The sequence below is a fragment of the Pseudomonas congelans genome (assembly GCF_900103225.1).
Classification (GTDB): domain Bacteria; phylum Pseudomonadota; class Gammaproteobacteria; order Pseudomonadales; family Pseudomonadaceae; genus Aquipseudomonas; species Aquipseudomonas congelans.
In genome coordinates this window covers 65671-294410 of sequence record NZ_FNJH01000005.1, presented here as the reverse complement: position 1 = coordinate 294410, position 228740 = coordinate 65671, and the positions used below count along the sequence as shown (strand labels likewise).

215 protein-coding genes, 1 tRNA gene, 1 other RNA gene and 1 riboswitch (1 of these 218 running past the window's edge) are annotated in these 228740 nt (G+C 59.3%); of the genes, 116 read left to right on the top strand and 101 right to left on the bottom strand.

The features are described 5' to 3' along the window. From rng to tldD, 4 genes are all read left to right on the top strand, one after another. On the top strand, window positions 1-1283 hold the 3' portion of the coding sequence (gene rng / locus BLR20_RS18650; protein WP_054992575.1) for a ribonuclease G. Its footprint begins 175 nt before the window's first position; only the last 1283 of its 1458 coding nucleotides appear in the window; its start codon lies beyond the left edge, outside the window; its stop codon occupies window positions 1281-1283. 181 nt (window positions 1284-1464) lie between these two features. Beyond that, entirely contained in the window at window positions 1465-5280 is a 3816-nt protein-coding gene (locus BLR20_RS18645) for a YhdP family protein (RefSeq protein WP_054992574.1), read from the top strand. A gap of 48 nt (window positions 5281-5328) precedes the next feature. Beyond that, a complete protein-coding gene (locus BLR20_RS18640; protein ID WP_054992573.1) occupies window positions 5329-6174 on the top strand; it encodes a carbon-nitrogen hydrolase family protein in 846 nt (281 codons plus the stop codon). 2 nt (window positions 6175-6176) lie between these two features. Then, a complete protein-coding gene (gene tldD / locus BLR20_RS18635; protein ID WP_003400228.1) occupies window positions 6177-7616 on the top strand; it encodes a metalloprotease TldD in 1440 nt (479 codons plus the stop codon). A gap of 48 nt (window positions 7617-7664) precedes the next feature. Here the strand turns inward: tldD and yjgA are convergent, their stop codons facing one another. Continuing rightward, window positions 7665-8186 (bottom strand): ribosome biogenesis factor YjgA, encoded by a 522-nt coding sequence (gene yjgA, locus BLR20_RS18630; RefSeq protein ID WP_003364101.1) that lies wholly within the window; start codon window positions 8184-8186, stop codon window positions 7665-7667. A 107-nt stretch (window positions 8187-8293) separates the two neighbouring features. Between yjgA and pmbA the strand changes: the two genes are divergently transcribed. From pmbA to BLR20_RS28260, 6 genes are all read left to right on the top strand, one after another. Next, the gene (gene pmbA / locus BLR20_RS18625; RefSeq protein WP_032615156.1) at window positions 8294-9640 is read left to right on the top strand and encodes a metalloprotease PmbA; all 1347 of its coding nucleotides are present in this window, start codon (window positions 8294-8296) and stop codon (window positions 9638-9640) included. Window positions 9641-9940: 300 nt separating this feature from the next. Then, complete coding sequence (locus tag BLR20_RS18620; RefSeq protein ID WP_032615158.1) at window positions 9941-10336, top strand: hypothetical protein; 396 nt, start codon at window positions 9941-9943, stop codon at window positions 10334-10336. Next, on the top strand, window positions 10329-11705 hold the full coding sequence (locus BLR20_RS18615) for a class II fumarate hydratase (RefSeq protein WP_054992572.1): 1377 nt from the start codon (window positions 10329-10331) through the stop codon (window positions 11703-11705). The genes BLR20_RS18620 and BLR20_RS18615 overlap by 8 nt, the downstream gene beginning before the upstream one ends. A gap of 32 nt (window positions 11706-11737) precedes the next feature. Further along, on the top strand, window positions 11738-12196 hold the full coding sequence (locus BLR20_RS18610) for a tetratricopeptide repeat protein (RefSeq protein WP_032615162.1): 459 nt from the start codon (window positions 11738-11740) through the stop codon (window positions 12194-12196). A 1-nt stretch (window position 12197) separates the two neighbouring features. Beyond that, window positions 12198-12809 carry a superoxide dismutase gene (locus tag BLR20_RS18605; RefSeq protein WP_032615164.1) on the top strand — a complete coding sequence of 204 codons (612 nt, stop codon included), beginning with the start codon at window positions 12198-12200 and terminating at the stop codon, window positions 12807-12809. 27 nt (window positions 12810-12836) lie between these two features. After that, a complete protein-coding gene (locus tag BLR20_RS28260) occupies window positions 12837-12971 on the top strand; it encodes a hypothetical protein (RefSeq protein WP_268873235.1) in 135 nt (44 codons plus the stop codon). A 24-nt stretch (window positions 12972-12995) separates the two neighbouring features. On the opposite strand, the gene BLR20_RS18600 is transcribed toward BLR20_RS28260, so the two are convergent. From BLR20_RS18600 to BLR20_RS18555, 10 genes are all read right to left on the bottom strand, one after another. Further along, window positions 12996-13268 carry an HPr family phosphocarrier protein gene (locus BLR20_RS18600; RefSeq protein WP_003313599.1) on the bottom strand — a complete coding sequence of 91 codons (273 nt, stop codon included), beginning with the start codon at window positions 13266-13268 and terminating at the stop codon, window positions 12996-12998. A 15-nt stretch (window positions 13269-13283) separates the two neighbouring features. Beyond that, entirely contained in the window at window positions 13284-14141 is an 858-nt protein-coding gene (gene rapZ, locus BLR20_RS18595) for an RNase adapter RapZ (RefSeq protein WP_054992571.1), read from the bottom strand. Window positions 14142-14143: 2 nt separating this feature from the next. Further along, on the bottom strand, window positions 14144-14608 hold the full coding sequence (gene ptsN / locus BLR20_RS18590) for a PTS IIA-like nitrogen regulatory protein PtsN (protein WP_054992570.1): 465 nt from the start codon (window positions 14606-14608) through the stop codon (window positions 14144-14146). Window positions 14609-14619: 11 nt separating this feature from the next. After that, entirely contained in the window at window positions 14620-14928 is a 309-nt protein-coding gene (gene hpf, locus BLR20_RS18585; RefSeq protein ID WP_002555091.1) for a ribosome hibernation-promoting factor, HPF/YfiA family, read from the bottom strand. 75 nt (window positions 14929-15003) lie between these two features. After that, window positions 15004-16497 carry an RNA polymerase factor sigma-54 gene (locus tag BLR20_RS18580; RefSeq protein ID WP_032615165.1) on the bottom strand — a complete coding sequence of 498 codons (1494 nt, stop codon included), beginning with the start codon at window positions 16495-16497 and terminating at the stop codon, window positions 15004-15006. 182 nt (window positions 16498-16679) lie between these two features. Next, entirely contained in the window at window positions 16680-17405 is a 726-nt protein-coding gene (gene lptB / locus BLR20_RS18575; protein WP_002555089.1) for an LPS export ABC transporter ATP-binding protein, read from the bottom strand. Next, window positions 17406-17954 carry a lipopolysaccharide transport periplasmic protein LptA gene (gene lptA / locus BLR20_RS18570; RefSeq protein WP_002555088.1) on the bottom strand — a complete coding sequence of 183 codons (549 nt, stop codon included), beginning with the start codon at window positions 17952-17954 and terminating at the stop codon, window positions 17406-17408. Beyond that, window positions 17941-18513: an LPS export ABC transporter periplasmic protein LptC gene (lptC, locus tag BLR20_RS18565; RefSeq protein ID WP_010427516.1), complete on the bottom strand. Its 573-nt coding sequence runs from the start codon at window positions 18511-18513 to the stop codon at window positions 17941-17943. Before lptC ends, lptA begins: the two co-directional genes overlap by 14 nt. A gap of 8 nt (window positions 18514-18521) precedes the next feature. Next, window positions 18522-19061 (bottom strand): KdsC family phosphatase, encoded by a 540-nt coding sequence (locus tag BLR20_RS18560; protein WP_010427514.1) that lies wholly within the window; start codon window positions 19059-19061, stop codon window positions 18522-18524. After that, on the bottom strand, window positions 19061-20035 hold the full coding sequence (locus tag BLR20_RS18555) for a KpsF/GutQ family sugar-phosphate isomerase (protein ID WP_032615168.1): 975 nt from the start codon (window positions 20033-20035) through the stop codon (window positions 19061-19063). Before BLR20_RS18555 ends, BLR20_RS18560 begins: the two co-directional genes overlap by 1 nt. A gap of 304 nt (window positions 20036-20339) precedes the next feature. On the opposite strand from BLR20_RS18555, the gene BLR20_RS18550 reads away from it, so the two are divergent. The 10 genes from BLR20_RS18550 (at window position 20340) to hisC (ending at window position 28331) form a co-directional block, all read left to right on the top strand. Next, on the top strand, window positions 20340-21149 hold the full coding sequence (locus BLR20_RS18550; RefSeq protein ID WP_003313589.1) for an ATP-binding cassette domain-containing protein: 810 nt from the start codon (window positions 20340-20342) through the stop codon (window positions 21147-21149). Then, window positions 21149-21946 (top strand): lipid asymmetry maintenance ABC transporter permease subunit MlaE, encoded by a 798-nt coding sequence (gene mlaE / locus BLR20_RS18545; protein WP_010427511.1) that lies wholly within the window; start codon window positions 21149-21151, stop codon window positions 21944-21946. Before BLR20_RS18550 ends, mlaE begins: the two co-directional genes overlap by 1 nt. Beyond that, complete coding sequence (mlaD, locus tag BLR20_RS18540; RefSeq protein ID WP_003313587.1) at window positions 21946-22413, top strand: outer membrane lipid asymmetry maintenance protein MlaD; 468 nt, start codon at window positions 21946-21948, stop codon at window positions 22411-22413. Before mlaE ends, mlaD begins: the two co-directional genes overlap by 1 nt. 10 nt (window positions 22414-22423) lie before the next feature. Then, window positions 22424-23074 (top strand): MlaC/ttg2D family ABC transporter substrate-binding protein, encoded by a 651-nt coding sequence (locus BLR20_RS18535; RefSeq protein ID WP_054992569.1) that lies wholly within the window; start codon window positions 22424-22426, stop codon window positions 23072-23074. Beyond that, complete coding sequence (locus BLR20_RS18530; RefSeq protein ID WP_010427507.1) at window positions 23071-23376, top strand: STAS domain-containing protein; 306 nt, start codon at window positions 23071-23073, stop codon at window positions 23374-23376. Before BLR20_RS18535 ends, BLR20_RS18530 begins: the two co-directional genes overlap by 4 nt. 115 nt (window positions 23377-23491) lie before the next feature. Further along, complete coding sequence (locus BLR20_RS18525) at window positions 23492-23731, top strand: BolA family protein (protein ID WP_005889065.1); 240 nt, start codon at window positions 23492-23494, stop codon at window positions 23729-23731. Between the two features lie 22 nt (window positions 23732-23753). Continuing rightward, window positions 23754-25019, top strand: a complete 1266-nt coding sequence (murA, locus tag BLR20_RS18520; RefSeq protein WP_002555078.1) for a UDP-N-acetylglucosamine 1-carboxyvinyltransferase — start codon at window positions 23754-23756, stop codon at window positions 25017-25019. A gap of 154 nt (window positions 25020-25173) precedes the next feature. Beyond that, on the top strand, window positions 25174-25809 hold the full coding sequence (gene hisG, locus BLR20_RS18510; RefSeq protein ID WP_002555077.1) for an ATP phosphoribosyltransferase: 636 nt from the start codon (window positions 25174-25176) through the stop codon (window positions 25807-25809). 123 nt (window positions 25810-25932) lie between these two features. Further along, window positions 25933-27279: a histidinol dehydrogenase gene (hisD, locus tag BLR20_RS18505; protein ID WP_010427501.1), complete on the top strand. Its 1347-nt coding sequence runs from the start codon at window positions 25933-25935 to the stop codon at window positions 27277-27279. Further along, a complete protein-coding gene (gene hisC / locus BLR20_RS18500) occupies window positions 27279-28331 on the top strand; it encodes a histidinol-phosphate transaminase (protein WP_032615173.1) in 1053 nt (350 codons plus the stop codon). The genes hisD and hisC overlap by 1 nt, the downstream gene beginning before the upstream one ends. 652 nt (window positions 28332-28983) lie before the next feature. Here hisC and algW read toward each other — a convergent pair. After that, a complete protein-coding gene (gene algW / locus BLR20_RS18495; RefSeq protein WP_002555073.1) occupies window positions 28984-30144 on the bottom strand; it encodes a Do family serine endopeptidase AlgW in 1161 nt (386 codons plus the stop codon). A gap of 111 nt (window positions 30145-30255) precedes the next feature. Between algW and BLR20_RS18490 the strand changes: the two genes are divergently transcribed. The 3 genes from BLR20_RS18490 to cysN all read left to right on the top strand — a co-directional run bounded on the left by BLR20_RS18490 (window position 30256) and on the right by cysN (window position 33994). Continuing rightward, on the top strand, window positions 30256-31014 hold the full coding sequence (locus BLR20_RS18490) for a Nif3-like dinuclear metal center hexameric protein (RefSeq protein WP_054992568.1): 759 nt from the start codon (window positions 30256-30258) through the stop codon (window positions 31012-31014). Between the two features lie 153 nt (window positions 31015-31167). Continuing rightward, a complete protein-coding gene (gene cysD, locus BLR20_RS18485) occupies window positions 31168-32085 on the top strand; it encodes a sulfate adenylyltransferase subunit CysD (protein ID WP_003313577.1) in 918 nt (305 codons plus the stop codon). A gap of 10 nt (window positions 32086-32095) precedes the next feature. Further along, window positions 32096-33994 carry a sulfate adenylyltransferase subunit CysN gene (gene cysN, locus BLR20_RS18480; protein WP_054992567.1) on the top strand — a complete coding sequence of 633 codons (1899 nt, stop codon included), beginning with the start codon at window positions 32096-32098 and terminating at the stop codon, window positions 33992-33994. 139 nt (window positions 33995-34133) lie between these two features. Here cysN and BLR20_RS18475 read toward each other — a convergent pair whose 3' ends face one another. Then, complete coding sequence (locus tag BLR20_RS18475; RefSeq protein ID WP_010427491.1) at window positions 34134-34577, bottom strand: Z-ring associated ZapG family protein; 444 nt, start codon at window positions 34575-34577, stop codon at window positions 34134-34136. Between the two features lie 145 nt (window positions 34578-34722). Here BLR20_RS18475 and BLR20_RS18470 point away from each other — a divergent pair, with 145 nt between their 5' ends. The 3 genes from BLR20_RS18470 (at window position 34723) to zapE (ending at window position 37898) form a co-directional block, all read left to right on the top strand. Next, window positions 34723-35352, top strand: coding sequence for an alpha/beta hydrolase (locus BLR20_RS18470; protein ID WP_054992566.1), 630 nt, complete (start codon window positions 34723-34725; stop codon window positions 35350-35352). A 39-nt stretch (window positions 35353-35391) separates the two neighbouring features. Further along, on the top strand, window positions 35392-36741 hold the full coding sequence (locus BLR20_RS18465; RefSeq protein ID WP_054992565.1) for a tryptophan--tRNA ligase: 1350 nt from the start codon (window positions 35392-35394) through the stop codon (window positions 36739-36741). A gap of 62 nt (window positions 36742-36803) precedes the next feature. After that, window positions 36804-37898, top strand: a complete 1095-nt coding sequence (zapE, locus tag BLR20_RS18460; protein WP_054992564.1) for a cell division protein ZapE — start codon at window positions 36804-36806, stop codon at window positions 37896-37898. Window positions 37899-37956: 58 nt separating this feature from the next. On the opposite strand, the gene BLR20_RS18455 is transcribed toward zapE, so the two are convergent. Further along, the gene (locus tag BLR20_RS18455; protein ID WP_162091520.1) at window positions 37957-38862 is read right to left on the bottom strand and encodes a GlxA family transcriptional regulator; all 906 of its coding nucleotides are present in this window, start codon (window positions 38860-38862) and stop codon (window positions 37957-37959) included. A 494-nt stretch (window positions 38863-39356) separates the two neighbouring features. Between BLR20_RS18455 and rplM the strand changes: the two genes are divergently transcribed. From rplM to BLR20_RS18435, 4 genes are all read left to right on the top strand, one after another. After that, a complete protein-coding gene (gene rplM, locus BLR20_RS18450; protein ID WP_002555065.1) occupies window positions 39357-39785 on the top strand; it encodes a 50S ribosomal protein L13 in 429 nt (142 codons plus the stop codon). Window positions 39786-39799: 14 nt separating this feature from the next. Further along, entirely contained in the window at window positions 39800-40192 is a 393-nt protein-coding gene (rpsI, locus tag BLR20_RS18445; RefSeq protein WP_002555064.1) for a 30S ribosomal protein S9, read from the top strand. Window positions 40193-40473: 281 nt separating this feature from the next. Further along, window positions 40474-41091 carry a glutathione S-transferase N-terminal domain-containing protein gene (locus BLR20_RS18440; RefSeq protein WP_010427484.1) on the top strand — a complete coding sequence of 206 codons (618 nt, stop codon included), beginning with the start codon at window positions 40474-40476 and terminating at the stop codon, window positions 41089-41091. 17 nt (window positions 41092-41108) lie between these two features. Further along, window positions 41109-41528 (top strand): ClpXP protease specificity-enhancing factor, encoded by a 420-nt coding sequence (locus BLR20_RS18435; RefSeq protein ID WP_003313571.1) that lies wholly within the window; start codon window positions 41109-41111, stop codon window positions 41526-41528. Between the two features lie 60 nt (window positions 41529-41588). Here BLR20_RS18435 and BLR20_RS18430 read toward each other — a convergent pair whose 3' ends face one another. From BLR20_RS18430 to BLR20_RS18415, 4 genes are all read right to left on the bottom strand, one after another. Further along, a complete protein-coding gene (locus BLR20_RS18430; protein WP_010427481.1) occupies window positions 41589-42167 on the bottom strand; it encodes a BON domain-containing protein in 579 nt (192 codons plus the stop codon). Then, a complete protein-coding gene (locus BLR20_RS18425; RefSeq protein WP_003418801.1) occupies window positions 42164-42757 on the bottom strand; it encodes a phosphoheptose isomerase in 594 nt (197 codons plus the stop codon). Before BLR20_RS18425 ends, BLR20_RS18430 begins: the two co-directional genes overlap by 4 nt. Before the next feature lie 162 nt (window positions 42758-42919). After that, a complete protein-coding gene (locus tag BLR20_RS18420; RefSeq protein ID WP_202907605.1) occupies window positions 42920-43294 on the bottom strand; it encodes a YraN family protein in 375 nt (124 codons plus the stop codon). Continuing rightward, entirely contained in the window at window positions 43291-45105 is a 1815-nt protein-coding gene (locus BLR20_RS18415; RefSeq protein ID WP_074594926.1) for a penicillin-binding protein activator, read from the bottom strand. The genes BLR20_RS18420 and BLR20_RS18415 overlap by 4 nt, the downstream gene beginning before the upstream one ends. Window positions 45106-45385: 280 nt before the next feature. On the opposite strand from BLR20_RS18415, the gene rsmI reads away from it, so the two are divergent. From rsmI to lpxC, 18 genes are all read left to right on the top strand, one after another. After that, window positions 45386-46255, top strand: coding sequence for a 16S rRNA (cytidine(1402)-2'-O)-methyltransferase (rsmI, locus tag BLR20_RS18410; RefSeq protein ID WP_025990803.1), 870 nt, complete (start codon window positions 45386-45388; stop codon window positions 46253-46255). An 86-nt stretch (window positions 46256-46341) separates the two neighbouring features. After that, window positions 46342-46699, top strand: an RNA gene (rnpB, locus tag BLR20_RS18405) — RNase P RNA component class A. 307 nt (window positions 46700-47006) lie between these two features. Beyond that, on the top strand, window positions 47007-47462 hold the full coding sequence (gene mraZ, locus BLR20_RS18400) for a division/cell wall cluster transcriptional repressor MraZ (RefSeq protein WP_002555055.1): 456 nt from the start codon (window positions 47007-47009) through the stop codon (window positions 47460-47462). A 2-nt stretch (window positions 47463-47464) separates the two neighbouring features. Beyond that, window positions 47465-48406, top strand: a complete 942-nt coding sequence (gene rsmH, locus BLR20_RS18395; RefSeq protein WP_010427471.1) for a 16S rRNA (cytosine(1402)-N(4))-methyltransferase RsmH — start codon at window positions 47465-47467, stop codon at window positions 48404-48406. Then, window positions 48403-48696, top strand: a complete 294-nt coding sequence (gene ftsL, locus BLR20_RS18390) for a cell division protein FtsL (RefSeq protein WP_002555053.1) — start codon at window positions 48403-48405, stop codon at window positions 48694-48696. Before rsmH ends, ftsL begins: the two co-directional genes overlap by 4 nt. Beyond that, the gene (locus BLR20_RS18385) at window positions 48696-50423 is read left to right on the top strand and encodes a peptidoglycan D,D-transpeptidase FtsI family protein (RefSeq protein ID WP_010427469.1); all 1728 of its coding nucleotides are present in this window, start codon (window positions 48696-48698) and stop codon (window positions 50421-50423) included. The genes ftsL and BLR20_RS18385 overlap by 1 nt, the downstream gene beginning before the upstream one ends. Beyond that, window positions 50423-51886: a UDP-N-acetylmuramoyl-L-alanyl-D-glutamate--2,6-diaminopimelate ligase gene (locus BLR20_RS18380; RefSeq protein WP_032615183.1), complete on the top strand. Its 1464-nt coding sequence runs from the start codon at window positions 50423-50425 to the stop codon at window positions 51884-51886. Before BLR20_RS18385 ends, BLR20_RS18380 begins: the two co-directional genes overlap by 1 nt. Then, window positions 51879-53249: a UDP-N-acetylmuramoyl-tripeptide--D-alanyl-D-alanine ligase gene (locus tag BLR20_RS18375; protein ID WP_032615185.1), complete on the top strand. Its 1371-nt coding sequence runs from the start codon at window positions 51879-51881 to the stop codon at window positions 53247-53249. Before BLR20_RS18380 ends, BLR20_RS18375 begins: the two co-directional genes overlap by 8 nt. Continuing rightward, the gene (gene mraY, locus BLR20_RS18370; RefSeq protein WP_003313553.1) at window positions 53249-54331 is read left to right on the top strand and encodes a phospho-N-acetylmuramoyl-pentapeptide-transferase; all 1083 of its coding nucleotides are present in this window, start codon (window positions 53249-53251) and stop codon (window positions 54329-54331) included. Before BLR20_RS18375 ends, mraY begins: the two co-directional genes overlap by 1 nt. A gap of 5 nt (window positions 54332-54336) precedes the next feature. Beyond that, window positions 54337-55683 carry a UDP-N-acetylmuramoyl-L-alanine--D-glutamate ligase gene (gene murD / locus BLR20_RS18365; protein WP_032615187.1) on the top strand — a complete coding sequence of 449 codons (1347 nt, stop codon included), beginning with the start codon at window positions 54337-54339 and terminating at the stop codon, window positions 55681-55683. Further along, window positions 55680-56894 carry a putative lipid II flippase FtsW gene (ftsW, locus tag BLR20_RS18360; protein WP_003418789.1) on the top strand — a complete coding sequence of 405 codons (1215 nt, stop codon included), beginning with the start codon at window positions 55680-55682 and terminating at the stop codon, window positions 56892-56894. Before murD ends, ftsW begins: the two co-directional genes overlap by 4 nt. Then, window positions 56884-57954 (top strand): undecaprenyldiphospho-muramoylpentapeptide beta-N-acetylglucosaminyltransferase, encoded by a 1071-nt coding sequence (gene murG, locus BLR20_RS18355; RefSeq protein WP_003418787.1) that lies wholly within the window; start codon window positions 56884-56886, stop codon window positions 57952-57954. The genes ftsW and murG overlap by 11 nt, the downstream gene beginning before the upstream one ends. Further along, window positions 57947-59407, top strand: a complete 1461-nt coding sequence (murC, locus tag BLR20_RS18350; protein ID WP_003418785.1) for a UDP-N-acetylmuramate--L-alanine ligase — start codon at window positions 57947-57949, stop codon at window positions 59405-59407. The genes murG and murC overlap by 8 nt, the downstream gene beginning before the upstream one ends. Then, window positions 59404-60363 (top strand): D-alanine--D-alanine ligase, encoded by a 960-nt coding sequence (locus BLR20_RS18345; protein WP_054992751.1) that lies wholly within the window; start codon window positions 59404-59406, stop codon window positions 60361-60363. The genes murC and BLR20_RS18345 overlap by 4 nt, the downstream gene beginning before the upstream one ends. Before the next feature lie 3 nt (window positions 60364-60366). Next, on the top strand, window positions 60367-61236 hold the full coding sequence (locus BLR20_RS18340) for a cell division protein FtsQ/DivIB (protein ID WP_003395370.1): 870 nt from the start codon (window positions 60367-60369) through the stop codon (window positions 61234-61236). Window positions 61237-61250: 14 nt separating this feature from the next. Continuing rightward, window positions 61251-62507, top strand: coding sequence for a cell division protein FtsA (gene ftsA / locus BLR20_RS18335; protein WP_003364017.1), 1257 nt, complete (start codon window positions 61251-61253; stop codon window positions 62505-62507). A 101-nt stretch (window positions 62508-62608) separates the two neighbouring features. After that, entirely contained in the window at window positions 62609-63796 is a 1188-nt protein-coding gene (gene ftsZ, locus BLR20_RS18330; protein WP_002555041.1) for a cell division protein FtsZ, read from the top strand. 112 nt (window positions 63797-63908) lie between these two features. Further along, a complete protein-coding gene (gene lpxC, locus BLR20_RS18325; RefSeq protein WP_002555040.1) occupies window positions 63909-64820 on the top strand; it encodes a UDP-3-O-acyl-N-acetylglucosamine deacetylase in 912 nt (303 codons plus the stop codon). A 117-nt stretch (window positions 64821-64937) separates the two neighbouring features. On the opposite strand, the gene BLR20_RS18320 is transcribed toward lpxC, so the two are convergent. After that, the gene (locus BLR20_RS18320; protein ID WP_054992750.1) at window positions 64938-65393 is read right to left on the bottom strand and encodes a DUF721 domain-containing protein; all 456 of its coding nucleotides are present in this window, start codon (window positions 65391-65393) and stop codon (window positions 64938-64940) included. Window positions 65394-65698: 305 nt separating this feature from the next. On the opposite strand from BLR20_RS18320, the gene secA reads away from it, so the two are divergent. The 4 genes from secA (at window position 65699) to BLR20_RS18300 (ending at window position 71404) form a co-directional block, all read left to right on the top strand. Then, the gene (gene secA, locus BLR20_RS18315; protein ID WP_010427451.1) at window positions 65699-68440 is read left to right on the top strand and encodes a preprotein translocase subunit SecA; all 2742 of its coding nucleotides are present in this window, start codon (window positions 65699-65701) and stop codon (window positions 68438-68440) included. A 109-nt stretch (window positions 68441-68549) separates the two neighbouring features. After that, on the top strand, window positions 68550-69767 hold the full coding sequence (argJ, locus tag BLR20_RS18310) for a bifunctional glutamate N-acetyltransferase/amino-acid acetyltransferase ArgJ (RefSeq protein ID WP_054992749.1): 1218 nt from the start codon (window positions 68550-68552) through the stop codon (window positions 69765-69767). Window positions 69768-69824: 57 nt separating this feature from the next. Then, complete coding sequence (locus BLR20_RS18305) at window positions 69825-70451, top strand: glutathione S-transferase family protein (RefSeq protein WP_054992748.1); 627 nt, start codon at window positions 69825-69827, stop codon at window positions 70449-70451. 2 nt (window positions 70452-70453) lie between these two features. Next, window positions 70454-71404, top strand: a complete 951-nt coding sequence (locus BLR20_RS18300) for a Nudix family hydrolase (protein WP_054992747.1) — start codon at window positions 70454-70456, stop codon at window positions 71402-71404. 128 nt (window positions 71405-71532) lie between these two features. On the opposite strand, the gene BLR20_RS18295 is transcribed toward BLR20_RS18300, so the two are convergent. Genes BLR20_RS18295 through BLR20_RS18285 form a run of 3 tightly spaced genes read right to left on the bottom strand, consistent with a single transcriptional unit; the run spans window position 71533 to window position 75128 of the window. Next, entirely contained in the window at window positions 71533-72111 is a 579-nt protein-coding gene (locus BLR20_RS18295; protein ID WP_003363999.1) for a cob(I)yrinic acid a,c-diamide adenosyltransferase, read from the bottom strand. 15 nt (window positions 72112-72126) lie between these two features. After that, window positions 72127-74163, bottom strand: a complete 2037-nt coding sequence (locus BLR20_RS18290) for a sensor histidine kinase (protein WP_010439153.1) — start codon at window positions 74161-74163, stop codon at window positions 72127-72129. 44 nt (window positions 74164-74207) lie between these two features. Then, window positions 74208-75128: a putative 2-dehydropantoate 2-reductase gene (locus BLR20_RS18285; protein ID WP_054992746.1), complete on the bottom strand. Its 921-nt coding sequence runs from the start codon at window positions 75126-75128 to the stop codon at window positions 74208-74210. Between the two features lie 169 nt (window positions 75129-75297). Between BLR20_RS18285 and BLR20_RS18280 the strand changes: the two genes are divergently transcribed. Both BLR20_RS18280 and BLR20_RS18275 read left to right on the top strand, forming a co-directional pair. Further along, window positions 75298-75777 carry a YajQ family cyclic di-GMP-binding protein gene (locus BLR20_RS18280; protein ID WP_054992745.1) on the top strand — a complete coding sequence of 160 codons (480 nt, stop codon included), beginning with the start codon at window positions 75298-75300 and terminating at the stop codon, window positions 75775-75777. A gap of 121 nt (window positions 75778-75898) precedes the next feature. Further along, window positions 75899-76729, top strand: a complete 831-nt coding sequence (locus tag BLR20_RS18275) for a mechanosensitive ion channel family protein (RefSeq protein ID WP_003413348.1) — start codon at window positions 75899-75901, stop codon at window positions 76727-76729. A 63-nt stretch (window positions 76730-76792) separates the two neighbouring features. Here the strand turns inward: BLR20_RS18275 and BLR20_RS27860 are convergent, their stop codons facing one another. The 11 genes from BLR20_RS27860 to BLR20_RS18220 form a co-directional block, all read right to left on the bottom strand. Beyond that, window positions 76793-77122, bottom strand: a complete 330-nt coding sequence (locus tag BLR20_RS27860) for a hypothetical protein (protein WP_010439161.1) — start codon at window positions 77120-77122, stop codon at window positions 76793-76795. A 95-nt stretch (window positions 77123-77217) separates the two neighbouring features. After that, entirely contained in the window at window positions 77218-77733 is a 516-nt protein-coding gene (locus BLR20_RS18265) for a hypothetical protein (protein WP_054992744.1), read from the bottom strand. Window positions 77734-77813: 80 nt separating this feature from the next. After that, window positions 77814-78083 carry a PAAR domain-containing protein gene (locus BLR20_RS18260; RefSeq protein WP_054992743.1) on the bottom strand — a complete coding sequence of 90 codons (270 nt, stop codon included), beginning with the start codon at window positions 78081-78083 and terminating at the stop codon, window positions 77814-77816. Then, the gene (locus tag BLR20_RS18255; protein ID WP_074594919.1) at window positions 78080-79642 is read right to left on the bottom strand and encodes a type VI lipase adapter Tla3 domain-containing protein; all 1563 of its coding nucleotides are present in this window, start codon (window positions 79640-79642) and stop codon (window positions 78080-78082) included. Before BLR20_RS18255 ends, BLR20_RS18260 begins: the two co-directional genes overlap by 4 nt. 48 nt (window positions 79643-79690) lie before the next feature. Beyond that, window positions 79691-79960 (bottom strand): PAAR domain-containing protein, encoded by a 270-nt coding sequence (locus BLR20_RS18250; protein ID WP_054992741.1) that lies wholly within the window; start codon window positions 79958-79960, stop codon window positions 79691-79693. Beyond that, window positions 79957-81645 (bottom strand): type VI lipase adapter Tla3 domain-containing protein, encoded by a 1689-nt coding sequence (locus BLR20_RS18245; protein WP_162235639.1) that lies wholly within the window; start codon window positions 81643-81645, stop codon window positions 79957-79959. Before BLR20_RS18245 ends, BLR20_RS18250 begins: the two co-directional genes overlap by 4 nt. Beyond that, entirely contained in the window at window positions 81642-83678 is a 2037-nt protein-coding gene (locus BLR20_RS18240) for a T6SS effector phospholipase Tle3 domain-containing protein (protein WP_054992740.1), read from the bottom strand. Before BLR20_RS18240 ends, BLR20_RS18245 begins: the two co-directional genes overlap by 4 nt. Beyond that, window positions 83675-86236 carry a type VI secretion system Vgr family protein gene (locus BLR20_RS18235; RefSeq protein WP_054992739.1) on the bottom strand — a complete coding sequence of 854 codons (2562 nt, stop codon included), beginning with the start codon at window positions 86234-86236 and terminating at the stop codon, window positions 83675-83677. Before BLR20_RS18235 ends, BLR20_RS18240 begins: the two co-directional genes overlap by 4 nt. Before the next feature lie 312 nt (window positions 86237-86548). Next, entirely contained in the window at window positions 86549-86881 is a 333-nt protein-coding gene (locus BLR20_RS18230; protein ID WP_054992738.1) for a hypothetical protein, read from the bottom strand. 28 nt (window positions 86882-86909) lie between these two features. Continuing rightward, the gene (locus tag BLR20_RS18225; RefSeq protein ID WP_054992737.1) at window positions 86910-88460 is read right to left on the bottom strand and encodes an AmpG family muropeptide MFS transporter; all 1551 of its coding nucleotides are present in this window, start codon (window positions 88458-88460) and stop codon (window positions 86910-86912) included. Window positions 88461-88514: 54 nt separating this feature from the next. Beyond that, window positions 88515-88871 (bottom strand): MGMT family protein, encoded by a 357-nt coding sequence (locus BLR20_RS18220; protein WP_054992736.1) that lies wholly within the window; start codon window positions 88869-88871, stop codon window positions 88515-88517. Window positions 88872-89029: 158 nt separating this feature from the next. On the opposite strand from BLR20_RS18220, the gene BLR20_RS18215 reads away from it, so the two are divergent. Continuing rightward, window positions 89030-90037, top strand: coding sequence for a DUF481 domain-containing protein (locus BLR20_RS18215; protein ID WP_054992735.1), 1008 nt, complete (start codon window positions 89030-89032; stop codon window positions 90035-90037). A 54-nt stretch (window positions 90038-90091) separates the two neighbouring features. Here the strand turns inward: BLR20_RS18215 and BLR20_RS18210 are convergent, their stop codons facing one another. Continuing rightward, window positions 90092-90850: an SDR family oxidoreductase gene (locus tag BLR20_RS18210; RefSeq protein ID WP_032615212.1), complete on the bottom strand. Its 759-nt coding sequence runs from the start codon at window positions 90848-90850 to the stop codon at window positions 90092-90094. Window positions 90851-91128: 278 nt separating this feature from the next. Here BLR20_RS18210 and BLR20_RS18205 point away from each other — a divergent pair, with 278 nt between their 5' ends. From BLR20_RS18205 to groL, 3 genes are all read left to right on the top strand, one after another. Further along, window positions 91129-91623: an FxsA family protein gene (locus tag BLR20_RS18205; RefSeq protein WP_010439726.1), complete on the top strand. Its 495-nt coding sequence runs from the start codon at window positions 91129-91131 to the stop codon at window positions 91621-91623. Between the two features lie 256 nt (window positions 91624-91879). Continuing rightward, window positions 91880-92173 (top strand): co-chaperone GroES, encoded by a 294-nt coding sequence (locus BLR20_RS18200; RefSeq protein ID WP_003304675.1) that lies wholly within the window; start codon window positions 91880-91882, stop codon window positions 92171-92173. A 49-nt stretch (window positions 92174-92222) separates the two neighbouring features. Continuing rightward, a complete protein-coding gene (gene groL, locus BLR20_RS18195; RefSeq protein WP_010439729.1) occupies window positions 92223-93866 on the top strand; it encodes a chaperonin GroEL in 1644 nt (547 codons plus the stop codon). A gap of 82 nt (window positions 93867-93948) precedes the next feature. On the opposite strand, the gene BLR20_RS18190 is transcribed toward groL, so the two are convergent. After that, a complete protein-coding gene (locus BLR20_RS18190; protein WP_054992734.1) occupies window positions 93949-94689 on the bottom strand; it encodes a phosphatase PAP2 family protein in 741 nt (246 codons plus the stop codon). 177 nt (window positions 94690-94866) lie between these two features. Between BLR20_RS18190 and colR the strand changes: the two genes are divergently transcribed. The 5 genes from colR (at window position 94867) to BLR20_RS18165 (ending at window position 98661) form a co-directional block, all read left to right on the top strand. Continuing rightward, complete coding sequence (gene colR, locus BLR20_RS18185; RefSeq protein WP_002555020.1) at window positions 94867-95550, top strand: two-component system response regulator ColR; 684 nt, start codon at window positions 94867-94869, stop codon at window positions 95548-95550. Continuing rightward, entirely contained in the window at window positions 95540-96829 is a 1290-nt protein-coding gene (locus tag BLR20_RS18180; RefSeq protein WP_054992733.1) for a sensor histidine kinase, read from the top strand. Before colR ends, BLR20_RS18180 begins: the two co-directional genes overlap by 11 nt. A gap of 200 nt (window positions 96830-97029) precedes the next feature. Beyond that, window positions 97030-97710 carry a class I SAM-dependent methyltransferase gene (locus BLR20_RS18175; RefSeq protein WP_003313508.1) on the top strand — a complete coding sequence of 227 codons (681 nt, stop codon included), beginning with the start codon at window positions 97030-97032 and terminating at the stop codon, window positions 97708-97710. Between the two features lie 4 nt (window positions 97711-97714). Further along, window positions 97715-98437, top strand: coding sequence for a lipopolysaccharide kinase InaA family protein (locus tag BLR20_RS18170; protein WP_010439733.1), 723 nt, complete (start codon window positions 97715-97717; stop codon window positions 98435-98437). Further along, on the top strand, window positions 98434-98661 hold the full coding sequence (locus BLR20_RS18165; RefSeq protein WP_010439739.1) for a hypothetical protein: 228 nt from the start codon (window positions 98434-98436) through the stop codon (window positions 98659-98661). Before BLR20_RS18170 ends, BLR20_RS18165 begins: the two co-directional genes overlap by 4 nt. Window positions 98662-98680: 19 nt before the next feature. On the opposite strand, the gene BLR20_RS18160 is transcribed toward BLR20_RS18165, so the two are convergent. The 3 genes from BLR20_RS18160 to BLR20_RS18150 all read right to left on the bottom strand — a co-directional run bounded on the left by BLR20_RS18160 (window position 98681) and on the right by BLR20_RS18150 (window position 102357). After that, on the bottom strand, window positions 98681-99787 hold the full coding sequence (locus BLR20_RS18160; protein ID WP_010439743.1) for a DUF1513 domain-containing protein: 1107 nt from the start codon (window positions 99785-99787) through the stop codon (window positions 98681-98683). 16 nt (window positions 99788-99803) lie between these two features. Beyond that, window positions 99804-100868, bottom strand: a complete 1065-nt coding sequence (locus tag BLR20_RS18155; RefSeq protein WP_054992732.1) for an imelysin family protein — start codon at window positions 100866-100868, stop codon at window positions 99804-99806. 61 nt (window positions 100869-100929) lie between these two features. Next, window positions 100930-102357, bottom strand: a complete 1428-nt coding sequence (locus tag BLR20_RS18150) for a di-heme oxidoreductase family protein (protein WP_054992731.1) — start codon at window positions 102355-102357, stop codon at window positions 100930-100932. Window positions 102358-102583: 226 nt separating this feature from the next. On the opposite strand from BLR20_RS18150, the gene BLR20_RS18145 reads away from it, so the two are divergent. After that, the gene (locus BLR20_RS18145; protein ID WP_032615222.1) at window positions 102584-103213 is read left to right on the top strand and encodes a pyridoxamine 5'-phosphate oxidase family protein; all 630 of its coding nucleotides are present in this window, start codon (window positions 102584-102586) and stop codon (window positions 103211-103213) included. Beyond that, window positions 103213-103344, top strand: a complete 132-nt coding sequence (locus BLR20_RS28255; RefSeq protein WP_268873236.1) for a hypothetical protein — start codon at window positions 103213-103215, stop codon at window positions 103342-103344. The genes BLR20_RS18145 and BLR20_RS28255 overlap by 1 nt, the downstream gene beginning before the upstream one ends. Here BLR20_RS28255 and BLR20_RS18140 read toward each other — a convergent pair whose 3' ends face one another. From BLR20_RS18140 to BLR20_RS18125, 4 genes are all read right to left on the bottom strand, one after another. After that, complete coding sequence (locus BLR20_RS18140; protein WP_074594917.1) at window positions 103345-104703, bottom strand: imelysin family protein; 1359 nt, start codon at window positions 104701-104703, stop codon at window positions 103345-103347. It abuts the gene before it with no gap. 179 nt (window positions 104704-104882) lie between these two features. Then, complete coding sequence (locus BLR20_RS18135) at window positions 104883-106934, bottom strand: putative bifunctional diguanylate cyclase/phosphodiesterase (protein ID WP_054994037.1); 2052 nt, start codon at window positions 106932-106934, stop codon at window positions 104883-104885. 404 nt (window positions 106935-107338) lie between these two features. Then, complete coding sequence (gene sodB, locus BLR20_RS18130; RefSeq protein ID WP_003313497.1) at window positions 107339-107920, bottom strand: superoxide dismutase [Fe]; 582 nt, start codon at window positions 107918-107920, stop codon at window positions 107339-107341. 192 nt (window positions 107921-108112) lie between these two features. After that, complete coding sequence (locus tag BLR20_RS18125) at window positions 108113-108715, bottom strand: LysE/ArgO family amino acid transporter (protein ID WP_010439763.1); 603 nt, start codon at window positions 108713-108715, stop codon at window positions 108113-108115. Window positions 108716-108809: 94 nt separating this feature from the next. On the opposite strand from BLR20_RS18125, the gene BLR20_RS18120 reads away from it, so the two are divergent. The 4 genes from BLR20_RS18120 to BLR20_RS18105 all read left to right on the top strand — a co-directional run bounded on the left by BLR20_RS18120 (window position 108810) and on the right by BLR20_RS18105 (window position 112621). Then, complete coding sequence (locus BLR20_RS18120) at window positions 108810-109709, top strand: LysR family transcriptional regulator ArgP (protein WP_054994038.1); 900 nt, start codon at window positions 108810-108812, stop codon at window positions 109707-109709. Window positions 109710-109782: 73 nt separating this feature from the next. Continuing rightward, the gene (locus tag BLR20_RS18115; protein WP_010439768.1) at window positions 109783-110775 is read left to right on the top strand and encodes an NAD-dependent epimerase/dehydratase family protein; all 993 of its coding nucleotides are present in this window, start codon (window positions 109783-109785) and stop codon (window positions 110773-110775) included. Between the two features lie 84 nt (window positions 110776-110859). Next, window positions 110860-111711 carry an ATPase gene (locus BLR20_RS18110; RefSeq protein ID WP_010439771.1) on the top strand — a complete coding sequence of 284 codons (852 nt, stop codon included), beginning with the start codon at window positions 110860-110862 and terminating at the stop codon, window positions 111709-111711. 136 nt (window positions 111712-111847) lie between these two features. Further along, complete coding sequence (locus BLR20_RS18105; RefSeq protein WP_074594915.1) at window positions 111848-112621, top strand: hypothetical protein; 774 nt, start codon at window positions 111848-111850, stop codon at window positions 112619-112621. A 72-nt stretch (window positions 112622-112693) separates the two neighbouring features. Here BLR20_RS18105 and BLR20_RS18100 read toward each other — a convergent pair whose 3' ends face one another. The 3 genes from BLR20_RS18100 to BLR20_RS18090 are packed head-to-tail and all read right to left on the bottom strand — an operon-like array spanning window position 112694 to window position 115274. Then, the gene (locus BLR20_RS18100) at window positions 112694-113743 is read right to left on the bottom strand and encodes an alkene reductase (RefSeq protein ID WP_010439776.1); all 1050 of its coding nucleotides are present in this window, start codon (window positions 113741-113743) and stop codon (window positions 112694-112696) included. 21 nt (window positions 113744-113764) lie between these two features. Next, window positions 113765-114931, bottom strand: a complete 1167-nt coding sequence (locus tag BLR20_RS18095; RefSeq protein WP_032615227.1) for an MFS transporter — start codon at window positions 114929-114931, stop codon at window positions 113765-113767. Between the two features lie 28 nt (window positions 114932-114959). Continuing rightward, entirely contained in the window at window positions 114960-115274 is a 315-nt protein-coding gene (locus BLR20_RS18090) for an ArsR/SmtB family transcription factor (RefSeq protein WP_003313487.1), read from the bottom strand. 164 nt (window positions 115275-115438) lie between these two features. Here BLR20_RS18090 and BLR20_RS18085 point away from each other — a divergent pair, with 164 nt between their 5' ends. Then, window positions 115439-116038 carry an acyl carrier protein phosphodiesterase gene (locus BLR20_RS18085; RefSeq protein WP_054994040.1) on the top strand — a complete coding sequence of 200 codons (600 nt, stop codon included), beginning with the start codon at window positions 115439-115441 and terminating at the stop codon, window positions 116036-116038. On the opposite strand, the gene BLR20_RS18080 is transcribed toward BLR20_RS18085, so the two are convergent. Both BLR20_RS18080 and olsB read right to left on the bottom strand, forming a co-directional pair. Beyond that, window positions 115996-116790 carry a lysophospholipid acyltransferase family protein gene (locus tag BLR20_RS18080; protein WP_032615238.1) on the bottom strand — a complete coding sequence of 265 codons (795 nt, stop codon included), beginning with the start codon at window positions 116788-116790 and terminating at the stop codon, window positions 115996-115998. The two genes, BLR20_RS18085 and BLR20_RS18080, sit on opposite strands and share 43 nt — an antisense overlap. Next, window positions 116790-117545: an L-ornithine N(alpha)-acyltransferase gene (gene olsB / locus BLR20_RS18075; protein ID WP_003405915.1), complete on the bottom strand. Its 756-nt coding sequence runs from the start codon at window positions 117543-117545 to the stop codon at window positions 116790-116792. The genes BLR20_RS18080 and olsB overlap by 1 nt, the downstream gene beginning before the upstream one ends. Before the next feature lie 393 nt (window positions 117546-117938). On the opposite strand from olsB, the gene BLR20_RS18070 reads away from it, so the two are divergent. The 4 genes from BLR20_RS18070 (at window position 117939) to BLR20_RS18055 (ending at window position 121201) form a co-directional block, all read left to right on the top strand. Further along, on the top strand, window positions 117939-119045 hold the full coding sequence (locus tag BLR20_RS18070) for a serine hydrolase domain-containing protein (protein ID WP_054994041.1): 1107 nt from the start codon (window positions 117939-117941) through the stop codon (window positions 119043-119045). Continuing rightward, window positions 119042-119371, top strand: a complete 330-nt coding sequence (locus BLR20_RS18065; RefSeq protein ID WP_010439795.1) for a hypothetical protein — start codon at window positions 119042-119044, stop codon at window positions 119369-119371. Before BLR20_RS18070 ends, BLR20_RS18065 begins: the two co-directional genes overlap by 4 nt. 89 nt (window positions 119372-119460) lie before the next feature. After that, complete coding sequence (locus BLR20_RS18060; protein WP_025991164.1) at window positions 119461-120042, top strand: YceI family protein; 582 nt, start codon at window positions 119461-119463, stop codon at window positions 120040-120042. Between the two features lies 1 nt (window position 120043). Beyond that, window positions 120044-121201 carry a phospholipase D-like domain-containing protein gene (locus tag BLR20_RS18055; protein WP_003431405.1) on the top strand — a complete coding sequence of 386 codons (1158 nt, stop codon included), beginning with the start codon at window positions 120044-120046 and terminating at the stop codon, window positions 121199-121201. A 41-nt stretch (window positions 121202-121242) separates the two neighbouring features. On the opposite strand, the gene BLR20_RS18050 is transcribed toward BLR20_RS18055, so the two are convergent. The 6 genes from BLR20_RS18050 to BLR20_RS18020 all read right to left on the bottom strand — a co-directional run bounded on the left by BLR20_RS18050 (window position 121243) and on the right by BLR20_RS18020 (window position 125864). Further along, window positions 121243-121476: a DUF6124 family protein gene (locus BLR20_RS18050; protein ID WP_003313478.1), complete on the bottom strand. Its 234-nt coding sequence runs from the start codon at window positions 121474-121476 to the stop codon at window positions 121243-121245. A 568-nt stretch (window positions 121477-122044) separates the two neighbouring features. Further along, window positions 122045-122485: a type VI secretion system amidase immunity protein Tai4 gene (locus BLR20_RS18040; RefSeq protein ID WP_054993308.1), complete on the bottom strand. Its 441-nt coding sequence runs from the start codon at window positions 122483-122485 to the stop codon at window positions 122045-122047. Window positions 122486-122514: 29 nt separating this feature from the next. Continuing rightward, window positions 122515-122949, bottom strand: a complete 435-nt coding sequence (locus BLR20_RS18035) for a type VI secretion system amidase immunity protein Tai4 (protein WP_032615248.1) — start codon at window positions 122947-122949, stop codon at window positions 122515-122517. Beyond that, window positions 122946-123449: a type VI secretion system amidase effector protein Tae4 gene (locus BLR20_RS18030; protein WP_032615250.1), complete on the bottom strand. Its 504-nt coding sequence runs from the start codon at window positions 123447-123449 to the stop codon at window positions 122946-122948. The genes BLR20_RS18035 and BLR20_RS18030 overlap by 4 nt, the downstream gene beginning before the upstream one ends. A 50-nt stretch (window positions 123450-123499) precedes the next feature. Further along, entirely contained in the window at window positions 123500-123988 is a 489-nt protein-coding gene (locus BLR20_RS18025) for an Hcp family type VI secretion system effector (protein ID WP_010439811.1), read from the bottom strand. Between the two features lie 352 nt (window positions 123989-124340). Next, a complete protein-coding gene (locus tag BLR20_RS18020) occupies window positions 124341-125864 on the bottom strand; it encodes a fumarate hydratase (protein WP_003418683.1) in 1524 nt (507 codons plus the stop codon). Window positions 125865-126043: 179 nt separating this feature from the next. Between BLR20_RS18020 and BLR20_RS18015 the strand changes: the two genes are divergently transcribed. After that, window positions 126044-126982 carry an iron-sulfur-binding ferredoxin reductase gene (locus tag BLR20_RS18015; RefSeq protein ID WP_032615252.1) on the top strand — a complete coding sequence of 313 codons (939 nt, stop codon included), beginning with the start codon at window positions 126044-126046 and terminating at the stop codon, window positions 126980-126982. Between the two features lie 173 nt (window positions 126983-127155). Here the strand turns inward: BLR20_RS18015 and pyk are convergent, their stop codons facing one another. Further along, complete coding sequence (gene pyk, locus BLR20_RS18010) at window positions 127156-128607, bottom strand: pyruvate kinase (RefSeq protein WP_003345368.1); 1452 nt, start codon at window positions 128605-128607, stop codon at window positions 127156-127158. Window positions 128608-128783: 176 nt separating this feature from the next. Here pyk and BLR20_RS18005 point away from each other — a divergent pair, with 176 nt between their 5' ends. Next, entirely contained in the window at window positions 128784-129179 is a 396-nt protein-coding gene (locus tag BLR20_RS18005) for a tetratricopeptide repeat protein (protein ID WP_003345370.1), read from the top strand. A gap of 203 nt (window positions 129180-129382) precedes the next feature. Further along, window positions 129383-129742, top strand: a complete 360-nt coding sequence (locus BLR20_RS18000) for a PilZ domain-containing protein (protein ID WP_054993309.1) — start codon at window positions 129383-129385, stop codon at window positions 129740-129742. A gap of 28 nt (window positions 129743-129770) precedes the next feature. Here BLR20_RS18000 and BLR20_RS17995 read toward each other — a convergent pair whose 3' ends face one another. The 6 genes from BLR20_RS17995 to BLR20_RS17970 are packed head-to-tail and all read right to left on the bottom strand — an operon-like array spanning window position 129771 to window position 136640. Next, window positions 129771-131114, bottom strand: a complete 1344-nt coding sequence (locus tag BLR20_RS17995; protein ID WP_054993310.1) for a DUF58 domain-containing protein — start codon at window positions 131112-131114, stop codon at window positions 129771-129773. Next, complete coding sequence (locus BLR20_RS17990) at window positions 131111-132151, bottom strand: AAA family ATPase (protein WP_032615259.1); 1041 nt, start codon at window positions 132149-132151, stop codon at window positions 131111-131113. The genes BLR20_RS17995 and BLR20_RS17990 overlap by 4 nt, the downstream gene beginning before the upstream one ends. Then, window positions 132148-133365 (bottom strand): DUF4350 domain-containing protein, encoded by a 1218-nt coding sequence (locus BLR20_RS17985; RefSeq protein WP_054993311.1) that lies wholly within the window; start codon window positions 133363-133365, stop codon window positions 132148-132150. The genes BLR20_RS17990 and BLR20_RS17985 overlap by 4 nt, the downstream gene beginning before the upstream one ends. Then, on the bottom strand, window positions 133362-134951 hold the full coding sequence (locus tag BLR20_RS17980; RefSeq protein ID WP_054993312.1) for a DUF4129 domain-containing protein: 1590 nt from the start codon (window positions 134949-134951) through the stop codon (window positions 133362-133364). Before BLR20_RS17980 ends, BLR20_RS17985 begins: the two co-directional genes overlap by 4 nt. Continuing rightward, window positions 134938-135918 (bottom strand): stage II sporulation protein M, encoded by a 981-nt coding sequence (locus BLR20_RS17975; RefSeq protein ID WP_054993313.1) that lies wholly within the window; start codon window positions 135916-135918, stop codon window positions 134938-134940. Before BLR20_RS17975 ends, BLR20_RS17980 begins: the two co-directional genes overlap by 14 nt. Then, window positions 135915-136640: an RDD family protein gene (locus BLR20_RS17970; protein WP_025991062.1), complete on the bottom strand. Its 726-nt coding sequence runs from the start codon at window positions 136638-136640 to the stop codon at window positions 135915-135917. The genes BLR20_RS17975 and BLR20_RS17970 overlap by 4 nt, the downstream gene beginning before the upstream one ends. 180 nt (window positions 136641-136820) lie before the next feature. On the opposite strand from BLR20_RS17970, the gene sbcB reads away from it, so the two are divergent. Next, window positions 136821-138251, top strand: coding sequence for an exodeoxyribonuclease I (sbcB, locus tag BLR20_RS17960; protein ID WP_010435621.1), 1431 nt, complete (start codon window positions 136821-136823; stop codon window positions 138249-138251). A 73-nt stretch (window positions 138252-138324) separates the two neighbouring features. Here the strand turns inward: sbcB and mvaT are convergent, their stop codons facing one another. Then, window positions 138325-138705 carry a histone-like nucleoid-structuring protein MvaT gene (mvaT, locus tag BLR20_RS17955; protein WP_002554971.1) on the bottom strand — a complete coding sequence of 127 codons (381 nt, stop codon included), beginning with the start codon at window positions 138703-138705 and terminating at the stop codon, window positions 138325-138327. Window positions 138706-139063: 358 nt separating this feature from the next. On the opposite strand from mvaT, the gene purU reads away from it, so the two are divergent. Beyond that, the gene (purU, locus tag BLR20_RS17950; protein ID WP_010435617.1) at window positions 139064-139915 is read left to right on the top strand and encodes a formyltetrahydrofolate deformylase; all 852 of its coding nucleotides are present in this window, start codon (window positions 139064-139066) and stop codon (window positions 139913-139915) included. 77 nt (window positions 139916-139992) lie between these two features. Next, entirely contained in the window at window positions 139993-140193 is a 201-nt protein-coding gene (locus tag BLR20_RS17945) for a hypothetical protein (RefSeq protein WP_032614793.1), read from the top strand. Window positions 140194-140243: 50 nt separating this feature from the next. Here the strand turns inward: BLR20_RS17945 and BLR20_RS17940 are convergent, their stop codons facing one another. From BLR20_RS17940 to BLR20_RS27310, 3 genes are all read right to left on the bottom strand, one after another. Then, window positions 140244-141716 carry an inorganic phosphate transporter gene (locus tag BLR20_RS17940; RefSeq protein WP_010433954.1) on the bottom strand — a complete coding sequence of 491 codons (1473 nt, stop codon included), beginning with the start codon at window positions 141714-141716 and terminating at the stop codon, window positions 140244-140246. Window positions 141717-141922: 206 nt separating this feature from the next. Continuing rightward, window positions 141923-142120 carry a hypothetical protein gene (locus BLR20_RS17935; protein ID WP_002554967.1) on the bottom strand — a complete coding sequence of 66 codons (198 nt, stop codon included), beginning with the start codon at window positions 142118-142120 and terminating at the stop codon, window positions 141923-141925. 368 nt (window positions 142121-142488) lie between these two features. Continuing rightward, a complete protein-coding gene (locus BLR20_RS27310) occupies window positions 142489-142761 on the bottom strand; it encodes a hypothetical protein (protein ID WP_143010004.1) in 273 nt (90 codons plus the stop codon). 216 nt (window positions 142762-142977) lie between these two features. On the opposite strand from BLR20_RS27310, the gene pcaR reads away from it, so the two are divergent. From pcaR to BLR20_RS17910, 5 genes are all read left to right on the top strand, one after another. Beyond that, the gene (gene pcaR, locus BLR20_RS17930; RefSeq protein ID WP_003363842.1) at window positions 142978-143820 is read left to right on the top strand and encodes a pca regulon transcriptional regulator PcaR; all 843 of its coding nucleotides are present in this window, start codon (window positions 142978-142980) and stop codon (window positions 143818-143820) included. A 156-nt stretch (window positions 143821-143976) separates the two neighbouring features. Continuing rightward, window positions 143977-144834: a CoA transferase subunit A gene (locus tag BLR20_RS17925; protein WP_003395944.1), complete on the top strand. Its 858-nt coding sequence runs from the start codon at window positions 143977-143979 to the stop codon at window positions 144832-144834. After that, window positions 144831-145613, top strand: coding sequence for a CoA-transferase subunit beta (locus tag BLR20_RS17920; protein ID WP_186005930.1), 783 nt, complete (start codon window positions 144831-144833; stop codon window positions 145611-145613). The genes BLR20_RS17925 and BLR20_RS17920 overlap by 4 nt, the downstream gene beginning before the upstream one ends. Continuing rightward, entirely contained in the window at window positions 145613-146812 is a 1200-nt protein-coding gene (gene pcaF / locus BLR20_RS17915) for a 3-oxoadipyl-CoA thiolase (RefSeq protein WP_054993314.1), read from the top strand. Before BLR20_RS17920 ends, pcaF begins: the two co-directional genes overlap by 1 nt. A gap of 212 nt (window positions 146813-147024) precedes the next feature. Next, complete coding sequence (locus tag BLR20_RS17910) at window positions 147025-148326, top strand: MFS family transporter (RefSeq protein ID WP_054993315.1); 1302 nt, start codon at window positions 147025-147027, stop codon at window positions 148324-148326. A gap of 66 nt (window positions 148327-148392) precedes the next feature. Here the strand turns inward: BLR20_RS17910 and BLR20_RS17905 are convergent, their stop codons facing one another. The 3 genes from BLR20_RS17905 to BLR20_RS17895 are packed head-to-tail and all read right to left on the bottom strand — an operon-like array spanning window position 148393 to window position 154148. Continuing rightward, window positions 148393-149853 (bottom strand): AdeC/AdeK/OprM family multidrug efflux complex outer membrane factor, encoded by a 1461-nt coding sequence (locus BLR20_RS17905; protein ID WP_054993316.1) that lies wholly within the window; start codon window positions 149851-149853, stop codon window positions 148393-148395. After that, complete coding sequence (locus tag BLR20_RS17900) at window positions 149850-152984, bottom strand: efflux RND transporter permease subunit (RefSeq protein WP_010433936.1); 3135 nt, start codon at window positions 152982-152984, stop codon at window positions 149850-149852. Before BLR20_RS17900 ends, BLR20_RS17905 begins: the two co-directional genes overlap by 4 nt. A gap of 3 nt (window positions 152985-152987) precedes the next feature. Further along, entirely contained in the window at window positions 152988-154148 is a 1161-nt protein-coding gene (locus tag BLR20_RS17895) for an efflux RND transporter periplasmic adaptor subunit (RefSeq protein ID WP_010433934.1), read from the bottom strand. Window positions 154149-154403: 255 nt separating this feature from the next. Between BLR20_RS17895 and pmeR the strand changes: the two genes are divergently transcribed. Next, complete coding sequence (pmeR, locus tag BLR20_RS17890) at window positions 154404-155063, top strand: auxin-lysine conjugate-binding transcriptional regulator PmeR (protein ID WP_054993317.1); 660 nt, start codon at window positions 154404-154406, stop codon at window positions 155061-155063. 479 nt (window positions 155064-155542) lie between these two features. After that, window positions 155543-156676 carry a DUF3396 domain-containing protein gene (locus BLR20_RS17880; RefSeq protein ID WP_054993319.1) on the top strand — a complete coding sequence of 378 codons (1134 nt, stop codon included), beginning with the start codon at window positions 155543-155545 and terminating at the stop codon, window positions 156674-156676. 14 nt (window positions 156677-156690) lie between these two features. On the opposite strand, the gene BLR20_RS17875 is transcribed toward BLR20_RS17880, so the two are convergent. Both BLR20_RS17875 and BLR20_RS27855 read right to left on the bottom strand, forming a co-directional pair. After that, window positions 156691-158187 carry an MDR family MFS transporter gene (locus tag BLR20_RS17875; protein WP_054993320.1) on the bottom strand — a complete coding sequence of 499 codons (1497 nt, stop codon included), beginning with the start codon at window positions 158185-158187 and terminating at the stop codon, window positions 156691-156693. Window positions 158188-158314: 127 nt separating this feature from the next. Next, a complete protein-coding gene (locus BLR20_RS27855; protein ID WP_162829248.1) occupies window positions 158315-158485 on the bottom strand; it encodes a hypothetical protein in 171 nt (56 codons plus the stop codon). 165 nt (window positions 158486-158650) lie between these two features. Between BLR20_RS27855 and BLR20_RS17870 the strand changes: the two genes are divergently transcribed. Continuing rightward, window positions 158651-158890, top strand: coding sequence for a hypothetical protein (locus tag BLR20_RS17870; RefSeq protein ID WP_010433928.1), 240 nt, complete (start codon window positions 158651-158653; stop codon window positions 158888-158890). Here the strand turns inward: BLR20_RS17870 and BLR20_RS17865 are convergent, their stop codons facing one another. Then, window positions 158891-159514 (bottom strand): flavin reductase family protein, encoded by a 624-nt coding sequence (locus BLR20_RS17865; protein WP_003406312.1) that lies wholly within the window; start codon window positions 159512-159514, stop codon window positions 158891-158893. A gap of 143 nt (window positions 159515-159657) precedes the next feature. After that, on the bottom strand, window positions 159658-159975 hold the full coding sequence (locus tag BLR20_RS17860) for a hypothetical protein (protein ID WP_032614804.1): 318 nt from the start codon (window positions 159973-159975) through the stop codon (window positions 159658-159660). Between the two features lie 179 nt (window positions 159976-160154). On the opposite strand from BLR20_RS17860, the gene BLR20_RS26525 reads away from it, so the two are divergent. Further along, window positions 160155-160349: a hypothetical protein gene (locus tag BLR20_RS26525; protein WP_162091531.1), complete on the top strand. Its 195-nt coding sequence runs from the start codon at window positions 160155-160157 to the stop codon at window positions 160347-160349. A 218-nt stretch (window positions 160350-160567) separates the two neighbouring features. Here the strand turns inward: BLR20_RS26525 and BLR20_RS17855 are convergent, their stop codons facing one another. The 7 genes from BLR20_RS17855 to bglX all read right to left on the bottom strand — a co-directional run bounded on the left by BLR20_RS17855 (window position 160568) and on the right by bglX (window position 173639). Next, window positions 160568-161893, bottom strand: a complete 1326-nt coding sequence (locus BLR20_RS17855) for an MFS transporter (RefSeq protein WP_054993321.1) — start codon at window positions 161891-161893, stop codon at window positions 160568-160570. Between the two features lie 182 nt (window positions 161894-162075). Further along, entirely contained in the window at window positions 162076-163707 is a 1632-nt protein-coding gene (locus BLR20_RS17850) for a J domain-containing protein (RefSeq protein ID WP_054993328.1), read from the bottom strand. Window positions 163708-163712: 5 nt separating this feature from the next. Further along, entirely contained in the window at window positions 163713-165407 is a 1695-nt protein-coding gene (locus BLR20_RS17845) for a molecular chaperone HscC (RefSeq protein WP_032614806.1), read from the bottom strand. 166 nt (window positions 165408-165573) lie between these two features. Further along, entirely contained in the window at window positions 165574-167949 is a 2376-nt protein-coding gene (locus BLR20_RS17840) for a PAS domain-containing protein (protein WP_074594912.1), read from the bottom strand. Between the two features lie 224 nt (window positions 167950-168173). Beyond that, complete coding sequence (locus tag BLR20_RS17835; protein ID WP_054993323.1) at window positions 168174-169508, bottom strand: sigma-54-dependent transcriptional regulator; 1335 nt, start codon at window positions 169506-169508, stop codon at window positions 168174-168176. A gap of 6 nt (window positions 169509-169514) precedes the next feature. Further along, window positions 169515-171272 carry a sensor histidine kinase gene (locus BLR20_RS17830; protein ID WP_010433903.1) on the bottom strand — a complete coding sequence of 586 codons (1758 nt, stop codon included), beginning with the start codon at window positions 171270-171272 and terminating at the stop codon, window positions 169515-169517. Between the two features lie 69 nt (window positions 171273-171341). Further along, window positions 171342-173639: a beta-glucosidase BglX gene (gene bglX, locus BLR20_RS17825; protein WP_054993324.1), complete on the bottom strand. Its 2298-nt coding sequence runs from the start codon at window positions 173637-173639 to the stop codon at window positions 171342-171344. Window positions 173640-173960: 321 nt separating this feature from the next. Here bglX and BLR20_RS17820 point away from each other — a divergent pair, with 321 nt between their 5' ends. The 6 genes from BLR20_RS17820 to BLR20_RS17795 all read left to right on the top strand — a co-directional run bounded on the left by BLR20_RS17820 (window position 173961) and on the right by BLR20_RS17795 (window position 180093). Beyond that, on the top strand, window positions 173961-174653 hold the full coding sequence (locus BLR20_RS17820) for a TPM domain-containing protein (RefSeq protein ID WP_054993325.1): 693 nt from the start codon (window positions 173961-173963) through the stop codon (window positions 174651-174653). Between the two features lie 26 nt (window positions 174654-174679). Further along, window positions 174680-175297: a TPM domain-containing protein gene (locus BLR20_RS17815; protein ID WP_010433894.1), complete on the top strand. Its 618-nt coding sequence runs from the start codon at window positions 174680-174682 to the stop codon at window positions 175295-175297. A gap of 419 nt (window positions 175298-175716) precedes the next feature. After that, entirely contained in the window at window positions 175717-176937 is a 1221-nt protein-coding gene (locus BLR20_RS17810) for a class I SAM-dependent methyltransferase (protein ID WP_054993326.1), read from the top strand. Between the two features lie 151 nt (window positions 176938-177088). Beyond that, on the top strand, window positions 177089-178237 hold the full coding sequence (gene yiaY, locus BLR20_RS17805; protein WP_032614818.1) for an L-threonine dehydrogenase: 1149 nt from the start codon (window positions 177089-177091) through the stop codon (window positions 178235-178237). A gap of 24 nt (window positions 178238-178261) precedes the next feature. Beyond that, window positions 178262-178708 carry a GNAT family N-acetyltransferase gene (locus tag BLR20_RS17800; RefSeq protein WP_054993458.1) on the top strand — a complete coding sequence of 149 codons (447 nt, stop codon included), beginning with the start codon at window positions 178262-178264 and terminating at the stop codon, window positions 178706-178708. 119 nt (window positions 178709-178827) lie between these two features. After that, entirely contained in the window at window positions 178828-180093 is a 1266-nt protein-coding gene (locus BLR20_RS17795; RefSeq protein ID WP_054993457.1) for a pectate lyase family protein, read from the top strand. A 139-nt stretch (window positions 180094-180232) separates the two neighbouring features. Here BLR20_RS17795 and BLR20_RS17790 read toward each other — a convergent pair. From BLR20_RS17790 to BLR20_RS17735, 12 genes are all read right to left on the bottom strand, one after another. Beyond that, window positions 180233-180306: transfer RNA gene (locus tag BLR20_RS17790), tRNA-Gly, on the bottom strand. Between the two features lie 158 nt (window positions 180307-180464). Next, window positions 180465-181346 carry an alpha/beta fold hydrolase gene (locus BLR20_RS17785; RefSeq protein ID WP_054993456.1) on the bottom strand — a complete coding sequence of 294 codons (882 nt, stop codon included), beginning with the start codon at window positions 181344-181346 and terminating at the stop codon, window positions 180465-180467. A 116-nt stretch (window positions 181347-181462) separates the two neighbouring features. Next, entirely contained in the window at window positions 181463-182155 is a 693-nt protein-coding gene (locus BLR20_RS17780; RefSeq protein WP_010433878.1) for a pseudouridine synthase, read from the bottom strand. A 35-nt stretch (window positions 182156-182190) separates the two neighbouring features. Next, the gene (locus BLR20_RS17775; protein ID WP_032614827.1) at window positions 182191-182427 is read right to left on the bottom strand and encodes a cysteine-rich CWC family protein; all 237 of its coding nucleotides are present in this window, start codon (window positions 182425-182427) and stop codon (window positions 182191-182193) included. 41 nt (window positions 182428-182468) lie between these two features. Continuing rightward, on the bottom strand, window positions 182469-185804 hold the full coding sequence (locus BLR20_RS17770) for a dermonecrotic toxin domain-containing protein (RefSeq protein WP_054993455.1): 3336 nt from the start codon (window positions 185802-185804) through the stop codon (window positions 182469-182471). Between the two features lie 129 nt (window positions 185805-185933). After that, window positions 185934-187748, bottom strand: a complete 1815-nt coding sequence (atzF, locus tag BLR20_RS17765; RefSeq protein WP_010437071.1) for an allophanate hydrolase — start codon at window positions 187746-187748, stop codon at window positions 185934-185936. A 35-nt stretch (window positions 187749-187783) separates the two neighbouring features. Beyond that, window positions 187784-191449 (bottom strand): urea carboxylase, encoded by a 3666-nt coding sequence (gene uca, locus BLR20_RS17760; RefSeq protein WP_054993454.1) that lies wholly within the window; start codon window positions 191447-191449, stop codon window positions 187784-187786. A gap of 109 nt (window positions 191450-191558) precedes the next feature. Then, complete coding sequence (locus tag BLR20_RS17755; RefSeq protein ID WP_010435063.1) at window positions 191559-192176, bottom strand: urea amidolyase associated protein UAAP2; 618 nt, start codon at window positions 192174-192176, stop codon at window positions 191559-191561. Window positions 192177-192187: 11 nt separating this feature from the next. After that, window positions 192188-192913, bottom strand: coding sequence for an urea amidolyase associated protein UAAP1 (locus tag BLR20_RS17750; RefSeq protein WP_010435061.1), 726 nt, complete (start codon window positions 192911-192913; stop codon window positions 192188-192190). After that, complete coding sequence (locus BLR20_RS17745) at window positions 192910-193692, bottom strand: ABC transporter ATP-binding protein (protein ID WP_010435059.1); 783 nt, start codon at window positions 193690-193692, stop codon at window positions 192910-192912. Before BLR20_RS17745 ends, BLR20_RS17750 begins: the two co-directional genes overlap by 4 nt. Beyond that, window positions 193689-194504, bottom strand: a complete 816-nt coding sequence (locus BLR20_RS17740) for an ABC transporter permease (RefSeq protein WP_010435058.1) — start codon at window positions 194502-194504, stop codon at window positions 193689-193691. Before BLR20_RS17740 ends, BLR20_RS17745 begins: the two co-directional genes overlap by 4 nt. A gap of 27 nt (window positions 194505-194531) precedes the next feature. Beyond that, the gene (locus tag BLR20_RS17735) at window positions 194532-195599 is read right to left on the bottom strand and encodes a putative urea ABC transporter substrate-binding protein (protein WP_010435055.1); all 1068 of its coding nucleotides are present in this window, start codon (window positions 195597-195599) and stop codon (window positions 194532-194534) included. A 63-nt stretch (window positions 195600-195662) separates the two neighbouring features. Further along, window positions 195663-195765: riboswitch (guanidine-I (ykkC/yxkD leader) on the bottom strand. A 394-nt stretch (window positions 195766-196159) separates the two neighbouring features. Between BLR20_RS17735 and BLR20_RS17725 the strand changes: the two genes are divergently transcribed. Further along, complete coding sequence (locus BLR20_RS17725) at window positions 196160-196621, top strand: hypothetical protein (protein WP_074594908.1); 462 nt, start codon at window positions 196160-196162, stop codon at window positions 196619-196621. Between the two features lie 194 nt (window positions 196622-196815). Beyond that, entirely contained in the window at window positions 196816-197508 is a 693-nt protein-coding gene (gene ung / locus BLR20_RS17720) for a uracil-DNA glycosylase (protein WP_003405314.1), read from the top strand. Window positions 197509-197532: 24 nt separating this feature from the next. Here ung and BLR20_RS17715 read toward each other — a convergent pair whose 3' ends face one another. The 4 genes from BLR20_RS17715 to BLR20_RS17700 form a co-directional block, all read right to left on the bottom strand. After that, window positions 197533-198567 (bottom strand): AbrB family transcriptional regulator, encoded by a 1035-nt coding sequence (locus BLR20_RS17715; RefSeq protein WP_010435052.1) that lies wholly within the window; start codon window positions 198565-198567, stop codon window positions 197533-197535. Further along, window positions 198560-200074 carry a tripartite tricarboxylate transporter permease gene (locus BLR20_RS17710; protein WP_010435051.1) on the bottom strand — a complete coding sequence of 505 codons (1515 nt, stop codon included), beginning with the start codon at window positions 200072-200074 and terminating at the stop codon, window positions 198560-198562. The genes BLR20_RS17715 and BLR20_RS17710 overlap by 8 nt, the downstream gene beginning before the upstream one ends. 1 nt (window position 200075) lies before the next feature. After that, window positions 200076-200534, bottom strand: coding sequence for a tripartite tricarboxylate transporter TctB family protein (locus BLR20_RS17705; RefSeq protein ID WP_010435050.1), 459 nt, complete (start codon window positions 200532-200534; stop codon window positions 200076-200078). 62 nt (window positions 200535-200596) lie between these two features. Next, on the bottom strand, window positions 200597-201580 hold the full coding sequence (locus BLR20_RS17700; protein WP_186005931.1) for a Bug family tripartite tricarboxylate transporter substrate binding protein: 984 nt from the start codon (window positions 201578-201580) through the stop codon (window positions 200597-200599). 462 nt (window positions 201581-202042) lie between these two features. Between BLR20_RS17700 and BLR20_RS17690 the strand changes: the two genes are divergently transcribed. Together BLR20_RS17690 and BLR20_RS17685 are read left to right on the top strand one after the other, a co-directional pair. Next, window positions 202043-202714 carry a response regulator gene (locus BLR20_RS17690; RefSeq protein ID WP_010435049.1) on the top strand — a complete coding sequence of 224 codons (672 nt, stop codon included), beginning with the start codon at window positions 202043-202045 and terminating at the stop codon, window positions 202712-202714. After that, window positions 202707-204089 (top strand): sensor histidine kinase, encoded by a 1383-nt coding sequence (locus tag BLR20_RS17685; RefSeq protein WP_010435047.1) that lies wholly within the window; start codon window positions 202707-202709, stop codon window positions 204087-204089. The genes BLR20_RS17690 and BLR20_RS17685 overlap by 8 nt, the downstream gene beginning before the upstream one ends. Before the next feature lie 10 nt (window positions 204090-204099). Here BLR20_RS17685 and BLR20_RS17680 read toward each other — a convergent pair whose 3' ends face one another. Together BLR20_RS17680 and ygfZ are read right to left on the bottom strand one after the other, a co-directional pair. Further along, window positions 204100-204921 (bottom strand): HDOD domain-containing protein, encoded by an 822-nt coding sequence (locus tag BLR20_RS17680; protein ID WP_010435045.1) that lies wholly within the window; start codon window positions 204919-204921, stop codon window positions 204100-204102. A gap of 111 nt (window positions 204922-205032) precedes the next feature. Beyond that, window positions 205033-205974, bottom strand: coding sequence for a CAF17-like 4Fe-4S cluster assembly/insertion protein YgfZ (ygfZ, locus tag BLR20_RS17675; RefSeq protein ID WP_054993460.1), 942 nt, complete (start codon window positions 205972-205974; stop codon window positions 205033-205035). Between the two features lie 152 nt (window positions 205975-206126). On the opposite strand from ygfZ, the gene BLR20_RS17670 reads away from it, so the two are divergent. Then, window positions 206127-206381, top strand: coding sequence for an FAD assembly factor SdhE (locus BLR20_RS17670; protein WP_010435042.1), 255 nt, complete (start codon window positions 206127-206129; stop codon window positions 206379-206381). Beyond that, window positions 206365-206829, top strand: coding sequence for a protein YgfX (locus BLR20_RS17665; protein WP_010435040.1), 465 nt, complete (start codon window positions 206365-206367; stop codon window positions 206827-206829). The genes BLR20_RS17670 and BLR20_RS17665 overlap by 17 nt, the downstream gene beginning before the upstream one ends. Here the strand turns inward: BLR20_RS17665 and nadB are convergent. After that, window positions 206798-208414, bottom strand: a complete 1617-nt coding sequence (gene nadB, locus BLR20_RS17660; RefSeq protein WP_054993452.1) for an L-aspartate oxidase — start codon at window positions 208412-208414, stop codon at window positions 206798-206800. The genes BLR20_RS17665 and nadB overlap by 32 nt on opposite strands. Before the next feature lie 497 nt (window positions 208415-208911). Here nadB and rpoE point away from each other — a divergent pair, with 497 nt between their 5' ends. From rpoE to pdxJ, 11 genes are all read left to right on the top strand, one after another. After that, window positions 208912-209493: an RNA polymerase sigma factor RpoE/AlgU gene (rpoE, locus tag BLR20_RS17655; protein WP_002554912.1), complete on the top strand. Its 582-nt coding sequence runs from the start codon at window positions 208912-208914 to the stop codon at window positions 209491-209493. Between the two features lie 33 nt (window positions 209494-209526). Beyond that, on the top strand, window positions 209527-210117 hold the full coding sequence (locus tag BLR20_RS17650) for an anti sigma-E factor RseA C-terminal domain-containing protein (RefSeq protein WP_003405339.1): 591 nt from the start codon (window positions 209527-209529) through the stop codon (window positions 210115-210117). 8 nt (window positions 210118-210125) lie between these two features. Continuing rightward, window positions 210126-211085 carry a MucB/RseB C-terminal domain-containing protein gene (locus BLR20_RS17645; RefSeq protein WP_054993451.1) on the top strand — a complete coding sequence of 320 codons (960 nt, stop codon included), beginning with the start codon at window positions 210126-210128 and terminating at the stop codon, window positions 211083-211085. 299 nt (window positions 211086-211384) lie between these two features. Then, window positions 211385-212815 (top strand): DegQ family serine endoprotease, encoded by a 1431-nt coding sequence (locus BLR20_RS17640; protein WP_390175902.1) that lies wholly within the window; start codon window positions 211385-211387, stop codon window positions 212813-212815. Between the two features lie 171 nt (window positions 212816-212986). Further along, the gene (gene lepA / locus BLR20_RS17635; RefSeq protein WP_003413009.1) at window positions 212987-214783 is read left to right on the top strand and encodes a translation elongation factor 4; all 1797 of its coding nucleotides are present in this window, start codon (window positions 212987-212989) and stop codon (window positions 214781-214783) included. Window positions 214784-214792: 9 nt separating this feature from the next. After that, window positions 214793-215647 (top strand): signal peptidase I, encoded by an 855-nt coding sequence (lepB, locus tag BLR20_RS17630; protein WP_010431579.1) that lies wholly within the window; start codon window positions 214793-214795, stop codon window positions 215645-215647. A 114-nt stretch (window positions 215648-215761) separates the two neighbouring features. Beyond that, window positions 215762-216139: a DUF4845 domain-containing protein gene (locus BLR20_RS17625; protein ID WP_010431582.1), complete on the top strand. Its 378-nt coding sequence runs from the start codon at window positions 215762-215764 to the stop codon at window positions 216137-216139. Further along, entirely contained in the window at window positions 216136-216825 is a 690-nt protein-coding gene (rnc, locus tag BLR20_RS17620) for a ribonuclease III (RefSeq protein WP_002554906.1), read from the top strand. Before BLR20_RS17625 ends, rnc begins: the two co-directional genes overlap by 4 nt. Further along, complete coding sequence (gene era / locus BLR20_RS17615; protein WP_010431585.1) at window positions 216818-217720, top strand: GTPase Era; 903 nt, start codon at window positions 216818-216820, stop codon at window positions 217718-217720. Before rnc ends, era begins: the two co-directional genes overlap by 8 nt. Window positions 217721-217780: 60 nt before the next feature. Continuing rightward, entirely contained in the window at window positions 217781-218464 is a 684-nt protein-coding gene (gene recO / locus BLR20_RS17610) for a DNA repair protein RecO (RefSeq protein ID WP_003413003.1), read from the top strand. Between the two features lie 59 nt (window positions 218465-218523). Then, window positions 218524-219264, top strand: coding sequence for a pyridoxine 5'-phosphate synthase (pdxJ, locus tag BLR20_RS17605; protein WP_010431588.1), 741 nt, complete (start codon window positions 218524-218526; stop codon window positions 219262-219264). Window positions 219265-219272: 8 nt separating this feature from the next. Here the strand turns inward: pdxJ and cmoB are convergent, their stop codons facing one another. The 4 genes from cmoB to lon form a co-directional block, all read right to left on the bottom strand. After that, a complete protein-coding gene (gene cmoB, locus BLR20_RS17600) occupies window positions 219273-220232 on the bottom strand; it encodes a tRNA 5-methoxyuridine(34)/uridine 5-oxyacetic acid(34) synthase CmoB (RefSeq protein ID WP_054993450.1) in 960 nt (319 codons plus the stop codon). Continuing rightward, on the bottom strand, window positions 220229-220972 hold the full coding sequence (cmoA, locus tag BLR20_RS17595) for a carboxy-S-adenosyl-L-methionine synthase CmoA (protein WP_054993449.1): 744 nt from the start codon (window positions 220970-220972) through the stop codon (window positions 220229-220231). Before cmoA ends, cmoB begins: the two co-directional genes overlap by 4 nt. Window positions 220973-221072: 100 nt before the next feature. Next, the gene (locus BLR20_RS17590; RefSeq protein WP_054993448.1) at window positions 221073-221465 is read right to left on the bottom strand and encodes a protease inhibitor I42 family protein; all 393 of its coding nucleotides are present in this window, start codon (window positions 221463-221465) and stop codon (window positions 221073-221075) included. A gap of 197 nt (window positions 221466-221662) precedes the next feature. Continuing rightward, on the bottom strand, window positions 221663-224080 hold the full coding sequence (gene lon, locus BLR20_RS17580; protein ID WP_010431600.1) for an endopeptidase La: 2418 nt from the start codon (window positions 224078-224080) through the stop codon (window positions 221663-221665). 181 nt (window positions 224081-224261) lie between these two features. Here lon and BLR20_RS17575 point away from each other — a divergent pair, with 181 nt between their 5' ends. From BLR20_RS17575 to BLR20_RS17560, 4 genes are read left to right on the top strand one after another with little or no spacing between them, the layout of a single operon-like run. Continuing rightward, window positions 224262-224933 carry a methylamine utilization protein gene (locus BLR20_RS17575; RefSeq protein WP_010431604.1) on the top strand — a complete coding sequence of 224 codons (672 nt, stop codon included), beginning with the start codon at window positions 224262-224264 and terminating at the stop codon, window positions 224931-224933. After that, on the top strand, window positions 224933-227287 hold the full coding sequence (locus tag BLR20_RS17570; protein ID WP_054993447.1) for a putative bifunctional diguanylate cyclase/phosphodiesterase: 2355 nt from the start codon (window positions 224933-224935) through the stop codon (window positions 227285-227287). Before BLR20_RS17575 ends, BLR20_RS17570 begins: the two co-directional genes overlap by 1 nt. 3 nt (window positions 227288-227290) lie before the next feature. Beyond that, a complete protein-coding gene (locus tag BLR20_RS17565; protein WP_054993446.1) occupies window positions 227291-228166 on the top strand; it encodes a DUF3034 family protein in 876 nt (291 codons plus the stop codon). Next, complete coding sequence (locus BLR20_RS17560) at window positions 228166-228594, top strand: group I truncated hemoglobin (protein WP_054993445.1); 429 nt, start codon at window positions 228166-228168, stop codon at window positions 228592-228594. The genes BLR20_RS17565 and BLR20_RS17560 overlap by 1 nt, the downstream gene beginning before the upstream one ends. Window positions 228595-228740: the final 146 nt, after the last annotated feature.

The following is a 228740-nucleotide window of genomic DNA, read 5'->3' as shown; positions in this document are numbered from 1 at the left end:
ACATCGGCCTGGACCGTGCGGCGTTCATTCACGCCTCGGAAATATCCATGCGTGAAGGGCCTTCGGTCGAGAGCATTGCGTCGCTGGTACACGATGGCCAGAGCCTCGTCGTGCAAGTCACCAAAGACCCGATCGGCAGCAAGGGTGCCCGGCTGACCACACAACTCTCCATTCCGTCGCGTTATCTGGTGTACATGCCGCGCACTGCGCATGTGGGTATCTCGCTGAAAATCGAGGACGAAGCCGAGCGCGAACGACTCAAGAAAGTGGTCAGCGACTGTGTCGCCCTGGAGGGTATCAAGGAGTCCGGAGGTTTCATTCTGCGCACTGCTGCCGAAGGCGCCGGTGCCGACGAAATCCTGATGGACATCCGTTATCTGCGCAGGCTCTGGGATCAGATCGGCGAGCAGATCAAGACCGTCAGCCCGCCCACGGTGATTTACGAAGACCTGGGCCTGGCGCTGCGAACCTTGCGCGACTTGGTCAGCCCACGCATCGAAAAGATCCGTATCGACTCGCGGGAAACCTTTCAGAAAACCACTCAGTTCGTCGCCGAGCTGATGCCGGAAATTGCTGACAGGCTCGAGCACTATCCGGGCGAGCGGCCGATCTTCGACCTCTATGGGGTCGAGGACGAAATCCAGAAGGCCCTCGAGCGCAAGGTGCCGCTCAAGTCGGGTGGCTATCTGGTGGTCGATCCGGCCGAAGCGATGAGCACCATCGACGTCAACACCGGCGCGTTCGTGGGCCATCGCAACCTCGAAGAAACCATCTTCAAGACCAACCTGGAAGCCGCCACGGCCATCGCCCGGCAGCTGCGCCTGCGCAATCTGGGCGGCATCATCATCATCGATTTCATCGACATGGAAGACGGTGAGCACCAGCGTCAGGTGCTGCGCACGCTGGAGAAACAGCTGGAACGCGATCACGCCAAGACCAACATCATCGGCATCACCGAGCTGGGTCTGGTGCAGATGACGCGCAAGCGCACCCGTGAAAGTCTCGAGCAGGTGCTCTGCGAACCCTGTCACTGCTGCGCCGGGCGGGGCAAGCTGAAGACCCCCGAGACCATCTGCTACGAAATCTTCCGGGAAATCCTGCGCGAAGCCAGGGCCTATCAGGCCGTGGGCTATCGCGTTCTGGCCAATCAGCGCGTGGTGGATCGCCTGCTCGACGAGGAGTCCGGCAATGTGGCTGAACTGGAGAGCTTTATTGGTCGGACTATCCGTTTTCAGGTAGAAACCATGTACTCGCAGGAACAATACGACGTGGTGCTGCTCTGAGGGTGCTGATCGTTTGAAATATTATGACAAGTGCCCTACGGGTTTCTGGCAGGTATGCCGTTTTATCGAGAATGATGCGTGGCGAACGAGCAAAACCTGTACCTGACCGCACCTGCACACCTGAGCCGGAACCCGTTCGCCGATTCCGCTCCTCGCACCCCGCAGTGGAGGGCCTCCTGAGATGGGACGTCTTCCTCGCCTCGTGGCAACCCTGACCCGCTGGGGCCTGAGCCTGTGCGCACTGATTTTGGTGCTCGCAGCGTTGTACGTGAGTCTCGGTCGTCAACTGACGCCGCTGGTTGCCGAATACCGTATCGATGTGGAAACCCGGGCCAGCAGCGCGCTGGGCATACCGCTGAGCATCGGCAGCCTGGAAGGCAGCTGGAGCCGCTTTGCCCCGGTACTGCTGGCTCATGACGTGATGGTCGGAGAGGGTTCCAGTGCCCTGCGTCTGGATCGCGTAAGGGTTGTTCCCGATCTTTGGGAAAGCCTGCTGGCGCGTGACGTGCGCATCGCTCATCTTGAAGTGGACGGTCTACAGTTCAGCCTCATTCAGGACAAGGATGGCGCGTGGTCGGTTCAGGGCTTGCCGGTGCACAACGACAGCCCGTTCGATCCCGAGCAGGTGCTCAGGCAGATGCAGATGGTCGCGCATTTGTCGTTGCTCGACAGCCAGGTCACGGTGCAACCGTTTGACGCCGCGCCGCTGACCCTCACCTATGTAAACCTCAGTCTTGACACAGGCAGCTATGCGCAGCGACTTGACGCACGCCTGACCCTGCCGGATGGTCAGCCGGTCGCGCTCAACGTGCGCTCGCGCATTCAGGCCAGTCAGTGGAAGGACGGCGAGGCCGATGTCTACGCCAGCCTGCCGCAAAGCGACTGGGCCAAATGGCTGCCGAAAAGCCTCACGCGCGAATGGACACTGTCGAAGCTGCAGGCCGGGGGCGAGGTCTGGTTGAGTTGGGGCAAGGGCACCGTGCAAAGCGCGACGACGCGCCTTAATGCGCCGCAGGTCAAAGGCGTTTATGCCGGTCGCAAACCGTCGACGATCAATAACCTTGCGCTGAACGCATGGTTTGCACGGACTGATACAGGTTTCGACCTGAACCTCGATTCACTGGCGATGAGCCTGGGCGAAACGCGTTGGGAAAGCCGTGTGCAGCTGACGCAGACCGCTGCGACACCTGACAGCGAAGAGCTCTGGCACGTACAGGCGGATCGTCTGGACCTGACCCCCATCACGCCGCTGATCGACTCCCTCGCACCCTTGCCTGACAAGGCCATGGCAGTGGTCGACGGCCTCAAGGTGACAGGCGGGCTGCATAACGTGCTGCTCGACTACCGGCCACAGGCCGTCGGCGACAAACGCCTGAGCTTTGCGGCCAATCTGGACAAGGTGGGTTTCAACGCGTATCGCGGCGCTCCGGCGGCCGGAAATGTCAGCGGTGCCATCAGCGGCGATCTGGGGCAGGGCGAGCTGCGCCTCGACACCGATGACTTCATGCTGCACCTGGACCCGATCTTCGCCAAACCCTGGCGTTACCAGAAGGCCAACGCTCGTCTGAACTGGAAACTGGATGACCAGGCGTTCACGCTGATTGCCCCGTACATCAAGGTACTCGGCGACGAAGGCAGGATTGCGGCTGACTTTCTGATCAAGATTCATCTCAATCATGATCAGGAAGACTACATGGACCTGCGGGTCGGCATGGTCGACGGCGATGGCCGTTACACCAGCAAGTACCTGCCGACCGCGCTCAGTCCGGAGCTTGATCACTGGTTGCGCACCGCTGTGGTAAGTGGCGCGGTCAAACAGGGTTTCTTCCAGTATCAGGGGTCGCTAAACAAGAATTCGCCCGATACGGCGCGTGTTATCAGCCTGTTCTTCGATGTCAGCAACGCAACGCTGGCGTTCCAGCCGGGCTGGCCTTCGCTGACCGGTGTGGACGGCAAGGTCTACGTCGAAAACAGCGGCGTACGTGTCAAAGCGAGCAAAGGGCAGTTGCTCGATACCAAGGTCAGCAACGTGCTGGTCAATATTCCCCATGTGCCGTCAGGTCAGGACAGTCACCTGCTGGTGGACGGCAATTTCTCCGGAAGTCTGGGCGACGGTCTGAAGATTCTCCAGCAGGCGCCCATCGGTACGGGCAGCACGTTTGCCGGATGGCAGGGCGAGGGCCCGCTGGACGGCAAGCTGAAGCTGGATATTCCGCTGGCCAAGGGTGTAGAGCCAAAGGTAGTGGTGGATTTCAGCACCGACAATGCACGCTTGAAACTGGCTGACCCGGTGCTGGAGCTGACTCGCCTGAAAGGCGACTTCCGTTTCGATAGCGCCAGCGGGCTGAGCGGCAAGGGCATCAAGGCCCAGGCATTCGATCGCCCTGTGACCGCAGAGATCGCAGCCGAGGGCAAGCCTGGCGACAACGTGACGCGTATTGTGGCGAACGGGCAAATCACCGTGAAGCGGCTGACCGACTGGCTGAACGTGACCCAGCCGCTGCCGGGCTCCGGTGACTTGCCGTATCAGTTGCAACTGATTCTGGACAGCAAGGACAGCCCGCTGGTAATCAACTCCACGCTCAAGGGTGTGGCGATCGATTTGCCTGCACCCTTTGGCAAGACCGCCGAGCAGGAGCGCCCCAGCGAATTCCGTATGACCCTGCAAGGTGCGGAGCGCAGGCTCGGCGCGGCCTATAACGATCAGGCCAACTTTGCTTTCGCTGCACCCAATGGCAAGTTTGCCGAGGGGCGTGGCGAGCTTTACCTGGGACGCGGCGGCGCGATCGTGCCGGACGCCAAGGGCCTGCGGATCCGTGGGGAGTTGTCCGAACTGGACATAGCGCCCTGGCAGGAACTGGCCGGGCGGTACAGTGGGAATGATCCGGGCGGCAGCGCAAAACAACTGCTTAACAGCGTTGATCTGCAGATCGGCAAGCTGACCGCGATGGGCACCACACTCAATGACGTGCGTGTCCAATTGCAGCGCAACGCAGCAGCCTGGGCCCTGTCGCTGGACAGCGCGCTGGCCAAGGGCACGGCAACGTTGCCCGACGCCAAGTCTGCGCCGATCGGTATCGACATGCTCTACGTTCGATTGCCTGCATCCGATCCGAAAGCAACCGTGGTGGAAAACGCACCTGATCCTCTGGCGGATATCGACCCACACAATATCCCTGCGCTGGACGTGAAGATCTCCCAGCTGTTTCAGGGCGATCAGTTGCTGGGGGCCTGGGCATTGAAAACCCGACCGACGCCTGCCGGCATGCGTATGTCGGATATGAGCCTGGGGCTCAAAGGCATTCTGCTGGAGGGTGACGCTACCTGGGAGGGTAAACCCGGGACCAGCAGCAGTTCGTTCAAAGGTCGTCTGGCGGGCAAGAATCTCGCGGATGTGCTCAAGGCGTGGAACTTCGCACCCACCGTCACCAGTGAACGCTTCGAGATGAACGTGGACGGACGCTGGCCGGGTTCGCCTGCCTGGGTCGGTCTCAAGCGCTATTCCGGCAGTCTGGATGCCACGCTCAACAGAGGCCAGTTTGTCGAGGTCGAGGGCGGTGCTCAGGCGTTGCGTGTGTTCGGGCTGTTGAATTTCAACTCCATCGGCCGCCGTCTGCGCCTGGACTTCTCCGACTTGCTGGGCAAAGGCCTGAGCTACGACCGGGTCAAAGGGCTGCTGGTCGCCAGCGACGGTGTCTATGTGACGCGCAACCCGATCACCCTGACCGGCCCATCGAGCAATCTTGAGCTCAACGGTACGCTGGACATGGTTCGCGATCGCGTCGATGCGAAGCTGCTGGTGACCCTGCCAGTCACCAATAACCTGCCGATCGCTGCACTGATTGTCGGCGCGCCAGCCATTGGCGGCGCTCTGTTCCTGGTCGACAAGTTGCTGGGCGACCGGGTTGCGCGTTTCGCCAGCGTGCAATACAAGGTCGAAGGGCCTTGGAAAGAGCCGAAGATCACGTTCGACAAGCCATTTGAAAAGCCCCAGTAGCGTCTCATGGGGTACAGTGGTGGCCATGTCATTCAGGAGCGGGTTGCCATGTCCTTCGCGGTGATTCAGATGGTCAGCCAAAGCGATGTCCTGGCCAATCTGGCCAGCGCTCGACGGCTGCTGGAACAGGCCGCCGAAGGTGGCGCGCGGTTGGCGGTGCTGCCCGAAAACTTCGTCGCAATGGGGCGCCGTGACGTCGCCGATATCGGACGTGCCGAGGCTCAAGGGCACGGACCTATCCTGCCATGGTTGAAACTGGCCGCTCGCGACCTCAAGTTATGGATTGTTGCCGGAACCTTGCCACTGCCGCCGGATGAGCGGCCGGATGGCAAGGTGACGGCGTGTTCGCTGTTGATCGATGAGCACGGTGAGCAGGTGGCCCGCTATGACAAGCTGCATCTGTTCGATGTGGACGTCGCTGACAACCGGGGCCGCTATCGTGAATCGGATGACTATGCTCACGGGAGCAGGGTGGTGGTGGCCGATACGCCTGTGGGGCGTCTGGGGCTGACCGTCTGTTATGACCTGCGCTTTCCCGAGCTGTACACCGCGCTGCGTGAGGCCGGTGCTGAACTGATTACCGCGCCGTCAGCCTTCACTGCGGTTACGGGGGCTGCGCACTGGGACATTCTGATCCGCGCGCGTGCCATCGAAACCCAGTGTTACGTGCTGGCGGCGGCACAGGGCGGGGTCCATCCGGGACCCCGCGAGACTTACGGATACGCGGCCATCGTTGATCCATGGGGCCGCGTACTGGCCGAGCAGGCACAGGGTGAAGCGGTGCTGCTGGCCACACGCGACAGTGAAGAACAGGCGTCCATACGGGCGCGGATGCCGGTGTCCAGTCACCGGCGCTTTTTTTCGCAGGACGCCATGCGGCCTGCTTCGGAGTGAATATGAGTGATCTGTCCTCAGTCAGCGAACACCTTCTGGCACCCGGCGGCCTGAACCTCGACAGCCTGCAGTCCGTGCTGGGCGATCTGGCCGGGCCAGGAATCGACGCGGCCGATCTGTATTTTCAGGGCATGATCTCCGAGTCCTGGTCGCTCGAAGACGGGATCGTCAAGGAAGGCAGTTTCAATCTCGACCAAGGCGTGGGCGTGCGTGCCCAGTCGGGCGAGAAAACCGGCTTTGCGTACAGCAATGCGATCACTGCCGAGGCCCTGCGCACCGCCGCACAGGCCGCGCGCTCCATTTCCCGCGCTGGCCAGAATGGTCGCGTACAAGCCTTCACCTCGCAGGACGTGGCACAGTTGTATGCCCCGGATAACCCGCTGGAAGTGCTGAGCCGCGCCGAGAAGGTCGAGTTGCTCAAGCGCATCGACGTCGCAACTCGCGCGCTGGACTCGCGTATCCAGCAGGTGTCGGTGAGCATGGCCGGTGTCTGGGAGCGCATTCTGGTGGCCGCCGCGGATGGCAGCCTGGCCGCTGATGTGCGCCCGCTGGTGCGCTTCAATGTCAGTGTCATCGTCGAGCAGAATGGTCGCCGCGAGCGGGGCGGGCATGGCGGTGGCGGGCGCACCGACTACCGTTATTTCCTGACCGACGATCGCGCCATGGGCTATGCCCGTGAAGCCCTGCGTCAGGCATTGGTCAACCTGGAAGCGATTCCCGCTCCGGCAGGCACCTTGCCAGTGGTGCTCGGCTCTGGCTGGTCCGGTGTGCTGCTGCACGAAGCGGTGGGTCACGGCCTTGAGGGCGACTTCAACCGCAAGGGCAGTTCGGCCTACAGTGGGCGCATGGGCGAGATGGTTGCGTCGAAACTCTGCACCATTGTTGACGACGGCACCCTGGCGGGGCGTCGGGGCTCGCTGAGTGTCGATGACGAAGGCACACCGACCGAATGCACTACGCTGATCGAGAACGGCGTGCTCAAGGGCTACATGCAGGACAAGCTCAATGCCCGCCTGATGGGCGTGGCACGCACCGGTAACGGCCGTCGGGAGTCCTATGCACACCTGCCGATGCCGCGCATGACCAACACTTACATGCTGGGCGGGCAGAGCGATCCGCAGGAAATCATCGCTTCGGTGAAGCGCGGCATCTACTGCGCCAACCTTGGCGGCGGTCAGGTGGATATCACCAGCGGCAAGTTCGTGTTTTCGACCAGTGAGGCCTATTTGATCGAAGACGGCAAGATCACTGCGCCGGTCAAAGGGGCGACCTTGATCGGTAACGGGCCGGAAGCCATGAGCAGGGTGTCGATGGTGGGTAACGACCTGTCGCTGGACAGTGGCGTTGGTACGTGCGGGAAAGATGGCCAGTCGCTGCCGGTCGGGGTGGGTCAGCCTACGCTGAAAATCGACGCGATCACCGTGGGTGGCACGGGGAGCTGAGAGTGAGTCGGGGCCGGCTGCTTGCTGCCGCCGGCCCCGAGGGCGAAATCAGCGCAGACCGCGTTGAAGTTCGTCCAGCTCACGAATGTATTTGAAGATTTTGCGGCTGGTGGCCGGCGGTTTGTTGCGTGCAACTTCATGTTGCGCCTGACGGATCAGCGAACGCAGCTGCTGACGGTCGGCATCGGGGTATTCGACCACGAATTTCTCGAGGTCGGCGTCATCGCCCGCGATCAGGCGATCACGCCAGCGCTCCAGATTGTGGAAACGTTCATTGTATTGGCGAGTGGAGGCATCGAGTTGGTCCAGCAACACCAGAATGGCTTCCTGGTCCTGATCGCGCATCAGCTTGCCGATGAACAGAATATGCCGCTTTCGCGCGATGTTCGCCGTGTGCTTGGGCGCTTCGGCCAGGGCCTTGCGCAAAGCGTCGGTCAGCGGCAGCTTGGCCAGCACATCGGCTTTGAGTGTTGTCAGTCGCTCGCCGAGGTCAACCAGAGCATGCAGCTCTCGTTTGACCTGGGTTTTGCTTTTCTCCCCGTCGAGGGAGTCGTCGTAAGAATCAACCATGGGGGCAGTCCGCAAAGAAACGCCGCCATGATAACCAGTCATGGGCCGCTTGTCCGGCCCGGTCGGTATTCGGCCTGTGCTGAAAGAAGAATTTGATGGAGAAAGTCATGAGTGCAACCCAAAGCGTCGGCCCACAAGCCTTGCCCGAGCTGCAGGAACAGGTCGAGCAGATCATCGCCGAAGCCCGGCGTCAGGGCGCCAGCGCCTGCGAAGTCGCAGTGTCGGTAGACCAGGGGCTGTCGACATCGGTCCGTCAGCGTGAAGTCGAAACCGTCGAGTTCAACCGCGATCAGGGCTTTGGTATCACCCTGTATGTCGGGCAGCGCAAGGGTTCGGCCAGCACCTCGGCAACCGGTGCCGATGCCATTCGTGAAACGGTCGCCGCTGCACTGGCGATTGCCGAACACACCTCCGAAGATGAAAGCTCCGGGCTGGCCGACGCTGCGCTGATGGCCAAAGAGGTCATGGACTTTGACCTTTATCACACTTGGGACATCTCGCCCGAGCAGGCCATCGAGAAGGCGTTGCTTTGCGAAGCAGCAGCCTTCGATGCCGACAGCCGCATCAAGAACGCCGACGGCACTACGCTCAATACCCACCAGGGCTGCCGTGTATACGGCAACAGCAATGGCTTCATCGGTGGCTATGCGTCAACGCGGCACAGCCTCAGCTGTGTGATGATCGCCGAGGGCGAAGGCCAGATGCAGCGCGATTACTGGTATGACGTCAACCGCCAGGGCGAACTGCTGGCCGATGCTCAAAGCATTGGCCGCAAGGCTGCGTTGCGTGCAGCGAGCCGTCTGGGTGCGCGTCCTGTGCCGACCTGTGAAGTGCCGGTGCTGTTTGCTGCGGAGTTGGCAGGCGGTCTGTTCGGCAGCTTTCTCGGCGCCATCTCCGGGGGCACCCTGTACCGCAAGTCGTCGTTCCTCGAAGGCGCGCTGGGTCAGCGCCTGTTCCCCGAGTGGATGACCATCGATGAGCGCCCGCACCTGAAGCATGCGATGGGCAGCTCGGCGTTCGACAGCGATGGTCTGGCGACCTTTGCCAAGCCGTTCGTGGAAGGTGGGGATCTGGTTTCCTATGTGCTGAGCACGTATTCCGGCCGCAAGCTGGGCATGCCGAGCACCGCCAACGCGGGTGGTGTGCACAACCTGTTCGTTACCCATGGTTCGGAAGACCAGGCCGCTCTGATTCGGCGTATGGGACGCGGCTTGCTGGTGACTGAACTGATGGGCAGTGGTCTGAACATGGTCACCGGCGACTATTCGCGTGGCGCGGCGGGCTTCTGGGTCGAAAATGGCGAGATTCAGTTCCCGGTTCAGGAAGTGACCATTGCCGGCAACATGCGTGACATGTTCAAGCAGATCGTCGCCGTTGGCAGCGATCTTGAGCTGCGTAGCAACATCCGCACCGGCTCGGTACTGATCGAGCGAATGACCGTAGCGGGTAGCTGATCAGGCCCCCCGATTCTGGCTATCGTGCCCATACACGCAGAGTGTGGGCACGATAGACGGAGCACTGAATGGCTTGCCCGCTCGTTCCTCACACTCCCGCGTGGGAATGCCGTTCGTGACGCTATGCGTCACCCAACCGCCTGCAGTTTTCACCCCCAATAACCTCCACCCGAACCCGCGTCTTCCGTGTCCCTCAAAGCATGTTCACGTTTACCGGCGTAAGGCCGTCTAGCGATCAGGCTTGTGTTGATTCTGTATCTCATTTAATAATGAATATCATTTCCAAAATGAGCTGCGGTCATGGGGTCTGTTCTGCACGAGTTGTCTTATCTGGAAAACTGGCGCGGCTTGAGTCTGCGGATTCGTTGCGCGCTTGAGCCCGACGAGCCTCGGCTGATCGAGCATTACCTCGCCGAGGGGCGTTACCTGGCGCGATTTACCGCCACGCCCCGGCCCATGATCGCCGAAACCACTTTCCGTCTGCTGATCGACACCGCACGCGACACGGCATTGCCGTGGCACTGGCGTTGCCTGTGTCTGGATCAGGCCTGGCGTCCCCTGCGCGATCTGCAGGCCATTGCCTCCACGCCCGCGCGGCGTCAACGCTGGCAGGCCTGTGTTCACCAACTGGCGAACTGTGTGCTGCAGCCCTCGATTTCCCTCTCTGAATTGGTGCAAGGACATTGCGATGAGTAATACCCGTATCGAACGCGACAGCATGGGCCAGCTACAGGTCCCGGCCGAGGCCCTGTACGGCGCGCAGACTCAGCGTGCGGTGGAAAACTTTCCGATCAGCCATCAGCGCATGCCCCGGCAGTTCATTCGCGCCTTGTTGCTGGCCAAAGCCGCGGCAGCACAGGCCAATCTGGAACTGGAGCAAATCAGCACAGGGCACAGCAAGGCAATTGCCAGTGCCGTGAAAGACCTGTTGGCCAGCGACTACATGGCTCATTTTCCGGTCGATATCTTCCAGACCGGCTCCGGCACCAGTACCAATATGAATGCCAACGAGGTAATCGCGACGCTGGCCACGCGGGTGCTGGGCGAAGAGGTCAATCCCAATGATCACGTCAATTGCGGGCAAAGCAGCAACGACATCATCCCCACCACGATTCATGTCAGTGCTGCGTTGGCGCTGCATGAGCAACTGCTGCCAGCGCTTGCTCATCTGGTGCAAGTCACCGAACACAAGGCGCAGCAGGTGCATGCCTTCGTCAAGACCGGTCGCACGCACCTGATGGACGCCATGCCGGTGCGCATGAGCCAGGTACTCAACGGCTGGTCACAACAGATTCGCGCCAACATCGAGCATCTGCAGGGCTTGCAGCCAAGCCTGCAGTCGCTGGCTCAGGGCGGGACCGCCGTCGGGACCGGCATCAATGCGCATCCGGAGTTTGCGCTGCGTTTCAGTTGCCAGTTGAGCAGCCTGACCGGCGTCCAGTTCACGCCTGGCAAGGACCTGTTCGCGTTGATCGGTTCACAGGACACGGCCGTCGCAGTCTCCGGTCAGCTCAAGGCCACTGCGGTGTCACTGATGAAAATCGCCAATGACCTGCGCTGGATGAATTCGGGGCCGTTGGCCGGCCTGGGTGAGATCGAACTGGAGGCGTTGCAGCCGGGCTCATCGATCATGCCGGGCAAGGTCAACCCGGTGATTCCGGAAGCGACCGCCATGGTTGCCGCGCAGGTGATCGGCAACGACGCCACGATCACCGTGGCAGGGCAGTCGGGCAACTTCGAACTGAACGTGATGCTGCCCATCATCGCCCAGAACCTGTTGAGCAGTATCGAGTTGCTGGCCAATTCCAGTCGGCTGCTGGCTGACAAGGCGATTGCCAGCTTCAAGGTCAACGAGTCCAAGCTCAAGGAAGCGCTGTCGCGCAATCCGATTCTGGTGACCGCGCTTAACCCCATCATTGGCTATCAGAAGGCCGCCGAAATTGCCAAGACCGCCTACAAGCAAGGTCGGCCGGTGATTGACGTTGCCCTTGAACACACCGACTTGCAGCGCAGCGAACTGGAAGTGTTGCTAAACCCCGAAAAACTCACCGCTGGCGGTATCTGATTCCGCCCGGCCAACGTTCCTGGAGGTACCTCATGCAGCATTGGAAACGCACCATCGAGCAGGCCAATCGCTGTTTCAATCTCGGCGAGTGGGTCGAAGCCCGCGAGTTGTACCTTCAGGCGCTGGCGTTGGCGCAAGTCCTGTTCGAGCGCTGGGCGGATGTCGACGAAGCGGTCGCGGCCTGTGTGATTTCTCACCACAACCTGGCGGATCTCCACCTGAGTCTGGGTCAGCCGGAGGAGAGCGCCGAGTACCTGTGTGCCATCCACCAGCACCTGTTGCAGACCATGCAGGATCAACGTCTCCCGCCCGCCCTGCGCGAGGCGGCCTTGCGTCACAGCAGCAAAACATACGCCGAACTGCTGAGTTTCATCAGCGAACACGGCGAGTACCCGCGCACTCATCGGTTGCTGAGCAGCAGCGAGCATACGCGCTCATCGCTGCAGCGCCATTCGGCAAATCCTTCCGGACTTTTCTACGGAGCACATTGAAATGCCTTACACCTTGCCTGCACTGCCTTACGCATACGATGCCCTTGAACCGCATATCGATGCGCAAACCATGGAAATCCACTACACCAAGCATCACCAGACCTACATCAACAACCTCAATGCAGCGGTCGAAGGCACGGAATTCGCGGACTGGTCTGTGGAGAAGCTGGTCGCCAGTGTCCAACAGTTGCCTGAAAACCTGCGCCCAGCGGTGATCAATCAGGGTGGTGGCCATGCCAATCACTCATTGTTCTGGGAAGTCATGGTGCCGGGCGGGGGAGGTTTGCCCAAGGGCGCTGTCGCTTCGGCGATTGAAGAACAACTGGGCGGCTATGAAGGCTTCAAGGAGGCATTCACCAAGGCCGCGTTGACCCGTTTCGGCAGTGGCTGGGCATGGCTGAGCGTTACGCCCGACAAGAAGCTGGTGGTGGAAAGCAGTGGTAATCAGGACAGCCCGTTGATGAACGGCAATACACCGATTCTGGGGCTGGACGTGTGGGAGCACGCTTACTACCTGCGTTATCAGAACCGTCGTCCCGAATACATTAACGCGTTCTATAACGTGATCAATTGGGATGAGGTGTCTCGCCGTTATCAGGCAGCCCTGGCCTGAGCCTGGCAACCGCATACAAGGCAGCCTATGCGCTCAGAACTCCTCGCGCTCAGCAATGTGCGGTTATTTCGTCTGGCAGTCGGGAGCGTGCTGTTGTTGGCGGGTATGGCGCTCCTGATTGCCCATGGGCTGAACTGGATGCGCGTGCAAGGCTGGTGGTGACGGATACCGCGTTTGTCCGAGGGCTTATTCGCCCTCGTCAAACCGGTTGTCGATCAGCTCGACCAGGCCATCGAGCGCTTCCTGTTCGAATTCGCCCTCGGTGTGCAGGTGGATCTCGGTGCCCTTGCCGGCAGCGAGCATCATCACAGCCATGATGCTTTTGCCGTCGACCATGCTCTCGGGCGTGCGGCCGACCCTGATCTTGCAGGGGAACTTGCCTGCGACGCCCACGAATTTGGCGGCAGCGCGGGCATGCAGGCCCAGTTTGTTGATGATGGTGATTTGACGAGCGGGCATCGCAGTGAAAATCCTTCAGCTGAGGTCGCGGTGGCGAACCTGAACGTTCTTGAGTGATTGTTGCAAGACCTGACCAAGCCGCTCGGTCAGGTAGACCGAACGGTGGTGTCCACCCGTGCAGCCGATGGCAATGGTAACGTAAGAACGGTTACTGGCTGCAAACCGGGGTAGCCATTTGTTCAGGTAAGCGAAGATGTCCTGAAACATTTCTTCGACATCAGGCTGCACCGACAGGTAGTCGATAACGGGTTGTTCGAGCCCAGAGTGGTCGCGCAGTTCCGGCTTCCAGTACGGATTGGGCAGGCAGCGCACATCGAATACCAGGTCTGCATCAATGGGCATGCCGCGCTTGAAACCAAACGACTCGATCAGAAACGCAGTGCCTGGCTCGGGCTTGTTCAGCAGACGAAGCTTGAGCGCGTCGCGCAACTGATAGAGGTTCAGGTGGGTGGTGTTGATCTTCAGGTCGGCCAGATCGATGATCGGGCCCAGCAATGTAGTCTCGTCGCGTATCGCCTCGGCCAGCGAGCGATCTGCCGTGCTCAAGGGGTGGCGACGTCGGGTTTCCGAGAAGCGTTTGAGCAGGGTGGCTTCGTCGGCATCCAGATACAGCACGTCGCACTGGATATTGCGTGAGCGCACTTCATCGAGCATCTGCGGAAAACGGGTCAGATGGCTTGGCAGGTTGCGGGCATCTATCGAAACCGCCAGCAAGGGTTCGGCGAGTTCGGTGTTGATCAGTGCGCGTTCGGCCAGTTCCGGCAGCAGACCGGCAGGAAGGTTGTCGACACAATAGAAGCCGTTGTCTTCCAGTACATCCAGCGCGGTGCTTTTGCCCGAACCGGAGCGGCCGCTGACGATGATCATGCGCATTGTCAAAGACCTTTTTGTGCGTCCAGCACCACGTTATACAGAGCTTCATCGCTTGCCGCGTTGCGCAGGCTCTTGCGCACGTCGGCCTTGTCGAGCATTCCGGCAATCTGGCTAAGCAGCTCCAGGTGATCGTCGGTCGCCTTCTGCGGGACCAGCAAGACAAACAGCAAGTCTACGGGCGCGCCGTCGATGGCGTCAAAATCTACCGGGGCATCAAGGTGAATCACGGCACTGACAGGCTCGCCACAGGAGGCCAGGCGGCAGTGAGGAATGGCGATGCCGTTGCCGAAACCGGTCGATCCCAGTTTTTCACGGGCAATCAGGCTTTCGAACACAGTGCCCGATTCCATTCCCGGCACTTCGCGGCCGATCAGGTTGGCAATCTGTTCAAGTACACGTTTCTTGCTGCCGCCCGGCATGTTCACGAGTGAACGGCCGGGGGTCAGGATATTTTCAAATCGGATCATTTAAATGGGCGTTAGCGAGCGGCCGCACCTTTGAGGATGCTTTGCTGCTTTTCCTTATGCTTGAGCAATTGTCTGTCTAGCTTGTCAGTGAGCAGGTCGATGGCAGCGTACATGTCATCATGTTCAGCATTGGCAACGACCTCTCCACCATGGATGTGCAACGTGGCTTCGATCTTCTGCTTGAGCTTTTCGACCGTCATCGTGACCTGCACGTTGGTAATCTTGTCAAAATGCCCCTCGAGCTTCTTGAGCTTGAGCTCAACGTATTCACGAAGGGGTTTGGTCACTTCCAGTTGGTGTCCACTGATGTTGACTTGCATACAGCTTTCTCCTTTGCCAGTGCATAAAGAGGCAGGCATGGCGCCTGCCACTGGAACGCTGTGGCTCGGCCTGCATCACATCAGTCGCTTACGCTCACTGGAAGGGGCGATCCCGAGAGACTCACGGTACTTGGCGACTGTGCGACGGGCTACTTGAATGCCTTGTGCCTCCAGTAAACCAGCGATCTTGCTATCACTCAACGGCTTTTTCTGATTTTCCGCCGCAACCAGTTTTTTGATGATTGCACGGATTGCCGTGGACGAGCATTCACCGCCCTCGGAGGTGCTCACATGGCTTGAGAAGAAGTATTTCAGCTCGTAAATGCCGCGTGGGGTGTGCATGAATTTCTGGGTGGTTACGCGCGAGATGGTCGACTCGTGCATGCCCACTGCCTCGGCAATGTCGTGCAGGACGAGCGGCTTCATGGCCTCGTCGCCGTACTCGAGAAAACCGCGCTGATGTTCGACGATTTGCGTGGCGACCTTCATCAGTGTTTCGTTGCGGCTTTGCAGGCTCTTGATGAACCAGCGCGCTTCCTGCAACTGATTGCGCATGAAGGTGTTGTCCGCGCTGGTGTCGGCGCGCCGCACGAAGCCCGCGTATTGCGGGTTGACGCGCAGGCGCGGTACTGATTCCTGATTGAGCTCGACCAGCCAGCGTTCGTTGTCCTTGCGCACGATCACGTCCGGAATGACGTATTCGGCTTCGGTGGATTCGATCTGCGAGCCTGGACGCGGGTTGAGGCTCTGGACCAGTTCGATGACCTGGCGCAGCTCGTCTTCCTTGAGCTTCATGCGTCGCATCAGCTGGCCGTAGTCGCGGCTTCCAAGCAGATCGATGTAGTCGCTGACCAGACGTTGTGCTTCTGTCAGCCAAGGCGTCTTCGCTGGCAGCTGGCGCAGTTGCAGCAGCAGGCATTCGCTCAGGTTGCGTGCGCCGATGCCGGCAGGTTCAAACTGCTGGATGCGGTGCAGTACGGCTTCAATCTCGTCGAGTTCGATGTCCAGTTCGGGGTCGAACGACTCGAGAATCTCCTCAAGCGTCTCGTCGAGGTAGCCCTGGTTGTTGATGCAGTCGATCAGCGTGACCGCCACCAGGCGGTCCTTGTCGGACATCGGCGCAACATTCAGTTGCCACAGCAGGTGACTTTGCAGGCTTTCGCCGGCAGAAGTGCGTGTGGTGAAGTCCCACTCGTCGTCATCATTGCTTGGCAGGCTGCTGGCGCTGGTCTGGTAGATGTCTTCCCATGCGGTATCGACGGGCAGCTCGTTGGGAATGCGTTCGTTCCATTCGCCTTCTTCAAGGTTGTCCACGGTAGGCGCGGATTCCTGATAGGTCGGTTCCTGAACGTCGGGGTTGGGCTTTTGTTCGATGTTGTCGGCAAGCGGGTCGGAGTTGTCGAAGTCGTCGCCTTCTTCCTGCCGCTCAAGCATAGGGTTTGACTCCAGCGCTTCCTGGATCTCCTGCTGGAGATCCAGAGTTGAAAGCTGAAGTAAGCGGATTGCCTGTTGCAGCTGCGGTGTCATCGTCAGCTGCTGGCCCATTCTCAAGACTAGCGATGGTTTCATGGCAGGGGCTAAACACCTTATTCGCCGGCGCGCATGCGCCATCTACTACAGGCGCCGTGGCGCCAACTTAAGCAAATTATATGCCTGAAACCTGTGCGTTTGCCTAGAGTGATATGACAAATAAAATGTTGTCAATACACTGCGTAGGCATCAATCGGCTGCGAAGCGCAAAGGGCAGTCGATTAAAGGCGGAACTCGTGGCCGAGATAGACTTCTTTCACCAACTGGTTCGCCAGAATGGTCTCTGAGTCGCCTTCCGCAATCAGCTGCCCATCGTTGACGATGTAGGCCGTTTCGCAGATATCCAGCGTTTCCCGGACGTTGTGGTCGGTGATCAGTACACCGATACCCTTGGCCTTGAGGTGGTGAATGATCTGCTTGATGTCACCTACCGAAATAGGGTCGACACCTGCGAACGGTTCATCCAGCAGGATGAATTTCGGCGCGGTGGCCAGGGCGCGAGCGATCTCCACGCGGCGACGTTCACCACCCGACAGGCTCATGCCCAGGTTGTCCCGGATATGGGTGATGTGGAACTCCTGCAGGAGGCTTTCCAGCTCCTTGCGGCGTGCGCCGGCATCGAGCTCCTTGCGGGTCTCGAGAATCGCCATGATGTTGTCGGATACCGACAGCTTGCGGAAGATCGAGGCTTCCTGAGGCAGGTAGCCGATACCCGCACGGGCGCGACCGTGCATGGGTTGGTGGCTGACATCCAGATCGTCAATCAGCACGCGACCCTGATCGGCCTGGACCAGGCCGACGATCATGTAGAAGCAGGTGGTTTTGCCGGCGCCGTTCGGGCCCAGCAGGCCGACGATCTGGCCGCTGTCGATGGAGATGCTCACATCGCGCACGACCTGCCGGCTTTTGTAGCTTTTAGCCAGATGCTGGGCTTTGAGCGTCGCCATTTACTGGGCCTTCTGAGGTTGATCGGTTTTCTTTTTCGGCTGGATGACCATGTCGATACGCGGACGTGGTGTGGTCACCTTGGCACCGCCATTGGCACGACCGGCGCTGACGACCTGTCTGACCGTGTCGTAGACGATTTTCTCGCCTTCCGAGGTGTTGCCGTCATTGATGACCTTGGCCTTGTCGATCAGGACGATACGGTCCTGTCCGGCGTAATACTGGATGGTGACGGCATAGGCCTGCACGATCGGTTTGTCCACGGCAGGCTTCTGCTCGTAGTAGGCCAGATTGCCGACGGAGGTAAATACATCGACTTCGCCCTGGGCATTACGAGTAATCGTCACGGTGTTGCCCGTGATTTTCATCGAACCCTGAGTGATGATGACATTGCCCTTGTAAGTCGCCACGCCTTTCTTGTCATCGAGCTGAGCATCGTCAGACTGGATGTGGATAGGCTGATCTCGGTCGGTTGGCAGGGACCAGGCGCTCGCGCTTCCCAGTGCTGCGCCCAGGCCGAGCAATAAAGGAAGAGTTTTAACGAGCCTCATACTGTCCTCTTACGTTGGACAGCAGGTCCATCCTGCTGTCTTTCAAATACGCTTTCATTCCCTTGGCCGTGGTCACACCGCCCGCGCCGTCGATTCTAACGTCTTGGTCGGTCTGCGCATATTGCTTCTGAGGGAATACGGTCATGCGACTACTGGTGATAATAGTCGTACGTTGTTTTTCATCGGTACGTTCGACGCGAACCGAATCGATCAGCTCGACCTGGTCGCCGCCGGACGAAACCTCGCCTTTCTTGCTCTGCACGTGCCAGGGAAACTCGCCGCCGCGGTACATATGCAGGTCGGGCGTGGTCAACAGGGTCACGTCAGTGGCTTTCACATGCTCAACCTTGTCGGAGGTCATGTCGTACTGAAGTTTGCCGTCGGGCAGGTACTGAACGCTGTGGGCGTTGATTGCATAGTAGTCGATGACCGTGTCGTCGACCGTCGAGACCGGTTGATCCATAAAGCTTTCAGGGCTGATGTTCCAGTAGCCGACCGCTGCCAGCAGCAGCGCCAGTACCCCGAGAAGCAGGAACTTGCGAATTTTTTTAGTGAACATAATGGCTTCTATAAATAGGCGGAGTGAGCCGCTTCAAGGTTGCCTTGCGCACTCAGAATCAGTTCGCAGAATTCGCGCGCCGCGCCTTCGCCGCCTCGCGCCCTGGTTATCCCGTGTGCATGCTCGCGTACAAAGCCGGCCGCATTGGCCACTGCCATGCCCAGGCCGACGCGTCTGATGACGGGCAAGTCTGGCAGATCATCACCCAGATAGGCGACCTGTTCGTAACTCAGATTGAGTTCTGCAAGCAACTTGTCCAGCACCACCAGCTTGTCTTCACGTCCCTGGAACAGGTGTTCAATGCCCAGGCTTTTCGCTCGGCGCTCGACTATCGCGGTCTTGCGGCCACTGATGATCGCTGTGATGACGCCCGAAGCTATCAGCATTTTTATGCCTTGGCCGTCGAGGGTATTGAATGTCTTGATCTCGCTGCCATCTTCCATGAAGTAAAGGCGGCCATCGGTCAGCACGCCATCGACGTCGAAGACCGCCAGCTTGATGGCCTTGCCGCGTTGCATGAGATCCTGGTTCATTATTTCGTTTTCCATTACATGACGCCTGCGCGCAGGAGATCCTGCAGGTTGAATGCGCCAACCGGGCGGTCGTTCTGGTCTACGACAACAAGCGCACTGATTTTGTTGTCCTCCATGATTTTCAGCGCCTCGGCGGCGAGCATCTCGGCATTGGCGGTCTTGCCATGCAGCGTCATGACCTCGTCGATGATGGTCTGGCGGATATCGACAGGGCGGTCCAGTGTCCGGCGCAAGTCACCGTCCGTGAAGATGCCGGCCAGTGTGCCGTCGGCTTCGACGATGGCGGTCATGCCCAAACCTTTACGAGTCATTTCAAGCAGGGCGTCGCGCAGCAGGGTGCCGCGTTGCACGCTGGGCAGTGATTCGCCGGAGTGCATGACATTCTCGACCTTGAGCAGCAGGCGGCGACCCAAGGCGCCACCCGGGTGGGAGAATGCAAAATCTTCGGCGGTGAAACCGCGTGCGTCGAGCAGCGCCACGGCAAGGGCGTCGCCCATGACCAGTGCGGCGGTCGTCGATGATGTCGGTGCCAGGTTGAGCGGGCAGGCCTCATGCACCACATGGGCGTTGAGGTTGATGTCGGCAGCCTTGGCCAGAATGGACTCCGGATCGCCGGTCAGGCTGATCATCTTTATGCCCAGGCGCTTGATCAGTGGCAGCAGGGTGACGATTTCGTTGGTGCTGCCGGAGTTCGACAGGGCCAGGATGATGTCATCACGGGTGATCATGCCCATGTCGCCGTGGCTGGCTTCGGCCGGATGCACGAAAAACGAGGTGGTGCCGGTGCTCGCCAGCGTGGCAGCGATCTTGTTGCCGATGTGTCCGGACTTGCCCATGCCGACCACAACCACACGCCCTTTGCTGGCGAGGATCATTTCGCACGCGCGCACGAAGTCGCCGTCAAGACGTTCAAGCAAGCCTTGTATGGCTTCTATCTCAAGGCGAATGGTGCGTTGCGCCGATTGGATCAGGTCACTGGATTGGTTCATGTCTGGAAAGGGTCAGCCTGCTGAAAGGCGGCGATTATAGCGGTAATGAACGATTCCCTCACGTCTGATCGTCGTTGTGTTGTTTTTAAACGAATTTCCTACGCACTTGCAGGTCTGTATTCAAGCCTGTGGCCATGACATTGTGGTGCAGAATAATTCAGCGAATACCTGAACCGCTTGGTTCTCTTCTTGGGGGCGGGTGGTTGCGGTGATATAGTTCGCGGCCTGTTCGGCCCGCCTGGGCAGCCTGCCGGTGTTCAAAAATCGGCGGCTCGAGGCGGAAGCTGTATCGCAAGGAGTTTAGATGAGTCCTGATGACGCCTATGCGGTCGAGTTGAAAGGTGTGTCTTTCAAACGCGGTGCGCGCAGCATTTTCAATAACGTTGATATTCGTATTCCGCGCGGCAAGGTCACCGGGATCATGGGGCCGTCAGGGTGCGGCAAGACCACCCTGCTGCGCCTGATGGGTGCCCAGTTGCGCCCGAGCGAAGGGCAGGTGTGGGTCAACGGCCAGAATCTGCCGGAGCTGTCGCGCAGTGATCTGTTCGATGCCCGCAAGCAGATGGGCGTTTTGTTTCAGAGCGGCGCGCTGTTTACCGATCTGGATGTTTTCGAAAACGTCGCCTTTCCACTGCGCGTGCACACCGAGCTGCCGGAAGAAATGATCCGCGACATCGTTCTGCTCAAGCTTCAGGCCGTAGGTCTGCGCGGCGCGGTGGAACTGATGCCGGACGAATTGTCGGGCGGCATGAAGCGTCGTGTCGCGCTGGCGCGTGCCATCGCTCTCGATCCGCAGATTCTCATGTACGACGAGCCCTTTGTCGGGCAGGACCCGATTGCGATGGGGGTACTGGTGCGTCTGATCCGGCTGCTCAACGATGCGTTGGGTATCACCAGTATCGTGGTGTCCCATGACCTCAGCGAGACTGCGAGCATTGCCGACTATCTATATGTTGTCGGCGACGGGCAGGTGCTTGGGCAGGGTACGCCTCAGGAACTGATGTCCTCGGACAATCCACGTATTCGTCAATTCATGACCGGCGAGCCTGACGGCCCTGTACCGTTCCACTATCCGGCGCCGGATTTTCGCGAAGATCTATTGGGGAAGCGCTGATGCGCAATAAGTCACTGATGGACCGGGTCCGCCTGCTGGGGCGCTCGGCCATTGATATTGTTACTGTCCTGGGGCGTTCCGGTCTGTTTCTGGTTCACGCCCTGCTCGGTCGCGGCGGTGCGGGTAGCAGTTTTCAACTGCTGGTCAGGCAGCTGTATTCGGTGGGTGTCATGTCGCTGGTCATCATTGTGGTGTCCGGCATGTTCATCGGTATGGTGCTGGCGCTGCAGGGCTTCAGTATTCTGACCAAATACGGTTCGGAGCAGGCGGTCGGCCAGATGGTTGCCCTGACCCTGCTGCGTGAACTCGGTCCTGTGGTGACTGCCTTGCTGTTCGCCGGTCGTGCAGGGTCTGCATTGACCGCCGAGATCGGCAACATGAAATCCACCGAGCAGCTGTCGAGCCTTGAAATGATCGGCGTCGACCCGCTCAAGTACATTGTTGCGCCGCGTCTGTGGGCCGGGTTCATTTCGTTGCCGATTCTGGCAATGATTTTCAGCGTGGTCGGTATCTGGGGCGCTTCCTGGGTAGCGATCGATTGGCTGGGAGTCTATGACGGTTCTTTCTGGTCGAACATGCAGAACAGCGTTTCTTTCACGAACGATGTGCTCAATGGGGTGATCAAAAGCGTCGTATTTGCATTCGTGGTGACATGGATTGCCGTTTTCCAGGGTTACGATTGCGATCCTACTTCCGAGGGGATCAGTCGCGCGACGACCAGAACCGTCGTATACGCCTCGTTGGCCGTGCTGGGACTGGACTTTATTTTGACCGCTTTGATGTTTGGAGATTTCTGATGCAAAACCGTGCCATCGAAACCGGAGTCGGTCTGTTCCTGCTGGCGGGGATACTGGCTCTGCTCCTGCTGGCCCTGCGAGTCAGTGGTCTGAGCACAAGCGCGAGCACCGATACCTATAAACTTTATGCCTACTTCGACAATATTGCCGGTTTGACTGTCAGAGCCAAGGTAAGCATGGCTGGCGTTACGATCGGCAAAGTGACGGCGATCGATCTGGATCGCGATACCTTCACCGGTCGCGTCACGCTGGAGATTCAGAAGAAGGTCGATAACCTGCCTTCGGACTCGACTGCGTCGATTCTGACTGCCGGTCTGCTGGGTGAAAAATACATTGGTCTCAGCGTCGGCGGTGATGACAAGTTGCTCAAGGATGGCGGGACTATCCATGACACGCAGTCGTCGCTGGTGCTGGAAGACCTGATCGGAAAATTCCTGCTCAATACTGTTAGTAAAGACGCCAAGTGAGGAGCTTCAAATGATCTCTATTCTGCGCCGTGGCCTGCTGGTATTGCTGGCCACTCTGCCAATGCTGGCGAATGCTGCGGCGACCCCGTCGGCTCATGACCTGGTGGAGCGCACTACCAAGGAACTGTTGAGTGACCTGGCGACCAATCGCGAGCAGTACAAAGCCAATCCAAGCGCGTTCTATGATGCACTGAACCGCATTGTCGGTCCTGTCGTGGATGCCGATGGCATTTCCAAAAGCATCATGACCGTGAAGTACTCCCGCAAAGCGAGCCCTGAACAGGTGAAGCGTTTCGAGGAAAACTTCAAGCGCAGCCTGATGCAGTTCTATGGCAATGCCTTACTGGAATTCAACAACCAGGGGATCACCGTCGCACCTGCCAAGGACGAAGGCGATGACCGCACCAGCGTGGACATGCAGGTCAAGGGCAACAACGGTGCGGTCTATCCGGTCTCTTACACGCTGGTCAAGCTGAACGGCGAGTGGAAAGTGCGTAACGTTGTCATCAACGGCATCAATATCGGCAAGCTGTTCCGTGATCAGTTCGCCGATGCCATGCAGCGCAACAGCAACAACCTGGATACCACCATCAACAACTGGGCTGGCGAAGTGGCCAAGACCAAATCGACCGTTGATGCCACGCAGAAGCCGGTGCAATGACCGAATCTGCCGTCCGCCTTGTCGGGCCGGGTGAGCTCCGGCTGATCGGTGTGCTGGATTACCGCACAGGGCCGCAATTGCGCAAGCAGGGTGCGGCACTGATCAAGTCCGGTGATCTGGCAGATCTCACGCTTGACTGCTCGGGTGTCGAGAAGTCCAGCAGCGTTGGCCTGGCCTTGTTGCTGGCGTTCATGCGCGATGCCCGGGATGCAGGCAAGTCGATGACAGTCCGCTCGCTCCCCGAAGACATGCGCCAGATAGCCCGCGTATCAGGTTTGACCGAGCTGCTGGACGCCCACTGAAAGGCACTATCGAAAAAGCCCTTTATCCGGGACCTGCTTGTCAGGCTTCGCATAACATGGGCTTTTTTTGTATGATGCCAGACCCGCGCGCGTACAGCGCCGATCGAGGTTAAGCATGCAGGCCGTAGAAGTTAAAAGCTTCCTTGAAGGAAAGCTGCCGGAAATCAAAGTGGAAGTCGAAGGCGAAGGCTGCAACTTCCAGCTGAACATCATCAGCGACGAGTTGGCCGGCCTGAGCCCTGTCAAACGTCAGCAACAGATTTATACCCATCTGAACCCCTGGATTGCCGATGGCAGCATCCACGCGGTGACCATGAAATTTTTCAGCCGCGCTGCATGGGCCGAGCGTACCTGAGCCAATTGGTGTCGAGACTCTAATGGATAAATTGATTATTACCGGCGGCGTTCGTCTTGATGGCGAAATTCGCATTTCCGGGGCAAAGAACTCTGCCCTGCCGATCCTTGCCGCCACCTTGCTGGCGGACGGACCCGTTACCGTTCAGAACCTGCCGCACCTGCACGACATCACGACCATGATCGAGCTGTTCGGCCGCATGGGCATCGAGCCTGTGATCGACGAAAAGCTCAGTGTCGAAATCGACCCGCGCACCATCAAGACTCTGGTCGCCCCGTACGAACTGGTGAAAACCATGCGTGCGTCGATTCTGGTGCTGGGCCCGATGGTCGCTCGCTTTGGCGAGGCCGAAGTGGCTCTGCCAGGTGGTTGTGCCATCGGTTCGCGTCCGGTCGACCTGCACATCCGTGGCCTTGAAGCCATGGGCGCGATCATCGATGTCGAAGGCGGTTACATCAAGGCCAAGGCACCCGAGGGTGGCTTGCGCGGTGCCAACTTCTTCTTCGATACCGTGAGCGTGACCGGTACTGAAAACATCATGATGGCGGCCAGCCTCGCCAACGGTCGCAGCGTGCTGCAGAACGCCGCGCGCGAGCCCGAGGTTGTCGATCTGGCCAACTTCCTGATCGCAATGGGTGCCAAGATTCACGGTGCAGGTACCGACACCATCACCATCGATGGCGTCAAGCGTCTGGGCCCGGCCACTTACAAGGTCATGCCTGACCGTATCGAGACCGGCACTTACCTGGTGGCCGCTGCCGTTACCGGCGGTCGCGTCAAGGTCAAGGACACCGATCCGACCATCCTTGAGGCTGTGCTGCTCAAGCTTCAGGAAGCGGGTGCCGAAGTCACGACCGGTGAAGACTGGATCGAGCTGAACATGCACGGCAAGCGTCCGAAGGCCGTCAATGTGCGTACCGCGCCTTATCCGGCGTTCCCGACCGACATGCAGGCGCAGTTCATTTCGCTCAACGCGATTGCCGAAGGCACGGGGGCGGTCATCGAGACCATCTTCGAAAACCGCTTCATGCACGTGTATGAAATGCACCGCATGGGCGCTCAGATACAGGTCGAAGGCAACACCGCCATTGTTACCGGCACCGAAGTGCTCAAGGGCGCGCCAGTCATGGCAACCGACCTGCGTGCATCGGCCAGTCTGGTGATCTCGGCGCTGGTTGCCCAGGGCGACACGCTGATCGACCGCATCTACCACATAGACCGTGGTTACGAGTGCATCGAAGAGAAGCTGCAAATGCTGGGTGCCAAGATCCGCCGCGTTCCGGGCTAGCAGCACGCGGCCCTGATGCCGTTGGCATCGGGGCCGCCTGTTTCTGTCGCGGGTGTGATTTCTGATTCGTTTCACTTCAGGTCGACAGGCCTGAGGGTTGTCATGCGCCGCTTGCGTCGTGACAAAAGTTTCCTGATAAGGACTTACGTTTCCCATGTTGACCATCGCACTGTCCAAGGGCCGTATTCTTGACGACACTCTGCCGCTTCTCGCTGAAGCGGGCATCGTGCCGACCGAGAATCCGGACAAGAGCCGCAAGCTCATCATCCCCACGACTCAGGCCGATGTGCGCCTGCTGATCGTGCGTGCCACCGATGTGCCGACCTATGTCGAGCATGGTGCCGCCGATCTGGGTGTCGCGGGCAAGGATGTGTTGATGGAATACACCGGTCAGGGTCTGTATGAGCCGCTCGACCTGCAGATTGCCAAATGCAAGCTGATGACGGCGGGCGCTATCGGTGCGGTCGAGCCCAAGGGCCGTCTGCGCGTGGCGACCAAGTTCGTCAACGTTGCCAAGCGTTACTACGCCGAGCAGGGCCGCCAGGTCGATATCATCAAGTTGTACGGCTCCATGGAGCTGGCGCCGCTGATTGGCCTGGCAGACAAGATCATCGACGTGGTCGACACCGGTAATACCTTGCGCGCCAACGGCCTCGAGCCCCAGGAACTGATCGCAACCATCAGCTCGCGTCTGGTGGTCAACAAGGCCTCCATGAAGATGCAGCACGCACGTATCCAGGCCCTCATCGACACCCTGCGCAAGGCAGTGGAGTCGCGACACCGCAGCTGACCCATTCACGCAACGTTGAGTTGCGTCCAGCTATCCGTGTCATAGCCAAATTTCTCAGGTGCCTGCGCGGATAGCTTGGTAGCTTTAGGCTCCTGAGCATCCGCCAATTATTGAGGCCCCGCTATGACCACGCCCACTGCAATTCGCCGACTCGACGCTGCTGACCCGGATTTCGCACGACATCTGGATCATCTGCTGAGCTGGGAAAGTGTGTCTGACGACTCGGTCAACCAGCGTGTGCTCGACATCATCAAGGCGGTGCGTGAGCGTGGCGACGCGGCGCTGGTCGAGTTCACCCAGAAGTTCGACGGCCTGCAGGTCGCCTCGATGGCCGACCTGATCCTGCCTCGCGAGCGTCTGGAACTGGCGTTGACGCGCATTACTCCGGTTCAGCGCGAAGCCTTGGAAAAGGCCGCCGATCGTGTGCGCAGCTATCACGAAAAGCAGAAGCAGGATTCCTGGAGCTACACCGAGGCCGACGGTACGGTGCTGGGCCAGAAGGTCACGCCGCTGGACCGTGCAGGCCTGTACGTGCCGGGCGGCAAGGCTTCCTACCCGTCCTCGGTACTGATGAATGCCATACCGGCCAAGGTGGCAGGCGTGACCGAAGTGGTCATGGTCGTGCCGACGCCGCGTGGTGAAATCAACGAGCTGGTGCTGGCCGCTGCCTGCATTGCAGGGGTCGACCGGGTGTTCACCATCGGCGGGGCACAGGCCGTTGCGGCGCTGGCTTACGGTACCGAAAGCGTGCCGAAAGTCGACAAGGTGGTCGGTCCTGGCAATATTTATGTGGCGACCGCCAAGCGTCACGTGTTCGGTCAGGTGGGGATCGACATGATCGCCGGTCCTTCCGAGATTCTGGTGGTGTGTGACGGCCAGACCGATCCTGACTGGATCGCCATGGACTTGTTCTCCCAGGCCGAGCACGACGAAGATGCCCAGGCCATTCTGGTCAGTCCGGATGCCGAATTTCTCGACAAGGTCGCGGCCAGCATCACCCGTCTGTTGCCGACCATGGAGCGGGCAGCGATCGTCGAAACGTCGATCAACGGTCGCGGCGCCCTGATAAAGGTGGCTGACATGGCCCAGGCCATCGAAGTCGCCAATCGCATCGCGCCCGAGCACCTCGAACTGTCGGTCGCCGATCCGGAAGCCTGGTTGCCGCAGATCCGTCATGCGGGGGCGATTTTCATGGGGCGTCACACTTCCGAGGCGCTGGGCGACTACTGCGCGGGTCCCAACCATGTGCTGCCGACCTCCGGAACGGCGCGTTTCTCCTCGCCGCTGGGCGTCTACGATTTCCAGAAGCGCTCGTCGATCATCTATTGCTCGCCGCAAGGTGCGTCCGAGCTGGGCAAGACAGCGTCCGTGCTGGCTCGTGGCGAATCCCTGAGCGGTCACGCGCGCAGTGCCGAATATCGAATCACTGACCCTGACTGGAAAGCAGGCAACACAGAGGACGGCAAATAATGAGCAAATTCTGGAGCCCTTTTGTCAGCGATCTGGTGCCCTATGTGCCGGGCGAACAGCCGAAGCTGACCCGACTGGTCAAGCTCAATACCAATGAAAACCCGTATGGCCCTTCGCCAAAGGCCATCGACGCCATGCGTGCTGCGCTGACCGACGATTTGCGTCTGTACCCGGATCCCAACAGTGATCTGCTCAAGCACGCTGTCGCCGATTACTACAAGGTGCAGCCCAATCAGGTGTTTCTGGGCAATGGCTCGGACGAGGTACTCGCGCACATCTTCAACGGCCTGTTCCGCCACGAGGCACCGTTGCTGTTTCCGGACATCAGCTACAGCTTTTATCCGGTGTATTGCGGTCTGTATGGCATCGATTACGAAACGGTCCCGCTGGACGAGCAGTTCCAGATTCGTGCCGAAGACTACGCCAGGCCGAATGCCGGGATCATTTTCCCCAACCCGAATGCGCCGACCGGTTGCCTGCTCGGTCTGGACAAGGTCGAGCAGATCATCAAGGCCAGCCCGGATTCGGTGGTGGTCGTCGATGAAGCCTATATCGACTTTGGTGGCGAGACAGCGATTACGCTGATCGACCGTTACCCGAACCTGCTGGTCACCCAGACCCTGTCCAAGTCGCGCTCGCTGGCCGGGCTGCGCGTCGGTCTGGCAGTGGGGCATCCTGACCTGATCGAGGCGCTGGAGCGGGTCAAGAACAGCTTCAACTCCTATCCGCTGGACCGCATGGCCAATGTGGGCGGGGCGGCCGCTTTCGAGGACCGCGAGCACTTCGAGAAGACCCGTAACAAGGTCATCGAAAGCCGCGAGGCGCTGATCGAGCAGTTGCAGGGCAAAGGTTTTGAGGTACTGCCATCGGCAGCCAACTTCATCTTCGCCCGCCACCCGCAACACGATGCCGCAGCACTGGCCGCCAAATTGCGCGAGCAGGGCGTCATCGTTCGCCACTTCAAGCAGCAGCGAATCGCCCAGTTCCTGCGCATCAGCATCGGCACGCCAGAGCAGCATCAGGCGTTGCTGGAAGGCCTTGGCGACATCTGAGAAGCGGATTGGTCAGCCCGAAAACGGGCTGGCCCTGCGCTACGACTCTAGATCGGGCGCAAGGCGTCCATAAGGGCATGCCCACGCGGCAGACTCATCGTCATACGCAAGTCTCGTGGGAGCGAGCTTGCTCGCGAAAGGGGCTGTACACGCGCCAAAGATGCCTCGATTGAAACACCGCCTTCGCGAGCAAGCTCGCTCCCACGCCCTTCGGGCAGAAGCCTGAGCGCCCTTATTCCGGGCGGGTCAGAACGATGAGCGCGGAGCATGGGCAAGATGGTGTGGTCCCTGTGGGAGCGAGCTTGCTCGCGAAAGGGGCTGTACAGGTACCGAAAATGCATCGACCGAAACACCGTCTTCGCTAGCAAGCTCGCTCCCACGCCCCTTCGGACAGAAGCCTGGATGCCCTTTACTCCGGGCGTTCAGAGCGATGAGCGCGGAGCATGGACAAGGTGGGTGTGATCCCTGTGGGAGCGAGCTTGCTCGCGAAAGGGGCTGTACAGGCGCCGAAAATGCATCGACCGAAACACCGTCTTCGCGAGCAAGCTCGCTCCCACGCCCTTCGGGCAGATGCCTGAACGTGGTGGAAGCGCCTTTCGTGATGCTCTGCGTCAAAGATCTGCGCCGTACCGTACTTTCAGGTACTGGCGCATCACTCCGGCGCTGCGGCGGGGGTCGGGGCGGGCGGTGGGCGCAGGCCGACTTCTGCGCTCAGGCGCATTTCCTTGCCGTTGCGCATCACGTCGATAGCAATCTTGTCCTTGGGTTTGGTGCGCGCCACCTGATTCATCGAGCGGCGGCCGTCGCCGGCAGGTTCGCCATTGATGCTCAGGATCACGTCACCCAGTTGCAGTCCGGCTTTTTGCGCCGGTCCGTCGCGGAAGATGCCCGCCACGACGATACCCGGACGATCCTTCAGCCCGAAGGATTCGGCCAGTTCCTGGGTCAGGGGTTGAACTTCGATGCCCAGCCAGCCACGAATGACCTGACCGTGCTCGATGATCGACTTCATGACATCCATCGCCAGTTTGGTCGGAATGGCGAAGCCGATGCCCTGGGAGCCGCCGGACTTGGAGAAGATCGCGGTATTGATACCGATCAGGTTGCCGCTGGCGTCCACCAGTGCGCCGCCCGAGTTACCCGGGTTGATGGCCGCATCGGTCTGAATGAAGTCTTCATAGGTGTTGAGGCCCAACTGATTGCGCCCGGTGGCACTGATGATCCCCATGGTCACGGTCTGGCCGACCCCGAACGGGTTGCCGATCGCCAGCGCCACGTCGCCAATGCGGATGCTGTCAGAGCGCGCGATGGTAATCGCCGGCAGGTTTTTCAGGTCGATCTTAAGCACCGCCAGGTCGGTTTCCGGGTCATTGCCGATGACCCGGGCAATGGTTTCGCGACCGTCTTTGAGCGCTACCACGATCTGGTCCGCGCCGGTGGTGACATGGTTGTTGGTCAGTATGTAGCCTTCGGGGCTCATCATGACGCCAGAACCCAAGCTCGATTCCATGCGCTTCTGCTTGGGCGTGTTGTCGCCGAAGAAGCGTCGGAACTGCGGATCTTCGAAAAGCGGGTTATTGCCCTTGTTGACCATCTTGGTGGTGTAGAGGTTGACCACCGCGGGCGCTGCGGCAATCACCGCGTCGGCATAGGAAGACGGACCTTGCATGACATTGGTGGTCTGTGGAGCCTGTTGCAGATTGACATCCAGGCTCGGCAGACCGACCCACTGCGGATAGCGCTGAATAATCAGCATGGCGATAAGCACGCCAGCCAGCAACGGCCAGCCGAAAAAACGCAGTGCCTTGAACATTTAACAAGTCCTGATGGTTGCGGGCGCAGAAAGTTTTGCCACGGGTGCGCCATAATGGCGGGCATTATACGAGTACAACGCAGCTCTGAACTGCATATTTAGGAGTCTTTTATGGCTGTTGCCCTGAGCACCCTGGTCGAAGAAGCCGACCGCTATCTGAACAGTGCCCGGATTCAGGATTACTGCCCCAATGGCCTGCAGGTCGAAGGGCGGCCACAAGTCATGCGCATCGTCAGTGGCGTGACGGCCAGCCAGGCCCTGCTGGACGCGGCTGTCGACGCTCAGGCTGATCTGGTTCTGGTCCACCACGGTTATTTCTGGAAGGGCGAAAACCCGTGTGTCGTCGGCATGAAACAGCGTCGCCTGAAAACCTTGCTCAAGCATGACATCAGCCTGCTGGCCTATCACCTGCCGCTGGATGTACATCCCGAGGTGGGCAACAACGTACAACTGGCGCGTCAACTGGACATCACGGTCGAAGGCCCTCTGGACCCTGAGAATTCGCGTGTGATCGGGTTGATCGGCTCGCTGTCCGAGCCCATGACTGCGCGGGATTTCGCCCGTCGCGTGCAGGATGCGCTGGGTCGTGAGCCATTGCTCATCGAAGGCAGCCAGATGATTCGCCGTGTCGGCTGGTGCACCGGTGGCGGTCAGAACTACATTGATCAGGCGGTGCTGGAAGGCGTCGATCTGTTCCTCAGTGGCGAAGCATCGGAGCAGACGTTCCACAGCGCACGAGAGAATGACATCAGCTTCATTGCCGCCGGTCATCATGCCACCGAGCGCTATGGGGTTCAGGCGCTGGGCGATTATCTGGCGCGACGGTTTGCCCTCGAGCATATCTTTATAGACTGCCCGAACCCGATCTGAACGATCAAACAGCAGGGCATATGCATAGATCGTTTCGATCTAGTTGCGTCGCTGATTAGCGATATCACGCATGTTAAAGTGCGCGGCTCGAATACGGCCCGCTGGCCGCCCCGGGGTTTCCCGGTCCATAACGAACGCAATCCGTGAGTAGCCATGGTTGACAAACTGACGCATCTGAAACAGCTGGAGGCGGAAAGCATCCACATCATCCGCGAGGTCGCCGCCGAGTTCGATAACCCGGTAATGCTGTACTCGATCGGCAAGGATTCGGCCGTGATGCTGCACCTGGCGCGCAAGGCATTCTTCCCCGGTAAACTGCCATTCCCGGTCATGCACGTCGATACCCGCTGGAAATTCCAGGAGATGTATCGCTTTCGCGACCAGATGGTCGAGGAAATGGGCCTGGACCTGATCACCCACATCAACCCCGATGGCGTGGCGCAGGGCATCAATCCGTTCACCCACGGCAGTGCGAAACACACCGACATCATGAAGACCGAGGGCCTGAAGCAGGCGCTCGACAAGCATGGTTTCGACGCCGCCTTTGGCGGAGCCCGACGCGACGAAGAAAAGTCCCGGGCCAAGGAACGCGTCTACTCGTTCCGCGACAGCAAGCACCGCTGGGACCCGAAAAACCAGCGTCCCGAGCTGTGGAACGTTTACAACGGCAACGTCAACAAAGGCGAGTCGATCCGCGTGTTCCCGCTCTCCAACTGGACCGAGCTGGACATCTGGCAGTACATCTACCTTGAAGGCATCCCGATCGTGCCGCTGTATTTTGCCGCCGAGCGCGACGTTATCGAGAAAAACGGCACGCTGATCATGATCGACGACGAGCGCATCCTCGAGCATCTCACCGATGAAGAGAAGTCGCGCATCGTCAAGAAAAAGGTCCGTTTCCGTACCCTGGGCTGCTACCCGCTGACCGGTGCTGTCGAGTCCGAAGCGACCAGCCTGACCGACATCATTCAGGAAATGTTGCTGACGCGAACTTCCGAGCGCCAGGGCCGGGTCATTGACCACGACGGCGCTGGCTCGATGGAAGAAAAGAAACGTCAGGGTTATTTCTAAGGGGTGTCACATGTCGCATCAATCCGATTTGATCAGCGAGGACATCCTCGCCTATCTGGGCCAGCACGAACGCAAGGAAATGCTGCGCTTTCTTACCTGTGGCAACGTCGATGATGGCAAGAGCACGCTGATCGGGCGTTTGCTGCACGACTCCAAGATGATCTACGAAGATCACCTGGAAGCCATCACGCGTGATTCGAAGAAGTCCGGCACCACCGGCGATGATGTCGATCTGGCGTTGCTGGTAGATGGTTTGCAGGCCGAGCGGGAGCAGGGCATCACCATCGATGTCGCCTATCGCTATTTCTCCACGGCCAAGCGCAAGTTCATCATTGCCGACACCCCGGGCCACGAGCAGTACACCCGCAACATGGCCACCGGTGCGTCGACCTGTGACCTGGCGATCATTCTGGTGGACGCGCGATATGGTGTGCAGACCCAGACCCGCCGTCACAGCTATATCGCCTCGCTGCTGGGCATCAAGCATATCGTTGTCGCCATCAACAAGATGGACCTTAACGGCTTCGATGAAAGCGTTTTCGAGTCGATCAAGGCCGATTACCTGAAGTTCGCCGACGGCATCGCGTTCAAGCCGACCACCATGGCTTTTGTTCCGATGTCGGCGCTCAAGGGCGACAACGTGGTGAACAAGAGCGAGCGTTCGCCTTGGTACACCGGCCAGTCGCTGATGGAAATTCTTGAGACCGTCGAAATCGCCAGCGACCGCAACTATGCGGACCTGCGTTTCCCGGTGCAGTACGTCAACCGTCCGAACCTGAACTTCCGCGGCTTCGCCGGTACGCTGGCCAGCGGCATCGTGCACAAGGGCGACGAGATCGTCGTGCTGCCGTCGGGCAAGAGCAGCCGTGTGAAGTCCATCGTCACTTTTGAAGGCGAGCTGGAGCAGGCGGGGCCGGGTCAGGCGGTGACGCTGACCATGGAAGACGAGATCGACATTTCCCGTGGTGACTTGCTGGTGCATGCCGACAACGTTCCGCAGGTCAGCGATGCGTTCGATGCCATGCTGGTGTGGATGGCCGAAGAGCCGATGCTGCCGGGCAAGAAATACGACATCAAGCGCGCCACCAGCTATGTGCCGGGCTCCATTGCCAGCATCACCCATCGGGTCGATGTGAACACGCTGGAGGAAGGCCCTGCCAGTTCGTTGCAGTTGAACGAGATCGGTCGCGTCAAGGTCAGCCTCGATGCGCCCATCGCGCTGGACGGCTACAGCAGCAACCGCACCACTGGCTCGTTCATCGTCATCGATCGTTTGACCAATGGCACCGTTGCTGCGGGCATGATCATCGCCAAGCCGGTATCAGGTGGTGGCTCGCAGCACCATGGCGAGCAGGCTCACGTCTCCACTGAGGAGCGCGCGCAGCGCTTCGGCCAGCAACCGGCCACCGTATTGTTCAGCGGCCTTTCCGGTGCGGGCAAGAGCACGCTGGCCTATGCCGTCGAGCGCAAGCTGTTCGACATGGGCCGTGCGGTCTATGTACTGGACGGTCAGAACCTACGTCATGACCTGAACAAGGGCTTGCCCCAGGATCGTTCCGGTCGTAACGAGAACTGGAGCCGTGCCGCTCATGTAGCGCGTCAGTTCAACGAAGCTGGCCTGCTGACTCTGGCGGCGTTCGTTGCGCCGGATGCCGAAGGGCGTGAGCGCGCCAAGGCGCTGATCGGCAAGGATCGTCTGCTCACCGTCTATGTGCAGGCATCGCCAGCGATCTGCCGCGAGCGTGATCCTCAGGGCCTGTACGCCGCTGATGGCGACAATATTCCTGGCGAGTCCTTCCCGTATGACGTGCCGCTGAATGCCGATCTGGTGATCGACACGCAGACACTCAACGTCGAAGAAAGCGTCAGGCAGGTGCTGGACCTGCTGCGCAGCCGCGGCGCGATCTGATACGCATGCAGGTGTGAAAGACCAATGGTTTTCAGCGCCTGCACTAGCCTCTTAGCGAGCTTGCTCGCGAAGGGGTAGGCCACAAAAAAGCCCGCCGCAGACAATCTCTGCAGCGGGCTTTTTGTGTGACTGCGAAAGCTTACTTTTTCAAGCCGTAATGCTCATCCAGCATGCCCGGGGAGTTAGGCGACTTGGGCGCGTAATCCTTCGGTGTCTCGGTATCACGCGGCGGAGTCAGGCGATCGCGATGGTCGCGGTGCGCATGATTGGCCTCAGGGTGCAGGGCGGCCAGCAGGCGTTGGCGGGTCAGTTCGTCGAGAGCCAGACGGTTGGCACCCTCGGCAAGGTGTTCCTGAACATCCTGATAGCTCTGTGAAAGCTTTTGTACCAGATTGGCCGTGCTGTTGAAGTGCGTGACTACCTCGTTCTGATAGGTGTCGAAACGTTCCTGAATGTCATCCAGCTGGCGCTGGGTGCTGTTCGGAACGGTGTTGGGCAGCAGGCGTGCCACCAGAAAACCAATGACGACACCGGCCACCAGGGCGAGCGTCGGCAACAACCAGACTAAGAGCGAGTGTTCCACGAGTCCTTCCTCTATAAACGGCTTTGCTTTACGTTAACGGCTCGAACCTGCGCTGTATACCCGCGACGTATCGTTGATATGCATGCCGCAGACAATCAGCTAGACGAGTCGACCCATTTCGAGGTCACGGAGTTCTGTTTTGCTCATGCGTGAAACCCCATTATTTATCGATGGCCCTGAAGGCCAGCTCGAAGCGCTGTATCAGGACGTCACCGACGCCCGAGGTGTTGCACTGATCTGTCATCCTAACCCGATACAGGGCGGAACGATGCTCAATAAAGTCGTCTCGACGTTGCAGCGTACCGCACGGGATCAGGGTTTGATCACGTTACGCTTCAATTATCGCGGCGTCGGCGCCAGTGCCGGTACGTCGGTGGCCGGACCGGGCGAGATTGATGATGCCCAGGCTGCCGCCCAATGGCTGCGGGCGCAACATCCTGACCTCCCGATGACCCTGTTCGGATTTTCCTTTGGCGGCTACGTTGCTGCAAACCTGGGTGGCCGGCTGGAAGCGCAGGGTGAAAAGCTCACGCATCTGTTTCTGATTGCGGCTGCGGCGTCGCGCCTCAATGATCAAAGCGTACTGCCCCAGGCTTGCCCGCTGACGATCATTCAGCCGGAGAACGACGAAGTGATTGATCCCGAGACGGTCTATGCATGGTCCGCCGCGTTGCAACGTCCCCATGAGCTGCTGAAAGTGGCAGAATGCGGACACTTTTTTCACGGCAAGCTGACTGATCTGAAAGATCTGCTCCTGCCGCGACTTTCCAGCTGATTGCAGCCCGTATTGCATCCTATTGATAAGCGACCTGCCATGACCACTCGTATCCTGACCGGTATCACGACCACCGGCACTCCCCATCTGGGCAATTACGCGGGCGCCATTCGCCCGGCCATTGTCGCCAGCCGTCAGAGCGATTTCGACTCGTTCTACTTTCTGGCCGACTACCACGCGCTGATCAAATGCGATGACCCGCTGCGCATTCAGCGCTCGCGTCTGGAAATCGCCGCGACCTGGCTGGCAGCGGGTCTGGACGTTGATCGTGTGACCTTCTATCGCCAGTCGGACATCCCCGAAATCCCGGAGCTGACCTGGCTGCTCACCTGCGTCGCGGCCAAGGGCCTGCTCAATCGCGCCCACGCCTACAAGGCTTCGGTGGACAAGAACGTGGAAGGTGGCGAAGACCCGGATGCAGGCATCACCATGGGGCTGTACAGCTACCCGGTGCTGATGGCTGCCGACATCCTGATGTTCAATGCGCATCAGGTTCCGGTGGGGCGCGACCAGATTCAGCACGTTGAAATGGCCCGCGACATAGGCCAGCGTTTCAATCACCTGTTCGGCAATGGCAAGGAATTCTTTGTCATGCCCGAGGCATTGATCGAAGAGAGTGTGGCCACGTTGCCAGGTCTGGACGGTCGCAAGATGTCCAAGAGCTACGACAACACCATCCCGTTGTTCAGCGGTGCCAAGGACATGAAGGGCGCTATATCGCGCATCGTCACCGACTCGCGTGCGCCGGGCGAAGCGAAAGATCCCGACACGTCGCACCTGTTTACCCTGTATCAGGCCTTCTCGACGGCCGAGCAGTGCGCCGAATTCCGCTCCGACCTGTTGCAGGGCCTGGGTTGGGGTGAAGCCAAGAATCGTCTGTTCACGTTGCTGGACGCGCAGTTGAGCGAACCTCGTGAAAAGTATCTGGGGCTCATCGAGCGTCCTGCCGATCTCGAAGACATCCTGCTCGCCGGCGCGCAGAAAGCCCGGCGTGTCGCCACGCCGTTCCTCGAGGAGTTGCGCGAGGCGGTGGGCCTGCGGTCGTTCCGTACCGTGGTGCAGAACGCCGACACCAGCAAGAAAAAGGCCAGCAAAGGCGCTCGTTTCGTCAGCTTCCGTGAAGACGACGGCAGCTTCCGTTTCCGTCTGCTGGCAGCCGATGGCGAGCAGTTGCTGTTGTCGCGCAATTTTGCCGATGGCAAGGCAGCCGGCGTGGTCAGCAAGCAGTTGCAGCAGGGCGGCGAACTGGACCTGCGCAGCGCAGACGATCGCTTCACGCTGTGGCTGGACGGCGCCTGTGTGGCGGACAGTCCGGTATTTGCCGACGCTGCCGCGCGCGACAGTGCCATCGAAACTCTCAAGCTGGCGCTCGCTCCCCAACAGGACTGATTGCCAATCCCCGGGGTCGTCGCTACAGTGACGACCCGTTTTTGTTGCCTTGCTAACGAATTATGACGCCCCTAGAACGATATCAAGCTGATCTGAAACGCCCGGACTTCTTTCACGATGCCGCGCAGGAAAACGCTGTGCGTCATCTGCAGCGCCTGTACGACGATCTGATCGCCGCTCACGACAGCAAGCCCGGCCTGTTCGGCAAACTGTTCGGCAAGAAAGAGCAGACGCTGGTCAAGGGGCTGTACTTTTGGGGTGGCGTAGGCCGCGGCAAGACGTATCTGGTCGATACGTTCTTCGACGCACTGCCGTTTCAGGACAAGGTCCGTACGCACTTCCACCGCTTCATGAAGCGCGTGCACGAAGAGATGAAGACCCTCAAGGGCGAGAAAAACCCGCTGACGATCATCGCCAGGCGTTTTTCCGATGAGGCGCGGGTCATCTGTTTCGACGAATTTTTCGTCTCCGACATCACCGATGCCATGATCCTCGGCACGCTGATGGAAGAGCTGTTCAAGAACGGCGTAACGCTGGTGGCCACTTCCAACATCGTTCCGGACGGCCTGTACAAGGACGGCCTGCAGCGGGCGCGTTTCCTGCCGGCCATCGCGCTGATCAACCAGAACACCGACATCGTCAACGTCGACAGTGGCGTTGATTACCGTCTGCGTCACCTGGAGCAGGCCGAACTGTTCCACTTCCCGCTCAACGAAGTGGCGCAGGAAAGCCTGCGTAAAAGCTTCAAGGCACTGACTCCGGATTGTGCAGAAACCATCGAAAACGATGTGTTGATGATCGAAAACCGCGAGATCCGTGCGCTGCGCACCTGTGACGATGTGGCCTGGTTCGACTTCCGCGAGTTGTGCGACGGCCCGCGCAGTCAGAACGACTACATCGAGCTGGGCAAGATCTTCCATGCCGTGCTGATCAGCGGCGTCGAGCAGATGGACGTCGCCACTGACGACATCGCCCGACGCTTCATAAACATGGTCGACGAGTTCTACGATCGCAACGTCAAGCTGATCATCTCGGCCGAGGTTGAGTTGAAGGACCTGTACACCGGTGGCAGGTTGATGTTCGAGTTCCAGCGCACCCTCAGCCGTCTGCTGGAAATGCAATCCCACGAATTCCTCTCGCGGGCGCACAAGCCCTAGCAGCAGTGGCGAGCTTCAGGCCAACAGCCTGAAGCTCGCCCAGGCTGCCGCTTGCCTCTCAAAGCCTCTCTTTATGACCTTCGAACTGTTGCCGATACTGATTGGGTGACAGCTCGGTGTGCTGACGGAACAGTCGGGCAAAGAAGCTGGCATCGTCGTAGCCCACTTCGTAGCTGATGGTCTTGATGCTCTTGCGCGTCCCCGAGAGCAATCCCTTCGCCGTTTCGATCCGCAGCCTTTGCAGGTAATGCAGTGGCTTGTCGCCTGTGGCGGTCTGAAAGCGGCGCATGAAGTTGCGGATGCTCATGCCGTGCTCGCGGGCCACGTCTTCAAAGCGGAACTTGTCGGAGAAGTGCTCTTCCAGCCAATGCTGAATCTGCAGAATGACCACGTCCTGATGAAGCTTCTGGCCGCCAAAGCCGATTCGCCCCGGCGAGTAGGTGCGACGCACTTCATAGAGGATGTCGCGGGCTACGGCCTGGGCGACATTGGCGCCGCAGAAGCGCTCGATCAGATAAATGTAGAGATCGCAGGCTGAGGTCGTGCCGCCCGCGCAATACACGTTGTCGGCATCGGTCAGGTGCTTTTCCTGATTGAGCAGAACCTTGGGATAACGCTCGGCAAATGCGCTGAAAAAGCGCCAGTAGGTCGTCGCCTCCTTGCCGTCCAGCAAGCCCGCCTCGGCGAGCCAGTAAACGCCGGTGGCTTCGGCGCAGAGTACGGCACCGTTGGCGTGCTGCTCGCGCAGCCAGGGTAGAATCTGTGGGTAGCGCTGGCAGAGGGTTTCAAAGTCGTCCCAGAAGGCTGGAATGACGATGATGTCGCTCTGGCACAGCGCACCGTCGACTGGCAGGGTGACATCGCTGAAGCTGCTGACAGAAAGCCCGTCCGGGCTTACCAGGCGCGTTTCGAAGGCGGGCACCAGGCCATGGCCCAGTTGCTTGCTGTAGCGCAGGCTGGCCAGGTGGAAGAAGTCCTTGGCCTGCATGACGGTCGAGGCGAACATCTTGTCCGTGGTCAGGATGCTTACGCGGCGCAGAAGAGTGGCGTGTTGGATCGGCATAATCGTTATTCTTATATGGGTAAATGGTCAAGCAACGGCTGGATCGTCTTATTTTTTGCCAAAACTGTCCAGCCTCGTTACGTAGGGCTCCCTGAGGGAGCGCCTATGATGGCTTTGTGCTAAGTGGCTAAATATCCGCCAATCCACGCCCCGCAGGCAATAAACAGAATGTGAACAAAAAATCCGGTTGAGGTTATTTTTACAGTCTGTATAATCCGCCAGCTCTTTGCAGTGGAAGTGATGCGCCGTCTGCCGAAGAATCTTGCCGTATAACGGACGCGCTGACCCGAGCCCCCGATAGCGTCTGTTTCCGGCTGCCTTTGACTTGTCAAAGTACGCACTATTCAGTAAGATCCGCCGTCTAATTTTCAGGGCGGCCCCTGAGGCTATAAAGAATGAAAACTTTTACTGCTAAACCGGAAACAGTTAAGCGCGACTGGTTCGTCGTCGACGCTGCTGGTCAGACCCTGGGTCGTCTGGCCACCGAAATCGCGAGCCGTCTGCGTGGCAAGCACAAACCGGAATACACTCCGCACGTTGATACCGGCGACTACATCGTCGTGATCAATGCCGAGCAGATCCGCGTTACTGGTGCCAAGACCACCGACAAGATCTACTACTCACACTCCGGTTTTCCGGGCGGGATCAAGTCGATCAACTTCGAAAAGCTGATCGCCAAAGCTCCTGAGCGCGTGATCGAGACCGCGGTCAAAGGCATGCTGCCTAAGAACCCGCTGGGTCGCGACATGTATCGTAAGCTGAAAGTCTATGCGGGCGCTGTACACCCTCATACTGCTCAGCAGCCCCAAGAACTGAAGTTTTAACGGAATAGTTCATTATGTCGGCGACTCAAAATTACGGCACTGGCCGTCGCAAGACCGCAACCGCTCGCGTTTTCCTGCGTCCGGGTACTGGTAACATCTCGATCAACAACCGCTCCCTGGACAATTTCTTCGGCCGCGAGACTGCCCGCATGGTAGTTCGTCAGCCGCTGGAACTGACCGAGACAGTTGAAAAGTTCGACATCTACGTCACCGTTATCGGTGGTGGTGTAAGTGGTCAGGCTGGCGCAATCCGCCACGGTATCACTCGCGCTCTGATGCAGTACGACGAGACACTGCGTGGCGCTCTGCGTAAAGCAGGCTTCGTGACTCGCGATGCTCGTGAAGTTGAACGTAAGAAAGTCGGTCTGCGTAAAGCGCGTAAGCGTCCGCAGTACTCGAAGCGTTAATACGCTCTTCGTTCAAAGAAAGAACGTCCATCCCTTTGCGGGGCTGGGCGTTTTTTTATGGGCGTGATTTTTACTGTCAGGATGTTTTCGTGTTGCTCGTTTTACGTCGATATTGTGAAATTTATCCGCCTGTCGACGAAGATTACGGAATTTACATCGCGTAAATGAGCTATCTTGTGGCCCGCGACGAACACCTGTCCTGTTGCGTTCATTATCGGATGCGCCCTTGAGGCGCGTTCGTTCGTCTGTCCGATAAATTTTAACAAGCGAGGAGGATCGCCATGGGCGTGACCAACCGGTTGGCCTGTTACTCCGACCCCGCCGACCACTATTCTCATCGCGTACGCATTGTGCTCGCCGAGAAAGGTGTCAGCGCCGAAATCATTGAAGTGGTGGCAGGTCGTCATCCGCCGCAGCTGATCGAAGTAAATCCATACGGCAGTGTGCCGACCCTCGTCGATCGTGACCTGGCGTTGTACGAGTCGTCCGTGGTGATGGAGTATCTGGATGAGCGCTATCCGCATCCGCCTCTGCTGCCCGTCTATCCGGTTGCCCGTGCCAACAGCCGTTTGCTGATTCATCGTATCCAGAGAGACTGGTGCGGCCTTGTCGACCTGATCCTGGATACGCGCAGCAAAGAGCCTGCTCGTGTTCAGGCGCGCAAGGAGCTTCGCGAGAGTCTGGCCGGGGTTTCCCCGCTGTTCGCGGAAAAAGCTTTTTTCATGAGTGACGAGCTAAGTCTCGTTGACTGCTGTCTACTCCCCATACTCTGGCGTTTGCCAATTTTGGGTATTGAATTGCCGCGGCCTGCCAAGCCGTTGCTTGATTACATGGAGCGCCAATTTGCGCGTGAGGCTTTTCAGGCGAGTCTGTCTGCTGCCGAACGTGAAATGCGCTAAGGCTTAAGGAGCCGTTAATGAACTCCAGTCGCCCTTATCTTGTTCGTGCTCTCTACGAGTGGATCGTCGATAACGATTGCACCCCGCATGTGCTGGTCAATGCGGATTACCCGTCGGTGCAGGTCCCGCAAGGGTTTGCCAATGACGGGCAGATTGTCCTGAATGTTTCGCCAAGTGCCGTGCGTCATCTGCATATGGATAACGAGGCGGTCAGTTTCGAAGGCCGCTTCGGCGGTGTGCCGCACACGCTGTATGTGCCTGTCGCTGCCATCCTGGGTATTTATGCCCGCGAGAACGGTCAGGGCATGGTTTTCGATCTGGAGCCTTCCATGGAAGAGGGCGAAGAAATCGAGATCGAAATCGAAGACGATACGCCTCCGCCAGACAGCGAACCGCCACGTCCGAGTGGCAGGCCGAGTCTGAAGGTCGTCAAGTAAAAGACGGGCAATAAAAAAGGCGATCTTCGGATCGCCTTTTTCATGCCTGTCGGTTACCCGTCAGTCGATGTACTCGAAGAGTTTGACGATCTTCTGTACACCGGATACGCCCTGTACCAGGTTGGTAGCGCGATTGGCTTCGTCCTGTGTCACCAGGCCCAGCAGGAACACGATGCCGTTTTCGGTCACCACTTTGATGCGCGAGCCGGGGATGGATGCGTCAGCGATCATCTGGCTTTTGACCTTGGTCGTCAGCCAGGCGTCGTTGTTGCGCGCCAGCAGTGAGGAGGGCGCCATCACCTGCAGTTCGTTGTTGACCTTCTTGACGCGCTGAACCGCGCTGGCGGCCTGTTCGGCCATGGCCTTGAGGTCGGCACGCGGCGTCTGTCCAGCCAGCAGTACGATGCCGTTGAAGCTGGTCACGACGATGTGTGAGCCCTCTGCGAGGTCAGGGCTGGCCTTGGAGATATTGACGGCTGCCTTGGTTTCGATCAGCGAGTCGTCGATCTTGCTGCCGAAGGTGCGCGTGCCGCGATCATCTTCGATCGGCTTTTCGCGAGTGGCCGTGATCACCGAACTGCATCCGGTGACGCTGAGGCACAGTGTCAGAACCAATAGGCTGAGACGATTAGGGGTCATTCTTCACTCCCGAACAGTTGGCTGTCGATCAAATCGCAAAGGCAATGGATCGCCAGCAGATGGACTTCTTGTATGCGTGCCGTGACATTGGCGGGTACGCGGATCTCCACATCCTCCGGCAATAGCAGGGAGGCCATGCCGCCACCGTCGCGTCCCGTCAATGCTACGACAATCATTTCGCGATCATGTGCGGCCTGGATGGCTTGAATAATATTCGCCGAGTTGCCGCTGGTGGAAATGGCCAGCAACACGTCGCCTGGCTGACCCAGTGCGCGGATCTGTTTGGAGAAGATTTCGTTGTAGCTGTAATCGTTGGCGATCGAGGTGATCGTCGAGCTGTCGGTGGTCAGTGCAATCGCCGGCAGGCTCGGCCGCTCACGCTCGAAGCGGTTGAGCAATTCCGAGGAAAAGTGCTGTGCATCGCCAGCCGATCCGCCGTTGCCGCACGCGAGCATCTTGCCCTCGTTGAGCAGGGCATTGACCATGACCTGACTGGCTTGCTCGATAAAGGGTGCAAGGACTTCCATCGCCTGTTGCTTGGTTTCGATGCTGGCCTGGAACAGCCGGCGAATTCGGGATTGCATGTCCATCAATGTGACCTTAATTAGAGCGTACGGCGGCGGGACGGATGCGCCGGGTTCTCCCGGGAGCTATCCGGCACACAAGGTGTGCAGCCGGCAAAACAAATAGCGAAATCGGTGAGGGTATAAGCGTGTTACTGGCCATGATCCGAGTCGCACTGCTGCGCCAGGTCAGCTGTCAAAAGCGCTCTTGATCCAATTCAGCGGTGCGGCATTGCCGGGCTCGCCTTCAATGGCGATCACGTCGAAACGACAGGGATGATTGGCCCAAGTCGTCGCTTGCTGCAGAAAAAGCTGTGCGGCCGTGACGAGTTTCCCCTGCTTGCGAAAATCGACGCTCTCCATGGCGCCGCCCCATCCTGAATGGCGCCGGTAGCGAACTTCGACGAATACTACTGTATCGCCGTCAAGCATGACTAGATCAAGCTCGCCGCGTTTGCATAACCAGTTTTGTTCAATCAGGCGCAGCCCCTGTTGTTGCAAAAACTGCAGGGCGACGGCTTCAGCCTCGCGCCCTGCTTGCTGGCGGGTGCTGCGTTGCATCAGGGCGCGGTGTCCGGCAGACGCTGGATCTTGCCGTCGACGAACTCAGCCCATGGCAGCTGGCGTTCGACGCGACGACCAGGATTCAGGCTGAGGCTGCCGGACAGTCCGTCGATGCGGCTGTCAGGCATCGCCTTTAGCTGAGCGAGGCGGGGGGCCAGGCGATAGGCGTCGATGCCCATTGCATACAGGCGACCCAGGCTGCCTGCAGCCTGTGGCCATTGCGCGGTGACCTGCTGGCGCAGCGGGTCTTCGGCGTTCAGTAGCCATGGCGTTTCGCAGAAGCGCACGCCATTCAGGTCCATATATTGAGCGTGATCGTTGCTGTTGGTGAACAGGTGCGAAGTGGCGTAGACCGGAACGTCACCCGCGTACTGAAAGACCATGGTGGGTTTGATCTGCTGTGCTTGCTGCGGGGTAGCGGCGAGGAACATGAAGTCGATGTCCTGGCGACGACTTGGCTGAGCGGCGACCTGGGTGCCGGCGGTGCTTTGCAGGCGCTGGGCGCGGCCTTCGCTGTTACGCAACTGGAACAGGTCGGCGACCTGCTGTGCCAGTTCTACAGGCTGATCGACATGCTCTGCAGCGATCAGCGTGCCGCCCTTGGCTTGCCAGCTCTTGCGGAAGGCATCCAGCACGCGGTCGCCCCATTCACCTTTCGGAACCATCGCAACGGCGCTGCGCTTGCCGTCCGCCCAGGCGCGACGTGCAACCTCGCGTGCTTCGTCTTCTGCGGCCAGGCCGAATTGGTACAGCTGAGCCGGGCCTTCATTGCTGGTGTCGCTGTAGTTCAATGCCAGGGTGGTGATCGGCAACTGCTGGCGGCTGTTCAGCTGTTTAACGAGGTTCTTTTCCAGCGGACCGACAACCAGTTGCACGCCAGCGGCCTGAGCCTGACGGTAGAACTCGTCCATCGAGGTGATTCGCGAGCTGTCGAAGACCTGGATGGCTGGAGGATTCTGTCCTGCCTGCTGAGCCTGGAAGTGCGCGGCCATGAAACCTTCGCGCAATGCCTTGGCGACTGCGGCCAGTTGACCATCCTGCGGCAGCAGCAGAGCAATTTTGGTGATCGGCTCGCTGGTCAGTGCACGCAACTGCGCGAGGGCGGTTGGCAGTTGCACTGCAGCAGGATGTTTCGGATTCTGCGCTTTCCAGCTGTCGATGGCAGCCTGTTGCTGCTCAAGCGTGCCTGCGCCCTTGACCGAGCGAGCCAAATTCAGCCAGCCGCCCATATCGTCAGTGGCGGTGCTCTGCAGCTGCTCGGCAGGCAGGGCGGAGACCAGTGTCCAGATCGCGTCATTGTTGGCGTTGACGTCTGCGCCTTGCAGCAGCGGGCCTGCGTAAACACGTTCATTGGCGGCTGCGAGCGCCTGGCCATCGGCTTCAAGGGCGCGTGCCTTGACCATGTGAGTACGAATCTGTTGCTCGACCGACAGTTCGCCCAAGCGCTGCATGCTCGGATGATTCAAGGCGGTCAGCGCTGCCTTGGGCTGATTGCGGCCCATCGCCAGCTCAGCGGACAGTGTGCTGGCGAAAACCTGCAGCCCGGGCTTGAGTTGATCGATTTGCACCTGTCCGAGGATTTGCGCGGCGCGTCCTGCGTCATTCTGGCGGCTTGCCAGATCGGCAGCACTCAAGCGCAGCGTTGCGGCCTGCTCGGGTGTTTTGGCGCTGGCGGCCTGCTCGAGCAATTGCTCGATGCTGGCATCCGGGGTTCGAGGCAGCTCGCCAAGGCTGGACGAGGGCGAGCTGGCACAGGCTGCGAGGAGGGCAGCGAGGCAGAGGGCAGAGAGCAGCCGCAGACAAGCGATCATTGGTATGTTCCTGAAACTCGAGCGAATTAACGGGGGATTGTACCCAAGCGCTGGCCAGGGTGCGATGTCGAAGGTATTTAAAGCCGTGATATCAGTCGCTTTAAGGTCATCTGGCGGCCAAATCGTTCAATTCGGGAGGGGCGCCGCGCTTCTTGCTCGGGTCTGAACATGTTTTCATTCCTTTTTTGTCGGCATCCTGACGCGCGAACCGTTCCGCCGGGCCGCAGCCTGTACAATGCATTTTTTCCAAGCACCTGTTTTAACCTGCGAGGTTTGCGTTTTGACTGTTCCGGTTGTTTCGAATTCCACTCCGGGTTCGCTTTATGTAGTGGCGACTCCTATCGGCAATCTGGACGACATGAGTGTGCGAGCCTTGAAGGTGCTGCGTGAGGTCGCGCTGATTGCGGCTGAAGACACTCGCCATTCCGCGCGGCTGATGCAGCACTTCGGCATCCCGACGCCATTGGCCGCCTGTCACGAACATAACGAACGTGATGAGGGTAGTCGGTTCATTACACGTCTGCTGGCCGGTGACGACGTCGCGCTGATTTCCGATGCGGGCACGCCATTGATCTCCGATCCCGGTTATCACCTTGTTCGTCAGGCGCGTGCCGCGGGTGTGCAGGTCGTACCGGTGCCGGGGGCGTGTGCCTTGATTGCGGCTCTTTCTGCAGCCGGGCTGCCGTCGGATCGATTCATTTTCGAGGGCTTTCTTCCGGCCAAATCCGCGGGTCGCAAGGCCAGGCTCGAGGGTGTCAGGGAAGAGCCGCGCACGTTGATCTATTACGAGGCGCCGCACCGCATCCTGGAGTGCCTGCAGGATATGGAGCTGGTCTTCGGTGCTGACCGTAAGGCGCTGCTGGCGCGTGAAATAACCAAAACTTTCGAAACCCTCAAGGGTCTGCCTTTGGGTGAGCTGCGGGCATTCGTCGAATCCGACAGTAATCAGCAGCGCGGAGAGTGCGTGGTGCTGGTGGCTGGCTGGACGCCGCCGGATGACGAGGATGTCATTGGCGAGGAAGCGCGTCGGGTGCTGGATTTGCTGCTTGCGGAGATGCCGCTCAAGCGCGCCGCAGCGTTAGCTGCTGAAATAACCGGCGTACGCAAGAACCTGCTGTACCAGGTGGCGCTGGAGAAGCAGAAGGGGTAACAGGCTGCTTTTGAAAGGGGCGAGCGAGCCACACAATGCTATTAAAGCTTGTTCTTGATGGCATGTGCCGCTAACCTTGTCGGCGGAGAGTCGATTGGACAGTCGCTGCCTCTTGTTGTTCCGCAACAAGGGGGGGAGGAAAGTCCGGGCTCCATAGGGCGGAGTGCCAGGTAACGCCTGGGAGGCGTGAGCCTACGGAAAGTGCCACAGAAAATAACCGCCTAAGCACTTCGGTGCCGGTAAGGGTGAAAAGGTGCGGTAAGAGCGCACCGCACGTCTGGTAACAGTTCGTGGCAAGGTAAACCCCACTCGGAGCAAGACCAAATAGGGTTCCTAGGCGTGGCCCGCGCTGGAACCGGGTAGGTTGCTAAAGACGTCCAGTGATGGCCGTCGTAGAGGAATGACTGTTCTCGACAGAACCCGGCTTACAGATCGACTCTCCACCTTTTTCTTCCCCCTTCGTTTCAAGCAGCAAAACCCTTCCGTAATACCAAAAAAATCTTACAGCTCATAAATCACATTAACTTTGAATCGCAACGATTTGAGTTGTGTGGGATTTATCCGTCAGATCCTTCGCAAAATTACCTTTTTATCCTCAATACCTCTCCTAAATCTCCGAAATGTAAGGGTTTTCCTTAAGACCGTGCCTTGACGGTGTGGTGGGCGCGTTCCTATAGTGTGCGCAAGTGGCAGAAAGTGGCACGAAGTGGGTTTTTTTAGCGCAAAAAGCTAATATTCGGAGAATGCGCCTGTGTTCCGTGGTGCCAATGCGATCAATCTCGATGCCAAGGGCCGTCTCGCTATGCCGAGCCGGTACCGTGACGAGTTGGATTCGCGTAGCGCCGGCCAACTTATCGTGACCATTGATGCCGTTGATCCATGCCTTTGCCTTTATCCGCTTTCCGAATGGGAGCTGATAGAAGCAAAACTTCGTGATCTGGCGACGTTTCGGGAAGAGAACCGCCGCCTGCAAAGGCTTCTGATTGGTAATGCTGTCGATCTGGAACTCGACGGGAGTGGGCGTTTTCTGGTACCGCCGCGCCTGCGCGAGTACGCCAGGCTGGATAAGCGCGTAATGCTGGTGGGCCAGCTCAACAAGTTTCAACTGTGGGACGAGGACGCCTGGAATGCTCTTGCTGATGCTGACCTGGCTGCCATTCAAAAACCTGGCGCGATGCCCGACGAATTACGTGATTTGATCCTGTGACTATGAATAGCGGCTTTACCCACATCACCGTGCTGCTCGAAGAAGCCGTGGAGGCTCTCGCGGTGCGCGCCGATGGCTGCTATCTGGATGGCACGTTCGGACGTGGCGGGCATAGCCGTCTGATACTCAGCCAGCTGGGCCCCGATGGTCGGCTTCTGGGATTCGACAAGGATCCTCAAGCGATTGCCACCGGGCAAGCGCTAGCGGCCGAAGACGGCCGCTTTGTCATTGTGCAGCGCAGCTTTGCCGAATTGGGATCCGAGGCTCAGGAACGCGGTCTGGCGGGCAAGGTCAGTGGCATCCTGCTGGATCTGGGTGTGTCGTCCCCGCAGCTGGATGATCCCGAGCGCGGTTTCAGCTTCATGAACGACGGTCCTCTGGACATGCGCATGGACCCTACCCGTGGCGTAAGCGCTGCCCAGTTCATCGCGACTGCACCGGCTGAGGAAATTGCCCGCGTCTTCAAGGAATACGGCGAAGAGCGCTTTGCCAAGCGCATGGCCAACGCGGTCGTCGCGCGTCGCGAAGTCCAGCCTTTCGAGCGCACCGCCGATCTGGCAGAAGTACTCAAGGTCGCCAACCCTGCCTGGGAAAAGGGCAAGAATCCTGCAACGCGTGCCTTTCAGGGCCTGCGTATTCACGTAAACAACGAATTGGGCGATCTGGAAGCCGGCCTCGAAGCCGCACTGGATGCGCTGGAAGTGGGTGGCCGTCTGGTCGTCATCAGCTTTCACTCGCTGGAAGACCGCATCGTCAAACTGTTCATGCGCAAGCTCGCCAAGGGCGAAGCCGACAACATGCCGCGCAATCTGCCGATCCAGTTCAAACCGTTCGAACCGAAAATCAAAATTCACGGCAAGGCCCAGTTCGCCTCGGATGTCGAAACCAAAGCAAACCCGCGTTCGCGCAGCGCTGTCATGCGTGTAGCGGAGAAGCTCAGGTGAGCCGTCTGTTTCTGAAGCCTCTGCCCGGCGGCAGCTTCATTATGCTGCTGCTGTTTATTGCTGTCCTGATTTCGGCGATTGGCGTTTCCTATAGCGCACATTGGAATCGTCAACTGCTCAACTCGCTGTATTCGGAAATGAGTGTGCGCGACAAGGCGCAGGCAGAGTGGGGTCGGCTGATTCTTGAACAGAGCACCTGGACTGCACACAGCCGCATCGAGAACCTGGCCACCGAACAACTGAAGATGCGCATCCCGAGCGCTGCCGAAGTACGGATGGTGGCGCCATGATGAAGCTTGATGGTGCTCTTTATCCGTGGCGTTTTCGCGTAGTCGTAGGGCTGCTGGTGTCCCTTGTGCTCGCGATTTGCTGGCGCATCGTCGACCTGCAGGTTATCGACCATACCTTTCTCAAGGAGCAGGGCGATGCACGCAGCCTTCGGCACATCCCCATTCCGGCGCACCGTGGCCTGATCACCGACCGTAACGGCGAGCCGCTGGCCGTCAGTACTCCGGTGACGACGCTGTGGGCCAACCCGCGTGAAATGCAGCAGGACAAGTCCAAGTGGCCGATGCTGGCAGCCGCGCTGGGCCAGGATCTCAAGGCATTGACCGAGCGTCTGGACTCGCAGGCGAACAAGGAATTCATCTACCTGGTTCGTGGCCTGACGCCAGAGCAGGGTCAGTCGGTCATCGACTTGAAAGTGCCCGGTGTCTACGGCATCGAGGAATTCCGTCGTTTTTATCCGGCCGGTGATGTCACTGCGCACATGGTCGGCTTTACCGACCTTGACGACCATGGTCGGGAAGGTGTCGAGCTGGCGTATGACGACTGGCTCGCCGGTGTGCCCGGCAAGCGTCAGGTCATCAAGGACCGGCGTGGCCGACTGATCAAGGATGTTCAGGTCACCAAGAATGCCAAGGCCGGAAAGACCTTGGCTTTGTCTATTGACCTGCGCCTGCAATACCTGGCGACCCGTGAACTGCGCAATGCCATCGTCGAGAACGAGGCCAAGGCCGGCAGCATGGTGATCATGGACGTCAAGACCGGTGAGGTTCTGGCGATGGTCAACCAGCCGACCTACAACCCGAATAACCGCCGCACCATGGTACCTGCCGCCATGCGCAATCGGGCAATCATCGACGTGTTCGAACCCGGTTCGACCATGAAGCCGATCTCCATGACCGCAGCGCTGGACAGTGGCCGCTGGAAGCCCACCGACAAGGTCGAGGTTTATCCAGGCACCCTGCAGATCGGCAAATACACGATTCGTGACGTGACCAAGACCGAAGGCCCGATCCTCGATCTGACCGGCATTCTGATCAACTCCAGTAACGTCGGCATGAGCAAGGTTGCTTTCGATGTTGGCGGTGAGGCGATCTTCCGTGCCATGCAGCGCGTCGGTTTCGGTCAGTACACCGGTCTCGGCTTCCCTGGCGAGCGCGTCGGCAATCTGCCCAACTACCGCGAATGGCGCAAGGCCGAAACCGCCACGCTGTCTTATGGCTACGGTCTGTCGGTTACTGCCTTGCAGCTGGTGCATGCCTATGGGGCGTTGGCCAACAACGGCCGCATTGTGCCGTTGACCATCCTGAAAACAGATAAAGAGCCGGAATCGACCCAGGCCATTCCGGAGAAAACCGCCAAGACCCTGCAGGGCATGCTGCAGCAGGTTATCGAGGACCCGCGCGGCGTCTATCGCGCCCGAGTGCCGTCCTATCACGTCGGTGGCAAGAGTGGTACGGCGCGCAAGACGTCCATCGGTACCAAGGGCTACGCGGAAAACTCCTATCGTTCCCTGTTCGCCGGTTTCGGCCCGATGAGCAACCCGCGCTACGCCATCGTGGTTGTCATCGACGAGCCGAGCAAGGGTGGTTACTACGGTGGTCTGGTTTCGGCCCCGGTATTCAGCAAGGTCATGTCCGGCACGTTGCGTCTGATGAACGTGACGCCTGACAACCTTGCGCCACCTGAACAAGTCAACGCCGCACCGGCAGCCAAAGGAGGGCGTGGTTGATGGCCTTTAATCTGAGCAAGCTTTTCGCTCACACCGACCGCGACGCGCTGATTCGCGAGTTGACGCTCGACAGTCGCAATGTGCGTCCGGGCGACCTGTTTCTGGCAGTGCCGGGGATCAAGGTCGATGGCCGCGCGCATATCGCCGACGCACTCAAGCGTGGCGCAGCTGCCGTAGCCTATGAAGTCGAAGGGTCGATCGTTCTGCCGATCACCGACGTGCCGCTGATCCCGGTCAAGGGGCTCGCCGCGCAATTGTCCGCTATCGCCGGTCGCTTCTATGGCGATCCTAGCCGCAGTCTGAATCTGGTGGGCGTTACCGGCACCAACGGCAAGACCAGCGTGACCCAGCTGGTGGCCCAGGCGCTTGATGTTCTCGGGCAACGCTGCGGGATCGTCGGCACCTTGGGCACCGGTTTCTACGGCTCGCTGCAAAGCGGCCGCCACACTACGCCCGATCCGATTGCCGTGCAGGCGACGCTGACCGACCTGAGAAAGGCCGGCGCGCGCGCAGTGGCGATGGAAGTCTCCTCCCACGGTCTCGATCAGGGACGCGCTACGGCGCTGGCGTTTGATGTGGCGGTGCTGACCAATCTGTCCCGTGACCATCTGGATTATCACGGCACCATGGAGGCATACGCTGCCGCCAAGGCAAAGCTGTTCGCATGGTCCGATCTGAAATGCCGGGTGATCAACCTGGATGATGACTTCGGTCGTGAACTGGCCGCTATCAAACAAGAGTCGCGCCTGATCACCTATAGCCAGCTGGACAGCTCGGCCTACCTGTATTGCCGCGATGCGAAGTTCGACGACGATGGCGTGCGCGCCACGCTGGTCACGCCTCAAGGCGAGCACTTCCTGCGCAGCAGCCTGCTGGGCCGTTTCAACTTGAGCAACGTCCTGGCTGCGGTCGGCGCGTTGCTGGGCCTGGATTACGCGCTGGACGAAATTCTCAAGGCGCTGCCGAAACTCGAAGGCCCGGTCGGACGCATGCAGCGTCTGGGTGGTGCCGAAAAGCCTCTGGTGGTGGTGGATTACGCACACACCCCGGACGCGCTGGAAAAAGTGCTCGAAGCTCTGCGCCCGCACGCCAAGGGTCGCTTGTTGTGCCTGTTCGGCTGCGGCGGTGACCGTGACCGTGGCAAGCGTCCGCTGATGGCTGAAGTGGTCGAGCGTCTGGCCGACGGTGTGTGGGTCACTGATGACAATCCGCGCTCCGAATCGCCCGCCAGTATTTTTGACGATATACGCCCTGGTTTCGTTGCTGTGGACAAGGTGCGTTTTGTCGAAGGTCGCGGTCAGGCCATTGCCGAGCTGATTGCCGGCGCCAATGCCGATGACGTGGTAGTGCTTGCCGGCAAGGGCCACGAGGACTACCAGGAAATCAACGGTCAGCGGCAGCCGTTCTCCGATTTGCAAGAAGCCGCCAGCGCGCTTGCTGTATGGGAGCCTGCGAATGCTTAAGCCAATGACCTTCAGCGAACTGGTTGTGCCACTCGACGCCCGTCTGGTCGGCGGCGACTGCAGCTTTGCCGGCGTCAGCACCGACAGCCGGGGTATCGAGCCTGGCCAGCTGTTCGTGGCCCTGACCGGCCCGCGCTTCGACGGTCATGAATACCTTGATCAAGTGGCTGCCAAAGGTGCGGTCGGTGCTCTGGTCGAGCGCGAAGTGCAGGGCGCCGTCTTGCCGCAACTGGTCGTGCTGGACACGCGCAAGGCTCTTGCCCAGTTGGGTGCCATGAACCGCAATGCATTCCTGGACCGGCCGGTTGCCGCCGTCACCGGATCCAGTGGCAAAACCACGGTCAAGGAGATGCTCGCGAGCATCCTGCGCACGCGCGGGCCTGTGCTGGCGACCCGAGGCAACCTGAACAATGAATTGGGCGTTCCGCTGACCCTGCTGGAACTGGCTCCCGAATATACGTCTGCTGTGATCGAGCTGGGTGCGTCGCGGGTTGGCGAGATTGCCTACACCGTGAGCCTCGCCAAGCCGCACGTTGCCATGATCACCAACGCCGGAACCGCCCATGTTGGCGAGTTTGGCGGCCCGGACCGGATTGTCGAAGCCAAGGGCGAGATTCTGGAAGGTCTCGATGCTGGCGGCACGGCAGTATTGAACCTGGAAGACAAGGCGTTCCCGATCTGGCGCAAGCGCGCCGGCAATCGCAATGTCCTGACCTTCGCACTCAGCGACTCTACGGCCGATGTGTACGCCAGCGAACTTAGCCGTGATGCACGTGGCTGCCCGGGCTTCATCATCAACAGCCCGCTAGGCACTGCCCGGGTTCAGTTGAACCTGCTTGGCACGCACAATGTGTCCAACGCCCTGGCCGCTGCGGCTGCCGGCTGCGCAATGGGTGTGCCGCTGGAAGGGATCGTCACCGGGCTGAACAACGTGCAGCCGGTCAAGGGCCGTGCCGTGGCGCAAATCGCCAGCAATGGCACGCGCGTCATCGATGATACCTACAACGCCAACCCTGCCTCGATCAACGCGGCCGTCGACATCCTCACCGGCTTCACCGGTCGTACCGTACTGGTGCTGGGCGATATCGGCGAGCTCGGCGACTGGGCCGAGCAGGGCCATCGCGAGGTCGGTGCCTATGCCGCTGGCAAAGTCTCGGCGCTGTATGCCGTCGGCCCGTTGATGACTCACGCCGTCAGCGCTTTCGGTGAGCATGCTTACCACTTTGCCAGTCAGGCTGAACTGATCGCGGCGCTGGGCGCCGAGCAGGACCCTGATACCACTTTACTGATCAAGGGCTCGCGTAGCGCCGCGATGGAACACGTCGTGGCTGCCTTGTGCGGTTCTAGCCTGGAGAAACATTAATGCTGCTGCTGTTGGCCGAGTTTTTACAACAGTTCTACAAAGGCTTCGCGGTCTTTCAGTACCTGTCATTGCGCGGGATCCTTGGCGTGCTCACCGCACTGACGCTGTCGCTGTGCCTGGGGCCGTGGATGATCCGCACCCTGCAGATGCGCCAGATCGGTCAGTCGGTGCGCAACGACGGTCCGCAGTCGCACCTGTCCAAATCGGGCACGCCGACCATGGGCGGCGCGCTGATCCTGTCGTCCATTGGTATCAGTACGCTGCTGTGGGCTGACCTGAGCAATCGTTACGTGTGGGTTGTGTTGCTGGTGACCTTCCTGTTCGGTGCCATCGGCTGGGTCGATGACTACCGCAAGGTGATCGAAAAGAATTCCCGGGGCCTGCCAAGTCGCTGGAAGTATTTCTGGCAGTCGGTGTTCGGCCTCTGCGCGGCGATCTTCCTTTATACGACTGCACCGTCGGCGACTGAAACCACGCTGATCGTGCCGATGCTCAAGGATGTGCGCATCCCGCTGGGTATCGGTTTCATCGTGCTGACCTATTTCGTGATCGTCGGCTCCAGCAACGCAGTCAACCTGACTGACGGGCTGGACGGTCTGGCGATCATGCCGACGGTGATGGTTGGCGGTGCCCTGGGCATTTTCTGCTACCTGTCGGGCAACGTGAAATTTGCTGAATACCTGCTGATTCCCTACGTGCCGGGGGCGGGCGAGCTGATTGTGTTCTCTGGCGCGCTGATTGGCGCGGGGCTGGGGTTCCTCTGGTTCAACACGTACCCGGCGCAAGTATTCATGGGCGACGTCGGTGCTCTGGCACTCGGCGCAGCCCTAGGCACCATGGCGGTGATCGTTCGTCAGGAAATGGTCCTGTTCATCATGGGCGGTGTGTTCGTGATGGAAACCCTTTCAGTGGTCATTCAGGTTGCGTCTTTCAAACTTACCGGCCGCCGCGTATTCCGCATGGCGCCGATCCATCACCACTTTGAACTCAAAGGCTGGCCCGAGCCACGTGTGATCGTCCGTTTCTGGATCATCACCGTGATTCTGGTGCTCATTGGCCTTGCCACGCTGAAACTGAGGTAGAACGAGTGTCCCTGATCGTTTCCGACCGCTTCCGCATTGTCGTGGGTCTAGGCAAAAGCGGCATGTCCCTGGTTCGCTTCCTGGCGAACCAGGGCGTGTCCTTTGCCGTGGCCGACACGCGGGAGAATCCTCCTGAGCTGGCGACCTTGCGTCGCGACTATCCGCAGGTGGAAGTGCGTTGTGGCGAGCTGGACGTGGATTTCCTCTGCCGTGCCGATGAGCTGTATGTCAGCCCCGGTCTGGCCCTGGCGACCCCGGCCCTGCAGCAGGCGCACGCACGCGGCGTCAAACTGTCGGGCGACATCGAACTGTTCGCGCGTTACGCGAAGGCGCCGGTGATTGCCATTACCGGCTCGAATGCGAAAAGCACCGTGACCACACTGGTCGGTGAGATGGCCGCTGCCGCTGGAAAGCGTGTGGCGGTGGGCGGCAATCTCGGCACCCCGGCACTGGACCTGCTCAGCGACGATATCGAGCTGTACGTGATGGAGCTCTCCAGCTTTCAGCTGGAAACCACCGACCAGCTCAACGCTGAAGTGGCGACCGTGCTGAATATCAGCGAAGACCACATGGACCGTTATAGCGGCCTGCCTGCCTACCACCTGGCCAAGCACCGGATTTTCCGTGGCGCGCGGCAAGTGGTGGTCAATCGTCAGGATGCGCTGTCCCGTCCGCTGATTGGCGAAGGCCTGCCGTGTTGGACATTCGGCCTCAACAAGCCGGATTTCCATGGTTTCGGCCTGCGTGAAGAGAACGGCGAAAAGTACCTGGCGTTCCAGTTTGAAAACCTCATGCCGGTGCGTGAGCTGAAAGTGCGTGGTGCGCACAATCAGGCCAACGCGCTTGCAGCCTTGGCGCTCGGGCATGCGGTCGGCCTGCCGTTCGACGCCATGCTCGCCAGCCTGCGCGAGTTCACCGGCCTGGAGCATCGCTGCCAGTGGCTGCGCGAGCACGACGGCGTTCATTACTACAACGATTCCAAAGCCACCAACGTCGGTGCCGCACTGGCTGCCATCGAAGGGCTGGGCTCGGATATCGACGGCAAGCTGGTGTTGATCGCCGGCGGCGATGGCAAAGGCGCTGACTTCAGCGGTTTGCGTGCGCCAGTCGCCAAGCATTGCCGCGCTGCGGTCGTGCTCGGGCGTGATGCAGAACTGATTGCCCAGGCACTGGGCGATGCCGTTCCGCTGGTGCGTGTCGACACCGTCCAGGCTGCTGTCGAGCACAGCGCAAAACTGGCTCAGCGTGGCGATGCCGTATTGCTTTCTCCTGCATGCGCCAGCCTGGACATGTTCAAGAATTATGAAGAGCGCGGACGTGTGTTCGCGCAGGCAGTGGAGTGCTTGTCATGATCTTCGGTGTGATCAAGCCTTACCCATCGCCACTCATCAGCGGCCGCGGTATCGACCTGGACTTCCCGATGCTGGTCGGTTGCCTGGCGCTGCTCGGCCTTGGCCTGGTGATGATTACCTCGGCGTCGTCGGAAGTTGCTGCGGTGCAGTCGGGCAACACGCTGTACATGATGACCCGTCACCTGGTTTATCTGCTGATCGGCCTGGGTGCCTGCGGCGTGACCATGATGATCCCGGTCGCCACCTGGCAGCGTCTGGGCTGGATGATGCTGCTCGGTGCGTTCGGCCTGTTGCTCTTGGTACTGGTGCCGGGAATCGGACGCGAGGTGAACGGTTCGATGCGCTGGATCGGCTTCGGCGCGTTCAACGTGCAGCCGTCGGAAATCGCCAAGGTGTTTGTGGTGATCTTCCTTGCCGGCTACCTGATCCGTCAGCAGCAGGAAGTTCGTGAAAGCTGGATGGGCTTCTTCAAGCCGTTCATCGTGCTGCTGCCGATGGCCGGTCTGCTGCTCATGGAGCCTGACTTCGGTGCGACCGTGGTAATGATGGGCGCTGCGGCGGCCATGTTGTTCCTCGGTGGTGTCGGCCTGTTCCGCTTCTCGCTGATGGTGGTACTGGCGGTTGCCTCTGTTGTGGTGCTGGTTCAGGCCCAACCTTACCGGATGGCGCGTCTGACCAACTTTACTGACCCGTGGGCCGACCAGTTCGGCTCCGGCTACCAATTGACCCAGGCGCTGATCGCCTTCGGTCGCGGCGAGTGGTTCGGCGTCGGGCTGGGCAACAGCGTGCAGAAGCAGTTTTATCTGCCGGAAGCGCACACCGACTTCGTGTTCTCGGTACTTGCAGAAGAGCTGGGCGTTGTGGGTTCGCTGATCACCGTCGCGCTGTTTCTGTTCGTCAGTATTCGCGGCATGTACATCGGCATGTGGGCCGAGCGCGCCAAGCAGTTCTTCGGTGCCTACGTGGCCTACGGTCTGTCGTTCCTGTGGATCGGTCAGTTCCTGATCAACATCGGTGTGAACGTCGGTCTGCTGCCGACCAAGGGTCTGACCCTGCCGTTCCTCAGCTACGGCGGCAGCTCGCTGGTGATCTGCTGCGCGAGCCTCGGGCTGCTGCTGCGCATCGAGTGGGAATCGCGCAACAACATGGGCAGCGAAGAGGCCGAGTTCAAGGAAAGCGACTTCGCCGAGGACACGCCCCATGGACGCTAACGTGCTGATCATGGCAGGCGGAACCGGCGGGCATGTATTCCCGGCGCTGGCCTGCGCGCGCGAGTTCCAGGCACGCGGTTACAAGGTCCATTGGCTGGGCACGCCGCGCGGTATCGAAAACGAACTGGTGCCGCAGGCCGGTCTGACGCTGCATCTGATCAACGTTACCGGTTTGCGTGGCAAGGGCCGCTTGTCGCTGCTCAAGGCGCCTTTCATGTTGCTCAAGGCCCTGATGCAGGCACGCAAGGTCGTGCGTCAGGTCAAGCCGGTCTGTGTGGTCGGCTTTGGTGGCTACGTCACCGGCCCCGGCGGTCTGGCGGCGAAGCTGGCAGGCGTACCGTTGATCATTCACGAGCAGAACGCCGTTGCCGGTACTGCCAACCGCAGTCTGGCGTCGTTCGCCAGCCGGGTGTGCGAAGCGTTCCCGAACACCTTTGCGGATTCGTCCAAGCGTCGCACCACCGGTAACCCGGTGCGGGTCGAGCTGTTTCTGGAAACACCGCGTCAGGCACTGGCCGGACGCAAGGCTCGCCTGCTGGTACTGGGCGGCAGCCTGGGCGCGGAGCCGTTGAACAAATTGTTGCCCGAGGCGCTGTCCCAGCTGCCTCAGGACATCCAGCCCGAAGTGTTTCATCAGTCGGGCAAGAATCATGACGCAGTCACCGCCGAGCGCTATCGCAACGTGGGCGTCGAGGCGCAGGTTGCGCCGTTCATCCAGAACATGGCCCAAGCCTATGGCTGGGCCGATCTGGTGGTCTGCCGCGCAGGCGCATTGACCATCAGCGAACTGGCCGCCGCCGGCCTGCCGTCGTTGCTGATACCGCTGCCCCACGCGATTGATGACCATCAGTCACGTAACGCTGACTATCTGGCTCGCGAAGGCGCAGCCTTCGTCATGCCGCAAGCGACAACTGGCGCCGCCGAGATGGCAGCACGCCTGAAAGAGGTTTTGATGCAACCCGAACAATTGAACAGCATGGCCCGCACTGCACGCAGCCTGGCCAGGCCTGATGCAACCAGCACCGTCGTCAACGTCTGTGTGGAGGTGGCCCATGGTTGAGAATCAACGCGCCATGCCACAACCTGAAATGCGCCGTATCCGTCGTATCCACTTCGTCGGTATCGGCGGTGTCGGCATGTGCGGCATTGCCGAGGTACTGTTGAACCTGGGCTACGAAGTGTCGGGCTCCGACCTGAAAGGTTCGGCTGTGACCGAGCGCCTGGAATCGTTCGGCGCACAGATTTTCATCGGCCATCGTGCCGAGAACACCATCGGTGCCGACGTGCTGGTAGTGTCCAGCGCTGTCAACACGTCCAACCCGGAAGTGGCCACTGCGCTGGAGCGCCGCATCCCGGTCGTACCGCGTGCCGAGATGCTCGCCGAGCTGATGCGTTATCGCCACGGCATCGCCGTTGCCGGTACGCACGGCAAGACCACCACCACCAGCTTGATCGCTTCGGTATTCGCTGCCGGCGGCCTGGACCCGACCTTCGTGATTGGCGGCCGTCTGAATGCGGCGGGCACCAATGCGCAGTTGGGCACCAGCCGCTACCTGATCGCCGAAGCCGATGAAAGCGACGCCAGCTTCCTGCACCTGCAACCGCTGGTCGCTGTGGTCACCAACATCGACGCCGATCACATGGCGACCTACGAAGGTGACTTCAACAAACTGAAGAAGACCTTCGTCGAGTTCCTGCACAACCTGCCGTTCTACGGGCTGGCGGTGATGTGCATCGACGATCCGGTGGTGCGCGAAATTCTGCCGCTGGTCAAGCGCCCGACGCTGACCTATGGCTTCAGCGAGTCTGCCGATATACGTGCAATCAATGTGCGTCAGGACGGCATGCTGACCTTCTTCACCGTACTGCGCCGCGACCGCGAGCCGCTGGATGTGTCGGTGAACATGCCCGGCAATCACAACGTACTCAATTCGCTGGCGACCATTGCCATTGCCACTGACGAGGGCGTCAGCGACGAGGCCATCGTTCAGGGCCTGTCCGGGTTCCAGGGCGTTGGTCGGCGCTTTCAGGTCTACGGCGAGCTGCCGGTCGATGGCGGCAACGTGATGCTGGTCGATGACTACGGTCACCACCCGCGCGAAGTGGCAGCAGTGATCAGTGCGGTGCGTGGTGGCTGGCCTGATCGTCGTCTTGTCATGGTTTACCAGCCGCACCGGTTCAGCCGCACACGCGATCTGTACGATGACTTCGTGCAGGTTCTGGCGGACGCCAACGTACTGTTGCTGATGGAAGTCTACCCGGCCGGTGAAGAGCCGGTTCCCGGTGCGGACAGTCGTAACCTGTGCCACAGCATTCGTCAGCGCGGTCAACTGGACCCGATCTACATCGAGCGCGGTGTCGAGCTGGCGCCGCTGGTCAAACCGTTGCTGCGCGCGGGCGACATTCTGCTGTGTCAGGGCGCTGGCGACATTGCCGGTCTGGCACCGCAACTGCTCAAGAGCCCGCTGTTCGCCGGTGCCAAAGTGGCCTCCACCGAAGGGAAGCTGAAATGACAGCCGTTGCCCAGTCTTCCCTGCGCTCGACACTCGAGCCGAAAAGCTTCGGCCGTGTCGCCGTGCTCTTCGGTGGCAAGAGTGCCGAGCGGGAAGTCTCCCTGAACTCGGGTAATGCCGTGCTCAAGGCGTTGCTCGATGCTGGCGTGGATGCGTTCGGCATCGATGTGGGCGACGACTTCCTGCAGCGACTGGTCAGCGAAAAAATCGACCGTGCCTTTATTGTTCTGCACGGACGCGGCGGTGAAGACGGCACCATGCAAGGCCTGCTGGAATGCCTGGAAATCCCTTATACCGGCAGTGGCGTACTGGCTTCTGCACTGGCGATGGACAAGCTGCGTACCAAGCAGGTCTGGCAGAGTCTCGGCCTTGCCACACCGCTGCATGCCGTTATTGAAAACGAGAGTGATTGTATTTGCGCCGCGACGGAACTGGGCCTGCCTTTGATCGTCAAACCGGCCCATGAAGGTTCAAGTATCGGTATGGCAAAGGTGAACAGCGTCGATGAATTGATCGCCGCATGGAAAGCCGCAAGTACCTACGATTCGCAAGTATTAGTCGAACAATGGATTCAGGGACCTGAGTTCACTGTGGCGTCTCTGCGTGGCCAGGTGTTGCCTCCCATCGGCCTGGGCACTCCTCACAGTTTTTATGATTACGATGCCAAGTACCTGGCGTCCGATACTCAGTACCGGATTCCGTGCGGACTTGGCGATGCGCAGGAACAGGAACTCAAACAACTTGCAGCACGTGCTTGCGAAGCCATCGGCATTGCAGGGTGGGCGCGCACGGATGTCATGCAGGACGCACAAGGCAAGTTCTGGTTACTGGAAGTCAATACGGTACCGGGCATGACCGATCACAGTCTGGTGCCTATGGCGGCCCGTGCGGCAGGTCTGGATTTTCAACAACTGGTGTTGGCGATTCTGGCCGACAGCGTTCAGGCGAGGGTTTAAGGCATGTACGGCCCGTCGACACGTCCTCAGCCACCTGCACCCGGCCGCAACAAGCCGGTGCCGCGCGGCGCCAGCCGTATGGTGGCCAAGGAGCCCTTGTCGGCGCGCCTGCCCAAGGCCAATTTCAGTTTTCTGAAGCGTCTGCTCTGGCCTGTGCTGTTGGTGGTTCTGGGCTTCGGTACTTATGAGGCAGCACAGCGTCTGCTGCCGTACGCCGACCGCCCGATTACCCGCATCAACGTGCAGGGCGATTTGAGTTACATCAGCCAGCAGGCTGTGCAGCAGCGGATTGCGCCTTATGTGGCGTCGAGCTTTTTCAAGATCGATCTGGCTGCCATGCGCACCGAGCTTGAGCAGATGCCATGGATCGCGCACGCCGAGGTCCGTCGTGTATGGCCGGATCAGGTGGTGATTCGTCTTGAAGAGCAGTTGCCGGTTGCCCGTTGGGGCGATGAAGCGCTGTTGAATAACCAGGGGCAGGCTTTCACACCGCGTGAACTGTCCAATTACGAACATCTTCCCCAGTTGTTCGGCCCGCAGCGGGCCCAGCAGCAGGTGATGCAGCAGTATCAGGTGTTGAGTCAGATGTTGCGCCCGCTGGGCTTCTCCATCGTGCGCCTGGAGCTGCGCGAGCGTGGCAGCTGGTTCCTGACGACAGGTGCCGGTAGTGCTGGCCCGGGTATCGAGTTGTTGCTTGGACGCGACCACCTTGTCGAAAAAATGCGCCGCTTCATCGCGATTTACGACAAAACGCTGAAAGACCAAATAACGAATATCGCGCGCGTCGACTTGCGTTACTCCAACGGCCTTGCGGTCGGTTGGCGCGAACAGGCAGCGCCGGCGACGGAAAAACCCGCCGTCGCGAAGAATTGATAAGAGGCAGGACCATGGCAAATGTGCAAAGCGGCAAAATGATCGTCGGGCTGGATATCGGTACCTCCAAGGTGGTGGCACTGGTAGGCGAAGTCGCGGCCGATGGCTCGCTGGAAATCGTGGGTATCGGTACCCATCCCTCCCGCGGCCTGAAGAAGGGCGTGGTGGTGAATATCGAATCGACCGTGCAGTCGATCCAGCGCGCAATCGAAGAAGCGCAGCTGATGGCTGGCTGCCGTATTCACTCGGCATTCGTTGGCGTTGCAGGCAGCCACATTCGCAGCCTGAACTCGCACGGTATCGTGGCGATTCGTGATCGCGAAGTCAGCTCCGCGGACCTGGAGCGTGTGCTCGATGCTGCTCAGGCAGTGGCCATTCCTGCCGACCAGCGTGTGTTGCACACCCTGCCTCAGGATTACGTGATCGATAATCAGGAAGGGGTGCGTGAGCCCTTGGGCATGTCCGGGGTACGTCTGGAAGCCAAGGTCCACGTGGTGACCTGTGCGGTGAACGCGGCGCAGAACATCGAAAAGTGCGTACGTCGCTGCGGTCTGGAAGTCGACGACATCATTCTCGAGCAACTGGCCTCGGCATATTCCGTGCTGACCGATGACGAGAAAGAACTGGGCGTGTGCCTGGTGGACATCGGTGGCGGTACCACCGACATCGCGATCTTCACCGAAGGCGCCATTCGCCACACGGCGGTCATCCCGATTGCGGGTGACCAGGTGACCAACGACATCGCCATGGCGTTGCGCACCCCGACCCAGTACGCCGAAGAAATCAAGATTCGTTATGCCTGTGCGCTGGCCAAGCTGGCCGGTGCAGGCGAAACCATCAAAGTGCCGAGCGTGGGCGACCGTCCACCTCGCGAGCTGTCGCGTCAGGCCCTGGCCGAAGTGGTAGAGCCTCGTTACGACGAGCTGTTCACCCTGATCCAGGCAGAACTGCGCCGCAGCGGCTACGAAGACCTGATCCCGGCCGGCATCGTGCTGACCGGGGGCACAGCGAAAATGGAAGGTGCGGTCGAACTGGCCGAGGAAATCTTCCACATGCCGGTGCGCCTGGGCGTACCGCACAGCGTCAAAGGGCTCGCTGATGTCGTGCGCAACCCGATCTACTCGACCGGCGTAGGCCTGTTGATGTACGGGCTGCAAAAACAGTCGGATGGCATTTCGCTGTCCGGAATTGTCGGCAACAGCAGTTACAGCGACGAAACCAAGGCACCGGTGCTTGAGCGTATCAAGCGTTGGGTGCAGGGAAATTTCTAAGTTTCAACGTTCAACGGTTTCACAGCTTCAGATTCAGGGCTTCACCAGCAATATCGGCAGGCAGTAGGCAAAACTAACTAGAAAGCGGAAGGAGAGAGAAAATGTTCGAACTCGTAGACAACGTCCCGCAAAGCCCGGTTATCAAAGTTATCGGCGTAGGCGGTGGTGGCGGCAACGCTGTCAATCACATGGTCAAGAGCAACATCGAAGGCGTGGAATTCATCTGTGCCAACACTGATGCTCAAGCGCTGAAAAACATCGGCGCGCGGACCATTCTGCAACTGGGTACCGGCGTGACCAAAGGTCTTGGCGCTGGCGCCAACCCTGAAGTCGGTCGTCAGGCCGCACTGGAAGATCGTGAGCGCATTGCAGAAGTTCTGCAGGGCACCAACATGGTTTTCATCACCACTGGCATGGGCGGCGGTACCGGTACCGGTGCAGCACCGATCATTGCTGAAGTGGCCAAGGAAATGGGCATTCTGACGGTCGCAGTCGTGACCCGTCCGTTCCCGTTCGAAGGTCGCAAGCGTATGCAGATCGCCGATGAAGGCATCCGCATGCTGTCCGAAAGCGTCGACTCGTTGATCACCATCCCCAACGAGAAGCTGCTGACCATCCTCGGTAAAGACGCCAGCCTGCTGTCGGCTTTCGCCAAGGCTGACGATGTACTGGCCGGTGCCGTTCGCGGTATCTCCGACATCATCAAGCGTCCGGGCATGATCAACGTCGACTTCGCCGACGTGCGTACCGTGATGAGCGAAATGGGCATGGCGATGATGGGCACTGGCTGCGCCAGCGGTCCTAACCGTGCACGTGAAGCGACCGAAGCGGCCATCCGCAACCCGTTGCTCGAAGATGTCAACCTGCAGGGCGCTCGCGGCATCCTGGTCAACATCACTGCCGGTCCTGACCTGTCTCTGGGTGAGTACTCGGACGTGGGTAGCATCATCGAAGCGTTCGCTTCCGAGCACGCGATGGTCAAGGTCGGTACCGTTATCGATCCGGACATGCGTGACGAGTTGCACGTGACTGTGGTTGCCACCGGCCTGGGTGCGAAAATCGAGAAACCTGTCAAGGTCATCGACAACACGCTGCAGACCACCCAGCAGGCTCCTGCGCAGCAGGCGTCCCGTCAGGAAGCACCGTCGGTCAACTACCGTGACCTGGATCGTCCTACCGTGATGCGCAATCAGGCACACGCAGGCGCTACAGCAGCGGCGAAGATGAATCCCAACGATGATCTCGACTACCTGGACATCCCGGCTTTCCTGCGTCGTCAGGCCGATTGATGAAATGTATCAGGGGTATTAGGGTGATTGGTGTTCAGCAAAGGCATGGTCTGCTATCATCGCCAGCCTTTGTTGATACCAGTTCGCAACTTGCGCTGAAGCGGCCCATGCCATGATTAAACAACGCACCCTGAAAAATATTATCCGTGCCACAGGTGTAGGCCTGCACTCCGGGGAGAAGGTTTACCTGACCCTCAAGCCCGCACCTGTGAATACCGGCATTGTGTTTTGCCGAGCTGACCTTGATCCGGTCGTGCAGATCCCTGCGCGTGCGGAAAACGTCGGTGACACCACTCTGTCGACCACTCTGGTCAATGGTGATGTCAAAGTCGACACGGTAGAACACTTGCTCTCGGCCATGGCTGGCCTTGGCATCGATAACGCCTACGTCGAGCTCTCTGCCTCCGAAGTTCCTATCATGGACGGCAGCGCAGGCCCTTTCGTATTCCTGATTCAATCGGCAGGCCTGGAAGAACAGGACGCGCCGAAGAAATTCATCCGTATCCTGCGTGAAGTCACAGTGGAGGAGGGCGGTAAACGCGCTACTTTCGTGCCTTTCGAAGGCTTCAAGGTCAGTTTCGAGATCGATTTCGATCACCCCGTCTTCCGTGATCGCACCCAGAGTGCAAGCGTGGACTTTTCCAGTACTTCCTTCGTGAAGGAAGTCAGCCGTGCCCGTACCTTCGGGTTCATGAGTGATATCGAGTACCTGCGCAAGCACAACCTCGCACTCGGCGGCAGCGTGGAAAACGCCATCGTGGTCGACAAGGACGGTGTACTGAACGAAGACGGCCTGCGTTACGAGGACGAATTCGTCAAACACAAAATCCTCGACGCCATCGGTGACCTCTACCTGCTGGGCAATAGCCTGATTGGTGAGTTCCGGGGTTTCAAATCGGGGCATGCACTGAACAACCGTCTCCTGCGCACGTTGATCGAGCAGAAAGACGCTTGGGAAGTGGTGACTTTCGAGGATGCCAGTACGGCACCTATTTCTTACATGCGTCCTGTCGCGGCCGTGTAAGCAAGCTTTACTCTCTTTCCTTTTGTTTTTTTAAAGGCTGCCCTCGGGTGGCCTTTTTTTATGATTTTTTTTCTGGAAAGTCAGTGCTCGCGGAGGTCTTGCAGCGATCAGGGAGGACTATTTTCTGTCTTTTGCATGGCTGGCCAGCCTTTCCAGCGCGGCACGCAAGCGCGGATCGGTAATGCCTTCAGCGGTGGCCTGAATGTTTTCGGCAGCTACCGCCGACAGGTCGATCGTGTGAGTGGCGGCTCCGCGTGGCGCTTGGGGCGGCTGCACCTTGAACACAATGCGGGTCAGGTTGATGAATTCGTCGAAGGCCATCAGTTGTCGGTGCAGGCGTTTCTGCTGATAGCGCAGGCGTGTGGCCCAGTGACCGTCCGTCACGATCAGCAGCAAGGTGCCTTCGCGCCAGGATGCCACGTGACAATGTTCGCGGGCCGCAGGTTGCAGCTGGCTTTCGAGCAGGCGCTGCCAGTGGCTGAGTCGCTCGGCATGGCGAAATATAGCCTTCAGGGGCTTGGCTTCACGCAGCAAAACCGCGGGCGGGCGGGCGTTCAGAGGACGAAAGGCCATGGAGGGGTGCCTGGGTAACAAGATGAACATCTTAACAGAAAGCGTTCTGACGGCTGCTTTTCAGGGCATTTCCGTGCTTTCATATGCAAATCAATGAGTAACTTCCCCGGATAACGGGTTGAAGTGCTTGAAAATGGCCCCATTGTAAACCTGCCCCGTCACAGCGCTGTGCCAGCATCGTGGAATAACGCCACTTTCCTCACCATCGTTTCCGGGTAGAATGCTCGTTCGCATGCGGCCATCTGGGCTGCACGGGCGACTCACGGGGCCGCCCTCCATTCCTATGTGTGGAAGATCCTGTCGATATGTTTGCGCCTTTGTTGAAAAAACTTTTTGGAAGCAAGAACGAGCGTGAAGTAAAACGCATGCTCAAGACGGTACAGATCGTCAATGCCTTCGAAGAGCAAATGGTGGCCCTTTCGGACGAGCAACTGCGCGCCAAGACCGAAGAGTTCAAGGCCCGCATAGCCAAAGGCGAGACCCTCGATCAATTGCTCCCGGAAGCCTTTGCTGTCGCTCGTGAAGCGGGCAAGCGCGTCATGGGCATGCGCCACTTCGACGTTCAGTTGATCGGCGGCATGACCCTGCATGAAGGTCAGATCGCGGAAATGCGTACCGGTGAAGGTAAAACCCTGGTAGGTACGCTGGCCGTATACCTCAACGCATTGTCCGGCAAGGGCGTTCACGTCGTTACCGTGAACGACTACCTCGCTCGCCGCGATGCCAACTGGATGCGTCCGCTGTACGAATTCCTCGGTCTGACCGTAGGCATCGTCACGCCATTCCAGCCGCCGGAAGAGAAACGCGCCGCCTACGCTGCCGATATCACTTACGGCACCAACAACGAATACGGCTTCGATTACCTGCGTGACAACATGGCGTTCAGCATGGACGACAAGTTCCAGCGTGAACTCAATTTTGCCGTAATCGACGAAGTCGACTCGATTCTGATCGACGAAGCGCGTACGCCGCTGATCATCTCGGGTCAGGCTGAAGACAGCTCCAAGCTGTACACCGAAATCAACCGCCTGATCCCCAAGCTCGAGCAGCATATCGAGGAAGTGGAAGGCGAAGTCACCAAGCCGGGTCATTTCACCGTCGACGAGAAAACCCGTCAGGTCGAACTGAACGAAGCCGGTCACCAGTTCATCGAGGAAATGCTCACCGAAGTCGGCCTGCTGGCTGAAGGTGAGAGTCTCTATTCGGCGCATAACCTGGGCCTGCTGACTCATGTCTATGCCGGTCTGCGTGCGCACAAGCTGTTCAATCGCAACGTCGAATACATCGTTTCGGACGGTCAGGTTCTGCTGGTCGACGAACACACCGGCCGGACCATGCCGGGCCGTCGTCTGTCCGAAGGCCTGCACCAGGCCATCGAAGCGAAGGAAGGTCTGAACATCCAGGCGGAAAGCCAGACCCTGGCATCGACCACTTTCCAGAACTACTTCCGTCTGTACAACAAACTGTCCGGCATGACCGGTACGGCCGACACCGAAGCATTCGAATTCCACCAGATCTACAACCTGGCTGTCATGGTCATCCCGCCGAACAAGCCTTTGGCGCGCAAGGACTTCAACGACCTGGTCTACCTGACGGCGGAAGAGAAGTACGCCGCCATCGTTACCGACATCAAGGCCTGCATCGCGGAAAACCGTCCGGTGCTGGTGGGTACGGCGACCATCGAAACGTCCGAGCACATGTCCAGTCTGCTCAACAAGGAAGGCATCGAGCACAAGGTTCTGAACGCCAAGTTTCACGAAAAGGAAGCGGAAATCATCGCGCAGGCCGGTCGTCCGGGTGCTCTGACCATCGCCACCAACATGGCCGGTCGTGGTACCGACATCCTGCTGGGCGGCAACTGGGAAGTCGAGGTCGCCAATCTGGAAGACCCGACTCCCGAGCAGATCGCACAGATCAAGGCTGACTGGCAGAAGCGTCATCAGCAGGTGATCGAAGCGGGCGGCCTGCACGTCATTGCCTCCGAACGTCACGAATCGCGCCGTATCGACAACCAGCTGCGCGGTCGTGCCGGCCGTCAGGGCGACACCGGCTCCAGCCGTTTCTACCTGTCGCTCGAAGACAGCCTGATGCGCATCTTTGCCTCTGACCGGGTGAAGAACTTCATGAAGGCGCTGGGCATGCAGTCCGGTGAGGCCATCGAGCACCGCATGGTGACCAACGCCATCGAAAAAGCGCAGCGCAAGGTGGAAGGTCGCAACTTCGACATCCGCAAGCAATTGCTTGAATTCGATGACGTGGCCAACGAGCAGCGTAAAGTGATTTATCACATGCGTAACACGTTGCTGGCCGCCGAGAACATTGGCGAGACCATTGCCGACTTCCGCGAGGAAGTGCTCAACAACCTGATCAGCCAGCACATTCCGCCACAGTCCTTGCCGGAGCAGTGGAACGTTGCCGGCCTGGAATCGGCGCTTAATACCGACTTCGCGGTTCAACTGCCGATCCAGCAGTGGCTCGACGAAGACGACAATCTGCACGAAGACAGCCTGCGCGAAAAAATCATGGCGCAGTTGCTGCTGGCGTACAACGAGAAGGAAGACCAGGCCAGCGCCGAAGCCCTGCGCTCCTTCGAGAAACAGATACTCCTGCGCGTGCTGGACGACCTGTGGAAAGATCACCTGTCGACCATGGACCACCTGCGTCATGGTATCCACCTGCGTGGTTACGCTCAGAAGAACCCGAAGCAGGAATACAAGCGCGAGTCCTTCACACTGTTCCAGGAACTGCTCGACTCGATCAAGCGCGACACCATTCGTGTGCTCTCGCATGTTCAGGTTCGCCGCGAAGATCCAGAGGAAGAAGAAGCCCGCCTGCGTCAGGAAGCCGAAGAGCTGGCCAGTCGCATGCAGTTCGAACACGCGCCTGCACCGGGCATCGAGCAACCGCTGCTCGACGAAGAGGGTGGCGAAGCGCCTGTTGCCGTTGCATCCGAGCCGGTTCGCAACGACCAGAAGCTGGGCCGCAACGAGCTGTGCTGGTGTGGTTCGGGCAAGAAATTCAAGCACTGTCACGGCCAGATCAACTAGGCCTTTGACCGTGTAATACCTGCGCCGCGACCGGCTTGCCCGTCGCGGCGTTTTTTCATTGATCGCCGTACCGATGCGGACGGCGCCACACTCCATGAGGAGCACCCCGATGGCTGTTGGTCTTGGTCCTTTGCCTGCGTTGCACCCGGTTCCCGGTTTTGAACTTGGCATTTCTTCTGCCGGCATCAAACGCTCGGGGCGCAAGGATGTCGTGGTCATGCGCTGTGCCGAAGGCTCCAGCGTTGCCGGCGTATTCACCTTGAATGCGTTCTGCGCAGCGCCGGTCATTCTGGCCAGACAGCGTGTCCAGGGCACTGTGCGTTATTTGCTGACCAATACCGGCAACGCCAACGCGGGCACAGGCGAACCTGGTCTTGTGGCGGCGCGGCGTACCTGCGAGAAGCTGGCGCAACTGACCGGCGTCGATGCTTCTGCGGTGTTGCCATACTCGACGGGCGTGATCGGCGAGCCGTTGCCTGTGGAAAAGATCGAAGGCGCCCTGCAAGCCGCGATCGATGATCTGTCTGTGGATAACTGGGCCGCTGCGGCGACCGGGATCATGACCACCGACACCCTGCCCAAAGGCGCCAGCCGTCAGTTCAGTCATGACGGCGTGACCGTCACTGTGACCGGCATCAGCAAGGGCGCAGGCATGATTCGCCCGAACATGGCGACCATGCTCGGTTACATCGCCACCGACGCCAAGGTGTCGCAGAGCGTGCTTCAGGACCTGATTCGTGACGGCGCCAACAAGTCGTTCAACCGCATCACCATCGACGGCGACACCTCGACCAACGATTGCTGCATGCTGATCGCCACCGGTCAGGCCGATCTGCCGCAAATCACCGAAGCCAAAGGCCCGTTGTTCGAGGCGCTGAAGAAAGCCGTGTTCGATGTGTGCATGGAAGTCGCTCAGGCCATCGTGCGTGACGGGGAAGGTGCGACCAAGTTCGTGACCGTGGAAGTCAACGGTGGCGGCAATCACCAAGAATGCCTGGACGTCGGTTATGCCGTGGCCCACTCGCCGCTGATCAAGACCGCGCTGTTCGCCTCCGACCCGAACTGGGGCCGTATCCTGGCAGCTGTCGGCCGTGCCGGTGTGCCGGATCTGGACGTGAGCAAGATCGACGTATTCCTGGGGGGCGTATGCATCGCCAGCCAGGGCTGCCGCGCCACGACCTACACCGAAGAGCAGGGCTCGGCGGTGATGGCCGAAGAGGAAATCACCATCCGTATCGAGCTGGGTCGTGGCGATTGCAGCGAAACGATCTGGACCACCGATCTTTCTCATGAGTACGTGAAGATCAACGCGGAATATCGCACCTGATTCAATGCCCGGCGCGCCGGTATCCTGTCTTCGCGCCGGGCTCAATGGAGCTGAACCATGAGCCTGCATCTGATTATCGGCGACAAACGCTATTCCTCCTGGTCGCTACGTCCCTGGCTGGTGCTGGAAATGACCGGTGCGCCGTTCACCGATCAGGTTATCCGCCTGAACCAGCCTGACACCCGCGCGAACATTCTCAATTACTCACCGACCGGCAAGGTCCCTGCGTTGCAGTGCGAGCACGGCACGATCATCGATTCGCTGGCCATTTGCGAATACCTGGTCGAACGTTTTCCGGACGCCGGCCTTTGGCCGAGTGACACCGCCGCGCGTGCCCAGGCACGTTCTGCCTGCGCGCAGATGCACAGCGGTTTTGTCAGCCTGCGTTCGAACATGCCGATGGACCTGCGCCAGGATCAGGCACTGGAAGTGATTCCGGTCGACACCCAGAACGACATCGACCGTATCGTCGAACTGTGGGCCGAATGTCGCGCTGCTGCGGCCGAAAGCGGTCCGTTCCTGTTCGGTAAGCCGAGCATTGCCGACGCGTTCTTCGCCCCGGTAGCCATCCGCCTGCGCAGCTACCGTGTCGAACTGTCTGAAGAAGCTTTGAAGTACATCGAAACCATTTACCAGTGGCCTGCCTTCAAACGCTGGCAGCAGGCCGGTCTGGAGGAGTCCTGATCGTGAAACGAGTTCATGTGGCCGCCGCCGTCATTCGTGGCGCTGACGGCAGTGTATTGATTGCCCGACGTGCCGACACTCAGCATCAAGGCGGCCTCTGGGAGTTTCCTGGCGGCAAGGTCGAGGAGGGCGAAACCGTCCAGGCCGCGCTCGCACGTGAACTGCAGGAAGAGCTGGGCATCCTGGTGACGGCGGCACGTCCGCTGATCAAGGTCTGTCACGACTATCCGGACAAGCAGGTGCTGCTGGACGTCTGGGAGGTCTCGGCATTCACTGGCCAGGCGCATGGCGCAGAAGGGCAGCCGCTGGTCTGGGCCAGCCCGCGTGAGCTGGCCAATTATGACTTTCCGGCTGCCAATCAGCCGATCGTTGCGGCGGCACGTTTGCCCGGCGAGTATCTGATCACCCCCGAGGGGCTGGATAATATCGAGCTGTTGCGCGGTATGCAGAAAGCCATCGCGGGCGGTATCAAGCTGGTTCAGTTGCGTGCGCCGGGTGGTTACGACCCGAAATACCGTGACCTGGCCGTAGATGCGGCGGGCCTGTGTGCCGGCAAGGCTCAGCTCATGCTCAAAGGTCCTCTGGAGTGGCTGGGCGACTTCCCGTCCGCCGGCTGGCACCTGACGGCGGAGCAACTGCGCAAGTACGCCAGTCGCGGGCGTCCGTTCCCAGAGAACCGCTGGCTGGCGGCGTCATGTCATAACGCCGAAGAGCTGGCTCTGGCTGAGCAGATGGGCGTGGATTTCGTCACCCTGTCGCCCGTTCAGCCAACCCTGACCCATCCCGATGCGCAGCCACTGGGGTGGGAGCAGGCAACGCAACTGATTGCGGGTTTCAACAGGCCGGTCTTTCTGTTGGGCGGCGTGGGCCCTGCCGAGCGGCAACAGGCCTGGGAAAGCGGCGCACAGGGCGTGGCCGGGATTCGCGCGTTCTGGCCTGACGAGATCGTCTGACGCTCAGCAGAGGACGCAGAGCGTCCAGAACGGCATGCCCACGCGGAGCGGGGGCACCATAAGTGTTCTTTCGAACACTTATGGTTGCTCACGCTCCAGTGTGGGAACGATAAGCCTGGTGGTGCCCATCAAACCGGCTTGGGCGCGGGCTGCCAAAGGATCTCGGCAATCCCCTGTCGTCTGGCGATCAATCGAGCAGCGACGAACAGCAGGTCCGACAGCCTGTTGATATACGCCAGCCCTGCGCCCTCCAGCGGCTCGACGGCATTCAGATGCTGACAGCGACGTTCGGCACTGCGCGCCAGGCTACGGCAAATGTGCGCTTGGGCGATTAGCGATGAACCGCCTGGCAAAATGAAATTCTCCAGCGGCCCCAGTTCGTCATTCCAGACATCAATGGCGGCCTCCAGTCGCTCGACCTCGGCTTCGTTCAGCGCCTTGTAGGTTGGCATGGCCAGTTCACCGCCCAGATCGAACAGTCGGTGCTGACACGGTGCAAGTACCTCGATCACTTCCTTGAGGGCCGGGACGCGCTGAGCTTCATCGATCAACCCCGCCAGCAACAGTCCCAGTTGGCTGTTGAGGGTATCGACCTCACCGATGGCCTCGACGCGCGGATGATCCTTGGAGACCCGACGGCCATCGCCCAGACCGGTTTCACCGGCATCGCCGGTGCGTGTGTAAATCTTCGACAAACGAAAGCCCATTGATGCGATTCCTGATCAGGATTTTGAAATGACCTGCTGCTGCACGTTCACCTGGTTCGCCACCAGCGGCAGACGCAGCGTAAAGCAGGTGCCTGTGCCGAGAGAGGAATGCACCTCCATCTGGCCTTTGTGGTTGTTGGTGACAATGAAGTAGGACACCGAGAGGCCCAGTCCGGTGCCCTGGCCGATTTCCTTGGTGGTGAAAAACGGCTCGAAGGTACGCTTGCGAATGTTCTCCGACATGCCGATGCCGTTGTCCTCGACCTGAATCTCGGCCCATGGCGGATTGAGACGCGTGCGCAGGGTAATGCGCCCGGGCTCTTCGCTCTCCGGCCGCTGGTGGATGGCCTGCGCAGCGTTCTTCAGCAGGTTCAGCAGCACCTGCTCCAGCTCGTTGGCGATGCACGGCACCGGACCCAGTTCAGGGTCGAACTGACGGATGATGTGCTGGCCCTTGAAGTCGAAACCGATGGTCAGATCGAAGTCGTTACTGGCGATCTCCACGGCCTGATCAATCAAAGCCGGCAAGTCGCAAGGCGATAACTGACGACTGCTCAGACGGCTGAAATTGAGCATGTGGCTGACGATTTTTGCAGCCCTGGCACCGGCCTGCTGAATGCCGTCGAGCAGTTTGGGCACTTCGCGGCTTTCCAGGTAATGGTTGACCTGCGCCAGATCGACCCCGTCGGCTTCGGCCTGCTCGATGTTTTTCGGCAGTTCCGGGGACAGCCGCCGGCGGATGTTCTGCACGTTGTGCAGAATGGCGCCCAGCGGATTGTTGATCTCATGCGCCATGCCTGCTGCAAGACCGCCGACCGACAACATTTTTTCCGACTGCACCATCATTTCTTCCAGCGATATGCGCTGGGTGATGTCATCGATCCGGATCACCACGCCGCGCCCGGCATCGCCGGTCAACGGGTAGAACGTCAGCGCGTAGTGACGGGATTCGTCATTCTTGATCCAGGTCACGCGCTCGATCTTGGTCACGCTGTGGCGCTCGACGGTGTGCTTGATCTGCGGCAGAAACGAGCGCATCGGCTCGAAGGCCAGGAAGATCGGCTGGTTCAGCGCTTCATCCAGGGTCGTCCCGGACAATGCCGTCGCCTCCTGATTCCACTGGGTGACGTACAGCTGTTCATCCAGCGCGATCATCGCCGACGGCATCGAGTCGATGATGCTGTTGAGGTAATTCTGAAAGCCGGTGAGCTTCTTCTCGATCTTGCTGCGCACCTGGACTTCCAGCTCCAGCTTGCGGTTGGTGTGGCGGGTTTCCTCGGCCAGCCCCTGAGCCTGATCGTAGGCTTCCTGCGAGTCGTCGCGTGCGCGCTTGAGTTGCTGTTCACGTGCTTCGATACGCGACAGCATGGTGTTGAACGCCTCGGCCAGGCTGCCAATTTCATCCTCGTTACCGGGTTCTGCGCGGAGTGCGTAGTTCTCTTCGCGGGTCACCTGCCGGGACAGTTCTTCCAGTTGGTAAATGGGTTCGGTGATCAGGCGCCGAATCTGCCGTGCCACCACCAGCCACAGCAACACGCTGAACACCAGAATGCCCAGGCTGGCAGTCAGCGTACCGGTATAGAACGCAGGGGGCAGCTCGCTGCTGGCAACCAGCAACAGATGCCCTGGCGGCTCGTCGCCCTTCGGAACGGTAATGACCTGCGTGCTGCGAAATTCGGTCAGGCGCCAGCTGTCCATGTCTTTGAAGTGCCTGGGCAGCTCGAGGCTTTCGCCCTGATGCATCTGCTCAAGCCGCTCGCCGTCGTTGTCATACAGGGCTGCGGCGCGCAACGGCCCGTAGCTTCTCAGCTCCTTGAGCAGCGCGCGCGCCTCGTTCGGCGAGTACAAGGCCCGCTCGTTGAGGTTGGCGCTGCTGATCAGCCGACCGATGGTCTGCAGGGCCTGTGGAGCCATCGCCTCCTGAGAGATGTAGTAGGCCGCGCTGATGAAGGTCAGGTTGGCGACCAGCAGTACGGTGGTCATCAGGACCAGCAGGGCGGCCAGCAGTTTCTGACCTACCGGCAGGTTTTCCAGGCGTTGGCGCAAAGGCATTGGGCAAGTCGCAGTGACGTGTGATGCGAGCAGGGTAGCGCGGGCTAGTCGGTACGCAAACCCTTGCTTGCCAGATGAGCTGTGAGACGCGTCTGCAAATGCTGCAGGTGCGGTGCCGGGCAGCCATGACGCGCTGCGGCTGCGCATGCGTAACCCAGCAGGTAGCTGATTTCGGTGCGTCGCCCGTGAAGCACGTCCTGATACATGGATGAGTAGTTGGCGGCGGTCGCCTGGATGACCCGCAGCACTTCCGCATGCAGTTCCTGCGCAGCCGCTGGCTGGCCGCAGCGGCCCAGCAGATCGCTCAGCTCGGCGCACAGCGTGGCGACCTCGCAGGCGTGCTCGAGCAGGCCACCATTACGGCAGCCGTGCAGGACCGTCAGCGGGTTGACCGCGCAGTTGATTGCCAGCTTGCGCCACAGGCGGGTCAGGATATCCGGCGTCCATTCGTGGGGAATGCCACTGTCGTGCAAATCCTGCAGAAGCGCGGGGGCTGTCGGGTTGGACGCGTCACCCAGCCAGTTGAAACCGTGGCCAGCGAACCTGACGCGCCAGTCCGACTCCAGAAACGCGCCTTCCGTGCTGGAGGCGAACAGGCAGCGCGCGTGGGGGATTCGCGCCGCCACTGCGTCCTGGCTGCCCAGGCCGTTCTGCAACAGGATGACGTCGGCCTGCGCCGTCAATCGCGGAGCCAGCTGAGCGACAGCCTGCTCGGCCTCGTAAGCCTTGCAGGCCACCAGCAGCCGTTCGATGGGTTGTCGATGGTCGGCGGTCTGCGCTTCGACCGGGTACGCATGGGCGATATCGTTCTCGACCAGCGTTACGCAGCTGCCATTGGCTTGATAGGCGGCCAGCCGATCCGCGTTGCGAAGGATCAACCGCACCGGCAGATTCGCGCGTGCCAGTCGCGTCGCCCAGAGACTGCCCAGGCTGCCCGCACCGAGAACATGCCATGTCACCGCCATCACAGCGGCACGTTATGGCGCTGAAGCGGTCTGCAGAAGATGAAAACAAGGATGTGCATGGAAGGCTCACAGTGAACGCCGGAAAAGTCTCGTTATAATGAGCGTTCTTTCACACCGTCAAGTCATGCGTGCCCGAATTGTGCGCACGCCGTTTATCTGGAGAACATACATGCCCTCGTTCGACGTAGTGTCCGAATTGGATAAACACGAAGTCACGAATGCCGTCGACAACGCTATCAAAGAGCTGGATCGTCGCTACGACCTCAAAGGCAAAGGCACGTTCGAGTTCAAGGAACTGACCGTCACGCTGACCGCAGAAGCAGACTTCCAGCTGGAGGCCATGATTGAAATCCTCAAGCTGGCGCTGGTCAAACGCAAGATCGACGCGAAGTGCCTCCAGATCAAGGACGCTTATGCTTCCGGCAAATTGATGAAGCAGGAAGTCATCCTGCGTGAAGGCATCGACAAGGAGCTGGCGAAGAAAATCGTCGCCCACATCAAGGAAGCCAAACTCAAGGTCCAGGCCGCCATTCAGGGCGAGCAGGTGCGGGTGACCGGCAAGAAGCGCGACGACCTGCAAGAAGCCATCGCAGCGCTGCGTGCCTACGATTCGGGCATGCCTTTGCAATTCAACAACTTCCGCGACTGATCGTTGCATTGAAAGTCGGGGAACCCTGCGTTCCCTGGCCAGTCCGAATCGCCCTGAGCATTGAAATGACGGCAGGCCGCCGTGGTTTTGATCGCAGTTCGTGACGAGTAAGGAGATAACGATGGATTTAAACGCAGAAGTCGGTCATCTGTGGCAAGCGTCGCAGGCCTGGATTCCGATGATCATGGAGTACGGCAGCCGCTTGCTGCTGGCAGTCGTCACACTGTGTGTAGGCTGGTGGCTGATCAACCGGCTGACCGGAAAACTGGGCGCCTTGCTGGCCTTGCGACACGCCGATCTGGCCTTGCAGGGCTTCGTCAGCAACCTGGCCAACGTCATTCTGAAAATCCTGCTGGTGGTCAGCGTCGCGTCGATGATCGGCGTGGAAACCACCTCGTTCGTGGCGGCGATCGGTGCGGCCGGTCTGGCGATCGGTCTGGCCCTGCAAGGCAGCCTGGCGAACTTCGCCGGCGGCGTGCTGATTCTGTTGTTCCGCCCGTTCCGTATCGGTGACTGGATTGAAGCCCAGGGTGTGTCGGGAACCGTCGACAACATCCAGATCTTCCACACCGTGCTGCGCACCGGCGACAACCGTACCGTGATCATTCCCAACGGCAACCTGTCCAACGGCATCATCACCAACACCAACCGTCAGCCGACCCGCAAGATCACCTTCGACATCGGCGTCAGCCACGATGCCGATCTCAAGAAGGCCTTGCAGGTCCTGCTGGACATGGCCGACGACCCGCGCGTACTTAAGGACCCGGCCCCCCAGGCTGTCGTGGCTGCGCTGGGGGAGAACGCAATTACCTTGTCCCTGCGCGTCTGGACCAGCAGTGGCGACATGGGCGACGTGACGTCGATGTTCAACATCGAAGCGCGCGACCGTCTGAAGGACGCAGGTATCGAGATTCCACTGCCGCAGCGGATTGTGCGGATGGTTCAGGAATAGTGGTTTGTGCGGTATCACAAAGCCCTGGCTCGTGAGAGTCGGGGCTTTTCTTTATTTGCAGGTTCAGGAAAAGGCTATTTCCAAGGTGATAATCAAAAGTGTCGTCATTCCAGAGACTAAGGCATGGATGTAAAAACTGATTCGCCATTTTTTCGAAAATCGCCATGGCTTTGCCCAGCATGCGTAGATGAAGAAAATAATGGTCGCTACGACTTCTGTATTCATCAGTAAACCAAGCGTAACGGCAACTGCCAGTATTCCTTCGCCCAAACCGGTGGACAGACGGACTACACAGAATAGTAATGCGATAAGAATAATGGGCAGCCAGACACCTAATCCCATAATTGCAAGCAGAACGTGGTGCCCGGTGCTTTCTTTATTTACAGCGTTCATTTTCGCTCCATGATTGTCTTCCAGCAGTGATGCTCTGGTGTCCCTTATCCGTCGACGATGAACATGCCTTCCGGCTCCCCGGCACGAACTGTAGGTTATTTACTGTAAATGTATCCGTCGTCCTCCTCATCTTCCTCGTCGATATCTTTGAGTTTTTCTTGATGAGGTACGGGGTAAAGACCCAGTACAGCCGCTACTCCCGCAGATATGCCCATGAGGAATGGGGTGGGCTCGGGATACTGCGAAAGTTTCCGATCGGGATCCTCTGTGGGATTAACGCCGCTGCCAGCGGGGAGCTTCATTATCTTCATACCATCAGCGGTGAGAATGCAGCGAGGCGGTACTATTTTGCCTTCAAACATTTCCACTATTTCGGCGTTGGGTAACGGTGTGAGTGGTTCGCTGACCTGTGCGCCTGATTCACGATGCGTGAACAAGAAATTCTCGCCGCTTTTCTCGATACGAATCCTTGGCTGATTCTTGGGCTTTGTGGCGTAGTCACCAATCAACTCGTCACACGGGGACACGGACTTTTGCGCACAGCCCGCCAATAGAACCATCCCGGCGACTAAATGCATCCCTACGACGGCCTGACAAAAACGCGTGTACATATTTCTTCCTTGTTCCAATTGAGGGGGCAGTTCCACGTTGTTTCCTGTATTTGCGCTGCATGACCTGATCACGAAATATCCTAAATCACTCGCACATTCAGAGCATGGCTGGCCACACCCTGACAGCCGCACGCCAGTCGATGGCCGTGCAGGACCACCGGGATATCGTTCAGCTTTCTGGAAGGGTGGCCTTCGATAAAGGCGAACTCACCCGCATGAAGCGGGCAGGTGGCTTTGTCGCCCAGCACGGCCGGAGGCTTGCCGTTGACGGTGTGGGTGCCTGCCAGTTGGCAGGACACCACTCGGCCACCACTGCTGGTGGCGTCGCCCAGGCAGACCGGATAACTCACTCTGCAGGTGCCCCGCCGGTTGGCGAGCCGAAGGTGAACGGATCTGCGCCACGGTTCTGGCTGTTCTTCGCTTTACGGGCTTCATCGGGCGGGCGGACCATTTGTACGGTCAGGCTGCCATCGGTGCCGGCATAGACCACGGCACTGACGCCGCCATCCTTGTAACTGGCGATGGTCGCCAGATTGATTTCTACCAGCGCACCACTAACTCCGGTGTTCCCCAGACGACGGCCAATGTCGTAGCCTTCTTCGACATTGCCCAGCTCAAGACCGTGGCCGTCCTTGTTCAGGTCGTGCAGGGCGTTGTTCAGGGCGATTTCTGCTTCCGGGTTGTTGGTGCTGTCGTAGAACACTCGCACAGGTTTCTGACCGTTGGGAAGCGTGTCCAGCGCCTGCACCCATGCGGCTTGCAGCGCTTTTGCTTGCAAGGCCGGTTTCAGGCGCTTGCCGTTTTCATCCTGCATGGGCGCCTTGATCGGGCGATGCAGGTAGCCAAGCACCGGTGCAGCGTCGAACTCCTTGACCTGATGCTGACCCCAACGGATCGGCAGCCAAGGGGAGGGTTCGAAATTGCCGGGACCACGGTTGCTGATGGTTTTCCATAGAGTGGGGAGTTGGGATTGCCAGTAGGCGGTTGACATGGTGCCCGGGGCGTAGGGTGTTTCAACGCCCTTGGCTTTCTCGGCAGCTTCGTACCAGTCCATAAATGCTTTGTCCCGATCCCAGTAGAAAGCCCAAAGCTTGCCTAGATCGGTATCTTTGCTCTGGTTGTCCTCTGGCTCGTTTGTCGCATAGGGACGAATATAGCGATCTACCCTGTCAGAACGGGTGACCAGAAGGCCTGTCATGCTTTCAAATACCGTCGGTACTACTTGAGTATTTTTCTGCAGGCCAGGAGTGCCACGTTTGCGATATATGTTTCGCGTGACGTCCCCGTCCTCGCTTGCGATCAGTGCTTGCGGAACTTTAGGATTAGCCTCAAAAAACTGAAACAGCCGCTTGATCATGCTTTGTGCGTAGTTGGTGCTCTCATCGTTTTGCCAGAGAAGCTGGGTGACACCTAAGGTCGCTGCATTCCGGCCGGAGTTGATCAGATTCGCTGCACGGTAGGGCTTTTCATAAGGGTTCGGAGGGCCTAAAGCAAAGGCTGGAATTGGCCAATAGGCTACTGACTCTCCAGCGGAATGCTGAAAAGCCACCCGAGTATTAATATCCGCTGTAGTTTCTCGCGAGCTCAAGCACGGGTTATAGGCTTTAGAGTCCGACGGAAATATCGATGAGAAATTGTTGCTTTTTTTAGCAATTTCTCGCCAGACAGAAGATTGATGCCAGTCATTTACTGCAAGGCCTACGCCTCGTATTTCTAGCGAGTATGTTCGTGCTTGCGCAGCCTGTTGTTCTGCATTTTTAGCAATAATCTCGGATCTATAAGCTGCCAGTTCGTGCTTTTCATTGGCAATAGCTTTGCCCCACCAATGCCCGCTGTAGCTAAGCAGAACCGCACTTAAAATCCCTGCAATGCCCCAGCGTGTCATCGAGTGTATGTCACGCAATTCCATATCGCTTTCCTGTGCTTCCATTGCATAACCTGATCACAAATAAAACCCCTAAACCACTCGCACATTCATGGCATGGCTGGCCACACCCTGACAGCCGCACGCCAGCCGATGGCCGTGCAGGACCACCGGGATGCCGTTCAGCTTTCGGGTGGGGTGGCCTTCGATAAAGGCGAACTCACCCGCATGAAGCGGGCAGGTGGCTTTGTCGCCCAGCACGGCCGGAGGCTTGCCGTTGATGGTGTGGGTGCCTGCCAGTTGGCAGGACACCACTCGGCCACCACTGCTGGTGGCGTCGCCCAGGCAGACCGGATAACTCACTCTGCAGGTGCCCCGCCGGTTGGCGAGCCGAAGGTGAACGGATCTGCGCCGCGGTTCTGGCTGTTCTTCGCTTTACGGGCGTCATCGGGCGGGCGGACCATTTGTACGGTCAGGCTGCCATCGGTGCCTGCATAGACCACGGCACTGACGCCACCGTCCTTGTAACTGGCGATGGTCGCCAGATTGATCTCGACCAGCGCACCGCTGACCCCGGTATTGCCCAGACGACGACCGATGTCGTAGCCCTCTTCGACATTGCCGAGCTCAAGACCATGGCCGTCCTTGTTCAGGTCGTGCAGGGCGTTGTTCAGGGCGATTTCCGCTTCCGGGTTGTTGGTGCTGTCATAGAACACCCGCACAGGTTTCTGACCATCTGGCAAGGTATCCAGCGCCTGCACCCAAGCGGCTTGCAGCGCTTTGGCTTGCAAGGCCGGTTTCAGGCGCTTGCCGTTTTCATCCTGCATGGGCGCCTTGATCGGGCGGTGCAGATAGCCGAGAACAGGCGCAGCGTCGAACTCCTTGACCTGATGCTGGCCCCAACGGATCGGCAGCCAAGGGGAGGGTTCGAAATTGCCGGGACCACGGTTGCTGGTGGTTTTCCAGAGAGTGGGGAGTTGGGATTGCCAGTAGGCGGTCGATATCGTACCAGGGGCGAGTGGAGCTTTAACCCCTTTGGCCTTTTCTGCATCCTCATATATTTTTCTAAATTTTCGCGGCTGTTCCCAGTAGAAAGCCCACAGTTTGCCCAGGTCAGTATTTTTGTTTTGATTGTCTTCGGGTTCTTGAGTCGCGTAAGGGCGAATATACTTGTCCACCCGGTCCGAACGAGCGACCAGCAGTCCGGTCATACTTTCGAATATTGTCGGTACTACTTGGGCGTTTTGCAGTGCCGGTGTCCCAGGCTTTCGATAAACGTCACGAGTAATATCCCCATCTCTGCTTGCGATGAGGGCCTGTGGCACCTGTGAATTGTCGTCGAAAAAATTAAATAGTCGTTCGATCATGGCCTGTGCATGGGTAGTGCTTTCATCGTCCTGCCAGAGAAACAGCGCAACTCCCAGTGTTGCTGCATTTCGGCCAGAGTTGATCAAGCCTGCAGCTCTATAGGCTTTATCGAATAGATTCGGAGGCCCCAGTGCGAACACGGGTATTGGCCAATAGGCGATCGCGTCGCCAGCCGAATGCTGGAAAGCTGCACGAATTTTTATATCTCTGCTAATTTTGCGTGAGTCAAGCGAGGCATCATAGTCCTTGGCGTCATTGGAGTAGATGGATGTAAAATTATTTTTTTTCTTCTTTATGAAACTCCAAATTTCTGATTGGCTATCGTGAAAAATGGCAATTCCCGCTCCTCTTATTTCCAGCGAATATGTCCGTTGCTGAGTTGCCATTTGCTCGTTCTTTTGAGCTGTAACCTCTGTTCTATAAGCTGCCAGCTCAGCTTTCTCATGGGCGATGGCTTTCCCCCACCAGTGTCCGCTATAGACCAGCAAAACCAAGCCTAAAATGCCTGCGATGCCCCACCGCATTACTGGGTTTATGTCACGAAGTTGCATATCGTTTTCCTGTGCTTTTAGGTAGACAAGCAGGACAAATCCAAGCCAAAGGACCTGCAAAACTACGGTTACCCAGAAATATCTTTTCAATTTCGGGCGAAGTAGCATGCTTTGTGGACGATCGATCATTGGGCACCCCGAGATTTAGGAGCGCTCTGGATAAGTTGCGGCGGAGTTAGTGAAACTAGATCCGTTGAAGGGAACTCCCCTTCTTCATAGTACAGGTAGCTAGCCCTGACTAAATCCTGAGCTTCCTCACTGAGCCTTTCCCAGCCTGGTGACTCACTAATTGTGGAAAATTGCGCCTCGTCGATCTTCCAATCCGCAATCGCCACCAGCACATCACGCATTGCCGGATCATCCAAGCATTTAGCTTGGCCAATAGCGATGTCCATTGCAGTCACCCAGCGATGATTTTCCGGGCTACGTAGTATGCCTGAGTGATAGGAGTTTTCGCTCCATGCATCACGTTTTTTCTCCATACGATCTCGAGCTTCTTTTGGCGTTTCTTCCCTTTGGTAAATATACCCTGTTAAAACGTTGGCATAGTTTCTGGGTCTTCCTACCCGTACTTGGCGGGTTTTTTTTTCTGGATCATCAGAAAGCGCGTTGAAGCGTTCTAATGCTTGGCGCTTCGTCACTTTTGGACCGTCATATTCAGTGGGCATTTCTATCCATAAGAACGTAGCGGCGTCCTTCCCTAACGCAACGCTTTTGCCAACGTCGTCTGGTCTATCCAAGCCTGAAGTTGTTGGTGTGCCAGTTTCCGCTTCGCCGCCGAACATTTCTGGTTCATGAGGCGGAGTCAGCGCTTCGGCATTAATAAGGCGTTCTTGCCTTTCCGGGATGGGCGCGCGGGCAATCATACCGGCTCCAAATGAGCTACCTGGGTATCGAGCTTCGCCTGAGGCACGCATGAGTTCGGGTTGTGGCGTGTTGCCGATCAGGATCGGCTCACCATAGCGATGGCGCTTAGTCCACATGCGTTGATAGAAGCGTAGTTGCTGGAGCACCATCATTGCCATTCGTCCATCAGGTAGAGCATCAGGCATTCCATAGGTCCCGATGCCTTGGACGTCATCCAGTGAGACAGTGGTGTCATCCGGGCAGAAATACAGATACACCTTTCCTCGGTTATCTCGCTCGGGAAAGACTGTCATGCTGCCCACTTTATTTTTGCGGATACCTTGAGTGGGTGACCATCGCGAACCGCTTCTGCCGCAGTAGGTTTTAGCGTCCCTGAGCTCTGACATGGCTGGTTGTGTGTGTGGCTTATTTGTTATCGCAGTTACGATCCCAACTAGCGTTGAAAATGTGTCTTGGTCTTTGGGAGTGTTACCAGGCAACACACAATAAGGCGTATCAACCATGATAAAAGTATCTGCGCAACGGTCTCCTCCATCTACCAGCAACGCTTGCGCCAGCAAGGTGACTATCGTGCCTTGGCTGTGGCCCATGATTGTTATTGTCTCGTCAGGCGACACGCGACGGATCTCGCGTATCAGCATAGCCAAACGGTGAGCCGCCAATACGCAATAGTGCCGCGCTGGCGAGTGACCAAAATATAAAGCGTTGTCTGGCTTAAACGTTTCCAGAGCGATGCTTTTCAGATTGGGCCTAAAACCTTCACCATAGACATCCGGTATGTTATTGGTCGCGTTGGCAATAAAACCTCCCGCCTTGGCAAAGTGGCGGTCCAGACGGTTGCCGTTGATGTCCTGAAACTGATTACGCATTCTGAACGGATCGCCCGCGTCATCACGCTTTATTTGATCGGGTGCTGCCCGATGTCCCCAATAAAAGGGAATCAACAGGCTATGGGTTTTCGGGTCAGATGCGTCGCGCCGATAAAGATAGGTGTCAGGATCATCGAGCATGGCTTTCTGATCACTGTCCCTTTCCTCGTAGGGCGCTTTTTTTGCTTCGTTGTACCTTACCCCATACCGCCCCGGCACCAGATCCGGCCGGTCCAGTCGCTCATTCACCCCCTGACACAACCCGGTCTCCACCGACTCATAAGAAGCCCCTGGGTCATTCACACCGTGCAGAAAGATCACTACGCCTGGCAAATCGCCGGGCACTTCCATTTTGCTGGTGGTATTGAGGTTGGGGATCAGGCGCGTATTACCTTGGGCAACGGCGTATTCATCGGCGCCGTTCATTGCGCACCTCCTTTCGGGGTGCCGCTGCGCAGTGCCGATACTTGCGCCTGATGCATCATTTCGCGTTCCACGCGCTCGGTCAGTCCGTCTGCGTTCGTCATTCCTTTCACCAGGCTGCCATCTTCCAGTTTGATTTCATACGAGTGATCCGCTGCTGCTCGCGGGCTTTGTTCGCTGTGGCCGGGGTAGTGAAAGGTGACCTGCTGGGCGGCGGGGTCGCGGCCGAAAGAAGGGATCGCAGCGCTGTCGGTCTTGGGGCCGATCCAGTCGTGTTCGCTGGCGTGCACGGTGACTTTGCCTTGCGAGCCGATCTCGACGCCGCCGCCAATCTTGATGTAACTGCCGTCATCGGCGACCAGGCGGATGGTCGGCGCGGTGATGACCACTTCGCCTTCAACGGCCGAGACATGCAGGTTTTTCTGGGCATTGAGGGCGATGTCGTCTTCCTGCGCTTGCACCAGTACTTTGCCGCGGTTGGCGATGGCGCTGATGCCTGCGTCCTGGGCGAAAGCTGACAGCCCTTTGCCCGCTTGCAGGTGCATGGCCGCGCCGCTGGTCAATTGCAGGTTGTCCTGCGCGGTGGTGTCGTGATTTTCACCGGCATAATGAGCCTGCGAGCGTGGTGTGGCGCTGGCGATGCCTGCTGCTGCGGTCATGGCCAGTACCGGGTCACCCAGGCCGTTATTATCCGGCGCGGGCCATTGATCGAGCGACTGGCGCAAGGCTTCTATACCTTTGACATCCACCGCCTGTCCGCCACGCGCGGCTGCGGTTTCGCCGAGGGATTTGAACAGCTCGCCGCACTCGGCCAGCAGTTTGAGCAGCTCTTCGCGATCCAGTTGTGAGCCTTTTGCGTCGGTACGCGCGTAGGTGGTCAGCAACATGCCTTGCGCGGCACGCAGGGCGATGGCGGCATCGGTGCGCAGTTCTGCGCCGTTGCCGCGTGGCTGGGCGGTGCCGTCAGTGCGCGGGTCGGTCAGTTTGCCCAGGTTGAGGGCGGTGGCCTGATGGGTCGTGCCCATGCGAGCGCGCAGTGAGCCTGGCGTGTCATCGAACAGCAGTTCGTTGAAGCCGCTGCCTTTGTGTTCCTGGGTGCGGATCCCCGACAGTGTGCGGTTACCGGGCAGCCCCGAGGCCTTGCTGAAGCGTGGCGGCAGATTAATGTTGTTGTAGAGCACCGACGTCACCAGAGGCCGGTCGATATCGCCTGCCAGAAAGGTCACCAACACTTCCTGGCCGATGCGTGGCATGAACTGATGCCCGAAGCCGCTGCCGGCACTGGGCATCGCCACCCTTAACCAGGTGGTGCCCTGCGGCAGGCTGTCGCCGCGCTGCCAGTGGAACCTGACCTGTATCCGCGCCAGCTCATCCGTGAACACTTCCTCACCTTCCGGCCCGACCACGATGGCGCTCAGCGGGCCGTTAATGCTTGGGCGCGGGACGGTGATCGGATGACGGTAGGGAATCTTGTGACGAATGCACACGAACTCGTTCGTGTAGCCCGCGCCTTCGTCCGACAGGTAATTGTTGCTGCCCTCATGCTTGACCGTTATCAGCAGAAAATTGCGATCTTCAGCGGAGCCGCGGTCATGATCAAAATGCTGGGTCAGCTCAAAGGTGTGGCCAGGGTACATGGCGCGGCAGTTACTGTTGCCGGTGAATGTCTTGCCCTGAACTTCAATGGCCTCCAGACGCTGACGTACCAGGCGTTCTCCGTCATTGAAGGTGCCGTGGCTGTAGTGATCGAGCACGTCATACACTTCATACGAATCGACGTTGCCCTGCTCATTGAGGCTCGGCATGCCAACCGGCAGTGAATTGCGCGGCTGCTTGTAATCGAAAGTCTGAATGGACATGCGCCCCGATTGCAGACGTCGATGGCTGCGCCATTCGGTAATCGAATCCGCTGTCTCGGTAACGGATGCACTGTGGTAACGAATGGTTGGCTGTTGGGGGAGGGGCGAGAGGTCGCGCGAGTGATCAAGAATGATCAGCGTGTGCTTTTCCTGATTGTGATCGAAATAGAAGAACAGCCCTTCGTGTTCCAGCAAGCGCAATACAAAGGTCAGATCGCTTTCACGGTACTGAGTAATGTAACTGTGCGTCTTGAGTGGCTGGCTGAGTTGAAACTCGAAATCGGGCAACGCGCCATAGGCCGCAAATACCGTTCGGATAACGGCTTCGATGGTCTGTTCCTGAAATATGCGCGAGTCGACGCGTCGCGAGAGCATCCACAGCCAGGGGCTCAGTGTTGCGCTGTAACGTGCCAGACCGCCGTCGCTGCCTTCCAGGCTGAAGGCACTGATATAGCCATTGATGAAGCGCGACTCGCCGCTGGCCAGCTCTATTGCCAGTTGTGCGGGCTGGCCGATCTGCGATTTGAGTTGCAGGCCGGCGTCGCGACTGATCATCGACAAGTCGAAACTGAACAGCTCGGACAGGCTTTCAGTGCCGGAAAAACGTTCCAGCAGGAGTTCCTGTTCGTCACGGGCAACGGTCGTCAGCTTGATCAGGCGACGGTTTTGTGGCGCAAACAGCGCCGTTAGATCCTTTAACATTGTTGCTCCGTTATATAAAACCAGCCGCTCGTTCCGGGCGAGAGTGCTGATATAGAGAGGTGGGTGAGTCTATAGACTTCTTTCCTGGGGCACACACTTAAATTGCAAAGGGCCATTACCGGGCGACATTACTCTTGATGCCGCAGTGAGGTAGTGAGGAATGGCTAGCAATGTCGTCGGCCAATTCATAAAAAGCTGTAGTGCGTTTCTTACGGTGTAATGAGAGGCGCCAGGAGGAAAGACTGTAAGGGGAGGGCGCGTGATATGAAAAAAGCCCTGGCGCGTGAGCGTCAGGGCTTTTTTAGTTGGCGATTACTGCAGGCTTATATTGGCCAGCGTAACGATAATGCCGATTGCCGCGACGGTGGCGGCTACTGCGTTGATCGAGAACACCGCACGTATGGTTGTGGAGAGTCTCCACGGTTTTACGGCGAACGCATAAATCAGCAGAAAGATGATGGCGAAGATTTCCACCTGCGCGAGCAGAACCACGGCTCCGCCGAAGGCCATCGGCCCTGACGGGGTCGCGGGATCCCGGGACAGGTACGAGGTCAGCAGGGTGCCGATGATCGGCAGCCAGATCCCCAGGCTGATAAGGATCAGGGGAACGGGGTTGAAAGCGCGTGCTTTGTTTTCGGTGTCCAATGTTGTTCCTTGATGAGGTAGCCAGAGATCAGGGCTTGTCGATAACGGAAGCCTCTTGAGGCAGCTCGGTCTTCGCCGTGCGTATCTCTCGGTTCCATTGCAGGATGATCATCACCAGCGTCGGAATGCCCAACAGCGCGGTGATCAGGAAGAAGTTGTGGTAGCCGTACTTTTCCACCACCACACCGGAATAGCCGCCCAGCAGGCGCGGTAGCAGCAGCATGATGGAGCTGAGCAAGGCGTATTGCGTGGCAGAGAATTTCAGGTTGGTGAGGCTCGACAGGTAGGCGACGAACGCCGATGTCGCGAGCCCGGAGCTGAGGTTGTCCAGCGAGATGGTGACGATCAGCATCTTCACGTTCGGGCCCATATCCGCCAGCAACAGGAACAGGATATTGGTCGAAGCCGAGGTCAGGCCGCCGATGAACAGGATCGGCATGATGCCGAAGCGCACGATCAGCAGCCCGCCGATACCGGCCCCCAGCAGGGTCATGATCAGGCCGAAGATTTTGCTGACGCTGGCGATCTGGTCCTTGGTAAAGCCCTGATCGATGTAGAACACGTTGGCCATGACCCCCATCACCGTGTCCGACATCCGGTAGGTCGCGATCAGGCCCAGCAACAGCAGCGCCTGCCAGCGGTAGCGCATGATGAAATCGTTGATCGGGGTGAGTACCGGTGCGAGTCCGCGGCGACCCATCGAGGACAGGCAGGCGATGGTCAGGAGCGTGTAGAGAATCGCGCGTAAAAACGCCCGGTCTTCCAGCAACAGGTCCATCCAGCTGGTGCCGTTGAACAGCACGCTGGCGAAGTCGGTATTGTAAAGCTGGGTAAACATCGCCGGTACGGAGACCAGCAGCACAATCAGCACGAACACCGAGGCCAACTGGTGCGTAAAGCCATAGCGCGCTGCCGACAACTGGGTGCGCAACGGCACAGGCGGCTCGCGCATGATCAGAGTGGTGACCAGGGCGGGCAGCATCAGCAGTCCGAACAGTACGTAAGTGCCGGTCCATGCTGAATGCTTGTAGGCAAAGCCCGTCGAGCCGAAGCCCTCGGCGAAATACAGCGCACCTGCAGTTGCCAGCAGTGCAGCGACCCGGTAGCCGGACATGTAGCTGGCGGCCAGGGCAGCCTGTTGGGTGTCGTGGGCAATTTCCAGGCGATAGGCATCAATGGCGATGTCTTGCGTGGCGGAAGAAAAGGCGACCACCACGGCAATCGCGATCAGCCACGAGAGATGCTTTTGCGGGTCGCAGAAGCCCATACCGATCAGGCCCAGAATCACCAGGCTCTGGGACAGCACCAGCCAGGAGCGACGACGTCCCAGCTTGCCGAGCAGGGGCAGGCGCCATTGGTCGAGCAATGGCGACCAGACCCATTTAAAGGCGTAGGCAAGGCCGATCAGGCTCGCATAGCCGATGGTCTCGCGAGCGACACCGGCTTCGCGCAACCACACGGATAATGTCGAAAAGACCAGCATATAAGGCATGCCCGCAGCGAATCCGAGCAGCAGTAACACTAATGTCGACGGGCTGGCATATGCGGCGAGCGCGGCGCGCCAGGTTTTACGGGGCATGGGCTGGAATCTGCCTCAGGTTACGAAAACAAAGGGCGCACTCTAACCGCTGTGCTATAGGGGACGCCAGCCATGGCGCTGCATATCAACCCGATTATTCATAATGGTAACGCCCTCGGCGCGTAAACGTGCCCGTTGTTCGTCACCGGAAACGCTGCCGGCCGGCAGACTGAGCCGACCACCGGCGCCCAAAACCCGGTGCCAGGGCAGGGAAGAGCCTTCCGGCAACTGGCTCAACGTACGCCCCACCCAGCGTGCGGCGCGACCCAGGCCTGCCAGTTCGGCGAGTTGTCCGTAGGCGACCACTTTGCCTTCCGGGATCTGCGCCATTGTCAGGTAGAGGGCAGTGCGTCGCGCCTCGTTCGGCGATTGTCCCGCCGGGTAAAGTAATGTTAAGTCCGGGTCTGCCACGCGATAATCCTGTATAAAAACGATATTGATTGTCGTTCACTGAACTTTGGTTTATTCGGGCTGTCAGTTACCACCGTGCTTGGTGGTACATGGATAGCCCCGACACCTCCCCGCAGGAAAATGCCCGATTCCCGCCTTACAGAGCCTAGTTATCGCTTATGTTGTCCAGAACCCTGTTGTGCCTTGCAATCTCCGCTGTTTCCACTCCATTGCTTGCCGATACCGTCTGGTTGAAGAATGGCGACCGCCTGACCGGCACAATCAAGGTATTCGACGGCGGCAAGTTGCTGCTGCAAACCGAATACGGTGGCGCCATCGCGCTGGACTGGAAACAGGTCAAGACCCTGAAAAGCGATCAGCCGTTGCTGGTCAAGCAGGATGAGCATGGCGGCGAAGTCTCCAATTCGCTGCAGGCAGCGGATGATGGCAAAGTTGTGCTGGCCAATGGCGATGCACCCAAGACCGTCGATCTGGCAAGCATCCATCAGATTATCAAGCCCAAGCCGGTTATCACGGATCTTGTCTGGAAAGGCAACATCGATGCGGCGCTGGACTTCCAGCAGGCAGAAAACGATACCAATGATTACAACGTCGCCTTCAAGACCTCGGCTCGTCATGGCGACTGGCGTCACAACGCCAAGGGCGATTACAACCGCGAGACAACCGACGACGTGGTCGGCACTGACAACTGGAGCGCCGAGTACTCGCTGGACCGCTTCCTGACCGAGAAATTCTTCTGGGACGGTCGCGTCAGCTACAAACGCGACAAGGTCGAGGATCTGTCTCGTCAGCGCGTAGTCGGTACCGGTCCAGGTTACCAGCTGTGGGATGACGAACTGGGTGCATTCAAGGTCGGTGCGCTGCTTAACCGTACAGATTTCGAGTTCTCCAACGACGAGAAGGAAAACTTCTATTCCGTTGCTGGCACCTGGGATTACAATCGCTATCTGATTGGCAAGAAGGTCGAATTCTTTACCAACGGCGAGCTGGGCAAGCCGCTTAGCTCCGTCGCCGACTACTCGCTGGATGTCGAAGCAGGGCTGCGCTACAAGGTGACCGACTGGGCGTCGCTTAACCTGAAAGCCGAGAAGAACGTCATCAGTGGTTCGAGCAATGGCGATGTCGACAAGACGCGCTACACCGCTGGCTTCGGCGTAAGCTGGTAAGCCAAGGGCGGGCGACGCACATCGCGTGCGTCGCCCGCTGCTTTTTCGGGCCTGCTAGATGCGCATCGCGCCATCCAGCTCTAGGATGCGTCCGCTGTAATAATCGTTTTCCAGAATATAAGCCACCGAGTGTGCAATCTCGTCCGGCCTGCCCATGCGCTTGAGCGGGATTGCCGAGGTCATCTTCTCGAGGGCTTCGGGGCGCATGCTGCCGGTCATTTCGGTCTCGATGAACCCCGGTGCCACACCTGCCACCCGGATACCGTAGCGGGCCAGTTCCCTTGCCCAGGTAACCGTCGCAGCCGCCACGCCGGCCTTGGCTGCCGAGTAGTTGGTCTGTCCGATATTGCCCGCACGTGAAATCGAAGAGATATTGATGATCGCGCCCTGACTCTTCTGCTCGATCATTTTCGCCGCCACTTCGCGTGTGCAGAGAAATACGCCGGTCAGGTTGACGTCGATCACCGCCTGCCATTGGGCAAGGCTCAGTTTGGTCATCTCGCCATCCTTGACCTTGACCAGCAGGCCGTCACGCAGAATACCGGCGTTGTTGACCAGACCATGAATGTCGCCGAAATCCCCGGCGACCTTGCTGACCGTGTCGACGACCTGCTCTTCATTGGCAACATTGCACAGATAGGCGCGAGCCTTGACTCCGAGTGCCTCACAGGCGGCGACCGCCTGATCGAGTTTTTCCTGATTCAGGTCCAGCAGCGCCAGATTGGCGCCTTTGCCGGCCAGGTATTCGGCCATGGCTCTGCCCAGCCCCTGGCAGCCGCCGGTGATGATTATCAGCTTGTTTTTCAATTCCATATGCGTGCCCAATCACGGTTGATCGTTTCCATGGCATCACTGGCGGGTTGCGAGTGCTTATGCCATAGCCAGAGCACGTTATAGGCTGTTTTTGCGCGTTCGTCTCGGGTCTGCTGCCTAGCCCTGAAATACACCGATACACGTTTGTGAAGGCCTGGTTCAGCTCACTTGTGCGCATAATTTAGCGGCAAGCCAGATGCAGGGAGCTTGAATTAACGACCTTCTGACATCACATACGGTCTACTCGGAAGGCATTCTTCCCTTGAGGAACTCATTTGATGCGTGTTTTTTTGCTGCTGTTTCTATTATTCCCGGTACTTGAGCTGTTTCTGCTGGTTCGTGTCGGGATGTCCATCGGCTTTCTGTGGACCATTCTGCTGGTCGTCGCAACGTCGATGCTCGGCTTGTTCGTCATGCGCGTGGCCGGTTTTGCAACGGCGCTGCGTGCGCGCGAAAGCCTGGCACGTGGCGAGCTGCCTGCCCAGGAAATGCTTGAAGGCCTGATGGTTGCCGTGGGCGGCGGTCTGCTGCTGTTGCCCGGTTTCATCAGCGACATTCTGGGTGTGATCTGCCTGTTGCCGATCACCCGTCGTCTGCTGATCAACAAGGTCCGCCAGCGCGCCGAAGATCAGGCCATGCGTCAGCGAGCCTTCGCCGATGACTTGCAGACACCTGCCAATCCGGGCGCGTCCAGCCATCGTCCGACTGCGATTCACCAGCCTACCCGCGAGCCCGACGTCATCGAAGGCGAGTTCGAGCATCGCGACAAGTAATCTTCCATACCCCCCGGCAGCGCGGCACCTCAGGGTGCCGCGTTCGTTTTGACCAGCCGGTTCGGTTGTAAAAAATTTCTACCCAAGACTTGTAATCACTTTGCTCGCCCTTATGTATGGGTCACCGCAAGGTTTCTGGCCTGAAGGCCAGACCGTATTCTGCGGTTCGCGCGTCGAACCGTAACCGGCAAGTCCGGATTTAAACCGGCCGGTGCACTCACCGGACGATCAAACAAACATAATCAGGAGATCGACAATGAAGCTTCGTCCTCTGCATGACCGCGTCGTAATCCGTCGCAGTGAAGAAGAAACGAAAACTGCCGGCGGTATCGTTCTGCCAGGTTCGGCTGCTGAAAAGCCTAACCGCGGCGAGATCGTTGCTGTGGGTACCGGCCGCGTGCTGGACAACGGCGAAGTACGTGCGCTGGCTGTGAAAGTGGGTGACAAGGTTGTGTTCGGCCCTTATTCCGGCAGCAACACAGTGAAAGTAGACGGCGAAGACCTGCTGGTGATGAGCGAGAACGAGATTCTTGCTGTCGTCGAAGGCTGAGTGCTCCCGCTGACTTCCGTTACTACTAAGTATTCAAGGAATAATGATCATGGCTGCTAAAGAAGTTAAATTCGGCGATTCTGGCCGCAAAAAAATGCTCGCCGGTGTAAACGTCCTGGCTGACGCAGTTAAAGCGACCCTGGGCCCTAAAGGCCGCAACGTTATCATCGAGAAAAGCTTTGGCGCTCCGCTGATCACCAAAGACGGTGTTTCGGTTGCCAAGGAAATCGAGCTTAAAGACCGTTTCGAAAACATGGGCGCGCAGCTGGTCAAAGACGTTGCCTCCCGTGCCAACGATGATGCAGGCGACGGTACCACTACCGCTACCGTTCTGGCTCAGGCCATCGTCAACGAAGGCCTGAAGGCTGTCGCTGCCGGCATGAACCCGATGGACCTCAAGCGCGGCATCGACAAGGCGACCATCGCCATTGTTGCCGAGCTGAAAAAGCTGTCCAAGCCATGCACCGACACCAAGGCAATTGCCCAGGTCGGCACCATCTCGGCCAACTCTGATCACTCCATCGGCGACATCATTGCCGAAGCCATGGAAAAAGTGACCAAAGACGGCGTCATCACCGTTGAAGAAGGTTCGGGCCTGGAAAACGAGCTGTCTGTTGTAGAAGGCATGCAGTTTGACCGTGGTTACCTGTCTCCGTACTTCATCAACAAGCCGGACACCATGGTTGCCGAACTGGACAGCCCGCTGCTGTTGCTGGTCGACAAGAAGATCTCCAACATTCGCGAAATGCTGCCGGTTCTGGAAGCAGTCGCCAAGGCTGGCCGTCCTCTGCTGATCGTTGCCGAAGACGTTGAAGGCGAAGCGCTGGCGACTCTGGTGGTCAACAACATGCGCGGTATCGTGAAAGTTGCAGCCGTCAAGGCTCCAGGTTTCGGCGATCGTCGCAAGGCCATGCTGCAGGACATCGCTGTTCTGACTGGCGGTACCGTTATCTCCGAAGAGATCGGCCTGAGCCTGGAAACCACTACCCTGGAACACCTGGGTAATGCCAAGCGCGTCATCCTGAACAAGGAAAACACCACCATCATCGATGGTGCTGGCGTGAAAACCGATATCGACTCGCGTATCTCCCAGATCCGTCAGCAAATCGGCGACACCAGCTCGGACTACGACAAGGAAAAACTGCAAGAGCGTCTGGCCAAGCTGTCAGGCGGCGTTGCAGTGATCAAGGTCGGTGCCGGTTCCGAAGTCGAGATGAAAGAGAAGAAAGCCCGCGTTGAAGACGCCCTGCACGCAACCCGCGCAGCCGTTGAAGAAGGCGTGGTACCTGGCGGTGGCGTGGCACTGGTTCGCTCCCTGCAGGCTATCGAAGGTCTGAAAGGCGACAACGCTGATCAGGACGTCGGTATCGCTCTGCTGCGTCGTGCAGTCGAAGCGCCTCTGCGCCAGATCGTTGCCAACTCCGGTGACGAGCCAAGCGTTGTTGTCGACAAGGTCAAGCAGGGTTCGGGTAACTACGGTTACAACGCTGCTTCCGGCGAATACGGCGACATGATCGAAATGGGTATCCTTGACCCGGCCAAAGTGACTCGCTCTGCTCTGCAGGCGGCGTCCTCCATCGCCAGCTTGATGATCACCACCGAAGCGATGATCGCTGACGTGCCTGAAGACAAGCCAGCAGGCGGCGGCATGCCGGACATGGGCGGCATGGGTGGTATGGGCGGCATGATGTAAGCCAGCTTTACCCCCAAGGTTACACCCATAAAAAACCCCGCCTTGTGCGGGGTTTTTTTATGGTCTTTCTGTGTCGGATCAATCAATGCGTCGGTTGTACTTTGCTGTTCGCGAGACCCTTGGGTTCGGGTCGGTAAAGTACGAAGTAATAAACCCCTAGACAGATCAGCCAGCAGAACACTGCGGTCCAGATGTTATGGGAAAAGAAGTGCGCACCTTGCAGCATTCGCCCAATAGAGAAAACCGTTCCAAGACCGAACGCCAGAGCCAGCCCTATTTTCGCCATCCGTGGACGACGGTCGCGAAAAGCGAAGAACAGTGCGAACAGGGTAAAGCCGGTCGCCGCGTGGCCGCCCGGCCAGCAGCGTCCCGGTTTATCGGTCGCAGGGCGTGGGCTCAACAGTTCGCTGTAGGTTTCCTGCCCACCGAATTCTTTCAGGCTCCAGGGGCACTGCACTGACGTCACCACTTTCACCGGGGTAACGAAGGCGGTTGAAAGCGCCATGGACAGCACCAGGCAACCCAGCTCTCGGCGCCACGGGATCAGGCGCTCTACCTTGAAGGACGCCGCAAAGCCGATCATGGCCAGCGCGCCGAACACCATGACCAGCTGTTTGGCGCGGTCATGGAGAACGTCTTCGAGAAAATAACTGTGCCTGCCGATGAACTGTCCACTGACGGGGTCGAAGGCCAGTTTGGCGATGTCCATGTCCAGGGAGGTCAGTTCAAGCAGCATGAGGATCAGTGCCACGGCGACAGGGATACCCAGGTAAATCCACGGGTTGATCGAACGGGAGTAGGGTGGGGCGACGGTTTTCGACATATCGAATCCAGGTCTTTGAAGGGCATGCCGCGATTATTGTGTGCGACGGTTCGTCTCAAAGTGTGTCATGAGCCTTATGAATCATAGGTGAAAAAATCGTCATGCCATTTCGGCGCTGGCCCTCACGCCCACTTCGTCTTAAGCTGCGCCAGCCCAAACTGCATATGAGAGCGCTTTATGCGAATTCTTCTGGTTGAAGACAACCGCGACATCCTGGCGAACATGGCCGATTACCTGGGCATGAAAGGCTATACCGTCGATTGCGCCCAGGATGGCCTCTCAGGACTGCATCTGGCAGCCACCGAGCACTACGACCTGATCGTTCTCGACATCATGCTGCCCGGCATCGATGGCTACACCTTGTGCAAACGCCTGCGCGAAGATGCCCGGCGCGACACGCCGGTCATCATGCTGACCGCCCGTGATCAACTGGACGACCGTCTGCAGGGTTTCCGCTCCGGTGCTGACGACTACCTGCTCAAGCCGTTTGCCCTGTCCGAACTGGCCGCGCGGATCGAAGCGGTATTGCGCCGTGCCCAAGGCGGCGGTCGGCGTACCTTGCAGGTGGCCGATCTGGTCTATGACCTCGACACCCTCGAGGTCACGCGTGAGGGGCGCATGCTCAAGCTCAACCCGGTCGGCCTCAAACTGCTTGCCGTACTGATGCAGAAAAGCCCGCACGTATTGCGTCGCGAGATTCTGGAAGAAGCGCTATGGGGCGATGACTGCCCGGACAGCGACAGCCTGCGCAGCCATGTGCACCAGTTGCGTCAGGTGATCGATAAACCGTTTGGCAAACCGCTGTTGCAGACCGTGCATGGCGTGGGCTATCGCTTGGCCGAGGGCCGGGATGGAGTTTAAACAGAGTCTTGCCCAACGGATCATCATTGCCTTTGCATTGATGAGTGCACTGGTCGCCGGGTCGTTCGCCATCGGAATCATCTCCACCGTCCACCTGGTCGAAGAAAAGCTGATTTCCGCCGGCCTCGGTGGTGACCTCAACCGTCTGATGCTGATGGACAGTGTCAGCGACTGGAGCCACCGGCCCAAGCCCGACCAGTTGTTCTATTTCAGCAATGGTCCGGGCGACTTCGATCTGCCCAAGGACATTCGTCATCTCGAGCCGGGCTTCCACGAGGTGTTCCGTGGGCCGTTGTCATACCACGCCATGATTGAGGTAGTGGATGGCCGGCATTACGCGCTGTTGCAGGATCAGAGCGATTTTGAAGAGCGTGAGCGGGTGCTGTTTGCCGTCGTGTTGGTCGGTTTCGTTCTGGCATTGGCGCTGGCGGTGTTTCTGGGGTGGGTGCTGGCGCGACGGGTCATGGCGCCTGTTGTGCGTCTGGCCCGGCAGGTTCGCCACCGTGACCAGTTGCTTGGACTGGCACCGCCACTGGCGCCTGACTATGCCGCTGACGAAGTCGGCGAGTTGGCGGTGGCCTTCGATGCAACTTTGGGACGTTTGAGGCAGGCGCTGATTCGTGAGCGTATGTTCACCAGCGACGTGAGCCATGAACTGCGTACGCCGTTGATGGTGCTGGCCAGCTCTTGTGAGCTGTTGCTGGAAAACCCTGCGCTCGATTTGCGAGGCCGTCGTCAGGTCGAGCGTATCGGCCGTGCCTGCGAAGAAATGCGCGATCTGGTGCAAACCTTCCTGATGCTCGCTCGCACCCAGCGCGAAGATCCGGCCATGACGCCCAAGGCCACGCTGGTCGGGGTGGCCGAGCAGTTGATCTCCCAGTGGCGTGACCCGATAGAGAGCAAGGGGCTGCAATTGACCTACACGCCACCTGCCGATGACCAGCTGTCCGATATTCGTTACAACGCAACCTTCCTGCATGCCGTGATGGGCAACTTGCTGCGCAACGCGCTGCACTACACCGATCACGGATTCATTGCGCTGACCCTGCACGCAGAAAGCTTCACCGTGGAGGACAGTGGCGTGGGCATTCCCGAAGAGAAACGCGAGGCGATGTTCGAGCCTTTCGTGCGTGGCAACGAGCAGCGCGGAGAGGGGCTGGGCCTCGGGCTTTCACTGGTGCAGCGCATCTGTACCAACCAGGGATGGAGCGTCGATCTCACCCCTATGGAGCCTCATGGTTGCCGATTCAAGGTGACGCTCAACGTGATCAAAGTCTGACCTTCCTTTCGAGTAGAGCGGCCTCAGTGTGTAGCGGCCAATCGACTGCACTTCGTCGATTAGCCGCACACCGTCTCTAACTCTCTGTAAAATCTCGAAACACCTGATGTGGAAACGTAACATTTTTTTCACATTCAGATGACCTGACGGTGACGGCGGTGCCTTTAGTTTGGCCCCCATCAACATCAGGAGCAGCTCTCATGAGCGATCGCATCGAACTCGAGTTTTCCCGAAAGTACGACAAGACACACGCCCGCCAGTACCTGGAAAAGCATCAGGACGGTATCTGGCGCAAGCTGTCGCATCATCGCGATGAACAGTTGGCGAGAAAGGCTCTGCACATGGCCGGGGACCCGGGCCTGGTGCTGGACCTGCCTTGTGGTGCGGGACGCTTCTGGCCGTTATTGGCCGAGAAGCCGAACCGCTCGATCATCGGTGCCGATAACTCCGCAGACATGCTCAGTACCGCCTGTGCCTCGCAGCCGGCAGACGTTGTGAAAAGGGTACAACCCTTGCAGACATCTGCCTTTGCCATCGACCTGCCTGATAACGCAGTAGACAGCATTTTCTGCATGCGCTTGTTGCACCATGTCGGTCAGTCCAGCGACCGGATGGCTCTATTGCGCGAGTTTCAGCGCGTGACCCGTGACAGCGTGATCGTCTCCCTCTGGGTTGATGGCAATTTCAAGGCATGGAAGCGTGCGCGCCTGGAGAACAAGCGCCAGCAAAAAAATGGGCGGGAAAGTTACCAGAATCGCTTTGTGTTACCTGTTGTTACCGCAGAAACCGAATTTGAGCAGGCAGGATTTCGCATTCAGAACCGCATGGATTTCCTGCCCATGTACGCCATGTGGCGAGTCTATGTCCTACGTAAAAGGTAAAAAGATGGGTTTGCAGTCCGTGAAAGAACCAGTTGTGAACCCGATCCAGAATGAGTTCGATCAGTTCTGGAGCCAGCATGGCGAGTGGGTTGAAGAACCCAATGTGCGCCGTGGTGGAGAGAGTGGTGTGCAGCGGCTGGTCATGGACGATGGGCAGACCCTGTATGCCAAACGCCAGACAGGCCACATCTACCGCAGCCTGCTGCACCCGCTGGGCCGACCCACCGTGCTGCGCGAGCGTGAGGCGCTTGAAGGTCTTCGCAAGCTTGGCGTCGTAGTGCCTGAAGTGGTGTTTTGCGGAGCCGAACGGGGCGAGGACAACGCCTGGCGGGCGTTGCTGGTCACCGTGGCGCTGGAAGGCTTCGAGGAAATTGAAAAGTGGCAGGCTGCCGGAGGGCGCGAGCGCCATGGCGAGCTGTTCTATGAGCGCATGCTCAAGGAAGTGGCAGCCACGCTGGCCCGCATGCACCTGGGCCGCTGGCAGCACAGCTGTCTGTACATCAAGCATATTTTTGTGCGGGTCACAGGGGAAGGGCCGGACGCCAATGTCGAGGTCGCCTTGCTCGACCTGGAGAAGGGCCGTCGTCGCCTTACCGCTCAAGGTGCCGCCCAGCACGATATGAAACAGCTACGACGCCATTCGTCATTCAGCGCTGCAGACTGGCAGAAGTTGATCTACTTTTACCAAGCAGCGTTTGGCAGCTCTATCAAAGGTTTAGAGTCATGAAGCTAGAAATGGCAAGAGGTCTGTTTATCTTCGGTGCACTGGCAGTTGCGACCGTCGCCGTGGCGGCGCTTGAACAACCGTCTACCCGCATACTCACCACGCAGCACGGCGAGGGCCATTGTCCGCAGCCACGCGTGGCGAAGAGTCTGGTGAATGTGCAACCGGACCACGATCTGTTGCTGTTCATGTACAGCCTGGCGCAGGGTACCGGCGTCAAAAACTGAAGCCCTCAGCGCCCTGCACCTAACCCACTTGAGCCAGATGAAGATGGTTGTCCCACAACCCGGCTGGCAGGTCCAAAGGCTGGGCCAGTAGTTGCGCCTTGCGACAGTCATAGAAGCGGCAGCGTCCCTGGCCTGAGGTCACGACGAAGCCGTCGGCGACAGCCCCCACTCCCGCACAGTCCGGCAACGGCGCATCCAGTTTCAGCACGCCACTGTCCAGATCCCAGATAAAGAAGCGGTTGCCGCGTGGTGCCGTCAGGGCCACCAGTCGCAGGTCACTGTGTACTGCGACGCTGGCGGTGTAGTGAGCCATAGCGCGTAATTGCTCTTCTGCCACTGGAAACGCCTGGAATGGCTGGCCTGGACGTTTGATTGCCAGCAGTTCGGCCAACTCGTGACTGTCGCCCATGAACTGTTGACCCGCAACGATGGTGCCATCGCTGGCGATGCCCATGTGGCGGACGCTGTTCATCTGCTGGGAAAGCGTTTCCTTGCTGAGCAAGGTACCGTCACGCTGCATGATGACCAGGCTGGGTTGCATGGCATCGAGGTTCATCTCTACCCGGCTTTCCGCTTCAGTGCGGATGCCACCGTTGGCGACTACCAGCGTTTCCCCGTCCGGCATCCAGGAGACCTGATGCGGACCGATGCCATGCGTAGAGATCTCGGCCGAGTGCACCAGTCGCTCGTCGACGAAGCGGTAGACACCCAATAAACCGCGCCCTGGATCACGGGTATCATTTTCCGTCGCATACAGCCATTCGCCGTCGCGATGAATCACTGCATGTCCGTAGAAGTGGCGGTCAGGCTGCGAAACGATGGTTTGCAGCAAACGACCATCACGCAGGTCGATCAGGTAGCTTTCAGTACCTGGGCGACGTGCGATGAACACCGCAAGTGGCAGGTCTGGATGATTGATGATGTCGTGGCAGCGCTGGCCCACCCGGGTCGCGAATACCTGCGTTCCGTCGAGCTTGAAACCCACCGCATAGTGCTTGCCGTCGCCATCGTCGCGAGCCGAAAGCAACAAGGGGCGTGTGTCTTTTTGCCTGAACAGGGTCCAGCCACCCAGCGTGCAGGCGCTGAGCAGAAGACTGCCGAGCGCCATGGCCTGACGTCGCAACATCACATGTACCTCTTGATCAATCGCCGTCGTTGGCGTTGAAACCCAACTGAATGCCGAGGGCCTTGGCCAGCTCGCCTTCGTGCAGGCGGTGCACGGCATTCAGGCTGTCGTAAAACGCATTGAGTTGCTGGCGTCCTGCATCCGTGGCCAGCAGGTCGGCGAGTGGCGGTTTGAGTTCCGACAGCAGCTTTCGGCTGTTAGCGTAGGCGGCATCGATTTTGTCGGCCAGCGGTTTCTGCTCGGCGGGCAGCAGGCTGCGCAGGCCCTTGTTGTCGACACCGGTCCACACCGTCTCGGCGCTGATCAGGCTGGCTTCCAGGCTGCTGAGCGACGACTTGCTGCGCCAGGCATCTGCCTGGAAGGGCTGCGGCTGGCCCTTGCTCTGACGACCCAGTGGCGTGCCAAGCTTCTTCTTCAGGCTGTCCAGGGCGGTGACCTGAACCCGCAGCAATTCGGCAATGGCTTCGTGAGAGTCGGCGTAGCGCTGATTGGGAAACTTGCTCAATTGCGCGAGCATGCCGTCGGTGCTGTTCCAGCTGTTGAGGATTTCTTCAGCCAGTTGTTTCTGGCGTTCACCGATGGCCATCAGCAGCGGGCAATAGCGTGCTTTCTGCTCGGCATTGGCCATGTCGATGTCGGCGTCGAAGAGGATGTATTCGTAGGCGGACAAACCCTGCACCACGACACTGGCCTTGGACAGTTCCTGGGCGGTGATCTGTGGTTGGGCGGTTACCAGTTGCTCGACCTGACGGCCAACCAGATTCTTCTTGTCTGGCCAGAACTGTATTTGCCAGGCGCGATTGCCTTCGGCCAGAGGGCCGATCAACAGCGGTTGCAATTCGGCCCAGGTTTTCTGTGCTTTCAGAAAGTCGGCGCGGGCGGCGGCCAGATCAGTCTTGCCCTGGCAGAACGCCAATGCGCTGGCTGCCAACTGACGATCGGCCTCCACCCAGCGGCTGTAGGTCGGCAGGATGACCTGTTTGGCAATCGCTGCGGACGTCACCGCCTGAGGGTCGGATGGCGAGCAGGCACCCAAGGCAAGTGCCGCAAGGCTGGTCAGCAACAACTTGGGTCGGAACATGTCCGGCTCCTTATTTCTGAAAGGAAGATGTTTGAACAGGGAGATTCTGCAATGGGCGCAATCATAACGAATTCAGAAAGGCCAACAGTGCTTCACGTTGCTGTGCGTCAAAAGCCAGAACCTGGCGCTGCGCCGCCTGGGCTTCGCCGCCGTGCCACAGTATCGCCTCAAGCACATTACGCGCGCGACCGTCGTGCAACAGTTGGGTGTGTCCGCTTACCGTGCCGGTCAGGCCCAGCCCCCACAAGGGCGGGGTGCGCCACTCACGTCCGGTGGCCTGGAACTCGGTACGGTTATCGGCCAGCCCTTGACCCATGTCGTGCAGCAGCAAGTCGCTGTACGGGCGAATCTCCTGATTAGCCAGCTCGGGTTCGGCGGCGTCGCTACGGGTTTTGAAAGAGGGGGTGTGGCATTGCTGGCAGCCCGCCTGGAAAAACAGGTTCTTGCCTGCCAGCACCTGCGGATCATCGACCTTGCGGCGCGCCGGAACACCCAGGTTGCGGGTGTAGAACTCCACCAGGCGCAGGATATTGTCGCTGACTTCCGGTTCGCCATCCGGGCCATTGCCATTGGGCGCGGCCAGGCAATCGGTCTGGGCCGGCGTGCAGTCATCGAAAGGGCGCAGGCTGGTGGTCAGCCCCATGTCGCCGGAAAAGGCGTGCACGTTCTGCTGGTTGAGGTTCGGCTGTCCGGCTTTCCAGCCAAACCTGCCCATCACCACTTTTTGCCGAGCATCATCCCAGACCCAGTTGGGACGTCCCGAGATGCCATCGGCGTTCTTGCCATCAGGGTCGGCATTGGCAAGGATGGCTTCATCGGCAATCGCCTCGAGCAAGCCCAGGCCGATCATTGGCGGTGCCACGCGAGCCGAGATGTGAGTATCGGGGTGCATGGGGCCGTAGCCCAGTTGGGTGATCCTGAGGGTCGGCTGGCGCAGCTCGACTGCCGTGCCATCGCGAAATTCGACCGTCAGCGCATCGTACTCGACCCGCACCTTGCCCTCGGGCGCTACGCCCGGGTTCGACATGTCCTGCAATTGCCCGCCGTAAACCGGCTCCGGCAGTACGCCGTTGCGCTTTACAAGGTCGGCGTACGCCGGGTCATCGGGAATCGACAGCCTGACCAGCATCGACACTGCATTGCTGTCGCCAGCCTCTGGCGGATGACCGCGGCCGTCCTTGATGTGGCAGTTCTGGCAGGCATTGGTGTTGAACAGTGGGCCGAGTCCGTCGCGAGCCGTGGTGGTCGACGGCGCAATCACCCACGGGCTGCGGAAAAAGCTGTTGCCGACGCTGAAGTCCAGCCGCCGCACCGGGGACAGATTGGCCGAGGGTAGGGAGAAGGCATTCTGGTCGCTTTTCCTGACGGTGGCGCTGCCTCCGGACAAGGCTTCTCCCGGCTCGGCATGCGTGAAACGCGGGGCGTCATCGCATGCGCTCAGGACCAGGGTCGTGAGCAAGGCAAGTGATAGACGGAGCCGCGTACTCATAGACATCCTGCAACGGGGCGAAAAATCGGGGCGTGCAAGCTTATCAGCCTCGGGCGGTTTGAATAAGAGGGATTATCGTTTGCGGCGTCTTGCGCAATGTGTTGTTACGAATCTTTGACGCTGGTCGGGTCCTGATGTTTTTGCCTATGCTGCGAAGGCTGCTTCACACGATCAGTCACATGACGCTGGCAGCATTCATACACCAACGGCCAGCAGAGATCATTCAATGAATAACCCGGACAACAGCGCGTTTGTGACCACCATTCAGGCTCTGGAAGCGATCTATGGCCCGATCGCGCCTCCTTCGCTCATCAAGGAAGTTGACCACATTCACGAGGTCTACCGGCCTTTCATCGAGCAGGCACCGTTCGCCGTGCTTGCCTCTGCCGGTCCTGACGGGCTCGATGCTTCTCCACGGGGAGATCAGGCGGGTCTGGTGCATATCGAGGACAGCAAGACGCTTTATCTGCCTGACCGACGCGGCAACAACCGCATCGATACGCTGCGCAACATCGTCAACGATCCGCGCGTTGCGTTGCTGTTTCTGATACCCGGCGTAGGTGAAACCCTGCGCGTCAACGGAACCGCACAGATATCGGTTGAGCCCGAGTTGCTCTCGCGTTTCGCAGTGAAGGGCCAGTTGCCCAGGTCTGTCTTGCGTATTTGCGTGACCAGCGTGTATTTCCAGTGCAGCAGGGCGACCATCAGGTCTGGCTTGTGGGACCCGGCACAGCACATCGAACGCAGCGCGCTGCCCACTGCCGGGCAGATACTCAAGGCGGTTTCGGCTGAGCAGATCGACGGCGAGGCCTATGACAAGGCGTTGCCGGGACGTATTGCGGATACGTTGTATTGATGCTGGCGGAGTTTGTCCATGTCGCGAGCCAGCGCGCACCACAGCTGAAAACGATGCCTGTCGATCAGACACAAAAAATGCCGGTCAGCGAACTGACCGGCATTGATTGTCATCGCAACAAACGCGGTTGATCAGAACTCGTGATCGGCGTTGTCCGGGTTCAGATCGGTTATGCCCAGCTTGCCAGCCGCCTGTTCGATAGCACCTGTCTGTTTGACCAGCGCGGCGATAGCGTCACGTACCACCTGATTGCCTGCCGTGTTGCCGGCAGCGATCAACTGATCGAAATGCTCGCCCTTGTTTGCATGATCGACGATGACCTGCAACTTGGCCTGCGTGTCGTCCAGGTCGGCGCGCAAGGTGGCGTCGGTGGCCGGGTCTGCCTTGGCAACCAGGGACGAAAGGCTTGGCCCGCTGACCTTGCTGCCGTCGGTGCGGGTGTACTCGCCCAGATAAACGTTGCGAATGCCCTTGCCGTTGTAGAAGTGCGAGTTGTGCGTGTTGTCGCTGAAGCAGTCGTGTTCGTCTTCGCTGGAGTTGGCTTCCAGTGCGACTTTCATGCGCTCGCCCGCCAGTTCACCCAGCGACAGGCTGCCCATGCCGAAGAGCATTTTACGCAGACCGCTTTCGCCTGATTCGGCTTCCAGGGTCGCGCGGTAGTTGTCGGGCACGCCGGCTTTCCAGTTACCGGACATTTCTTCAAGGTCGCTGACCAACAGATCGGTGACAGCCTTGAGGTAGGCGCGGCGGCGGTCATTGTGGCCGCCGGTTGCGCCAGCCCCTTCCAGGTAATCGCTGGCCGGACGTGCGCCGGCGCCAGGACCGGTACCGTTCAGGTCCTGGCCCCAGAGCAGGAATTCGATGGCGTGGTAGCCAGTGGCAACGTTGGCCTCGGAACCACCCAGCTCGTTCAGGCTGGCGAGTTTTTCTGAGGTGATTTCCTTCACGTCGACCTTGTCTTCGCCGACCTGAATTTCGGTGTTGGCGATGATGTTGGCAGTGGCGCCCGGGTTGCCCAGTGCGTGCTGGTAATCCTTGGCCACATAGTCGATCAGACCTTCGTCCAGGGGCCAGGCATTAACCTGTCCTTCCCAGTCGTCGATGATGGTGTTGCCGAAGCGGAACACTTCGCTCTGCATGTAAGGCACACGCGCAGCGATCCACGCCTCGCGGGCGGCTTTCAGGGTTTCATCGTTGGGCTTGGCGAGGAAAGCGTCGACGGCAGTGCTGAGTTTTTTCGCACCGGCCTCGGCATCGTCGAATACTGCGGACACCATGTTGGCGTAGTTCGCGACCACCGCCTTGGCCGCCGCGTCGTCAGTCTGGGCGGCTGCTGCCGGAGCAGGGGCAGCAGGCGTCACAGCCGGCGCCGCCGGCGCAGCAGCTGGCGCGGGTGCCGGGGCGGCAGCCTTGTCCTTGCCTTCGCCACAACCGGCGAGAGAGATAGCGATGGCCAACAGACTAGCGGTTGCCAGAGGCATACGAATCATGACGGAATCCTGCGTCGATAAAGGTGATGGCGGGGTGCGCCCATAAAATCTGCGACATAATGCGAAAGATTTGCATTCGATGTAAAGGCAAAACGCCTGTGTGGGCGTGTTCAGGCATTCGGCAGGTTGTAACAGACGGTTTCAAGATGACTTGGATGGCCGGGAGTATGCAAGCCGGCTTACAGGCTGGCGGCGTGGTCCTGACGCGACTGCTTGAGGTAAGCCAGCAACTCCCGCCCGGGCAGCGGCTTGCTGTACAGATAGCCCTGGCCTTCGTGGCAGCCCTCGGTCACCACATAAGCCTCCTGCTCGACGGTTTCCACGCCTTCGGCAATGACTTGCATGCCCAGGCTCTTGCCCAACTGGATAATGGCCCGCACGATGGTGGCGTCATCGTCGTCGTCAATCAGGTCCTGCACGAAGCTGCGGTCAATCTTGATCTTGTCCAGCGGCAGGCTTTTCAGGTAACTCAGCGATGAGTAGCCGGTGCCGAAGTCATCGATGGCGATCAAGGCGCCGGAGCGTCGCAAGCTCAACAGGTGCTGGGCGGCGGTGTTGATATCTTCCATCAGCCCGGTTTCGGTCACTTCCAGTTCCAGGCTGCGCGGTGGCAAGCGATAGATCTGCAGCAGGTTGTTGACCACGCGCGGCAGTTCGGCGTGATGCAGTTGCACGGTCGACAGGTTGACTGCCATGCGCAAATCGGTGAAGCCCTGATCGAGCCATTCGCGCAGTTGGCGACAGGCCTGATCCAGCACCCATTCGCCGATGGCGATGATGGTGCCGTTCTGTTCCGCCAGCGGGATGAATACATCCGGCGGCACCAGGCCATGTTCCGGATGCTGCCAGCGGATCAGTGCTTCCACACCGACGATACGGTGATCGCGATAGCTGATCTGCGGTTGATAGACCAGGTACAACTGATCGCGTGGCAGGGCTTCGCGCAGGTCTTTTTCGAGTTCGCGGCGGCGGCGCATTTCGCTGTCCACACTGGCGATGTAGAACTGATACCGGTTACGCGAGCGCGCTTTGGCCAGCGTCATGGTCTGCTCGGCTTTTTGCAGCAGCTTCTCGGTACTGTCGCCATCTTCGGGAAACAGGGTGATGCCGATAGTCGCTCGCAGTCGAATCTGCTGATCACCGACGATGAACGGAGCTTCCAGCTCATCCAGAATATTTTGCGCCAGTTCTGCCGCCTCGTAGGGCTGCTCGATGTTGGACTGGACCAGCGCGAACTGGTCGCCGCCCAGGCGCGCCAGTGCGCCGAGTCGCACGCTGTGCGCGCGCAGGCGGTCAGCGAGTGCGAGCAGCAATTGGTCGCCGGACTGGTAGCTGAACTGTTCGTTGATCCCCTTGAAGTCATCCAGACCCACGCAAAGAACCGCCACTCTGTGTTGCTGGCGTCCCGCATCTTCCAGAATCCTGTCCAGCCCGATCTGCAATTGAAGCCGATTGGGCAGGCCAGTGAGGAAATCGTATTGCGCCATGCGCTGCAGATTGTTCTCGGCCTCGTGGCGCAGATAAGTGTGGCGCTCGATAGAGGCCAGCAACTGATTGGCGGTGTTGACCCAGATCCCCAGTTCGTTTTTCTCGTGGCCTTTGAGTAACGGCAATTGATGTTCGCTGGGGCGGTCGGGGTTGATCGCGATCAGATGCTCGATGATCTTCGACAGCGGCCTGGTCAGCAGCCAGTGATAGACCAGATACAGCACCAGCCCCATTGCCAGCGCACGCAGCACGCCGGCGATAAAGATGATTCCGGCATTGACCAGAAAGCTTTCGCCGTAATTGGCGGTGTCGAGGGTGATGCGCAAATCGCCGTAATACTCGCTGTAAGGACTGCGGCCTACCAGTTGAGTGGTGAAGCTGCGCTCCTGGCCGAGAATGAGGTCTGTCAGCCAACGCGTAGGGGCGGTTTTCAGCGGCCGGTCTTTCTCGGCGAGCAGGCTTTCGTTGGGGTGTCCTATGGACGCCATGCGTACCGATTCATCCTGAAACAGGCCTTCGATGACCTGCATGCCCATTTCGCGGTCCAGGCTATAGACGGCCTGTGTCGAGGGGTCGCGGAACATGCCGAGAATTCGCTCGGCATCGTTCGCCACGGTCTGACGTGTCTTGTAGGCGTCGAAGACGATTTGTGCACAGCTGAGCAGGACGCCTACCAGAAGCGCCGAAAGCAGCACAACGCGCAGCAACTTTACCGACAGGCTGTTCTTGAGTTCCAGCTTCAATGGCCGTTCCTTAGTTCGTGTCGGAGGGCATATCGCCTCATGACCCTCGAAAAACCAGGCCTGCACGCCGTGACCTTGTCACAACCGGTACGCCTGGCTGATCTTCGCGTTCCTTGCACCTGCTGGCCAAAGCCACCTCAGTGCGTCGGGTGGCCAGGTAGGTAACTTGAGCAGAACACTGTAAAGAATTACGTCATAGAGAATTACGTTGTAGTACGAGTCAGCTAGCGTTTTCTGACAATACACAAAGTATGGGCGGCAGGCGAAAAAAGATTTTCGATTCGCCTGACTGGCAGGCCGGTGTTCGACGCCGTCTGTGAAACGGGCGTCCGGTGAGCGGCCCTTGCGGACCGGAAAACATAAAAAACCCGACGCGAGGCCGGGTTTTTTCGATGACGCTGGACTCAGGCTGCGAATTGCTTGGCCACGAAGTCCCAGTTCACCAGGTTCCAGAACGCTTCCACGTACTTCGGACGCAGATTGCGGTAGTCGATGTAGTAGGCGTGTTCCCACACATCGCAGGTCAGCAGCGGGGTGTCGCCGCTGGTCAACGGGTTGCCGGCACCGATAGTGCTGGCCAGTGCCAGGGAGCCGTCAGCCTTCTTCACCAGCCAGCCCCAGCCGGAGCCGAAAGTGCCGATGGAAGTCTTGCTGAACTCTTCCTTGAACTTGTCGAAGGAACCGAACGCCTTGTTGATAGCTTCGGCCAGAGCGCCGGTAGGCTCGCCGCCAGCGTTAGGGGCCAGGCAGTTCCAGTAGAACGTGTGGTTCCAGACCTGCGCGGCGTTGTTGAAGATACCGCCCGAGGAGGTCTTGATGATCTCTTCCAGGGTCTTGCCTTCGAACTCGGTGCCGGGCACCAGGTTGTTCAGGTTCACGACGTAGGTGTTGTGGTGCTTGTCGTGGTGATATTCCAGAGTCTCCGCAGAAATGTGCGGCACCAGAGCGTCTTTGGCGTAGGGCAGTGGCGGCAATTCAAAAGCCATGGTTTATCTCCTTTCAGGTCAATTGCGGTAGTCGCAGGGCCGATCACGGGCGGCCAGATACAGCATGCACCGGGAGTTTTACTCTTTTGCGGCGCAGACCCCGGATCATAGCACCGGGTCTGCGGCTTAACCACGCAACAACTGTGTGGGATAGAGGTTCCCACGCGATTGACTCTGCGGTCATGAAAACCGTCAGGCTGACCGTATCAACTGCAAGGCCACGCTGAACATCATCACCGCGATCATCAGGTCCAGCATGCGCCAGGTGGCAGGGCGGGCCAGCCAGGGAGCCAGCCATGCCGCGCCCAGGGCAAGGCTCGAGAACCACAGCAGCGAAGCACTGGCTGCGCCGGCGACATACGCGCCAGGTACGCCCTGTTGTGCGCCCAGCGAGCCAATCAGCAGCACGGTGTCCAGATAGACATGCGGGTTCAGCAAGGTGACGGCCAGTGCGCTGAGCAACACGGTGCGCAGCGATTTTCTGCCAGCCGCTGCGCTGCGCTCGAGGCTTTGCCGCGAGCAGGCGCGGCGCAATGCCTGCAGGCCGTACCAGCTGAGGAATATCACACCACCCCAGCGCGCCACTGCCAGCAGGGTCGGATTCTGTGCCAGTACATTGGCCAGACCGAACACTCCTGCTGCCACCAGCAGGGCGTCGCAGACAATGCACAGCATCGCCACCGCCACGTGATGTTCACGGCGCAGGCCCTGAGCCAGCACAAAAGCATTTTGAGTTCCGATAGCCATGATCAGTCCAGCCGCGATCAGCAGCCCATTGAGGTAGCTTTGCCACATAAGGAGGTTCCAACGAGCAGATTCAGATAGCCATTCTTATGGGGTGAGGGATATAAGGAAAACCAATAATCCTCATCGCTCATTAGGAAAACTGATGTTCGACTATAAATTGTTGTCGGCGCTGGCGGCCGTGATCGAGCAGGCCGGGTTCGAGCGTGCCGCTCAGGTGCTCGGGCTTTCTCAGTCAGCGGTCTCGCAGCGCATCAAATTGCTGGAGGCGCGCATTGGCCTGCCGGTGCTGGTACGCGCCACGCCGCCGAGCCCGACCGATATAGGTCGGCGCCTGCTCAATCACGTGCAGCAGGTCCGTTTGCTGGAACGCGACCTGCAAAGTCAGGTGCCTGCACTGGACGAGGAGGGTGTGCCCGAGCGTTTGCGAATCGCCTTGAATGCCGACAGTCTGGCAACCTGGTGGGCGCCGGCTATTGGCGCGTTTTGTACGCAGCATCGTTTGCTGCTGGATCTGGTTGTCGAAGATCAGGACGTAGGTCTCAAGCGTATGCGCGCCGGTGAAGTGGCGGCCTGCCTGTGTGGCAGCGAGCGTCCGGTGGCCGGGGCACGCAGCCAGTTGCTGGGGGCCATGCGCTACCGGGCGCTGGCCAGTCCGGCGTTCATCGCCCGCCATTTTCCGGACGGTGTCAGCCCTGAAACGCTCGTCAGATCCGCTGCACTGGTGTACGGGCCGGACGACCTTTTGCAGCATCGTTATCTGGCACTGCTGGGCGTTCAGGACGGCTTCGAGCATCATTTGTGTCCTTCCTCCGAAGGTTTCATCCGTATGATCGAGGCGGGAATGGGTTGGGGGCTGGCGCCCGAGTTGCAGGTGCGTGACCAATTGCGCAACGGCACTCTGCTTGAATTGCTGCCGGACCGTTGCATTGATGTGCCGCTCTACTGGCATCATTGGCGCAATGGTGGGCAGCTTCTGACGCGCCTCACCGAACATCTGGCGCAACATTCGGTTCACTGGCTGGTGCCGCTGAGCGAAGACTGATCGTCAACAGGATCATGTGTAATCCATGCAGGCAGTGTTTTCCTTTCCTGCAGACGCGTTAATGGAGCGGTAAATGAAGATTCTGGTCACCGGCGCGAGCGGCTTCATCGGCGGACGCTTTGCGCGTTTTGCCCTTGAGCAGGGCATGAGCGTGCGGATCAATGGCCGTCGTGCCGAAGGTGTCGAGCACCTGGTCAGGCGCGGTGCCGAGTTTATCCAGGGCGACCTTGCCGATCCCTATCTGGTGCGCGCACTGTGCGATGACGTGGAAGCGGTCGTGCATTGCGCAGGCTCGGTCGGTACGTGGGGACGTCGCCAGGATTTCATGCAGGGCAACGTGCAGCTTACGGAAAACATCGTCGAGGGCTGCCTGAAACAAAGGGTGCGAAGGCTGGTTCATCTTTCCTCGCCGTCGATCTACTTTGATGGCAATTCGCACCGTGGCATCAAGGAAGAGCAGGTGCCCAAGCGCTTTCACAATCACTACGCGGCCACCAAATACCTGGCCGAGCAAAAGGTTTTCGGTGCCGAAGAATTCGGACTTGAAGTCATCGCCCTGCGGCCGCGCTTTGTCACCGGTGCGGGCGACAACAGCATTTTCCCGCGTTTGCTGCACATGCAGCGCAAGAGGCGCCTGTCGATCGTCGGCAATGGCTTGAACGTGGTGGATTTCACCAGCATGCAAAACCTCAACGAAGCCCTGCTGAGCAGCTTGCTGGCAACGGATTCGGCACTGGGCAAGGCCTACAACATCAGCAATGGCACGCCGGTCCCGCTGTGGGATGCGATCAATTACGTGATGCGGCAGATGCACTTGCCTCAAGCCACTCGTTATCGTTCATTCGGGCTGGCCTACAGCGCCGCGGCAATCAATGAGGCCGCCTGTATGCTATGGCCGGGCAGACCTGAACCTACCCTGTCGAGAGTGGGCATGCAGGTCATGAACAGGGATTTCACGCTTGATATCAGCCGCGCCAGGCATTATCTGGATTATCAGCCTCAGGTCAGCCTTTGGACGGCGCTGGATGAGTTCTGTGGCTGGTGGCAGGCACAGCACGCGATCTGAATGCGGTAGTAGCACAGTGAGATTGAATCTGCGCTGTTGTTATACTGCCGAACTTTGATTTAACAGCTTCCTGAAGGGTTATTCATGCGCAACGATCCATACGACGACGTCGATGACGTCCCCAGCCTGAGCGCCAAGGACGACGATGACGACTTCGCGCCGAGCAATGGCGCACGCGATCGCACCACCGTCTATTCGCGCACCACGCCTGTAGTCAAGGTCAAGGCGCCGAGCACCGGACCTTTGTGGGCGTTGGTCGGGGCGCTGTTCATTGCCTTCTGCGGTCTGGGCTGGTGGAGTTTTCAGCAGGTTTCCCTGATGGAACAGCAGTTAGTGGCCACTCAGGAAAGCTTCGCGCGCATCAGCGAAGAAGCGGCGGGGCGCCTGCAGGATATTTCCGGCAAGGTTGTCGCCACTGAAGCACTTTCCAGTGATGGAGAGGCGCTCAAGCAGCGAATCAAGTTGCTGGAAGCGCAGTTGGAAGATCAGGACAAACAACGCGAAGGCGTCGAAGGCCAGCAGGGCAGTCTCGACAAGCGCCTGGAGCAGATGGCCGCGCAAACCGCGCAGCAGCAGAGTGAAAACGCGCAGTTGCAGGAACAGCTTAAAAGCGTTGTCACTGAACTGACCACGCTCAAGGCGGCGTTGCCAGACCTGAAGACGGCTCAGGCTGATCAGGGCAAGCTGGATGCGCAGATCAAAAGTGTTGCAGCCGATGTCGCCACGCTGAAAAAGCAGGGCAATCCGTCTGCCGCTGTCGAACGTCTGGAACAGGACCTGATGGTTCTGAAAAGCCAGCAGGAAAACCGCCCGGCTCCTGCTGCAGAGGCCAGCACTGCCGAGTTCGATGCGTTTCGTGCTCAGGTCACTCGCAACATCAATACCCTGACCAGCCAGATCCAGAATCTGTCGCAACAGCTCAACGCTCGTCGTTGACCCCGGGCTTGCCTGCCGCTATCCATGGCGGCAGGCAAATGCTCCGGTCTTTTTTACCTCTGATAAATAAATATGCGCTTGCCAATCGAGGGAAGGCTTACGCTTGTCTGGCAGTTAACTAAATGGAGTTTCAATAATGAATGGAATCAAGGATATGCGCCCCAATACACCGGAAGAAAACATCGAAAGAGATGACGTCGTTGCTGAAGAACTTCAGTCCATACATCCAGAGTATCTGGTATCAACCAAACCAAAAGTAAACATCAAGCCTCCGGTCAAGGTGACAAATCCGGTCAAACCGCCGGTGAAGCCTCCGGTCAAGACAACGGACCCGGTCAAGCCGCCAGTCAAGCCGCCGGTCAAGACAACGGACCCGGTCAAGCCGCCAGTCAAGCCGCCGGTCAAGACAACGGACCCGGTCAAGCCGCCAGTCAAACCGCCGGTCAAGACAACGGACCCGATCAAGCCGCCGGTCAAACCGCAGGTCAAGCCCTCTACTACTGAGCCAGTACCGCAAACTGTGCCCCCGATACCTGCGGCACCCTCGCGTCTGGACAAGCTACTGGCGGTCGTCAACACCACAACGGGCGTCCTGCAGCTGGTCCAGCCGCCTAACAGCGTGGCCAACCCGGACGGCACGGTCAGCTATCCAAACGGCAGCGTCGAGTCTGCAGATGGTCAATCCGTCACCCATCCGGACGGAACCGTGCAGAATCTGGACGGCACGACGGTGAATGCTGATGGCTCGATAGAGCACCCCAATGGTGACGTCCAGCACAAGGACGGAACCTGGGTTTTTGCGGATGGTTCGGTCAACTACCCGGACGGCCGCTGGAAAATGGTGGATGGTACGGTCACCGACGCCGAAGGCAATGTGTTAGGTACGGTCAAGCCTGACGCTGCACTGTAGCGGTCACCGTTTCACGGGCGATAAAAAACCCTGGCTCTTGCGAGTCAGGGTTTTTGGCGTTGCAGTAACGTTTTACAGACGCGGGTAGTCGATGTAACCGACCGGCCCTTTGGCGTAGAACGTCTCCGGGTGGGCTTCGTTCAGAGGGGCATCGCTGGCCAGCCGCTCCGGCAGGTCCGGGTTGGCGATGTAAGGCACACCGAACGCGATTGCATCGGCCTTGCCTTCTGCCAGCCAGGCATTGGCGCTGTCTTTGGTGAACTTCTCGTTGGCGATATAAACGCCGCCGAAGTCTTTCTTCAACTGTGGGCCGAGGCTGTCTTCAGCATCATGCTCACGGGCACAGATGAATGCGATACCGCGCTTGCCGAGCTCTTTGGCCACGTAGCTGAAGGTTTCAGCACGGTTTGCATCGCTCATGTCGTGCATGTCGAAGCGAGGCGAGAGGTGAACGCCTACACGGCCAGCGCCCCAGACATCAATGACTGCGTCAGTCACTTCCAGCAGCAGACGCGCACGATTTTCTACCGAACCGCCGTACTCGTCGGTGCGCTGGTTGCTGCCGGTCAGCAGGAACTGTTCAAGCAGATAGCCGTTGGCGCCATGCACTTCCACGCCGTCGAAGCCCGCAGCCTTGGCGTTTTCCGCACCGACGCGATAGGCCTCGACGATGTCGCCGATTTCCGCCAGCTCCAGCGCGCGCGGGGTTGGCAGTGGGGTGATCGGGCGCATCAGGCTGACGTGGCCTTCGGCCGCGATGGCACTCGGCGCGACCGGGGTTTCGCCGTCCAGGTAGGAAGGGTGGGAAATACGACCCACGTGCCACAACTGCAGGGCGATACGGCCACCGGCGTTATGCACTGCCTTGGTGATGTTGCTCCAGCCACGTACCTGATCGTTGGACCAGATGCCCGGGGTGTCGGGGTAGCCCACGCCCATCGGAGTGACAGAGGTGGCCTCGGTCAGGATCAGGCCGGCCGAGGCGCGCTGAACGTAATACTCGGCCATCATCGCGTTCGGTACACGGCCTTCATCGGCACGGCAGCGTGTCAGTGGGGCCATGATGATGCGGTTGGGCAGTTGCAGATCGCCCAGGGTGATCGGGTCAAAGATAGTCGTCACGTGTCGAATCCTCGTAATTGATCAATGCGTAGCAGGGGCCAGATCGGGGTTGCCGGTCTGACGAAAGGTAATCAGGGTAATCAGCAGCGCCAGCACGGCCAGGATGGCGGCGGCCAGCGGTACGCTGGTCAGGCCCAGGCCATGAGCGATGACGCTGCCACCGACCCAGGCGCCCAGCGCGTTGCCGACGTTGAAGGCACCGATGTTCAGGGTTGAAACCAGGTTCGGTGCGGCTTTGCCGAACGTCACCACGTTGATCTGCAGGGCCGGGACGGCAGCGAAGGCCGCGACTGCCCAGAGGAACAGGGTGATTTCAGCCGGGATCAACGCGGTGCTGGTCCAGCTGAGCACGGTGGAGATCACCGCCATCGAGACGAATACGCCGATCAGCGTGGACGACAGGCGGCGGTCGGCCATCTTGCCGCCGATCACGTTGCCGGCGGTCAGGCCCAGGCCGATGAGCAGCAGGGTCCAGGTCACGCCGTTGGGTGATACACCGGTGACTTCGCCGAGCAGCGGGGCAATGTAAGTGAACAGGGTGAACATGGACGCTGAGAACAGTGCAGTCATGGTCAGCGACAGCCAGATGCCGGCCCCCCGGAGAGCGCCCAGTTCAGCGCGCATGTCGAGCTTTTCTTCATTGCGGTTGGTCGGCAGGAAGCGGATCAGGCCGATCAGCGCAATCACGCCGATGACCGTGACGGCCCAGAACGTCGAGCGCCAGCCTGCGTATTGACCCAGCGCAGTACCCAGCGGCACGCCCAGCACGTTGGCCAGGGTCAGGCCGGTGAACATCAAGGCCACTGCTGAGGCGCGCCGGTTGGCGGGCACCAGACCTGCGGCAACCACCGAGCCGATGCCGAAGAACGCACCGTGACACAGTGCAGTCACCACGCGGGCGAACATCAGGACGTTGTAGTCGCTGGCCAGTGCACAGAGCAGGTTGCCGATGATGAAAACCCCCATCAGCGTGACCAGCGCGGCCTTGCGCGGCAGTTTTGCCGTGGCCATGGCCATGAACGGCGCACCGACGGCGACACCCAGCGCATAGCCGGTCACCAGCCAGCCTGCACCGGGGATCGATACACCGAGGTCGGCCGCCACATCAGGCAGCAGGCCCATGATGACGAATTCGGTGGTGCCGATGGCGAAGGCGCTCAGGGCCAGAATGAGTAGCGAAAGAGGCACGGGGCAGCTCCTGGTAAACGTTGGAAAATCAGGTCGGGTTGTTCAGTTCTTCAACCAGCGCCTGAACGAATGCCTGTATGACTTCTTCGTTGCGTCTGAAGAAATGCCATTGTCCGACCTTCTTGCTGCTGATCAGACCAGCACGTTGCAAGGTCGCCAGATGGGCCGAGACAGTGGATTGTGACAATCCCGCACGCTGATCGATCTGTCCGGCGCACACGCCGTGTTCGATCGAGTATTCCTGGGCGGGAAAGCTTGCGCGGGGGTTCTTCAGCCAGGTCAGGATTTCTCGGCGGACCGGGTGGGCCAGAGCTTTTATTATGTCGTCGAGGTCGATAGGCATGTCGTTCTCACAGGCGGTGTAGCGTTATATCGCGATAGAGCGAACCTTATATCTGTATTTCGCGATATACAAATATGATTATGTGCTTAGGATCAGACAAATCGCTATATCGGGTTATAACGATATATGGACAGAAGGTCCGAAAGCGGCCTAGGCTTGCAGCCATGAACTACTTGGCACATCTTCATCTTGGTGGGCATCGACCTGCTCAATTGCTTGGCAGCCTGTATGGCGACTTCGTCAAAGGTCCGCTGCCGGGACGTTTTCCTGCGGAGCTCGAAGCGGCGATTCGTCTGCATCGCAGCATCGACGCCTTCACTGACAGTCATCCGCTGATCAAGGCCTCTATTGCCCGCTTTCCGCTCCAGAGACGGCGTTATGCGGGCATCATGCTCGATGTCTTTTTCGATCATTGCCTGGCGCGCGACTGGCATCGTTACGCTGACCTGCCGTTGGACGCATTCACCCGCAAGGTCTATGGCACGCTGGCTGCCGAGCCGCAATTGCCCGAGCGGCTGGCGCTGATCGCACCGCGCATGGCGGCGCAGGACTGGCTGGGGTCATACCGGGATTTCGGGGTGCTGGAGCAGGTGTTGAGCGGGATATCCCGACGCCTGTCACGACCCGAAGGGCTGGCCGGCGGCATGCAGGAACTGCAGGCGCTGTACCAGCCCTTGAGTGCGGATTTCGCTGAGTTTTATCCGTTACTCGAGGATTTCGCTCAGGCCGCTCTGGCCGGACGCGAAACCACTTCGCTCGGCTGAGCCTGCGGCTCGCCAAACAATGCCACTTGAACGGCCTGCTGGGCCTTGAAGGCCAGTGCGGCGCGTTCCTGATCAGCGGTCGGGATAGGTGTCAGCAGGTGAATATGCACGTCGCTCTGCTCGTTGGCGAACAGTCGGCGCAAATGCGACAGCAAGTCATCGTCGCCAATGAACGGGGCTATCGGGTCTGGCTTGCCGTTGCGCGAGTAACCAATGGCCACCGGCTGGATCGGCACCCCAGCATCAATGGCGCTGGACAGCAGACGACCGTGAAAGGTGCGCAGGCTTTTGCCGTCAGTGGTGGTGCCTTCGGGGAAGATCAGCAGTGCGTTGCCTTGTTGCAGGTGATTGCACATCTGCTTCTGGATCAGACGGCTGTCGCCCGATCCGCGACGAATGAATAGCGTACCGGCCTTCAACGCCAGCCAGCCCGCTACCGGCCAGGTCCGCACTTCGGCTTTTGACAGAAACGACAGCGGTGCCAGCATGCCAAGCAGTGCAATGTCGGTCCATGACACATGGTTGCTGACCCACAGCATGGGCTGGGTCGGCAGTTGACCTGTCACGGTGACGCGAAACGGCAGGGCGTTGGTCAGGCGCGCCATGAACCAGCGGCTCCAGCGCTGCCGACGCTCCATCGACCCTCCGATTCTGGTGCGTTCCAGGACTGCGAACGCGCTGGCAATCGTCAATCCGAGCGCTACGACCAGTAGCACCCGGACTACGCGGGCATAGCCGCGCAACCGGCTCATCACACGGCCGCCTTGAAGTGGCGGGCGTAGCGCGGGCACAGGTCATCGCGCTTGAGCAGGATGAACACGTCGGCCACCTGGAAGTCTTCGTCCCAGCACGGTTCGCCACAGATCTTGGCCCCCAGACGCATGTAGGCCTTGAGCAGCGGTGGCATCTCGCAGATCACATTGCTCGGGATGTCGAGGGTCGGCAGCGGATTCTTCGGCTCGGCGCGCAAGTGCTCGTTGCACAGGTAGCGTTCGCGCAGGCGTTGCATGATCGCATGGGCCTGAATACCGCCGTCCTGCATCGGGATGCTTGCGCAGCCCATCAGGTAGCTGTAGCCGCCTTCGTTGAGCACCTCGGCCAGCTCGCTCCACAACACTGCGATGGTGCCGCCATTGCGATAGGCCGGATCGACGCAGGTGCGACCCAGTTCGAGGATCGGGCCTTGCAGATTGACCAGCCCGTGCAGGCTGAACTCTTCTTCGCTGTAGAAGCGCCCCAGCGTGTTGGCGGCCTGATGGTCGAGCAGCCGGGTAGTGGCAACCAGACGCCCGGTGTTCAGGTCGCGTACCCCGATGTGCGAGCAGTGAACATCGTAATCGTCGATGTCCAGGCCTTGTTCAGCGCCGTTGAGACGGGCGTTGAACTCTTCGCTGAACACACTGAAACGCAATGCCTGTGCTTCCTGCAAGGCGCGCGCTCCAATCAGGCGCTCGGCCTGAAGACGACGTTCAGAAGTGTTGTCACGAATGCGGGCGATCTGGGTCATACGAATCTCCATGAGCCAGCCTTGCAGATGCAGAAAGGGCTGGTTGACTGATTTGTCCAGGCGCTTTGCCGTACTTGCAGGCTAGGGAGATGGCGTGTCATGCCTGTGAAGCTTTGGTGATGGTTGTGTGACGGGGGACGCGGTGGCCATTTCCTCTGCGTCCGGTCTTGAGGGGTGCAGGGCGGCACAGATTTGTGACTTTGTGACGCGAAGCGTCACGCAATGCATTCCCACGCTGGAGCGTGAGGAACGAGCGGGGTAAGAACGGTCACTATCGTGCCCATGCTCTGCGTGGGCATGCCGGTCTGGACGCTTTACGTCCGTTCCCGGGTTGATAGCTGACTGTCATGAAACGCTGATACGGTATGCCGATTACTTTTTAGAGGCCCTGTCATGCCGCATAGATTCGTCCGCCTGTGTCTGGTTCTGATCCTGGGCTTCAGTGCCCAGGGCGTCGTTGCTCAAACATGGCCGACAGAGCAATGGTCTTCTCAGTCTGTGCCGCGATCTGCGGCCATCGAAGAGCTCGAGGCTTATGCCTTCCCGCCTCGCGACGACGCCACGCGCAAGGGCATACGCACCGATGCGCTGCTGGTGATTCGTGATGGCGAAGTTGTGTACGAGCGCTACGGCGGTGTAACCACCGCGCAAACGCCGCACCTGACCTGGTCGATCAGCAAAAGCATCATGGCGACGGTGCTGGGGGTGGCGTTTGCAGAAGGACGCTTTCAACTGAATGATCCGGTGGCGAAGTTCTACACGCCGTTCAAGGTGCACCCCGAGGTCGCCATCAAAGACCTGATGCACTGGGCTTCGGGTCTGGATTGGCAGGAAGACTACGAATACGCTCCGCTCAACTCCTCGGTGGTCGCCATGCTCTACACCCGCGGGCGTGACGACATGGCGCGCTTCACCGCCGATCACCGCGCTGCCCAACCCCCCGGCAAGACTTACCTCTACTCCAGCGGCGACAGCACCGTTCTGGCTGCGGCCTTGAAAAAGATGGTCGGCTATGAGGCCTATGCGGATTACCCATGGACCGCGCTGTTCGACCCGCTCGGCATCCGCAGTGCCGTCTGGGAAACCGATGGTGCGGGTACATTTGTAGGCTCTTCCTATGCCTACATGACCGCCCGCGATCTGGCCCGCATCGGCCTGCTGATGCAGCGCGGCGGGCAATGGCAGGATCGGCAGTTGCTCAACAAGGAGTGGATGGACTTCGCGTTGACGCCGTTTGCCGGTACAGGCGTGGATGCCAGCGTTGAAGTGCCCGGTGGCCAATGGTGGCTCAACCGTACTGCCGAGGGCGGCAGAGGACCGTGGCCGGACGCACCCCCTGAGACTTTCGCGGCACTGGGGCATTGGGGGCAGGCGCTGTATGTGATTCCCGATCAGAAGCTGGTGATCGTGCGCTATGCCGACGACCGCGACGGTACCTACAACCACAATGAGATGCTCAAGCGCGTACAGGCCGCGTTCGGCAAGGAGGGCGGTCAATGAGTACGCGTCGAATGTTCATCCTGCGCCGTCCCTTCAGCAGCCTGCTGTTGCTGATGGTTGCCGCACTTGCCATCCTCGCCTGGCAGTACCGTGTGAACCTGCAGGCATTTCCGACCATCATCAGTGCCTACACCGCCAAGGAATACTGCTCGTGCAGGTACGTCATGAACAATTCCGAAGCGTATTGCCAGGGCTACATCAAGCAGTATCTGCCCAGCACGCTGGTCGACGACAGCAGTCAAAAACGGGTCATTGCCAGCGGCCTCGGACGCACCAGCAGCGCGTCGTGGCAGGGTGAGCGACAGGGCTGTCGCCTGCTGCCCTAAGGGCTTGGTGGATTGTCGCCGAACGCAGGCGTTTGCCAGCGGTCAGACAGGCGGATAAGGTGGCCCTCAATTGCACGTCTGGAGTCTGCATGCTCACTATGAATCGCCTGCTGCTGGTCCTGCTGGCCGCAGCGGCGTTACCTGCCCATGCGAACTGGTATCTGGATAACGAGTCGTCGCGACTCTCGTTCACCTCGACCAAAAATGCCGATATCGCCGAGGTGCATCGCTTTCTCGTGCTGCACGGCAAAGTCGACGCCAAGGGGCTGGCTGAAGTGGAAGTTGAAACCGATTCAGTCAGCACCGGCATTCCGCTGCGCGACGAGCGCCTTCGAGAGCAGGTGTTTCAGGTGCGCAAGTTTCCGACTGCTCAGATCAATGCGCAGCTCGACATGCGCCCGATCAACGACCTCGCGCCCGGTGCGCAACTGGAGCTGCGTTTACCGCTGACCGTCAGCCTGCGCGGCAAGACCCACAGCTATAACGCCGAGCTGCTGGCGACGCGTCTGGACGAGCGGCGCTTTCAGGTCGTGACCCTCGAGCCGCTGGTGATCCATGCCCAGGATTTCGATATGGCCCCGGACTTCAAGGCCTTGCGCAATGCCGCAGGATTGTCGGCGGTGAGCCTCTCGGTCCCGGTCGGGGCTGTCCTGATCTTCACGGCGCGCTGATATGAACGGTGCGATTTTTCCGTGGCGTGAAAACAACCGCTTTCAATTGCTGATCGACGGCCCTGCGTTCTTCCCGCGCATGATCGCAGCCATTGATCGCGCCGAGCAGCAGGTCGATCTGGAGTTGTACCTGGTCGAAGCCGGGGCCTGCGCCGACGCCATTGTGCGCGCGCTGGTCGAGGCGGGCAGGCGTGGCGTAATCGTGCGCTGCCTGTTCGATGACTTCGGTTCAAAAGCCTTCGACGCCGGCCTGCGCAAGCAACTGACCGATGCCGGTGTGATTCTGCGTTTCTACAATCCGATCCACTGGCGGCGCGGCGTGCGCAACTTCTACCGCGACCATCGCAAACTGCTGGTGGTGGATAAGGCCTTGGCCGTGGTTGGCGGCACCGGTGTGACCGACGAGTTCTGGGAGCCGGACAAGGACGCCAGCCAGTGGCACGAAGTGATGGTCGAAATCACCGGGCCGCTGGTGATTGACTGGCAGGCGCTGTTCAACCGGCAGTTCCACGCCAATGCCCGGCGTTTCGCCTGGCGTCCGAAAGAAAACTTCGGCCTTGATCATCTGCCCAAGGCCCCGATAACCGGTGAAGGTCTGGGTCGTGTCGCGTATGCCGATTCCCGCCAGCACCGCGACATTCTGCAGTCGCTGGTGCGTGCGCTGAACACCGGACAAAAGCGGATATGGCTGGCAACTCCTTACTTCCTGCCCACCTGGAAAGTTCGCCGCGCCCTGCGCAGGGCGGCGGCGCGTGGTGTTGATGTGCGTTTGCTGCTGACCGGGCCGCGCACCGATCATCCGTCCGTACGCTATGCCGGTCACCGCTACTACCCGCGCCTGTTGCGCGCCGGGGTCAAGGTGTTCGAATACCAGCCCTGCTTTCTGCACCTGAAAATGGTCCTGATCGACGACTGGGTGAGTCTCGGCTCGTGCAATTTCGATCACTGGAACCTGCGCTTCAACCTGGAAGCCAACCTCGAAGCCCTCGACCCCGGATTGACCCGCGACGTTGTCGCCAGCTTCGAAAAAGACTTCGCCCTGAGCGCCGAAACCACTCTGGCAGACTGGAAAGCCAGACCGCTGTGGCGACGGGTCAAACAGCGCTTGTGGGGCTGGATAGACCGGCTGGTGGTGAACTTGCTGGATCAGCGTAACTGAGGGTGACACGGGGCCAGGCGTGGCCCCGGGCTGTCATCCCGTCAGACGATGCATTCCAGTGAACGGTCAACCATGGCTTTGGCCATCTCGGCCATGTGCAACACCGAAAACGCCAGATCACGGCTGGTGCCCTGGGTGCTGTCGCCGGACTCATAGGCCGTCGTGATGATGCAGCGCAGCAGATCCGAAGCGTAGTTGAGTGCTTCTTCCTGGCTGACGGAGGCGTTGACGGTGAACAGGGCAGTGGGCGGGTCGGGGACGATTTTATCGGGCATGTTTGCAACTCCAGCAGAACTTGTGGGAGCCGTCACTCATCGCTACCAAACGATAAGGTGGCGGCCGTGTGCAAGTTGGTAGACCGGCTGCTGGCACCCGGTGCATCCGGAGATGCCATGCGCACGGCCACCATGAAAACGGGACGAAAGAGATCGCCTCGCGGAGGTGGCACATTGCGCCAGCAAAAGCAGGTCTACCAAACCTGATCGCTGATTGGGCAGCGATCGATGAAGGCTAGAGACCTGAATAGCCAAGCGCAAGAGGCCGGGATTTTCTCGGAAATTTCGTTCAATTGGAAGGGAGGCGTCCTGCTGATAATTCCTACAAGAATTATCGAAATGGGTTTTCTGAAGATGTTTTCGGTGTAGGCGGGGAAGTGACGAGGGCTGTTTGTCAGTATTTCAGCAAGCAGTACATCACCGAGGGCGAGACCTTAAGAAGCTATCGGATTACAGTGAATCAGCATGATGTGTCTCCGCCCTATAGATAATGTGCGGAGTAGAGTGCTTGTAATGAAAATAGCCTATGCAGCGTTTGCCGGACAGGCTTGTTGCATGAATGGAGTAGTTAAGGCTTTTTGATATTCTGCATGTAGGTATGATTTGGATCTGTAACGACCTTCTTCGTCAACGCGTCCAGTTCCTTGCTGTGATACATGTCCAGGCATTTCAGCAGGTCGAATTTTATACCCCTGATCCGGGATTCGGCCAAAGGGTTTGTGTAGTCTCGCGCGAGGTATTTTTCAACCAGGGTCTTGACGGCAAGAGGACTTTTTTCCATGTCATAGTAGGTCCAGTCACGCATCGCACTGACACTGCTGCCCGCGTCAATTCCGACGTTTACGTCATATTTATAAGCGGTGGTTATGCAGGTGGCTAGCGCCATGTCCTTGTAGTTTTTTTCAAAGGTTCTGTACATTCCTTCGGGCGATGAGGTCGGGGTGTAGGCAAAGCAGTTGGATGTTGCTAAGACTAGAGATAATGCAAGGGCCGCAAGACATGATTTCATTCTGCGAACCTCCCTGTGAATATGGATTTTTATTTGTAGTCTTGCATGTAGGTGTGTGTTGGATTTACGACAGTCTTTTTTGTTAAGTCATTCAGATCCTTACTGTGGTAAAGATCCAGGCACTTTAAAAGGTCAAATTTTACACCTTTTATCTCGGACTCGGTTAAGGGGTTTGTATAATCTCTGGTCAGATACTTTTTTACGAGTGCTCGTATTTCATCAGGTCCCACTTCCCAGTCGTAATTTGCCCAGTCCTCAATGGCGGTGACGCTACTTCCAGCGTCAATTCCGACCTTTACGTCATATGCGTAAGCGTTTGCTATACAGGTAGCGAGGACCAGGTCCTTGAAGTTTTTTTCATAGCTTCGGTGCATGCCCTCTGGTGATGAAGGTTTTGTATGTGCGAAGCTCTCGGTTGCCACGAGTGCGAGACAGACTGTGAAGGCTTTGAAGAGAAACTTCATGAGGTTAGGCTCCAAAAGTTTGCCGTATCCGTACGGTAGTTGACGTAGGGCTCGTTAAAGTAGCAATGGTCATAGCAAAGATTGCCGTCAAACAACGTTGCATGGCCTTTTGCGTCTGTCCAGCCCGATATTTCAAATAATATAATTCCTTTTTTTCTTGCAAGCGCTCCGCCGTCAGAAGGTGGGTATTTGACGACCTCAGGCTTGCCCCAGTGCGTTTCCAAAAAGCTTTTCAGGTTCGATACACGGAAAAAGTACTGGTGCTGATCTGCGCCGGAGACTGTCTGTTTAGATACTTTAGGTATTTTCAGTCCTGAGTAGTTCAGGATGTAACTTAATCGAACAGCACAGGTGTTCCTCCATTTTGTAGAAGGATCAGGGTTGTTTATGTTCTTCGCGACGAACCCACCAATCACCTCTGCCACTCGCTTTTCCGGCGCTATCGGATCATAAATATGTTGCGAAGCCGCCCAGGCGGCGGTAAAAAATGGCCGTGCCATAGTCCTTCCTTGATCATGTCGTGACGTTTTATGCGTGAGCGTTCAAGACGTCAGGAATAGGCCTTGTTGTTGATACGGTTCCAGCCACCCGAGACATTCCCTCCACCGGCTCCGTCAGATCTTTTCTGCTGGGTGTAGGTGGTTTTGATTTTTCCGTAGTTTAGGCTGATGGTCTCGCTGGGGATGCCATCGTTGGCATGCTGGGTGTAGTTGGAAATGATGACTTCTTCCAGCAGCACTTCAAAGTATTTGACCTTGTCTCCGCCTGCACGATGCAGTGACAAGACGACTTCCTTCAGGTGCTTGCCCGCGCACAACGTTTCCATGAGCTTGCAGCTCGACTTGTCCAGTGATTTGGTGAACGTGAAATCACTCAAGGACGTCCGACCCGACGAGGCGCCTCCTGAAGAACTCGCCGTGGCGGAGGTACTTTGGTGCATGCCGAAACCATACCCGGTGATCTCGATACAGTCCTTGTAGCGGTCATCCAGCGCTTCGCCTGGAATGCCTTCGATTTTGATGTATGCGTCAAAAGCCATTTTAGAATCTCCCTGTGTATCAGGCGGTATTCCTGAAACGTACATTTTATTTTTCATGAGCCCAGTGGTTTACAGCCAGCAGAAGAATAAGCTGTGTTGCGGGGAGGGACAGGGGCAATGAGCTTCAGTGAAGTACCGAACCATCTCGGTTTGTTGTCTGAAATGTATTACGGACTGATCGCAAGGGCGCGATATGTCTAGCCCCTGTGCATGTTATTCAGGAAGAAAGTTACCGGGTTATATTGGCAACAGACTGACGCGTCTATTCGAGCCGATCGCAATTTCAGGTTCAGTCAGTTACTCACCAAAAACCCGGCTTGCGCCGGGTTTTTATTGTCTTGCAGATCAAAGCTTACTGCACTTCCACCGCCAGACTGTCGCTGATCTTTTTCTGCCAGATCTGCGGGCCGGTGATGTGAACGGACTCACCGGTGCTGTCGACTGCAACGGTAACCGGCATGTCCTTGACCTCGAACTCGTAGATCGCTTCCATGCCCAGCTCGGCGAAGGCCACGACGCGGGATTTCTTGATCGCCTGAGCCACCAGATAGGCAGCACCACCAACGGCCATCAGGTACACGGCCTTGTGATCACGGATCGCTTCGATGGCGGTCGGGCCGCGTTCGGATTTGCCGATCATGCCCAGCAGGCCGGTCTGGTCGAGGATCTGACGGGTGAATTTGTCCATCCGGGTGGCCGTGGTCGGGCCGGCCGGGCCGACGACTTCTTCGCGTACCGGATCAACCGGGCCGACGTAGTAGATGAAGCGACCCTTGAGGTCTACCGGCAGGGTTTCACCCCTGTTGAGCATTTCGACCATGCGCTTGTGCGCTGCGTCGCGGCCGGTGAGCATCTTGCCATTGAGCAAAACGGTTTCGCCCGGTTTCCAGCTCTGTACTTCTTCCGGGGTCAGGGTATCGAGGTTGACGCGGCGGGCCGATGGGCCGGCTTCCCAGACGATTTCCGGGTAGGCGTCCAGCGATGGAGCCTCCAGCGAAGCGGGGCCGCTGCCGTCGAGCACGAAGTGCGCGTGGCGGGTGGCGGCGCAGTTGGGGATCATGCACACCGGCAGCGACGCGGCGTGGGTCGGGTAGTCCATGATCTTGACGTCGAGCACAGTGGTCAGACCGCCCAGGCCCTGAGCGCCGATGCCCAGCTGGTTGACCTTCTCGAACAGCTCCAGACGCATCTCTTCGATACGATTCTGTGGGCCGCGGGCCTTCAGCTCGTGGATGTCGATGGACTCCATCAACACTTCCTTGGCCATGACCGCGGCTTTTTCTGCGGTGCCGCCGATACCGATGCCGAGCATGCCCGGCGGGCACCAGCCTGCGCCCATGGTCGGAACGGTTTTCAGAACCCAGTCGACGATCGAGTCGGAAGGGTTGAGCATCGCCATCTTCGATTTGTTTTCCGAACCGCCGCCTTTCGCCGCGACGTCCACTTCCACGGTGTTACCCGGGACGATGGAGTAGTGAATGACGGCCGGGGTGTTGTCCTTGGTGTTTTTGCGAGCGCCTGCCGGATCGGCAAGGATCGAGGCACGCAGCACGTTTTCAGGCAGGTTGTACGCGCGACGCACGCCTTCGTTGATCATGTCGTCCAGGCCCATGGTGGCGCCGTCCCAGCGAACATCCATCCCCACACGTACGAAAACCGTGACGATGCCGGTGTCTTGGCAGATCGGGCGATGACCGGTCGCGCACATGCGCGAGTTGATCAGGATCTGGGCGATGGAGTCACGAGCGGCAGGCGACTCTTCACGCAGATACGCCTCGTGCATGGCCTGGATGAAGTCCACGGGGTGGTAATAGGAAATGAACTGCAGTGCGTCTGCAACGCTCTGAATCAGGTCGTCTTGCTTGATCACGGTCATGCGGCGCGCTCCTCTGTAAGGACGGGAACATTCAATTACGCTATCGGCGGCAGTCTGGAACTGCGGCTTGAACCAGAGCTGTCAGGTTGGCCGTAGCGGGCGCAAAAAGGCGCGGCAGTATAACCCGCCCGACAAGCCAGTCTGTACAATCGCCGTTATTTTCTGCACAGGCCGTTTTGATGCCTCAATTGCATGTGGGTGAGCTTAGCTGGTCGGTGGCATCGGCCAGCAATCTGCTCGACGCCCTGAACCATGCCGGTATTCCGGTCCCTTACAGCTGTCGTGCCGGCAGTTGCCACGCGTGTCTGGTGCGCGTCGTAAAGGGCGAGCCTGACGACGCGTTGCCCGACGCGCTGCCTGCCGCAAAGCGCCAGCAGGGTTGGCGGCTTGCCTGTCAGTGCCGAGTGACAGGGGATCTGGCTGTCGAGGTGTTTGACCCGCAGCGTGATGGGCTGCCCGCAACGGTCACAGGCTGCGACTGGCTCTCTGCGTCGGTGCTGCGTTTGCGTCTGGAGCCTGCGCGACCTCTGCGCTATAGCGCCGGGCAGCACCAGGTGTTGTGGACCGACAGCGGTGTTGCGCGGCCTTACTCGCTGGCGAGCCTTCCCGGTGAGGATGCGTTTCTGGAGTTTCATGTCGACTGCCAGCAGCCCGGGGCCTTCCGTGACGTTGCTCGCCAGTTGCAGGTCGGTGACGCTCTGAGGCTCGGCGAGCTGCGCGGTGGTGCGCTGCGTTACGACCCGGACTGGCAGGAAAAACCCTTATTGCTGCTGGCCGCCGGCACCGGGCTCGGGCCCTTGTGGGGTGTGCTGCGCGAGGCTTTGCGCCAGGACCATCAAGGCGCGATACGCGTGATTCATCTGGCCCGCGACAGCCAGGAGCATTATCTGGCCGATGAACTGCACGCCTTGGCTGAGCGTTATCCTCAACTGCATGTTCAGTTGGTTGCTCCGCAGACGCTACAGACAACTCTGGCTGAACTGCGCCTGTTGTCGCGGCACGCGATGGCGCTGGTGTGTGGCAGTGCTGACAGTGTCGAGGTATTTGCCAAGCGTCTTTATCTGGCGGGGCTTCCGCGTAATCAATTGCTGGCGGATGTGTTTTTGGCGCGGGAGTAAGAGGCACGTTAGTTAACGCTCTCGTTCCGCGTGCTTCAGCGCTTAGCGTTATACAAGTCCGCTTTTGATTCTGGCCTACGGGCAGAAGCTTGAAAGCCCAACTTCCCGGACTGAATGAATGCAAAAGGCCCCGACTCTTGCGAGACGGGGCCTTGGCTTGCCGTGTGCTGCGATCAGACCAATGGGTCGCCAACGTGCAGGATTTTCATGCCGTTGGTGCCGCCGATGGTGTGGTAGCTGTCGCCCTTGGTGAGGATGACCCAGTCACCTTGCTCGACCAGACCACGCTTGAGCAGTTCGTCGACTGCGGCCTGGCTGACCTGACCTGGCGGCAGGGCTGCCGGGTCGAATGGCACGGTGTAGACACCACGGAACATCGCTGCACGCGCCTGAGTACCACGGTGCGGAGAGAACGCGTAGATCGGCACCGAGGAACGGATGCGCGACATGATCAGCGGGGTATAGCCGCTTTCGGTCAGTGCGATGATCGCCTTCACACCCGGGAAGTGGTTGGCGGTGTACATGGCCGCCAGCGCGATGCTTTCATCGCAACGGGTGAACGAATGACCGATACGGTGGCTGGAAGTCTTGCCGGTCGGGTGCTTTTCAGCACCAATGCAGATACGGGCCATGGCCTGAACCGCTTCGATCGGATAGGAGCCTGCAGCACTTTCGGCCGACAGCATCACGGCGTCGGTGTAGTCGAGCACGGCGTTGGCCACGTCGGACACTTCCGCACGCGTCGGCATGGGGCTGGAGATCATCGACTCCATCATCTGCGTGGCAACGATCACTGCCTTGTTGTGGCGACGGGCGTGCAGGATGATGCGTTTCTGTACGCCGACCAGTTCGGCATCACCGATTTCAACGCCCAGGTCACCACGAGCGACCATGACCGCGTCACTGGCGCGGATCAGCTCATCCAGCACTTCGTCGTTGGCAACGGCTTCGGCGCGTTCGATCTTGGCCACCAGCCAGGCCGTACCACCGGATTCGTCGCGCAACTGGCGAGCGTATTCCATGTCGGCGGCGTCGCGCGGGAAGGAAACGGCCAGGTAGTCCAGGTCCATCTCGGCAGCGAGCTTGATGTCCTGCTTGTCTTTTTCGGTCAGTGCCGGCGCCGTCAGGCCACCACCACGACGGTTGATGCCTTTGTGGTCGGACAGCGGGCCGCCGATCAGCACGGTGCAGTGCAGTTCGTTAGCGGTCTGGGTGTCGACGCGCATGACCACGCGACCATCGTCGAGCAGCAACTCGTCGCCTACGCCGCAATCCTTGACCAGATCCGGGTAGTCGATACCCACGATCTGCTGGTTGCCACTGGTCAGCGGATGAGCGGTGGAGAAGGTGAACTTGTCACCGACCTTCAGCTCTATTCGCTTGTCGGTGAACTTTGCGATACGGATCTTCGGACCCTGCAGGTCGCCCAGCAGAGCGACGAAGCGCCCGTGTCTGGCGGCGATTTCGCGGATCAGCCTGGCGCGAGCCTTGTGCTCGTCCGGAGTACCGTGGGAGAAGTTCAGACGAGCAACGTCCAGACCCGAAAGGATCAGTTGTTCGATGACTTCCGGCGAGTTGCTGGCAGGGCCAAGTGTGGCGACGATTTTGGTGCGGCGAACGGTCATGCACAAACTCCTTAATTGAAGCGCAGCGAGAGGCTACTCCTGTCTGGGTATTTAGTCATTGTTCCTTTGCACTACCGTGTCATGGTCAGGGAGGGCGATCGGCTGACAACCGGCGCGCTATTGGCCTGAAGAAACAGGCTGTGACGCCGATACAGGGCAGAGAACAGGAGAGTCCCATGCGTATTGTAACGATTGTTGTATTACTGACTGCGCTCAGCGGTTGCACCCGCTGGGCGATGAATTCCAACCTTGATCACGCCTACCGTGCCTATCAGGAAGGTGACTGTGATCGGGTGATGCTCGATCTCTCCAAGGTCGAACGCCAGAGCCGCTCGCGCCGTTATGTCCAGCCGGAAGTGTCGATGTTGCGCGGCCAGTGCCTGGAACGACAGAAGTTGTATGTCGATGCGGCACAGACCTATCAATTCCTGATGGCGCAGTATCCAGAAAGTGAATACGCGTTCCGCGCACGCGCCAGACTCGACACGCTGGCGCAAACAGGTCTTTACCCCAGGGCTCAACCTGCCAGACCCATACCTGTACCTGTTCGAAACGCTCCCGTATCGAAATAATTACCCTCGTTTGAATGGGGTGGGTTGTGTTCGGGTGGATTTCGAATAATTTTGAGCTAGGCTGAGGTCACAAAGTGGACGAGCTGCAGGGCTCCAGGCCGAGGCTGTTACCTGGATCGCTCCTGTCGTGCAGCGCATTCGAAGTCCGCAACGAACACACGGTGTTGCGTTGTCGCAATACCCGTCTCGGAAGGCAGCCTGCCATGTATAAAGAGCGGAAAATCGAACGCCATCAACTGCAGGATTATCTGCAGGTTTTCAATCGTCATACCGGCAAGCTGGTGGGGTGCCTGGGGAATGTCTCCGGCGAAGGGCTGATGCTTATCAGCAGCCTGCCTATCCTGGTGGGGGCCAGGTTCGATCTATGTCTGAAACTGCCGAATGGCAATATCGGACAGCCCATTGATGTGAGCGCCAGGTGCCTCTGGTGTCACGAAGACGAGACACCTGGCAGTCATGACTCGGGTTTTGAATTGTGTCAGGTCTCGACGGAGTATCTGGGGTTCGTGCAGTTGTTGCGACAGTACTTCTGTTTTTACCCTTCCTACGAAGCCTCTGCCTGAGGCTGCTGCCTGACGGGCAGGGCGTCGTTCATAAAGTCCCTGCCTTTTTCCAGCTCATGTAACGGTTGACCAGCTGTGGGCCCAGTTCTCCTGGACGCGCATCCATTATCACGATGCCTTGCGCACTTAAGCGATCGTGCAGCGAAGCGCGGGCGTTGAGAAAGTCGATGGTCCCGCAATAACTCAGCGCTTCATCGTACGTGTGTACCGGTGAGTGGCGCAGGCCGTCGAGGACCTCTTCTCGCATACTGGCGATCAGTACCCGATGCTGTTTGCCGAGCTGCCTGGCGGCGGCCAGCAACTCCTCATCGTCTTCATCGCGCAGGTTGGTCATCAACACCACCAGTGAGCGTCTCTTGTGACGAACCATCAGTTGGCGCACGGCAGCGCTGTAGTCAGCGGGGCGCCGGGTAGTCTGCAGGTCATACACCGAGTTGAGTACCCGATTCAGCTGCCCGGGCCCCTTCACCGGCGCCAGGTAACGATCCTGCTCGCCGGCAAAGGTCGCAACACCGACAGAATCACCCTGACGCAGCGCGACATAACTCATTAGCAGACAAGCGTTGAGAGCGTGATCGAAGTGGGACAGGTCGCCGTCCTGACTGCGCATCCGACGTCCGCAATCAAGCATGAAAACAATCTGCTGATCCCGCTCGTCCTGGTATTCCCGTGCAATGGGCGCTCGCTGGCGGGCAGTGGCTTTCCAGTCGATCTGACGCAGGCCGTCGCCCTCTCGAAACTCACGCAACTGGTTGAATTCCATTCCCAGCCCGCGGCGTTGCAGCTGGCGCACGCCCAATTGGCTCAGCCAGTTATCCACCGCCATCAATTGACCGCCGCAGAGACGGGCGAAATCCGGATAGACCCGCGTGGTGCCGGGCACTGCCAGGTAGCGCCGTGCCGTCCACAGGCGCAACGGCCCCGGCAGGCTGATTTCGCACCGCTCGAACGTAAAATGCCCCCGGCTTGACGGGCGCAGACGGTAGCCGATGCTGCCTTTGCCACGTGCGGCCAGGGTCAGGTACTGAGGCAGGTTTTGGTGTTCCAGCCCGTGCGGCACATGATCGAATACCCGCACGGTGACGGGCTTGCTACCGTCGTGCTGCATGTCGAGCCGGACTTCGTTCCAGCGGTCGAGCGCCAGACTGCCCGCCAGCTCGCGCTGTACGCGCGGCGAGGGGCTTCTGAGCAGCCAGATTGCATCAAGCAGGCTCACGACGACGAGGGCCAGCAATGCCCCCCAATAAAGGTCGTCGATTTTTGCCGGATACTCGATGCCCAGCGCATGAAGCGTTCCGAGCAGCAAGGCCATGCTCATCAGTCCGCCGAGCCAGCGCAGCAGCGTTACCGATGGCTTGAGGACCTGTTTCACAGGCGCGGTGCCGAGACCTGGTCGAGGATCTGCCTGAGCACCTGATCCACCGACAGCCCTTCGATATCCAGCTCAGGTGACAGCCTGACCCGATGTCGCAGCACTGCCAGCGCACAGCCCTTGATATCGTCCGGAGTCACGAACTCGCCTCCACGCAACACGGCTCGGGCCCGCCCGCCACGCACCAGCGCAATGGAAGCGCGGGGGCCTGCGCCCTGACTCAGACCTGGCCAGGTGCGCGTACTGCGCGCCAGTCTTACAGCGTAGTCCAGCACTTGCTCATCGATGGGCAGCTCGCTGGCAATGCGTTGCAGCGCCTGAACCTCGCGGGCCTGCATGATGACCCTGAGCGGTCGCACATCCAGCATGTCAGCCCGGGACGAGCGGGTAACCTGACGCACCATGTTCAGCTCTTCCTGCGCTTCGGGATAATCCATGCGCAGTTTGAGCATGAAACGATCCAGTTCAGCTTCAGGCAGTGGATACGTGCCTTCCTGTTCGATGGGGTTCTGGGTCGCCAGTACCATGAACGGCTGCGGGATCGGCAGGGCGCGTCCTTCAAGGGTGACTTGCCGCTCCTGCATCGCTTCGAGCAATGCAGCCTGGGTCTTGGCCGGTGCCCTGTTGATTTCGTCGGCCAGCAGCAGGTTGGTGAACAGCGGCCCCTTGCGCAGCTTGAACTGCTCGGTCTGCATGTCGTACACCGCATGACCGGTGACATCGCTGGGCATCAGGTCCGGCGTAAACTGGATGCGGGCGAATTCGCAGCCGATGCAACTGGCCAGCGCCCGAACCAGCAGCGTTTTGCCAAGCCCGGGAACACCCTCCAGCAGTACATGTCCGCCGCCGATCAGCGCGGTCAACACATCGTCGATAACCGCATTTTGGCCGATCACGGCTTTTTGCAGCTCGTTGCGCAACGCCTGAGCCAGCTGGCTGGCGCGTTGACGCTGCTGCAACTGGGTGGAGGATTCGGCTACGGACTCGGCAAGTGGCTCGGTGCTGCTGCCTGATGGGGCGGGCGTTTGATCGCTCATAGGGCATTCCTGAGGGTTTGCAGGTGGGCTACCTGGCGGGTGAATTCGCTGTGTGACAGGCGTTGCGGCGGGCGAGGGCGCAGCGCGTCGCTGATGGCACTGGTGGGCTGACGGGTCAGGCGTGCAAGCACTTGCCATTGTTCGGCAACGACCAGCCGCTCGAAACCGGGATGCAGTTGGCGGGCGCGACGCAGGATGTCCTGTTGCAGGCGTTTGATCAGCGTCTGCTGCCCTGTGTGTTTGCGCAGGAACTCGGCACTGGCGCGCAGGTGTTCGGTCAGTTGGCGACGTGCGAGTGGCGCAGGCTGACGCAGCGGGCCCTCGCGCAGACCGATGTGCCACAGACCCAGACCGATCAGCAGTGCCAGCGCCAGCAGCGCCTGAGGATAGTTGCGCAGCAACAGGCTCAGCAGGTTGTCGTGTTCGGTTTGCAGCACCAGGGTCACCTGGCTGTCCTGCGTCAGATACCAGAGCAGCCAGGCATTGTCATAGTGGCCGATCGAGCGGGTTTTCCAGAGGTTGGCGTCCGTGACAACGGTGATCAGCCCATTGCCCCGGCTTATTTGCAGCAGGTGTGTGGCATCGGCGCTGTTGGCCCAGGATTGGGCGTGATCTTCCGGGTCTTCGAGGTGAAACGCCGGATCGAAGCTCATGTAGGCCGGGGCGCTCTCGTTTTCCAGGTACAGGCGGGTCAACTCTGGCCAGGGCATTTTCTTGCGTTTGGGGGCGGGCGTTATCAGCGGGATGGGCAGTGACGGCTGAGCGTCGGTCAACTGCTGTTCCTTGGCATTGATGTCTTTGGTGAGGTACTGGTGAATCTGCAGACTGTCCAGCAGCAGATCACCGCTGCGACCTTTTTGTTCGTCCCACAGTTGTTCGGCGACGAACAGCAGGTGCCCGCCTGCCTCGGCCCAGTTCAGCAGTTTTTGGGTTTGCGTCGGCGTCATGTCTACCCGGTCATCGAGCAGCAGCAGGGTCTGGGTGCTCTGACTCGGGTCGGGAAGCTGAGCCAGCGTGTCGACGGTATTCACTGTGACAGAGAGGCCACGCAGAAAATGTTCGGCTGCCAGCCAGGGATTGGCCTTCGCCTCTGGCGAGGGGCCCTGATCGACCGTTTTCTCGTAGCGTTCAAGCTGAGTGCTCAGAAACAGCGCGCCACTTGCCAGCAGTAGCAGGGCCAGCAGCCCGATCAGCATTCCGGTGCGGCGGCTCATGGCTGTGCTGCCTGGTTGAACAGGCGACGCCAGCCATCGCAGAGTGCCTGCCGGGCATGGGCCGGGGGCAGGCGATGCCCGTAGGCGAGGTTTTGCCAGTGTTCGGTCAGCGTGCGGCTGAACTCACTCAGCATTGGCTGGTTGAGCGTGGCGATACGTTCCAGCATCTGACTTTCGGTATCGGCATTTTTCAATGGCAATCGATAGTCGCTCAGCAAGCGGCTGAGCAAGGCACGGTACAGCAGCCCTAGCGCTTCGCGGGGCTGGCTGTTCCAGAGCTGCTCGGCCCGGCCAGCAACATCATCGGGCAGGCTTTCGGCATTTACTTGCAGACCAAAGAGCTGCTCGGGTGCCGGGCGGGTGGTTTTTGCCTTGTCGGTCTTCCGGCCAACGAAGGTCCTGAACCAGTCCCGGTAACGGAAGACCACCAGCCCCGCGAGCCCGATGACCACGGCCCAGAGCAGTACTTCAATCAGGCTGGCCAAGGCGCTCGCCGCGCGCAGAAGCCGATTGAGCCAGGTCATCAGCCAGCTCTGGTCACGCGTGTCCCGAGCCGCAGACTGGCCTTTCTGTTGTTCAGGGAAGCGCCAGCCGGTTTCGGTCCTTGGGTTGCGGAAGGGCGGCTGTTGCAGAACGCTCTGGATCTTGCTGCGCGCCGCTTCGCTGGTCAGAGACTGACGGGTCAGGCGCGGCGTGTCGGGCGACGCCACGGACGGAGCGGATTGCGCAGGGGCGGATTCCGGCACAGGGCAGTTGTAGCTTTGTTGTTCGGCCCAGGCCGGAGCTGGCGCTGTCGAAAGTACCAGACCGACGCCCATCAACACGGCATAGGCAGTGCCGATCAGGCGCTGCCGCAGGCGTCGGAAGATCAGTTCTATATCCCAGGCTTCAAGAACCGTACGGCGATTCAAGTACAGCGTGAAGCCACAGGCGACATACACAGGCTCCCAGAGTATCAACGCCAAGGCATAGAAGAGGTTGGTCAGGTGGTCGATCCACAGCCATTGGTTTTCCACGTCGAGCAGACTCATCCAGTGCCAGTCGATCTGGATCTGCTGCGGTATGAGGGCGTAGAGCAGGACCAGCAGCCCTATCCACAATGCATATTCCAGGTGTGCGCCAACGATGGTGAGCAGCTGCGCGGCACGCAGGTCTTTCTGGCTGAGCAGGCTGATGCGCAGGTCGCGCTCGGTGCCTGCCAGATGCTCCAGTTGCTGCACCGGCAGTTGAAAACTGCGACTCAGGGAAAGACGTCGCCACAAGAGGCTGGGCAGCAGTTGCTTCTTCAGAGTCGCCGGCCATGCCTTGAGGGCCTGTCGCAGTGTCGGCGTAGCCCCGAACAGTGACTGCGAAAGGATCAGCAGCGGCAACCGTTCGAACGCAGGTTTGAGCCACCAGAACAGCAGAATGGCAGCCGTGGGGTAATCCCAGAGCAACACACTGAGGACGCAGAAAAAGGGCAGGGTGACGATTGCCCAACTGCTCATCAATACGCCGCGGTGCCGCCCGGCAAGCAGCACGCCCAGGTCGATGGCTTCCCAGGGCGAGCGAGGGCGTATGGCAACAGTCGACTCAGTCAGGCGCATGTTGTGGACGTCCTGCCAGAGTCAGATACGCGGCCACCAGCAACCACAGGACGGCACCTGTCAGGTACTTGAGAAGTGGTCCGGGCCAGGTCATCGATGACCAGTACGCCTCGATGAAGGCTGCGATCAGCAGAAACAGGATAACCCCGCCGACCAGCTGCATGCTGGCCCGGGCTGCGATGCGCAGTGCGGCACTGCGGGTGAGTCTTCCCGGGGCCAGCAAGGCCCAGCCCAGCTTGAGGCCCGCCGCCCCGGCGAGAGCGATGGCGGTCAACTCGAAGGCGCCGTGACCGATGACGAAGGGCCAGAAGGTCTGTCCGTAACCGATGTCTGTCAGGTGCCCGGCGATTGCACCGGTCATCAACCCGTTGAAGAGCAGGAAAAACAGACTGCCCAGGCCAAACAGCAAGCCGCTTGCATAGGTTTGGAAGGCGATGCCGATGTTGTTCATGATGTAGTAGCCGAACATCATCCAGTCCGTATCGGAACCTCGCTCGACGTGCTGTCCGACGCGGTTGGCCGACGGGTCATACATACTCTGCATGTCTGCCAGTTGTTCAGGGCTGACGACGCTGTAGATCAGTTGTGGAAAGCCATAGACCAGCAGCGCCATGCCGATCAGGCTGCCGAACAGCAGCAGGCTGGCAACCAGTACAAAGCGCCACTCGGCCCGCACGCGTCGCGGAAAGCCGCCCAGAACGAAGCCCAGCAGTCGCACCCCGGCAGTGCTGCGGTGACGGTAAAGTTGCTGATGACCGCGCATGGCCAATTGATGCAAGGGGTCGATCAGATGGCTGCTGTAGCCGCGCTCCTGTGCCAGCGCGAGGTGGTGGCACAGGCGTCGATAATCGCCGGGAAAGGTCTCGTTGCCGCTGACATCGGTTTTGCCCTGTTCAAGGGCCGTCAGGCGCTGCTCGAAGCGCTGCCACTCCTGCTGATGGCGGGTTTCAAACAGGCTCTGCTTCATGTCGGCCCCAGCAGGTTGCGGGCGATGCCGTTTACATGAGCAACCGCTTTATCGGCGGGGATACGCAAGGGTTCGGCAAGGATGGCCGCCAGTTCCTGGGTGCGCGCGCTGGACAGTTCACCCTGCCGTTCTGCGAGGCCGAGCACCGCCCGCTGCTCATCCAGATGCAGGACAAAGGGCACCATGACCGGTTCGGCCTGCGGCAGGATAGGGCGCGCCACCGGCCGGTTGCTGTAAATCACCAGTGTTCCGGCGGCGAGATCACCCAGCCGCTTGAACAGCGGATGGTTCAGACAAGTGATTGCCCCCAGCCCGTAGCCCAGCGGGAGCATGTCGACGAAGCGCAGCAGGTTGCGAATCAGCGACGAAGACCAGTCTATGGGCGTGCCGTCGTCATGCACCACCCGCAGCCCGAGCAGGCGCTTTCCGGGTGTGCGTCCCTGGTCGAGCACTTCAAACAGCACCATGTACCACCAGTTCACCAGAAAAAACACCAGGGCGGCCAGGCCCATGCCGAGCTTGTCGAACAGCTGCAGAAGCACGAAGAACACGCCGATGAGCGCTGCGCGAATGGCGAAGTCGATGCCGAACGCCAATGCGCGGGAAACCAGCCCGGCAGGGCGCAGGAGCATATCGATGCCTTCTGGCGTCTCGATTTCAATGCGCGTGTCCAGTGGTGTGGGCAGCGCTGCATTCCTTGGCGAAGCGGGACGGGATGACATTGTCGGAGGGGCGCGCCTGAAAACGAAAACTGATGCTAGCTACCGCAGCGGAGCTAAGCAACCGACCATTCAATACGCGGGCTGTAAGAAAACATTTCCCTGTGCGCCGGATACGACCCGATTAGCCAATGACACCTGTCACGCCCTACACTTCGCGGGTCTTTTGTTCAGGATCAGCCCGTGACCTCCAGCATCTTCTGGTACGACTACGAAACCACCGGTATCAACCCGCGCAACGATCGTGCGCTGCAGATGGCCGGCATTCGCACGGATACCGACCTCAATGAAATCGCGCCTCCGGTCAATCTGCACTGTCAGCTCAGCGATGACATCCTGCCCCATCCTGTCGCCTGCATGATCACCGGAATCACGCCGGCCACGCTGGCAGAAAAAGGCTTGTGCGAGGCCGATTTCATGACTCGCGTACATGCCGAACTGTCTGCGCCGGGTACCTGTGGCGCGGGTTACAACACCTTGCGTTTTGATGACGAAGTCACGCGCTACAGTTTTTATCGCAACTTCTTCGACCCCTATGCTCGCGAATGGCAGGGGGGCAACAGTCGATGGGATCTGATCGATGTCGTGCGAGCCGCCTACGCATTGCGCCCCGATGGCATTGTCTGGCCGGAACAGGACGGCCGGGTCACGTTGAAACTGGAGCGTCTGACGGCTGCCAATGGTATTGATCATGGACAGGCGCACGACGCGTTATCCGATGTGCGTGCAACTATTGCCCTGGCGCGTTTGATTCGTGAAAAGCAGCCGAAGCTTTACGACTATCTGTTCGCATTGCGCAGCAAGCAGAAAGTCCAGGAACAGGTTCGCCTGATGCAGCCTCTGGTGCATATTTCGGGACGTTTTTCTGCGGCGCGCAATTACCTGGGCGTGGTGCTGCCGCTGGCATGGCACCCTCATAATCGCAACGCGCTGATCGTATGTGATCTGCACCTGGATCATTCACCGTTGTTGCACGAGGACGCTGAAATACTCAAGCGGCGTTTATATACGCGGCACGACGCGCTGGGCGACGGCGAATTGCCCGTGCCGCTCAAACTATTGCATATAAACCGGTGCCCGGTGATCGCCCCGCTGGGCGTGCTGCGTAGCGAAGATCAGCAGCGGCTGCAATTGGACATGGCCGGCTATCAGGCACGCGCAACGCAATTGAGTGAACGTCGCGAAGTTTGGCACGATAAACTGGCGACCGTTTACGGCAAGGACGATTTCGCCGCAAGTGAAGATCCCGAACAGCAGTTATATGACGGTTTTATGGGTGACCGTGATCGTCGACTGTGTGAGCAAGTTCGGCAGGCCGAGCCAGAACAACTGGCGCGCGACGCCTGGCCATTTGATGACGCCCGTTTGCCTGAATTGTTATTCAGGTATCGGGCTCGTAACTTCCCTGACACCTTGAGTGGCGAAGAGCAAACACGCTGGCGGGATTTCTGTCAGCAGCGCCTGCGGAGCCCGGAATGGGGGGCTCCCAATACCCTGCATGACTTTACTGCCGCATTGATAGAATGCTCCCTTAGTGCCGCGCCAGAGCAGTTGGAGGTGTTGCGGCAATGGCAGGATTACGCACACGAGCTGAGTAACCGTCTGGGCGTATAAAAAATACCGGGCAATAAAAAACGCCAGCAAGCTGGCGTTTTTGCAATCGCAATGAATCGCGACCTTGTGAAGCTTAGCCCAGCAAAGTGGCCCAGCTTTCAACGTCGTCGCTGCCCCACTTGGCTTTCCACTCTTTCAGCGTCTTGTGGTTGCCACCTTTGGTTTCGATGACTTCACCGTTGTGCGGGTTCTTGTATTGCTTGACCTTGCGGGCGCGTTTGGTGCCGGCAGGTTTAACAGCGCCGCCACGAGGGGCCTTGTTTACCTTGGCATCCGGATCCAGCAGGGCAATGATGTCACGCAGCGACTTTTGGTATTCGCCCATCAGCGTGCGCAGTTTGCCTTCGAATTCCAGCTCGGTTTGCAGTTTGTCGTCTTGCGACAGGTTCTTCAAACGGGCCTGCAGTTCTTTGATGGCTTCTTCTGTAGCGCGGTATTCGTTGATCAGGGACATGAGGAGACCTTATGTTGTGAGGGTTGCAGGGATACAGTGCGGCAATAATAGTCACTGTAAATGAGCAAGTAAACATTAAATAAAAGTTTTATTTGAATTATTTAGCAATATACACACGTCCTACAGACCTCTGAACTAGGGGTGGGTCGTGCTTCCTTCAAAAGATCGCCGCTATAAAGCCCTCCTTATTACAGGTTTTGTTTAGCGGTAAACCCCGTAAAAACCCATACTGGCAAGGTGCAATCTCTGGCCTTGGCGGTGTGCTTTTTCGGTATCTGAATTCTGGCAACAGAGATACTGCAGTTTTGCTGCGCAGCCGCTAGAATAGCGGCTTTGCGAAGTTCTGGAGTTTCCCCCAATGCGCACTTTTCGTCTGGTGATTGCTTGCCCGGACCGTGTAGGCATCGTTGCCAAAGTCAGTAACTTTCTGGCGTCCCATAACGGCTGGATCACCGAAGCGAGTCATCATTCGGACAATCTCAGCGGCTGGTTTTTCATGCGTCACGAGATCCGTGCCGACACCCTGCCTTTTGACCTGGACGGGTTCCGTGAAGCGTTCACGCCGATTGCCGAAGCTTTTTCGATGGACTGGCGCATTACCGACTCGGCGCAGAAGAAGCGCGTCGTGCTCATGGCAAGTCGCGAATCGCACTGTCTGGCCGACCTGCTGCACCGTTGGCACAGTGACGAACTCGACTGCGACATCGCCTGTGTGATTTCAAACCACCAGGACCTGCGCAGCATGGTCGAATGGCATGACATCCCTTACTACCATGTTCCGGTGGACCCGAAAGACAAGGAGCCTGCGTTCGCCGAGGTATCGCGTCTGGTCGGTCATCACCAGGCCGATGTCGTGGTTCTGGCGCGTTACATGCAAATTCTGCCGCCACAGCTGTGCCGTGAATATGCCCATCAGGTCATCAATATCCACCACAGCTTCCTGCCATCGTTCGTCGGCGCCAAGCCTTATCACCAGGCCTCGTTGCGCGGTGTCAAACTGATCGGCGCGACCTGTCACTATGTGACCGAAGAACTGGATGCCGGGCCGATCATCGAGCAGGACGTCGTACGCGTCAGCCACCGTGACAGCATCGAAAACATGGTGCGTTTCGGTCGCGACGTGGAAAAAATGGTGCTGGCCCGCGGCCTGCGCGCTCATCTGGAAGACCGCGTTCTGGTTCACGACAACAAGACGGTCGTCTTTGACTGATCTATCTTTTCCGGAGCGCGTCTCTCGCGCTCCCGACCCAGCTGTCGGCAATGGTGCAACGTGCAAGGTGACAGCCAATGACCGATCCTCTCGACAAAGCCACTTCCACCGCGCCGGCAACGCTTGGCGAAGGCTGCCTGAGCCGCTATGACCCTGCGCAACTGACGGCGGAAAACGGCACTGATTTCGAAGGTGCCGCAGCACTGTGGCGCGAGCTGCAGCAAGCGCAAGCGCCTGTTGAAGGGCTTGAGAAGGAGGGGGAGCAAGAGGATAAGTGAGTCAAACCCTTCAGACGGTGCAAGGGATGCACCGCCCGAAAGGTTTCAGATCAGGCCAGGGCCTTGGAAGCCAGCCAGAACAACGCTGCGGACAAGGCGACCGTTGCCGGCAGGGTCAGTACCCAGGCCAGCAGGATGGTGCGCACGGTTCCGCCTTGCAGGCCGCTCTTGTTGGCGACCATGGTACCGGCTACACCCGACGACAGAATATGCGTGGTGGACACCGGCAGACTGAACACGTTGGCCAGACCAATCGCACAGGCGGTGGTGATTTGCGCCGACATGCCTTGTGCGTAAGTCATGCCCTGCTTGCCGATCTTCTCGCCGATTGTCAGGACCACACGTTTCCAGCCAACCATGGTGCCGATGCCCAGCGCCAGTGCGACCGCCAGAATCACCCAGAACGGAGCGTACTCGGTGGTGGTGGTCAGGTCCTTGCGAAGTTTCTCCAGATCGGACTTTTCACGTGCCGACAGGTCTGGAAGTTTGCCGACCTTGCGGGCGGTGTCGTCCAGGCACAACAGATAGCGACGTACTTCGATGCGGCTTTCAGGTGCCAGCGCGTGGTAGTCGGACACGCCCTTCAGGCGGTCGAGCAACGCGTCGATGGTAGGTTCGGTCTGCTTCGGGTTACAGGCGGAGCTTGAAGGCAGGTCGCCTTTTTCGGCTTTGCCCATGGCCAGATATTCGCCCAGCGTGCTGCTGTTACGCTGATAGAACTGACTCAGGTGCTGGGTCGCATCGCGGGTACGTTCGATCTGATAGGTCGTGCTGGTGAGGTCAAGCACGAACTGGCTGGGTACGATACCGATCAGTACCAGCATGATCAGGCCAATGCCTTTCTGACCATCATTCGAACCATGTACGAAGCTGACCGCCATTGCGGAAATGACCAGCACCAGACGGTTCCAGAACGGCGGATGCTTCTTGTCGTCCAGCTTGCGGCGCTGGTCGGGAGTCTTGTGCATCTTCGACTGCGGGCGCCACCACTTCAGGGCAACCAGCACCAGACCCGCAACGATAAAGCCGGCCAGCGGCGAGAACACCAGCGACGCGCCGATATCGATCGCTTTCTGCCAGTTAACGCCATCGGCCAACGGGATATCGTTGAGCAGCGCATTGGCCAGACCCACACCGAGTATCGAGCCGATCAGCGTGTGCGAGCTGGAGGCCGGAATGCCGAAGTACCAGGTACCGAGGTTCCAGGTAATGGCCGCCGCCAGCAGCGAGAACACCATGGCCAGGCCATGTCCGGTGTTGACGTTGATGAGCAGTTCGACCGGCAGCAGATGGACGATGGCATAGGCAACGCCTACGCCGCCCAGCAACACGCCGAGAAAGTTGAATACACCGGAAAAGAACACGGCCAGATGAGGCGGCATTGCTTTGGTGTAGATGACTGTCGCCACCGCGTTGGCGGTGTCATGAAAGCCGTTGATGAACTCGAAGGTGAGGACGAAAGCCAGGGCGAGCAACAGGCTCACAAGCACCCAGGCATCAAGCCCGCTGAATAAATCGATCATGTAGGTTTTCTGACCGGGTCTGAAGGGGGCGCGATTATGACAGAAAAAATACCGAACGACTTGTCGTCACCGCGTGGTGTCGCCTCAAACCAAAAAAAAGACGCATGAGCGCCGCCCCGTTGAGTGCTCAATGAGGCAGTAAGGCGTGTAATTCCGGGTGCTGGAAGTAGGAGACTTATCGGGCAGGGATCACCAGACCCGTGCTGTCATGGCTCTTCTTTCAGGCCTTCTTCCATTTTTTGCAGTTCTTGCTTGAACGCCTGGTCCAGCAGGCTGGCTCTTTTGCGCCAGGGTTTGCGTTCCGGTTCAGGTTGCGCGGCGTAGGTGGTGATTTCACCGCCGTAGACATCCTTGTAGCGTTGCTCCTGGCGCTCAAGTTCCGCGCGCAGTTCATCTTTAGTCACTTTAATACCTGATCGAGTCGAATGGGCTCTGGCGATGACGCAAAACATTGCAAGTATGTTCACTCCAGTCTGGCTGTATACCAAATACAGTCAGCGACCTGTTCGGGCGATTGCGCGAACGGTTTACTGGACATGCCTGTTGTTGTCTGCGGCTACGTGCACCAGAGAAAAACACCTGTCGTAGCGACATACGTTTGATTTCAAGCGCAAGGCTTGAGCTGGCAGGCTTGCTGATGGTCTCGCGGCGATGGTGCACCGTGACAGGGCGTCGACAAGACAGTCGAAGCAGAAATCGGGTGAACGAATCAATCGTTGCGAGGGTATTGCCAACCAACTGACGGATACTATCTCCAAGAAGTTCTGTTACGTCAACAACAGAGGTTGAATGAGTTCACCGGTATGGTTTTTTTGTACGATTGTTCCGAAGTTTCAGTGGGCCATTTATATGACAGAAGTTTTATAAAACAGTTTTGACTTTCGACGACAAAATGTTGGCGAGGAAATTCACGGCTTTCTATATGCGGGATGTCTTGAGTTGCGCGGCAGGCGCCGACTGAGAACGGGATGAGCAGGAAGATGTCGCGGGCATCGGGCACAGAGGGCGCGCCTGAGTAATGAAAACGGCCTTGCTTGATGAGCAAGGCCGCTGCCTTGGACTTCTTAGTGGGTACCTGACCAGTATTTCCAAGAAGTCACTTCGTGGCAGAGGTAAAGGTATAAGTATATTTACATAGGGTCAATTGCGATTATCGGCCACCTGTTCGATAATCGCACAATCGGGCCGGGCTTCGGTCCGCTGAAAAGAGCTGAAGCCTGCGGTTTACAGGGCCTGAAAGGCAGTTACATAAGGTGGGTCAATGAACGACGAACTGCGTAAATCTTTTGCCTCATTGGCACCGCCCATCGTGGCGTCGCCTGCAAAGCGCATTCAGGCGCTGACCGGTGATCCGGATTTCATGACGTCGCTGGCGCGCGGGCTGGCCGTGATTCATGCCTTTCAGGAGCGCAAGCGACACCTGACCATTGCACAGATCAGCCACCGCACAGAAATCCCCCGCGCGGCAGTGCGTCGTTGTCTGCACACGCTGATCAAGCTCGGTTATGCGACCACTGACGGTCGTACCTACTCGCTATTGCCCAAGGTGCTGACCCTGGGTCACGCCTATTTGTCATCGACGCCACTGGCAACCTCGTCGCAGCCTTATCTGGACCGTATGAGTGATCAGCTGCACGAGGCGTGCAACATGGCCACGCTGGAAGGCGACGATATTCTTTATATAGCGCGCTCTGCGACCACGCAGCGACTCATCTCGGTCGACCTTTCCGTGGGCGGTCGCCTTCCCGCGTACTGCACGTCCATGGGCCGCATTCTGCTGGCTGCACTGGATGACGTTTCGCTGCATGAATACCTTGACCATGTCGATCTGCAGCCCAAGACCAGCCGCACCATTCGCACGCCGGAAGCCTTGCTCGAATGTCTGCAACTGGTTCGGCAACAGGGCTGGTGCATTGTCGATCAGGAACTGGAGCAGGGGCTGCGTTCGATTGCCGTACCGGTCTATGATGCGTCGGGCCAGGTGCTGGCTGCGCTGAATGTCAGTACCAGTGCCGGACGTGTGGCGCGCAGCGAACTGGAACAGCGCTTTCTGCCGATCATGCTCGATGCCAGTCGCGACCTGAGTACGCAGTTGTTTACCTGAAGTGGCCGTTTTTCTGACAGATTGAATTCGTTCGATTACCGAACGTTTAGTCGATTATCGGATTGTTTGCCATCTTGCTCAGGCATAACCTCATTTTCATTCCGGCGCAGGTCTTCGCGCTGATCATTGAACGTGATGTTGGGTTCGGAGCACCTCATGGCAGACATTCTTTCTCTACGCGATGCGGTGAAGCAACTGGTCAACGATGGCGACACCGTTGCGCTGGAAGGCTTCACTCATCTGATCCCCACGGCCGCCGGCCATGAAATCATCCGTCAGGGTAAAAAAGACCTGACGCTGGTGCGCATGACGCCCGATCTGATCTACGACCAGTTGATCGGCGCCGGTTGTGCGAAGCGGCTGATTTTTTCGTGGGGTGGCAACCCTGGCGTTGGCTCCCTCCACCGTTTGCGCGATGCCGTTGAAAAACAGTGGCCGCGGGCGATGGAAATTGAAGAGCACAGCCATGCCGACCTTGCCAACGCCTACGTAGCGGGTGCGTCCGGTCTGCCGTTCGCCGTGCTGCGCGCTTACGCCGGGTCCGACCTGCCCAAGGTCAACCCGCTGATCAAGACCGTCACGTGCCCGTTCACCGGCGAAGTGCTGGCAGCGGTGCCTTCGGTACGCCCCGACGTAACCGTAATTCATGCTCAGAAAGCCGACCGCAAGGGCAACGTGCTGTTGTGGGGCATTCTCGGTGCGCAGAAAGAAGCCGCGCTGGCTGCAAAGCGCTGCATTGTGACGGTGGAAGAAATCGTCGATGACCTGAAGGCGCCGATGAATTCCTGCGTGCTGCCGACCTGGGCGCTGAGCGCGGTGTGCCTGGTGCCGGGTGGTGCTCACCCGTCCTATGCGCATGGCTACTACGAGCGTGACAACCCGTTCTATCAGGCCTGGGACCCGATCGCTCGAGACCGGGAGACCTTTACGGCGTGGATCGATGAATATATCCACGGCACCGCAGATTTCAGTGAATTCCAGAGCAAGCTGGCTCGCGCTTCGGAGGCCAAATAATGACTTACTCCACCAGTGAAATGATGACCGTTGCTGCAGCCCGTCGCTTGCGCAACGGTTCTGTATGCTTTGTCGGCATCGGCCTGCCTTCCAAGGCTGCGAACCTGGCACGTCTTACCTCTGCCCCTGACGTGGTACTGATCTACGAGTCCGGCCCGATTGGCGCCAAGCCCACGGTATTGCCGCTGTCTATCGGCGATGGCGAGTTGGCTGAAACCGCCGACACAGTGGTATCCACCAGCGAAATCTTTCGTTACTGGCTGCAGGGCGGTCGCGTCGATGTCGGCTTTCTCGGCGCAGCGCAGGTCGACCGTTTCGGCAACATCAACACCACCGTGGTCGGCGATTACCACCATCCAAAAGTGCGTCTGCCCGGAGCCGGCGGCGCGCCGGAGATCGCCGGGTCGGCCAAGTCGGTGCTGATCATTCTCAAGCAATCGGCGCGTTCGTTCGTCGACAAACTGGACTTCATCACCTCGGTCGGGCATGGCGAAGGCGGCGACTCGCGCAAGCGTCTGGGCCTGCCAGGTGCCGGTCCGGTGGGCATCATCACCGACCTGTGCATCATGGAGCCGGAAGCCGGCACCCACGAGTTCGTCGTGACCGCGCTGCACCCTGGCGTGACCCGCGAGCAGGTCGTTGCCGCAACCGGCTGGGAGATCCGTTTTGCCGACACGGTGGCGGTTTCCGAAGAGCCTACCGAGGTCGAGCTGACGGCGCTGCGTGATCTGGAAGCACGAACTGCCGCGGCTCACGGTCAGGTTGCGGGAGAAGCGTGATGCGTGAAGTGTTTATTTGCGATGCGATTCGTACGCCCATCGGTCGTTTTGGTGGTGGGCTGTCTTCGGTGCGAGCAGACGACCTGGCTGCCGTGCCGATCAAGGCGCTGATGGAGCGCAATCCGTCGGTCAACTGGGAAGAGATCGACGAAGTGTTCTTCGGCTGCGCCAATCAGGCCGGTGAGGACAACCGCAACGTTGCGCGCATGGCTGCACTGTTGGCCGGGCTGCCGCAAAGTGTGCCGGGCGTCACTCTGAATCGCCTGTGTGCTTCCGGAATGGACGCCATCGGCACCGCTTTCCGGGCCATCGCTTCAGGTGAAATCGAGCTGGCAATCGCCGGCGGCGTCGAGTCGATGTCCCGTGCTCCCTTCGTGATGGGTAAGGCCGATGCCGCGTTTTCGCGCAACATGAAGCTGGAAGACACCACCATCGGCTGGCGTTTTATCAATCCGGCGATGAAAGCGCAGTACGGCGTGGACTCAATGCCCGAGACGGGCGACAACGTTGCAACCGACTTCAGGATTTCTCGAGCCGATCAGGACGCTTTCGCCCTGCGCAGCCAGCAACGCACTGCCGTTGCCCAGGCTGCGGGCTTTTTCGAGGAAGAGATCGTGCCAGTGCGGGTCGCGCACAAAAAGGGCGAGACCATTGTCGACAAGGATGAGCACCCGCGTGGCGATACCAGTCTGGAAACCCTGAGCAAACTCAAGCCAGTCAACGGCCCGGACCGCACGGTGACTGCAGGTAATGCGTCCGGGGTCAACGACGGTGCTGCTGCGCTGATTCTGGCTTCGGCCGAAGCAGTCAAAAAGCATGGCCTGACGCCTCGTGCCCGCGTACTCGGCATGGCCAGCGCGGCGGTTGCACCTCGGGTGATGGGCATTGGCCCGGTGCCAGCGGTGCGTAAGCTGGTCGAGCGACTGGGCCTGGCGGTGACCGATTTCGATGTCATCGAACTCAATGAAGCGTTTGCCAGCCAGGGTCTTGCGGTGCTGCGCGAACTGGGTCTGGCGGACGATGCGCCGCAGGTCAATCCCAACGGCGGGGCAATTGCTCTCGGCCATCCGTTGGGCATGAGTGGCGCGCGGCTGGTGCTGACCGCGCTGCATCATCTTGAGAAAACCGGTGGACGCCGAGGCCTGGCAACCATGTGCGTCGGCGTCGGGCAGGGGCTTGCGCTGGCCATCGAGCGGTAAGCCCTTCCGCTTCAACCTGTTGTCCAGCAACCCGGATCGTTTGTCTGCCTCCACGAAAAGGCAGGCCGATGATCCGGGTTGTTGTTCGTCTGGGCACTGATTGTTCAACCCTCGCGGTCTTTCCCGGTGGCTGAATTGTTCTGACTTATTGTGCTCGATTAAAGACGGTGTTACAGATTGTTTCTTATGGACAGTTCTGCTTGGGGAAAATAATGACTACAACATCAAAAGCACCGCATTACACCGGCGAGGAGCGAAGCAAAAGAATTTTCGCGATTGTCGGTGCCTCATCCGGCAACCTGGTCGAATGGTTCGACTTTTATATCTACGCCTTCTGCGCGATTTATTTCGCACCGGCTTTCTTTCCCTCCGATGATCCGACCGTTCAGTTGCTCAACACTGCAGGTGTGTTTGCCGCTGGCTTTCTGATGCGTCCGATTGGCGGCTGGCTGTTCGGTCGTGTCGCAGACAAACATGGTCGCAAGAACTCCATGTTGATTTCGGTCACCATGATGTGTGCCGGATCATTGATCATCGCCTGCCTGCCGACCTATGCATCGATTGGCGCCTGGGCGCCGGCCTTGCTGCTGATGGCGCGCCTGCTGCAAGGCCTGTCGGTAGGCGGCGAGTACGGCACCACGGCCACCTACATGAGCGAAGTGGCGCTGCGTGGCCAGCGCGGTTTTTATGCTTCGTTCCAGTACGTCACCCTGATCGGCGGGCAATTGTTGGCGGTTTTGACGGTGGTCATCCTTCAGCAATTCCTGACCACCGAAGAGTTGCGTGATTACGGTTGGCGCATACCTTTCGTGATCGGTGCTGCCGCTGCGGTCATTGCCTTGCTGCTGCGTCGCACCCTCAATGAAACCACCACGGCCGAAAGCCGTCAGGACAAGGATGCGGGCAGTATTGCGGCACTGTTCAAACATCATGCAGCTGCCTTCATCACGGTACTGGGTTACACCGCCGGCGGCTCGCTGATTTTCTACACCTTCACGACCTACATGCAGAAATACCTGGTCAACACCGGGGGCATGGAAGCCAAGACCGCCAGCTACATCATGACCGGCGCGCTGTTTCTGTACATGTGCATGCAGCCGTTCTTCGGCATGCTCGCGGACCGTATCGGCCGGCGTAATTCGATGCTCCTGTTCGGCGCGCTGGGTACGCTGTGCACAGTGCCGATCCTGATGACGCTCAAGACCACCACCAACCCGTTAATTGCCTTTCTGCTGATTACCCTGGCGCTGGCCATCGTCAGCTTCTACACCTCGATCAGCGGGCTGGTCAAAGCCGAGATGTTTCCGCCTCAGGTTCGTGCACTGGGCGTGGGTCTGGCGTACGCGGTGGCCAACGCAATGTTCGGCGGCTCGGCTGAATGGGTTGCACTGAAACTCAAGAGTGCCGGGATGGAGAACAGCTTTTACTGGTACGTGACGGCCATGATGGCGGTAGCGTTCCTGTTCAGTCTGCGTTTGCCCAAAGAGCCCAAGTACCTGCATCAGGATCATTGATTGCAGGTTTGTTTCGGCCACAAAAAAACCACCTGATCAGGTGGTTTTTTTGTGTGCCGCTGTCTATCAGAACAGCTGAACCGAAGGCTTCTCCTTGGAGATGGTTTCGGTCTGTCCGGTCCTTTCATACCAGCCGCCGCCGAGGGCCTTGTACAGGTTGACCTCGCTGGTCAGCTGCGACAGGCGATCGGTGATCAGTGTTTGTTGCGCACTGAACAGCGAGCGCTGGGCGTCGAGGAAGGTCAGGTTGCTGTCGATGCCGATCCGGTAGCGACGCTCGGCCAGACGGTAGTAGTCCTGGTTGGCCGCGACGAAGTCACGTTGCGCCTGGAGCTGCTCGTCATAGGTCTTGCGCGAAGCCAGGCCGTCGGACACTTCCTGGAAGGCGGTCTGAATCGCCTTCTCGTAGTTGGCGACGCTGATTTCCTTCTGGATTTTCGAGTAGTCCAGGCTGGCGCGCAGGTTGCCGGCGTTGAAGATCGGGATGTTGATGCTTGGCTGGAACAGCCAGGCACCCGACCCGCCCTTGAACAGGCCGGACAGCTCGCTGCTGCTGGTCCCGGCACTGGCCGTCAGGCTGATGCTCGGGAAGAACGCTGCACGTGCCGCGCCGATGTTGGCGTTGGCCGCCTTGAGCGAGTGCTCGGCCTCCAGAATGTCCGGACGACGCTGCAGCAGGTCGGACGGCAGGCCTGCCGGCATTTCGGTCAGCATGTCGGAATCGAGCAAGTGGCTGGCCGGCAGGTTGTCAGGCAGGCTGGTGCCTAGTAGCAGCACCAGGCTGTTCTGATCCTGGGCAACCAGGCGCTGGTACTGGGCCAGTTTGGCGCGTGCGCTTTCGACGGCGGTGCGCGACTGGCTCAGGTCCAGTGCCGAAGAAACGCCGACTTCGCTGGCGCGCGATGTCAGACGGAAGCTTTCCTCGTAGGTCTTCAGGGTGTCCTGCGTCAGCTTGAGCAGTTCCTTGTCGGCCTGCCAGGTCATGTAGGCATTGGCGACGCTGGCCACCAGACTGATCTGGGTACTGCGACGTGCTTCCTCACTGGAGAAGTAGGTCTCCAGCGCCTGCTCGCTGAGGCTGCGTACCCGGCCGAAGAGGTCCAGCTCGTAAGAGCTGACACCCAGAGTGGCCGAGTAGCTGCTGGTGATGCCGGACTGACCGGTTTGCGACTGGTCGGCCGGCACGCGCTGACGTGAGCCGCTACCGGTTGCCGAAACAGCAGGGAACAGGTCCGAGCGCTGGATACGGTACTGGGCGCGGTACGCGTCGATGTTCAGCGCCGCAACCCGCAGGTCACGGTTGTTGAGCAGTGCAGTCTGGATCAGCTGTTGCAGCGCCGGGTCATTGAAGAAGTGCCGCCAGCCTTGTTCCGCGGCGGCCATTTTGGCGCCTTCGACCGGCGAGTACGCCGGTCCTTGCGGATATTGTGCCGCGACCGGTGCTTCCGGCTGCTTGTAATCGGGGATCAAAGAGCAGCCGCCGAGAATGAACGCGGTAACTGCAAGTGAGATAAATGACTTGCTCATTGGCCAGCCTCATCGTGTGAAATATGTTTCTGCTTGCTCTTGAAGAGCCCTGAAACCGTTACGAAGAACAGGGGCACCCAGAAGATCGCCAGAATAACTGCGGTGATCATACCGCCAATTACGCCAGTACCAATCGAATGCTGACTGCCTGAACCCGCACCCGACGAAATCGCCAGCGGCACAACGCCGAGGATGAACGCCATGGAGGTCATGATGATCGGGCGCAGACGCATGCGGCAGGCCTCGATCGCTGCGTCGACCAGGCTCTTGCCCTGTTCGTGGAGCTCTTTGGCGAACTCGACGATCAGAATGGCGTTTTTCGCCGCCAGACCCACCGTTACCAGCAACCCGACCTGGAAGAACACGTCGTTGGACAGGCCGCGCAGGCTTGTTGCCATCAGTGCACCGATAACCCCCAGTGGCACCACGAGGATGACCGCGATCGGAATCGACCAGCTTTCATACAGTGCCGCCAGACACAGGAACACTACCAGCAACGACAGGGCATACAGGGCAGGGGCCTGCGAACCGGACAGGCGTTCCTCGTAGGAGAGACCGGTCCACGAAATGCCGATACCCTGCGGCAGCTTCTTGGCCAGTGCCTCGACTTCGGCCATCGCGTCGCCGCTGCTGTAGCCAGGGGCCGGGGTACCGAGCACTTCCTCTGCCGCCACGCCGTTGTAGCGTGACAGTTTCGGCGAGCCGTAGGACCATTTGCCGCTGGCAAAGGCCGAGAACGGCACCATCTCGCCCGCGCTGTTGCGCACGTACCATTTCTTCAGGTCTTCAGGTGTCATACGCGCACCTGCATCGCCCTGGATGTACACCTTCTTCACACGGCCACGGTCGATGAAGTCGTTGACGTAGCTGCCACCCAACGCGATGGACAGTGTGTTGTTGATGTCCGACAGGGTGATACCCAAAGCGCTGGCGCGCTCATCGTCGATGATCAGTTGGTACTGCGGTTCGTCGTTCAGCCCGTTCGGACGCACGCCTGCGAGAATCTTGCTCTGTGCGGCCATGCCGAGGAACTGGTTACGCGCTTGCATTAGCTTGTCGTGACCCACGCCGCCCTGATCCTGCAGGTAGACGTCGAAGCCTGTGGCGTTACCCAATTCGAGTACCGAAGGCGGGACGACCGCAAACACCATCGCGTCGCGCAGGCTGAAGAAATAGCCCTGAGCCCGCTTGGCCAGTTCGAAAACGCTGTTGTTGGAATCACGCTCTTCCCACGGCTTGAGCATCACGAACGCAATCGCCGAGCTTTGACCGCGGCCCGCGAAGTTGAAGCCGTTTACCGAGAACACCGACTTCACTGCGCCGCTTTCCTTGGTCAGCAGGTACTCACGCATCTGATCGATGACTTCCTGCGTACGCGCGGTCGAGGAGCCGGCCGGTGTCTGGATCTGGGCGAAGATAACGCCCTGGTCTTCTTCCGGCAGGAACGCAGCCGGAATACGCATGAACATGAACACCATGCCGGCGCAGATAAGTATGTAACCCAGATACGCAGGCCACTTGTGCTTGAGCATGTTGCCCACGCCGCGCTCGTAACTCAGAACGCTGCGGTCGAAAGTGCGGTTGAACCAGCCGAAGAAACCACGTTTCGGCTGCCCGTGTTTCTCGTGATCAATGGGCTTGAGCATGGTGGCGCACAGCGCCGGGGTGAAGATCAGGGCAACCAAGACCGACAGGGCCATGGCCGAGACGATGGTGATCGAGAACTGCTTGTAGATCACCCCGGTGGAGCCGCCGAAGAACGCCATCGGCAACAGCACCGCTGACAGCACCAGGGCAATACCGACCAGCGCGCCCTGAATCTGTGTCATGGATTTGATCGTGGCGTCACGCGGGGAGAGCTTTTCCTCCTCCATGACCCGCTCGACGTTTTCCACCACCACAATCGCATCGTCCACCAGCAAGCCGATGGCCAGCACCATACCGAACATGGTCAGGGTGTTGATGGTGAAACCGAAGGCCGCGAGGATGCCGAACGTACCCAGCAAGACCACCGGAACCGTCATCGTGGTGATGATGGTTGCGCGGAAGTTCTGCAGGAACAGGTACATCACCAGGAACACCAGCACGATCGCTTCGATCAGGGTGTGCACCACGCCGTTGATCGATTCGCTGACCACCGGTGTCGTGTCATACGGGTAAACGACTTTCATGCCAGGCGGAAAGAACGGCTCCAGCGACGAAACGGTCGCGCGGATGGCCTTGGCGGTGTCCAGTGCGTTGGCGCCGGTGGCGAGTTTGATCGCCAGACCGGAGGCCGGTTTGCCGTCGAACTGCGAATCGGTGCTGTAGTTCTCTGCGCCCAGGCCCACCGTGGCGACGTCTTTCAGGCGAACCTGCGAACCGTCGGTGTTGACCTTGAGGAAGATGTTGCCGAACTGCTCGGCAGTCTGCAGACGGGTCTTGCCGATGATCGTGGCGTTCAGCTGCTGACCGCTGATCGATGGCAGACCGCCCAACTGGCCGGACGAGACCTGGACGTTCTGCGCGGTGATCGCGTTTTTCACGTCCACCGGGGTCAGCTGGAAGTTGTTCAGCTTGGCCGGGTCCAGCCAGATACGCATGGCGTACTGCGAACCGAACACTTGGAAGTCACCCACACCGGAGGTCCGGGAGATCGGGTCCTGCATGTTCGACACAATGTAGTTGGCCAGGTCTTCCTTGCCCATGCTGCCGTCTTCCGACACCAGGCCGATCACCATCAGGAAGTTCTTCACTGCCTTGGTGACGCGGATACCCTGTTGCTGCACTTCCTGCGGCAGCAGCGGGGTCGCGAGGTTGAGCTTGTTCTGCACCTGGACCTGCGCCGTATCCGGGTTGGTGCCCTGATTGAAGGTCGCAGTGATGGTCATGCTGCCGTCGGAGTTACTTTCCGAGCTGACATAACGCAGGTTGTCGATACCGTTGAGCTGTTGCTCGATCACCTGAACCACCGTGTCCTGCACCGTCTGGGCAGATGCGCCCGGATAGGTGACCTGGATACCGATGGCTGGCGGTGCGATGCTCGGGTACTGGTTGATCGGCAGGCTGGAAATCGACAGCGCACCGACCAGCATGATCACGAGGGCAATAACCCAGGCAAAAATGGGTCGATCAATAAAAAATTTCGACATGGGTTACTCCCCTTTGCTGCCTGCGGCTTTATCAGTGGCCGGGGCAGGTGCCGGGTTTGCTCCTTTGACGTTGGTCGCTTCGGCGACTTTCACTTCGGCGCCTGGTTTGACGTACTGCAAGCCTTCGGTGATGACGCGATCACCTTCTTTCAGGCCGTCTTCGATCAGCCAGTCGCTGCCCACGGTGCGATTGGCAACCAGCGTACGCATTTCCACCTTGTTGTCCTGATTGACGATCATGGCGGTCGGCGTGCCTTTCAGGTCGCGGGTCACGCCTTGCTGCGGTGCCAGGATTGCTTTCGAATTGACGCCGGCCTGCAACTGCGCATGAACGAACATGCCTGGCAGCAGACGGTGTTCAGGGTTCGGGAACACCGCACGCAGGGTCACGGAGCCGGTTGTCTGGTCAACCGATACTTCGGAGAACTCCAGTTTGCCTTCCTGGCCGTAAACGCTGTTGTCTTCCAGCGTCAGCTTGACCTTGGCCGCATTGTCGCCGGCTTTCTGCAACTTGCCGCTTTCCAGGTCACTGCGCAGCTTGAGCATGTCGGCAGACGACTGCACTACGTCGACGTAGATCGGATCGAGTTGCTGGATGGTCGCCATCGCGTCGGTCTGCGCGCTGCTCACCAGTGCGCCTTCGGTTATCGCAGAGCGACCGATACGACCGGAAATAGGAGCCAGCACCTTGGTGTAGCGCAGGTTGATCTGCGCGGTCTGCAGGGCTGCCTGAGCTTCCTGGGTCGATGCCAGCGCCGTGTCGTACTCCTGACGGCTCACTGCCTGCTCGCTGACCAGTTGCTTGTAGCGATCGGACATCGACTTGGCGGACTGCAGGGTGGCCTTGGCGCTGTTGGCGTTGGCTTCATAGACCGACGGGTCGATCTGGTAGAGCTGCTGACCGGCTTTGACATCGCCACCTTCGGTGAACAGACGCTTGAGAATGATGCCGTTGACCTGAGGGCGAACCTCGGCGACGCGGAATGCGGTCGTCCTGCCCGGCAGCTCGGTGGTCAGGGTATACGGCTGTGCTTTTATGGTAACGACGCCTACCTGAGGGGTTTGCGCAGGCGGGGCGGCCTGTTCCTTCTTGCTACAGCCACTGAGCAGGGTTGCCAGGGCGATGGCAGTGACCAGAACGGTAACAGCTGGCTTGAATTGCATGAAGATCCTCGGGGCAGGAGCCTGTTTTCTCAACAGTACGTTGAAGTGTTAAAAAATATTTCGGCTAGATAAGTAGCAAGCTAAGGAATATACTTACATTCGCGGCTGTTTGTAAACACCCGCCGTGCGCATTCCGCCACTATTCAAGGTGCCGGGAGCCAATTCGGGACAAGGCGAGACAAATGCCGCCCGGTCATATCTCGAGGCATGACGCAAGACGCGTGCCTGAGGTGAATTTTTTGAGGTCTTATTGCCATGGTTCGTCGCACCAAAGAGGAAGCTCAGATCACTCGCAGCCAGATCCTGGAGGCTGCCGAGCAGGCTTTTTATGAGCGAGGCGTCGCCCGCACCACGCTGGCCGACATTGCCACCCTTGCCGGTGTGACGCGAGGCGCCATCTATTGGCACTTCAACAATAAGGCCGATCTGGTGCAGGCCATGCTCGACAGTCTTCAGGAGCCCCTCGACGAAATGGCGGAGGCCAGCCAGAGCGAGGAAGAGGAAGACCCGCTGGGTTGCATGAGAAATCTGTTGATTCACCTGTTTCATGAACTCGCACTGGACCCGAAAACCCGTCGCATCAATGAAATCCTGTTTCACAAGTGCGAGTTTACTGACGAGATGTGTGATTTTCGTCGTCAGCGCCAGGACAACGCCACACAGTGCCACGACCGTATCACCCTGGGGCTGAACAATGCCGTACGCCAGGGGCAATTACCCAAAGGGCTGGACACCGCCCGGGCTGCCGTGGCCCTGTTTGCCTACGTCAACGGCATCATTTACCAATGGCTGCTGGTTCCGGACAGCTTCTCGCTGCCCGCAGAGGCCGAGCAACTGGTCGACGTGTGCCTGGACATGCTGCGTTTTAGCCCGTCGTTGCTGATCAATAACAACTGCTCTACTGCCCGTGCCTGAATGAACATGACCGGCGGAAGCATCCGCCGGTTTCGCCTGCCAGCGATGCTGCGCAAAGCCTGACTCCAATCCGTGCCTCTTATATAGCGTGTTTACCGATTGTTTATCCGTATTCATTGATTGCGCTCACCGTGCACGCATCAGCGAGCGTTGATCTGACAATATATTGTAGGAAGTCGGTAGGATGTTTCCTGATACATGTAGCTGATTTCCCAAAGTAAATTGCGAGTATTGCCCCGCAGGAAAACTCCCTTCACTCTTCGTCACCTGAAAGAACAGAAGAGAGGAAGGTTGCATGTTTTTGCCGAATCTTGCGCCTATGTGCCCTGAAACCATAGCCAGTTACGCTGATGTTCTCACCATGGGGCAGGAGCGCGAATACCCGATGTGCAGGCTCTTTTCGGGCATGATCAAAACAGGTAACGGGCATGCGGATACGAGCAGAAACCTGACTCCCTCAACTGATGGGGAGGCCGTACATGTCGGATGTGGCAACTGACGCTGTGAGGTTATTGGCCAGGATCACGCAAAAATCCGAACGCGTGGCTATGGATTCCGCGTTGGGCACACCGGTCATACGATTGGGATTGATCACCACGCTGTATTTTCGCGATGGCCACACCGCGGAGATGAAGCGTCGTGTCGAAGCCTGCTTTTCGCGCTTTTACGACGCGTTCAAAACGAAGCTCAAATGGCAACTCTTCAAACGCATGCGTCGCCTGAGCGGCTCGGGGTTTGCCTCGACCCGCCGGCAGATTGTCGAGAGCCCGCCAGACGAGCAGTTCATCTGGTCTATCGCCAGCGCCACTCAGGCTGAAGTCGCCACCTACAGCCTGTTTGTGATGAACACCTCGAAGGGGCAGGCCGACAACGATCGATCGTGTCTGAAAATGGTGCTTCCCTGGTCGTACCTGACCGAGCCCGACGGCTTGAAACAGTACGAGGAGTGGATCAGATACCTGAGCAGCGAAGTGCAGGCCGAGCACGGCTTTGGAGGTCTCGCCTGCGTGTTGCCGTGCGATGGTCATCAGTATCTGCCCTGGGAGTATCGGCTCGCTCAGGATTACAGCGGGCTGATGGTCGATCCCGGTCCGCACATTGAAAGCCTGCGTCTGTTGGACCGTATCAAGGGTGTCAGCTGGTACACCGTGCTCGGCGAGGCATTCGTCAGGCAGTTGGGAGGCAGCGACAAAATGCGCGGCGAGATGAGTGCGCACCGCGAGATCGTATTCCACACCTACCGCAACGGACTGATCATTCGCGCTGGTGAGGTGCCTGAACTGGGCGGGAGAGGGTTGCCGCCGCCGCAGCCTTATGTGACGGTCAACAGGATGATCAAGCCGATTCGCCTGCAGGACACCGGCAATCTCCATCCCTACCTGGCTCCCGGAATTGGCTTTACCGACGAAACCACCGCGCAGTGGTATGCGCGATTCGATGAAAAGCCGCTGCCGCCGGTCGATGCCGGGCAAGCATGCCCTCGATCAGGCAGCTGGTTCAGCAGCGCACAGTCAGGCTCCCGTCGTCACTTCGACAAGGGTGAGCTCATGCCTGCGTTTGCCCATATAAAGAGCAAGAAAACACAATGGTTCTGGGCCGGGGTGCCTTCCTGAGCCGCAAAGGCCGATCAGTCACGTCCTCGCAGCAACGTATTGGGCATCACCACGGCTGCCGCAAGACCGAGCAGCGAAATGGCCGCGCTGGTCATCAGCAGGTTTCTGAAGGTCAATGCCAGTTCGGCGCGCAGGGTTTCCAGCGCGGGTCCGGTTGCCGCGTTAAGGCTGTCGAGCAGCACATTGCCGGAGCTGCCTTCGCCACCCAGTGCGCCTGCACCGAGTTGGCCGACCCCGGTGTGCTGCAACATGGCCAACAGCAGCGCCGACATCAGGGCCACACCCACCGCACCACCCAGCGAGCGGAACAGATTGGTCGTGCTGGTGGCCACGCCCATATCCCGCGGTTGAACCGAATTCTGAGTGCCGACCAATGAGGTGGGGAACTGCATGCCGGTCGCAACACCGGTGAGAATCATGAACAGGCTCATGACTATCAATGATTGCGGAGGCGTGAAGGCCATGCCCAGAATCGCAACCGGCATCAGCAGCGCACCGGTCAGGATCAGCGGCTTGTAGCGCCCGGTATGCGCGGTGCGTCGCCCGGCGAAATAGGCGCCCATCGGCATGCCGATAGCCAGTGGAAGCAAGTGCAGGGCGGCGCTGTCCGCTCCGCCACCGGTGACGGTCTGGTAACGCAGCGGCATCAACACAATCAGGGAGATGGCCTGAAAACTGGTGAAGAATACCGTGCACCAGCACAGCACGGCGCTCTTGTTGGTGAACAGGTGCATGGGCAGCAAGGGTTCGGCAGTGCGACGTTCGTACCAGACGAAAATGGCCAGTGTCAGCAGGGCAGTGCCCAGTAACAATTGGACCTCGGCATCGCCGAGGCCATGCCCCTGGCCAATTTCGGTAATTCCCAACAGTAGCGCTGTCAGGCCGATGATCATCAGCACGGTACCCAGGTAATCGATAATCGGCTTGCGCTGCGGCACTGGCAGGCCGACGAGGGTTCGATATGCGACGATCAGCGCGGCTGCTCCCAGCGGCAGATTGATCAGGAACACCCAGCGCCAGGACAGGTATTCAGTCATCAGGCCGCCGAGCACCGGCCCTGCAACGCTGGCCACGGCATACATGCTGCTGAAGTAACCCTGATAGCGGCCGCGTTCGCGAGGTGGCACGATGTCGGCGATGATCGCCTGGCTGACCGAAACCATCCCGCCCGCGCCAATGCCTTGAAGAACCCGCGCCAGCACCAGTTGTTCCATGCTTTGCGCCAGGCCACAGAACAGCGAAGCCAGGGTGAAAAGCCCCAGCCCGAACAGCATCAGTTTGCGTCGCCCGTAAAGATCGCCGAGTTTGCCGTAGATCGGCACGGCCACGGTCAGCGAGACCATGTAGGCGGATATGACCCAGGCCAGCAGATCGATGTCTCTGAACTGGGCGGAAATGGCCGGCATCGAGACCGCGACGATGGTTTGGTCCAGCGCGCTGAGCAGGACTGCCATCATCAACGCAAACAGGATGCTGCGGATGGCCGGAGGCGTTTGATTAAGACTGGTCAAGGCAAAACCTGATGGCAATGTTGACCCGCCGCAAGTGTGGCGGGAGAGTCTGGCCAGTCTAATCCGATAGCTTGCTAATCGATAGCTGCCTTTGCGGAATGACGATGCAATTCACGCTGTGCGAGCCTCATCGCAAGGCGCTGAAGGTTGCGTCGGTTGGCACGCAATGACCAAACGTACAACTGGCGACCTGCGGGGCCTGGCGTGTCAGTTCGTTACGATAGGCTCCGGCGCTGTATACGGCCAATACCGCCAGAGCTCCTGCGACAACCATGCACTTTCTTGTTATTGCTTTCATGACGCACTCCTTACCTCGGCTACAGAGCAGTTTGAAAGGACTGATTAGAGTGTAGGACAAGGTTGGGGTTTGCGTTGGCTGTCGTCATCGCTGCATGCCGCGTGTCGGACGAGCCGAAAGACGCGCTAGAATTCGCGCTTTGACGTATTGGCAGGGTTGAGAGACATGGCACGCAAGGAATACAACGGGTTTGAAGTGGTCTCGGCAGTGATGCCGTCCGAGCAGGGTTACAACGCGGCGATCGCCGTTAAGGCACTGGGCGCTGGCGGCGCCCCGCGTTTCCATGCGCTGCTGCCGGACCAGAAATTCAAGACCGCCGATGATGCCGACCTCGCCGCTGTGCAAGAGCTGCAGCGGCTGGTCGATATTGATGCAGAGGGCGAACCGGTATGGCCTGAAGCCTGATCAGGCGCCTGGGCGGAACATCTTGAACAGCGCTTCCGGGCCGAGCTGGAAGTAATCCGCCGGGCCGCCGCCGCGCAGAATCGGCTCGGCGGCGGCAGTGTCGTAAACGCCGTCCTTGAGCAGCGACTTGTCGATGTGCACCGCCACCACCTCGCCCAGAATCAGCCAGCTGGGCACCAGTTCCTTGTCGGCGCGCTGCAATTGAATGATCTGCGTGACCTTGCACTCGAACGACACCGGCGTTTCGAGTACACGCGGTACCGAGACGATCTGTGAGGCCAGTGGTGTCAGGTTTGCCAGCTCGAATTCGCTGACGTCCGGTGCCACCGGCGCGCAGCTCTGGTTCATGGCTTCGGCCAGCGAGCGGGTCGCCAGGTTCCAGACGAACTCACCGGTCTGCTCGATATTATTGAGGCTGTCCTTGCGACCGACGCTGCAGAACCCGATGATCGGCGGCACGTAGTTGAACGCATTGAAGAAGCTATAGGGTGCCAGGTTGAGTTTGCCGTTGGCATCCTGCGACGAAATCCAGCCAATCGGGCGTGGGCCTACAATCGCATTGAAGGGGTCGTGCGGCAGGCCGTGACCCTTGGATGGCTCGTAGGAGTGAATAGCGTCTGACATGCTCGGTTCCTGATGGGCTCAATAGTGGATGTCAGCATAGTGCTGCGCATTTGCAGAGGATGCCAGAGCAGTGTGTGTGTTTCATCCTGAGCCAGACATAAAGAAGCCCGACATCGGCCGGGCTTGGGGTGTGGCGTGAGCGATCAGCCCAGACGATTGGCGCCTACGCGATCTGCACCGTCTGCAGCAAGACGATTGGCACCGACATGGTCTGCGCCATCGGCGGCCTGACGGTTGGCACCGACGCGGTCTGCGCCATCAGAGGCGAGACGGTTGGCACCGACGTGATCTGCGCCATCGGCAGATACGCGGATCGAACCTACGTTAGTGTGTTTGGTACCACCTTCAGCAACGATGGTGGAGCTGGACAGGTCGCTTTGAACGTTGGTAGCTGGAAGTGCAAATGCGCTCGAAGCCAGAACAGAGATAGCCAGGCCAAAGATCAGTGTGTTGGTTTTCATGATGATGTCTCCAATGAGTGTCGGGTGAGTTGTCATCCCGGTATGGAGGCAATGCTACGCGCCAGCGGATTATTAAGAAGTTAATAGGATTGCTAGCGATCATCGCTGAAAATGATAGTTGGCTGTAATGCGCTGATTTCGGGCCTTTCGGCGGGGAATGCATTATTGTGGTGCGATTCTTGAAAAGTCTTGTAATAAACGCTCTTGACAAATTTAAAGTACAGTTTATTCAAAGGGTTGTTGCTGAAAGTTGGCTAAATGGCGCACCGCTCTGTAACACTCTGTTGCAGGTCCTGGATGTAATTGATTGTTTTGGAGCGGCTGATGTATCAATGCGGGCGATGATATTGATCGTTGTAAGTGAGCCTGAATGACTCTTCTGCCTGCGCGGAGTCCTCAGCGTTATACACACGTCTCGATAAGCCCGAAAAATGGAGTGAACGGGGCGGCGATCCCCATTGCTCAAGAAGAGTCAGTCATAACGCTCTATTTCTGGAGGCTGTACCGGCCTCTTCGCGAGCAAGCTCGCTCCCACGAGATTTGTATATAACGATGAGAGCGGAGCTTGGGCACGAGAATCGTCGCAATCCGATCAGTCAGTTTCGATACGCGAGTGCTTGCGGGTATCTTTCATGAAGACATACACCGCCAGCGAGCAGGCAATACAAGCAGTGACGTACCAGTAGTAACCGGTTTCCATACCGATGCTCTTGAACCACAGCGCAATGTATTCCGCAGTGCCCCCGAATATCGATACCGTCAGTGCGTAAGGCAGACCGACGCCCAGCGCGCGGATCTCGGTCGGGAAAAGCTCGGCCTTTACCACCGCGTTGATCGAGGTATAGCCGCTGACAATGATCAGTGCTGCCATGATCAGGAAGAACGCCCCCCACCACGTCTGAATGGTATGCAGCGTGGTCAGGATTGGTACGGTACACAGCGTTCCCAGCACGCCAAACGCAATCAGGATCGGACGGCGCCCCACCTTGTCGGACAGTGCACCGATAACCGGCTGCAACAGCATGAACAGGAACAGTGTCGCCGCTGATATCGACGTCGAGTCGGTGATGCTCATGCCGACGGTGTTGACCAGGTACTTCTGCATGTAAGTGGTGTAAGTATAGAAAGCCAGCGTCCCGCCCATGGTCAGACCGACAACGGTCATCAATTCCTTGGGATGACGCATCAGTGTGCGCATCAGGCTTTCCTTGGGCTTTTCCTTCTTCTTGCGCGTGAACGACTCGGTTTCTTCCATGCCGCGACGCAGGAACAGCGCGACGATTGCACACAGGGCACCGATGACGAACGGGATACGCCAGCCCCAGGCATACAGCTGCTCGGTGGTCAGCGTCTGCTGCAGAACGATCAGCACGCCCAGCGCGATGAGCTGGCCGGAAATCAGCGTGACGTACTGAAAGCTGGAGAAGAAGCCGCGACGCTCCTTGGTGGCCATTTCACTGAGGTAGGTGGCGGACGTGCCGTATTCACCGCCAACAGACAGCCCCTGCAGCAAGCGGGCGAACACCAGCAGGGTCGGAGCACCGACGCCGATGCTTTCATAGCCTGGCGTCAGGGCAATGATCAGCGAGCCGAAGCACATCAGCAGCACCGATGCCATCAGCGCAGCCTTGCGCCCTTTGTAGTCGGCGTACAGCCCCATCAGCCAGCCACCGATAGGTCGCATCAGAAAGCCGACGGCAAAGATCGCGGCGGTGTTGAGTAGCTGTGCGGTGGTGTCGCCCTTGGGAAAGAAGGCTTTGGCGAAGTACAGCGAGAAGGCGGCGTAGACGTACCAGTCGTACCACTCGACCATGTTGCCGACCGAGCCACTGAAGATCGATTTGAGACGGCTGGAGGTGGTTTTCTGGCCAGCGGCAGTAGCAGCCGACCCATGGGAGGCGGGATTGGAAGTTTCCATGGTGTTCCTTGTTTTCATTATTTTTGGAAGGAGGCATTGGATGCCCTGCACGTTACATAGCAGGAGCTGTGCCACACCATGAGGGCTTGTTCTAGAGCGGTCGGGAGAATGTGATGAGCAAGAATCCGCTTATCTGCCGTATACGGGTAAGCGGATTCTTGCCGATAGGCGTGCGGATAGCGTCAATGGACGCGTGCAGGCCCGAAAGCAATCACTCCGATAACGAAGGCAAGCATCAGCCCCATGAGGATCATGATCCCTTTGAAGGTATTTCTGACGCAGTAGGCTTTTAAACTGTCCCAACCGCCGGTCCTGACGGCCAGGGCGTCCTGAAAAGCGCAAATTCGGTACGGCGACAGCACGATCCACAGCATTAGCACCACGCCCCACAGCGATGCCAGCACGGGGCCTTTCTTGAGGCAGACATAGCCCAGCGTGGCAATCGGAATGCCATGACGCAGCACCAGCGCCTGATAGCCGGGCCAGCTTAGATAATCGGGCAGCAGGCGCTCGCTCCAGCGCATGTCCAGCGGCTTGATACGTTCAGCGAAAGGTCGCCAGAACGACATGAATATGTAGATCACCAGCAGGAAGAATACGGGGACCGTCAGCGCAATTCCGGCTATCTCGTACCAGTTGGCGTTGGCCCTGGAGGGGTCCAGCGACGCCGTTGTCAGGATCACCAGAACGCCAAAAAAATAGGCTCTGAGATTGGGGTTGAATGACACCTGCTTAGGTAGCTTTCGCCAGGACTGCACATCTGACTCAGGAAATGCCTCCATTGCCTCCGGAAACCGATGTGTCAGGTCGGACGCAAGCTTTTCACAGGCTTGCCATAACGCTTCGTCGCCCTGCCGTGCCAGGCGCAGCCGCTCATCCAGGGGAGGCGGTTGCAGCAGCAGGCGCGCGGCAATCGCCTCAGGACTGTCCGCCGGTTCTTCGAGCAATTTCTGCTGACGTGCGATGAACGCTTTCTTCTCGCAGCGCTGGACAAGATTCATCCACAGTGAAAGTGGCCCGGCATAGACGTCATGTTTCTCATCCCAGCCGAAGAGACTGCTCAAACGCTCGAACAGGGCAGGGGACCAGTCATGGTTGTTGAGCAACAGCGTCATGACCCACTGTTCGAGCTGCTCTTGGCGATCGAATGATGTCAGCCATGGCTGTTGCCGGAGAGCCTTGAGCGCATCGAGAAAGGCGCGCTCTTCATTGCGTTCGAGCAGGGTATGAAACTGCTCGAGCGAACTGTCCAGTAGTGCCTGAGTCAGTCGGTGTGACTGGTGAACCCTGAGCTGCACTTTCTGCCAGGGTGTAAGCCAGTGCAGTTGCTCGACCGCCGCTTTGATCAGTGCCTGGTTGTCTTCAGGGTCCAGCAGGCAGCGCCTTGCCAGGTGCTGCTGGAACAGCTCATCGCAGCCCTGATCCTGTGCTATCCGACGTTGCGAATGCAGGTTTTCCGGTGTGGTATCACAAGCCTGTTCGTACCAGCTCAACTCTACCGCCGGCCGTACCGGAGGCTCATCCCTGTCAAACGTGGGCGGTGTCTGGCGATCTTCCGATTGTGCGACCGGCGTCTCGTGGCGCGGTGACAACTCATGCCCCTGACCCACAAATGGCCAGTCGTCACTGTCCCCACGGTCTTCTGTGACACGATTTTTTGCCCGGTTCAGTGCCTGCTCGTACGCATCGCGCAGTGTTTGAAAGGCGACCGGATCGTCGTCGGGCCGGGTGGTTTTCAGCAGTCTGGCGTATTGGCGTTTGATGCTGCGTTCGTCGGCATCGTGACTCAGATCCAGTACGCTCCAGCAATCCATCGCCGTCACCACTCACCTCGTTCGAAGCGGTCTGCTTGCTGTTCGAGCTGTTTGCGCAGCTCGTTGATCTGACGATCATCCTGGGTTTCCAGGACGCGCTGGAATTGCGCCGCCCAGACTCCGATGGTTTCGCGTGCCTCGCCCAGATACTCCTGATAAAGCCTCTCCAGGCGCGCCGTCAGGTGAGTATTGACCTGTTGTTCGCGGGGATGAACCTTGAGTGCTTCCAGTACCTTGAGTCGCTCACGAATTTCTGCCGGTGTCATGACACCGGGATTGTTCTCGATGACCAGTTTGTGATTTTCCCCGGTCATCGGGATTCGCACATCGGCTTCAAGCAGGCCGTTGTTGTCGTAAGTGAAGCGCACGTCCAGCTCGACCTCGCCAGCCTTGGCTTTTGGTACGGGAATGTTCAGTTCGCCCAGTGCAATGTTGTCTTTGACCAGGCGGCTTTCACCCTGAAAGATCTTCAGCAGGACGTGTTCCTGATTGTCGGCAATAGTGTTCACCGTGCGTACCCGGCTGACCGGTACCACACTGTTGCGCTCGATAATCGGAAGGTAATGCCCCGACTGGTAGCCGTTGAACACATATTGTGTGGTTTCGATACCCAGGGTGTAAGGGCATACGTCAGTCAGTACGACTTCTTCCAGCGCCGCATCGCGCTGTTTGAGTGCTGCCTGGATAGCAGCGCCTTGTGCGACCACTTCATCCGGGTTGAGCGTGAGGGCTGGAAAACGCCCGAACATTCCTGCGGCCAGTTTCCGGATCAGCGGCATGCGCGTGGTACCGCCTACCAGGAGGATCTCGTCCAGATCCGCCACGCGGATTTTTGCATCGCGCAAGGCGCGCTCGATGGGCGCACGCAGACGCGTCAGCAGAGGTGCAAACAGATCGCTTATCTGCTCTTGCGTGATTGTCTTGCGCCATTCGCGGTCTGCGTGGCGCAGCACGAAGTCGACACTGTTTTCCTGTCCCAGCGCCTTGCGCACGCGCTCGGCCTCACGCCGCAGCGAGGGAGTGACCTGCTCTTTGCCAGGAAAGTCTCGTTCATCGCGGTGCAGGGTCAGAAAGTGCTCTACCAACAAACGATCGAAATCTTCACCCCCCAGAAAGTTGTCGCCTGCGCTGGCACGTACTTCCATCACACCGTCGAAGAGTTCGAGGATCGAGATGTCGAAGGTACCGCCGCCCAGGTCGAAGACCAGAAACGAGGTTTCGCCTTCCTTCTGGTGGAGGCCATACGCAAGCGCCGCCGCAGTCGGCTCGTTGATGAGCTTCTCGACCTTGAGTCCCGCGAGCTCGCCGGCAATTCGCGTGGCTTTACGTTGAGCGTCGCTGAAATAGGCCGGAACGCTGATCACCGCTTCCGTGACAGGCTCGCCAAACGCGCGCTCGACATCAGCCTTCAGGCTTTTCAGGACTAGCGAGGACAACTCTTCCGGGCGGTAGGTCGCAGAGCCCAGGCGAATTTCCTGAGCGCTGCCCATGTAGCGCTTGAACAGGGCGGTGGTCTTTTCCGGGTGGGTCTGCAGGCGTTCGCGTGCCGCCTTGCCGACCAGGATCTGCCCTTCGTCGTCCAGTCCGACAACGCTGGGAGTGAGTGTTTCTCCCAGCGCGTTGGTCACCAGCTCGCTGCTGCCGTCGCGCCATACAGCCACCAGGCTGTTGGTGGTACCCAGATCAATACCGACGATCATCTCGAAAATGCTCCCTGCTCTAAGAGTACTGCGATGTTTTGCGTGATTTTGAATCAAGGCAACGGGTGTTGTCTTGGTTTTATGTGTCGGGAGTGCCGGGATTCACTCATGCGTATCAGGCATCAATGAATCCGGTGGCGTAATGGATTCATACGAATCCATACCATCAGTGTTCGCCGGTACGGCTCACGGCCTTGTGCAGAATTGCCGCCAGATCGTCTCTGGAATAGGGTTTCTGCAACAGATCAAAGCGGTGTGTTTCGTCCTGAGCGATCGTCGCGAACTCAGTGCTGTACCCGGTGGTAAGAACTACCGGCATCCACGGATAGCGCGCTTCGATTTCGCCATACAGCTCCAGACCGCTCATGCCCGGCATGGCGATATCCGAGAACACCACATGAAAGTTTTCCGGGTTGCCGGAAAGCTCTTTCAGCGCCTCGGCGGCACTGCTCACCCAGAGCACCTGAAAGCCAAGCTGCTCAAGCATGGGGCGCGTATAGGTGCCGATATCCTGATTGTCCTCGACCATCAGCACGCACAGTCCGGGCAATGGGGTGAGCGTAGGGTGATTGTCTTCCTGGACGACTTCGTGATTCTGTGCGCTGGGCAGGCACAGTGTGAAGCGGCTGCCTTTGCCCAGTTCGCTTTCAACCAGGACTTCACCACCCGACTGTTTGGCAAACCCGAATACCTGCGACAGACCCAGCCCTGTGCCCTGGCCGACACTCTTGGTGGTATAGAACGGTTCGAAGATCAGGCCCAGCTTATCTTTGGCAATACCCGCGCCGGTATCAGTCAGGGATACCTTCACATAGTCACTCTCGCCAAGTGAAGCGGGCTTATCTGCCGCATAGCAGGCAGCGCATTCAACCTTTATGACCAGCTTGCCTGCACCGGACATCGCATCGCGGGCGTTGACTACCATGTTGACCAGCGCAGTATCGAACTGGCTGCCGTCCGCAAAGATGAAGCACGGCCCGGCAGGCAGGTCGATGCTGACTTGAATACGCGCGCCGGTAAGCGTGTCCATCATCTCGCCAATACGCGCCACGCTCTTGCACACATCGAACACTTCCGGCTGCAAGGCCTGACGTCGGGCAAACGCCAGCAACTGACCGGTCAGGCGAGCTGCCCGGTCGACGGTGCTGGAAATGGCCTCGACGTACTTCACACGACGAGACTCTTCAAGGTTCGGCGATTTCAACAGATCGCTGCACGAGCGGATCACCGTCAGCAGGTTGTTGAAGTCATGTGCCACGCCGCCAGTGAGTTGACCGATGGCCTCCAGCTTCTGCGCCTGATGCAGGGCGTCCTGCGAGAGCCGCAACGCTTCATTGGCTTCTTCCTCGGCCTGAATGTCACGGCCGACGGCATGGATGAATTGCTTGTCCGGCACGGCAGTCCAGGAGATGGTCCGATATGAGCCGTCCAGATGGCGATAGCGATTCTTGAAGTGGGGAATAGTGCGGCCGCTCTCGAGCCCGCTCATGGCGGCCAGTGTGCTGCTCACATCTTCAGGGTGCACCAATGCCAGAAACTGGCCGTCGAGCAGTTGTTCTTCCGACCAGCCGAGGGCTTGCGTCCAGGCCGGATTGACCGCCGAGATGATCCCGTCGAACTGCGCCACGAGCATCAGGTCGGTCGACAGCCGCCAGATACGGTCACGGTCCTGGGTGCGTTCGACCACGCGTTGTTCAAGCGTTTCGTTGAGCGAAAGCAGTGCTTCTTCAGCGTCTCTGAGCTGGGTCATGTCCCTGGAAACACAGAGGATCTTCTCCGGCTTGCCATCCTTGCCGAAAATCGGGCTGACCTGCACGTGCCACCACTTGGTGGTACCGGCCATGGTCTGCGCCGAGCCGGTAAAACTGGCGTTGTGACCCGCCTTGGCAGCCTCGACCGCAGCGATGGCGTCCAGATTGCCCTGGTCTTGCCAGAAGTCAGGCCAGGGGCAGCCGCGAATCGCGTTGAAATCGCTGACTTCCATGATTTGCTGACCGCCTTCACTCATGAAGGTCAGGCGCGAATCGAGGTCCAGCACCTTGATACAGTCGTTGATGCTCGACAGCACGCGGTCCGTGAACGCTTCGCTCTCCGACTGGCGGACTTCTGCCATGACCTGCAAAGTGGTCTCGTTGACCCGGCAGAACACGCCCTCGATGAGGCCGCTATCGCCATACAGCGGCGAGTAGGACAGCGACCACCAGGTCTTCTCGGGCTTGCCATTACGGACGATGGTGCGCTGAATATTGTCGGATCGGCGGCTTTGTCCGGCCAGCGCCTGCTCGGCGAGCGGCCGCACGGCTTCCCAGGCATCGCCCCAGATCGAGGCAATGGGCTGCCCCTGCGCCTGTTGTGCCGCAATAGGCAGGACCTGAGCGTAAGCGTCATTGAAAAACAGAGTGTAGTCAGGGCCCCAGAGCAGGTACATGCTGTCAGGGCAACTGAGCATCAGATTCATTGAAGACAGTAGCGCTGCGGGCCATGCTTGCTTCGGTCCCAGCGCGGACGTCGACCAGTCCGTCTCTCGGATAAACCGACCCATTTCGCCGCCTCCCAATGGGAGGTCGAGGGGAGTATTCACGGTAGAAAATGCCCCATCTTTCGGACTGTCAAAGTGAGCTGAATAGCCATGCGGGCATGATGTCATTATGCCTCGCAAGTATCCAGCCATCACGACCTCATGTAGCCGTGAACAGTATGCAGACCCGGCGCTGCTGGAAATGTTCGGTTATCGCCGGAACAAGCTTTAAGGAATGTGCACAGCCTTCATTCGAGAAACATTTCGCGTACCAGAGCATGGCGTTGCATCTTCTCGTTCAGCGTCCGCCGTGGCAATTGCAGTTCATTGAGCACCGCCTTGATGTCGCCTTTATGACGGGCCAGCGAAGCGCGCAGACATTGCGCTTCGAAGGCTTCCTGACGCGCCGCCAGCGAATGCCCCGGCCATTGAGTATCAGGTTGCGGCGGGGCTTGCTCCAGACCCAGGGCCTGCCGCTCGGCGGCATTGGCCAGCTCGCGCACGTTGCCTGGCCAGTCATGGCCGAGCAACCGGCTCAGGTGCGCTGCGTCCAGCGCTGGCGGCTCCCGGCCCACGCGCTCGGCGGCGGCGCGGGCAAAGTGGCTGAACAGTTGCGCAATGTCTTCGAGGCGCTCGCGTAACGGCGGCAAGCGCAGCTCGGCAACGTTGAGGCGGTAGGCCAGATCTTCGCGGAAACGCCCGGCACGCGCCTCTTCGAGAAGATCGGGCTTGGTCGCGGCAATGATGCGCAGGTCGACGTCGATGCTCTGATTGGAGCCCAGCCGCTCAAGGCGCTTGTCCTGCAGAACGCGCAGCAGCTTGACCTGCTGCGCCATTGGCATGCTTTCGATTTCATCAAGGAATACCGTGCCGCCGTCGGCATACTCCAGGCGACCGATGCGCTTGCCCTGCGCGCCGGTGAAGGCGCCGCTTTCGTGGCCGAATAACTCGGCTTCGAACAGATGCTCCGGGATGGCCGCGCAGTTGAGTGCAACAAAAGGTTTGGCGGCGCGCGGCCCGAAATCGTGCAGGCAGCGAGCGACCAGTTCCTTGCCGCTGCCGGTTTCCCCGCGAATGATCACGTTGACCGGCAGTTGCGCCAGTTCCAGCACCTGGCGGCGCAGGGCCTGCATGCCCGGCGATACGCCGAGCAGAGTGGCGTCCAGCCGGGTTCTGGCATCGGCCTGCTCATGCAGGCGGCGGTTTTCCAGCACCAGCTGGCGTTTCTCGAGGGCGCGCCGCAGGTTGCTGATCAGGGTTTCCGGGCTGAAGGGTTTTTCCAGAAAGTCATAGGCTCCTTCGCGCATCGCTTCCACGGCCATCGGCACATCGCCATGGCCGGTGAGGAGGATGACCGGCAGGTCGCGGTCTGCACCTTGCAACCGGGTCAGCAGCTCCAGACCGCTCATGCCCGGCATGCGCACATCGGTCAGCACGACGCCGGGGAAGTGCTCCGGTATGTGTGCCAGGCACTCTTCGGCGCGGGCGAAGACTTGCACCTCGAACCCCGACAACGTCAGCCATTGTTCGACGGCTTGCCGAATGGGCGCCTCGTCGTCTACCACGATGACCGAATTCAACATGCCGGGTCAGGCCTCCAGAAAGTCGTTGGGCAAGCTGAACCGGAACTCGGCACCGTCCGCATGGTTTTGTGCCGTCAGTTGCCCGCCCAGTTCATGAATGATGGCGTAAGACACCGCGAGGCCAAGGCCCAGGCCGTCGCCTACCGGTTTGGTGGTGAAGAACGGATCGAAAATGCTGGGCAGATTCTCCGCTGCGATCCCGCTTCCGTTGTCCCTGACGCTGAGCCGCCACTGGTTGTCGACGGCATCGATACGCACTTCAAGGCGCTTTGAGCGGCATTCGCGCATGGCGTCCAGTGCATTGCGCAGCAGGTTTATCAGTACCTGCTCCAGGCGGATGGCGTCGCCGCGCACCCATGCCGGGCGTGACAGATGGAGGACGCAGTCGACGTGTTCTTCACGCAGGCGCGGGTCAAGCAGCAGCAAGGCCTGATCGACCACAGTGGCCAGGTCCAGCCTCTCGCGCAGGCCGCTGGGGCTCTTGCGCGCGAAGGTTTTCAGATGGCTGGTCAAGGCGGCCATACGTGTCAATTGCTGATCGACGGGAACCAGCGCTTTGCAGGCTTCATCGATTCGGCCCTGATCGAGCAGCAGGCGCAGGGTCGCCAGTTGCATACGCTGGGCCGTCAGAGGCTGGTTGATTTCGTGGGCCAGCGCTGCCGACATCTGCCCCAGTGCCGCCAGTTTGGCCGACTGCACCAGGCCGTCCTGCGCGGTCTGCAGATCACGCGTGCGCGCTTGCACCAGACGCTCCAGTTCATCCCGGTTGCGCTCCCTCAGTCGCGCCAGTCGCCAGCGTTGATAGAGAAACAGGCCCAGAAATACCAGCGCCAGCCAGATGCCCGCAGCGGCCAATCCTGCATTGCGAACGTCTTCGCTGGAGGCGGGCGGCTTGCGCAACAGATGCAGGGTCCAGTTTTCGTCCGGAAGGGGCAGCGACTGCCAGAGATAATCCGTGGTGCCGTACGGACCTTCGACACGGCTCAGATGACTGTTTTCGCTGAAGCTGTCGATGACCCGGCTGCGCAGCGGTGACAACACCTTCTTGTCGTACTGGCGGGTGCGCAACAGGTTGGCACGGTCTTCCACCGAGATCGGCAGCAGCTCGCGATAGCGCCAGTCCGGTTGATTGGCGATGAATACGATGCCTTTCTCATCGCTGACCAGCAGCAGATCCTCACCCTGATTCCACTCTTGCTCAAGGCTCGGGAACTCCAGCTTGACGACCATCGCCCCCATGAACCCACCGGTATCACTCAATACCGCGCTGGACAGAAAGTACCCGGGAATCCCGGTGGTCACACCCACCGCGTAAAAGCGCCCGGTGCCCTTGGCGCGGGTTTGCAGGAAGTAGGGTCGAAAAGCGTAGTTGTGGCCGACATAGCTATTGGGCGTGCGCCAGTTGCTCGCGCCAATCGCCAGACCATGCAGGTCGAGCAACTCCAGCGTCGACGAATGAGCCGCGCTGTTGATTTTTTCCAGCTTGAGGTTGAGAGCGTTCTGCACCTCACCGGTCACCGGGCCGCTCAGCGCGGCACGAATTTCCGGGTCCAGCGCCAGGACGGAGGGCAGGGCGCGATAGCGCTCGATCAGGGTGTGCAGGGTGTTGGCATACAGTGCCAGCTGTCCTTCGGCACGCGCGGCATCTTCCGACATTGCGTGACGCTGGGCCTGACGCATCGCGAGCCCGGCGGACAGGGCCGCACCGGCCAGGATCAGCAGCACGTACAGGGTAATGCGCCAGTAGCGATGCTTGAGCGTCATATCTCAGCCTGATCGGACCCTGCTGGCGCGTTCCCGGGCGAACGCTCGTGAACGCGCCATGCACAGGGTTTACAACAGATTGAAGGTCGCTTCTTTCACTGCTTGCGAGTCCAGGCCGATCATGACCTTGAATTCGCCAGGTTCTGCCACGTGCTTGAGCTCGCTGTTGTAGAACTTCAGGTCGTCTTCACTGAGGGTGAAGGTAACAACCTTTTCTTCTCCAGGCTCAAGCATCACTTTCTCGAAGTTCTTCAGTTCTTTTACCGGACGGCTGATCGACGCCACTACGTCATGCAGATACAACTGCACAACGGTTGCACCGGCTACCTTGCCGGTATTCTTCACGGTCACGCTGGCCGTGAGCTTGCCTTTGCGCGTCATGCTGGCGTCCGACAGCTTGATGTCCGAGACGTCGAACTGGGTGTAGCTCAGACCATAACCGAACGGGAACAGCGGGCCATTGGGCTCCTCGAAATAATGCGAGGTGTAGTTGCCTGGCTTGCCTTCGTGATACGGACGGCCGGTGTTCAGGTGCGCATAGTAGACCGGCAGTTGACCGATCGAGCGCGGAAACGACATGGCCAGCTTGCCCGACGGGTTGTAGTCGCCGAACAGCACATCAGCCACGGCGTTGCCGCCTTCGGTGCCCGGGAACCAGGTTTCGAGCATGGCGTCGGCCTGTTCCTGTTCGTCGACCAGCACCAGCGGACGACCATTCATCAGCACCAGAACCAGCGGCTTGCCGGTGGCTTTGAGCGCCTTGATCAGGTCACGCTGCTTGCCCGGAATGTTCAGGCTGCTGCGGCTGGCCGATTCATGGGACATGCCACGCGACTCACCGACCACGGCAACGATCACATCGGCCTGCTCGGCGACCTTGACCGCTTCGTCGATCATTTCCTGCGCTGGACGCGGGTCGATCTCTACTTCCTTCTCGATGAAGTTCAGGTAGTTGAGGACGTGTTCGTTGTCACTGACATTGGCGCCGCGTGCGTAAACCAGCTTGGCCTTGTCGCCGACGGCATTGGCCAGCCCTTCATATACCGTCACCGACTGGTTTGGACGACCGGCTGCCGACCAGCTGCCGAGCATGTCGAGGTGACTTTGCGCCAGTCCGCCGATCACCGCGATGGTGCCTTGTTTCTTCAGCGGCAGTGTCTCGTTCTGGTTTTTCAGCAGCACCAGTGTCTTGCGCGCCACATCGCGAGCTTCGGCACGGTGCAGGCGGTCATCGGAATAGGTATCGGCAGGGTCATCGGCGGCAACGCCGATGCGACCGTAAGGCGAGGCGAACAGGCCCATGTCGTATTTGGCACCCAGCACTTCACGCACGGCGCTGTCGATTTCCTTCATGGAGACCTCGCCGTCTTTCACCAGGCCGGGCAACTGCTCGCCATAGGCCGCGTCGTTCATGCTCAGGTCGACGCCCGCCTTGATCGCCAGCTTGGCGGCCTCGCGGAAATCCTTGGCCACGCCGTGGTCGATCAGCTCCTTGAGTGCGCCGTGGTCACTGATGGTCACTCCCTTGAAGCCCCAGTCCTTGCGCAACAGGTCCTGCATCAACCATTTGTTGGAGGTCGACGGGACGCCGTTGATCGAGTTGAGCGCAACCATGATGCCGCCGGCGCCGGCATCGATGCCGGCCTTGTAGGGCGGCAGGTAGTCCTGGTACATGCGCGTCATGCTCATGTCCACGGTGTTGTAATCGCGCCCGCCTTCTACCGCGCCATACAGCGCGAAGTGTTTGACGGCGGCCATGATGCTGTCGTTGGCGGCGACGTTCTTGCCCTGGAAGGACCTGACCATCACGTCGGAAATGCGTGACACCAGGTAGGTGTCTTCACCGAAACCTTCGGAGCTGCGGCCCCAGCGAGGGTCGCGGGAAATATCCACCATGGGGGCGAAGGTCATGTCGATACTGTCGGCACTGGCTTCTTTGGCCGAGACCCTGCCCATCAGTGCGACGGCGTCCATGTCCCAGCTGGCGGCCATACCCAGGCTGATCGGAAAAATCGTGCGATGACCGTGAACCACGTCATAGGCAAAGAACATCGGAATTTTCAGGCGGCTTTTGGCGACTGCGGCTTCCTGCAGCGGACGATTTTCCGAACGGGTAATCGAGTTGAACGTGCCGCCGATCCTTCCGGCGGCAATTTCCTTGAGAATTTGCGGCTGTGGCATTTCCGAACTGATACTGATGAGTCGTAGCTGACCGATCTTTTCGTCCAGAGTCATTTGTTTCATGAGTTTGCCGATGAAGGCATTCTTGGCCTGAAGCGTTGTATTGTCCGTGGCGGCAGTGGTCTGGGCCATCACCGACTGACTGGCCATACCGACCAGCAAACCTAATAAACACAGCTTATTCATGAATGATTTCTCAAGGCTTTTGTCAGTAACTCGCGTTTAATGTCCGACAGCCAGTTTTTGGGTTATGGACCTTTGGCGTTATGGTTCGCACGGGATGCAAGGATAGTTGCTATCCGCTTCACTGTACGAAGTCTCCCCAAGGTGTGTACGAAAATGGCGGTTTGAATGATTTTTGTACAGACCCTGTTCGATGAAATAGTGATCGCTTCAGGTGTTGGCGGTGGATTATGCCGGGGAACTTGTGTTTTGGCTAAGGCGGGTCGTTTCAATGGATTCAAAAAAACACTGGAGGTCTGGATTTTGAAGTCTGTTTCACAGTGGATGCTGTACGTGGTGATGCTGTTGGGAGGGGTATTGCGTGCCGAGGCGGAGCCATCCGCACTGGTTTTTCCGCCGATGACCGGCAGTGTGGTGGATGCCGCACAAATGCTCGACAGCCAGACTACGGTTCGTCTGGCCAGACTTCTGAGTGCCCATGAAAAGGCGACCGGGGAGCGGGTGGTGGTCGTGACCCTCGCTGATCTGCAGGGCACGAGCATCGAAGAGTTCGGCTCCCGGCTCGGTGACACCTGGGGCCTGGGGCTGCACGGCAAGGATGACAGTGTTCTGCTGGTGGTCTATCGCGACAAGCGCAAGGTATTCATGGAGGTCGGCGATGCTCTGAAGGATCGTCTCAATGACGCCCAGGCTTCTCTTATCATCGACATGCTGATGACCCCGGAGTTTGACGACAACCGGTTTGCCATCGGCATAGAGCGCGGCACGCGCGCGATCATCGCGGCATTGGGTGGGCAGATACCCGATTACCCTGAGCCGACCAGGCAGATATCCGAATATGGCGAACAGACCAATAACGACCAGGTCTGGTTGATCGGTATCGTGTTGACGCTCATTGTGCTGGGGATTGTAATCATCAGCGTCAGACGCGGTGGCGCCACCCGGTCCTCGCGCGACAGAGCCGCTGATCGCAGTGGCGGACGTTTCGGCGGTGGCGGTGCTTCAGGCAACTGGTAGCTGATTGATTCGGGAATGAGGGAACCATGGCTTTACTGAACAAAGACGAACAGCGGCAGGTTGCCGAAGCGATTGACCGCGTCGAGCAGCGCACTGACGCCGAGCTGGTCACAGTGCTGGCTTCACGCGCCGATGACTATGCCTACATGCCGCTGATCTGGGCCGGGCTGATCGGCCTGCTGCTGCCGGGCACGATCAATTACTGCCTTCAATGGCTGAGCGCGGACGAGTTGATGCTCGCGCAGATGAGCACGTTCATTATCGTGGCACTGGTATGTCGTCTGTCGAAGGTCTCGGCGTTGCTGGTGCCGCTTTCGGTGCGGCGCTGGCGGGCCGGAAACCTCGCGCGCCGCCAGTTTCTCGAACAGAACCTGCACAAGACCCACGACGGAACCGGCATTCTGGTGTTTGTCAGCGAGGCCGAACGGTATGTCGAAATCCTGGTTGACCATGGTATTGCCAGTCGTCTGCACAACGATACCTGGAAGGCGATGGTCGACGTGTTTACTCAACAGGTCAGAGATGGACAGACTTTGCAGGGGTTTCTCGGCTGTATCCATGCCTGTGGCGAGTTGCTTGCCGATCATGTTCCCGTGACCCACGGCAGAAATGAACTGCCGAACAGGTTGGTGGTGCTGGGATAAAAGCAAAGGTGCGTCAGAGGATGCGCGTTACATCGTGGAACGATGTCATGTACGTCTTCAGTTGTTCGACAAGCTGGCTGATCAGTGCAGAAGAGTTGGCTCGTCACACGATCCGATCCAGAAAGTTGTAGAGCGAGTTGTAAACCTTTTTGGCCTCTTGTGCCCAAAGCGACGTTTTATCTGATTTTTGTAATCAGCCACTGCGACTACCACTGTGTTTTTATGCCGCGCAAGTAAAGGCGTGCGGTTTTCGGCGCAAATCTTTTTTAACGGGTATATGCGTTTCGCATGGGTGTAAGGACCGTGCGAGCAGTCGGCGTGGTCGCTGAAAATTAGAGGTGCCCTTGACGTGCCGACGCGCCTAAAATGCCGGTCTGGTTTTTTCGAGTCCCGGTCGGGACACTTGAGGCACATTTTCAATGTCAGTCATTACCCCCACGTCATCCGGCACTGCGACCGATCACCTTGCGCAGTTCCTGGGGCTGCTGGACATCAGCCTGTCGCAGAACTCGCTGGTCAAGCTGGTCCTGGCCAAACACGTGGGCAGCGAGGCCGATCTGCAGCGGATTATCATCAAGCCGCTGACCGTCAAGGGGCAGCCCTGCCTGAGCTTCGTGTATCGCTACAAGACCCGCGATATCACCAGCAACTTCGCGCTTGCTGAAGCCGTGGAGGTCATTGCCGGCCTGATACCCGCGTCGTTCAAGAACGCGCATCTGCTGTCGCTGAGCGACGAGGTGCAGCTTGAGTTCAGCAAGAAGGGCAAGACGACGCTGTTCAAAAGCAAGGCTCAGCAGGAACGCCAGGCCCCTTCGGCAGGGCATGATCGCGAGAAGAAGCGCTACCTGGAGCTTACCCGGCCATTCCTGACCGACCTCGGTGTGACCAATCGGCAGCATGAGCTGATTCCGGCCATGTCGCGCAAATGGAAGCAGATCAACAAGTTCATCGAAGTGTTTTCCCATGCATTGAGCTCATCGCCGCTCAAGCTCGATCAGCCGATCAAGGTCGCGGACTTCGGCTCAGGCAAGGGGTATCTGACCTTCGCCATCCACGATTACCTGTGCAACACCTTGCAGGCGCAAGGGCTGGTAAGCGGTGTGGAGCTGCGCGAGGACATGGTCACGCTGTGCAACGAGGCGGCGGCGAAGCTCGATCATCCAGGCCTGACCTTTGCGCAGGGTGACGTGCGTACAGTGGCGCCCAGCGCGCTGGATGTGATGATCGCGCTGCACGCCTGTGACATCGCGACAGACTATGCCATTCATATGGGCATTCGCTCCGGCGCCTCGATCATCATGTGCTCGCCGTGCTGCCACAAACAGATTCGTCTGCAGATCCAGAGCCCTGCCTTGTTGAAACCTATGCTGCAATACGGTCTGCACATGGGCCAGCAGGCCGAGATGGTCACCGACAGCCTGCGCGCGCTGTTGCTGGAGGCATGCGGTTACGAAACCAAGGTGTTCGAGTTCATCTCGCTGGAGCACACCAACAAGAACAAGATGATCCTCGCGGTCAAGCGTGCCGAGCCGGTCGATCCGGCCCAGTTGCTGGCACGCATTCAGGAGCTCAAGACGTTCTACGGCATCAGCGAGCATTGCCTGGAAACCCTCCTCAGGAGCGACGGCTTTATAGGCTGAAAATAGCCGCCCTGTGCGCAGTGGCCGAAGAGTCTGCGACCAACGGTCTGGCGTTTGACTGCTTCGTTGCGCTGGGTCAATGGTTGTACCTCGCGCTAGGCGGATGCTTGGTTTATCACCCAAGCATCCGCGCTACCCACGAGGGTCCGTCATGATCAGCACCTTTTTCATCCCCGCTGTGAACATCATCGGCACTGGCTGCATTGATGAAGCCATGCTCGCCATACACAAATACGGATTTCGCAAGGCTCTGATCGTCACGGATGCGGGACTCGCCAAGGCTGGAGTAGCCAGTCAGGTCGCCGGGCTGCTGGTGGAGCAGGGCATTGACTCGGTCGTGTACGACGGTGCCCGCCCCAACCCGACCATCGCCAACGTCGAGAACGGCCTGGCCTTGTTGCAGGAGCGCGAGTGCGATTTCGTCATATCGCTGGGCGGTGGCTCGCCCCACGACTGCGCAAAAGGCATTGCCCTGTGCGCCAGCAATGGAGGGCACATCAGTGACTATGAGGGTGTCGACCGGTCGGCAAAACCGCAGCTGCCGCTGATTGCCATCAATACCACCGCCGGCACCGCGAGTGAAATGACCCGCTTCTGCATCATCACCGACGAAGCGCGGCACGTAAAAATGGCGATCATCGACCGCAATGTCACGCCGCTGTTATCGGTGAATGATCCCGACATGATGGTCGCCATGCCTAGGTCGCTGACCGCCGCCACCGGTATGGACGCCCTGACTCACGCAATTGAAGCCTATGTCTCCACGGCTGCCAACCCGATCACCGATGCCTGCGCCTTGCAGGCCATGGCGCTGATCGCCAACAATTTGCGCGACGCATTCAACAACGGAGCAAACATCACAGCCCGCGAGAACATGGCCTATGCCCAGTTTCTGGCTGGCATGGCGTTCAATAACGCCTCACTGGGCTACGTGCATGCCATGGCGCACCAGTTGGGTGGCTTCTATGATTTGCCACACGGTGTGTGCAACGCGGTATTACTGCCACATGTGCAGCGCTTCAACGCCAGCGTAAGCGCTGCACGCCTGACCGACGTTGCGCACGCCATGGGCAGCAACATCCGTGGGCTCTCTCCGGAAGAAGGCGCTCAGGCGGCCATCGACGCCATTCGTGCATTGTCGGCTGCTGTGGAGATCCCGGCAGGCCTTGCTACGCTGGGCGTCAAGGAGGAAGACTTCCCGGTGTTGGCCACCAATGCCCTGAAAGATGCCTGTGGCCTGACCAACCCGCGTCCTGCCGATCTTGAGCAGATTCAGGATATATTTCGCCAGGCACTTTAATCATTCCTGCACAACGGGCCTGCCATGGACATGCTTCGGCCATACACCCTCGCAGATCGTGAGCGTTGTCTGGATATCTTCGACAGCAACGTCCCGCGCTACTTCGACCCTGCGGAGCGCGAGCAATTTGCCCGTTTTCTGATGGCTCCGCTGGGCCAGTACTTCGTAGCCGAGCGTGACGGCGAGCTTGTCGCCTGTGGTGGATACCTGGTGCTGGCAAACCCTGAAGTGGCAGAGCTGACCTGGGGCATGGTCATCAGCGGCCACCACGGCAGCGGCCTTGGCCGATTTCTGACCAAGGCCCGGCTGCAACGCATGCAGGCGTTACCGGGCGTCACCCGAGCCTTTATCGATACCAGTCAGCATGTTCAGGGGTTCTACTCGAACCTGGGCTTTGCCGTGGTCTCGGTCGATGTCGACGGGCATGGGCGCGGGATTGACAGCGTCAGGATGGAGCGGGTGTTTTCGTGAGCGAGGCTGCCTGAACGCAGGCTGACCAGCTCCATGGAAGCGAAGCAGGCCAGGCCGCAGTCCGTTTAGCATCCAGATTGTCCTCGCGAATCCCGCGAGCATGACGGGAAGCTCAACCGATGACGCCCCTGCGATCTCTTTTGCAAAGCGGCTATCTGAAGATCGCCGCCACTCTGGTTCTGCTCCTGTCAGGCGCGCAATGCTTGCGGGCAGCAGACATGCCTGAAGGTTTCGCCAAGGGCGTGACCGGTGGAGGCTCCGCTGCTGCCGTACATCCTTCCACGCTGGATGAACTTCGATCAGCACTCTGTGCGTCGCATGACTCACGTGGTGCCTGCACCGATGACACACCGCGAGTGATTGTTCTGGACCATACGTTTGACTTCCGCGCGAGCGTAATTGCCAACGGCAATACCACAACCACCGAGCCTGGCTGCGTAGTGAAGCCGTGCCCGCAGGGGGGTGAGCAACTTGCACTGAATGGCGCCAACGACTTCTGCCAATCAAGGCCACGCGTCATGGTGACCTACGACAACGCGGGATTGAAACCACTGAAAGTCGGCTCCAACAAGACGTTGATCGGGGTTGGCGACAAGGCAGGTATTCAGGGCGCCGGACTGTTCATTGGCGACGGCGCGCATAACGTGATCGTTCGCAACCTGACGCTCTCGGATATCAATCCACGTGTCGTATGGGGCGGTGATGCGCTGACCCTGAACAAGGCTGATGGCGTCTGGATCGATCACAATACCTTCGCGCGGATCGGCAGACAGATGATCGTGACTGGCTGGGGCGCGGCCTCTCACGTGACGCTCTCCAGTAACGAGTTCGATGGCCGTACACCGTATTCATCTACTTGTGACGGTCATCATTACTGGGTCTGGCTGTTCCTCGGCAGTCAGGACACGCTGACGCTGTCGAGAAACTACGTTCACGATACCTCAGGTAGAGCACCGCATTCAGGCGGCATGAACAATGCGCAGGTTCGTGCCCAGCTGGTCAACAATGTCTTCCAGCGCATGACCTATCAAGGCGCAATCATGTCGCGCACCTCATCGTCACAGCTGCTGGTCGAGGGAAATGACTTCGAGAACGTGGCTCACCCGCTGTATAACGATGTGGACCAGCCAGGCACGGCGTTCGCCTTGTTCGATCCGGCTTCAAAAGCCGCCAATGATGCGTGTATGAGCGCGATAGGCAGGCCTTGTATGGCGAATCAGCAACAGGATAGCGGCGGCGACTATCGCCCGCAGGACGCCTCTGCCTTGCAGGCGTTCCGTGAGTATCGGCAGTATCTGGTGGTGCCGGTTTCGGCGGAAGAAGCCAAGGCGCGGGTGCCGGGAGAGGCGGGGGTGGGGAAAGTCAGTGCCGGTCTACTGCAATGACTTCGATGTTTGAGTTGCATTGAGGTGTTTCTGATGGATTTGCTATCTAAGAGTGAACGCGGGGAGAGGGTGATACTTGAGTGGAAAGTAGGACTGGCGAATTTCAGGAGGGCAAAGCAGATTTTGTGACGGACTGAAGTGGAGCGGGTAGAGGGAATCGAACCCTCAACTAAAGCTTGGGAAGCTTTCGTTTTACCACTAAACTATACCCGCTCTGAGACCCGCTCTGAGCGGCTGACTTTGTACCAGAACCCTGCCCCGATTTGAAGCGCTAATTTCACCCCACAGCGCTTTACATGCTGATACTCACCCTGAAAACCAACCGTCAGATGACAATGCTCCGCAGCTGACGGTGGCTTCGTGTGTGGTTTTCAGAAGGTCAGGGCCGGATAGCCCCAAGCGCGGTTATGCACGTCGCGTGACACCTGTGCCGGTTGCAGGAAGTTCATCAGCACCTGTTTCGAGTCGCGGCAGGCGGCCTTGTGTTCCATGTCCAGAAAGTGGCCTGTGGCGTCGATGGTGCTGAAGCTGCAATGGCGCAGGTACCGGGAGAACTGTGCTGCGTCGTGCGCGCAGGTGTATTCATCCAGGGCGCCGTTGATGAACAGGACGGGGACAGTGATGTTCTTGCCTGCGGTCAGGTAATTGTCCGGGTCGAGCTCCAGGACCTGGCTGAAGTGGTAATGCATCTGGTCATACTCGTGAGTATCCAGGCTGCTGATATGACGGAAATTGAAGCGCTTGAACAACGTAGGCAGATGCTTGCCGACGGTGTTGTTGATCAAGTGGCCCATGTCATAACGGTTATGCGCGCCCAGATGCGTGATGCCGTGACACAGGTAGTCATGCATCTTCTCGTTGATCACTGGGGAGAACGAGCTGATCACCGCGCTTTCGATGCGTTTCGGCCGATGCGCCAAGGCAACCAGCGTGGCTGCGCCGCCCCATGAGAACGACAACACGTGCTCGGCGTTGAAATGGTCGATGAGTTCCAGCAGGAGCTGGCCTTCCTCTTCCCGCGACAGTGGCGCTCGGTGTTCATTGTGAGGCTTGGATCGACCCGAGTAGGGCTGATCGTAAAGCACCACGTTGAAGGTCGGGTAGAGGTTGCGGACGGTCTGGGTAAATGACGCCGTGGTGGCCAGTGAGCCGTTGACCATAATGATGGTCTTGGCGGCGACGTCGGTGCGATAGAGCTCGGTATAAACCCGAAATTGTCCTTGTATGTCGAGCACTGCTTTTTCTGGCGACATAGTTTTCACTCCTGGCGTAGACAGGTATGCGTGCCTATGACATTGCCCGCGTTTCGTGACAGACATGCGATAGTCGATCAAAGGCCCGTGCCGATCCGACCAGCGTCCGCCAGGCGTCAAAAAAGGCTGATTTCTCCGGCGTTCAGCGCGCGATAGCTGCCTGGGCGCAGGCCGGGGTCCAGCGCCAGCGCGCCGATGTTTTCCCGATGCAGGCGCAACACTTTGTTATCGAAGTGGCCGAACATTCGTTTCACCTGATGATAGCGGCCTTCGACAATGCTCAGGCGCGCACTGCGCGGCCCCAACAAGGTCAATTGCGCCGGCTGTGTGGTGAGACCTTCGAATGCGAAATACAGGCCTTCGGCGAACTTCGCGGCGTAGCGTTCGTCGATCGGTTGTTCGGTCTCGACGTAATACACCTTGGGCATCTTGGTCTGCGGCTGAGTCAGGCGTCGCGACCATTGACCATCGTTGGTAATCAGCATCAGGCCGGTGGTGTTGAAGTCCAGCCGTCCGGCGATGTGCAGCTCATGCTTGTCAGGCTCGTCCAGCAAGTCGAGCACGGTCGGGTGCTGCGCATCGCTCGTCGCGCTGACGCAGCCTTGAGGCTTGTGCAGCATGAAGTAGCGAGGGGCCTTGCCTGCCTGGAGGATTTCCCCATCAAGCGCCACACAACTGAACTCGCGTACTTCGTGATGCGGGTCGCGGGTTGCCTGACCGTCTACCTGCACCCGTCCACTGGCCAGCGCCAGGCGCACTTGCTGACGATTGAAGCGTGGCAAGTTGCTGAGGAAACGATCAAGGCGCATGGCGATAACGGCGAGCAGAGGACGGGGTGTGCATCTTACTCTGTGGCCCGGCGTGCCTGGGGAAGCGGTGCCGCATCCTCGATCCCGGCGCAGCGCGGGCACAGACAGGCCTTGTCGCGAAGGTTATCCGGCAGGGCTGCCAGCAATGCAGGGTCGATGCTTTGCGAAAAGCACCAGCAGGGCTGGTCCACGGTGCGCGGATCGGCCAGGCTGCATTGGTTGCTGAAGCCGCACAAGGGGCACAGCGCGGTGTCAGGAGAAGCCGTTGTCATGTCGGAGGTAAGCGCCGTGCTGGATGGTCGGGGTATTCGGTTCAGGCCATATTAGCAATCACCGAGCTTGCTGTCGGGGCATGATAGACGGGTGAGCGGTTCATCAGCGCCGATATCGCCGCACACCGGCAGTGCACCAGCAATATTCTGTCGTAATGAATGCCATGAATGGACAGGCTTTCGAACAGGTCGGCCAGCGATGGCGGGGGCATGCCGAAGCGGTTGCGCACGGTCAGAACATCCATCGGCGTCGGCGGCAACCAGCCGCGCAGGGGCGACGCGCGTGAGTTGCCCACCACGCTTGCGATCTCGTCATAGCTCTCGCTGGTCGTCGTCTGAAACTTGGACAGGCTGTAGTTCTTCAGTCTGCCGGGCAGCGACGTGCCTGCTATCAATTTGTCGGTGAGAAACAGTGGTTCAAGCGGCGTAGGCTGCATCACGCTGTGCTCTGCCGTGTTTGAGCGTGCGAATGGCCGGGCATTCTTGTTGACGACTCGATGCAGTTTCGGGTCGATCAGTTCGTAACCATGAGGTGCGTAGGTGCGAATCTCGGTGCCATTGGGGATTTTCACGGTTCGGGACCACGGCGTGTAGTACCCGTGGCTGCTGACCACCAGCGTCCGCGCCTGACCTCTGTCGGACGTCCATAAAAGGAATCTTCTTCCCAGCTTCCAGGCGTGCACTTGCAACAGGTTTGACGAGACGGCAGTGCTGACAGTCCAGCGCTTGAGCAGGGCGTCGCTGTGAAAGAATTTCTCCAGACGGGTCTGGCGCGGCGTGACAAATTGCCTGCGCAACGGCCGGGTGCCGAACGCCCGATCGAGCGTAATCGCTACGGTTTGGGAACTGCTCACGGCAGGTTTGACGATTCGGCTCAGTGAGCGCAGCAGCCTTGGCGTGGGCGGAGCCAGTTGCAGCAAGCCCAGCGTCAACGTGGCCAGCAGCGCCTGGTTTTTCTCTGCGTAACGACTGCCCGGCAGATGGGCTGCAGCAATGGCCATCGACGTGATGCCAATCTCCGTCGCCAGGGAGGCAACGAGCGCAGGTGTCAGCAACAAGGACATCGGCACCAGCAGCCGCTGCAACTGCTGCAGCCGGTCGGTCCAGTCCGCCAGTGTTACCTGCGTTGACGTGACGACCTGATCCTCTGCGTCATCCAGCGCGTTTTGCTTGAGCAGTTGATGCAGAAAAGCAAATGGGGTGCTCTCCAGACTTTTCTCACACAACGAGTGGCTCATGGCCTGGCGCGTGTCCGGGTTGTACAGCGCGTCGGCCCAGGGGCGAAGGATGGAAACGGGCGGGTTGGGTGCCTGTGTCCCGCCCCACAATCTGAGCAGGTAGCCCAGGCGCTGGTGATGACGGCGGGGAACATAACGCATGACCGCCTCACGCCATTGCGGATTGGCCGTTGCCCGGCTCAGATGCTGCTTCAGCGTCGTGTCATCTGCAAACTCGATGAACGCATCGGCGTGGCCCACCTGATAAAGCACGTTCGGCAAGCCCGGCTGCTCAAGTACCAGCAGGCCGGTGTACTGCTGTTGCATGCCGTCGGTCAACGCACCCTGAACGAAAAAACCGAGTGACCGCCAGTTATGAGGAGCAGGGTGCGCGAGAGTGTCCACGAGCAGATCAAAGGTGCCGCGCGTGAGGCTGCCGCGCTTCAGGCTGATCAGTGCCTGGCTGATGAAGGCGGTTCTGAACGCCTGTTCTATGGCGGCTCTCTGCTGATCCCAGAAGTCGTGGATACGCTGGGTCATCCAGGTCAGAAAGTCGAAGGCTCTGATGTAGTCCTCGAGCGCCTGCGGGTTGATAGCTAGCGCCTGCCCCTGCTCACTGTCGCCCTGGCCGGTGGGGTCGAAGAACACCACGGTGGCGCCGCCGTGATCGATGTAGCCAGCCGGATGATCGACTCGGTAATTGCTGATCAGCGCCTCGCTCAGGCTGATCGGCCTTGGGTCGGGCGTGTGAACATACGTAGGCGGCAGCCGAGGGTTGCCCAAGGGTTGGCTCGAATAGCCGGGTTGATAAGCGATGAACACCTGCTCGGGGTTGAGCGTCAGCGCATAGTTCTCCTGTAGATAGCCCGCCATGACTTGCCCGGCCATTTTCGACGCAACCGGTATCTGCTGCAGAATGGTTGGCTGTGTCTGCCACAGGTCTGCTGCACCTGCCAGCGCCAGGCTGCGTGCTACTGGTCTGAGCAGGTCGAGCGTGCTGCGCGCGTGGCTGTCGGCAAGAACCCCGGCAAACGAAGCCTGGGTCAGTGCGGTGAACAGGTCGCCTTCGATCAGCGGCGCCTCGACAACGATACCTGCATGCTGCTCAAGCGACAGAAAGACCTGACCGTACAGCCCTGAGGCGTTCATGGCTGCCAACAATCGGCTGCTCATCTGGTGTGGATCATCGCTGATGTATTCGATGACGTTACCCTTGGCACCCAGGATGTGAATGAAACAGTGTGATGTGGTTTTCGAGCTGATCTGAAATATCTCCCGCACCTGTTTGCCATTCAGCGTCAGAACCCGGACCTCGGATTTTTCCCCTCGTCCACTCAGGCTCAGCCTGTTGGTGTCGACGGGAAAGCGGTCAAGCCCCATTGCGTCCAGCGCCAGCCAATAGCCGTCCCGACTGATGTGTCTGTGTTTGAGCTGTCGAGCCAGGTTGTCAAGGAACGCCAGCCGCGACAATGTGCGCCAGGTTGCCTCGTGTCGGGCCTTGAACGCCTCCAGTACAGTGTTGTAATTGCGCTTGAGCGGCAGCTCGCCAATCAGTTTGAACATCTGCGCTGCCGTCAGCGCGGGTGTGTCTTCGCACAGTGTGAGGTCGGCAAGGGTGCTACGCGACAGCGCCTGGAAATGCTCGGGCGCGAAGCTGGCCAGCGCCACATCGGTCAGCGACAGGCTGACGCTGTAATGCTCGTGCCCATCGTCGTCCACAGCAGGTCGGTCATCGTTGCTGAAGGTGATCTGCAGGGCGTCCGGATCGAGTGCCTTGCCGCTCTTCTGCGTGAGCAGCGTGGTCAGTTGCTGGCGAACGTAATCTTGTCGGGTCGGTGGAAAGTCCATGTCCAGTTGGCAGGCTTTCAGGAGCAACGTCGAATCGGCAATCAGCTGGAAACCTGCGCTGTTACGCATGGCGCTGAGTTGTCGCTCGATATGTGGCGCGGTGTCTTCCGGCTCGCTTTCTTCGGCCACCGCAGGCGACGGCGTTGGTTCGGGCGCTGGAAAGCCGTCCGGCAGTATAAACGGCATTGATGCGTTCAGCGTGTCGTGTCTGCTACTGCTGTGCTCGGGGCGCAGAACGCTGGTTTGCTCCAGCAGTAAAGAGGACGGGTGAAACAGCGTGTCCTGGCGAAGCGGACTCCAGATGGGATTCATGACGTGTGGTCAAAATGAATGAATGCCCATTATTTCGGGAGGCGCGATCGGGAAGGTCATAACTATGTATTGCGACTTCCCGTCGCGCTGAAAGAGTGAGGCGGCACGCCCCAGCATGCCGCCTTGCGCTTACTGCGGTTGTACGTGCGCACGCCAGCCGCCGAGATGGCTGATGTCGCGGGCGCCCTCCAGGCCATAGGCTTCGCAGATGAAACCGGTCTCCCAGCGGCCGTCGGCCAATTGCACCTTGCCCAGCCCGAGCGGTGCCGGAATGCCGGTCAGGAACGACCCCAACTCGATACTAGGCAGCTCCCAGACTTCCACATCGATGGCCACGCCCTGTTCGGCCACCCGCACCATGCCAGGCCGGAAGGGCGGACCTCCGGCCAGGGCATACAGCCGATAGTCGGCCGAGCTTTGCGTGGTTTCCAGCAGGCGTGCGCCGCGTTGCCTGAGCTGCCAGTTCAATGCCAGTCCGTCCAGATGGGCACCGCAGACCACCAAGCGCGCCATATCGTTGCGTGCAGTGTTTTGCGGCATAGGCGGCCGAGGTGCTTCGCCACCAATCAGGGGCAGGGCGGTTTGCCGCTGCAAGGCGTCTGCCAGGCTGAGCAGGTACTGATCGGTGAATGCCCGTCCGAACAGCGTCACGCCCCACGGCAGACCATTGCCCATGAACGCGCTGGGCACGGCGACGGCGGCGTAGTCGAGCAGGTTGACGAAATTCGTGTAGTAGCCCAGTTCCGAATTGCGCAACACCGGCTCGGCCGCCAGCTCTGCCGATGTCACCGGGCGGCCGATGCTCGGCGTCACCACGCACTCCAGGCCTTCAAGTACCCGATCGCACGTCGCCTTGAGCGCTTGCAGGCGGTATTGCGCTCGAAACGTATCCACCCCGCTGACCTGTGGAGCCTTGGCCAGCACGTCGCGAATCACCGGCAATACCGCGTCAGGGCGTTCTTCCATCAACTGCCCGGCGACGCTGTAGCGTTCGGCCACCCACGGCCCCTCGTACAACAACCGCGCCGCTTCGAGAAACGGTGACAGGTCCACACTGACCGCTTCGCCACCCAGCGCGATAAGGTGGTCGATGGCTGCACTGAACAGCTTCGGCCCCTCGGTACAGCCGAAGAACTGCAGGTCCTCGGCGCGGGGTACCCCGAAACGAAACGGACGAGGCGTGCCGAACGCAGACGCGTCGTTCCATAACGGGTTGCGACGGCTGTATTCATCGCGCGGATCAAATGCGGCGATCAGTGCCAATAGCTCGCTGGCTTCCCGCGCCGTGGCGGTGAAGGTCGAGACGCAATCCTGCGTGCGGCATGCGGGCACCACACCCGCTGTGGAAATCAGCCCCTTGCTGGCTTTCATTCCCACCAGGTTGTTCAGTGCCGCGGGCACTCGGCCCGAGCCGGCAGTGTCGGTGCCCAGCGAGAAGCTGCTGACCCCCAGTGCCACGGCCAGCGACGAGCCGGCGCTCGAACCGCCAGACGGGTACTCGTTCAACACGCTGTTGGGGCAGGCGCCATAGGGCGAGCGGCTGCCGTTCAAGCCTGTGGCGAACTGGTCCAGATTGGTCTTGCCCATGGGCACGGCACCCAGTGCGATCAGGTGCGCGACGACGCTTGCCGAGTGCTCGGGTGTGTAGGCGTAGTCCGGGCAGGCAGCGGTGGTTGGAATGGCTGCCAGATCAATATTGTCCTTGATCGCGAAGGGCACGCCGAACAGCGGCAGGTCTCTGGGATCGCGATCATCCAGCGCGGCCAGGTAAGGCTCGAGTTCAGCCGCGCTAAGCAGGTGGATGAACAGGTGATAATCGCTGTTCAGCCGGGCGGCTTTCTCGCGCAGCGCCAGAATCAGCTGACGCGGGGATACCTGGCCGGACTGGTAGGCCATGCGTACGGTGTCCAGGCGCAGGTCATTGGGCAGTGCTGTGTCGTTCATGACGGGGTTCCCTTGAAAGTGAAAAGTGGGTCGCTTCAGTCTGCGGTCAGCACCACGACTCGTTGCCCTGCGCGTACTGCCGAGCCGGGTTGCACCCTGACGTCCTGCACCACGCCGGCGATCGGGGCAAGCACAGGGATTTCCATTTTCATGGACTCCAGAATCACCAGCACATCGCCTGCTTCCACACGTTCGCCCGGTTGCACCTGGACTTGCCAGAGATTGCCGGCGATGTGGCTGTCGACGCCTTGCTGGCCGGGTTGCAGAGGCTGTTCTTCAGTGTTCGGCGCCACGCCTTCATCGCTCTGGAAATCGGCCTGCCCGTTGGCGATCCAGCGTTCGCGCTCGGCGTTGAAGGCGGCGTGTTGCTGGGCGCGGAATGCCGTGATGCCTTCGGCTTCGCGGGTCAGGAAGGCCTGGTAGTCAGCCAGATTCAGGGTGCTGTGTTCGATGTTCAGGGCGAAGCGACCCAGCGGGAAGTCGCGGCGGATACGCACCAGTTCGTCGGCGCTGACCGGGTAGAAACGGATCTGATCGAAGAAGCGCAACAGCCATGGTTTGCCCTCGAAGGCCGCGACGTCGCGGTAGCGATTCCACATCTGCAACGTGCGGCCGACGAATTGATAACCGCCGGGGCCTTCCATGCCGTACACGCACATGTAGGCGCCGCCGATGCCCACCGAATTTTCGGCGGTCCAGGTGCGTGCCGGGTTGTACTTGGTGGTGACCAGCCGGTGGCGCGGGTCCAGCGGCGTGGCCACCGGTGCGCCGAGGTACACATCGCCCAGCCCCATGACCAGATAACTGGCGTCGAACACCGTACGTTGCACTTCGTCGAGGTTGGGCAGGTCATTGATACGGCGGATGAACTCCAGGTTGCTCGGGCACCACGGTGCGTCCTTGCGTACGGTGGTCATGTATTTTTCGATGGCCAGTTGGCAGGCCGGGTCATCCCAGGACAGTGGCAGATGGACGATGCGAGAGGCCACTTGCAGGTCTTTCGCAGCGCACACCGCGTCCCATTCCCCGGCGACGATGTCGAGCAGTTGCCGAAGCGGTAGTTGCTCGGGGCGGTAGTGGATTTGCAGCGAGCGAATGCCCGGCGTCAGATCGATCACACCCGCCAGCGCCTTGGCCTCCAGCGCAAGCATCAAGGCATGGCCACGCAGGCGCAGCACCAGATTCAGCTCTGCTGCGCCGATTTCCAGCAGCAGATGCGTATCCCCGGACAGGCGCGCAACCAGACGTTTATCGTCCTGACCGATGTCGAGGACGACCGGGGTGTGCAGATCCTCTATGCGTACGATTTTGCTGTTCGCAGTGTCTTGTGGGAGCGAGCTTGCTCGCGAAGAGGCCGGTACAGTCGATGAATTTTCTGCGTCAGGAATATAGCCTTCGCGAGCAAGCTGGCTGCCACATAGTTCTGCATGGCACTCCTCGACGCTCACCGGAATGAATCGGACTCTGTCGCCAGCCTTCAACTGCCCCATCTGCCACAGGTCTGCCTCGATGATGGTCACCGGGCACACGAATCCGCCCAGGCTGGGCCCGTCCGGCCCGAGGATTACCGGCATGTCACCGGTGAAATCCACCGCGCCGATCGCATAGGGGTTGTCGTGAATGTTGGACGGGTGCAGACCCGCTTCGCCGCCGTCGGCGCGCACCCATTCGGGTTTGGGGCCGATCAGGCGCACGCCGGTGCGGCTGGAGTTGAAATGTACTTCCCAATCGGTTGCGAAAAACCTCTCGATGTACGCTTCGGTGAAGTATTCCGGGGCCGCATGCGGGCCGTAAATGACCCTCATCCGACGGACCTCTGTCAGCGCTTCAAGCGCTTCGTCGGCAATCCGTTGACCTGCACTGCGCTCCGCCAGGGGCGTGATGTGCAGCACATCGCCGGCGCGTAGCGCGCGACCGCCGTGACCGCCGAACTGGCCAAGGGTAAAGGTACTTTTGCTGCCCAGATAATCCGGCACATCGAGCCCGCCACGCACACACAGGTAGCTGCGTACACCGGCACCTGCGATGGTGCCCAGCGACAGCGTCGAACCGGCGCGCACCAGCAGCGCGGTGTTCATGGCGCAGGATTGGCCATCGAGGGTGATCGGAATGTGCGCACCGGTCACGGCGACCACCGCATCGGTGTTGAAACGCAGCAGCGGCCCGCTCATGGTGATTTCCAGCGCGGCGCATCCTTCGGTGTTGCCCAGCAGGCCATTGCCCTGGCGCAACGCGCGGCTGTCCATCGGCCCGGATGGCGGCACACCGACCGCCCAGTAGCCCAGGCGTCCCGGATAATCCTGAACGCTGGTCTGCGTGCCGCCGCTCAACACCTCGAAGGTGTCAGCGCGATACACCAGATCTTCCAGGCAGCGGGTCCATGGCTGGCCACTGGCAAAAGGCGTGTCGACAATGATCTGGCGCAGATAGTCGCGATTGGTTTCCACGCCATACAGACGCGTTTCGTTCAGTGCGTCGATCAGCCCGGCGCTGGCGTCCTCGCGGGTCGGCGCCCAACTGATCAGCTTGGCGATCATCGGGTCAAAGTACGGCGGTATCTCGCAGCCAGCCTCGACCCAAGTATCGATACGCAGCGTCCGGCCATCGGCAGGCGGAAAATCAGCGGCAGTCAGCAAGCCAGGGCAGGGCTGAAAATCACGGCCCGGATCTTCCGCGTAGAGCCGCGCCTGAATCGCATGGCCAACCGGTTTCAGGCCGGCCTGCAACTGATCCAGCGGCGGCAGATCACCGGCAGCCAGTTGCACCATCCAACTGACCAGATCCACTCCCCACACCTGCTCGGTGACGCCGTGCTCTACCTGCAAGCGCGTGTTCACCTCCAGGAAATAGAAGCGCTGGTCATCACTGTCGAAGACGAACTCGACCGTCCCGGCGCTGCGGTAATTGACTGCCCTGGCGAGTTTGACAGCCGCTGCGCACAGTTCCTCGGCCATGCCGTGCGGCAGGTTCGGGGCCGGGGTTTCTTCCAGTACTTTCTGATTGCGCCGCTGTACCGAACAGTCGCGCACGCCGAGCGCCAGCACCTCGCCTTGACCGTCGCCGAACACCTGCACTTCCAGATGACGGGCGCGCTGGATGTATTTCTCGATGAACACACCCGCGTCGCTGAAATTATTCTGACCCAGGCGTTTGACTGCTTCGAATGAGTCGGCCAGCTCTTCGGCGCTACGACACACACGCATGCCGATGCCACCACCGCCCGCGGTGCTTTTGAGCATCACCGGATAGCCGATGGTGTGAGCCGCCGTGATGGCCGACTCCAGGCTGTCGAGCAACTCGGTGCCTTCGAGCATGGGCACGCCGTGCTGTCTGGCCAGCGCTCGGGCGGTGTGTTTGAGGCCGAATACACGCAGTTGCTCAGGCGTCGGGCCGACGAAGGCGATACCGGCGTCTTCGCAGGCCTGAGCGAACGCAGCGTTTTCCGAGAGAAACCCGTAGCCGGGATGAATGGCGTTGGCGCCGCTGGCTTTGGCGATGGCGAGGATCTTGTCCACCGCCAGATAGGTTCCGGCTGCGCCACCTTCGCCCAGGCTGTGGGCTTCGTCGGCCTGCATCAGGTGCAGGCTGGCAGCGTCGGCTTCGGAATACACCGCCACGCCCTTGACCTGCAAGGTGCGCAGGGTCCGCAGGATGCGGCAGGCAATGGCGCCACGGTTGGCGATCAGCAGTTTGTCGAACATGGCATAACCCCGGAAACCCAGTCGCGCTCGGTTTCGTGATGGGAAGCGGGCCGTCCCGCTATTGATCAATCTACGCAACGGTCGTCCGTTGCTGAGGGCAGGTGCCGGGTCAGTCGCGAATCGATAACTGCGCTGGCGTCGGGTTGTAGCCATTGCAGGGGTTGTTGAGCTGCGGGCAGTTGGAAATCAGCACGATCACGTCCATTTCAGCGCGCAGCTCGACGTATTTGCCGGGCGCGGAAATACCGTCTTCGAAGGTCAGGCCGCCTTCGGCTGTCACGGGTACGTTCATGAAGAAGTTGATGTTGGGGCCGATGTCTGCCTTGCTCAGGCGGCCGTCATGCATGCAGGCGCGCAGGTAGTTGTCGCGGCAGCTGTGCATGTAGCGCTTTTCCAGAGCGTAGCGCACGGTGTTGCTCTCTTGCGCGCACGCGCCACCGAGCGTGTCGTGGCGACCGCAGGTGTCATCGACAATGGTCAGCATCGGCTGGCCGAGGTTGGAAAACAGCACGCTGCCGGTGGTCAGGTACACACTGTTCTGGCGGCGCAGGGTGCGCTGCACGTCGTAGCGTTCACGCGGGTTGCTCAGGCTGAAAAACAGTGTGTCGACAGCCTGATTGCCTTGCAGGTCGAGGATGCGCACGGTCTGCCCGGCCTTGACCTCGGCCAGGAAGGGCTCGCCGGCCGGTATGGTCGCGTCACAGCAAAAGTGAGTCGGTGAATTCATGACAGGGCTCCTCAGGCGAACAGGCGGTTGGTATTGATAAAGCCGCGCTCGTTTTCCGGGCGCGATGTGCGGCAGTGCTCGGCAACACTGGCGTCGGCCTTCATCCAGCTGAGCTTGAGCGGTTGCGGGGCATATTCCGGGTTGGGGTCCATCGGGTGTTGCAGCGCGGTCAGCACCACCAGCGTGTCCATCGGTGCATAGAGTTCGATGTAGTCACCGGCCTTGGAGTTGTTCGGGGCGAAGTGCAGGGCTCCAGCCTCGTCGACATCCACCCGGCTGAACAGGTTGAGGGTCATCAGCAGGTCGGACAGCCCCAGCCCCCATTTGCCCAGCTCGACCAGCAGGTTGTCGACGCCATTGCGAAAGAAGCCGTTGCGCAATTCCTGATAACGGCCCTGGCCGTATTTTTCAGCGACTTCCTGGGCATTGAGCACGCCGCCGATGCTGTCGCTCCAGCCGCAGGTGTCAGTGACGATGGCCGCCAGCACGCGGCCCATGTCCGAATACAGGCAATGACCGTTGCTCAATTTGGCGGTGTGCTGGCATTTGAGGCTGTCCGGCAGGTTCAGCCGTTCGGTTTTTTCGTGGGCGTTGAGCAGGGTCAGGCTGACGTTGGCGTTGCCGTGCAGGTCGGTCAGGCGCAGCAGTTCGCCACGCTTGAGGATGAACGAACGATGGCCGCCACCGGGCAGCATCTCTTCGGCGAAAACCGGGTACAGCGTGGTTGAGTCAGTCATTGAACGGGCTCCTCTGAAACGTTGAGCAGCGAATCGATGGCGGCGCGCTCGGCGCGGCGTTCGCTGTTGAGGGGGATGTCGTAGGTGATGCGCGCGCCATAGGCTCCGGGCGCGTGCGGGTCGTGGCGCACCTTGTCGAAAACCAGCAGGCGGGTGCCGAGGTTGAAACCTTCGGACAGGTCGTGTGTAACCATGAACACGGTCAGTTTCGTTTCGCGCCACAGGTCCAGCAGCAGGTGGTGCATGTCCTTGCGGATGCCGGGGTCGAGCGCGCCGAACGGCTCGTCCAGCAGCAGGACGCGCGGTTTCATGATCAGCGCCTGAGCGATGGCCAGGCGCTGCTGCATGCCGCCGGACAATTGCGTCGGATACTTGTCCAGCGCATGCCCGAGGCCGACCTTGCCGAGCAACTGCGCGGCGTGCTCGCGCGCCTCGCTTTTTGCCTGGCCGAACAGTCGGCCGAGCCAGGGCGAGCGGGGCAGCTCCAGACCCAGCGCCACGTTGTCGAGCACCGACAGGTGCGGAAACACCGAATAGCGCTGAAACACCACGCCACGACTGGCATCCGGCTCATTGCGCAGCGCCGTACCGTCCAGCGTGATCAGACCGCGACTGGGGCTTTCCTGACCCAGCAACAGGCGCAGAAAGGTCGATTTGCCGCAGCCCGATGCACCGACCAGCGTGCAGAACTCGCCTTCGGCCACGTCCAGGTTGAGGCCCTCGAGCACCACTTGGTCAGCGTATTGCTGCCAGACATTGCGCACACTGATAAAGCTCATGCGCGGGCTCCTTCGTACCAGGGGAAGGCACGTCGGGTCAGGGCTTTCAGGCCCCAGTCCATCAGCCAGGCAAGCAGGGTGATCCACACCACGTACGGCAGAATCACGTCCATCGCCAGATAGCGCCGGACCAGAAAGATCCGGTAGCCCAGACCGTCAGTCGAAGCAATCGCCTCGGCGGCGATCAGGAACAGCCATGCCGAACCCAGCACCAGGCGCAGGGCGATCAACAGGCGTGGCAGCAATTGCGGCAGGATCACCCGCAGGATCAGTGTCCAGGTCGAGGCACCGAGGGTTTGCGCCTTGATCAGCAGTTCGACCGGTATTTCACGGGCGCGCTGTTCCAGGTCACGGGCCAGAATCGGCGTGATACCGATCACGATCAGCATCACTTTCGACAACTCGCCCAGGCCGAACACGATGAACAGAATCGGCAGTATGGCCAGCGGCGGAACCATCGACAGTACCGTCAGCAAGGGCGACAGCGGTGCGCCGCACAACGGCATGATGCCCGCTGCGATGCCCAGGCACAGGCCCAACAGCGCGCTGATTCCCAGGCCGATAGCCAGGCGTTGCAGGCTCGATGCGCTGTCCTGCCACAGCAGGTAGTCACCGCTGCGCGGGTCGGCAACGAACGCCATGCGCTTGACCGCATCGGCCATCTGTACCGCGCTGGGCAGCAGTTTGTCGCTGGGGTTTTCCGCAAGCCGGGTGGCCGAGCCCATGAAATAGGCGAACAGCAACAGGGCGAACGGCAGGATCACCAGTATCAGGCGACCGGCACGATCCGGATGGCGGTTTATCAAACGCATGGCAATGACCTTTTTACTGAACGTGATTTACAGCTTGCCGTCGACGGCCATCTGCACGTAGCTGGGGTCAAAATGCAGCTTGAGATTGCCCTTGTCGCCAAGCATCACGCCATTGGCGAACGACATGCCGACCGCATCGGCGTCGCGTGCGCCTTCGCCAAGCAAGCCGTGGGCGAACGAGAAGTCAGCCACCTTGCGCTGGGTGTCCGGCAGCTGTTTGCTGGTGGCGAACTCAAGCGCTTCCTTGGGCGTGGCGAACAGCTTGGTGGTGTCCAATTGCGCCTGGAAGCCGGCCAGATCGGTACCCGATGCCTTGGCCATGTGTTCCAGCGCAGCCTTGGCCTGAGCGTTTTTGGCGTTCATCAGCGCGACCACTTCAAACCAGGCGCCGGTCAGGGCTTTGCCCAGGGCCGGGTTGTCTTTCAGGGTCTGAGTGTTGACGACCATCATGTCCATGATCTCGCCGGGAATCTGGCTGGAGTTGAACACTTCGGTCACGCCGGGCCTGGCCTTGATGTCCGAGAGCATCGGGTTCCAAGTGGTGACCGCCTGTACATCGTCGGTATTGAAGGCTGCCGAGATATCGGCATCCGAGGTGTTGACCACCTTGAGGTCTTTTTCACTGAGCTTGACGCTGTCCAGCGCTCGGGCCAGCAGGTAGTGAGACACCGACAGTTCGACCAGATTGACGTCCATGCCTTTCAGATCGGCGACTTTCTTGCCTTCGCCCTTGAGCACGATGCCGTCATTGCCATTGGAGAAGTCGCTGACGATCAGTGCCGTGCTTTCCACGCCACCTGCGGCCGGGATGGTCAGGGCGTCCATGTTGGTCATGGTGCAGCCATCGAACTGGCCGGCGGTGTACTGATTGATGGATTCGACGTAGTCATTGAGCTGGGTGACATCGATCTTGATGCCGTACTTTTTCGCCCACTTGTCGACGATGCCCTGGCTGCCTGCGTACTCCCACGGCATCCAGCCTGCGTAGATGGTCCAGCAGACGTTGAAGTGATCTTTCTGGGCGGCATTCGCCGAGAGGCTCAACGCAGCAAGCAGGCCTGCCGTCAGCAGACCGAAGAGACGAGACTTTTGCATGTTGAGAAATCTCCAGTAGTGAAAAAAGGCGGCCAGGAGCAACGTGACACCACTGGTGTCCCTGTCTCCCGGGCTTTTGTCCCGCCGTGTAACCTCTACTGGAGGTCGCCAACTCTCGGACCAGCCACTTGCCTGGCGGCAAGCCGGAACCCTAGTCGGCTATTGCAAATTGTGGTGCCGCGAACCTGTGTTGACTCCTGCACACCGCTCATCAAGCGAGAGTTGTGCCAACTTGCGCTGCGCCTTGTTTCTCAAGGGCTGGAGGAATCATCGACGGTCAGTTACCGCAGGAATTGCCTTGTGCTGGTGCGCGGACGCACTGCGATGAGGCAGAGATAGATGAAATGTTTTGTAGCATGTTTGTAGAAAGCGGAAATAGGCCTGCAGGCCTTGGTTGCAGAGCCTTTGCGGCCCGATGACGGACCCATCCTGGCCATGCCTCGACGCTGACCCAAGGCACTAGAGTGCCTTTTCGATGTCAGATAATTCGTCCGCCAACCGCTTTGACGGACGCCGACCAGCGTCGCTGGTTTGGCCCAATCGCGGTCCAGGAGGCCGCCATGTATCGAAGACCCTTGCTTATCACGTTGCTGACCCTTTTTCTTTCTGGTTGCTACGCAGGTCCCGGTTACTACGAATCCGATGTGTATACGCAGCCGACTGTCGTTGGTGGCGCCTACGCGTATGACAATGGCTACCGCTCTACCTACTATCAGGAGCGACGCATCTATGTAGCGCCTCAACCGCGCTATTACACACAGCCTCGCTACTACGCCCCGGCGCCACGCTATTACGCGCCCCCGCCCCCGCCGCGTTACTACCAGCCGGGACGTCCGCCGGGTTATGGCTGGCGCAATGACGGCTTCGGCCGCAATGACGGCTTTCGCGGCAACGGTGGTTTCGGACGTAATGACGGCTTCCGCGGTAATCGTGGCTGGGATGACCGCGGTGGGCATGGCGGACGAGATGGCCGTGATCATGGAAGAGGCGGCCGCGGCGAGGGGCGCGGTGGGCACCGATAGCTGAAATATGCGCGCTTACCACCATGCCAACGCTGTGAACTGACTGCTTCGAACTGACTGGCGTGCCGACGCTCTGCGTCGGCACGCGTTTCTCGATGCTCAGCGTCCGATCTTGAAGGTGCATAGCGCAACCGGCATTGACTTTGCTGCCCGGCTTTCCTAGTGTCCGCGCATTGTTTTTACCGGATGTAACCATGACTAGCGACGACCGCATCAAGCTTGAGCCCAGCTGGAAAAACGCCCTGCGTGACGAATTCGAACAACCCTACATGGCTCAATTGCGCGAGTTTCTGCGTCAGGAGCACGCGGCGGGCAAGGAAATCTATCCGCCAGGGCCGCTGATCTTCAATGCGTTGAACTCCACGCCGCTGGACAACGTGAAAGTGGTCATCCTTGGCCAGGATCCGTATCACGGTCCGAATCAGGCCCATGGCCTGTGCTTCTCGGTGCAGCCGGGTGTGCCGACGCCGCCATCGCTGGTCAATATCTACAAAGAGCTGAAACGCGACCTGAATATCGATATTCCGAACCACGGTTGCCTGCAATCCTGGGCTGATCAGGGTGTGCTGTTGCTTAACACCACCCTCACTGTCGAACGCGCCAACGCTGCCTCACATGCGGGCAAAGGCTGGCAGCACTTCACTGACCGGATTATTCAAGTGGTCAGCGAGCATCAGCCGCATCTGGTGTTCCTGCTGTGGGGCGCTCATGCGCAGAGCAAGCAGAAACTGGTCGATGCGACCAAGCATCTGGTGCTGACCTCCGTCCATCCGTCGCCGTTGTCAGCCTATAAGGGCTTTCTGGGCAACGGGCATTTCGGCCGGGCCAACAAGTACCTTGAGCAAAACGGCATCGCGCCGATCGACTGGCGCTTGCCTGCGCTCTGATTCGAGAGGCGTCCAGCGACCCGTTCAGTCAGCGAGCCGTTTGTTCCAGCGTCGGTACAACGGCTCGGCGAGAAACAGCACGAACAGCAGGCGCATGACCTGCATGGCCGTGACCAGCGGCACCGACAGTTGCAGCACTTCGGCGGTCAGGCTCATTTCCGCGATGCCGCCGGGCATCATGCCCAGCGTCAGCGAACGCAAGTCCAGGTGGGTGAGGGCGCTCAGCGCCAGTGCCGCCAGCGCGGCAATCAGCATGGTCAGCGCAGTGCCCAGCAGCGTGCGCGCCAGGAACGATGGCGCACGCCGAAAGAACTCCCGATTGAAATGACAACCCAGCCCGCTGCCAATCAGTAACTGGCCAAGCTGGCTGGCACCGTTGGGCAGGCCGATTTTCAAATCCCAGACCACGCTCACCACCGCACTGAGAAGCAGCGGGCCGAACAGCCAGGGGTTGGGCTGTTTGAGGCGTTGCCACAGCCAGGCCAGTGCGGCCCCGAGCGGCAGCAGAACGGCCAGCCAGCGCCAGTCCACGACGCTGGCATGCAAGGCCGGTGCGCCATCACCCAGCAGGTATTTGAAGATCGCCGGCACGCACAGCACGACGGCGAGTACCCGCAGGCTTTGTGCGGCAGCGACACTGCTCAGCGTTGCACCATTACGTGCGCCGAGGTTGACCATCTCCCCGGAACCGCCCGGCATGCTGGAGAAGAACGCCGTCGGGCGATCCTCTCCGGTACGCAGCATCAGCCACACGCCGACCAGGCACGACAGGCTGGTGACCAGGGCGCCGATGAAAATCAGCCCGAAGTGCGCCAGCACCTGTTCGATGACCACCGGGGTGAAGTGCAGGCCGATGCCGATCCCGATGATCAGTTGACCGCATTTGCGACCGCCGGGAATCTGCGCCAGCTGCCAGGGTGTCAGGCAGCGCACCAGGATGATTGCCAGCAACGAGCCCACCATCCACGGCAACGGCCAGCCGACCTGGCTGGCGAGGTAGCCGCCCAGCAGGCCGACCAGCGGCGTTGCCCACCATTGGCGCAGAGACGAATCAGCCATGTGCCGCAGCGGCCTGCTGTTTGGCGCGCTTGCGCCAGATGCGCAACAGCGGGAACAGCAGCATGAACACAGTCACCACCCAGACCCCGAGGGTAATCGGGCTGGACCAGAGGATCCCCAGTTCGCCGTTGGAGATCGACAGCGCACGACGCAGGTTCTGTTCCATCAGACCGCCAAGGATGAACCCGAGCAGGATCGGCGACAGCGGGAAGTCCAGCTTGCGCAGGATGTAACCGAAGATGCCGATACCGACCATCAGGAACAGGTCGAAGGTGGTGGCGTGCACCGCGTACACACCGATGCCGGTAATGATCGCAATCACAGGGACCAGCGCCCAGTTCGGCACGGCAAGGATGCGCGTGAAGATGCGAATCATCGGGATGTTGAGGATCACCAGCATGATATTGGCGATGAACAACGAAGCGATCAGGCCCCAGACGATGTCCGGCTGCTGTTGAAACAGCATCGGGCCGGGCGTGATGTTGTACAGCGACAACGCGCCGATCATCACCGCCGTCGTGCCAGAACCCGGCACGCCCAGCGTCAGCATCGGCACCAGAGCGCCGCAGGCTGTTGCGCCGATGGCGGTTTCCGGTGCTGCCAGGCCGCGCATGTCACCCTGACCGAACTTGCCGCTAGCGCCAGCGATGCGTTTTTCGGTCATGTAGGCGACCGCGCTGGCCAGCGTCGCACCGGCACCCGGCAGCACACCGAGGATAAAGCCCAGCAGCCCGCAGCGGATGTTGACCACGAACACCGAAGCGGCCTCCTTGAAGTTGAACATCATGCGCCCGGTGGCCTTGACGGCTTCCTGGCCGCGATGGGTCTTCTCCAGCAGCAAGAGGATTTCGCTGATCGAAAACAGGCCCAGCACCAGCACCACGAACTGAATGCCATCTGTGAGGTGAATGTTATCGCCCGTGAAACGGTACACCCCGCTGTTGGCATCGATACCTACCGCAGACAGGAACAGCCCGATCAGCGCGGCAATGAACGTCTTCAACGGCCGGTCGCCGGCCATCCCGCCCAGACAGACGATGGCGAAGACCATCAGCACGAAGTATTCCGCCGGGCCGAAGGCAATCGCCCATTTGGCGAGCAAGGGTGCGAACAGCACCATGCCGCAGGTGGCGATGAACGCGCCGATGAACGAACTCCATGCCGACAGCGACAGTGCAACCCCGGCCAGGCCCTGGCGGGCCATCGGGTAACCGTCCAGGGTGGTCATCACGGTGGAAGCTTCACCCGGAATGTTCAGCAGGATCGAGCTGATGCGTCCGCCGTATTCGCAGCCCAGGTACACGGCTGCCAGCAGAATCAGCGCCGACTCGGGCGGCAGGCCCAGCGCGAAGGCGATAGGGATCAGCAACGCTACACCGTTGATCGGTCCGAGCCCCGGCAGCAGGCCGACGACAGTACCAATCAGTGTTCCGCACAGTGCTGTGATCAGGTTGTAAGGCGTCAGGGCGACACCGAAGCCCTGGCCCAGGTAACCGAAAGTATCCATTTTAATTCTCCAGAACGCTGAGCAGGCCTAAAGGCAAGGGGACGTCCATGGCCTTGTCGAACAGCAGGTACAGGCCGACGCTCATCAGAATCACCACCACCACGCTCGGCAGCCAGCGACCGCCATACAGGCGGGCCATGGGGATGCCGATCAGGATGCTGCTGAGGATGAAGCCCAGCGGTTCGAACAGCCCTGCGAATATCAGCAGCAGGACGATGCACACGCCGATCTTGATCAGGGTCTCGCGGTCCAGTTCCGGGTCTTCCTCGGTGTGGACGATGGGCGTGGGTCTGATCAGCAGGTACAGCAGGGCGATACCCATCAGCCCGAGCATCAGCAGCGGGAAGGCGCGTGGTCCGACCGGTTCATAGGAAAACGGTGCCTGATAAGGCCAGGCCATGAGGGCCAGGCCTGCGCATGCCAGTAACAGCACGCCAGCGAAGATGCGTTGTATGACCATGAGAAGCTCCTGAGTCGCGCCCGTACGGCGGGCGCAACTGAATGTCAGTCAATTGAGTTCAATTACTGAATCAGGCCGAATTCCTTGGCCATCAACTTGTAGTCGGCGACCTGCTTCTTGACGTAGGTGTCCAGTTCCGCACCGGTCATGGCGAACGGGAACAGCTCGCGCTGGTCGCGAAGTTTGGCGAAGTCCTCGGAGGCCAGGATCTTGTCGAACGAGGCTTTCCACCAGTTGTAGTCTTCGTCGCTGACTTTCGGGCCGAGGTAGAAGCCACGCACCACCGGCCAGACGATGTCGTACCCCTGCTCCTTGGCGGTGGGGATGTCTTTCATTTCAGGCTCGTCGATACGCTTCTCGGCGAACACCGCGAGCAGGCGCATGTCGCCGCTCAGAATGTGCGGCATGGAGTCGGAAATATCGGTACTGCCCACCTGGATGTGGCCGCCGAGCAACGCGGTGGCGATTTCACCGCCGCCTTCGAGTGCCACGTAGCGCAGGGCGCGCGGGTTGATGCCTGCGGCCTTGGCGATCAACGCAGTCTGCATCCAGTCCTGACTGCCCACGGTGCCGCCTGAGCCGATCACGACTTTGCTCGGATCGGCTTTCAGCGCCTGCACCAGGTCGTCGAGATTCTTGTAGGGCGAGTCGCTCTTCACTGCGATGGCGCCATAGCTGGTGCCCACGGCGGCGAGCCAGCGCACGGCGTTTTCATCGAAGCGACCGAATTTGCCCTGCGCCAGGTTGAGCAGCGAACCGCTGGACCACGCGACCAGTGTGCCGGCATCGGCGGGGCGCTGTGCGACGACTGCGTTGTAGGCCACCGCGCCGACACCGCCTGGCATGTAGGTGACGCGCATCGGCGAGGTCAGAATCTTCTCGTTGATCAGCGCGCTTTGCACCAGTTTGCAGGTCAGGTCGAATCCGCCGCCTGGCGAGGCAGGGGCAATGCATTCCGGACGTCTGGGTTCGGCAAGCAACTGGCTGGCAATCAGCATGCACCCAGCAGTGGCGGCTACGTGACGCAGGGAAAATTTCATGTTCAGTCTCCAGAGATATTGTTGTTTTTGGCAGAGAGAAGCTGTGCACCAGGCGCTTTTGTCACGCGCACGGCGAAACCTGTGTGCTGTGTCACAGGGGCGGGGGTGTGCGCTGATGTTTTGTGTCGAGGCGGGTAGCGGGAATAGCGCGCAGAGCAGCCCTCGACGGGGTGTGCTCCATGGGCTGGCAAGCCTGGGCGGGCGTAGACATGGCGTGACTCCGTTTAGCGATTTATTGTTTTTATTGTTCAGACGCATCCGGGCGCCTGTTTTTACGTACCCTTTGTTCGGGTCGTTTCGCGATGCTAAACGACGAACCTTTCGCAAACCTTTCAGTTGCATTGCGCATGCTGACTGGAGCGTCGCGAATCGTTTCTGCCCTTCACAGACGGCGGCCGGCCTGTAAACTCCACCGCCACAAGCCTCGATACCCAGATCGATAACAACAGTGACAATCAGGAGACGGCGATGCGTGTTCTTCTTGTGGAAGATCATCTGCAATTGGCTGAAAGTGTCGCGCAGGCGCTCAAAAGCGCGGGTTTGACCGTTGATGTGCTGCATGATGGCGTGGCCGCCGACCTGGCGTTGAACAGCGAAGAATACGCGGTGGCCATTCTCGATGTCGGGTTGCCGCGCATGGACGGTTTCGAAGTGCTGGCGCGTCTGCGAGCGCGCAGCAAAAACCTGCCGGTGCTGATGCTGACGGCGCGCAGTGACGTCAAGGACCGCGTCCATGGCCTGAATCTGGGCGCCGACGATTACCTGGCCAAGCCTTTCGAACTCTCCGAGCTGGAGGCCAGGGTCAAGGCCTTGTTGCGGCGCAGCGTGCTGGGTGGTGAGCGGCAACAGCGTTGTGGCGTGCTGGCCTACGATCTGGACACGCGACGTTTCATGCTCGGCGAAGAACTGCTGACCCTGACCTCCCGCGAACAGGCGGTGCTGGAAGCGCTTATTGCCCGGCCGGGTCGGGTGATGAGCAAGGAACAACTGGCGGCGCAGGTGTTCGGGCTCGATGAAGAAGCCAGCCCCGACGCCATCGAGATCTATGTCCATCGTCTGCGCAAGAAGCTCGACGGGCATTCCGTGGCCATCGTGACCTTTCGCGGTCTGGGCTATCTGCTGGAAAGCCGTGATGATTAACGACAGCCTGCGCTGGCGGTTGTTATGGAATCTGGCCTTGCTGCTGGTGGTGTTGATGCTGGCCAGCGGCATGAGCGCTTACTGGAATGGCCGCGAAGTGGCCGACACCGCCTATGACCGCACGTTGCTGGCTTCCGCGCGGACCATCGCTGCCGGCCTGACCCAGCGCGATGGCACGCTGAGCGCTGACATTCCCTACGTGGCGCTGGACACCTTCGCCTACGACAGCGAAGGGCGCATCTACTATCAGGTCAACGACATTCATCAGAAGCTGATTTCCGGCTATGAAAACCTGCCGTCGCCGCCGCCCGGTACGTTGCGTACCGACGATTACCCGGCCCTGGCGAAATTCTATAACGGGACCTATCAGGGGCAGGATGTGCGTGTCGTCAGCCTGCTCAAGCCGGTGACCGACCCGGGCATGAACGGTACTGCTGAAATCCGCGTTGCCGAAACCCAGGAGGCGCGCAAGGGTATGGCGCGCAGCCTGATGGCCGACACATTGCTGCGCCTGGGCATGCTTGGAGGGGGCGCGCTGCTGCTGGTCTGGTTCACGGTCAGTGCGGCATTGCGACCGTTGGAGCGGCTGCGCACCGCCGTCGAGGAGCGTCAGCCGGATGATCTGCGCGCGTTGCCGATGGTTGAGGTGCAGCACGAACTGCGCCCGTTGGTGGGCGCGTTGAACCACTTTACCGAGCGACTGCGCGTGCAGTTCGAGCGTCAGGCGCAATTCATCGCCGATGCCGCCCACGAACTGCGCACCCCGCTGGCCGCTTTGAAGGCGCGGGTCGAGCTGGGGCTGCGCGAACACGACCCGCAGCATTGGCGCAGCACGCTGGAGTCGGCGGCGCTCGGCACCGATCGACTCACCCATCTGGCCAACCAGTTGTTGTCCCTGGCGCGCATCGAAAACGGCGCGCGGGCCATCGCCGAGGGCGGGGCGCAACAGCTGGACCTCAGTCAACTGGCCAGGGAGCTGGGCATGGCCATGGCGCCATTGGCCCATTCCCGGGGTGTCGCGCTGGCGCTGGAGGCTGACGAGCCGGTCTGGCTGCGCGGCGAGCCGACCTTGCTGAACGAATTGCTGAGCAATCTGATCGACAACGCGCTGGCTCACACGTCGCCTGGCGGTAATGTCGTCTTGCGGGTCTATGCGCCGGGGGTTCTGGAGGTCGAGGATGATGGTCCCGGCATTCCGGCAGATGAGCGTGAGCGGGTCTTCGAGCGTTTTTACCGGCGCAGCCAGCAGGGCAGTGGTGCCGGGCTTGGCCTGGCGATTGTGGGCGAAATCTGCCGGGCGCATCTGGCCAGAATCACGTTGCACGAGGGGGCCGAGCGAGGCTTGAAAGTGAGGGTCAGTTTCAGTGCTAACTGACTGGCACTGACTAGTAGAGCATGCTCTTGGCTTCGTCCATCTGGGCGCTGAGCATGCCTTCTGCTCTGGCAAGCCTCAACTGGCTGTAGGCAGGCAGGTCGACCATTTCAATGAGGCTGAAGGGGTGTTCGGTATTCCTGTGGATATGCACCGTGGCGATCTGTACCAGGTCGGTGTAGTCAGGGCTTTTCGAGATACGCGCGAAGTTCTGGAACTGGCCCGGCACACAGGCCAGTGGCTCGGGGAAATCCCATGAGCGCAGCAGGCGCTCGCCGATGACCGGATGAATACTGTCGATCACGTGGTTGAGGCTGATCGGGTCGGACAGCAGCTCGTAATGGTCTTCGGCATAAGTCAGGATCGGCAGGATCCCGATCAGGTGGATCAGCCCGGCGAGCGTGGCCTGATCGGGCTTCAGGTTGGTGTAGTTCTGACACAGGGTGTAGCTGATACCGGCAACCTGCAGGCTTTGCTTCCAGATATCGCGCATCTTCTGCTCGATGACCGGCGACTTGGCGTGGAACATCTGCTCGACTACCAGGCCGATGGCCAGGTTGCAGGTGTAGTTGACGCCCAGTCGCCGAATCGCGGTATTGACGTCGCTGACTTCAAAATTCGGGCGCAGCAAGGGGCTGTTCGCGACCTTTATCAGGCGCGCGGAAAGTGCTGTATCGCTACCGATGACCTTGCTCAGGGCCGAGATACTGATCTCGGTGTCCTCTGCAGCCAGGCGAATTCTCAGTGCCACTTCCGGCAGGGTGGGGAGAAACAAGGCATCTCTGTCGATGGCCTTGATCAAGTTTCTCTGCACCTCGTCAGCCATCTTGCTCATGTTGCATCTCGCAGCTGTTGGGGGTGTCCAGAGTGGTCCGCGCGCTCTTCAGAGCGCCAGGGTGTACTGGATCGCTCTAAAGACACTAGGAAGCTGAATGTGTTCGTCTGACTAGCGCTGAGTTTCGAGTTTGCTGTCCAGTGTGTAGGGCAGTTCACTCATTTGCAGCGCTGCACCTTCTGGCGAGCCAAGATTGATACGGCCGTCTTCTGCCGCATCACCCTGCAATACCGCGAGCAGTTCGATGTGCTGCCCGTCCTGTGCAGCCATGACGACGTTGCCCACCGCGCTGGCGTGCACCGGTGAAAACACTGCCGTACCGGGTTGCGGGATCTCTTCGCCGCTCAGGGTCAGGCGGTAAAGCCTGCGCTTGAGTTTGCCAAGATATTGCATTCTGGCAACGATTTCCTGGCCGGTGTAGCAGCCTTTCTTGAAGCTGACGCCGCCAACCGCTTGCAGATTGATCATCTGTGGAATGAATTCTTCGCGTGTGCTGCCGAACACCTGGCCGATGCCGACACGTATCTGGCCCAGCAACCAGTCATTCAACGGGGCTTCGCTCAACTGCGCTGCCAGACGCGATTTGATGCTGTCTGCCTGCCCGCTGCGCACCCAGAGCTCGGTCCGGCCTGGCGAGACGCGGATCGCGATCAGATCATCGGCGCGCACCACGCTGTCGGTTTCCTGTGGCAGATCCAGCCCCAGGCTCACCAGTGCAGCGTCCCCGTCCTGCAGGCCGAAGCGCACCCAGTCTGCGCTTTCGTCCGTAAGCTTCGATTTGGAGAACACTGCGTATTTGCGCAGATCGAGCAATTGCGCCTCGATCAGCTCGCTGGCCATCGCCAGCAGGCAGCCGTCGCCTTCGAACACGATGCGGAAACTCGACTGCATCCGGCCTTTCTGCGTGCAACGGGCACCCAGGCTGGATGTTTCTTCATTCAGATAATTGAGGTTGCACGTCAGCTGACCCTGAAGAAACTTGCTGGCATCCACGCCGCGAACGGCGAGAACGCCCTCATGGGTTAGCGTGCAGAAAAAAGCTGTGTGGGCCATGGTCATCGCAGATTGGGAAAAAAGTCCGGGGGCACATCATAGTGCCGAGTCGAGGATATGCATACGGGTACATGAAAACTGCTGCGACCAATGCGAGATTCGCGCGCCCGGCTCACGGCTGTATACTTGCCGCCTACTTTGAGGAGCGCTCCATGGTCGAAGACGTTGAACTCAACCGCCTTTACTGGCACAGCCGCCGCGGCATGCTTGAACTGGACGTGCTGCTGGTGCCGTTTGTCCGTGAGGTCTATCCACATTTGAACGACGCAGACCGCGATTTGTACCGCCGTCTGCTGACCTGTGAGGATCAGGACATGTTCGGCTGGTTCATGCAGCGTGCCGAATCCGAAGATGCTGAATTGCAGCGTATGGTTCGCATGATTCTGGACCGTGTCCAGCCCCAGTGATCGCTTCGAATGTCACTGGCAGGCCTCGCGTCTGCTGGTGGCGGCGTATCTGGCGGTCCAGTGTCTGGCACTGGTCGCGTTGTACTGGCTGGACATCGCTGGGTGGGCTGCGGCGCTGGTTGCGCTGATATGTCTGGCGCACGCTGCCTGGGTGGTGCCACGCTCTATCCTGCTCACTCATCCGGCGGCATTCACCGCACTCAAGCGCGATCATCAAGGCTGGCAGTTGTGCAATGTGCGCGACGGCTGGCAGCCTGTGCAGTTATGCCCGGACAGTCTCGCGCTGCCGTGGATGGTCATTCTGCGTTTTCGACCGATTATCGCCGGTCGGCCAGGGCGATCGATAAAGAGCTGCTGCATCCCGTGTGATGCACTGACGCCGGACATTCACCGACGCCTGCGTGTGCGGTTAAAGTTCAGCCGGCATAAGTGGGCGGTACCAGAATAGTGTCCAGCGCCTCCGGCAACATACCGGGGTAGTCCAGCGTGTAGTGCAGTCCACGGCTTTCCTTGCGCTGCATGGCCGAACGGATCATCAGTTCCGCTACCTGCGCCAGGTTGCGCAACTCGATCAGGTCACGGCTGACTTTGTAGTTGCTGTAAAACTCGTCGATCTCATCCAGCAGCAAGCGGATGCGGTGTTGAGCGCGCTGCAGGCGTTTGTTGGTGCGCACAATGCCGACATAGTCCCACATGAACCGTCTCAGCTCGTCCCAGTTGTGCGCAATGATCACGTCCTCGTCCGAGTCGGTGACCTGGCTGGCGTCCCAGGCCGGAAGGTCGGCCGGCATCTGCACGTCAGCCAGTTGCTTCTCGATGTCTGCGGCGGCCGATCGGGCATAGACGAAACACTCCAGCAACGAGTTGCTGGCCATGCGGTTGGCGCCATGCAGGCCCGTGAAGCTGGTCTCGCCGATGGCGTACAGCCCCGGCACATCGGTATGCCCCTTGCTGTCCACCATCACGCCGCCGCAGGTGTAGTGCGCGGCGGGTACCACTGGAATCGGCTCGCGAGTGATGTCGATGGAAAACTCCAGGCAGCGTTCATAGACGGTTGGGAAGTGCGTCTTGATGAAGGCTTCCGGTTTGTGGCTGATGTCCAGATACACACAGTCGATGCCCAGTCGCTTCATTTCATGGTCTATCGCGCGGGCCACGATATCGCGCGGGGCCAGTTCTGCGCGCTTATCGAAGCGCTGCATGAAGCGCTCACCGTCAGGCAGCTTGAGGTAGGCCCCTTCACCGCGAAGTGCTTCGGTGATCAGAAAGCTCTTGGCCTGTGGGTGATACAGGCAAGTGGGATGAAACTGGTTGAACTCAAGGTTTGCTACGCGGCAACCGGAACGCCAGGCCATGGCGATGCCGTCGCCGCAGGCGCCGTCAGGGTTGCTGGTGTACAGGTAGACCTTGGCTGCGCCGCCGGACGCCAGGATCGTGAAGCGCGCGCTGTAAGTATCCACTTCGCCACTGTTGCGATTGAGCACGTACGCGCCAAGACAGCGCTGGCCTTGCAGGCCGAGACGGCGTTCGGTGATCAGGTCGATGGCTGCGCGCTGCTCGAGCAGTTCGATATTAGGGCGTTTGATTGCCTGTTCCAGCAGGGTGCGAAAGATGGCTGCACCCGTTGCATCCGCAGCATGGATGATCCGCCGATGGCTATGTCCGCCTTCGCGCGTCAGATGAAATTCAAATCCGCTCTCATCGGTGTCTGCTTCATCGCCCCGGGTAAAAGGGACGCCTTGATCGATCAGCCATTGAATCGCCTCGCGGCTGTGTTCGACGGTGAAGCGCACAGCGTCTTCATTGCAAAGGCCGCCGCCTGCATTCAGCGTGTCCTCAACATGAGACTGCACGGTATCGGTGTCATCCAGTACTGCCGCAACACCGCCCTGCGCCCAGAAGGTCGAGCCATTGGCGAGGTCACCTTTGCTCAGGACTGCAATCCGCAGGTGGTCGGGAAGGGTCAGTGCCAGGCTCAACCCGGCAGCGCCGCTGCCGATTACCAGTACGTCATGCTGAAAATGTTGACTCATCTGCGAATTCTGCCCTTGGCGACCACTAGTATAAGTATTGGGGTAACGGCACAATAGCCTCGCCTACATGGCAATGTGAGACCACGGCGGGTCTGGATTGTGCTCCAGTCCCGGACGGCATGCCTATTGTTTTCCTTTTGTTCGGTTGCTGGAAATGCTCCAGTGCGTTGATTCAATGGAACTTTATGCAGTTTGAGGCTCACGCCGGCGATTGTGTCAATGGAACTTTTTGTAAAGAACCATGCTCAATAGCAGGTTGCCTACACGGGAACAGCGTCTATTTCGCAGGGTTAGATAAGTGATCATCAACTGCGAAACTGGCGACAAGACTATTCGCGCAGCCGACCGTGTCGAGCTGCGTTTTTCGTGCACGCTTTATGATGGCTTGCAGGAAACTTGCTTGAAGGGGGAGAACTTTTGCGAAAAGCCCGAGTCTATGTTTGCAAGCCTGAACACTATCAGTTTCAACACTCCTTCATGCTCAACGAGGAGTGTTCATGCTAACCCAGGAAGAGGATCAGCAGCTTGTCGAGCGCGTACAACGTGGCGATACGCGAGCATTTGATCTGTTGGTGCTGAAGTATCAGCACAAAATTCTAGGATTGATCGTGCGATTCGTGCACGACACCCATGAGGCTCAAGACGTTGCACAGGAAGCCTTTATCAAGGCGTACCGTGCGCTCGGAAATTTTCGCGGTGACAGTGCTTTCTATACCTGGCTGTACCGCATCGCCATTAACACGGCGAAGAACTATCTGGTTTCGCGAGGTCGGCGACCACCGGATAGCGATGTAAGGTCTGAAGACGCGGAGTTCTACGACGGCGATCACGGCCTCAAGGACATCGAGTCGCCGGAGCGTGCATTGTTGAGGGATGAGATCGAGGGCACCGTCCATCGGACCATCCAGCTTCTCCCGGAAGATTTACGTACGGCACTAACTTTACGTGAATTCGATGGTCTGAGTTATGAAGACATTGCGAGCGTCATGCAGTGTCCTGTTGGTACCGTGCGCTCTCGGATCTTCCGCGCTCGGGAAGCCATCGATAAAGCCCTGCAGCCGTTGTTGCAGGAATCCTGAGACAGCGGCGATAGCCCAAGAGAGGAACCCGCCATGAGTCGTGAAGCCCTGCAGGAATCGCTGTCCGCGGTACTTGATAACGAAGCGGACGAACTGGAATTACGTCGGGTATTGAATGCCATTGACGATGCCGATACTCGCGCCACCTGGTCGCGCTACCAAGTTGCTCGTGCAGCCATGCACAAAGAGTTGCTGGTCCCTCATCTGGATATTTCGGCTGCTGTATCTGCCGCGATCGCCGATGAAGTCAGCCCGCTCAAGGCAGCTCGCGGTCCTTGGCGTACGCTGGGTCGCCTGGCCGTTGCAGCGTCGGTTACCGTCGCAGTTCTGGCCGGTGTCCGCCTGTACAACCAGGACGACATTGCCGGTGCACAGCTGGCACAGCAGACCCAACAGCCTGCCAACCTGACTGTTCCGCAAGTGAAAGGCCCGGCCGTACTGGCTGGCTACACTGAAAGCGCCGAGCAAGCGCCTGGTCCTATGGCCAATGGTGTATTGCAGGGCGGTGGTCAAGGTGACCAGCGTCTGCCGGGCTATCTGCGCCAGCACGCTCAGGAAGCCGCGTTGAAAGGTACTGAAAGCGCGCTGCCTTACGCACGTGCTGCGAGTCTGGAAAACCGTTAAGGAGGATCATGCGAGCCGTCCCTCTACTGCCATTACTGCTTGGTGGATGGCTTGCCCTCCCGGTACAGGCTGATGATGCGCAAGACGCTATCAATCGTCTTGCCAAGGTTGATCAGCAGCAAAGCTATCAAGGTACGTTTGTATACGAGCGCAACGGTAGTTTTTCTACCCATCGAATCTGGCACCGCATAGCGGACGGCCATATTCAGGAGCGCTTGCTGCAGCTTGACGGCTCTGCCCAGGAAGTATTGCGTGTTGACGGGCTCACTCACTGCGTCAGCGGCACGCTTGAAGCGGGTGTGGCCAATCCGGCCGACTCTTCCGCCCGTGCATTCGATGTCAAAAGACTTTCCGCCTGGTACGACATGAAAATTGCCGGCAAATCCAGAGTGGCCGGTCGTCAGGCAACTATCGTTGCGCTGTCCCCCAAGGACCAGCACCGATACGGCCTCGAACTGCACCTGGATAATGAAACCGGCCTCGTGCTCAAGTCGCTTCTGTTGAGTGAGAAGGGGCAACTGCTCGAGCGTTTTCAGTTTACCGATCTTGATACCGCCAGCGTCCTGTCCGAGCAGATGCTCAAAACCAGTCCCGACTGCAAGCCTGTTTCCGTGGTGAAGACCAAGCCCGAGGCCTCCATAAGCCCGGTTGCCTGGCATTCCGACTGGCTGCCGCCGGGCTTTGACGTCAGCAGCAGTGGCGTGCGCAAGGACTCTTCTACGCAGTCGCCTGTGACACATCTCATGTACAGCGACGGTCTGGCGCGTTTTTCGGTGTTCATCGAAGCGGTGAAAGGCGGGGCTTCTTCGGATATTCGCACCCAGCTAGGCCCGACAGTGGCCGTGTCGCGCCGTCTGACAACGCCGCAGGGCGACATGATGGTGACGGTCGTCGGAGAAGTCCCGATGGGTACTGCGGAGCGCATAGCATTGTCGATGCGTAACGACGAACCTTCAGCCAATAAATAAACATTTGGAGTCACGGCTCTCAGGATGTAAAAATTTTCATCCTGGGTTACAGAAGCCGCCAGGCCGCACTCGACCTGGCTTGAGCAAAGGCGCTGAAATGTTTGGTGAGGTTTGCAGATTGCAAAAGCTCTGTTTTTTTTCTATAGGTCACAGCCTCGCAGCTCTGGCCTTTTGTCGTTTCCAGAGGCCATGTCGCTGATCCAGAGATGAGCATCGCTGCTTGAGGTCTTTGAATCGGTTGCTTCGGACTGCTTAATTTTTTCCTCGTTACGAACGGGAGCCATATGTCGATACCACGCATGAAATCCTACTTTTCATTGATTGCCGCTGTGCTGATGCTCGGTCAGGTTGTTACGGCTCATGCCGAAAACCTGCCGGACTTCACCGGGCTGGTCGAGCAGGCATCGCCCGCGGTGGTGAATATCAGTACGCGCCAGAAGTTGCCGGACCGTGCCGTCGCCAATCAGCAGATGCCTGATCTGGAAGGCCTGCCGCCGATGCTTCGCGAGTTTCTCGAGCGCAGCATGCCGCCGGGTTCGCGTCCGCCAGGCTCTGGTGCAGGCAAGGGTGATCGCCAGCGTGAGGCTCAGTCCCTCGGCTCGGGCTTCATCATCTCCCCTGACGGCTACGTTCTGACCAACAATCATGTGATCGATGGTGCTGACGAGATTCTCGTACGCCTGTCCGACCGCAGCGAGTTGAAGGCCAAGCTGGTCGGTACCGATCCGCGTACCGACGTTGCTGTCCTGAAAATCGACGGCAAGGATCTGCCGACCGCCAAACTGGGCAATTCCAATACGCTCAAGGTTGGCGAATGGGTTCTGGCGATCGGCTCGCCGTTCGGCTTCGATCACTCCGTGACCAAGGGTATCGTCAGTGCCAAAGGGCGCAGCCTGCCTAACGACACCTATGTGCCGTTCATCCAGACCGACGTTGCCATCAACCCGGGTAACTCGGGTGGACCGCTGTTCAACATGGCTGGCGAGGTCGTCGGGATCAACTCGCAGATCTTCACTCGCTCCGGTGGCTTCATGGGCCTGTCGTTCGCGATTCCGATCGACGTCGCCATGGATGTAGCCAACCAGCTCAAGGCTAACGGCAAAGTCAGCCGCGGCTGGCTGGGTGTGGTCATCCAGGAAGTGAACAAGGACCTGGCCGAGTCGTTTGGCCTGGACAAGCCTGCCGGCGCGCTGGTTGCACAAGTGCTTGAAGACGGCCCGGCTGCCAAGGGCGGCGTGCAGGTGGGTGACGTGATTCTGAGCGCCAACGGCCAGCCAATCGTCATGTCGGCTGACCTGCCGCACCTGATCGGCAACCTCAAGGACGGCAGCAAGGCCGAACTTGAAGTGATTCGTGACGGCAAGCGTCAGAAGCTCACGGTCACCGTCGGCGCACTGCCTGATGAAGGTCAGGAAATGGGCGATGTTGGCGGTACGGGTGCCGAGCGCAGCAGCAATCGCCTGGGCGTATCGGTGATCGAGTTGACCGCCGAGCAGAAGAAGTCCCTGGACCTCAAAGGTGGCGTCGCCATCAAGGAAGTCACAGGCGGTCCGGCTTCGCTGATCGGTCTGCAGGCGGGTGATGTCATCACCCATCTGAACAACCAGGCGATCACGTCCAGCAAGCAGTTCACCGAGGTGGCGAAAAGCCTGCCCAAGGATCGCTCTGTCTCGATGCGCGTTCTGCGTCAGGGGCGTGCGACCTTCATCACCTTCAAGCTGTCCGAGTAACCGGTCGGTTTAAGCGGAAAGGGTGGCCATGGCCACCCTTTTTTGTGCCCGTTTGTTTACCGTGCGCCGATCCGGGTGCCTGTAAGCGTGACGCCTCTTGCTTAGTTCAGGTACAATTCCCGGCTATTTTTCGGCGGGCAATCTGCCTGCAACCTTTTTGAGTGTTGATCCGTGAGTGATTTGAGTCATATCCGCAATTTCTCCATCATCGCCCACATTGACCATGGCAAGTCGACGCTGGCCGACCGCTTCATTCAAATGTGCGGCGGCCTGACCGAGCGCGAAATGGAAGCGCAGGTGCTCGACTCCATGGATCTTGAGCGCGAGCGCGGGATCACCATCAAGGCCCATAGCGTCACCCTGTATTACAAGGCCAAAGACGGTATCACCTACCAGCTGAACTTCATTGACACCCCCGGGCACGTCGACTTCACCTACGAAGTCAGCCGCTCTCTGGCCGCGTGCGAAGGTGCGTTGCTGGTGGTCGATGCAGGGCAGGGCGTCGAGGCGCAATCGGTCGCCAACTGCTACACCGCCATCGAGCAGGGCCTTGAGGTCATGCCGGTACTGAACAAGATGGACTTGCCGCAGGCCGATCCGGACCGCGTCAAGGAAGAGATCGAGAAGATCATCGGCATCGACGCCACCGATGCCGTGGCGTGCAGCGCCAAGAGCGGCATGGGCGTGGACGAGGTCCTCGAGCGTCTGGTCGCGACCATTCCGGCACCGACCGGCAATATCGAAGACCCGCTGCAGGCGTTGATCATCGACTCCTGGTTCGACAACTACCTGGGCGTCGTGTCTCTGGTACGTGTTCGCCACGGTCGCGTCAAAAAGGGCGACAAGATTCTCGTCAAGTCGACCGGCAAGCTGCATCTGGTCGACAGCGTGGGCGTGTTCAACCCCAAGCACTCCGCGACCGTCGATCTGAAAGCGGGCGAAGTAGGCTTCATCATTGCCGGCATCAAGGACATTCACGGTGCGCCGGTCGGTGACACCCTGACCCTGAGCACCACGCCAGACGTGGACGTGCTGCCCGGCTTCAAGCGTATTCAGCCGCAAGTCTATGCAGGTCTGTTCCCGGTCAGTTCGGACGACTTCGAAGACTTCCGTGAAGCGCTGCAAAAGCTGACCCTGAACGACTCTTCACTGCAATACCTGCCCGAGAGCTCCGACGCGCTGGGCTTCGGCTTCCGCTGTGGCTTCCTCGGCATGCTGCACATGGAGATCATCCAGGAGCGCCTTGAGCGTGAGTACAATCTCGACCTGATCACCACCGCACCAACCGTAATCTTCGAGCTGTTGCTCAAGACCGGCGAAACGATTTACGTCGATAACCCTTCCAAGCTGCCTGACCTGTCGGCCATCGAAGACATGCGCGAGCCCATCGTTCGCGCAAATATTCTTGTGCCGCAGGAGCACCTGGGCAACGTCATTACGTTGTGCATCGAAAAACGTGGCGTACAGCACGACATGCTGTTCCTCGGCACGCAGGTTCAGGTGAGCTACGATTTGCCGATGAACGAAGTGGTTCTGGACTTCTTCGATCGTCTCAAGTCTGTCAGCCGCGGTTATGCTTCGCTGGATTATCATTTTGATCGCTACCAGTCGGCCAACCTGGTCAAGCTCGACGTTCTGATCAACGCCGAGAAGGTCGACGCCCTGGCCCTGATCGTTCACCGCGACAACGCACACTACAAAGGGCGTGCGTTGACCGAGAAGATGAAAGAGCTGATCCCTCGACAGATGTTCGACGTGGCAATTCAGGCGGCTATCGGCGGTCAGATTGTGGCCCGGACAACCGTCAAGGCGCTTAGAAAGAACGTATTGGCCAAATGCTACGGCGGTGACGTCAGCCGCAAGCGTAAATTGCTGGAGAAGCAAAAGGCCGGTAAGAAACGCATGAAGCAGGTCGGCAACGTGGAAATTCCACAGGAAGCCTTCCTTGCAGTGCTCAGGTTGGAATAGTCAGGTCCTATGTCACTAAATTTCCCGCTGTTGTTGGTCATCGCTGTCTTCGTCTGTGGCGTGCTTGCACTGATTGATCTGGTCATCCTGGCGCCTCGTCGCCGGGCTGCCATTTCCAACTATCAGGGCAGCGTGGGCGAACCTGACATTGCTGTCGTGGAGCGCTTGAACAAGGAGCCTTTGCTGGTCGAGTACGGTAAATCGTTCTTCCCGGTGTTGTTCATCGTGCTGGTGCTTCGTTCGTTTCTGGTCGAGCCGTTCCAGATTCCTTCGGGCTCCATGAAGCCGACGCTGGATGTGGGGGATTTCATTCTGGTCAACAAGTTCGCGTATGGCATTCGCCTGCCGGTACTGGACCAGAAAGTGATTCAGATCGGTGATCCGCAGCGTGGCGACGTGATGGTGTTCCGCTATCCGAGCGACCCGAGCGTCAATTACATCAAGCGTGTCGTCGGTCTGCCGGGTGATCGTATCCGCTACACCAGCGACAAGCGTTTGTTCGTCAATGGTGAGCTGGTGGCCAAGAAGCTGATCGGCACCGAGCCCGGTACACTGGGCAGCGCGGAGCTCTATGAAGAGCAGCTGGGCGAAGTCGAACATCAGATCCGTCAGGAAATGAGCCGTTACCGCGCGCCGCCTGACAGTGAATGGACAGTGCCTGCCGCGCACTACTTCATGATGGGCGACAACCGTGACAACTCCAACGACAGCCGTTACTGGGATGATCCCAACATTCCCAAGGACGAACTGGGCATGGTCCCGGACAAGAACATCGTAGGCAAGGCGTTCGCGGTGTGGATGAGCTGGCCCGAGCCGAAACTGAGCCACTTCCCCAATTTTGTGCGCGTAGGGCTGATCAAGTAATCGATGCGGCGCTGCCTGAGCAGCGCCGCATGTCATTCGGGCTGACTGGAAACGCCTCTGAAGCATGAGTCGACCCGGTCAGGAGGCGTTGTACTCTTGAGGTCGAAGTCGAACATGACGTTCTCTACTTCTCAAAAAGGCTTTTCTCTCGTGGGCTGGCTGTTGGTGCTGGCGCTGGTCGCGTTTGCGACGAGCACGGCCTTCAAGCTGGTCCCGCATTACCTCGACTACATGACGATGAAGAAAATCATCGAAGCGGTCGACACCAACAAGACCCTGGACATCACCACGGTCGACGATTTTTACGGTTATGTCGGTAAGAACATGCAGGTCAACAGCATTCGGGATATAGATTTGAACAAGGCGTTGAAAGTGACGGTGGAGAACAATGCGTTCCAGGCTCATTTGAACTATGAGCAGCGTGAACCGTGGTTCCAGAACATCGATCTGGTGTTGAAGTTCGACAAGCAATTCAGCGTGGGTAAACCGTGAGCGTATCCTTGAGCCGCCTTGAGCGTCAGCTCGGCTACACCTTCAAGGATCAGGAGCTGATGGTCCTGGCCCTGACCCATCGCAGTTTTGCCGGTCGCAACAATGAGCGTCTGGAGTTTCTCGGTGATGCCATTCTCAACTTCGTGGCCGGCGAGGCGCTGTTCGAGCGTTTCCCCCAGGCTCGCGAAGGCCAGTTGTCCCGCTTGCGGGCGCGGCTGGTGAAGGGCGAAACCCTGGCGTTGCTGGCCCGTGGTTTCGATCTGGGCGAGTACCTGCGCCTTGGCTCGGGCGAGTTGAAAAGCGGTGGTTTCCGGCGTGAGTCGATTCTCGCCGACGCGCTTGAGGCACTGATCGGGGCGATCTATCTGGATGCAGGCATGGAGGCGGCGCGCGAGCGCGTCCTGGCCTGGCTGACAACCGAGTTTGACAGCCTGACGCTGGTGGACACCAACAAGGACCCCAAGACCCGACTGCAGGAATTCCTCCAGTCGCGGGCCTGCGAACTGCCGCGTTACGAGGTGGTGGATATCCAGGGCGAACCGCATTGCCGGACGTTTTTCGTCGAATGCGAGATCAACCTATTGAATGAAAAAAGCCGAGGACAGGGTGTCAGCCGCCGGATTGCCGAACAGGTAGCCGCCGCAGCAGCACTCATCGCCCTGGGCGTGGAGAACGGTCATGAATGATACAACCGCAACACGCTGTGGCTATGTTGCCATTGTCGGCCGTCCCAACGTAGGCAAGTCCACGCTGCTTAACCACATTCTCGGCCAGAAGCTCGCGATCACCTCGCGCAAGCCGCAGACCACGCGCCACAACATGCTGGGCATCAAGACCGAGGGCACGGTGCAGGCCATCTATGTCGATACTCCCGGCATGCACAAGAATGGCGAGAAAGCGCTCAACCGTTACATGAACAAGACTGCTTCGGCGGCGCTGAAGGACGTCGACGTGGTCATCTTCGTCGTCGATCGCACCCGCTGGACAGACGAAGACCAGATGGTTCTGGAGCGCGTTCAGTATGTCCAGGGGCCGGTCATCCTGGCGATCAACAAGACCGATCGCATCGAGGACAAGAGCGACCTGATGCCGCATCTGGAGTGGCTGCAGGGCCAGCTGCCGAATGCGTCCATCGTGCCGATCTCCGCGCAGCATGGTCACAACCTCGAAGCGCTGGAAAGCCTGATTGCCTCGCACCTGCCCGAGAATGACCATTTCTTCCCGGAAGACCAGATCACCGATCGCAGCAGCCGCTTTCTGGCTGCCGAACTGGTTCGCGAGAAGATCATGCGCCAGTTGGGTGCCGAGCTTCCGTACCAGATCACCGTCGAGATCGAAGAATTCAAACAGCAGGGCCGCACCCTGCATATCCACGCGCTGATTCTCGTCGAGCGCGACGGGCAGAAGAAGATCATCATTGGCGACAAGGGCGATCGCATCAAGCGCATCGGCAGTGATGCGCGTCGTGATATGGAATTGCTCTTCGATTCCAAGGTGATGCTCAACCTGTGGGTCAAGGTCAAAGGTGGCTGGTCCGATGACGAGCGCGCACTGCGTTCCCTTGGCTACGGCGACCTCTAAGCTGTCCTTTCGCCTGACCTTCCCATGGTCGGGCGAACACTTCCCTTTCGAGCCAGCCTGATGAGCACGCCTACCGGCCAACCTGCTTATGTGCTCCACAGTCGTGCGTATCGCGAAAACAGCGCGCTGGTCGACTTCCTCACGCCTCAGGGCCGTCTGCGTGCCGTGCTGCGCAGTGCCAAGGGCAAGGCGGGTTCGCTGGCACGCCCGTTCGTGCCCCTCGAGGTCGAGTTTCGAGGGCGGGGCGAGCTGAAGAACGTCGGTCGCATGGAAAGCGCAGGCGTCGCTACCTGGATGACCGGCGAGGCGCTGTTCAGCGGCATGTACCTCAACGAACTGCTGATTCGCCTGTTGCCTGCCGAAGACCCTCATCCTGCCGTGTTCGAACATTACGCTGCCACGTTGCTGGCCCTTTCTCTGGGGCGTCCGCTGGAGCCGTTGCTGCGTTCGTTCGAATGGCGGCTGCTGGATGACCTGGGCTATGGCTTCGCGATGGACGCCGACATCAACGGCGAACCGCTGGCCATTGATGGCATGTATCGCCTGCAGGTCGATGCCGGGCTCGAGCGTGTGTACCTGCTTCAGCCCGGTCTGTTTCAGGGCGCGGAATTGCTGGCCATGTCCGAAGCAGACTGGAGCGTGCCCGGCGCGCTGTCCGCTGCCAAGCGTCTGATGCGTCAGGCGCTGGCGGTTCACCTGGGCGGTCGCCCGTTAGTCAGTCGTGAACTGTTTCGCAAGCCTTGATCAGGCTTTATGCTCTACAGCCTGCTTCGATCAGCTCGCCCATTTTTCTGGAGACCCTCGTGACCCAAAGCACTCGTATCCTTCTCGGCGTGAACATCGACCACGTAGCCACCTTGCGCCAGGCCCGTGGCACGCGCTACCCGGACCCGGTCAAGGCTGCCCTGGATGCCGAAGAGGCAGGCGCCGACGGCATCACCGTTCACCTGCGTGAAGACCGCCGCCACATTCAGGAGCGCGACGTCCTGCTGCTCAAGGACGTCTTGCAGACGCGCATGAATTTCGAGATGGGCGTGACCGAAGAAATGCTCGCCTTTGCCGAACGCATTCGTCCTGCGCATATCTGTCTGGTGCCTGAAACACGGCAGGAACTGACCACCGAAGGCGGTCTGGATGTGGCCGGGCAGGAAGCGCGGATCAAGGCGGCGGTCGAGCGACTGGCGAAGATTGGCTGCGAGGTCTCGCTGTTCATCGATGCCGACGAGCGTCAGATCGCCGCTTCAAAGCGCGTCGGTGCGCCGGCCATCGAACTTCATACCGGGCGCTATGCCGACGCTCACACCCCGACTGAAGTCGCTGAAGAGCTGCAGCGGGTTGCCGACGGCGTAGCGTTTGGTCTCGCTCAAGGGCTGATCGTCAATGCCGGTCACGGCCTGCATTATCACAACGTTGAAGCGGTCGCAGCGATCAAGGGCATCAACGAACTGAACATCGGCCACGCGCTGGTGGCTCATGCTCTGTTCGTCGGCTTCAAGGCGGCAGTGGCCGAGATGAAGGCGTTGATCGTGGCGGCAGCCAGATAACTCATCCCTCAGGGCTTGCGCCCCACGATCACCGCACGCATGGGCGCTGGCAGTCCTTCGACAGTCTTGCTGTGATCGCTGGGGTCCAGATAGTCGCTCAGGGACTGGAAGCGCATCCACTCGGTGCTGCGTTGCTCGTCGACCGTCGTGTGGCTGACGTCGACGCAACGCACATCGGTGAAACCGGCACGGCGCATCCATAGCTCCAGAGCAGGCACTGAAGGCAGGAACCAGACGTTGCGCATCTGCGCATAACGATCCTCCGGAACCAGCACCTGATGGACATCGCCCGGCACTACCAGGGTTTCCATCACCAGCTCGCCGCCTTTTACCAGGCAGTCTTTCAGGGCCAGCAGGTGGTCGATGGGGGATTTGCGGTGGTACAGCACGCCCATCGAGAACACCGTGTCGAAGCCTTCAAGATTGGCGGGCAAGTCTTCCAGCGCGAACGGCAAGTGCCAGGCGGGCAGATCAGGCAGATAGCGCTGCATGGCCTGAAACTGACAGAAGAACAGCCAGTTGGGGTCGACCCCGATCACGCTGTCGGCCCCGGCGCCAAGCATGCGCCATTGGTAATAACCGTTACCGCAGCCGACATCCAGAACGCGTTTGCCCTTCAGGTCCAGGTGTGGCGAAACCCGCGACCACTTCCAGTCCGAGCGCCATTCGGTGTCGATGTGCACGCCGAACACATTGAACGGCCCCTTGCGCCACGGTGACAGGCCCAGTAAGGCCTTGCGCAGGACGGTGCGGGTCTCGCCGTTGCACTCGGCCTCCAGGGTGAAGCTGTCGATCAGATCGATTCGCTCGGGCTGCAGGTCGGGCAAGGCATCCAGCGCACTTTGCCATCGCTGCAGGTCACCATGACCCTTGGCCATCTTGGTGTCGAGCTGGGCCTGCAGGCCATTGGCCCAATCGGCCAGAGGGGTTCCCGCCAGACGACGGACGAGGGGAGCGAGATCAATCATGGCAGGGCAATCAACGAGATGAAGTTAAGGCATTGAAACCAGGGCACTACCTTGGAAAAACCTGCAGCAAGCAGGCGTTGGCGGTGTTCTTCGAGGCTGTCGGGTTTCATGACGTTTTCGATGGCGCTGCGCTTCTGGGCGATTTCCAGGTCGCTGTAGCCGTTGGCGCGTTTGAAGGCGATGTGCAGGTCTGTCAGCAGAGCCTGTTCCTGCTGGTCATCGAAGCGCAGTTTTTCCGAGAGGATCAGCGCGCCGCCGGGCACCAGTGCGTCACGAATGCGACCGAGCAATGCCAGACGCTGTTCGGGGGCGATGAATTGCAGGGTGAAGTTCAGCGCCACTACCGAGGCGGGTTTGAATTCCAGTGCGAGGATATCGCCTTCGAGTACTTGCACCGGCAACAACTCCTGAAACATGGAGTCCTGAGCGTTGAGGTATTCACGGCAACGTTCGACCATGGCACTGGAGTTGTCTATCGCGATGACCTCACATCCCTCGCCACGTACATGGCGACGCAGGGCCTGAGTGACGGCGCCCAGAGAACTGCCCAGGTCATAGAGCACAGTGTTTGGCTGCGCAAATTGCGCAGCCAGCACACCCAGGTTTTCGACAATCGTCGGATAACCGGGCACCGAGCGTTTGATCATGTCCGGGAATACCCGCACCACGTCTTCGTTGAAGGCGAAGTCAGGCACCTGGGGCAGCGGCTGGGCGAAAATGCGGTCGGTTTCTTTGCTCACGGCGGTTCCGGCGAAGGCTTTGAAAAGCGGGCATTCTAGCCAAGTTGCTGCCGGGATGCATGGTGCAGTGCGTCTTGTCGGACAAGCCGCGCGCAGAGCCTCACTTCACGCTGATGGCGCACTCGAAGGTCTGCTCCGGGGCGACTTCGGGTGCCCAGGGTTGCTGATAGACCATCATCAGCCGTCCGGTCCCGGCATCGGTGGCCTTGAAGCGCCAGACCGATTGCCCATCGTTGCCGACCATCTCCTTGCTCTCGGCGTTGGCATACACCTCAGGCCCCAGGCTGCGCAGGATATTCTGGGCCGGGTTCTGGGTCAGCCAGCGAAAGCCGGTGGTCGGGTTGCTGGGCAGCGTCAGAATCAGCGTCTGTCCGGGCGTGAGTGTCAGCGGGCAGTCGCTTTGCGTGTCGATGGACACAATGTTTTTCGGCGTCTGGGCGCACGCCGTCAGCAGCGCAAGACTCAGCGGGGCAATGAAACGGGCAGGGGTCATGGCAAGTTCCGGTATTGCGAGACGAGGCGCAAGGATAACTGATCGGAGTTTTGTGGGGGAGTACGACAGGTGTCGCGCTCTGGATCGGACGCAGAGCGTCCAGAACTGCATTCCCACGCTGGAGCGTGCGGTACGAGAGGCGCCCGATAGAACACCTCTCGTGCCAATTCAGCGTGGGGCCTGCCTATTATCAAGCTCTAGAACAACACCTTCACCACATCCGCAAAGCGTTTGGCGAAGTGCACCGTAATGCCTTCCTTGAGATAGTCCGGCAGTTCTTCGAAGTTGCCGCGGTTAGGCTCGGGCAGGATCAGTTCATGGATCTTCTGGCGGCGTGCGGCGATGACTTTTTCGCGTACGCCGCCGATGGGCAGTACGTGCCCGGTCAGGGTCAGTTCGCCGGTCATGGCGACACCTTTTTTCGGCGGCTGGTTGCGGGCCAGGGACAGCAGGGCGCTGGCCATGGTCACGCCCGCACTCGGGCCGTCTTTCGGGGTGGCACCTTCGGGGACGTGTACGTGCACGAACGCCTCATCGAAGAACTTCGCGTCGCCACCAAACTTCGACAGATTGGCGCTGACGTAGCTGTAGGCAATTTCGGCCGACTCCTTCATCACATCGCCCAATTGCCCGGTCAGCTTGAAGCCGCGGTTGAGCGTATGAATGCGCGTCGCCTCGATCGGCAGGGTAGCGCCGCCCATGCTGGTCCAGGCAAGACCGGTGATTACGCCAGTGCCGGACAGCACCTGCTCGCTGCGGAACACCGGCATGCCCAGCGACGCTTCGAGGTCTTTCGGCCCGATCTTGATCACCGAATCGGGCTCGTCCAGCAGTTTGACCACCGCCTTGCGCACCAGCTTGCCAAGTTGCTTCTCCAAGTGCCGCACACCGGCTTCGCGAGCGTAGCCTTCGATGACGGCGCGCAGAGCGCTGTCGCTGATGCTCAGTTTGTTTTTCGCAACGCCGGCTTTCGCCAGTTGCTTGGGCCACAAGTGGCGTTTGGCAATCGCCAGTTTTTCTTCAGTGATATAGCCGGACAGGCGAATCACTTCCATCCGGTCGAGCAGCGGACCGGGTATCGAGTCCAGGGTATTGGCGGTGCAGACGAACAGCACTTTCGACAGGTCCAGACGCAGGTCCAGATAATGGTCGAGGAATTCGACGTTCTGTTCCGGGTCCAGGGTTTCCAGCAGTGCAGATGCCGGGTCGCCCTGATAGCTCTGGCCCATCTTGTCGATTTCATCGAGCATGATGACCGGGTTCATGACTTCAACGTCTTTCAACGCCTGTACCAGCTTGCCCGGTTGCGCACCGATGTAGGTACGGCGGTGGCCCTTGATTTCGGCCTCGTCGCGCATGCCGCCCACGCTCAGGCGATAGAATGGCCGCCCCAGCGACTCGGCAATCGAGCGCCCGACACTGGTCTTGCCCACGCCTGGAGGGCCGACCAGCAGCACGATCGAACCGCTGATTTCACCTTTGTAGGCACCCACCGCAAGGAATTCCAGAATCCGCGCCTTGATGTCGTCGAGCCCGGCATGGTGCTGATCGAGTACCTTGCGCGCGTGCTTGAGGTCCAGCTTGTCGGCGCCATAGATGCCCCATGGCAGCGAGCTGGTCCAGTCCAGGTAATTGCGTGTCACGGCGTATTCGGGCGAGCCGGTTTCCAGCACCTTGAGCTTGCCGATTTCTTCGTCGAACTTCTTGCGTGCCTGTGGTGGCAGGGTCTTGCCCTCCAGACGCTGCTCGAACTGTTCGATGTCAGCGCTGCGATCGTCCTTGCTCAGGCCCAGCTCCTGCTGAATGACCTTGAGCTGTTCCTTGAGGAAGAACTGGCGCTGATGCTCGCCGATCTTGCGATTCACCTCGGCAGAGATTTCCTTCTGCAGGCGTGCAACCTCGACTTCCTTGCGCAGCATCGGCAGGACTTTTTCCATGCGCCTGAGCATCGGCACACAGTCGAGTACTTCCTGCAGCTCTACACCAGTGGCCGAGGTCAGGGCAGCGGCAAAGTCGGTGAGCGGCGAGGGGTCATTGGGGCTGAAACGGTTGAGATAATTCTTCAGCTCTTCGCTGTACAGCGGGTTGAGCGGCAGCAATTCCTTGATCGCGTTGATCAGGGCCATGCCGTAGGCCTTCACTTCATCGGTCGGCTCATTGGGCTGCTGCGGGTATTCGACTTCTACCAGATACGGCGGGCGGTGATGCTTGAGCCAGGTACGGATGCGCACACGACTCAGGCCCTGCGCGACGAACTGTAAACGACCATTTTCGCGACTGGCGTGGTGAACCTTGACCAGAGTGCCATACTCGGGGAGCGCGTCGGTCTTGAAGTGGCGTGGATCTTCCTGTGGAGTGTCCATGAAAAACAGCGCCAGCGAATGATGCTCGGACTTGCTGACCAGCTCCAGCGTTTCGGCCCACGGCTCCTCATTGACGATGACAGGCAGGACCTGCGCAGGAAAGAAAGGACGGTTGTGGATCGGAATGATGTAAACCTTGTCGGGCAGGTTCTGGCCGGGCAAGGCCAGCGAGGTGCTATTGGAACTCAGAGACACGTCGTGCTCGTCTGCGTCATTGGGCAAGTCTGGCGAGTCTGTCTGCTGGTCGTTCATGGGGCACCTGAGAAGTTGAACATGGCTCTTAGATGGGGCGGTGGCTCTCAGGTTTCAATAGTCTTGGTCGATAGTCTGTAACGCGGTTGGAAAATCGCTATTTATGAGTCGTTGGGCCTGTCAGGTGGAAAAGAGCGGGCTTATTTCATTTACGGCGCTGCCGTTATGGGTTGAATCAGGTATGACCAACGTATTTATATCGGCATTGCTGGCCGGACTGTGCTTAGCCTCGGCTGCGAGCGCCTCGGCTTCTACCTTTATCGCGCAGGTGAATGACAAGGAAGGCAAGCCTCTTGCAGATGCGGTGGTAACCCTTAAAGGGCCGCCCGATCCTTCACCCGTTGCGTTGAAAGCGTCGATGGATCAGCGTGATCAGGAGTTTGCGCCACATGTGCTGGCCATCCACACCGGCACGCAGGTCAAGTTTCCCAACAGCGACAACATTCGCCACCAGGTCTACTCCTTTTCTCCGGCCAAGCGCTTCGAGCTGCGACTTTACGAGGGCACGCCCTCGGATCCGCTGTTGTTCGACAAGCCCGGCGTGGTGGTGCTGGGCTGTAACATTCACGACTGGATGGTCGGTTACATCTACGTCACCGACGATTCATGGTTCGGCGTGACCGACAGCAACGGCCAGCTCAAACTCGATCAGCTGCCCGCCGGGCACTACAACGCCACCCTCTGGCACCCGCAGATCGCGGACATGCAGCCGGTAGCGGGCGGCGAGTTCGAGGTGCCTGCCGCCGGGCTCACCCGGCGTTTCAACCTCGCGGTCGAAATGCAGGCCGAGGACAAACCCGGCAAGCCCGCACCTGGCGGCTTCGGTGACGCTTTCCACAAGGCCACGCATTAATGAAATTTAAAGCCAGCTTTCAGGCGCGCATCGCCGGGGTGCTGATTGCTCTGTTGCTGATTGTCGTGAGTGCGGTCTATCTCGCCGTCAAGGTTGCAACAGACGAGGCGGTGCGTACCCAGGCCCAGGCGCAACTGGAGGTGGGCAGTCGTGTGTTCGAACGGCTGATCGATCTGCGCGGCAAACGTCTGCGTGACACCGTGCAATTGGTGGCAGCCGATTTCGGCTTTCGCGACGCCGTGGCCAGTGCCGATTCCTCGACCATCCGATCGGTGTTGCTCAACCATGGCAAACGCATCAATGCCAGCGACATGTTCCTGTTGGGTATGGATGGCGTGGTGATTGCCAGCACCGTACCGAAAGTCCCCGAGGGTTCCAGGTTTGTCTATGACCAGGCGCTGCGCAGCGCCAAACGTGCCGGTCAGTCAGTGCTCATCGTGCCCGGCGGCGGAGACCCTCATTTGCTGGTGGAGAGCACCGTTCTCGCGCCATTGCCGATCGGCCGTGTGGTAATGGGCTTTACCATCGACAGCGATATTGCCGAAGAACTGCGCTCGCTCAGCGGTCTGGAAGTGTCCTTTCTCACCGTAGAGGACGGCAAGACCGGTGATCTGATCAGTACCCAGCCAGAGGCTCTGCACGCCGGCCTGATCGAGCTGATGCGCAGCTCATCGGAAGGCCAGATGCTGCTGACCGAACAGTCGAACCTCAACTTTCTCAGCCAGACCCTGATGCTCGCCAACACCAGCAATGGCGGCGACGGGCAGGTCATCGCGCTGTTGCAGAGCCCTCTGGACAAGGCTTATCAGGCATTCGCGCCACTGAATCAAAAGATCTTCTGGATTTCCATGGCCGCTCTGGTGGCTTCGCTGATCGGCACACTGGCGCTGGCGCGAAGCGTCTCGCTGCCGGTTCAGGCCCTGGCCACGGCGGCCAAACGTATTGGTGATGGCGATTATAAAACCCCGGTCACCCTGGTTCGCAGTGATGAGCTGGGCATGCTCGCCGAGGCGATCAACACCATGCAGCAGGGCATTGCGGTGCGCGAGGGGCAGTTGGCCCACAATGCCCTGCACGACAACCTGACCGGGCTGCCCAACCGTGCGCTGGTGATGGAGCGTCTGGGCAGTTCGATTGCCGCAGATCGTGCGGTTGCCCTGTTATCTCTGAGTGTCGAAAACCTCGTCACGATCAGCGAAAGCGTGAGCGCCGAAGGTGTGGACCAGTTGTTGCGACAGGTGGGCCAGCGCCTGCAAGGCAATCTGCGCGCCGGCGATACCGTCGCGCGTCTGGGGGCCAATGAGTTTCTGCTGCTGCTGGACAACACAGCCAGCGATGGCGCGGTGGGCATGGCTGACGCTGTGCAGCGTCTGCTCAGTGAGCCGCAGCGTATCGACAATCATGAGCTGGAGCTTGAGTGCTGCATTGGTATCACGGTATACCCGGAACACGGTGATTCCGCCCAGGAATTGCTCAGCCGTGCGGTAATTGCCCGCAAGGACGCCGCGTTCCTTCCCGGTCGCCTGCAGATCTATCAGGACGGTCGTGACCTGGCCCACCAGCGACAGATCACGCTCATTCGTGACCTGCGCAAGGCCGCGCAGAATGGCGAATTGATGCTGCATTACCAGCCCAAGCTGGATATCCGTCAGGGCTATGTACGTCAGGCCGAAGCGCTATTGCGCTGGGCTCATCCGCAGTTCGGCAGTGTCTCGCCCGCCGAATTCATCGTCCTCGCCGAGCGCACCGGGAGCATTTACCTGCTGACCAACTGGGTGATCGAAGAGGCGATGCGCCAACTGGCCGAATGGCGTCAGCGCGGACTGGTCCTGCAGGTGTCGGTGAACATTTCCGCGAACGACCTGCTGGGCGATGACCTGGTCGGCTATGTCGTGAAACTGCTCAAGCAATACGCCGTGCCTGCCGAACAACTGTTATTCGAGATCACCGAAAGTGCAGTCATGAGCGAACCGGAAAAGGCACTGATCGTACTGCATCGATTGCGCGATTGCGGCATCAGCCTGTCGATCGACGATTTCGGCACCGGTTACTCGTCATTGGCTCACTTGAAGCGTCTGCCCGTGCAGGAGCTGAAAATCGATCAGTCTTTCGTGCGCAATCTGGATGAAACCAGCGAAGACGCGGTGATCGTGCGGTCGACCATTGAAATGAGCCACAACCTCGGACTGAAGGTGGTGGCAGAGGGTGTCGAGTATCAACACAGCCTGGACCTGCTCCGGCGTTGGCACTGCGATACGGCCCAGGGTTACCTGATCAGTCGACCGCTGACGGCGTCGGCGTTCGAGGCATGGATTGCCACGTACCAGACCTCACCCGGTCTTATGGTGAATTAACCCATGTTGCACAAAACATCGCTGCTGTTGGGGTCTTTGCTGGTGGGCATGGCGGGCGTCGATCCGACGCCCGCCATGGGCGACAACGGCCGGCTGATCGCCACGGGCGGCGCGACCAGCATTGAAGGCAGCGCCGGCGGCGGTATCACCCCGTGGGCGGTGATCACCGGGTACAGCGAGCAGGGCGAGTGGGGCGCTACCGCTTTCGCCACGCACGTGAATCTGCCGGACTACAACCTCGATGTGGCGGGCCTGGCGGTCGCCTATGGCAACCGCTTGGAGTTGTCCTATGCGCATCAGCGTTTCGATATCAGCAACCTGCAGCACAGACTCAGCCTGCCGGACGATAACCTCAGTCAGGACGTGTTCGGCGTCAAGGTGCGGCTGTTCGGCGACCTTATCTACGAAAGCCTGCCGCAGGTTTCTCTGGGTGTGCAGTACAAGCATCAGAACGATTTCCTGATTCCCAGCCTGGTCGGCGCCCGGCGTGACTCGGATGTCGAAGGCTACCTGACGGCCAGCCGGTTGTTCATGGGCGCGGCGTTCGGCTACAACGTTGTGGTCAACGGCGGCGTGCGCTACAGCCGCGCCAACGAAACCGGACTGTTGGGGTTCGGCGGCGATCGGCGCGACAGCCGCAGCCTGCTCAAGGAGGGTTCGGTAGCCGTGCTGTTCAATCCGCGCTGGGCGCTGGGCGTCGAATATCGCGAGAAGCCGGACAACCTGTCGTTTGCAGGCGAGAGCGACTGGGCCGATGTGTTTCTCGGCTATTTTCCCAATAAGCACCTGTCTGTGGTCCTGGCCTATGCACGCCTGGGCGAAATCGCCACGCTGGACAACCAGAACGGCACCTATCTGTCTGTGCAGGGAAATTTCTGATGAGGCGCTTGCTGATAGCCATGATGCTGACGCTACTGACCGGTTGCGCGCAGCAGCAACAGCCACCTGTGGATGACAGCCTCTATCAGGGGCTGGGCCAGCGTGCCGGTATCCAGCGCATCGTCGAAGGCATGCTGATAAACGTGGCCAAGGATCAACGTATCGTCGAGCACTTCAAGAAAGTCGACATCGTGCGTCTGCGCGACAAACTGGTCGAGCAACTCTGCGTCGAGTCCGGCGGCCCGTGCCGCTATAGCGGCGACAGCATGGCCGAGGCGCACAAGGGCCAGAACCTGACGCCCAGCGACTTCAACGCGCTGGTCGAAAACCTCATCGCCTCGATGGACACCGAAAAGGTGCCGGTCCCCGTACAAAACCGCCTCATCGCCCGACTGGCACCGATGCGCGGTGAAGTGATCGGCAAGTAATCCGTAGCGCTGAAGTACACACTAACTATCGTGCCAATGCTCCGCGTTCAAGATCGGACGCAGAGCGTCCAGAACAGCGTTCCCACGCTGGAGCGTGCGGAACGATAATCTTCAGGGAGAGCACTTTCGCGAGAACACTATCGTGC

Bases quoted from the DNA above. Each gene is read 5' to 3' on its own strand.
- atzF (WP_010437071.1), bottom strand. From the start codon at position 187,748: ATGAACGACACAGCACTGCCCAATGACCTGCGCCTGGACACCGTACGC.
- BLR20_RS18110 (WP_010439771.1), top strand. From the start codon at position 110,860: ATGCGCAACGATCCATACGACGACGTCGATGACGTCCCCAGCCTGAGC.
- BLR20_RS18005 (WP_003345370.1), top strand. From the start codon at position 128,784: ATGCGTATTGTAACGATTGTTGTATTACTGACTGCGCTCAGCGGTTGC.
- ftsA (WP_003364017.1), top strand. From the start codon at position 61,251: ATGGCAAATGTGCAAAGCGGCAAAATGATCGTCGGGCTGGATATCGGT.
- ftsW (WP_003418789.1), top strand. From the start codon at position 55,680: ATGATCTTCGGTGTGATCAAGCCTTACCCATCGCCACTCATCAGCGGC.
- BLR20_RS18525 (WP_005889065.1), top strand. From the start codon at position 23,492: ATGCAGGCCGTAGAAGTTAAAAGCTTCCTTGAAGGAAAGCTGCCGGAA.
- rpsI (WP_002555064.1), top strand. From the start codon at position 39,800: ATGTCGGCGACTCAAAATTACGGCACTGGCCGTCGCAAGACCGCAACC.
- BLR20_RS17750 (WP_010435061.1), bottom strand. From the start codon at position 192,913: ATGACTGACTCAACCACGCTGTACCCGGTTTTCGCCGAAGAGATGCTG.
- BLR20_RS18430 (WP_010427481.1), bottom strand. From the start codon at position 42,167: ATGACCCCTAATCGTCTCAGCCTATTGGTTCTGACACTGTGCCTCAGC.
- murG (WP_003418787.1), top strand. From the start codon at position 56,884: ATGGACGCTAACGTGCTGATCATGGCAGGCGGAACCGGCGGGCATGTA.
- BLR20_RS18550 (WP_003313589.1), top strand. From the start codon at position 20,340: ATGAGTCCTGATGACGCCTATGCGGTCGAGTTGAAAGGTGTGTCTTTC.
- BLR20_RS18265 (WP_054992744.1), bottom strand. From the start codon at position 77,733: ATGTACACGCGTTTTTGTCAGGCCGTCGTAGGGATGCATTTAGTCGCC.
- BLR20_RS18305 (WP_054992748.1), top strand. From the start codon at position 69,825: ATGAGCCTGCATCTGATTATCGGCGACAAACGCTATTCCTCCTGGTCG.
- BLR20_RS18080 (WP_032615238.1), bottom strand. From the start codon at position 116,790: ATGAGCCGGTTGCGCGGCTATGCCCGCGTAGTCCGGGTGCTACTGGTC.
- BLR20_RS17690 (WP_010435049.1), top strand. From the start codon at position 202,043: ATGCGTGTTCTTCTTGTGGAAGATCATCTGCAATTGGCTGAAAGTGTC.
- era (WP_010431585.1), top strand. From the start codon at position 216,818: ATGAATGATACAACCGCAACACGCTGTGGCTATGTTGCCATTGTCGGC.
- pmeR (WP_054993317.1), top strand. From the start codon at position 154,404: ATGGTTCGTCGCACCAAAGAGGAAGCTCAGATCACTCGCAGCCAGATC.
- BLR20_RS18645 (WP_054992574.1), top strand. From the start codon at position 1,465: ATGGGACGTCTTCCTCGCCTCGTGGCAACCCTGACCCGCTGGGGCCTG.
- BLR20_RS18340 (WP_003395370.1), top strand. From the start codon at position 60,367: ATGTACGGCCCGTCGACACGTCCTCAGCCACCTGCACCCGGCCGCAAC.
- BLR20_RS18090 (WP_003313487.1), bottom strand. From the start codon at position 115,274: ATGCCTATCGACCTCGACGACATAATAAAAGCTCTGGCCCACCCGGTC.
- BLR20_RS17910 (WP_054993315.1), top strand. From the start codon at position 147,025: ATGACTACAACATCAAAAGCACCGCATTACACCGGCGAGGAGCGAAGC.
- BLR20_RS17800 (WP_054993458.1), top strand. From the start codon at position 178,262: ATGGACATGCTTCGGCCATACACCCTCGCAGATCGTGAGCGTTGTCTG.
- yiaY (WP_032614818.1), top strand. From the start codon at position 177,089: ATGATCAGCACCTTTTTCATCCCCGCTGTGAACATCATCGGCACTGGC.
- BLR20_RS17755 (WP_010435063.1), bottom strand. From the start codon at position 192,176: ATGAATTCACCGACTCACTTTTGCTGTGACGCGACCATACCGGCCGGC.
- BLR20_RS18175 (WP_003313508.1), top strand. From the start codon at position 97,030: ATGAGCGATCGCATCGAACTCGAGTTTTCCCGAAAGTACGACAAGACA.
- BLR20_RS18490 (WP_054992568.1), top strand. From the start codon at position 30,256: ATGGCTGTTGCCCTGAGCACCCTGGTCGAAGAAGCCGACCGCTATCTG.
- BLR20_RS18065 (WP_010439795.1), top strand. From the start codon at position 119,042: ATGAGTACGCGTCGAATGTTCATCCTGCGCCGTCCCTTCAGCAGCCTG.
- BLR20_RS18140 (WP_074594917.1), bottom strand. From the start codon at position 104,703: ATGATTCGTATGCCTCTGGCAACCGCTAGTCTGTTGGCCATCGCTATC.
- BLR20_RS17685 (WP_010435047.1), top strand. From the start codon at position 202,707: ATGATTAACGACAGCCTGCGCTGGCGGTTGTTATGGAATCTGGCCTTG.
- argJ (WP_054992749.1), top strand. From the start codon at position 68,550: ATGGCTGTTGGTCTTGGTCCTTTGCCTGCGTTGCACCCGGTTCCCGGT.
- BLR20_RS17845 (WP_032614806.1), bottom strand. From the start codon at position 165,407: ATGATCGTCGGTATTGATCTGGGTACCACCAACAGCCTGGTGGCTGTA.
- BLR20_RS18070 (WP_054994041.1), top strand. From the start codon at position 117,939: ATGCCGCATAGATTCGTCCGCCTGTGTCTGGTTCTGATCCTGGGCTTC.
- BLR20_RS17820 (WP_054993325.1), top strand. From the start codon at position 173,961: ATGCTGTACGTGGTGATGCTGTTGGGAGGGGTATTGCGTGCCGAGGCG.
- rplM (WP_002555065.1), top strand. From the start codon at position 39,357: ATGAAAACTTTTACTGCTAAACCGGAAACAGTTAAGCGCGACTGGTTC.
- BLR20_RS17780 (WP_010433878.1), bottom strand. From the start codon at position 182,155: ATGCGCCTTGATCGTTTCCTCAGCAACTTGCCACGCTTCAATCGTCAG.
- murC (WP_003418785.1), top strand. From the start codon at position 57,947: ATGGTTGAGAATCAACGCGCCATGCCACAACCTGAAATGCGCCGTATC.
- uca (WP_054993454.1), bottom strand. From the start codon at position 191,449: ATGTTCGACAAACTGCTGATCGCCAACCGTGGCGCCATTGCCTGCCGC.
- BLR20_RS18055 (WP_003431405.1), top strand. From the start codon at position 120,044: ATGAACGGTGCGATTTTTCCGTGGCGTGAAAACAACCGCTTTCAATTG.
- BLR20_RS18255 (WP_074594919.1), bottom strand. From the start codon at position 79,642: ATGGAATTGCGTGACATACACTCGATGACACGCTGGGGCATTGCAGGG.
- BLR20_RS18470 (WP_054992566.1), top strand. From the start codon at position 34,723: ATGCGTGAAACCCCATTATTTATCGATGGCCCTGAAGGCCAGCTCGAA.
- BLR20_RS17940 (WP_010433954.1), bottom strand. From the start codon at position 141,716: ATGATCGATTTATTCAGCGGGCTTGATGCCTGGGTGCTTGTGAGCCTG.
- BLR20_RS18385 (WP_010427469.1), top strand. From the start codon at position 48,696: ATGAAGCTTGATGGTGCTCTTTATCCGTGGCGTTTTCGCGTAGTCGTA.
- mvaT (WP_002554971.1), bottom strand. From the start codon at position 138,705: ATGTCCCTGATCAACGAATACCGCGCTACAGAAGAAGCCATCAAAGAA.
- BLR20_RS18025 (WP_010439811.1), bottom strand. From the start codon at position 123,988: ATGGCTTTTGACGCATACATCAAAATCGAAGGCATTCCAGGCGAAGCG.
- recO (WP_003413003.1), top strand. From the start codon at position 217,781: ATGAGCACGCCTACCGGCCAACCTGCTTATGTGCTCCACAGTCGTGCG.
- rsmH (WP_010427471.1), top strand. From the start codon at position 47,465: ATGAATAGCGGCTTTACCCACATCACCGTGCTGCTCGAAGAAGCCGTG.
- pmbA (WP_032615156.1), top strand. From the start codon at position 8,294: ATGAGTGCAACCCAAAGCGTCGGCCCACAAGCCTTGCCCGAGCTGCAG.
- BLR20_RS28255 (WP_268873236.1), top strand. From the start codon at position 103,213: ATGCTGGCGGAGTTTGTCCATGTCGCGAGCCAGCGCGCACCACAGCTG.
- BLR20_RS17590 (WP_054993448.1), bottom strand. From the start codon at position 221,465: ATGACCCCTGCCCGTTTCATTGCCCCGCTGAGTCTTGCGCTGCTGACG.
- tldD (WP_003400228.1), top strand. From the start codon at position 6,177: ATGAGTGATCTGTCCTCAGTCAGCGAACACCTTCTGGCACCCGGCGGC.
- ygfZ (WP_054993460.1), bottom strand. From the start codon at position 205,974: ATGGCCCACACAGCTTTTTTCTGCACGCTAACCCATGAGGGCGTTCTC.
- BLR20_RS17560 (WP_054993445.1), top strand. From the start codon at position 228,166: ATGAGGCGCTTGCTGATAGCCATGATGCTGACGCTACTGACCGGTTGC.
- BLR20_RS18245 (WP_162235639.1), bottom strand. From the start codon at position 81,645: ATGATCGATCGTCCACAAAGCATGCTACTTCGCCCGAAATTGAAAAGA.
- BLR20_RS17770 (WP_054993455.1), bottom strand. From the start codon at position 185,804: ATGAATCCCATCTGGAGTCCGCTTCGCCAGGACACGCTGTTTCACCCG.
- BLR20_RS17925 (WP_003395944.1), top strand. From the start codon at position 143,977: ATGGCAGACATTCTTTCTCTACGCGATGCGGTGAAGCAACTGGTCAAC.
- BLR20_RS18605 (WP_032615164.1), top strand. From the start codon at position 12,198: ATGCCTTACACCTTGCCTGCACTGCCTTACGCATACGATGCCCTTGAA.
- BLR20_RS18020 (WP_003418683.1), bottom strand. From the start codon at position 125,864: ATGACCGTGATCAAGCAAGACGACCTGATTCAGAGCGTTGCAGACGCA.
- BLR20_RS18085 (WP_054994040.1), top strand. From the start codon at position 115,439: ATGAACTACTTGGCACATCTTCATCTTGGTGGGCATCGACCTGCTCAA.
- hpf (WP_002555091.1), bottom strand. From the start codon at position 14,928: ATGCAAGTCAACATCAGTGGACACCAACTGGAAGTGACCAAACCCCTT.
- BLR20_RS17865 (WP_003406312.1), bottom strand. From the start codon at position 159,514: ATGTCAGACGCTATTCACTCCTACGAGCCATCCAAGGGTCACGGCCTG.
- rapZ (WP_054992571.1), bottom strand. From the start codon at position 14,141: ATGCGCATGATCATCGTCAGCGGCCGCTCCGGTTCGGGCAAAAGCACC.
- BLR20_RS18235 (WP_054992739.1), bottom strand. From the start codon at position 86,236: ATGTTAAAGGATCTAACGGCGCTGTTTGCGCCACAAAACCGTCGCCTG.
- BLR20_RS18295 (WP_003363999.1), bottom strand. From the start codon at position 72,111: ATGGGCTTTCGTTTGTCGAAGATTTACACACGCACCGGCGATGCCGGT.
- BLR20_RS18640 (WP_054992573.1), top strand. From the start codon at position 5,329: ATGTCCTTCGCGGTGATTCAGATGGTCAGCCAAAGCGATGTCCTGGCC.
- BLR20_RS17905 (WP_054993316.1), bottom strand. From the start codon at position 149,853: ATGAGCAAGTCATTTATCTCACTTGCAGTTACCGCGTTCATTCTCGGC.
- algW (WP_002555073.1), bottom strand. From the start codon at position 30,144: ATGTTCAAGGCACTGCGTTTTTTCGGCTGGCCGTTGCTGGCTGGCGTG.
- BLR20_RS17990 (WP_032615259.1), bottom strand. From the start codon at position 132,151: ATGAGCGATCAAACGCCCGCCCCATCAGGCAGCAGCACCGAGCCACTT.
- mlaD (WP_003313587.1), top strand. From the start codon at position 21,946: ATGCAAAACCGTGCCATCGAAACCGGAGTCGGTCTGTTCCTGCTGGCG.
- BLR20_RS17945 (WP_032614793.1), top strand. From the start codon at position 139,993: ATGACCGATCCTCTCGACAAAGCCACTTCCACCGCGCCGGCAACGCTT.
- BLR20_RS17980 (WP_054993312.1), bottom strand. From the start codon at position 134,951: ATGCGCCTGACTGAGTCGACTGTTGCCATACGCCCTCGCTCGCCCTGG.
- ung (WP_003405314.1), top strand. From the start codon at position 196,816: ATGACTAGCGACGACCGCATCAAGCTTGAGCCCAGCTGGAAAAACGCC.
- hisC (WP_032615173.1), top strand. From the start codon at position 27,279: ATGAGCAAATTCTGGAGCCCTTTTGTCAGCGATCTGGTGCCCTATGTG.
- ftsZ (WP_002555041.1), top strand. From the start codon at position 62,609: ATGTTCGAACTCGTAGACAACGTCCCGCAAAGCCCGGTTATCAAAGTT.
- BLR20_RS17670 (WP_010435042.1), top strand. From the start codon at position 206,127: ATGGTCGAAGACGTTGAACTCAACCGCCTTTACTGGCACAGCCGCCGC.
- BLR20_RS18620 (WP_032615158.1), top strand. From the start codon at position 9,941: ATGGGGTCTGTTCTGCACGAGTTGTCTTATCTGGAAAACTGGCGCGGC.
- purU (WP_010435617.1), top strand. From the start codon at position 139,064: ATGCGCACTTTTCGTCTGGTGATTGCTTGCCCGGACCGTGTAGGCATC.
- BLR20_RS17810 (WP_054993326.1), top strand. From the start codon at position 175,717: ATGTCAGTCATTACCCCCACGTCATCCGGCACTGCGACCGATCACCTT.
- groL (WP_010439729.1), top strand. From the start codon at position 92,223: ATGGCTGCTAAAGAAGTTAAATTCGGCGATTCTGGCCGCAAAAAAATG.
- BLR20_RS18600 (WP_003313599.1), bottom strand. From the start codon at position 13,268: ATGCCCGCTCGTCAAATCACCATCATCAACAAACTGGGCCTGCATGCC.
- BLR20_RS17855 (WP_054993321.1), bottom strand. From the start codon at position 161,893: ATGGAAACTTCCAATCCCGCCTCCCATGGGTCGGCTGCTACTGCCGCT.
- BLR20_RS18200 (WP_003304675.1), top strand. From the start codon at position 91,880: ATGAAGCTTCGTCCTCTGCATGACCGCGTCGTAATCCGTCGCAGTGAA.
- nadB (WP_054993452.1), bottom strand. From the start codon at position 208,414: ATGAGTCAACATTTTCAGCATGACGTACTGGTAATCGGCAGCGGCGCT.
- colR (WP_002555020.1), top strand. From the start codon at position 94,867: ATGCGAATTCTTCTGGTTGAAGACAACCGCGACATCCTGGCGAACATG.
- BLR20_RS17850 (WP_054993328.1), bottom strand. From the start codon at position 163,707: ATGGATTGCTGGAGCGTACTGGATCTGAGTCACGATGCCGACGAACGC.
- BLR20_RS17835 (WP_054993323.1), bottom strand. From the start codon at position 169,508: ATGTTGAATTCGGTCATCGTGGTAGACGACGAGGCGCCCATTCGGCAA.
- BLR20_RS18030 (WP_032615250.1), bottom strand. From the start codon at position 123,449: ATGGCACGGCCATTTTTTACCGCCGCCTGGGCGGCTTCGCAACATATT.
- BLR20_RS17565 (WP_054993446.1), top strand. From the start codon at position 227,291: ATGTTGCACAAAACATCGCTGCTGTTGGGGTCTTTGCTGGTGGGCATG.
- cmoB (WP_054993450.1), bottom strand. From the start codon at position 220,232: ATGATTGATCTCGCTCCCCTCGTCCGTCGTCTGGCGGGAACCCCTCTG.
- BLR20_RS18440 (WP_010427484.1), top strand. From the start codon at position 40,474: ATGGGCGTGACCAACCGGTTGGCCTGTTACTCCGACCCCGCCGACCAC.
- yjgA (WP_003364101.1), bottom strand. From the start codon at position 8,186: ATGGTTGATTCTTACGACGACTCCCTCGACGGGGAGAAAAGCAAAACC.
- BLR20_RS17625 (WP_010431582.1), top strand. From the start codon at position 215,762: ATGACGTTCTCTACTTCTCAAAAAGGCTTTTCTCTCGTGGGCTGGCTG.
- BLR20_RS17815 (WP_010433894.1), top strand. From the start codon at position 174,680: ATGGCTTTACTGAACAAAGACGAACAGCGGCAGGTTGCCGAAGCGATT.
- BLR20_RS17640 (WP_390175902.1), top strand. From the start codon at position 211,385: ATGAAATCCTACTTTTCATTGATTGCCGCTGTGCTGATGCTCGGTCAG.
- BLR20_RS27860 (WP_010439161.1), bottom strand. From the start codon at position 77,122: ATGAACGCTGTAAATAAAGAAAGCACCGGGCACCACGTTCTGCTTGCA.
- BLR20_RS17715 (WP_010435052.1), bottom strand. From the start codon at position 198,567: ATGGCTGATTCGTCTCTGCGCCAATGGTGGGCAACGCCGCTGGTCGGC.
- BLR20_RS17975 (WP_054993313.1), bottom strand. From the start codon at position 135,918: ATGAAGCAGAGCCTGTTTGAAACCCGCCATCAGCAGGAGTGGCAGCGC.
- BLR20_RS18320 (WP_054992750.1), bottom strand. From the start codon at position 65,393: ATGGCCTTTCGTCCTCTGAACGCCCGCCCGCCCGCGGTTTTGCTGCGT.
- BLR20_RS18215 (WP_054992735.1), top strand. From the start codon at position 89,030: ATGTTGTCCAGAACCCTGTTGTGCCTTGCAATCTCCGCTGTTTCCACT.
- BLR20_RS18425 (WP_003418801.1), bottom strand. From the start codon at position 42,757: ATGGACATGCAATCCCGAATTCGCCGGCTGTTCCAGGCCAGCATCGAA.
- BLR20_RS18610 (WP_032615162.1), top strand. From the start codon at position 11,738: ATGCAGCATTGGAAACGCACCATCGAGCAGGCCAATCGCTGTTTCAAT.
- BLR20_RS18150 (WP_054992731.1), bottom strand. From the start codon at position 102,357: ATGAGTACGCGGCTCCGTCTATCACTTGCCTTGCTCACGACCCTGGTC.
- olsB (WP_003405915.1), bottom strand. From the start codon at position 117,545: ATGACCCAGATCGCCCGCATTCGTGACAACACTTCTGAACGTCGTCTT.
- BLR20_RS18105 (WP_074594915.1), top strand. From the start codon at position 111,848: ATGAATGGAATCAAGGATATGCGCCCCAATACACCGGAAGAAAACATC.
- lepB (WP_010431579.1), top strand. From the start codon at position 214,793: ATGTCACTAAATTTCCCGCTGTTGTTGGTCATCGCTGTCTTCGTCTGT.
- BLR20_RS17775 (WP_032614827.1), bottom strand. From the start codon at position 182,427: ATGACAACGGCTTCTCCTGACACCGCGCTGTGCCCCTTGTGCGGCTTC.
- BLR20_RS18345 (WP_054992751.1), top strand. From the start codon at position 59,404: ATGACAGCCGTTGCCCAGTCTTCCCTGCGCTCGACACTCGAGCCGAAA.
- lptB (WP_002555089.1), bottom strand. From the start codon at position 17,405: ATGGCGACGCTCAAAGCCCAGCATCTGGCTAAAAGCTACAAAAGCCGG.
- BLR20_RS27855 (WP_162829248.1), bottom strand. From the start codon at position 158,485: ATGAAAGCAATAACAAGAAAGTGCATGGTTGTCGCAGGAGCTCTGGCG.
- BLR20_RS18120 (WP_054994038.1), top strand. From the start codon at position 108,810: ATGTTCGACTATAAATTGTTGTCGGCGCTGGCGGCCGTGATCGAGCAG.
- BLR20_RS18560 (WP_010427514.1), bottom strand. From the start codon at position 19,061: ATGGAAAACGAAATAATGAACCAGGATCTCATGCAACGCGGCAAGGCC.
- BLR20_RS17985 (WP_054993311.1), bottom strand. From the start codon at position 133,365: ATGAGCCGCCGCACCGGAATGCTGATCGGGCTGCTGGCCCTGCTACTG.
- BLR20_RS18375 (WP_032615185.1), top strand. From the start codon at position 51,879: ATGCTTAAGCCAATGACCTTCAGCGAACTGGTTGTGCCACTCGACGCC.
- BLR20_RS18380 (WP_032615183.1), top strand. From the start codon at position 50,423: ATGGCCTTTAATCTGAGCAAGCTTTTCGCTCACACCGACCGCGACGCG.
- BLR20_RS18190 (WP_054992734.1), bottom strand. From the start codon at position 94,689: ATGTCGAAAACCGTCGCCCCACCCTACTCCCGTTCGATCAACCCGTGG.
- BLR20_RS17650 (WP_003405339.1), top strand. From the start codon at position 209,527: ATGAGTCGTGAAGCCCTGCAGGAATCGCTGTCCGCGGTACTTGATAAC.
- BLR20_RS17880 (WP_054993319.1), top strand. From the start codon at position 155,543: ATGTCGGATGTGGCAACTGACGCTGTGAGGTTATTGGCCAGGATCACG.
- BLR20_RS18465 (WP_054992565.1), top strand. From the start codon at position 35,392: ATGACCACTCGTATCCTGACCGGTATCACGACCACCGGCACTCCCCAT.
- BLR20_RS17575 (WP_010431604.1), top strand. From the start codon at position 224,262: ATGACCAACGTATTTATATCGGCATTGCTGGCCGGACTGTGCTTAGCC.
- BLR20_RS18555 (WP_032615168.1), bottom strand. From the start codon at position 20,035: ATGAACCAATCCAGTGACCTGATCCAATCGGCGCAACGCACCATTCGC.
- BLR20_RS17840 (WP_074594912.1), bottom strand. From the start codon at position 167,949: ATGGGTCGGTTTATCCGAGAGACGGACTGGTCGACGTCCGCGCTGGGA.
- secA (WP_010427451.1), top strand. From the start codon at position 65,699: ATGTTTGCGCCTTTGTTGAAAAAACTTTTTGGAAGCAAGAACGAGCGT.
- BLR20_RS18155 (WP_054992732.1), bottom strand. From the start codon at position 100,868: ATGTTCCGACCCAAGTTGTTGCTGACCAGCCTTGCGGCACTTGCCTTG.
- BLR20_RS18050 (WP_003313478.1), bottom strand. From the start codon at position 121,476: ATGCCCGATAAAATCGTCCCCGACCCGCCCACTGCCCTGTTCACCGTC.
- BLR20_RS18000 (WP_054993309.1), top strand. From the start codon at position 129,383: ATGTATAAAGAGCGGAAAATCGAACGCCATCAACTGCAGGATTATCTG.
- hisG (WP_002555077.1), top strand. From the start codon at position 25,174: ATGTTGACCATCGCACTGTCCAAGGGCCGTATTCTTGACGACACTCTG.
- BLR20_RS18115 (WP_010439768.1), top strand. From the start codon at position 109,783: ATGAAGATTCTGGTCACCGGCGCGAGCGGCTTCATCGGCGGACGCTTT.
- pcaR (WP_003363842.1), top strand. From the start codon at position 142,978: ATGAACGACGAACTGCGTAAATCTTTTGCCTCATTGGCACCGCCCATC.
- BLR20_RS18180 (WP_054992733.1), top strand. From the start codon at position 95,540: ATGGAGTTTAAACAGAGTCTTGCCCAACGGATCATCATTGCCTTTGCA.
- cysD (WP_003313577.1), top strand. From the start codon at position 31,168: ATGGTTGACAAACTGACGCATCTGAAACAGCTGGAGGCGGAAAGCATC.
- pcaF (WP_054993314.1), top strand. From the start codon at position 145,613: ATGCGTGAAGTGTTTATTTGCGATGCGATTCGTACGCCCATCGGTCGT.
- murA (WP_002555078.1), top strand. From the start codon at position 23,754: ATGGATAAATTGATTATTACCGGCGGCGTTCGTCTTGATGGCGAAATT.
- BLR20_RS17870 (WP_010433928.1), top strand. From the start codon at position 158,651: ATGGCACGCAAGGAATACAACGGGTTTGAAGTGGTCTCGGCAGTGATG.
- mlaE (WP_010427511.1), top strand. From the start codon at position 21,149: ATGCGCAATAAGTCACTGATGGACCGGGTCCGCCTGCTGGGGCGCTCG.
- BLR20_RS17725 (WP_074594908.1), top strand. From the start codon at position 196,160: ATGTATCGAAGACCCTTGCTTATCACGTTGCTGACCCTTTTTCTTTCT.
- BLR20_RS18165 (WP_010439739.1), top strand. From the start codon at position 98,434: ATGAAGCTAGAAATGGCAAGAGGTCTGTTTATCTTCGGTGCACTGGCA.
- BLR20_RS17795 (WP_054993457.1), top strand. From the start codon at position 178,828: ATGACGCCCCTGCGATCTCTTTTGCAAAGCGGCTATCTGAAGATCGCC.
- BLR20_RS18145 (WP_032615222.1), top strand. From the start codon at position 102,584: ATGAATAACCCGGACAACAGCGCGTTTGTGACCACCATTCAGGCTCTG.
- BLR20_RS17740 (WP_010435058.1), bottom strand. From the start codon at position 194,504: ATGCGTTTGATAAACCGCCATCCGGATCGTGCCGGTCGCCTGATACTG.
- zapE (WP_054992564.1), top strand. From the start codon at position 36,804: ATGACGCCCCTAGAACGATATCAAGCTGATCTGAAACGCCCGGACTTC.
- BLR20_RS18280 (WP_054992745.1), top strand. From the start codon at position 75,298: ATGCCCTCGTTCGACGTAGTGTCCGAATTGGATAAACACGAAGTCACG.
- BLR20_RS18415 (WP_074594926.1), bottom strand. From the start codon at position 45,105: ATGATCGCTTGTCTGCGGCTGCTCTCTGCCCTCTGCCTCGCTGCCCTC.
- hisD (WP_010427501.1), top strand. From the start codon at position 25,933: ATGACCACGCCCACTGCAATTCGCCGACTCGACGCTGCTGACCCGGAT.
- BLR20_RS18240 (WP_054992740.1), bottom strand. From the start codon at position 83,678: ATGAACGGCGCCGATGAATACGCCGTTGCCCAAGGTAATACGCGCCTG.
- BLR20_RS18035 (WP_032615248.1), bottom strand. From the start codon at position 122,949: ATGAAGTTTCTCTTCAAAGCCTTCACAGTCTGTCTCGCACTCGTGGCA.
- cysN (WP_054992567.1), top strand. From the start codon at position 32,096: ATGTCGCATCAATCCGATTTGATCAGCGAGGACATCCTCGCCTATCTG.
- pyk (WP_003345368.1), bottom strand. From the start codon at position 128,607: ATGACCGTTCGCCGCACCAAAATCGTCGCCACACTTGGCCCTGCCAGC.
- lptA (WP_002555088.1), bottom strand. From the start codon at position 17,954: ATGAGGCTCGTTAAAACTCTTCCTTTATTGCTCGGCCTGGGCGCAGCA.
- BLR20_RS18615 (WP_054992572.1), top strand. From the start codon at position 10,329: ATGAGTAATACCCGTATCGAACGCGACAGCATGGGCCAGCTACAGGTC.
- BLR20_RS18275 (WP_003413348.1), top strand. From the start codon at position 75,899: ATGGATTTAAACGCAGAAGTCGGTCATCTGTGGCAAGCGTCGCAGGCC.
- BLR20_RS17970 (WP_025991062.1), bottom strand. From the start codon at position 136,640: ATGTCATCCCGTCCCGCTTCGCCAAGGAATGCAGCGCTGCCCACACCA.
- ptsN (WP_054992570.1), bottom strand. From the start codon at position 14,608: ATGATCCGATTTGAAAATATCCTGACCCCCGGCCGTTCACTCGTGAAC.
- BLR20_RS28260 (WP_268873235.1), top strand. From the start codon at position 12,837: ATGCGCTCAGAACTCCTCGCGCTCAGCAATGTGCGGTTATTTCGTCTG.
- BLR20_RS18225 (WP_054992737.1), bottom strand. From the start codon at position 88,460: ATGCCCCGTAAAACCTGGCGCGCCGCGCTCGCCGCATATGCCAGCCCG.
- BLR20_RS17900 (WP_010433936.1), bottom strand. From the start codon at position 152,984: ATGTCGAAATTTTTTATTGATCGACCCATTTTTGCCTGGGTTATTGCC.
- BLR20_RS18535 (WP_054992569.1), top strand. From the start codon at position 22,424: ATGATCTCTATTCTGCGCCGTGGCCTGCTGGTATTGCTGGCCACTCTG.
- bglX (WP_054993324.1), bottom strand. From the start codon at position 173,639: ATGAATAAGCTGTGTTTATTAGGTTTGCTGGTCGGTATGGCCAGTCAG.
- BLR20_RS18160 (WP_010439743.1), bottom strand. From the start codon at position 99,787: ATGTTGCGACGTCAGGCCATGGCGCTCGGCAGTCTTCTGCTCAGCGCC.
- mraY (WP_003313553.1), top strand. From the start codon at position 53,249: ATGCTGCTGCTGTTGGCCGAGTTTTTACAACAGTTCTACAAAGGCTTC.
- BLR20_RS18015 (WP_032615252.1), top strand. From the start codon at position 126,044: ATGCCTCAATTGCATGTGGGTGAGCTTAGCTGGTCGGTGGCATCGGCC.
- lpxC (WP_002555040.1), top strand. From the start codon at position 63,909: ATGATTAAACAACGCACCCTGAAAAATATTATCCGTGCCACAGGTGTA.
- BLR20_RS17570 (WP_054993447.1), top strand. From the start codon at position 224,933: ATGAAATTTAAAGCCAGCTTTCAGGCGCGCATCGCCGGGGTGCTGATT.
- BLR20_RS17705 (WP_010435050.1), bottom strand. From the start codon at position 200,534: ATGGTCATACAACGCATCTTCGCTGGCGTGCTGTTACTGGCATGCGCA.
- BLR20_RS18580 (WP_032615165.1), bottom strand. From the start codon at position 16,497: ATGAAACCATCGCTAGTCTTGAGAATGGGCCAGCAGCTGACGATGACA.
- BLR20_RS17895 (WP_010433934.1), bottom strand. From the start codon at position 154,148: ATGCAATTCAAGCCAGCTGTTACCGTTCTGGTCACTGCCATCGCCCTG.
- BLR20_RS18170 (WP_010439733.1), top strand. From the start codon at position 97,715: ATGGGTTTGCAGTCCGTGAAAGAACCAGTTGTGAACCCGATCCAGAAT.
- BLR20_RS17710 (WP_010435051.1), bottom strand. From the start codon at position 200,074: ATGGATACTTTCGGTTACCTGGGCCAGGGCTTCGGTGTCGCCCTGACG.
- BLR20_RS18210 (WP_032615212.1), bottom strand. From the start codon at position 90,850: ATGGAATTGAAAAACAAGCTGATAATCATCACCGGCGGCTGCCAGGGG.
- BLR20_RS18285 (WP_054992746.1), bottom strand. From the start codon at position 75,128: ATGGCGGTGACATGGCATGTTCTCGGTGCGGGCAGCCTGGGCAGTCTC.
- BLR20_RS17735 (WP_010435055.1), bottom strand. From the start codon at position 195,599: ATGCAAAAGTCTCGTCTCTTCGGTCTGCTGACGGCAGGCCTGCTTGCT.
- BLR20_RS17860 (WP_032614804.1), bottom strand. From the start codon at position 159,975: ATGAAAACCAACACACTGATCTTTGGCCTGGCTATCTCTGTTCTGGCT.
- BLR20_RS17785 (WP_054993456.1), bottom strand. From the start codon at position 181,346: ATGTCGCCAGAAAAAGCAGTGCTCGACATACAAGGACAATTTCGGGTT.
- BLR20_RS18205 (WP_010439726.1), top strand. From the start codon at position 91,129: ATGCGTGTTTTTTTGCTGCTGTTTCTATTATTCCCGGTACTTGAGCTG.
- BLR20_RS18060 (WP_025991164.1), top strand. From the start codon at position 119,461: ATGCTCACTATGAATCGCCTGCTGCTGGTCCTGCTGGCCGCAGCGGCG.
- BLR20_RS17745 (WP_010435059.1), bottom strand. From the start codon at position 193,692: ATGAGCTTTATCAGTGTGCGCAATGTCTGGCAGCAATACGCTGACCAA.
- sodB (WP_003313497.1), bottom strand. From the start codon at position 107,920: ATGGCTTTTGAATTGCCGCCACTGCCCTACGCCAAAGACGCTCTGGTG.
- lptC (WP_010427516.1), bottom strand. From the start codon at position 18,513: ATGTTCACTAAAAAAATTCGCAAGTTCCTGCTTCTCGGGGTACTGGCG.
- BLR20_RS17645 (WP_054993451.1), top strand. From the start codon at position 210,126: ATGCGAGCCGTCCCTCTACTGCCATTACTGCTTGGTGGATGGCTTGCC.
- BLR20_RS18290 (WP_010439153.1), bottom strand. From the start codon at position 74,163: ATGCCTTTGCGCCAACGCCTGGAAAACCTGCCGGTAGGTCAGAAACTG.
- BLR20_RS18530 (WP_010427507.1), top strand. From the start codon at position 23,071: ATGACCGAATCTGCCGTCCGCCTTGTCGGGCCGGGTGAGCTCCGGCTG.
- BLR20_RS18435 (WP_003313571.1), top strand. From the start codon at position 41,109: ATGAACTCCAGTCGCCCTTATCTTGTTCGTGCTCTCTACGAGTGGATC.
- rpoE (WP_002554912.1), top strand. From the start codon at position 208,912: ATGCTAACCCAGGAAGAGGATCAGCAGCTTGTCGAGCGCGTACAACGT.
- BLR20_RS17680 (WP_010435045.1), bottom strand. From the start codon at position 204,921: ATGAGCAAGATGGCTGACGAGGTGCAGAGAAACTTGATCAAGGCCATC.
- BLR20_RS17830 (WP_010433903.1), bottom strand. From the start codon at position 171,272: ATGACGCTCAAGCATCGCTACTGGCGCATTACCCTGTACGTGCTGCTG.
- lon (WP_010431600.1), bottom strand. From the start codon at position 224,080: ATGAACGACCAGCAGACAGACTCGCCAGACTTGCCCAATGACGCAGAC.
- BLR20_RS18125 (WP_010439763.1), bottom strand. From the start codon at position 108,715: ATGTGGCAAAGCTACCTCAATGGGCTGCTGATCGCGGCTGGACTGATC.
- BLR20_RS18040 (WP_054993308.1), bottom strand. From the start codon at position 122,485: ATGAAATCATGTCTTGCGGCCCTTGCATTATCTCTAGTCTTAGCAACA.